Here is a 204,538-nt window from a genome sequence, read left to right as displayed (position 1 = left end):
CTTCTGCGACCCGGCCAGCCCCTGGCAACGCGGCTCCAATGAGAACACCAACGGGCTGCTGCGCCAGTACTTCCCCAAAGGCACCGACCTGTCCGTCTACGGGCCAGAGGATCTTGAACACGTGGCCCAGGAACTCAACGGCCGACCACGCAAAACGCTCGACTGGGATACCCCAGCCGAGCGCCTGCGTGATCTACTACTAGCCATCTAACCAACAAGTGTTGCAACGACCCTTAGAAACCGCCCCGGAGATTCAGGGCCCCAACTGTACGTTCGCGCTTGAAAAGCGGGGGCGGTCAGGCCTTGCCGTCGAACAGGCTGGTCACCGATCCGTCGTCGAACACTTCGCGGATGGCGCGGGCGATCAGCGGCGCGATGGACAGCACGGTGAGCTGCGGGAAGCGCTTTTCCGGCGGGATCGGCAGGGTGTTGGTGACCACCACTTCGCGGGCGCCGGATTCGGCCAGGCGCTGCGCGGCGGGATCGGAGAACACGGCGTGCGTGCAGGCGATGATGACGTCCTTGGCACCGGCGTTCTTCAGCACCTGGACGGCGCCGGAGATGGTTCCGCCGGTATCGATCATGTCGTCGATGAGCACGCAGGTGCGGCCTTCGATCTGGCCCACGACCGTCTTGGAGACGGCCTGGTTGGGAACCGTCAGGTCACGGCTCTTGTGCACGAACGCCAGCGGCGCACCGCCCAGGCGCTCGGCCCACTGTTCGGCGACGCGCACGCGGCCGGTGTCGGGCGAGACAACCGTGATGTTGTCGGCTTCGACCTTGGTGCGGATGTAGTCGGCCAGCAGCGGGATGGCCATGAGGTGGTCCACGGGGCCGTCGAAGAAGCCCTGGATCTGGGAGGTGTGCAGGTCCACGGACATGATGCGGTCCGCGCCGGCGGTCTTGTAGAGGTCGGCCACCAGGCGGGCGGAGATCGGCTCGCGGCCGCGGCCCTTCTTGTCTTGGCGTGCGTACGGGTAGAACGGGGACACCACGGTGATCCGCTTGGCCGAGGCGCGCTTGAGCGAATCGATCATGATCAGCTGTTCCATGAGCCAGTTGTTCAGCGGGGCCGGGTGGGCCTGGATCACGAAGGCGTCGGTGCCGCGCACGCTCTCGGCGGAACGGACGTAGATTTCCCCGTTGGCGAAGTCATAGGCATCCACCGGCAGGAGTTCGGTTTCGAGCTCCTTGGCGATTTCCTGTGCGAGCTCCGGGTGCGCCCGCCCGGCGGCAAGGACCAGTTTCTTCTCGCCGTGTGCCGTAATTTCGCTCATGCCTGTTTGCCCTCTTCTGTGGTTGCCGGAGTACTTGAGGAGTCTGGGGTGGCGTCCTGCGCCAGGCGGGCGGCGGCCAGCTGCGCGGAGTTGCTGCCGGGACGGTTGGCGATGACCCAGCCTTCGGCGTTCCGCTGGCCCGCCGCGTTCACGGCCAGGGCACCGGCGGGAACGTCCTTGCGGATCACGGTGCCGGCACCGCTGTAGGCGCCGTCGCCGACGCTGACTGGTGCCACGAAAACGGTGTTGGAACCGGTGCGGACGCCGGAGCCGATCACGGTGCGGTGCTTCTTTTCGCCGTCGTAGTTGGCAGTGATGTTGCCGCAGCCGATGTTGGTGTCTTCACCGATTTCGGCGTCTCCGGCGTATCCGAGGTGGGAGAGCTTGGAGCCGCGGCCGATGGTCACGTTCTTGGTTTCGTAGAAGGCGCCGATCTTGCCGGTCTCCCCCAGGACCGTGCCCGGGCGCAGGTAGGTGAACGGGCCGACGCTGGCGCCCGCGCCGATCGTGGAACCCGAGCCGTGGGTGCGGGTGACCTTCGCGCCTTCGCCCACGTTCACGTCGGTGAGGGTCGTGTCCGGGCCGACGACGGCGTCGCGCGCCACGGTGGTGGTGCCGTGCAGCTGCGTGTTCGGCAGCAGGCGGACGTCTTCGCTCAGCGTGACGGTGGAATCGATCCACGTGGTGGCGGGATCGACGACGGTCACGCCGGCGCGCATCCAGCCTTCGACGATGCGGCGGTTGTGCTCGGCCCCGAGGGCGGCGAGCTGGACGCGGTCGTTGGCGCCTTCCACCTGCCAGCGGTCGTCGGTCACGACGGCGGCAACATGGCCTCCGTCACGGCGGGCGATGGCGAGGACGTCGGTGAGGTACTTCTCGCCCTGGGCGTTGTCCGTGGTGACGTGGGCCAGGGCGTCACGCAATACAGCGGCGTCGAAGGCGTAAATCCCGGAGTTGATCTCGCGGATGGCGAGTTCGTCGTCGCTGGCGTCCTTGTGTTCGCGGATGCCGAGCACGGAACCGTCCTCCGCGCGCAGGATACGCCCGTAACCCGTGGCATCCTCGAGGACGGTGGTCAGCACGGTGACGGCGTTGCTGCCCGCTTCATGCGCGGCCACCAGTTCGGCCAGCAGCTCCGAACTGAGCAGCGGGACGTCGCCGTAGGTCACCACGACAGTGCCGCTGACGGTGCGTTCCTTGTCGAGGGCCTCAAGGCCCTGTTCGACGGCACGGCCGGTACCGGGGATTTCGTCCTGGTCCACTACGAGGGCGTCTGCCGCGGTCTCGGCCAGGTGCGCGGCGACGAGGTCGCGCTGGTGCCGGACCAGCACGGCCAGGCGTTCCGGGTTGAGGCCTCGCGCGGCGTCAAGGGCGTGGCCCACCATCGATTTCCCACCGATGGGGTGAAGAATTTTGGGGGTGCGCGACTTCATGCGGGTGCCCGCACCAGCGGCCAGGACGATAACAGCGGCGGGGCCGGTTGCGGCGGGGCTCACTAAGTCGCTCTCCTTGTTCGGTTACCACCGGGATCGGACCCGGCTCCGGCATCTGCTCAATCCTACTCCGGCTCCCGGGGCCGCCCGTTGCGGCGCAGCCCCGGAAACAATGCCGGCAGATGACCGACGTGTTCCGCCCATAGGATTCGAACCTATACTCCGCGGCTCCAAAGGCCGGGGTGCTGCCGTTACACCAGAGCGGACCGTGCGCTTCCCGTCAGGCCGCGGCCTGCGGTGGCCCGGATGAGCCGGTTCCGCGCACAGGTATCAAGTCTGCCATGACCGTTTGCCTCCGCGCGACTCGGGAGCCCGCCTTCCCCGGCATGGGGCATGATGGTTGGGTGAGTAAGAGCACAGGACTTTCCCGGCCCGACGGCGGAACGGCAGCCACCCTGCAGCCTCCCGGCAGCCGCCCGGTCCGTTCCCGGATGACCGGTCCGCAGCGCCGCTCACAACTGATCGACGTCGGCCGCGGCCTGTTCGCCGCCCGCGGCCTGGACGGCACCACCATCGAGGAAGTCGCCGCCGCGGCGGGCGTCTCCAAGCCGGTCATCTACGAACACTTCGGCTCCAAGGAAGGCCTGTACACCAAGGTCGTGGAGTCCGAGTTCCGGATCCTGCTCGACTCCATCAACGATTCCCTCGCCGTCGAAGCCAAGCCCCGCGTCCTCGTTGAACGCGCCGCACTGGCCCTCCTCGGCTACATCGAAGAACGCACCGACGGCTTCCGGATCCTCATGCGCGACGCTCCCCCGTCCCAGCCCGAAGGCGCCTTCTCCACGTTGCTCTCCCATGTGACCGCACGCGTTGAACACATCCTGTCCGACGAATTCTCCCGCCGCGGCTTCAGCTCCGCCGACGGCGCCATGTACGCCCAGATGCTGGTCGGCATGGTGGCGATGACGGGCCAGTGGTGGCTCGACGCCCGCACCCCGGACAAGCGCGCCGTCGCCGCGCACCTGGTCAACCTGGCCTGGAACGGCCTGACAGGCCTCCAAAAGGACCCGGAACTCCGCGACGACGCGTAATCTCCGAATTCCCGGCAGTCGCCTTCTCAGCCGCGCGTCGCGCTTTGCTCGCCTTCGTTGTGGTCACCTTGGGTGGCGGAGACGGCCCTTCCGCGTCGCTTAGACACGTCACATAGGGAGCGCGCCGGTCGCTGAGCGACCTCTGCACTCCGATGTGCCGCGATGCGCTCCTTTCGGAAGGACCGCCGTCCGCCATCACTCTCACCCGAGTGCCTGCTGCCCTGAGCGCGAACGGGACGATCGGCAAGCAGACTGCGGTTCTCCGCAGAGGAGCGCATCGCAACGCATCGGGTGCCGGAGGTCGCCCAGCGACCGCAGGTGCCCCTTTGCGTTGTGTCTAAGCGACGGCGGAGGGCCGATGTCTGCGTCTCAGGCGACCACTGCGGAGGTTGGTGAAGGGGGGCCTACTCCCCCAGGACCTCGGCTGCTTCGAGCCATTCGAGTTCGAGGCCCTCCTTTTCGGAAAGGAGTTCCTGGAGCTTGGCGTTGAGTTCGGACAGGGCGTCGAAGTCGCCGGATTCGGACTTGGCCGCCATCTGGGTGTGCAGCTTTTCCTCCTGCTGGGCGATCTTCCCCAGCTGGCGGTCGATCCGGTTGAGTTCCTTGCGGGCTTCGCGCTTCTCCGCTTCGGTGGGGCCGCCGGCCGGTGCGGTTCCCGCGCTGCCGGTGGCCGCCGTCGGGCCTGTTCCGGAGCCGCCGCTCACGGCGCCGGCGGACAACGCTGCCTCGCGCAGTTCCAGGTACTGGTCGACGCCGCCGGGCAGGTCGCGGAGCTTGCCGTCGCCCAGGAGGGCCATCTGGGAGTCGGTGACGCGTTCCAGGAGGTAGCGGTCGTGGCTGACCACCACGAGGGTGCCGGGCCAGCCGTCCAGGACGTCTTCGACGGCGGCGAGGGTGTCCGTGTCGAGGTCGTTGGTGGGTTCGTCGAGCATCAGGACGTTGGGTTCGCCCACCAGCAGGCGCAGCAGCTGGAGGCGGCGCCGTTCACCGCCGGAGAGGTCGGCCACGGGGGTCCACTGCTTCTCCTTGGTGAAGCCGAGCTGTTCCACCAGCTGGCCGGCGGTGAGTTCCTTGCCGGCCACGTTGAAGGAGCGCTTTTCGCGTTCGATGACCTCGACGACGCGCAGGTCCTTGACCTCGTCGAGTTCCTTGACTTCCTGGCTGAGGACCGCGGTAACCACGGTCTTGCCGCGCTTGAGCCGGCCGGCGTCCGGGGTGACGTCGCCGTTGAGCAGGCGCAGCAGGGTGGACTTGCCGGCGCCGTTGACGCCCACGATGCCCAGACGCTGCCCCGGGGCGAGGCGCAGGGTGACGTTGTCGAACAGCTTGCGTCCGGCGTCGCCGTCGAAATTGAGCGAGACGTTCTCCAGGTCCAGCACGTCTTTGCCGAGGCGGGCGGTGGCCATCTTGTTCAATGCCACGGAGTCACGCGGTTCGGGGACATCGGCGATGATCTCGTTGGCCGCTTCGATGCGGAACTTCGGCTTGGAGGTACGGGCGGGGGCGCCCCGGCGGAGCCATGCCAGTTCCTTCTTGACCAGCTGCTGGCGCTTGTTCTCGACGACGGCGGCCATGCGGTCGCGCTCGGCGCGCGCCAGGACGTAGGCGGCGTATCCGCCGTCGAAGGGGTCCACCATGGCGTCGTGCACTTCCCAGGTGCGGTTGCAGACTTCGTCGAGGAACCAGCGGTCGTGGGTGACCACCAGGAAGGCGCCCTGCTTGGCGCGCCAGCGGGACTTCAGGTGCCGGGCCAGCCAGGCGACTCCTTCAACGTCGAGGTGGTTGGTGGGTTCGTCCAGCATGATGACGTCGTGGTCCTCGATGAGGAGCTTGGCCAGGGCCACGCGGCGCTTCTGGCCGCCGGAAAGCGAGTGGACGTTGGCGTGCCAGTCGACGTCGCCCACCAGGCCGCCCATGATCTCGCGGATCTTCGGGTTGGCGGCCCATTCGTGGTCGGCGCGGTCGCCCACGATCGCCGTTCCGACGGTGAGGTCGCCGTCCAGCACATCGGACTGGTCCAGGTAACCGATGTTGACGTCGCCGCGCTTGGTGACGCGGCCGGAATCCGGAGTGGAACGCATGGCGAGCAGCCGCATCAGGGTGGACTTGCCGTCGCCGTTGCGGCCCACCATGCCGATCCGGTCGCCGTCTTCGAGGCCGAGCGTGACACCATCAAGGACGGTCCGGGTCGCAAAGGAAACGGTGAGGTTCTCGCCGCCGAGCAGGTGGGCCACTGGGTACTACTTTCTTGGGGAATTTCGGGGGGAAGCTGGTTTAGTGCAGGGTGTCGGAGATGATCCGGGCCCCGGGGACGGGTCCGTGGACGGCCAATGCCGTGTGCCCCAGGTGGCCGAGTTCCTCCGCCAGCTCACGGGCAGCGGCCGGGTTGTGGGCCAGCAGCGCCACGGTGGGCCCGGAGCCGGACACGAAGCCGGCCAGGGCACCCTTGGATTCGCCGAGTCCGATGGTGTCCCGCAGCTGCGGGGCGAGCTCGATTGAGGCGCGCTGGAGGTCGTTCACCAGCACACGGCTCAGGGCGTCGGGATCGCCGCCGCGCAGGGCCTGCAGGATCTTGGCATCCACTTCGGTGGGTTCGTCCGCGTCAACGCCTTCGGCGTCGCGCAGGCGGTCAAGGGTCCGGAAGACTTCCGGAGTGGAGAGCCCGTAGTCCGCGCAGACCAGCACCCAGTCCATCTGGGCTTTCGCCAGCGCGGGCGAGAGCTTGTCTCCCACTCCGAGCCCGACGGCGGTGCCCCCCAGCAGCGAAAACGGCACGTCCGCGCCGAGCTCGGCAGCCAGGTGGGCCAGTTCTTCGCGGGACAGTCCGCTGTCCCACAGGGCGTCGCAGGCCAGCAGCGTTGCCGCAGCGTCGGCGGAGCCGCCGCCCATGCCGCCGGCGACCGGCACGCGCTTGGTGATCTCCAGGTGCACGCCGGTGGCGTTCTCGGATACTTCGGCCATGATCGCGGCCGCCTTGTACGCAAGGTTCCGTTCGTCCAGCGGGATGTCCACGCCGTCGAGCTCCAGCGTGCTGTCCGGGCTGATGCTGACGGTGATGCCCGGCGTCGGGGTGCTGGTGGCGGCTACTTCTTCGTAGAGGGACACTGCCAGGTAGACGCTGGCCACGGAATGGTAGCCGTCGGGCCGCAGCGGGCCCACCTTGAGCGAGACGTTGACCTTGCCGGGCGCGCGGACCTTGACGGTACGCGGCACGAAGCGGCCCTGTTTTCCTGCGACGACGCGGCTCATGCGGCCTGCGGGTGACGTGCCTCGGCGATCCGGATGAACGCGCCGATGTCCAGCACCTCGCCGCGCGCCGCCGGGTCCACGCCGGCCGCCACCAGGCAGCGCTCGGCCTCGGCGGCGCCGCCGGCCCAGCCGGCCAGGGCGGCACGGAGGGTTTTGCGGCGCTGCGCGAACGCGGCGTCGATCACGGCGAACACCTGTTCACGCGTGGCGTGGGTGCTGTGGGCTTCCTGGCGGGTAAAAGCCACCAGTCCGGAGTGGATCTTGGGTGCCGGCCAGAAGACGTTCATGCCGATCACCCCGGCCTTGCGCATCTGCCCGTACCAGGCGGCCTTGACGGACGGGACGCCGTAGATCTTGGAGCCGGGGGTGGCGGCAAGGCGGTCCGCCACCTCGTCCTGGACCATCACCAGGCCGTGGCGCAGGCTGGGGAAATGTTCCAGCAGGTGCAGCACCACCGGGACGGCCACGTTGTACGGCAGATTCGCCACCAGCGCGGTGGGCTGGACGGGAAGCTCGGTGACTTTCATGGCGTCGGACAGCACCAGGTGGAAGTTGTCCGCGGCCTCCGGGCGCCAGGCGCGTACCGTCTCGGGAAGCTTGGCCGCCAGCGCCGGATCGATCTCCACGGCGACAACTTCCTTGGCGGCGTCGAGCAGTCCCAGGGTCAGCGAACCGAGGCCGGGGCCGACCTCCAGCACGGTTTCCTCCGGGTCAACGCCGGCGGCGGAAACAATGCGGCGGATGGTGTTGCCGTCGATGACGAAGTTCTGGCCCAGCGTCTTGGTGGGGCGGACACCGATTTCCTCGGCGAGCCGTCGGATGTCGGCGGCTCCCAAAAGGGGCGCGACGGCGGCAGGTTCGGAATTCGCTTCAGTCACCTAGGTATCGTATCGCCTGCCGGGGACGGCAAAGGCCGGGCCCGGACGAATCCGGACCCGGCCTTTCATGCCGGAGGAAGCAGCCTAGGCTGCCCAGCCACAGCCCCAGGGCTGCAGGCCGCGCTGCGCGTAGACGCGGTTGGCGATGTCGATCTGCTGGGCCTTGCTGGCGAGGCTGGCGTTCGGGGCGTAGGCGCCGCCGCCGGAACCGAGCCAGGTCTGGATGTCGAACTGCAGGCCGCCGTAGTAGCCGTTGCCGGTGTTGATGGACCAGTTGCCGCCGGACTCGCACTGGGCGATGCGGTCCCACATGGCTTCGTTCGGGGCACCGGTGGGTCCGTTGGACGTAGCGGCGGGCTTGGGACGTTCCTTGGTGCCGACGGTGACCTTCTCGGCAACGGGCTTGACGGTCACGGTCGAGGAAACGAGGGTACGGGAGGCTTCGCGGCCGTCCACCATGACCAGCTTGAACTTCTTGCTGAGCTGGCCCAGGACGCCTTCCTGCGTGACCTCTTCCTCGTCCACGTACATCGAATCGTCTTCGGTGGTGATGGTTTCGAACGGCACGTTCTCGCTGACGGTGGCGGTCTTGGAGAGATCGACGCGGGACACCTTGATCACCATGTTCTTGACGACGGGTGCCTTAGCGGGCTGGGAGACGCGGTCGTTCTTGCCGAGCACGACGCCGGCGTCCTTCAGGACGGTGGCGACGTCGGCCGCCGTCGTGGTCTTGACGGAGCTCTTGCCGTCCGCGATCAGCGTGACCTTCTTGGGCGTGGAGATCGAAAGGGCCGAACCGGAGACGGCCAGCGCCATGTCCTTGTCCGCGGAGACGGCCGAGGAGCTTGCCACGCCGAGTTCGGAGATAAGGCCCTCGACGTCCGGGGAGTTCGTGTTGACGGTCCGCTGCGTTCCGTCAAGGGTGACGGAGACGGACTTGGCCAGGTTCACGTTGATGATGGAACCGTTCTGCACCGAAGCGTCCAGCGCCGGGGTGACCCGGTCGGCCGGCTTGAGCTCCACCTTGGCTGCCTTGACCACCTGGTCAACCGTGCCGCCGAAGGTCTGGACGGAGCTCACTTTTCCATCGACGTTGAGGGTGACTGTCTTGTTGTTGCCGGTGAAGGCGACAACTCCGAGCACCAGTGCCGAAAGCACCAGAAGCTGCGCAGCGACCTTGGGAAAGCTGAACTTGCCGTCCGTGGTGAAGAACTTGACCATTATTGCCCGTAACTGTTGGACCATCCGGGCACGGGGAAAAGCGCACCTGCCGGCCGTCCGCGGCCCCTCCCGCGTGCCGGAGCACAGGGCTGTCCCGCGGCGGGGCACGTGCGCCGCCACTACCGATCTACATGAATTTCATCAGGGTCGAAATTCCCGCTGAACGGAGCTTTCGTATCCGTTGGCCTTCCCCGACCCCGGCTACTGGTTACCCACTGTAACCGAAGCGTTATAAATCGGCCAAGAAAGTTCGCATACTCGGTATGCAACCGCGCGGAGAAGACACGCCTCCGGAACGCCCGTTAATCCCAGGATCCGTAGGCGGCCAGCGTATTATCCGCAAGCTGCGCGCAAAGCTGCGCGAGGTCTTTTTCCGCAACCTCCGCCATGGACCGGACGGTGTACGGCACCATGTAGCTCGCATTGGGCCGGCCCCGGTACGGGTGCGGTGTGAGGAACGGCGAGTCGGTCTCCACGAGCACCAGTTCCGGCTCCGCGAGCAGCAGCGCTTCCCGCAGATTGTCGGCGTTCTTGAAGGTGAAGGTGCCGGCAAAGGACATGTACCAGCCGTTGTCATTGCAGATGCGCGCAAGCTCGGGGCCACCGGAGAAACAGTGGAAGACAACCTTTTCCGGGGCGCCTTCCTCGCGCAACACCTGGACCACGTCGTCGTGGGCGTCGCGGTCGTGGATCTGCAGCGTCAGTCCGAGCCGCTTGGCGATGTCGATGTGCCGGCGGAAGGAGTAGCGCTGGTGGGCCAGCCCGACACCGTGCGTGCGGAAGAAATCGAGGCCGGTTTCGCCGATCGCCCGGACCCGGGGGTGCCCGGCCAGTTCTTCGATCTCGGCGAGCGCGCCCTCCAGTTCGCCGCGGCCGGCGTACACCGGGGCGTCGTTCGGGTGGATGGCGACGGCACCCAGCAGGCGATTGTCGGCGTCGACGGCCTGCACCGTGAAGCGGGAGGACTCCAGGTCGCATCCCACCTGCACTGCCCCTTGGACGCCGACGGCGGCAGCGGCGTCCAGCGCGTCCGTCACCGACACCTCCAGGAGGCCGTGCCGGAAGTCGAGGTGGGTGTGGTTGTCCATCACGGGAACCGGCAGCGGCTCCGGGGCCGGCGGGTATTCCTTGCGGGCCCGCTTGGCGGCCTCCTTGCCTGTGGCGTCATCGCCCGGCTGGGCGGCGTCTTCAGGGGCGCGGTAGGACAACGGCGGAAGGGAATTGCACATGGCTCCACCCTAATGTCCCCGGCCGCCGCAGGGCTCTGTCTGCGGCGGGCACCGTCTGGGTAGTCTTGGTATCAAGGGGGTGGAGCACCCGCGGGGCCGTTGGCCCGGGGGTTCCGTCATGGCAGAAGGGTTCTCCATGGATTCACAGCATCAGGGCACCACACAACACCAGTTCATGGTTGATGCCGGGGCGGCTCCGGCCGGGCCGGCGTCGAGCAACGGCCACAGGCGCCCGGCCATGCCGGCCGCGGAATTCCATGCGAGCAGCGAGAAGATCCTGGCGGCCATCAACAAGGTGATCGACGGCAAGGCTGAAGCCGCCAAGCTCGCCCTTACTGTCCTGCTCGCGCAGGGCCACCTCCTCGTTGAGGACGTGCCCGGCGTCGGGAAGACCATGCTCGCCAAGACGCTGGCCCGCAGCATCGACTGCGGCGTAAGCCGCATCCAGTTCACTCCGGACCTGCTGCCTTCGGACGTCACGGGCGTGTCCATTTACAACCAGTCGTCCCGCCAGTTCGAATTCCGCAAGGGCGCGGTATTCGCCAACATCGTCATCGGGGACGAGATCAACCGGGCATCGGCGAAGACCCAGTCCGCCCTGCTCGAATGCATGGAAGAGCACCAGGTCACCGTGGACGGACAGTCCTACAAGCTGGCCGAGCCGTTCATGGTGGTGGCCACGCAGAACCCGATCGAAATGGAGGGAACCTATCCCCTGCCGGAGGCGCAGCGGGACCGTTTCATGGCCCGGATCTCCATGGGCTACCCGGACCAGGCCTCGGAAATCGAAATGCTGGAAACCCACCAGGCCGCCTCCCCGCTGGCAGAGGTCACTCCGGTGGTGACCGCGGACGATGTCGCTGCCATGATCAGCGCGGTGCAGCGCGTCTATGTATCGCAGGCCGTCAAGGAATACACAGTGGCCCTGGGCCACGCCACCCGCAACAGCGCCCGGCTGCGCCTCGGCGCCAGCCCCCGGTCGCTGCTCCAACTGCTGCGCGCCGCCAAGGCCACGGCCGCCTTGGACGGCCGGGACTTCGTGCTCCCGGACGACGTCGTAGCGGTCGCCGAGCCGGTCCTCGCGCACCGCATCATCCTTGAGCGGAAAGCCGCCGGCGCGGGCGACACCCCGCAGGGAATCATCCGGGCCATCCTGGCCGAACTGCCGGTGAGCCGGGACGCCACAGCCGACTCGCGCCGCGGGTAGAGGCCACCATGGCACTGCCGGATCTGCTCCCGAAGCATCTGTTCACCGGCCGGGGCTGGGGCCTGTTGGCTGCCGGAACAGCGGCGCTGCTGGCCGCCCAGGTGATGGGCCGCAGGGACCTCCTGGCCCTGGGCCTGCTGCTCATTGTCCTGCCGCTCGTGTCCCTCGCCGGGGTGCGCCTCCTCAAACCGCGCTTCCAGGTCTTCCGCGAGTTCATGCCGCCCACCGTCGAGGCCACCGCCACCGCCACGGTGCGTTTGGCCGTGGCACGGGACGGCAACTCCACCGCCGCCGTGATCATGCAGGAACAGCTGCCGCCAAGGTTCGGCGAGCCGCCCGCCTTCCGCTTCCCGGCCCGTTCCGCGAGCGGCGGCACCAGCCGCTACGAATACCATCTGCGCTCGGGCCGCCGCGGCCAGTTCAAGATCGGCCCGGTGACGGCAGAGTTCTGCGACCCCTTCGGCTTGTCCCTGCACCGGCACACCATCGACGACGGCGAGCTGCTCACCGTGACGCCGGCCGCCGTCGAGCTTCCTCCCACCGGGCTCGCGGGCGCCCGCGGCAACGACGGCGTGACCGCCACCCGCATCCGGGCGAATCCGAGCGATGACGATGTCATGACCCGCGAATACCGGCACGGGGACCCCATGCGGCGCGTCCACTGGGCTGCTACGGCGCACCACGGCGAACTGATGGTGCGCCAGGAGGAATCGGTGACCACGCCGGAGGCCACCATCATCATGGACCACCGTTATTCGGCATTCGCCGCCGGGCCGGGGGCGCGTTTCCCCGCAGGGCACGACGATTCTTTCGAGCTGCTGAGCAACGATTGCTTCGAATGGGCCGTGACGGCGGCAATGTCCATCAGCGCGCACCTGGCCGAACGCAACTATTCGCTGCGTTTCCTGGATGCCACGGGCCATCCGGCGTTCCGTGGTTCGCGGTCCGCGCCGGCGCCGGACACCGAGGAATACAGTGGATCCGGCGGCCTGCAGTCGATCGGCGAGAGCCTGGCTGCCATCCAGTTGGACGGCCCGCGCCACCTGCACGCCGAGGGCAGGCGGGACGCGAAACGCGGCGGGGGCGATGCGGGACATCCCGACGGCGGCGAGTCACCTTTTGATGACCGCCTCATGGACAAGTTGGCTGCACACCGCCTGCGGGGACCGGTGCTTGCCCTCCTCGGGACGCTGGGTGAGGCCGAGGCCCGTGCCCTTGCCCCGGCCGCAGGCTTCGGCGCCAACGCCTTCGCGCTGCTGGTCACTGAGCATCCGCACAGTGTCCAGCCCGCCCTGGACGCCCTCCGCCTGGGTGGTTGGCGGGCCATCGCGGTGACTCCACGGACGCAGCTGCCCGTAGCTTGGTCCGCCTTCGACCAAGGCGAGATCGTGGCCGCCGCAGCAGCGGCGATGGATGTGCGGCGCGGCGCCGCGGTGCCGCGATGAGTACCCAACGCGGCGGTGCCGCTGTCCGTGAACGGAGCGGAGCCTCCCCGGCACGTGGCGTGGCGCCGCGGTCCCGGCGGCCGGGTCCCGGCGCGTACCCGTGGGCGATGGCGGCCGCGATCGCCGTCGGGGTCATCGGCGCGTCCTTGTCGCTCAACGGAGTCCTCAGGGGCTGGGCGTGGCTGTTCCCGGTGATCATCACGGTGGGCGCCGTGGTCCTGGCGATGGCTGTGCTGCGGGCGATGCGGGCGCCGGCGGTTTTGGTGACGCTGGGCGGGCTGACTGCACTGGCCTTCATCCTGTGCAACACCTTCCTGCGGAAGGAAAGCATCGCGGGGTTCATACCTGGGCCCGCGAGCGTAAAGCAGGCGTTCGTGCTGTTCACCAGGGCCGGGGAGACGGTGTACGCCGAGACGGCACCAGTGGCCCCCAATGCCGGAATCGTCCTGCTGAGCTGCCTGTGCCTGGGGCTCGTGGTGGTCCTGATCGATACCTTGGCCGTTCCGCTGGCAATGCCGGCCACCTCGGGCCTGGGCCTCCTGGCTGTCCTGGTGGTTCCCGCCACCATCAAACCGCAGGGAGCCGGCCTGGCCGGCTTCCTTGCCGCAGCCATCGGCTTCATCCTCATCCTGGGCTGCGCCCAGTGGTTCGCTCCGGATTCGCGCCTGCCGCAGGGCGCGGGGCGCGCGCCGGGCCAGCTACGGCGGTCCGTCACTCTCGGCGCGGCCGCCCTGATCGCGGGGCTTCTCCTTCCCCTGGCCGTCCCGGGCTTCGACCAGGGCACCTTCCCCGTCGGCTCGCGGCTGAACCCCTGGGGCACCACCAACGGGCTGAATCCGATGATCACGCTGGGCAACAACCTGCGCACCCCCAGCGGCGACGGCAGGATCACCTACGCCACGAGTTCCAGCACCCCGGTCTACCTGCGCTCGGTAACCATCGACCGCTTCGAGGGCGAAAGCTGGGCCCCGGATGACCGGCCATCAAGCCGCCAGCTCGGCACCGGCCAGATCGTACCGGGCCACCCCCTGCCCGAGGACCTGGTCCGCGAACAAACCGTCATCGATACCGGGCAGTTCACCAGCCCCTACCTGCCTGTTCCCTACACCCCGGCCGCGGTCAACGGTTTGAACGGCCGCTGGTCCTGGGATCCGCTGACCCTGAGCATCCGGGGCGAGGACGTCACGTCCCGGAACCAGCACTACACGGTCACCTCGGTCTTCCCCCGGATCACAGCAGCCGCCCTGAGCCAGGCCGGCACCACGCCGTCCAGGGACGGCGGCCTTCCGGAAGAGTTCAGCCGGGTGCCGGGCAACCTGCCGGAGGTCGTACGGAGCACGGCCGCCTCGGTGACCGCCGGCGTCGGGAACAACTTCGAGAAGGCGCTGGCCATCCAGCGGTACCTGCGGTCCGGCGAGTTTACGTACTCGCTGCAGGCACCGGTCCAGGGCGGCTACGACGGCAACGGCCTGTCCGTGCTGGCCGATTTCCTGGCGCAGAAGAGCGGATACTGTGTCCATTTCGCCTCGGCCATGGCGGTCATGTCACGCGTGTCGGGCATCCCCAGCCGGATAGCCGTGGGGTACGCGCCGGGCCATCCCACAGGCAACACCATCGCCGTGGGCGGACGCGAACCGCTGAACGAGTTCGCGGTGGACGCCCGGGATGCGCATGCCTGGCCGGAGCTCTACTTCGAAGGGCTCGGCTGGGTGCCGTTCGAACCAACGCCATCGCGCGGCTCCGTGCCGGGCTACGCCGCTGACGCTCCGCTGCCGCCAGGCAGCGGCAGCAATCTCAACGAGGATGACGTCCCGTTGCCGAACCCGACGCCGCAGCCCAGCACCAGCGCCCTTCCCCCGGCACCGCTGCCGGAGGCCGGCCAAGGAAGCGGCGGCTCGGGCCTTCCCGGCGCCGTCTTCATCCTGGCCGGTTCGCTGTTCGCCGCGGCACTGCTCGCGTCCCCGCGCTTGCTTCGGAGCGGCATCAGGGCGCGGAGGCTGCGGGAAGTCCGAGCGCAGAGTGCTGAAACAGGGGCCGTATCGCCAGCACTTGCGTGGCTGGAACTTCAGGACCTGGCGCGGGATTACGGCCATGCCGCGCAGCCCAGCGAGACGCCGCGTGCGTTCGCCGCGGGGCTGCAAGCTGCCGTGCCGTCCGCCCATGCCGACGACGCCGGGATGCGGGCGGTGCGTGCCCTCACCGGAGACTTCGAACGGCACAGCTACGGCCGCCCGGCAGCGGATGCCCCCGCCGGCGGCGCGAACAGGCTCGCCTCGGCCCGGCTCGGCGAAGTGCGGTCCATGCTCCGCCAGGGAACGACATGGTTGGGGCGGTTGCGCGCGGACTGGTTCCCGCCGTCGTTGTTTTCCCGCGGCTTCCGGACTGCATCCGCACCGTTCCGCCGCATTGCCCGGGGCGTGGTCCGCGCAGGCAACTGGCTCCGGAGCACCTGGCGGAGGGCATTGCGTCCGCTGCGGCGGGAGAATTGAGATCAACGCAAACGCGGGGGCCGTGTACCACCTCGGTACCCGGCCCCCGCGTTGTTGCGCGTGAGGAGATGTCAGACCGCGTACGGGTCGGCGATGCCGATGTACTGGGTGGTGGTGTATTCGGCGATGCCCTCGGCGCCGCCTTCACGGCCCAGGCCGGACTGCTTGACGCCACCGAACGGAGCCGCGGCGTTCGAGATGACACCGGCGTTGAAGCCGACCATGCCGAACTCGATCTGCTCGGCCACGCGGAACATCCGTGCGTAGTCGCGGGTGTAGAGGTAGGAGGCCAGGCCGTATTCGCTGGCGTTGGCGAGCTTGATGGCCTGTTCTTCAGTGGCGAAGGTGGTCACGGGGGCCACCGGGCCGAAGATTTCCGAACCGAGGATGTCGGCGTCGTTCGGGACGTTCGCCAGGACCGTGGGGGCGTAGAAGTAGCCGTCGCCGTCCACGGGGCCGCCGCCGGTGGCAACCGTGGCACCCTGTGCGACTGCGGCCTCGACCAGGGCGTGGACATCGTCGCGGGCGCCGGAGTCGATGAGCGGGCCCACCTTGGAGGTGTCCTCGGTGCCGCGGCCGGTGGTCAGGGCGCCCATGGCTGCGGCGAACTTGGCGGTGAACTCCTCGGCCACGGATTCGTGGACCAGGAAGCGGTTGGCTGCGGTGCAGGCTTCGCCCATGTTGCGCATCTTGGCGGCCATGGCGCCTTCGACGGCCTTGTCCAGGTCGGCGTCTTCGAAGACGATGAACGGCGCGTTGCCGCCCAGTTCCATGGAGGTGCGCAGCACGTTGTTGGCGGCGTCGGCGATGAGGCGCTTGCCCACGGCGGTGGAACCGGTGAAGGAGACCTTGCGGAGGCGGGAGTCCTTCATGATCGGGCCGGAGATGGAGGAAGCGCTGGAGGAGGACACCACGTTGACGACGCCGGCCGGCACGCCTGCCTCGACCAGGGTGGCGACGAAGAGCTGGGTGGTCAACGGGGTGAACTTGGCGGGCTTGATGACCATGGTGCAGCCGGCGGCGATGGCCGGGGCGATCTTGCGGGTGGCCATGGCCAGCGGGAAGTTCCACGGGGTGATCAGCAGGCAGGGGCCAACGGGCTTGCGCTGGACGAGGATCTTGTTCTTGCCCTCGGGGGTGGTGAGGTAGCGGCCGTAGTCGCGGACGGTCTCTTCGGAGAACCAGCGCAGGAATTCAGCACCGTAGGTGACCTCGCCGCGGGCTTCGGCCAGGGGCTTGCCCATTTCGAGGGTCATCAGGAGGGCGAAGTCTTCGGCGCGCTCGGTAACGAGTTCAAAGGCGCGGCGCAGGATTTCAGCGCGCTCACGCGGGGCGGTGCGGGCCCAGGAAGCCTGTGCGGCATCGGCGGCGTCCAGGGCTGCCATGGCGTCGTCGCTGGTGCCGTCGGCGATGCTCAGGAGGACCTTGCCGGTAGCGGGGTCTTCGACGTCGAAGGTCTTGCCGGTGGAGGCGTCACGCCATTCACCGTTGATGAACAGACCGGTGGGGACCTTGGCGAGCAGTTCTGCTTCGCGCTCGGCGGTGATAGTCACAGTGACTCCTTCGTCAGTCGGTGGATTTGGAGAAATGCACCAACCCTTGGTGTTACGTGGGTCGCATTATCGCGGGGATTACTGCCACGGTACTGCCGCCGCCAAAAGAGTGTCTACGCCTTCACGCACTGCCGGTGGCCTTGGTCTCTGTGCATTTGCACAGCCTGCCGCCGGGCTGCGTCAGCGCGCCGCGGGCACAGCCTTAACGCGCTGCGAGCACGGCAGAGTAGAGCTCGCGCTTGCTGACGCGGGCTTCCTCGGCGACGGCGGCAACGGCTTCCTTGAGCCTGATTCCTTGGGCGACGAGCTCGTTGACGGCGGCCACGTGGTCTTCCGGGGCGCCGGGCGCTTTTTCGGGTGCGCCTTCCACCACCACGGCGATTTCGCCGCGGACTTCGTTCTTCTCCGCCCATTCGAGGAGTTCGTGGACGGTGCCGCGCAGGACTTCCTCGTAGGTCTTGGTCAGTTCGCGGCAGACGGCGATCCGCCGTTCGCCGCCGAAGCGTTCGTGGAGGGCGCGGAGCATGGCTTCGAGGCGGTGCGGTGCTTCAAAGAACACCATGGTGCGGCGTTCGCCGTCGAGCTCCGCCAGCCGGGAGCTGCGCTCCCCCGCCTTGCGCGGCAGGAAGCCTTCGAAGCAGAAACGGTCGGTGGGCAGGCCGGAGAGCGCGAGCGCGGTCAGTACGGCGGAGGGGCCCGGCACGGCGGTGACGAACAGGCCGGCCGCCACGGCCGCCTCGACCAGGCGGAAGCCGGGGTCGGACACGGCAGGCATGCCGGCGTCACTGACCATCAGGATGGTCTTGCCGGCCTGGACCTGTTCGATCAGGTCCGCGGTCTTGGTGGCTTCGTTGTGCTCGTGATAGCTGATGACGCGGCCGGTGGTTTCGATGCCGAGGGCGTGCACCAGGCGGTGGAGGCGGCGGGTGTCCTCGGCGGCGATGATGTGGGCGGTCTGGAGGAGTTCGACGAGGCGGCTGGAAGCGTCGCCCACGTTGCCGATGGGCGTGGCCGCCAGGACGATCCGGCCCCCGCCGGGGATCTCCGGGAGGAGGCTTGCGTCAAGCGTCCCTTCCGTGGCGGAATCGTCGACGTCGGCCCGGGGCTGTGCTTCTTCACTCACCTGACCAAGCGTACTTTGCACCGCGGCAGGCCGGGCGCCGCCTACCGGCTCCCGGCCCTAGCGACTAGTCCGCTCCCAATCCTCGCTTCGCTCGGATCGGAGCCCTCGCGAACTAGTCTTCCGGGAAGGCGCGGACGGTTTCTCCGGGGAAGGCTCCCAGCAGCGCCTTGCGCAGGCTCTTACCCTTGGACCATTCGCCGGAATCGAATTCCGTGCTTCGGCCGTAGCGGTCCAGCAGGCAGATGCAGCCGCAGCTGCGGTCACCCACCAGCACGATGTCCGCAAGGGCGACTGCCTTGGCACCTTTGCCGTCCTGCTTCGTAAGGCGTTCCGGTGTGAGCCATAGGACCGCTTCCGACTCCTTGGCGCGCCAGACGCGGTGGCCATCGGGACCGGTGGTGTCCGTGTCCTGCCAGATCCGGAACCGGTCCAGCGCCAGCCCGTGCGCGGCGGCGTGCTTCCTGCGGGGTTTGGCGTAGCCGGCGACGGCGACCACGAGGCTTCCCATGCTTGCCGCGAGAGAGGCGGACATGCTGTCCGCCGTCGTCGATTCCGTGTGCCGGATGACCGTTTTCAGGCCGGGCGTGCTCCAGCCGCGCAATCCGCGCACGGCCAGCCGGTCAAGGTGCCAACCGGGCACGGACCGTCCATACTCCAGCTCGGAGGTGCGGGCCTTGCGGGCGTAATCCAGTGCTTCCCCGCTGAAACCGTTACGGGCGATGTCATGGAGGGCCGCGGTTGCGGCGTCGAAGGCTGTGAGGATGTTCGACGCCGTCGGATCCAGGATGAGGTCCAGCTGCACCGTGTCGGCGTCCACCGGCGCCTGGAAGTCCACCACTGAGTAGATCAGCCCGCGATCATGGCGCAGCCGGTCAAGCAGTTCATAGCGGAGCGCTTCCGCAAGCATGCCGGCGTCGGCATCGGGCACCAGCAGGGACAGGGCCACGCCGTCCTTCCGGGAGACCACCAGCGTCGGCTCCTTGAGGAGCGGCACTGCCGGGGTCCGTTCGGGCGCTCGGCCTGACGGCAGCGTCACGTTCAAGGACTCCGGTATCTCACCGGTAAACGTGAGCGCCGCGTTCTCCGCAACGAACCATTGCTGCGCCCAGGAGAGCACCTCCGAACGGTCGAGGCTTTGTGTACCCGGCGCACCGAAGTGCGCGTTTCCGAGGTCCGCGGCTCCGAAACGGTAGCCGTACAGCCCGCTCGATACCGCCCGGAATTTGTCGGGGTCCTCGGCATGGATCACCACCTTCTCCAGCTCAATGTCCTCTGCGGGTAGGCCCTGGAAGCGGCATACAGCGGCAGCAATCGCGTTGAGGAAGGCCGCGACATCCCCCGGCTCCCCGCTCGCCCAGAACTCCACGGACTCCGTATCCGTCGTCCCGCCGTAGAGCACCGTCTGCGGCTGGACCATGCGGAGCAGGACATGCTCCACCAGGTGGGTGATCCCGGCCAGCACAGCGGGCTCGTCCCGCATGCCGACGCCGAAATGCAGCTTCCCGTTGCACGGTCCTCCGCCCTTGAGCGAATACGTGGGAATTCCATGGTGGATGCCTCGGTGCACCTTCTGCGACATGGCGGACAGTCTTCCAGAAAACTCCGGGTTTTCCCCGCCCGGCATCCCCGGCCCGCGACGGTAGCATGGGCAGGTGACTGAGACCTCCGTGCGCCCCGCCTCCCGGACGTGGCTGGTGCGGCCCGCCGGAGCCTTCACCGCAGAGGCCTTCCGGGCCCGGCTGATCGGCGGGATCCAAAGCTGGCGGGACTATCCGCCGTCGTTGCGTCTGTGGTTCTGGTTGACGCCGGTGATCACCACGGCGATCGCCGGAATCCTGCGCTTTGTCCGGCTGGGCACCCCGCAGAGCCTGGTGTTTGACGAAACCTACTACGTCAAGGACGCCTACTCCTACCTGCTGAGCGGTTACGAACGCAACTGGCCGGAGAAGGCCAACGACTCCTTCAAGGCAGGCCACCCCGTGCTGCCGCTCGACACTGCCGAATACGTTGTCCACCCGCCGCTTGGCAAGTGGATGATCGCCTGGGGCATGGCTCTCTTTGGGCCGGAAAGCTCCTTCGGCTGGCGCTTCGCCGCGGCCCTGACCGGAACGCTCTCCGTCTTCCTGGTCACCCTCATTGCCTTGAAGCTGTTCCGTTCCCACGTGCTGGGCGGAGTGGCCGGCCTGCTGCTGGCGATCGACGGGCACCACCTGGTGATGTCCCGCACGGCCATCCTGGACATCTTCCTGATGTTCTGGGTGCTTGCCGCCTTCGGCGCGCTGCTGATGGACCGCGACGACGGCCGGCGCCGCTTGGCGGCGAGGCTCGCCGCCTTGTACCGCAACGGTTCCCCGCCCGCGACCGCGCTTGTGGCCGGTCCGTTCCTTGGCATGCGCTGGTGGCGCCTCGTGGCGGGCGTGTGCCTAGGTTTGGCGGTCGGGGTGAAATGGTCTGCACTGGCCTTCGTGGCCGTGTTCGGCCTGCTCACCGTCTTCTGGGACATGAACGCCCGCCGCATTGCGGGCATCCGCAGCTGGGGCAGTGCCGCCGTGCTCAAGGACGGCGTTCCCGCGTTCCTCACCATGATCCCGACGGCGGCCCTGGTGTACCTCGCCACCTGGACCGGCTGGTTGCAGTCCACGGGAGCGTACTTCCGTGGCTGGGCCGAGAAGCAGCCGGCCTCGGGCTGGGACTGGATTCCTGCGCCCCTGCGCTCCCTGGCCCACTACCATCTGGAGGCGTACAAGTTCCATCAGGGACTCGGCTCGGACCACCCATACGAGTCCAGCCCCTGGAGCTGGCTGGTGATGGGCCGTCCCACCTCGTTCTTCTACGAATCCCCCAAGCAGGGCACCGCCGGCTGCGAACTGCCCAGCTGCACCACGGCGGTGCTCTCGGTGGGCAACCCGGTGATCTGGTGGGGTGCCACGATCGCCCTGGCGGCCCTGCTCTTCTGGTGGATCGGCCGCCGCGATTGGCGCGCCGGAGCCATCCTGGCCGGCGTCGCGGCCGGATACCTGCCGTGGTTCATGTATCCGGAACGCACCATGTTCTTCTTCTACGCGCTGTCCTTCGAACCGTTCCTGATCCTGGCCCAGACGTACTGCCTGGGCCGCATCCTGGGCAAGCCCGGAGACCCGCAATGGCGCAGGCTTTCCGGGCTGTACCTCGTGGCGTTGATCCTGGTGCTCGCCGTCCTGGTGTCCGCGTATTTCTATCCCGTGTGGACGGCGGAGACCATCGGCTACCAGGACTGGCGCATGCGCATGTGGATGCCGTCCTGGATTTAGGGCCTAGGCCTTCACGCCGTCCTTGGTGTTCGCATCCGCGGCCTTGTCGTCCTTCGTCTCCGAAGGCCCAGCCGCAGCTGCACCCTTGCGGGGCGGCAGGCCGCGGCGGCGGCGCGTGGGCCAGGTGAAGATCAGCGTAAGGAGCGACGCCAGGAACACCAGCCCGGCGATCGCGATTCCCGCGTCCATCCAGAACTGGCCCGGGAACAGGCGGATCAGGGTGTCATCCAGGGCGAAGGTCCAAGTGCCGTTGGCGAAAAACACCTGGTGGAACGCGGTGAAGAACTGCTGCCAGCCGAGCACGCCAAGGGTGCCGAGCGCGATGATGAGCACCAGCGTTGCCAGCGAACCGGCGAAGAGCCCGCGGCGGATGCCCCCGGTGCTCTTCCTGCGCAGGTACAGCATGCCGATGACGCCGATCAACACCATCAGCGCCGCGGCCGCGAACGCCGAGAGCATCACGAGCTTCACGTCCGCCATGTGTGCCACTTCGCTGTCCTTGAACAGCTTGGCGCCGTCCTCGTGCACCAGCTCGCCGAGGTAGCGCGAACCGGACCAGTTGCTCAGGTAGTCCACCGCGTAGGAGCCGTAGGTCATGCGGTCATCGGTGCTGAAACCGTATCCGTCGCCAGGGAAACCCGGACGGTTGTACTCCACCCAAAGGAAGAGCGGGCTGGTGACGGCCCGGATGGCCAGGACCAGCAGCACCACCGGATAGAACACGGCCAGGAGCACCTGGAAGATGCGCGGCGTTACCGGCTTGGCATTGGCCGCCTGCTCACGTTCGGCATTGCGGCGTTCCACCTCGGCTTCCGGCGGCCGGACCTGGAGGGCCGACGTCGGAAGCGGTTCCGCGAACAGCGCCGGTTCCGGGGTGGACTCCGCAGCCTCTGCGGCTTTGCGGTCGGCGCGGCTTTCCGGCTGCTTTCCCGCCGGGGCGGCGGCAGCGGAGGCGGGAACGGCAGTGCCGCTAACGGCGCCGGCCGCGCCGGCGTCGGACTTTGCGGGCTTTTCCGCCGGGGCCTCTTCCGTGGTGGCCTTATCCTTCGCGGCGGGCTTGCCCTCGAGAGAGGGCCCAGACGGCGTTTTCTCCGGCGTCGTCTTGGCGGCTGCCGGCTTCATCCACTCGAAAGCCGGCTCGCCGTCGTCGTTGATATCCACGTCGGGATTGCCGGGGTTCGGGTTTTTGTCACTCACGTCGCTTCACTTCCGTCGGGTTCGCATGCCGGGACACTGGGGGCGCCGGCAATATTTCACTGTGTTCGAGCCTACCGTCAGCCCCTGCGCACAGTCCGTGAGCCACCCCGGCGGAAACGGAATACGAGGTCAGGCGGCGATGGCTCGGTAGCCGGCGTCCCTGCTGTCGAGGTCACCGGTGGCCCCGGCACGGACGGCCCGTCTGCCCAGGACCAAGGTGTAGGCCCAATAGGCTGCGAGCACCAGCGCACCGATGGCTACCTTGGCCCACACCGGCAAGGGGCTCGGCGTTACGAATGCCTCCACCAGGCCTGAGACAAACAGCACCATCACCAGTCCCAAGGCCACGGTGATCAGGGAACGGCCTTCGTCCGCCACGGCCTGGAGGCGGCGTCTCGGCCCGGGCGACACGATGGCCCAGAAAATCTTCAGCCCGGCCGCGGAAGCAATGAAGACCGCCGTCATTTCCATGAGGCCGTGCGGCAGGATGTAGCTGAAGAACACGTCCAACTTGCCGGTGGCGGTGAAGAGCCCGGCCGCGATGCCCAGGCCCTGGGCGTTGGCCACCAGGATCATCGGCACCCAGAACCCCGTAATGCCGAAGGCCACGGCCTGCGCCGCAATCCAGGCATTGTTGGTCCAGACCGCTCCGGCGAAGGAGGCTGCGGGATTTTCCGAGTAATAGTCGATGAAGTCTTCGTCCACGTACTGCTGCACCCTGGCGTTGCTTCCCACGGCGCGCAGGGCCTCCGGCGAAGTCCCGATCCAGAATGCGTACGCCGCGGTGACAAGGCAGAAGAAGACCCCGCACCACACCGTGAGCCAGCGCAGCCGGTAGAAGGCGGCCGGAAGGGAGACCACGAAGAACATGGCCAGGTCTTCCATGAAGTTGGAGCGGGCACCCGTGAAACGGGTCCGGGCCTGTGCCAGTGCCGCCGAGAGGGACGCAGACACTGCGCTTTCCGGCGCCACGGAACGGATCAGCGAAAGGTGCGATGACGCTTCCTGGTACAGCTTCAGGAGCTCATCGGCTTCGTCCCCGCTCAGCCGCCGCTGATGCGCGAGCCCATGCAGGCGCGCCCACGTGGCCGAGTGCACCGCAGCGAAGGCATCCATATCCACGGCACTACCCTATCCCCGCCGGCTCCACCCCGCTTCGTACACCACGTCCAGGCTTTCCACCACGCAGCCTAGACTCGGTACAACAGAGGAATCGCACTTTGGGGGCACCATGAGTTCCATCATCACCGGCGAGGCAGTGGTCCTTGAACTGCGCCCGGCATCATTTGCCGCCCGTGGCCTTGGCCTGGCGCTGGACATGCTGGTCCATTACCTGCTCCTGGTCGGCATCCTCGTCCTGATGTTCAGCGTGCTCCCGGACGTCGACGAAGCCGCCGGCCGGGCCATGGTCCTCTCCAGCGTGGTGCTCTGCCTGGTCATTGTGCCGGTGGCCGTGGAGACCCTGAGCCGGGGCCGCTCCCTCGGCAAGCTCGCCGTCGGACTGCGGATCGTGCGCGACGACGGAGGGTCCATCCGCTTCCGGCACGCCGTGATCCGCGGCGTCATCGGCTTCCTCGAGATCTACCTGACGTTCGGCGGCCTGGCCGTCGGCGTGGCCCTCTTCAACGACAAGTCGAAGCGACTGGGCGACATCATGGCCGGGACTTATTCCCTCCGCCAGCGGGTGGCGGCGGAAGCAAAGGTCTATCCGGTCGCCCCGCCGTACCTGCAGGGCTGGGCCGCGCTGGCGGATATCGGCAGAATCCCGGACACAACCGCCCGGCGGGCGGCGCAATTCGTGCAGCAGGCACCCAGGATGGCTCCGGCGTCGCGCGTCGCCATGGGTACGTCGCTCGCCGCGGAACTGTCCTCACATGTGGCTCCCCCGCCGCCGCCCGGAACGCTCCCCGAGGACTACATCTGGGCGGTGCTCGGCGAACGCCGGAACCGGGAGTTGGCGCGGCTCGCGCGGGCGGGCGAACGCAGCAGGCGTATCGGGGAACGCCTGGCGAAGATGCCGTACAGCAGCTAGGCGCTCAGCGCTGGGCGTACGAAGCCCAGGGGATGTTCCAGTCGCCGAAGCCTTCCAGCGGTTCCACTACGGGGGCTCCCGTGTTGAGCACCTGCACCAGGTCGCCGGGCTTCATGTTGTTGAAGAACCACGCGGCGTCGGCGGGAAGCAGGCCCACGCAACCGTGGGACACGTTGCTCACGCCCACGGCGCGGTAGGCCGAGGGCAAGGCCTGGTGCACGTAGACACCGGAGTTGGTGAGGCGGTTGGCGTGCTCAACGGTCAGCGGCGGGTAGTAGCCCTTGTCCCCCGGCTTGAGGCCGATGCTGCCGGCGTTGAACTTCGAGTAGCGCTCCTGCTCCATGATCACGGCGTAGCCCGTGGGCGAGAGCCAGTCCGGGCTGCCCAGGGTGACAGGCGCGGTGCGGACCAGCTGGCCGTCGAAGTACACCTTCATGGTCTTGGTGGTGTCATCAACCACGGCCACGCGCTGTGGCCCGGTGGTGAAGGAAACCTTGAAGTTGCCGTTGCCGATCATGCCGTTGCCGAAGTCCTTGCCGAACAGCGGCATGTCGACCGTGACCTTGGTGCCGGAAGCCCAGAACTTCTCGGGGCGGATGCGGACCTTCTGGTCCGAATACCAGCGCCAGGCCACCTTCTGCTTGGAGGAGACGGAGATCTTCACGATCTTCTCCATGGCGGCCTTGTTCAGGACTGGTTCGCTGAAGTTGATTTCGATCGGCTGGCCGGAGCCGATCACCGAGCCATCCTGCGGGTACACGGAGGCGTCGGCTTCGTTGGGGGTGGAGACGGTGGTAAAAGTCTGGGTCTTCTTCGTTTCGCGGCCGGCGCCGTCCACCACCGTGAAGGAGTAGCTGTACTTGGTGTTGAACTTCAACGGCTCAAGGGTGCTCCAGGTGCTGCCGTCCTCGCTGACGGTGCCCTTGACCGGTGTTCCGCCTGCCGCGGGAGCCAGGACGACGTCCCTCACCGTGCCGTTGACAGCCTTCACGGACGGTCCGACGGCGGGATTGACTTCGCGCGCGCCGTCCAGGGGCGTAATTCCGAGTTCGACGGCCTTGACGACGGCGGAAGCGAGCCCGACCTCGCTGCGCTGCGGTGATCCGGCTTCCGATTCGGGGGCGCGGTCAAGCCAGGACGGCGCCGTGGCGACGCCGATTCCACCGGCCGCGACCGCGGCGCAGATGGCGGTGATCGCCAGGATTTTTCCGGTACGGCGTTGTGCCTTGTCCCGCATGTTCGGTCTCCACTCCCCAAGTGCAGGCCGGTATGGAATCGGGCCTGTCAAAGTAACCAGATAATTCTAGCCGCGCCGGAGGCGGCATACAGCACGGTGCGGTGTGCAAGACGCACACCGCACCGTGCTGGAGTTTTCGACCGCGTGGCCTTAGTAGCGGTAGTGGTCCGGCTTGTACGGGCCGGCGACATCCAGGTCGAGGTAGGCGGCCTGTTCCTTGCTGAGTTCGGTCAGCTCGACGCCGAGGGCACCAAGGTGCAGGCGGGCCACCTTCTCGTCCAGGATCTTCGGAAGCACGTAGACCTGGTTTTCGTACTCGCGTTCGCCTTCGGACTGGTCCCGCTTGGTCCACAGCTCGATCTGGGCGATGGTCTGGTTCGCGAAGGAGTTGCTCATCACGAAGGACGGGTGGCCCGTGGCGTTGCCAAGGTTCAGCAGGCGGCCTTCGGAAAGCACGATGATCGAGCGCTCGGCGTCCGTTCCGGCGTCGAAGACCCATTCGTGGACCTGGGGCTTGATCTCGACCTTCTTGACGCCGGCGACCTTGGCCAGGCCCGCCATGTCGATTTCGTTGTCGAAGTGGCCGATGTTGCCCACGATTGCCTTGTTCTTCATGCGCACCATGTCCTCGGCCATGATGACGTCCTTGTTGCCCGTGGTGGTGATGAAGATATCGCCCTGTTCCAGCACGGTTTCCAGGCGCGCCACCTGGTAGCCGTCCATGGCGGCCTGCAGGGCGCAGATCGGGTCGATTTCGGTGACGATCACGCGGGCGCCCTGGCCGCGCAGTGCTTCAGCCGCGCCCTTGCCGACATCGCCGTAACCGCAGACGACGGCGACCTTGCCGCCGATGAGGACATCCGTGGCGCGGTTGAGGCCGTCCGGCAGGGAGTGGCGGATGCCGTATTTGTTGTCGAACTTGCTCTTGGTGACGGAGTCGTTGACATTGATGGCCGGGAAGAGCAGCTTGCCCTGTTCGGCCAGCTGGTAGAGGCGGTGCACGCCGGTGGTGGTCTCTTCCGTGACGCCGCGGATGCCGGCGGCGATCCGGGTCCACTTCTGCGGGTCCTTCGCCAGGGAGGCGCGGAGCACGCCGAGGATCAGGGCGTACTCTTCGGGGTCGTCCGCGGTGGCTTCCGGCACGGCGCCGGCAGCTTCGAATTCGACGCCCTTGTGCAGCAGCAGCGTGGCGTCGCCGCCGTCGTCGAGGATCATGTTCGGGCCGAGCTCAGGGTCCTGGTCGGCACCCGGCCAGGTGAGGATCTGCTCGGCGGTCCACCAGTATTCCTCCAGCGTTTCACCCTTCCAGGCGAAGACGGGAACACCCTGCGGGTCCTCCACGGTGCCCTTGCCGACGACGACGGCGGCGGCGGCTTCGTCCTGGGTGGAGAAGATGTTGCAGGAGGCCCAACGGACCTCGGCGCCGAGGGCGGTGAGGGTTTCGATCAGCACTGCGGTCTGCACGGTCATGTGCAGGGAGCCTGCGATCCGGGAGCCCTTAAGGGGCTGGCTGGGGCCGAATTCGGCACGCAGGGACATCAGGCCCGGCATTTCGTGTTCGGCGAGGCGGATCTGGTGGCGGCCGGCCTCGGCCAGGGAAAGGTCGGCAACCTTGAAGTCGAAAGTCATGGGTGTCCTTTGGATGGAACGTGCGGCGGTGTCTGGTGCTGGGTGCTCAGGCTTTGCGCCCGGCGTCGTGCTGGTCCGATGACGCCGAGCCGGCTGCGGCCAGGAGTTCCGGCGGCAGCAGCAGCGGGATGCCGTCCTGGATGGTGTAGCGGGGCTTGCTGCCCGTCGCATCCGCTTCCGTCGCTACCAGTTCTTCGCCCTCCTGCACCAGCGCGGAGCCGGTGACCGGGCAACGCAGAATGGACAACAGTTCAGGACTGACCTTTGGCATGGTTGTAGCTCCCTGGCTGGCACCGTCTGATGGTGCCGGTGGCGGACCGGATGTGCAGCTTCCAGCGTACAGCCCGGCAACGACGCAACGATCGCTTTTACGCTTCGGGAAGCTCCCGCAGGATGCGCAGATGCCCGCGGCGCGCACCTTCAACCACAGGGGCTTCGACGGCGGGCCGCGCGGTGCGCTGTTCGGGCGCTTCCTGTGCCGCGGCAGCTTCGCGGACGGCGTTCGCGAGGGCGAGCAGGTCGTCCGGGCCGGGCTCGGGTGGAGTGGAGGGCATGGCCAGGCGGAGGACTTCCCAACCGCGGGGCACCGTGAGGGAGTCGGCGTGCTGGGTACAGAGGTCGTAGGAGTGCGGCTCGGCATACATGGCCAGGGGCCCGAGCACCGCCGTGGATTCGGCATAGACGTACGTCAACGTAGCCACCGCGGACTGGCGGCAGGCGGACCTGGAACACTGGCGAATAGCACCCACAACATCCCAGATTAGCGCGTGGGCGGCGGCAGGCCGCGCATTGGCCGCAGTGGATGCGTGATGTCGTGCGGGTGGATGTCCGGGGGCCAAGAGAGTATTACAGTCGATATATGCAGTCACAGCACCACGGTCCGGGCTTCACGATCAGCCTGGACACAGCGGGCGGCACTTCGTCCGCCGCTCCGGTGCGCAGCTTCAGGCAGCGCCGGCGGAACCGCCACGGCCGGGGCCAGCGCGGCGAAGTCATGCTTCCCACCTTGCCCGGGTACCGGACCCGGGCTGAACGCTTTGACGATATGGTCCTCGACTCGGCCGAGCGGCTCCAGGACATGTGGGGGCAGCAGCTCACCGGTGTTTCGTTCGCCGTGGAGGAGATCCCGCCCAACCTGGAGCAGCTTGTCGCAGAAGGCGCGGACGCCCCGCTGGGTGCCTGCACCCGTGGATCCCGCGGCGAGGGTCCCCTCATTACGGTCTACCGGCGCGTCGTGGAACACAATGCCGGTGGCCGGGACGAACTGCAGGACCTCATCCATGACGTCGTGGTGGAGTACACGGCCGAATACCTCGGTGTACCCCCGGAAACCCTGGATCCGGTGTACCGCCGCCGCTACCAGTAGCAAACGGCGGTACCGGACCAGGCAGGCCGGAAACGGGCGGCCCAGTACCTCCGCGGCTCAGTACCCCAGCGTTACCGCGACTTTCTCATGCCCCAGCGCTCCTTGCTGGATACCTATGACGGAAACTCCCGGCTCTCCGTTGCGGCCCACGATCAAGGCACCGTAGGCCGGGTCGCCGGAGGCGCTCACAATGTAGCCGGCCACGGCGGGTCCCTTGGCTGGCGCCTGGATGTCCACGACCGCCGTCGTGCCTCCCGCGATGTCAACGGTGGACGCCTTGCCGGTTTTCCCGTCAACGGTGACCGGCGTGTAGGTGACGGTGGCGCGGCCCTCCGGCACGCCGAAGCTCAGGAAGCGCCACCCGTCCTGTGGCACGGCGAGCAGGTGCTGGCTGCCCAGCCGGACGGCCGCCGGGGACCAGGCAAATTCGCCGGGAGACCCCGGTTTCAGTCCGCGGACGGTGCGCGCCGCGGCGGCCACCGGAACGTCCGCTGTCACGCTTACGGTGTAGGTGCCGCCGGGAACCCCGCTGAGGGGCAACTCGGTGACGGATCCCGCTTTGACGGTCACAGCTCCGCCACCCGGCAGGGCGCGCTGGCCGTTGGGGCCGAAAAGCTTGACGTCCACGATTGCATCGACCGCCCCCGGCACCGTGATTTCGAGCGCGGGCACAGCGTCCGAGAAGCCGTCCTGGGATGCAAGCTCGCGCAACGCCTTGGCGTCCTGGATCTCCACGCCGGTCATCACCTGGGTCTCGGCCGGAGGCGCGCCGGGGGCGAGGTGTTCCACGCCGCCCGGGGTCAGTCCGCGCAGCACGCTTTGCTGGACGGTGGCCGCCACCGGGCCTCCGCTGCTGCGCACGTGCAGCGACAGGTGCTCCTCCTGCGGGGCGAGGCCGGCCAGGTTGATGGTGCGGCTGCTTCCCGGGGGAACCAGCAGTCCGCGGCTTCCCGGCGACTGGATCCTGCCCTTTGAGCCGAAAAGTTCCAAGTTGACCGTGGCCGGGGTTCCGGAGGCGTTGCTCAGGTTCAGCAGCGCGGTGCGTCCAACGGTCGTGTTCGCGCCGAGCACCCAGAAGTCGTTGGACGGTTGTTGGCATTGGGCGGCGGCCAGTCCGCGCAGGTCGCCGTCGCTGGCCGAGTAGCTTCCGACGGCGGCAGTTGCGGCCTGCTGTTCTTCGGTCGGTTCGGCGTCCAGCATCATGGTCCGGTTCGTGGATTGCGAAACTGCCGCCCCGGTGAGGACGGGCGGGCCGGGCGCGGGAGCCGGCTTCTTCTCCGGCGCCTGCGACACTACCTTGCTGTTGCTGCCGTCAAGGGCTGCCACCTTGCTGTCGGGCAGGCTGCCCGAGGCATCGCTCAGCACCAAGGCGTCCAGCATGGTCCGCGCCGTGCGGGATACCGGGCTGAACTGGGCATCAGTGCCCGTCGCGGCGCCGTCCGGGAGGACGGCAGGGCCGGGGCACACCATGGTGTTGCGTCCTGCCGGAACGTCCGTAAGGCCTGCTTCGACGGCGCGGCTGCCGGGCGCTGCAGGCAGCATTGCCGAGGCTGCGACCACGCCCGCTCCTCCGGCAAGGAGGACCGCGGCAGACAATACCCCGCCGAGGATCCCCCGGCCGCGGCGCTTCCGGCCGGCCTTCGCGGCGGCGTCACGCACCCGCGCTTTGCGGTCCGGCCCGCCTACGGTGCCCGCACCCTTGGGATCGGGAATGTCCTTCGGGGACGCTCCGGCTTCGCTGGTGTTGTCCTTAGACACTGCTGTGCTCCTTGGAAGGGGAGGTTTCATCCGTTGCGGCTGCCGTCGTGGTGCGGGCGGCTGCGGCCCTGACAGGCTTGGGGCGCCGAGCCGGCATCGGAATTGCCAGCAGCGCCGTCAGGCCGACCACGAGGATCTGCAGGAGGCCGAGCCATGGCTCCCAAGGGCTGGCATAACGGATTTCAAGGTCTCCGCCGCGGGCGGGCAAAGTGAAGGCCTGCGCCCAGCCATCATTGGTGGCGGTGAGGCGCCGGCCATCCAGCCACGCGGTCCAGCCCTGGCCGAGGCGTTCGGAGAGGACCACCTTGCGTCCTTCGGAGCCGTTGGGGATGGTGGCGTCCACGTTGTTTCCGGACGACGGCAGGAGCGCAGTCACCGCGCCCTTGCTGTCGATGATCCGCGCCCGGTGCGCCGTCTCGGCGTCCTGCGCAGCAGCGGTGCTGAGCGGAGTGATCCGCCACAGCCATCCGGCGTTGGTTTCCCCGACGGCGACCAGGCCTGGAACCGCGTCGATCCGGTTGGCGGTCAATTCGGCGGCGCTGTCGCTCGCCTTGAGGACCACGAATCCGACGCCGAGTTGTTCCAGCTCCGGACGCGGGTCCACCCCGGTGCCGGCCACGATGGTTGCCACGGCGGTGCGGATCGCGGCCGTGGCGTCATCGTCGCTGCGGATCATTTCACGGCCGGGAGCGCCGCTGATCTGCTGCGCCGCGGCAATCGCGGACAGCGAGTCGAGGGTGGTTCCGGCGCCGCGCATAAGGGACGAGGAGTAGCCGCCCTTGTCGTCGGCGCTGATCACCAGGGTGTTGCTGCGTTCCGGGCCCAGGCCATGGTCGACGGCGGTCGCCGGCAGCGTCCTGTCGGGAGCCGGCTGCAACAGCCTGGGTGTGCCCAAGGCACCGGCGGTGTACCCGCCGTCGAGGTCGGGCAGCGCGTTCTGCGCCGCCCACACGGTCATTCCGGCCAGCGGGCCGGCCACCAGCAGGACGGTCACCACGCCGGAAACCCAACGCAACGCCGGGCCTGGCGCACCGGCGCGCGGACCTGCGGCGAAACGGTGCAGGTTTTCGGCCCCCAGCAGGGCCGCGCCGAGCAACGCACAGGCCGCGGCGGACACCGCAGGCCCGCTGAAGGGCACCACGAGCATGTTGCCGGACAACGAGGTGGCAATGTGCCCGGCGAGCCAGGACCACGCCAACAACAGCAAGGCAGCAAGCCACAACATCCGGGTTACCCGGGTCCTGCGGCCCGGAACGAACAGGGCGGTGACTGCAAGCAGCAGCACCGGCAACCCGATCAGCAGGGACAGCAACAAAGCCCAGGGCACACCCCCGGAAACGAACAGCGGCAGGTTCGCCAGGCCGCCGTCGGGCGCGAACTCCAAGGGCTGGCCCAGCAGCTGCTGCCACAGCGGGGCGGCATCGGAAGCGAGCGGCACGCCCGGATCGGCCAGCAGGGCGCGCGGCCTGTCCAGGGTGGAGAGGGCAAACGGCAGGAACAATGCCAGCGACGGCAGGAGCGCCCACCACACCGTCCGGCCACGGCGGCCCAGGACCACACCGCAGAACACCACCAGGAGCACCAACGGAAGGAACAGCGACGGGGCGCTGGCAGTAATGACGGCCAGCACCAGGCCACCGGCTGCCGCGGCCGTCCAGGACGGGGTGCCGTTGCTGCCTGGCTTGCCTGGCATGTTCCCGGCGGCCGGGACCTTGCCGGCCGCGGCGTCACGGGCGGCCTGCTTCTTGACGGCGGAGGCGCCCCGGCCCCGCGCTGAGCCCGTGGCACGCAGCAAGGCCAGCACCAACAGCGGCATCATGACGTGCGCCAGGAGGGCGCCGGCGCGGCCTTGGTTCAGCGCTACCTGGAGCGCGGGAGCGGCGGCCCACAGCAGCGCCGCGGCAAAGCGGAAGCGGCGAAGGCCGGTCAAGGCGCCCGCGGCGAACCAAGCGCCGAGCGCGGAGAGCGGCATTGCCAGGAGGAGGATCCAAAGCATCGCGGTGTTGGCGTCCCCGCCCGCAAGGCCGGACAGCAGCCAGAGCACGTAGCCGAACGGATCCCCGCGGCCAGGCAAGCCGGCGCCGAGGCTGATCCACCAGCTGGACGCCGTGCGCCAGATTGCGGCAGGGTCCGGAGACAGCGGAAGCAGCCCGCCGCCGGTGACCGCCGGCGCACCGAACAAACCAAGCAGGCCCGCCACGGAGGCGGCCAAGGCGAGGAACGCAGCGGCGATGGCACCGGTCCCGATCCAGCCGCGTTCCTTCGTGGCCAGGGCCGCGAAGTCGTCTCCGGCGTCGCCGTTGGGTTCACTGTGCAAGAGATCGGCAGACAGGCGTTCCGGCGAGGTGTCGTCGTCTTCCTCGACGCCCACTGCCTCGACCAGGGAGCGCCGGTGCGCCCAGACTTCACGGCGGGGTGTCTGCAGGCCATGGACCACCGAACGGCGCACTTTGCGGCTCCGTGCCGCGACGCGGCGGCTGCGGAAAAGGGCCGCGGGCCGCACCAGCGCGGCAAGGGTGGCCCCGAGCTGGCCGAGGCCGCGCCCGGGTTCCTTGACCAGGACGCTCAGGATAAAGCGGAGCAGCCCGCCCAGCAGTGCGCCGACGGCGTGCAGCGGCACCGCCCACGCCGGGCAGTGCTTCAGGCGCAGGTGGACCTGCGCTTTACGGGCGGCCACCGGGTTGGCCAAGGCCTCGGGCCGGCCGTCCACGTGGTACATGCGGGCGGACGGAACCACCACCACGCGGTTTCCGGCAAGCCAGTTCCGCCAGCACAGGTCGACGTCGTCCCCGACGCCGGGCAGCGCCGGGTCGAAGCCCTGCAGCTGTTCCCAGACGTCGCGGCGCACCAGCATGCCGGCGGAATTCACCGCGAAGGTGTCCGAGCGCCCGTCGTACTGGCCCTGGTCAAGCTCATCGGCATCGATCAAGGTGAGCCGCTCGGCCCAGCGGCTGGTGGAGAGACCTACGTCGATAAGCCGCCGTTCGGCGTCGCGGTCGAGCTGCTTGCAGCCTGCAACGGTCACCGACGGTGCGCGCTCGACGGCGGTCAGGAGCTCCGCGAGGGCGTCCGGCGCGGGCGCGGCGTCGTCATGCAGCAACCAGATCCACTCCGAAGGTGACCCCTTCCCGGGGGCCAGGGCCGCGAGGCCGGCCTTGACTGCCGCGCCGAAGCCCGGCTTGGACTGGGCGAAGGACGTGACATTGGCCGCGCCGAGCGCACGCTCCAGCAGTGCCGCCGACTTGTCGCGTGATCCTGTATCAACGCCAATGGCGGCATCTGCCGGACGGGTTTGGTCCAGCAGAGCCGCCAGGGTCCTGGGGAGATAGCCAGCACCGTTGTGGGAGACCACAACGGCAGTAACGTGTACCGCTTCGAGAATCAGACCGCTCGCTTCCTCAACCGCCGGCGCTCCCGCTCTGAGAGGCCGCCCCAGATGCCAAACCGTTCGTCGTTGGCGAGTGCGTATTCAAGGCACTGCGCGCGGACGTTGCACGCACCGCAGACCTTCTTCGCGTCGCGGGTTGACCCGCCTTTTTCGGGGAAGAATGCTTCGGGGTCGGTCTGGGCACAGAGCGCGTCACCCTGCCAGCCGAGCTCACCCTCGTCGTCATAGTCGGCCAGACCCGGGAGCCCGATCCACAGCGGCTGGGCCGGGACGCCGGAAGGCCGGTGGAGTTCCATGGGCGGGTCGTCGAGCCCGTCCGCGGCGTCGTCGTCGCCGAGCAGGGATTCGTTCTCCTGCGCTTCGTGTTCGGCCAGCAGCGCGGTGGCCTGGTCTTCCAGCGACTCCCTTGTCGCTTCGAGGTACCGTTCCGCCGCGGCGGGATCTGCCGGATCCACGTACCAATCGCCCGGGACTTCCCGTGAGCGGTATTTCACCGACGCAAGTTCTGCGACGGCTGCATCTTCCTGGATTCGCAACGCTTGCCCCATGGCGTCCCTCCTGATGTTGCAGCCACTGCCTGAATGATTCGGTACTCGGTTGTGTACGCGATACGTACGCAGCGGCGATTGATTACTAATTACACGCGTGTAACTACCGGGGCGTCAAGCCGCGCCGGGATAATAATCACCGTTTGCCCGCATCTGCCGCCGCGCCACGCCCGGGAATTTTCCGCGCTTCCCGCGGCATGCCGGGAAAGCGGAAGCCGCGTTCCACTTAAGCTGAACATTTGCTGAATTTCCGCGGGTTACGCTTCATGCCGCTTCACGGACGCCACCCGGATGGTGTCGCAAATCACACGCCCTGCCCGTCCGTCATCCGGCCGGACGCACCGCCCAAGCCCGTGGGAACATCCCGTGGGAAGATTTAGCCATGAGCATCCCGGCAATGAACCTCATGGCAGCGCTCCGCTCGGACCACGCCACGTCTCCCCGCCTCACCTGGTACGGCCCGGACTCCGAACGGATCGAACTCTCCGGCAGGGTCCTGGACAACTGGGTGGCGAAAACCGCCAACCTCCTGCAGGACGAACTCGACGCCGGCCCCGGGATTTCCCTGCGCCTTGATATCCCGGCGCACTGGAAGTCGGTGGTGTGGGCGCTGGCCGCCTGGCAGCTGGGCATGGAAGTAGTGCTCGACGGCGGCACCGCGGACCTGCTCGCGACCTCCAGTCCCGAAGGGGCTGGGTCGGAAGGGGCTGGGTCCGGGGACGCCTCGGGTTCCGGGCGCCCCGAAGGCTTTGACGCCGTCGTCGCCGTTCCGCTTGCGGCACTGGCGATGCGCTGGCCGGGAACGCTGCCGCCGGGCGTCCTTGATTACGCGGCGGAAGTCCGTTCGCACGGCGACGTGTTCCTGCCGTACGCCGAGGCCACACCTGAACTTGCTGCCTTGCGCCTGCCGGCGCAGGGTTACAGCCACGCCGAGTTGCTCACGGAGTTCGCCGTGGCAGGCCCGGCCGCAGGACAGGGCGAGGCCATCGCGGGTGAGGGCGAACGCATCCTGGTACGCGCAGGCGACGGCCTGGACGCCGCGCTTGCGGCGTCACTTGGCTGTTGGAACCGGAACGGTTCCGTCGTGCTGGTCCACCCGGACGTCGAGGTGACGGAACACCTCCTGAAGAACGAACGCGTCAGCGGCGTTTGACGGACTCCGGATCGCCGGGCTGTCCGGCGTCGGGCGTGGTCCCGGTGTCCGCCTTGGCCTTGGGGTGGATTTCAATCAGCTCGTGGTCATGCGAGAACTCCGGCTCTTCGTCCAGTTCCTTGTTGAAGACGAGGAAGCGGTAAGCGAAGAAGCGCACCACCGTGGCCACCAGGATGCCGAAGACACCGGCCGCGAACAGCAGGTTCTTGTCCGTGATGTGCAGCCAGTAGTTGGCGATGAAGGTGAACCCGGTGGAAATACCGATGCCGATGCCGTTGATGATGGCGAACATCACAAATTCCCGGAGCACATTGTCCTGCCGGCGGTGCCGGAACGTCCAGAAACGGTTGGCGATCCACGAGAAGATGGTGGCGACGAGCGCGCCGACGAATCGCGCCTTGGACGGACCGTCGGACAGCGGCCCGTGCATCAGGTAGTACGTGAGTCCGTTGTCGATGACAAACGCCACACCGCCGACTGCGCCGAACTTGGCCACCTCGCGCCAGAAAAGCGAGGCAAAGCCGCGAATGCGATCTGCAAGTGTGTTGATCATGACCCTCCATGGCCTGGTGAAATGGGGCCGACGGGCCGAGGCACCATTTTAGCGCCGTTTCCTTGGAGCACGCTGCAAGGGATGCCGTGCACGGCTTCCAATACATCCGCTTCGCGTCGCCGCCAATGCCACGGAATCCCGGATCCGGCGTGCTGTTCGGTAGGCTGAACCCTGTGACTTTTCCTGTTATTGGCGTTGTTGGCGGCGGCCAGCTTGCACGAATGATGGCCCCGGCAGCAACTGCCCTCGGTTTCGAACTCCGCGTCCTGGCCGAAGGCGAGGACGTCTCGGCAGCCCGGGCGGTGGCCACGGCTCCGGTGGGCGACTACAAGGACCTGGACGCGCTCCTCGAGTTCGCCAAAGGCCTGGACGTGATGACCTTCGACCACGAGCACGTCCCCACCGATCACCTTCGTGCCCTCATTGACGCCGGCGTCAATGTCCAGCCCGGCCCGGATGCCCTGGTCCACGCCCAGGACAAGCTGGTGATGCGTGCCGCGATCGACCGCCTCGGCCTCCCCAACCCGGCCTGGGCAGCAGTCCACACGATCGCCGAGCTGGTGGAGTTCGGCGACAACACCGGATGGCCCGTGGTCCTGAAGACCCCGCGCGGCGGCTACGACGGCAAGGGCGTTCGGATCGTGCACTCACCCGCCGAAGCTGAAGAGACGGCCGGCTGGTTCGAGGCCATGAGCCCGCTGCTGGCCGAGGCCAAGGTGGAATTCAGCCGTGAACTCTCCGCGCTGGTAGCCCGGACCCCGGGCGGCGAATCCCGCGCCTGGCCGGTAGTCCACACCATCCAGGTGGACGGCGTCTGCGACGAAGTCATCGCCCCGGCCCAGGACATCCCCGTGGAGGTCGCAGCCGCCGCCGAGGAAGCTGCGCTCCGGATCGCCGAAGAACTCGGCGTCACCGGCGTCATGGCCGCGGAACTGTTCGAAACTCCGGGAGTCGGCGTCGGCTTCCTGATCAACGAACTGGCCATGCGCCCGCACAACACGGGCCACTGGACCCAGGACGGCTCCGTGACCAGCCAGTTCGAGCAGCACCTGCGCGCCGTGCTGGACCTTCCGCTCGGAGCAACCGATGTGCTCGGCTCCGTGGCGGTGATGAAGAACTTCCTGGGTGGGGACAACCAGGACCTGTTCAGCGCCTACCCGCAGGCCCTCGCCTATGAACCGGCGGCCAAGGTGCACTGCTACGGCAAATCCGTGCGCGCCGGACGCAAAATCGGCCACGTGAACCTGGTAGCCGATTCCGTGGCCGACATTGACACCATCCGCCACCGCGCCACCGTGGTGGCCGGCATCATCCGTGACGGCCGTGTTCCGGCCGACGTCCCCAAGGAGACCGCATGAGTGCACAGAACGCCGCCCCGATCGTAGGCCTCGTGATGGGCTCGGACTCCGACTGGCCCGTCATGGAAGCCGCAGCCGACGCCTTGGCCGAATTCGGCATTCCCTTCGAAGCGGACGTGGTGTCCGCGCACCGCATGCCCACTGAGATGATCAACTACGGCCAGACGGCGCATGAGCGCGGCATCCGCGTCATCATTGCCGGGGCCGGAGGAGCCGCACACCTGCCCGGCATGCTGGCCTCCGTCACTCCCCTGCCGGTGATCGGCGTTCCAGTGCCGCTGAAGACCCTGGACGGCATGGACTCCCTGCTTTCGATCGTCCAGATGCCCGCCGGCGTGCCGGTGGCCACGGTCTCGATCGGCGGCGCCCGCAACGCAGGCCTGCTGGCCGTGCGCATGCTCGCCTCCGGCAGCGATGAACTGGCCAAGCGGCTGCAGGGCGAGCTCCTCGAATTCGCGCAGGAACTGAACAACGTGGCATCGGCCAAGGGCGCCCGGCTGCGCGACAAGGTGGCCGAAGTGTTCTCCCAGGACAACGTGTCCGCCCGGAGCAGCCGCTAAGGGAGGCCTCGCCAATGACCAGCAGGCAGTCCATCCCGACCACCGGCCAGGCCAGCCAAAGGCAACAGCCCGCCACCGCGACGCTCACCGACCCGGTCAGGTATCCGGCGTCGGCCAGCGCGCCCGTACGAAGCAAGCGGGCCTTTGTCCTGCTCCTCATGACCCTGTTGCTGCCCGGCAGCGCACAGGTGGTGGCCGGCGACAGGAAGCTGGGCCGCACGGCCCTGCGCGTGACGTTCACCGTCTGGGCCCTGGCCCTGTTGCTGTTGGTCCTGGCCCTGGTCAACCGTTCCCTGGTGTTGGGACTGTTCACGCATCCCGTGCTGTCCCTGCTCCTCATCGTGGTCCTGCTGGCACTGGCCGCCGGCTGGGTCCTGCTGTTCATCAACACGTTCCGGATCATCCGGCCTGTGCTGCTGGCACCCGGCATGCGGCCGATTGTCGCCGTCGCCCTCGTACTGTCTATGGTGATAGGCAGCGGCACCCTGAGCTATTTCGCCTACGTACTGAACGTGGGGCGCAACGCCATCGGCAGCATTTTCGCCAACGGCCCCGCGCTCGAGCCCGTGGACGGCCGCTATAACTTCCTCATGATGGGCGGTGACGCCGGCGACGGGCGGACCGGCCGCCGCCCGGACAGCCTCTCGGTCATCAGCGTCGACGCCGAAACCGGTGCCAGTGCCATCATTTCGGTGCCCCGGAACCTCCAGAACGCGCAGTTCAGCGAAGGCTCCCCCATGCGCGAGGTCTACCCCGAGGGCTACAACTGCGGCAATGAATGCCTCATCAACGCCATCAACACCGAGGTCACCAACAACTACGCCAATCTCTACCCCGGCGTCTCCGATCCCGGCGCCCAGGCCACCATGGAAGCAGTCTCCGGAAGCCTGGGCATCACCATCCAGGCCTACGTGGTGGTGGACATGGACGGCTTCTCCAAGCTGATCGACGCCATGGGCGGCATCCGCATCAAGTCCGGCGCCTGGGTGCCGATCAGCGGCGGCATGCTTCCGGGCAGCGATACCCGGCACGTGAAGCCGGACGGCTGGATCCCGCCGGGTGAGCAGAAGCTCAACGGTTTCCAGGCCCAGTGGTACGCCCGCTCGCGCGAGAATGTGGACGACTTCGCCCGCATCGCCCGCCAGCAGTGCGTGCAGCAGGCCATGCTCAAGCAGCTCGACCCCGCCACCCTGCTGTCCAAGTTCGAGGCCATCGCCAACGCCGGCACCAAGGTGGTGGAATCCAACATTTCCGCCGCGCAGCTCGGCAGCTTCGTGGACCTGGCCATCAAGTCCAAGAACCAGCCGGTGTCCCGGCTGACCATCGGCCCGCCCGACTTCGAAGGCTGGTTCTCCACCACACCGGACTTCAACGTCATCCACGAGCGCGTCAGGAAGCTGCTGGCACCAAAGGCTTCCCCGAAAGCCGGTGCGGCATTTTCCGGTGCGGTGCAGGAGGACCCGGCGTCCGGCGTCGTACTGTCCGTCCCGGGCAGCGGCCCGCAAGCCGGCGGACTCCCCACCCGGGTCTCCGCGGAAACACCCGCAGGTGACTTCACCCCGGTGACCACACGTCCGGACGGCCAGCCGATCACCGCCGCGTACCTGAATTCGCTGTACGACATCCAGGACTATGCGACGCTTGAACTGCTGCTGGCGAACAACGGCCAGTGCCGCCCCCTGTAAGTCCCTTTTCCGTTCCGCGACCCGCCTTTCAGTGACAAGGACTCCTGCCCGTGTACCAGCTTGAGAATGTGCTGCGCCCCTACGCCTGGGGCTCGACGACGGCGATTTCCGCCCTGTTGGGCACCCCCGCCTCGGGCGGGCCGGAGGCGGAGTTGTGGATCGGCGCGCACCCCGACTCGCCGTCGCTGGCCAGCCGTTCCGGCGCGCCGGCCCTGCCGCTGGACGCCGTGATCTCGCAGGATCCGGAGCACTTCCTGGGCGCGGCGAGCGTCGCCGAGTTCGGCCCGCGGCTGCCGTTCCTGGGCAAGATCCTGGCCGCGGACAAGCCGCTGTCCCTGCAGGTGCACCCGAGCCTGGAACAGGCACGGGAAGGTTTTGCCCGCGAGAACGCGGCCGGCGTGGCGCCCGCTGCCGCCGACCGCAATTACCGGGATGACAACCACAAGCCCGAAATGATTTTCGCCCTGACCCCGTTCGAGGCCCTCTGCGGGTTCCGTCCCGCGGCGGAATCACGGGCCCTTTTCGCGCAGCTGGCGGAATTGGTGGACGGTTCCGGCGCCCCGGCCGGTGTCCTCCGTGCCGTCGTCGCCGAGCTGTCCCGCCCGGACGAAGCGGATGCCCTGCGCGGCGCCTTCAGCACCCTGATCTCGGGCGGCGAGGCGGTGACTGAGGCCGTGGATGCTTCCGTGGCCGCCGTGGCCGGGCTTGCTACCGAACCGTATTCGGCTGCCCTGACTGCGATGGCCGGGATCGCCACGGAGTACCCGGGCGATCCCGGAGTCCTGATCTCCCTCATGCTGAACCTCGTCTCCCTGGCCCCCGGCGAGGCGATCTACCTGCCCGCCGGCAATATCCACGCCTACTTGAAGGGCCTTGGCGTGGAAGTCATGGCCAGCTCGGACAATGTGCTGCGCGGTGGCCTCACGCCCAAGCACGTGGACATCCCCGAGCTCATGAAGACCGTGGAATTCGCCTCGATCGGCGTTCCGCGGGTCGAGCCCAGCGAATCCGAGCTCGGCCAGGAACTGTACCTTCCGCCGTTCCGCGAGTTCCGGCTCCAGCGCATCGAACTCGCTCCCGAGGCAGAACCGGTGCCGCTCGCGCAGTCCGGGCCCGCCGTCGTCGTGGTGGTCTCCGGCGGGGTGCTGCTGGACTCCCCCAAGAGTGAATTGCGCGTGGCGCGCGGCGGCAGCGCGTTCATCCCGGCGGCCGAGAACCCCGTGATGGTGCACGCGGAGGCCGGCGCCACGGACAACAGTGTCGCGTTCGCCATCACCACTGGACTGGAAAGCTAGGCCATGGATTTCTTCCTGCAAAGCCCTGCGTGGGCCGAGGTCCAACGTGCGCTGGGCCGTACCGTGCACCTGCAGTCCGGCCCCGGCTGGCGTTTCCTCGCCGTCGAGGAGAAGAACCCCGCGGGCAAAGTGCTGTACTCGCCGTACGGCCCGGTGGCCGAGTCCCTTGAAGCGTTCGACGCCGCCCTGGCCGCCTTGCGCGCGACGGCCCGCCGCTGCGGCGCGGTCTTCGTGCGGCTGGAACCCGCCAGCGCGGGGTTCGGGGTGGACGAGGCGGACAGGCTGTTGCGGGAACGCGGCATGCAGCCGGCGCCGGCCAACCAGCAGCCGGAGCTGAGCTGGATCGTGGACCTGGACGGGGACTTCAAGGACGTCCTCGCCGGGATGAAGCCCACCAACCGCAATCTCTACCGGAACATCCACAAGAAGGGCGTGACGTTCCGGTCCTCGCAGAATCCCGCCGAGATTTCGGTGCTGCTGGACTTCCTGCACATGACCGCGGCGCGCAACGGCTTCAAGCCGCAGAGCGACGACTACCTCACCACCGTGGCCCGTTCGCTGCTGCCGGCCGGCGCGGGAACCCTGTTCATCGCCGAGCTCGAAGGAACGCCGATCGCGGCGGCCCTGGCCTATGATTCCGCCGACACCCGCACCTACGCCCATGCGGCCTTGGACGACAGCCACCGCAAGCTCAGCGCCGGCATTCCCCTGTTGGTCACGCTGATGGCCGACGCCAAGGAACGCGGGCTCAAGCATGTGGACCTGTGGGGCGTGGCACCCGAGGACCGGCCGGACCACAAATGGGCAGGCTTCACGGCATTCAAGAAGTCCTTCGGCGGCCACCAGGTAGCCTACCCGGGCACCTGGGACCTGCCGGTGAAGAAGCTCCGCTACGGCGCTTACCAGCTGGCCAGGAAGCTGCGGAACAAGCTCCGCTGACTTACCCCTCCGTCCCCGTAGCGCGAACTGGCAGCAGATGCCCTCAGATCGCGCTTCTAAGGGCACCGCCTGCCAGTTCGATCGAAGGCTTGAAGGCCCTGCGTACCTTATCGACCACCGCAGGCCGATCGCCTTCAAGGTCCGCGCGCGCGACTCGGACTTCCTGCCAGCCGAGCCTCTCCGTCAACGCCTGGCGCTTGATATCGCGGCGGTACTGCTCAGGTTCACCGTGGTGTCCGCCGTCGTACTGCAAGGAAACCTTCTCCCGTACATAGGCGGCATCGGGCCACACCGCTGGCTGGCCCCATTCGTTGTAGATCACGTGGTTCAGCACAGGTTCCGCCAGCCCCGCGTTGATGAGGGCCAGCCGCATCAGGCTTTCCTGCGGAGAGTCCGCCCCGACGCGGATGAGGTCCAATGCCAAGCGGGCCTTCCGTACGCCCCGCATTCCCGGATGCGCTGAGACCATCGCCTTGAGTTGATCAATGGTAGCCATTGGCTCACGTGGCACAGGGTGATCAGGCCCGTGGCTGCACACGATCGAATCTCCCGCAGCCACAAGGTCGTCAATACTCATCCGTTGGGCAAGGTCCAGCCAAGTGCGTGCCGGGGATGTCACCCGGACACCATCAACAACCACCACCTCGCCGGGTTTGAAGGTCAATTGGTGGCCCACCACGTTGCGGCGCCGTGGCTTCCACGCTTCACTTGGGCGGGCCAGGTGGATCCGCCAGTCTTCTTCAAGAAACGACGGAAGACTGACCTGATGTACCCGGGCCGCGGAGGTATGACACAAGCAGCATCCCGGGTCCAAGTCCGTGTAACCACGCAGGTGCTCAATGACGGTGCCTGTGCTGTGGAGAGGCAGCCGCAAGCCTCGCGAAACCGTCACAATGCCGTCCCTGCGCAGTTGTTTCTGGCTTAGTCCAAGAGTCACGGCTGCTGAAGCGGGGAACGAACCGTTTGGAAGGTTGGCTGGCATTGGCGTCCGAGGCATGCTCAATTCTCGCCCGCTGCACAGAGCCGAAACTGGTTATCCACAGGCACTTAAACGAACTGGCAGCAGATTCCCTTAAACCTCGGTTCAAAGGGCATCTGCTGCCAGTTCGCGCTATAGGAAGCCGCTAGTTCTTGCGGGCGTAGCCTTCCCACTTGCTGGCGTGGTGCTCGGCGTCGACGAAGCGGACGGTACCGGACTTGGAGCGCATCACGATCGACTGGGTGACTACGCGGTCCTTCTGGTAGCGGACGCCGCGCAGGAGGTCGCCGTCGGTGATGCCGGTGGCAGCGAAGTAGCAGTTGTCGCTGGTGACGAGGTCGTTCGTGGACAGCACGCGGTCGAGGTCGTGGCCGGCGTCGATGGCCTTCTGCTTCTCTTCGTCGCTGGTGGGCCACAGGCGGCCCTGGATCACGCCGCCGAGGGACTTGATGGCGCAGGCCGCAACGATGCCCTCCGGGGTGCCACCGATGCCCATGAGGGCGTCGACGCCGGTGCCGGAGCGGGCCGCGGCGATGGCGCCGGCGACGTCGCCGTCCATGATGAACTTGGTGCGCGCACCGGCCTCGCGGATTTCCTCCACGAGCGGGCGGTGGCGGTCGCGGTCCAGGATCATGACGTTGAGCTGGTTGACCTTGACGCCCTTGGCCTTGGCGATCAGGTGGAGGTTCTGCTTGACGGGCAGGCGGAGGTCCACCATGTCCGCGGCTTCCGGGCCGGTGACGAGCTTCTCCATGTAGAACACGGCGGAGGGATCGAACATGGAGCCGCGCTCGGCAACGGCCAGCACTGCGAGGGCGTTGTTGATGCCCAGCGCGGTCAGGCGGGTTCCGTCAATGGGGTCGACGGCGACGTCGCACTCGGGGCCGGTTCCGTCACCGACGCGCTCACCGTTGAACAGCATGGGAGCTTCGTCCTTTTCGCCTTCACCGATGACCACGACGCCGTTGAAGTGGACCGAGTGCAGGAAGGAACGCATGGCGTCCACGGCGGCGCCGTCCGCCTTGTTCTTATCGCCGAAGCCGACCCAGTGGCCGCCGGCGATGGCGGCAGCTTCGGTAACGCGGACGAGTTCCAGCGCGAGGTTGCGGTCCGGCTCATCGCTCCCGACGGCGAGGGCCGGGGAAATCGTGGAGTACTGCGACATTGGTGCTGAAGACACGTGAACCTCTTCTTTGATGGCGATTCATGGGGCTTGGCTCGTGGAACCCTGTTCCCGGGACCGAGAGCAGCCACTTGGCAACTTCGATGTTTCCCTGGATCGATCATAGTCGGGGCGGATCGGCCCGGCCATGCGGTGTCCACGCCGCGGAACGCCTCTTCCCTCCGGGACCGGAATGTGTATTCGCCGCGCGGATAAGGGACTATGGAGGGGTGAGTGAAAAGCAGGAAACCCCGGTTGCCGAGCCGATGCCCGGCTCTGAAGCGACCGCCCAGGACCGCCCCGGCCAGCCCGTTGTGAAGCCCGTTATCGCGGCAAAAGCGGCCAAGCGGGCCAACGCCTCCGTGATCGGCATGGTGATTGCGCTACTGGTGTGCGTCTTGGCGTTCCTGCCGATCGTACTTATGAATCCGACCCCGAAGAGCGACGGCTACCGTCCGGACATCGACGTTGCGGCCATCGCCGCCAACGCCAAGGATGTGGCCGGATTCACACCGGTTGCCCCGGATACTGGCGAAACATTCCGTCCGAACTACGCCCGCTGGGAATCCGGCACAGGCAGCGGCGTGCCTACCTGGGAGCTCGGTTTCCTCACCCCCAAGGAATCGTTCGTGGGCCTGGTCCAGACCCGCAAGGCCAACCCCACGTGGCTTTTGCAGCAGACCGGCAATGCTCCAGTCACGGGCAAGCGCAACGCCGGCGGCAAGGACTGGGAACTGCGCGATTCCGGCAAGGGCAACCGCTCCATGGTCCTGGAATACAAAGGCACCACGATCATCCTGAGCGGCCCGGCAAGCCTCGACGAAATGTCCACGCTCGCGGCCGCCGTCGTAAAGTCCGCCGACACAGTTTCACCCGCCCCGACGGCCACCCCGTAAAGTAGCCGCGTGGCTACCTATCTGACTCCTGCACTTGCCTGGCGCCGTCTGCGCGAAGGAAACGAGCGGTTCGTCTCCGGCGAATCCCGGCATCCCAACCAGGATGCCTCCCGTCGGCATTCGCTGCTCGAGGACCAGCACCCGTTCGCGGTGATCTTCGGTTGCTCCGATTCGCGCCTCGCCGCTGAAATCATCTTCGACCTGGGCCTTGGCGACGCTTTCGTCATCCGCACCGCCGGCCAGGTGATCGACGACGCCGTGCTCGGCTCGCTCGAATACTCCATTTCCCAGCTGCACGTGCCGCTGATCGTGATCCTCGGGCACGACAGCTGCGGTGCGGTGACTGCCACCAAGGCCGCCGTGGAGACGGGCGAAATGCCCTCCGGCTTCATCCGCGACCTCGTGGAACGGATCACCCCGTCCGTGCTGACCTCCCTCCGGAACGAACAGCCGGACGTCAATGACATGGTGGTGGAGCACGTGAAGCAGACGGCCGCCCGGCTGGCCGACAGCTCCCGTGTGATCTCGGACGCAATCCAGGACGGCCGCACCGCGGTCATCGGCCTGTCCTACAAGCTCGGCGAGGGCCGGGCGGAGCTGGTTTCCGGGATCGGCCAGCTGTAACACCCGGAACTTGAGGCCCGACGGCGGCGCGCGCCTTCCCATGGCAGCGCCGCCGTAGCCTTGTGTTCCGGTTTCGGCAGGGGCGGCCCGCCGCAATAAGCTAGCCCCATGACTTCCACTCAAGAAACGAACGTTGAGTTCCGCATCGAGCACGACACCATGGGTGAAGTGCGCGTTCCCGTGAACGCCCTGTACAAGGCCCAGACGCAGCGCGCGGTGGAGAACTTCCCGATCTCCGGCAAGACCCTCGAGCGCACGCACATCGAAGCGCTGGCCCGCGTGAAGAAGGCTGCCGCACTGGCGAACGCTGAACTCGGTGTGCTCGACGATGAGCTCGCCGAAGCAATTGCCGCAGCCGCCGATGAGGTCGCTGCCGGCAAGTACGACGGCGACTTCCCGATCGACGTCTTCCAGACCGGTTCGGGCACCTCCTCGAACATGAACACCAACGAAGTGATCGCGGAACTCGCCAACCGCGCACTGGCCGCCAAGGGCAGCGACAAGGTTGTCCACCCGAACGACCACGTGAACGCTTCGCAGTCCTCCAACGACGTCTTCCCCACTTCGGTGCACGTCGCCGCCACCTCGGCTTTCATCAACGACCTCATCCCGGCCCTCGAGTACCTGGCGGCGTCGCTGGAGCGCAAGGCCGTGGAGTTCAAGGACATCGTGAAGTCCGGCCGTACCCACCTCATGGACGCCACCCCGGTCACCCTGGGCCAGGAATTCGGCGGCTATGCAGCACAGGTGCGCTACGGCATCGAGCGAATCAACGCCGCCCTCCCCCGCGTGGCCGAAGTTCCGCTGGGCGGCACCGCCGTCGGCACCGGCATCAACACCCCGGCCGGCTTCCCGGAGCGCGTCATCGAACTGCTTGCCGCGGACACCGGCCTGCCGCTGACCGAGGCCCGCGACCACTTCGAGGCCCAGGCCAACCGCGACGGCCTGATCGAAGGCTCCAGCCAGCTGCGCAACATCGCGATCTCCTTCATGAAGATCAACAACGACCTCCGCTGGATGGGTTCCGGCCCCAACACGGGCCTTGGCGAAATCGCCATCCCGGACCTGCAGCCGGGCTCCTCGATCATGCCGGGCAAGGTCAACCCGGTCATCTGCGAAGCCTCCATCATGGTGTGTGCCCAGGTGATCGGCAACGACACCGCCATCGCCTGGTCCGGCACCAACGGCGCCTTCGAACTGAACGTGGGCATCCCGGTCATGGCCGCCAACCTGCTCGAGTCCATCCGCCTGCTGGCCAACACCAGCCGCGTCATGGCCGACAAGATGATCGACGGCATCACCGCCAACGTGGAGCGTGCCCGCTTCCTGGCCGAGGCTTCCCCGTCCATCGTGACCCCGCTGAACAAGTACATCGGGTACGAGAACGCCGCAAAGATTGCCAAGACTGCCGTCAAGGAAGGCCTGACCATCCGCCAGGCCACCGAGCAGCTCGGCTTCGTCGGTGAGGGCGAGGGCAAGGTTTCCGAGGCCGATCTCGACAAGGCCCTGGACGTCACCACCATGACGGCCCCGGCCCACAAGGCCTAAGCTCCCGCGCTGAACCAGTAAAGGTACGACGGCGGCCGGCACCTTCCCCGCGGAAGACGCCGGCCGCCGTCGGCGTCTCAGCTGTGTGGACCCGGCCGCGGAAGCCGCCGAAATATACTGCCGGGAGGGCACCGAACGGAGGAACGGACTTTGGCGACCAGCAGCAGACCCCACGGACCCCGCCGTTCGCGCCCGTGGGCCGCGATCGCCCTGGGTTCGCTGACCCTGCTTCTGGCGGCGATCGGCGTGGGCGTGAACATTCCAACGTCGTGGGTGACGGTCGAGGTGACCGGCACGACGGTCAGCGCCGAACAGGTCCGGGCCGCGATCGGCGGAGAACTGCAGGCCTACGAGCCAACCCGCCTGCTTGTCTGCGATGCCGATACTGCGCGGCAATGCGCCTCCCCTGCTGCCGGGACGGTCGCCGTGGTGGTCAACGGACGGTTTGCCGGCGCCAGGGTCCAGAAGGGGTGGCTGCCTGTCCTGCACGACGAGTCGGAGTATGAGCCCGACGGCGACGACATGGTCCGCGACGCTTTCGACAACGCCCACCGCGCCGGCCAGCAGGCGGGGGCCGCGGCGCTGGCGGCCCGGGCCGCCGTGGACGCCCAGGCCCAGGCAGTGAAGCGGACGCCTCTGGGATGGCTGGCCATCGTCCTGGCCGGGGGCATCGCCACGGCCGTCGCCGCGAGGCGCCACGCCAAACGGAGCCGGGAACGGCGGGAGCTCTGGCATGACCTCGCGGTCGGATCACGCAGCCTGGCCACGGTCACCCTCGATCTGGAGATGACCGGCCTGTCCGCACTGCAGCTGCGCGATGGTTCCCGTTCGGCCGCCGCCCGGCAACTGCAGGAAGCAGCCCGCGAGGTGGAGCGCCGGTCCCTGGAACTGAGCCGGGAGGAAGCGGTCCTGTATGAGCGCGTGCCGGCCGGCATGCCCACCATGCAGGACCTGACGGCCGAAGAGGCGGACCGGTTCAGGAAGGAGGCGCACCGGCTGGACTTGCTGGACGATGCGGTCTCCCAGGGAACTGCGCTGCTGCTGCGCACCGCGACAGCCCAGCACGCCTGGGACGCCAACACCCGGTCGTTCATGGAAGCAGCCGACCGGGTCCGGGCGATGGCCTCCGAGGCGGACGTCCGGGTTACCGGCAGCCTGGCCGCCGCCGTGGAAAAGCTGGAGGAAGTCCGGTTGTCGCTGATCACCGTGGGCGCGCAGATCGCAGATCAGGCCGCGGATCCGGACGAGGTCCCGGCCGCCCTGCTCAACGCGGCCCGGAAGACGTCCGACGGCTTGGGCGACGCCCTCCGTTCGGGGCTCGCCAAGTCAGTGGGCCTGTCACCCAAAGCCGCGGTAAAGCGTGCCCGGGAACTGTCCGCGGACGAACCCGGAACGCCCCTCCTGCTGGCACTGGCCGGATCACCAGACGCAAACTCCGCGGAGAAGGACGCCCGACTGAACCTCGCAGGAGTGGAACTCTGGTGGCGGGAGGCGCGCGGCCAGTTCGCTGCCAAACGCAAACCAACTCCCCCTGCCCCGCGGCGGAAACCCGCCCGGAAACAGAGCGAGCTCGCGGGGAATCTCCGCGCGGGCGGCGGGGTCCTTGGCGTGATCGTGGGAATCGGCGCCGTGGTGGTGGTCCTGTCATGGGGCGTCCAGGCCGCGATCAGCGGCGTCGGCGCGCTTGGCCAGGACAAGGCGGTCAGCTATATCTCGCTGCCCGATGGAGCGGACTGGCCCGGCCTGGACGAAGCCAACGAGCGTAGCGGGGAAATCCGCGCCTTCGTCCCCTGGCGGCTCGCCGTTATCGCCCTGCCCGCCGCGCCGGGACAGGACGTGGTCAAGAAGGCCAGGCCGAGCAAGTACTCCAGCGGCCGGTACTTCGAAGACCTCAAGCTGGACGACAGATCGGAGCTGGTCCGCTCGGCGTTGGCCAATGTCCCGGAACTTGTGGACCCGGCGACCGGTGATCTGCACCCGGACGTGATGGTGAACGTGGTCCGGGACGTGGGCCAGGGCGAATACCGCGAAATCGGGCTGGCCTGGGGACCGACGCCTGCGCCCCGGCTGTCCGGTGAGTACCTGGACCACGGCGGATGGAACAGCGCCGATGATGCGCGCGGAACAATTTCCACCCCGCTCTTCCTGCTCAGGCAGGACCTCGCGGAGAGCCTCGGCAAGCCGGCCTGGACGGAATCCCAGTCCACCCGGGTGGGGCTCGGCGTCGGCGTCGTCCTCGCTTTCGCCGGCCTTGCCGCCGTCCCCCTGACTATCGCCGGCCGTCGACGCAACCGCACTGCGTCCCGCAAGGAAAACGACCGACGGCTGCACTCCGTCCGTGCCAAGCTGGATGCCCTGTTCGTCTCCGAGGACACCGCGGACCTCAACGCCGTCACCGCGGAGGAACGTGCTGCTTCGCCCGAACTTGAAGACCGCCGGGTACGGGTCAAAGCCCAGATCCTGGCATTGCGCCGCTGCGAAGAACTGGAAACCAGGCCGCGCCGACGCCGGGGCCAGGAAGCCCACGCCTTCGACGTCGCCCGTCTCAGCGGCCTCGTGGATGCGCTGGCAGCACGCGAAGCCGGCCTTGCAGATAGGGTCCGCGACTACCTCGCAAGGGGCTAGGCGGACGCGTATGTGATAGATGACATACGGCTATCTTTTTGCACCCTCACTCATTCAGTGCAAAAATTTACTTTGTGAGTAATAGTGCAACTTTCGACGGCGGCCTCCGCGAGCGCAAGCGGGCGGCCACCCGCAAGGCGATCACCGCCGTCGCGCGTTCCTTGACCGCGAGCCGCGGCCTCAACGGCTACACCGTGGAAGAGGTCTGCGAGGAAGCGGGCATCTCACGCCGCACCTTCTTCAACTACTTCCACAGCAAGGAAGACGCGGTGGTCGGCTCGTTCTCGGACGAACTCCCCCAGGACGCCCTGGAAGCCTTCACCGCGAACCCGGCACCGGGGAACGGAACCATCTCAGCCAGTCTCCTGGCTGCCCTGTTCGAGTTCACGGTCACCGTGATGGAACGCTCAACCGTCAGCCCGGAAGACATCCGCCAGCTCATCGCGGCCATCTCCGCTGAACCGCAACTGCTCAGCCGGATGACCGCCGAGGGCGAAGTCCGCGAGCGCCAGTTCGCCGAGCTCATCGCCTCACGTGAAGGGCTGCCGGCGGACCACCCCGAAATCATCATGGCGGCCACGGTCTTCGGAGCCGTGACCAAGAAAACCAACCAGGTGTTCTTCTCCAAAGGAAACCGCCGCCCCTACCGCGAGCTGCTGGAAGAGAACCTCCACGCAGTGCGCGCCTTGTTCAGCCAGCCCCTCGACATCCCAGAGGACAATTCATGAGTGCAACCGCCAGAACCGCAGCCGAACCGCTGCTGCTGACCCAACGAAGAATCTGGATTATCTTCTCGGCCCTGATCGCCGGGATGCTGCTCTCCAGCCTGGACCAGACCATCGTGTCCACCGCCATGCCCACCATCGTGGGCAAGCTGGGCGGCGTGGAGCACCAGGCCTGGATCACCACCGCCTACCTGCTGGCCACCACCATCGTGATGCCCATCTACGGCAAGTTCGGTGACGTGCTCGGGCGCCGCAACCTCTTCCTGATCGCGATCGGCCTCTTCACGGCCGCATCTGTGGGCTGCGCATTCGCCACCGATTTCTGGACCTTCGTGGTCTTCCGCGCCATCCAGGGCCTGGGCGGCGGCGGCCTGATGATCCTGTCCCAAGCCATCATCGCGGACATCGTTCCCGCCAAGGAACGCGGCAAGTACATGGGCCCGCTGGGCGCCATCTTCGGCCTGTCCGCCGTGGCCGGCCCGCTGCTGGGCGGTTTCTTCGTGGACCACCTCACCTGGGAATGGGCGTTCTACATCAACATCCCTATCGGCATCGCTGCCTTCGCCATCGCCTGGTTCACCCTGACCCTGCCGAACAAGAAGGCCGAGAAGCGCATCGACGTCCTCGGCGTCGTCCTGCTCTCCGCTGCCACCGCCTGCCTGATCTTCTTCACCGATTTCGGCGGCAAGAAGGACGAGGGCTGGGATTCGCCCCTGACCTGGCTCTTCGGCGCCGGCATGGTGCTGGCCGCGTTCCTGTTCGTCATGGTGGAACGCCGCGCCGAAGACCCGATCATTCCGCTGAGCCTCTTCAAGAACCGGATCTTCATCAACGCCACGGCCATCGGATTCACCCTGGGCCTGGGCATGTTCGCCGCCATCGCCTTCGTGCCGACCTTCCTGCAGATGTCCTCCGGCACCTCCGCAGCCGTCTCCGGCCTGCTGATGCTGCCCATGATGGTGGGCCTCATGGGCACCTCCATCTACTCCGGCATCCGGATCTCGAAGACCGGCAAGTACAAGATGTATCCGATCCTGGGCGCAGTCCTGACCATCGCGGCCATGTTGTGGTTCACCACCCTTACCGCTGCCACGCCCATCTGGGTGATCTGCATCCAGCTGTTCATCTTCGGGGCGGGCCTCGGCCTGATCATGCAGGTGATCGTCCTGGTGGTGCAGAACGCGGTTCCGGCCGGGCAGATCGGTACCGCCACCAGTACCAACAACTACTTCCGCGAAGTGGGCGCGTCCTTGGGCGTGGCGGTGTTCGGCTCGCTGTTCACCACCCGGCTCTCCGAGTCGCTGACCAAGGCCTTCACCGGCGCCGGCGCCTCCTCCGAGCAGGCCTCGCAGGCCACCAGCACCCTGGATCCGCAGACGCTCTCCCAGCTGCCCGCTTCCGTCCGGGACGCGATCGTGAACGCCTACGCCGATTCGCTCGCGCCGGTGTTCTGGTACCTGATCCCGTTTATTGCGGTGGCCCTGTTGCTGGCCATCACGCTTAAGCAGATCCCGCTCTCGGACACTGCCGGCATGGTCGCGCGCGGCGAGGCCGTGGGCGGCGAGGAGGCGGAGCGGCTCGAGGCAGAGCGGCTGGCAGCTGCGGCTTCTGTTCCCGCCGCGGCTGCCCGCGCAGAGGACGACGACGCCGAACTCGCCGGCCGGCGGTAACTTCTGCTTGTTTCCGGTCCGGAAAGCCGGGGCACCCTGTGTGGGCGCCCCGGCTTTTCCTTGCCACTTACATGTGCGGGGCCGCTCCGGCATCCTTGAATTCCACCGTGCCGTGGCTGTTCTTTAGCGTCAGTTTGGCGCCGTCGAGCTTCCAGGTAACGGGTGCCTTGAACAAGTCACTCGCCCAATTCTCACGCTCGCCCCTCGGTCCCTCACATAGCATCAGAGTCTGCGCGATCTCGCTGGGAATCCAACGGGTGCCCTCGAGTTCGATCTCGACACCCATGCCATTGCAGGGCGTTTTGACTCCGACATTCCACGTCCCGTTGACGAAGTACGTGGTCACTTCCAGGGGAACTTCCTTCAGCCAGGCCAACTCCCCCGTTGCATCCCGCCCGCCCGTGGACCTATACAGCCGGCACCCCAGCGGTCCGCCTTCGCAGACCGGTTTCGGGCCGTCGGTCTTGCTGCCCACCGGAGCACGGGACACCGGGGATTGGTCCGGAGCCGGGTGCGTGTATACCGGCGGGACCGCCTCCGGCACAGTCTTCCGAGGCTCCGGTCCCGGCGCTCCAGGTGCATTCCCGCACGCGGCCAGGGCCCCGGCTAAGAGAACCGCCACTGCGTATCCGGACATTCTGCTGCGTGACAACACACGAGCCCCCTCATCATGGACATCCGCCGAATCGCTCCCAGTCTCCTACGGTGCTCCGCAGCCGGGAAGCACAGGCCCGTTGCAATCGTTCCGGGCAGGTCACAGCTTCGGAACGGCCTTAAGCAGCGAATCGTCCGAAGGCAGCGGCTAGGCTTGTCCGGTGAGCATTGAGCCTGAGGATTCCGTCAGCACCAGCCCCGCCGTCCGGTGGGGCCTGGGTGCCGTATTGTTCGCCTTGCTCGCGGTGTCCATGGTTTTCACCGCTGCCGGCAACGGATTGATGATCGCCGGCGCAGTCCTCTGCGGTGCTGCGGCCTGCTTCGCTGGCTACCGCGCGGTGCGCGCGGCCCGGAGCGGTTCCTGAACGCAGCCGGGTTCAAGGCCCGGCTACAGCATCTCCAACGGCTGCCATGATCGTGGCGGCGCGAAGGCGGCGTCCAGCTCAGCCAGGTCCTCCGGGGTGAGGACGATGTCGAGGGCCGCACGGTTCTCCCGGACGTGTGCGGCATTGCCGGCCTTGGGTATGGCGAGGACATGGTTTAGGCGGAGTACCCAGGCCAACGCGATCTGCACGGTGTTGGCCCCGTGCCGTGCTGCGATGTTTTCGAGTACCGGGTGGCCTGCCAGGCGGCCCTGTTCGATGGGTGAATAGGCCATCACAGGCATACCGCTGTCACGCGAGGACGGCAGGAGGTCGAATTCCGGGCCCCGACGCGTCAGGTTGTACAGAATCTGGTTCGTCTGCGGACCGCGGCCCGTCCCGGGCGCGTAGCCGGCCGGCAGGCCGCTGAGTTCGTCCTCGTCGAAATTGCTCACTCCCCAGCCGCCAATTTCCCCGGATTCAAGGAGCTTTTCGAATCCGGCAATCGTTTCTTCCAGAGGATACGGGCCGGCCCAGTGGAGCAGGTAGAGATCCAACCTGTCGGTCCGCAAGCGGCGGAGGCTGCGGCGGCATGCCTCTACCACTCCGGTGCGGCTGGCATTGGACGGGAGCACCTTGCTGACCAGGAACACCTCGTCCCGCCGCCCCGCGATGGCCTCGCCGACCAGTTCTTCCGCTGCGCCGTTGCCGTACATTTCCGCGGTGTCCACAAGTGTCATGCCGAGATCGAGCCCCATACGCAAAGCCTGGATTTCCTCGGCCCTGGCGGCCTTGGAATCACCCATGTACCAGGTTCCCTGGCCAAGGGCCGCGGCGGTGCGGCCATCAGGGAAGGTGACGGTTCTCATCGGCGGGACCTCCAACTCTCGGGTCCACCCATCGTAGTGTGCGGGCTGGTTCTCCGGATCAAGCCGGCAGCACCACCATGGCGGTCGCCGCGCCGGCCAGCATGAACGGGCCGAAAGGGATGGCAGATTTCAAAGTGCCGCGTCGGGCGGCCAGCACCACCAGGCTCCAGAGGCCGCCGAACAGGAACGCGGCAAACGTCCCGGCGAAAACATGCGACCACCCCAGGTAGCCGAGGTACAGGCCCAGCACGCCGGCCAGCTTCACATCGCCGAAGCCCATTCCGGGCGGATAGACCAGCCGCAGCAGGAAGTAGAACAACCACAGCACGGCTCCCCCTGCCGCCATCCCTAGGACCGGCACCCCGAAAAGGGCTGCACCGGCGTCGGGCATTCCGGCCTTGACGCCGGAGAACGCGACGGCGAGCGCCGCACCCGCCAGCAGCACGCCCGCAATTCCGTACGAGGGAAAGACGATCCGATTGGGCAGCAGGTGGTGGCGGACGTCGATGATCGTCAGCCGGACGGCCATCACCGCGAAATACAGGCACGCGGCAAGCAGCAGCCAGAAGGCCACAGGGCTTGCCGTCCACAGTTCGCTGAGTCGTCGGATCACCCTCGGATGCTATCCGTTTTGCCGCGGGAGCCGCTCGGGCCGGGCCGTATTATGTGGATATGGGGCGCTACAGTGCAGAATCCGGGGCCGGAAACGCCCGCGACATGTCCTCCACCTTCCGCAATCTCTGCCGCTCCTCGCCGTGGAAATGGACCAGCCTCCGCTTCGAATACCGGGACCTGCCGGGCGATGAAAAGAGCACGGTCAAGGCGTGGTTGCGGCGGCCGGGGGCACTGCGCCTGGAGACCTCGGACGGCACCCTGCTGCACAGCACCACCGGGATCAACGACTCCCGGGACAGCTTTTACGTCCGGTCCAGCCGCAGTTCCTGGCTGCTTCCGGCGCACCTCGTGACGCCCGTGTACGACGACGCCGGGCTGGTCCGCCGCCGGCCGGAAGCCGCGTACGGGGAACCTTCCTTCGGGAACGGCCGTCTCGCGGCCGCCCTTGATCCCGTGGAGCTGGCGGGCAATGCGCCGGTGCCGATCGAGTTTCCGGACAGCAACCCAGTGGAGCTGGGCCCGGTGCTCGAGCTGGAGCATGAGGGCCGCCCCGCCCTGGAATGCGTGGTGACCCCGGGGCTGAACTACTCCCCTGCCGATCCGGCGATGCCGTTGTGCCTGCCCGGCCGTACCCGGCTGAGGATTGATGCCGGGACCGGCGTGTGTGTGGAAAGCGAAGCGCTCGACGGCGACGCCGCCGGCAGCGGGCACTGGATCCGCATCCTCGGCGTGGACGAGTACATGCTGGATGATCTGTTCCTGGCCGAGTCGATGAACCTGAGCGATGTGCGGCAGCACATCAGCTGGGAGCCCGGCGCCTGATTTGCGGCGCGTGGCGCCCGTCCTAAGGGACTAGGCTTTCGAAATGACCTCGCTTACCGACATCTGGCCGGCGTTCGGCCTCACCCTGACCACGCCGCGCCTGCGGTTGAAGTCCGTCCACGACGCGGATCTTCCTGCCCTGTTCGACGCGGCCCGCAGCGGCATCCATGAACCCGGCCGCAGCCCCTTCAGCACGCCGTGGACCGAGGTCCCCGCAGAGGAGCTCGGCCCGAACATGGCCCGCTGGCACTGGAACTGCCGCTCCAATACGACCCCGGAATCCTGGACACTGCTGCTGGGCATCTGGCACGACGGCGAAATCATTGGCTGCCAGGACATCGGCGCGAAGAACCTCAAGGTCCTGAAGACGGTCGGCACCGGCTCCTGGCTCAAGCAGTCCGCGCAAGGCCTGGGCCTCGGCAAGGAGATGCGGGCCGCCGTCGTCAGCTACGCCTTCGACTACCTCGGCGCGGACGTCGCCGAATCCGAAGCCGCCGCCTGGAACGAAAAGTCCCTGGGCGTTTCCCGCTCCCTCGGCTACGAACTGAACGGCAGCTACCGCACCAACTGGGGCCCGGAAGCCGAAGAAGTCCAACGCGTCCGGCTCACCAAGGACGCCTTCAAACGCCCCGACTGGACCCTGAAGGTCGAAGGCCACGAACCCTGGGCGAAATTCCTGGGGCTGGAGCAACAGCAGCGGTAAGGCGACATTCGCACGAGACGGGACGGCGGTCCTTCGCAGAGGAGCGCATCGCGGCGCATCGGATCACAGAGGTCGCCCAGCGACCGAAGGGGTCCTTATGCGACGTGTCTAAGCGACGGCGAAGGGCCGTCTCCCGTCGAACCCAGCAACGGCGCGGCACCCAAAGCAGGTGCCGCGCCGCCGTGTCCAGCGAATTAACGCATCAGCGTTAAATCTCCGCCCCCTCCAGCAGCTCCGTCACCAGAGCAGCGATCGGCGAGCGTTCGGAGCGGGTCAGGGTGATGTGGCCGAAGAGCGGGTGTCCTTTGAGGGTTTCGACGACGGCGGCCACGCCGTCGTGCCGTCCGACCCGGAGGTTGTCGCGCTGGGCGACGTCGTGGGTGAGGACGATCTTGGAGTTCTGGCCGATGCGGCTCATGACGGTCAGCAGGACGTTCTTCTCGAGGGACTGGGCCTCGTCCACGATCACGAAGGCGTCGTGCAACGAGCGTCCGCGGATGTGGGTGAGAGGCAGGACTTCGAGCATGCCGCGGTCCATGACTTCCTCGACGACTTCCTGCGAAACCAAGGCACCGAGGGTGTCGAAGACCGCCTGCGCCCAGGGGTTCATTTTTTCAGATTCGCTGCCGGGCAGGTAGCCGAGTTCCTGGCCGCCGACCGCGTAGAGCGGGCGGAAGACGATGACCTTGCGGTGTTCGCGGCGTTCCAGGACGGCTTCGAGTCCGGCACAGAGGGCGAGGGCGGACTTGCCGGTGCCTGCCCGGCCGCCGATGGAGACGATACCGACGGACGGGTCCATGAGCATGTCGATGGCGAGGCGCTGTTCGGCGGAGCGTCCGTGCAGGCCGAAGACGTCGCGGTCGCCCTTGACGAGGCGCACCTGCTTGTCGGCGCCCACCCGGCCGAGTGCCGAGCCGCGGTTGGAGAGCAGCACCAGGCCGGTGTTGACGGGGAGTTCGGCCGCGGCGGGGATGAAGACCGGTTCGTGGCCGTAGAGGGTGCCGATTTCCTCTTCGGTGGCTTCCACTTCAGCCATGCCGGTCCAGCCGGAGTCCTTGACGAGCTCGTTGCGGTATTCGTCGGCGAGCAAGCCCATGGCGGAGGCTTTGACGCGCATCGGCAGGTCCTTGGAGACCACGGTGACGTTGCGGCCTTCGTTGGCCAGGTTCTTGGCGACGGCGAGGATGCGGCTGTCGTTGTCCGCGCCGCGGAATCCGGCGGGCAGCACTTCGGTGGAGATGTGGTTCATTTCCACGCGGAGGGTGCCGCCGTCGCTGCCGATCGGGATGGGTGTGTTGAGTCCGCCGTGTTCGATCCGGAGGTCGTCGAGGAGCCGCAGGGCCTTGCGGGCAAAGTAGCCCAGCTCGGGGTCGTGGCGCTTTCCTTCGAGTTCGGTGATGACCACGATCGGGACGATCACCTCGTGCTCTGCGAAGCGCAGCAACGCGCGGGGATCGGAGAGCAGGACGGACGTATCAATCACATAGCTTCGGCCGGCTGCTTTGCCGGCCCGCGGAGCTTTGGCTTTGGGGCTCCGCTTGCTGCGAGAGGTAGCTGCACTTTCCCCGTCGGAAACGATTACGGGCAGTTGCTCAGAAATAGCCACATCGACTCCAGCCCCGGGCGTTCGCCCGGCTTATTCGTGAGGCGGCTCGGCCGGACGGCCGGGCTCGGCCCTCCACGTATGTGGTGCGATGTGTCGCTCCATCTACTGGCCTCCCCGATCAGCGGGCGGTTTGCCTGCTGATGGGATTAACGTAAATCCGGCACACTTCATTTCCGGTGACAAACAGCGGCGATTCGCATGTCCGCGATGTGAACTTAATGTGAACGGCGCCCACCGCCGTCGTGATTCCAGGTGCCGGAGTCAGGTGCCGAAGCGCCGCTGCCGGCCCGCGTAGTCGCGCAGGGCCCGCAGGAAATCGATCTTGCGGAAGGCCGGCCACAGGGCCTCACAGAAGTAGAACTCGCTGTAGGCGCTTTGCCACATGAGGAAGCCGGAGAGCCGCTGCTCCCCGGAGGTGCGGATGACGAGGTCCGGGTCCGGCTGGCCGCGGGTATAGAGGAAGCGGGAGATGTCGTCGACGGACAGGGTGTCCGCGACCTCCGCCATGTCCCGCCCGTTGGCGACGGCGTCCTGCAGCAGCCCGCGGACGGCGTCGACGATCTCGCGGCGGCCGCCGTACCCGACGGCGACATTGACGTGCAGCTTTTCGCGCACCGGCGTGCGGGCGGTGAGTTTGTTGAGCCGCTCGGCGAGATAGTCCGGCAGCAGCTCCGGCGCGCCGAGGGCGTGGACGGAGATGTCCGGCGCTTCGTCGAGGCGGTCCATGGTGTTTGCGATGATCCCCATGAGCAGGTCCAGCTCTTCGCCGGAGCGGCTCATGTTGTCCGTGGAGAGCATGTACAGCGTGACAACTTTGACGCCGAGTTCCTGGCACCAGCCGAGGAACTCGTGGATCTTATCCGCACCGGCCTGGTGCCCTTCGCTGGTGGGGGCGTTGAACTGGCGGGCCCAGCGGCGGTTGCCGTCCACCATGACGCCGATGTGGCGCGGGATCTTGTCTGTTTCGAGGGAGCGCAGGAGTTTGCGTTCGTAGAAGCCGTAGAGAATACCGGGCAATTCCATCCGGATGTTCACCTGACTTCCTTCGATCACGCGTCGCTCAAGCACCCGGGCAGGCGCCGCGGGTGCATCACCTAGGCTACCGTCCCCGGCGCCGATGGAGATGCATGGACGGCCGTAAGCACCCATGAAGGAAGTTACCCGCTGGTAACCTACCGGAACGTAGCTTACGCTTTAACAATGTCGGACCTTCTCTTGGCCAAGCCCGCCTGGCGCGGCTGGATCCACGCCGTCGCTGCCCCGTTCGCCGTGGCCGCGGGGGTTGTCCTGGTCGTGCTGGCGCCAACCCCGGACCGGAAGATTGCCTCGGCCATCTACGCAGTCACGGGCGCGCTGCTGTTCGGCGTTTCCGCCGTCTACCACCGCGGAAACTGGCAGGACAAGGCACGAATGCTGCTCAAACGGCTGGACCACAGCAACATCATGCTGGTCATCGCCGGCAGCTACACGCCGCTCGCCTGGTCACTGCTCGAACGGCCGACAACCGTGCTGCTGCTCTGGCTGATCTGGACCGGAGCGGTCCTGGGAGTACTCTTCCGCGTGCTGTGGACGCATGCCCCGCGCTGGCTCTACGTGCCCATCTACGTCGCGCTAGGCTGCGCGGCGCTGTTCTTCCTGCCACAGTTCTTCGCGGCCAGCGTGCCAGCCGCGGTGCTGATCTGCGTGGGCGGGGCGTTCTATATTGCGGGTGCCGTGTTCTACGGGCTCAAGGCGCCGAACTTCCGTCCCGGCGTCTTCGGCTTCCACGAACTCTTCCACGTGTTCACGGTGTTCGGCTTCGCAGCGCACTTCATCGCGATCATGATCGCCGTGCTGCGCTAGCGTCGCACTTGCGCTGGCGTCACTCCCCGCTGCGCGGCAGGAAGTACGCCGATCCATCCGGCGTACGTTCCACCAGCTGCGCATCCACCAGGTAGCGGCGCAGCATCACATAGTCGTCGCTGTACTCCGACAGCCGCTCGTTGAAGCTGCGCTCATCGAGCCGCTCGCCGTGCTTCAGGACCTTTCCGGCCACCCACTCCAGCAGCAGGCGCCGAGCGTCCTGCTTCCTGGGGTACCTGTCGATCCTGCCGTCCTTGCGCAGGAATCGTTCGACGCCGGAGCTTTCTTCAGCCATGCCTCAAGGCTATGGGGAATCGCCGCTCATCGCTCGAAGCTGCTCTTCAAGGTCCGCCAAGGACGTTACGGGCCGCTGGCACACCATGTCCCGGCACAGGTACACCTGCGGCGAACCGTCGGGGGCCGTGCTGCGTTGCTCCAGCAAGGGGACGCTTGCCGCATCCGGAACCGCTCCGCCGTCGCCGGTTTCCTGCAGGGCGACCACCATGCCGGGGTTCGGGGAGAGCAGCAGCCGGCGGTGCAGCTCACGGCGGGCGGCGCCGTCCGGGCCTGCCACCGCGGCTTCCAGCGGCCCCGCAAGGGCCGCCTGCGCGGTGGCGAGCAGCCAACCGGCCACCCGCGGGGCGCGGGTGGCGATCGGCGGGAGCAGGTTCAGGATGTTTCCGGCCATGAGCCGTTGTTCGTGGGAGCCGGAGTAGGCCGACGACGTCAGCAAGGCCCCGGCGAAGGCGGCGGCCCCGCTGGGCGCGGCGTTGTCGAAAGGATCCAATGACGGCCTGCCGCCCTGGGCGCTGAGCACTTGCCCGGATTCCCCCGCCGAATCGGACAAGCGGCCGTCGGCGGCGAACCGCGCCGCCGCCTCAGCAAGCAGGTCCTGGGCGAAGGCGTACCAGCGGCTGTGGCCGGTCACGGCGTACAGGGCCAGGAGGCCGTCGGCGCAGAATGCGTAGTCCTCCAGCAGGCCGCCGATGCCGCGCGCCACGCCGTCGTGCGATACCCGCACAAGGCCCCGGCTGCCGTCCGGGCCCGGCACCCAGTGCACGCGGTAGAGGTACGCCGCGATGTTTTCCGCGGCCCGGACGAGCTCCGGATCATCGAGCACGGCCCCGGCGTCGGCGAGGGCGCCCACGGCGAGCCCGTTCCAGCCGGCCACCACTTTGTCGTCACGCCCCGGCTGGGCACGGCGGCCGCGCGCGGCGAGGAGCACGGGGCGCACCCGCTCCCACAGTTCAGCTTCGGCAGCAGTGAAGCCCCGGCCGGGGTGCAGAGGCGACCCGTCGCCGGATACCGTCCCACGCTCCCCGATGCCCATCAAGCGGGCCACGGCGGGCCCGTCCTCGTCACCGAGCACGGCCCGCAGTTCAGCCGGGCTCCACAGGTAGGTGGCCCCTTCATGGTGAACGCCGTCCACCACGGTGTCGGCGTCGAGCGAGGAGGCCAGGCCGCCTTCCGCGGCGTCGCCCAGGCCCAGCTCGCTGACCATCCAGGCCGCCGCTTCCGCTGCCACGCCGGCTGCTTCCTCCGCCGGGAACACCTCGTTGCCGCCCAGCCGGACCCAATGGGCGTAGACCCGGATCAGCTGGGCGTTGTCGTAGAGCATCTTCTCGAAATGCGGAACGGACCAGTCGGCCGTCACGGAGTACCGGGTGAAGCCGCCGTCCAGCTGGTCGCGCAGCGCGGAACGGGCCATGACCGCCAGCGTCCGCCCGGCCATGTCCCGTGCGGCATCGGCGGTGTCCGAGGGGACCGCCGCATGACGGATGAGGAACTCCAGCACCGCCGACGGCGGGAACTTGGGCGCCCGGCCGAAGCCGCCGTCGTCGGGGTCTTCCGAACGCGCCAGCAGCTCTACCGCCGTGGCCGGCACAGCGGCGTCGACCGCTTGCGGGACGGTATCAAGCACGACGGCGGCACCCGCTTGGGCGTCCGCCATGCCGGCCGCGAGCTCTCGCGCGTTCTGTTCGACGGCGTCCCGGCGTTCCAGCCAGGCCTCGTGGACCGCCTCGAGCACCTGGAGGAAGGACGGCCTGCCAGGCAGCGGCGTGGGCGGGAAGTAGGTGCCGGCGTGGAAGGCGAGTCCAACAGGTGTGAGGAAGACGGACATGGGCCAGCCGCCCTCGCCGCTGATGGCCTGGGTGGCGGCCATGTAGACGGAGTCGACGTCCGGGCGTTCCTCGCGGTCTACCTTGATGGAGACGAAATGCTCGTTCAGGTAATCCGCGGTGGCCTGGTCCTCGAAGGATTCGTGGGCCATAACGTGGCACCAATGGCACGCGGCGTAGCCGATGGACAGGAAGACGGGTACATCGCGGGCCGCAGCCAGCGCAAAGGCTTCGTCCCCGAAAGGCTGCCAGTGCACCGGGTTGTCCGCGTGTTGGCGCAGGTAGGCCGAGGGTTCGGAGGCCAGCGCGTTGAAGGACCCGGGCTCCGAACGTGCCGGGCCCTCATGCGGCCCGACGGGACCGTTGCTAGCGGGCTGCTGCTCCGCCATCGCCATCAGCTTCGGGATCGGCGCCGCCCTCTGCGGCCAGGCGTGCTTCCTCGACCTGGGCGCGGTAGCGGACGCGGCGGATGCGGCGGACCATGTCCACGATCAGCAGGGTGGTGGCCACCACGAAGAACGCGGTCATGATGAAGCCCAGGGTTCCCGGCGTCACCTGGTCCTCCGAGAGGCCCGGGCGCAGGGACGGAGACGGCGAAGGCGCCGGAGTCGTGGCCAGGACGAGGAGCAAGTGGTGCACGGTTCAAACCTTCTATGGGAGTGCTGGCTGCCCGGAGACGGATTCCTTCCGATTTCTACATCTGATAGAAATCGCCGGGCACCTTCTATCTTAGCCCTGCGAAGAGGTCCTTTTCAGGCAGCTCCACCTGCACCCGGGAATGCACCAGGGTGTAGTCCTCCCACGGCCAGACCTTCCGCTGCAACTCCGGGGACACGGCGAAGAAAAAGCCATCGGGATCGATCTGTGTGCGGTGGGCGCGGAGGGCGTCATCCCGCTTTTCGAAGTAGTCGCCGCAGTCCACCTGCGTTGTGGTCTGGTGTGCGGGCACCGGCGGGGTATGCCCTTCGGCGTCGGCTTCCAGCCAGGCCGCAAGGCGGGCGGCGTACGGCGACTGCAGGCCGGCTTCTTCCAGCGCGAAGTGCAGGGCGCGGAAGCGTTCGGGACTGAAGGCACGGTCATAGTAGAGCTTGCTGGGAGTCCAGGCCTCGCCGGTTCCCGGGTAGCGCCCGGGATCGCCCGCGGCATGGTAGGCCTCCACCGCTACCTTGTGCGCCATGATGTGGTCCGGGTGCGGGTAGCCGCCGTTCTCGTCGTAGCTGAGGATGACGTGCGGCTTGAAATCACGGACCAGGCGGACCAGCGGTGCGGCGGCGCGCTCGAGCGGCTGCAGCGCAAAGCAACCGTCCGGCAGCGGCGGCATCGGATCGCCCTCGGGCAGGCCCGAGTCCACGAAGCCGAGCCACTGCTGGCGGATACCCAGGACCTTTGCAGCGGCGTCCATTTCCAGGCGGCGCGCGCCTGCCATGTCCCGTTTGGGATGCGGGGCGTCCTCCATGCCCGGGTTCTGGATGTCGCCGCGGGAACCATCGGTGCAGGTTGCCACCATGACCTCGACGCCTGACGCGGCGTACATCGCCATCGTTGCTGCGCCCTTGCTCGATTCGTCGTCCGGGTGGGCATGGACCGCAAGGAGCCGGAGCGGGGTGGCGGAGCTGGTGGTGGTGCTCATCCTTCGGACATTCCTCTTTCTGTGCTGCCGGCGGGGGTGCTGCCGGCAAGGCGTTGGGCTGATGCAAGGGAGCCGCCGGAAGCGCACTAAACTGGACGGGTGACTTCGGAAGACCCCTCGACCGCGCGGCCGGCAAGTACCAGCCTAGCCAATCGCTACGGCACCCAAAAGCGGCGCCTGGGGCGCAAGGGGTTGCGGAACCTGGCCATCGCGGCGCTGCTGCTGGGCATCGGGTTCATGGCCTGGATCGCCACCACCACCGCCACGGCCCCGGTCACCTTCAAGGACATCGGATTCCACGCCACGGATGCCACGCAGATCGAGGTGGATTTCCAGGTGGCCAAGTACCCGGGTGCCACCGCCAAATGCGCGGTGAAGGCCCTTGATTCCAAGTTCGCGATCGTCGGCTGGAAGGTCGTGGAGATCGGCCCGAACGAGCCCAAGGACGGCGCAGACGGCGGACGCACCACGGTGCACCGACTGGCCCTGCGGACCGAATCCGAAGCAGTCTCCGGCGTCGTGGATGGTTGCTGGATCACGGACAGCGGCCACTGAGAAGGTGTGACCCGCGACTCCTTTGGCTTTTGGTTTGTCCACAGGATTGACTACACTGGACCAATACCTTTACCCCGCTGAGCTGGTTACTGAGTTCCACGAGTGGCCACCATGGCGGGGTCTTTTGCTTGCAGATCCATAAGGAGAAGTCCGTGTCTACCACCAACAGCGCAACTGCAGCGTGGCTTACCCAGGACGCATATGACCGCCTGAAGGCCGAACTGGAGCACCTGTCCGGGGCCGGCCGCGCGGAGATCGTCCAGAAGATCGAAGCTGCCCGCCAGGAAGGCGACCTGAAGGAAAACGGCGGCTACCACGCCGCCAAGGAAGAGCAGGGCAAGATTGAGGCCCGCATCCGCCAGCTCACCGTGCTGCTGCGCGATGCCCAGGTGGGCGAGGCTCCGGCCGACGACGGAATCGTCGAACCCGGCATGATCGTGGTTGCCCGCATCGCCGGCGACGAGGAAACCTTCCTGCTCGGCTCCCGCGAAATCGCCGGCGACTCCGATCTGGACGTCTTCAGCGAAAAGTCCCCGCTCGGCGTCGCGATCATGGGCCACAAGGAGGGCGACAAGCTCAGCTACACCGCCCCCAACGGCAAGGAAATCGCGGTGGAGATCGTCTCCGCCAAGCCGTTCACCGGCTAAGCAGCCGTTAACATACGACGCCGGCCCTCCCTTTCGCGGGAGGGCCGGCGTCGCGCTTTAAGCCTCTTTCGGCCTGAGCAGCACCGCCGCGAGGACGCCGCCGGCGGCCCCGCCCAGGTGCGCCTGCCAGGACACCGTGCTCATCATGTTCGGTAGCACCCCGAAGAGGATGCCGCCATAGACCAGGAACAACACCACCGAAAGCAGCGTCTGCCACCAGCTGCGGTTCAGGACACCGCGCACCAGCAGGAAAGCGAACAGGCCGAACACCAGCCCGGATGCGCCCACGGTGACTCCCCCGCCGATCAGCCAGACCACGAGCCCGGAACCCAGCCAGCTCAGGGCCACGGTGGTCAGGAAGACGCGCAGCCCGGAGAGGAACACCAGGAAGCCGAAGATGATCAGCGGCAGCGCGTTGGAGAGCAGGTGCCCGAAGCTGGCGTGCAGCAGCGGAAACGTAAAGATGTCCAGCACGCCGTCCGCGCTGCGTGGCCGGAGGCCGAAGGTCCTGTTGAGTCCATGCAGGAACAGGGTGTTGATGAGCTCAATGACAGCGAGCACGGCCACGAAGCCGCCCATCAGCAGCAGTCCGCCCTTGGCACGCACCGCAAGGGGTTCCTTGTCCGGAACCGACTCCGGCACCCTGCCGCCGAGGTAGTCCATGGGGGCCGCCGTCAGTGCACCACGATCGGCTGGAAGCCCTCGGCCCGGAGTGCGCCGAGCACCTGCTCGCCGTGTTCGTGGCCCTTGGTTTCCAGGTTGATGGTGATGGAGACGTCACCCATGCTGATGGCGCCGCCCACCCGGGTGTGGTCCAGGCCGGTGACGTTGGCGTCGTTCTCGGCGATGATGCGGGCAATGGTCGCCAGCGAACCGGGGCGGTCATCGAGCATCATGCGCACGGTCATGAAGCGGCCGGCCGCCGAGAGGCCGCGCTGGATCACCTTCAGCATGAGCATGGGGTCGATGTTGCCGCCGGAGAGGACCACGGCCACCTTGCCCGGGTTCTCGATGGTGCCGTCCATGAGGGCAGCCACGCCCACGGCACCGGCGGGCTCCACCACCATTTTGGCGCGTTCCAGCAGGAAGATCAGGGCCCTGGCGAGCGAGTCTTCGCTGACGGTCACGACGTCGTCAACCAGCTCGCGGATGATGCTGAACGGCAGCTGCCCGGGACGTCCGACGGCGATGCCGTCTGCCATGGTGGACACCTTCTTGAGCGGCACCAGGGCGTCCGCGGCGAGCGAGGGCGGGTACGCTGCGGCGTTTTCGGCCTGGACGCCGATGATCCGGATTTCGCGACCAAGTTCCTTGGCCTTGGCTTTGATGGCCACCGCGACGCCCGCCAGCAGGCCGCCGCCGCCGACGCCCATCACGATGGTGTCCACGTCAGGAACCTGTTCGAGGATTTCCAGGCCGATGGTGCCCTGGCCGGCCACGACGTCGACGTTGTCGAAGGGGTGCACGAACACTGCTCCGCTTTCGTCCGCGTAGCGCTGGGCTTCGGCGAGGGCCTCGTCCACGTTGTGGCCGTGGAGCACCACTTCGGCGCCGTGGCTGCGGGTGGCGGCAAGCTTGGGCAGCGCGACGCCGAGCGGCATATAGATCCGCGCCTTGATGCCCAGGCTCTTTGCGGCGACGGCCACGCCCTGGGCGTGGTTGCCGGCCGAGGCGGCGACAACGCCGCGGGCCTTTTCCTCGGCCGAGAGCCGGGCCATGCGCACATAGGCGCCGCGGACCTTGAAGGAGCCGGCGCGCTGCAGGTTTTCGCACTTGAAGAACGCTTCGCCGCCCACCATGGCGCCCAGTGCCCGGGAGGTTTCGATCGGAGTCCGGGTAATAATGCCCTCGAGCAGCTCCTGCGCCTTAAGGACATCGTCCAGGGTGACGGGCAGGGTTTCGAGGGTGTTCACGGATTACTCTCCTTTGTCGGTATCGGCTGCCGGGGCCTGCTTGGAGCTTGCCGGGGCGGCCGCGTCATGGCCTGCGGCATCCTTGCCGCGTACGGACGTGCCATCGTGCGCGGAGTGCGCACCGGCGGGCCGGGTTTCCTTGATGTTGGGATCCTGGTCCGGATCCTGCACCTCAGCCCCGGCTTCCCTGTAGGAAGCCGATAGTCCTTCATCATGTTCCCACGTCCGCGCGGCAATATAGCGAACCGCCGTATTTGCTACGGCCAGCAGCGGAACCGCGAAGAGCGCGCCCGGGATTCCGGCGAGGTAGGATCCGGCAGCCACCGAGAGGATCACGGCCACGGGGTGCAGCGAAACTGCCTTGCCCATGACGATCGGCTGCAGGATGTGGCTTTCCAGCTGCTGCACCAGGAGCACGATGCCCAGCATGATCAGGGCGTTCACCCACCCGTTGGCCACGAGGGCCAGCAGCACAGCGATGGCGCCGGTGACCAGGGCACCGACCACGGGAATGAATGAGCCGATGAAGACGAGCACGCCCAGGGGCAGCGCCAGCGGAACCTGGATGATGGCCGCACCCACTCCGATGCCCACCGCGTCCACGAAGGCCACGAACATCTGGATGCGCACGTAACTGACCATGGAGGCCCAGCCCCGGCGGCCCGCGCCGTCCGTGGCGGCCCGCGCCCGCTTGGGGAGCAGCCGCACTAGGAAGCTCCAGATCCGCGAGCCTTCCAGCAGGAAGAAGATCAGGATGAAGAGTGCCAGCACCAGCCCGGCAGCGAAATGGCCGGCGGTGCTGCCGAAGGACAGGGCGCCGCTGAGGATGCTGCTGCTGTTGTTCTGCAGCGCGTTGACGGCGTCCTCGATGTACTGGTCCATCTGGTCCGCCGTGAGGTGCAGCGGACCGTCGGCCAGCCAGGATTGCACCTGCTGGATGCCGGCGAGGGCCTGGTGCCAGAGCTCACCGAAACCTGTGGCGAGCTGCCGCCCCACAAGCGCGAGCGCGCCGGCGATCAGGCCGATGAAGCCCACCACCGTGAGCGCGACGGCGGCGCCCTGCGGCATGGCCTTGCGCAGCCAGACGACCACTGGATGCAGGAGGCCGGCGAGCAGGGAAGCGACCATCACCGGAATGATGAGGAAGCTGACCTTGGACAGGAGCCAGATGAGGGCACCGCCCACCAGCAGGATCAGCCCGAGCCGCCAGGCCCAGGCCGCGGCGATCCGCACCCCGTAGGGGATGTCCTGGGCAAGCTGCTGCTCGGAAAGCCGGGCAGGAACCACGACGGGACGGGCGGGAGGAAGCTGCGGTGTGGCGTCAGGTGTCGGCGTCATGCCCCCATAATTCCCCAGCATGCTTGCAATGGGAAACCACCGCGCCCGGAAGGGGACGCTCCACGCCACTGGGCCCCGGTCAGAGCTGCGCCGAGATGCCCCAGTGCATGGTGAAGGACTCCCCCGGTTCCAGCCAACGCAGGCCATCGCCCGAGTTGAAGGCGTTCGCCGGGCCGGTCATCGGCTCGATCGCCACCGCCTTGCTCCGCCCGGGGAAGCCGCTGGTGACGAACACATGGACGTAGGCGCAGCTCTCGTCCTGTTCGAGCGTGACGCTGCGCCCGTCCGGCGCGCTGAGCACATGGCGGGCTACGCCGCCGTCGAACTCCAGGTCCGTATAGGCGACGTCGATGTCCAGCTCCGCGACGGCGGCACCCCCGGCGAGCGCGAACACGCCGTCCGCGGGCGCCGTACTGCGCGGGATAAGGCGTTCGTCAGCCACGAGCCGGGTGGCGGCCTTGACGGTAAGGCTGAGTTCTTCGGGAGCGGTGTCCCCGATCCGCAGGTACGGATGGGCGCCGAGCACGAAGGGGGCCTTGGCATGGGAGTCGTTGATGAGGGTCTGGGAGACCCGGAGCGCGAGTTCGGCGTCGATCCCGTAGCGCACTCGGTGGCGGGCCAGGAAGGGGTAGCCGTGCTGCGGGAAAATCACGGACTCGAGCGTGACGGAGAATTCGTCTTCGTCCACCAAGGCGTAGGAGGCGTTCCGCAGCAGGCCGTGGCTGGCGTTGTTGCGGCCCACCTCGGTGATGTCCAGTTGCTGCTTGGTGCCGTCCAGGTACCAGACGCCGCCCTCCACACGGTTTGCCCAGGGGGCCAGGGTGATGCCGGTGGCGCCGGGCGGAAGTACGTCGTCGGCATAGCTTTCGGTCAGCTGCACGCCGCCGCGGCTGAACAGGCGCAGGCCCGCGGCCAGTTCGGTGACGAGGGCGAGCGCGTCGCCCCGGCGGATTTCGTACTGGCGGCCGCTGGCGAAGCGGCGGGATTCGGTCTCAACACCGGCGGTCTCGGTAGGCATGGCATAACCGTACTTCATCGCCCCACCCCAAAATGTGATGTTTTGTTAATTAATTTGCTCTTTTGGTCAGTTGTGGGATGATTGTCGCATGACCCGCCTTAGCCGCACCCTCCTCGCCGACGGCCGCGAGCTGCTGTATTTCGACGACGCCGGCACGCTCCCGCGGGATCCCGCCACCCTGGTGGATAACCGGGATCTGCCGCCCCGCGCCGAGCCCGGCGAAGTCCGCTTCGACGCCCTGAGCGGAGACTGGGTGGCGGTCGCCGCCCACCGCCAAAGCCGCACCCATCTGCCGCCCGCGGACCAGTGCCCCATCTGCCCCACCACCCCGGCCAACCCCTCGGAAATCCCGGCGCCGGATTACGACGTCGTGGTCTTCGAAAACCGTTTCCCCTCGCTGGGGCCGGTCACGGGCGAACTCCCGCATGCCGGCGCACCGGAGCACAGCGGATGGGGGCTCAGCGCACCCGCCTACGGCCGCTGCGAAGTGGTGTCATTTACACCGCAGCACACCGGGTCCTTCGCGGAGCTGAGCGAACAGCGCGCCCGCACGGTGATCGACGCCTGGGCGCAGCGCACCGAAGCCCTGAGCGCGCTGCCAGGCATCAAGCAGGTGTTCCCCTTCGAGAACCGTGGCGCGGACATCGGCGTCACGCTGCACCACCCGCACGGGCAGATCTACGCCTACCCCTACGTCACTCCGCGGGCAGGAGTGCTGGCCGCCGCGGCGGCTGCTCATTTCGAACGCAGCGGCGGCAAGGAGTCCCTGGCCGCGTCGATCCTCCGTTCCGAACAGAACGACGGCAGCCGGATGATCCTGGAGGGCGAACACTTCAGCGCCTACGTCCCCTTCGCGGCGCGCTGGCCGCTGGAGATCCACTTGGTCCCGCATCGCCACGTACCCGACCTCGCCGCGCTGGACGGGGCGGAACGCGAGGAACTCACGGTGGTCTACCTGGATCTGCTCAAACGGCTGGACCGCCTGTACCCGACGCCTACGCCGTACATCTCCGCATGGCACCAGGCCCCGCTGGTGGCGGGCCTGCGGGAATCCGGCCGGCTCCATCTCCAGCTGACGTCCCCGCGGCGCGCGGCGGACAAGCTGAAGTTCCTTGCCGGTTCAGAAGCCGCCATGGGAGCCTTCATCAACGACACCACCCCCGAGGCCGTGGCCGAACGGCTCCGCATGGTTGCGGACCCGGCACTGGCCACCGCCGCACCCCAGGAAGGAAAGCACGCATGACCGAGCTCACCGTCCGCTTCGAGGACGCTTTCGGAGCAGCGCCCGACGGCGTGTGGCAGGCTCCGGGGCGCGTGAACCTGATCGGCGAGCATACGGACTACAACGAAGGATTCGTGCTGCCCTTCGCGATCGACAAGACCGCCAAGGTGGCCCTCCGGATCCGGCATGACTCCAAGGTGCGGCTGCTGTCCACCTTCGGAGACCAGGGCATCGTGGAGGCGGAGCTGTCCGGGCTCTCTCCCGAGGCCGTTGCGGACGGCTCCATCAAAGGCTGGAGCAAGTACCCGCTGGGCGTCGTCTGGGCACTCCGGCAGCGAGGCGTCGAGGTGCCCGGCTTCGATCTCCTCCTGGACTCCGATGTTCCCCTTGGCGCCGGCCTGTCCTCATCGCACGCCATCGAATGCGCGGTGATCAGCGCCCTCAATGACATTACCGGCGCCGGCCTCGCGGCCGAGGACATGGTCCTGGCAACGCAGCAGGCCGAGAACAACTTCGTGGGCGCGCCCACCGGCATCATGGACCAGTCTGCTTCCCTGCGCGGCAGCAAGGGCAAGGCCGTGTTCCTCGACTGCCGGGACCAGAGCGTGAAGCTGGTCCCCTTCGACGCCGAATCCGCGGGCCTGGTGCTGCTGGTGATCGACACGAAGGTCTCGCACTCCCACGCCGACGGCGGCTACGCCTCCCGCCGTGCCTCCTGCGAGCTGGGCGCCCGGCTCATGGGCGTTCCGGCCCTGCGCGACCTCGCGGTGGAGCAGCTCGACGACGCCCGCACCGTACTGGACGACATTACCTTCCGCCGCGTGCGGCATGTGGTCACGGAGAACGCACGCGTCCTGGAGACGGTGAAGCAGCTGGCGGCCGGCGGGGCCGGCAGCATCGGCCGGCTGCTGGACGCGAGCCACACCTCGATGCGCGACGACTTCGAAATCTCCTGCCCGGAACTCGACCTCGCAGTCGATACTGCGCGGTCCCACGGCGCCATCGGCGCCCGCATGACCGGCGGCGGCTTTGGCGGCTCGGCGATCGCCCTGACTCCGGTGGGATTGGAGCAGCAGGTGCGCGACGCCGTCGCGCGGTCCTTCCTGGATGCCGGCTTCACAGCGCCGGACATCTTCACGGTTACCCCCGCGGCCGGTGCCACCCGGCTGTCCTGACCTGACCGTCCTGGCCCGGCTGTCCTGGCGCCGTGGCCGCGGGCGTAAGCTGTGGCCATGACTGAGGCTGTCATTGTGTCCATGGCCCGCAGCCCGATCGGCCGGGCCTTCAAAGGATCCCTCAAGGACGAGCGCCCGGACGACCTCGCCGCCGCGATGGTCACCGCCGCGCTGGCGAAGATCCCGGGGTTCGACGCCGGCGCGGGCCTCGGCATGGACCAATGGTCCGGGCTGGACGACCTGTATCTGGGCTGCGCGGAACCCAGCGGCGAGGCAGGCTCCAACATGGCCCGCGTAGTCTCCATCCTGTGCGGACTCGACTACGTCCCGGCCGTGACGGTCAACCGCTTCTGCGCCTCCAGCCTGCAGACCCTGCGGATGGCCTTCCACGCCATCCGCGCCGGCGAAGGCCACGCCTTCGTGTCCGCGGGCGTCGAATCCGTGTCCCGCTACCAGAACTGGGCCGGCGCCGGCGAAAGCGACTCCTCGGTGCACAACCCGCGCTTCGCAGCGGCCAAGCAGCGCACGGCCGCCCGGGCGGCCTCGAACACACCATGGACGGATCCGCGGCTCGGCGGCCGGCTGCCGGACATCTACATCTCCATGGGCCAGACTGCCGAGAATGTCGCCACCAGCTTCGGCATCAGCCGGGCGGAGCAGGACGAATGGGCAGTGCTCAGCCAGAACCGGGCCGAAGCCGCGATCGCCTCGGGCTTCTTCGCCCGGGAAATCACCCCGTACACCCGCGCCGACGGCACCGTGGTGGAGCGGGACGATTCGCCGCGTCCCGGCGTCACGCTGGAAGGCGTCAGCGCACTGGATCCGGTCTTCCGCCGGGAGGGAACTGTCACCGCCGGGAACGCCTGCCCGCTGAACGACGGCGCGGCCGCCGTCGTCGTCATGAGCAGCACCCGCGCCGCGGAGCTCGGACTCGAACCACTGGCCCGCGTCGTCTCCACCGCTGCGAGCGCCCTCTCCCCTGAGATCATGGGCATGGGACCGGTGGAATCCAGCCGGCGGGCGCTGGAGCTGGCCGGGCTGACGATGGCGGATATCGACCTGGTGGAGCTCAACGAGGCCTTTGCCGTTCAGGTGGTAGCCAGCGCCCGCGAACTCGGCATCGACCCGGAGAAGCTCAACGTGCACGGCGGCGCCATCGCGCTGGGGCACCCCTTCGGCATGACCGGCGCGCGGATGACGAACACCCTGCTCAACGGCCTGCGCGAACGGGACGGCACCTTCGGATTGGCGACGCTCTGCGTGGGCGGCGGGCAAGGCATGGCCGTGGTGTTCGAGCGGCTGAGCTAGGCCGGCCGCGGTGGATGAGCCTGTCGAAACCCGGATCTCGACAGGCTCGACCACAGAAGAGGGCCCCGCCGAAGCGGGGCCCTCTTCCTGTTTGTGGCTAGTCGTCGCCGCGCAGAATGGCGAGCAGGCGGATGATCTCCACGTACAGCCACACCAGGGTGACGGTCAGGCCGAAAGCGGCCGTCCAGGAGTAGCGCTGCGGGGCACCGGCGCGGACGCCTTCCTCGATGCTGGTGAAGTCCATGACCAGCGAGAACGCGGCCAGGCCGATGGCGAGGATGCCGATGAAAACACCGAGCGGGATGCCCATGATTTCGAAGCTGGTGCGCAGGCCGAACGGTTCCTGGACGGCGCCGGTCAGCATCATCACCATGTTGATCAGGGCGAAGACGGCGTAGCCGATGGTGGCGATCATGAAGAAGCGCACGGCCTTCGGGGTGGCACGGACCTTGCCGCTCTTGAAGAGCAGCAGGGTTACGCCGAACACCGCAAGGGTGCCGATGACGGCCTGCAGGCCCACGCCCGGGTACATGCCGTCAAGGAAGCGGGTGAGGCCGCCCAGGAACAGGCCTTCGAGTCCGGCATAGCCCAGGATCAGGGCCGGGGACGGCTGCTTCTTGAAGGTGTTCACCAAGGCGAGGACAAAACCGCCCAGGGCACCGACGAGCATCAGCATGGTGGCGGTGCCGGCCGGTACGAACAGGGTCACGGCTGCGCCGAGTACCAGCACCGCGAGGCAGGCCGCGGTCTTGACGATGACGTCGTCGAACGTCATCCGGCCGGTTTCGGCAGGACCGGCAGCAGGCCGGTTGTACATCTGCTGGAGCTGGTCATCGCTCATGGGCTGGCCATAAGCCGGCTGGCCGAAGCCAGGCTGGCCGTACTGGGTCTGGCCGAAGCCGGGCTGACCGTACGGGTTCTGGCCGTACGGATTCTGCGCATACGGGTTCGGGGGTACAGGCGGTGCCTGCACCGCCCCACGGAAATTCTTTCCGTTGAAGACCGGGTTGCCGCCGAGTGCCATGGTGGGGTGTCCTCCTGAATAAGGGCGTAGTGATAATTCACGCTACCAAGTCCCACGGCCGGCCACCCTGAAAAGTTCCGGCCCGATTGTCACACTTTAGAAACGCCGCCGACCGCCCAGACTTCCGTTAAGCGAAGCTGAACATATTGTTGCCCCACGCTTCACAGTTGTTATCTGATCGCGACCTCCACAGGCCTGCGGGCAGCATTTTTCCCGCTCGGGCGGCGGTAGCATAAGCACGCATGGGTGATGCAAGTCACAGTGGAGGCTACGGAAACTGTGGGCAGCCCATGACCGTTCGCACCGGCTGCAATGGCGCACCGGGACCACCCCCAATGTGGAAGGTTTTCCATTTTGAGAAGCACAAGCAGAGAGCGGTCCATGAGACCGCACGCGGGACTGCAGCGAATCGTGGGGGCGTTCTTCGCAGCCCTCATCGCTGCGCTGCTGCTGGCAGCACCCGCAGCGCAGGCAGTCACCCCTTCGCCTTCGCCGTCGCCGGCTCAACAAGGTTTCCAGAACAACATCAGCGGCTTCCTCCGCGACGACGCCCGGGCACCGATCCCCGGCGTACGGATTACCGCCAAGGGAAACAACTTCGAAGGCTCGGCCACGTCCGGCGCCAATGGTTCGTGGGTTATCCCCGTTCCTGAAAAAGGCAAGTACACGGTGGAACTGGATACCTCCACCCTGCCGGACGGCATCAAGCTCGCCGACGGCCAGCAGAATCCCCGTGAGGTCACCTTCAGCCAGACCTCCAACCTCTCGGTGATCTTCGCCTTCGGCAAAGGCATTGTGGTCCAAGGGCAGGACTTCGGCCAGAACCTGCTGAACCGCCTTGTTGCCGGCATCAGTTTCGGCATGCTCCTCGCGCTGGCTTCGGTTGGCCTCTCGCTGATCTTCGGAACCACCGGGCTCACCAACTTTGCCCACGGCGAGATGGTGACCGTCGGCGCGCTCGGCGTCTTCGCCTTCAACGCCTGGGGCCTGCCGGTCTGGCTGGCTGTCGTGCTGGCGCTTATTGCCGGCGCGGCGTTCGGATATCTCCAGGACGCGGGGCTCTGGCGGCCGTTGCGCCGGCGCGGAACCGCGCTGGTGCCCATGATGATCGTCTCGATCGGTCTGGCACTCGCTGCCCGTTACGTGTTCCAGTTCTTCTTCGGCGGCGACACCCAGCAGCTCCCGGGCTCGCAGGTCACGGACGTCCAGCTCGGGCCGATCTCGGTTTCGCCCAACACGCTCTGGTCCCTGCTGATCTCCGCCGTGGTCATCGCGGTCCTCGGCGTCGTCCTCCTGAAGACCCGCCTCGGCAAGGCCACCCGCGCGGTGGCTGACAACCCGGCCCTTGCGGCGGCCTCCGGCATCGATGTGGACGGCGTGATCCGTATCGTCTGGATCGTCGGCGGCTTCCTGGCGGCGCTGGGCGGCATCCTCTGGGCGTACTACCGGCCCGGCGTCACCTGGGACATGGGCACGCAGATCCTGCTGGCCATCTTCGCCGGCGTGACCCTCGGCGGCCTCGGTACCGTGTTCGGCGCCCTCGTGGGCTCCTTGGTGGTCGGCATCTTCATCGAGTTGACCAGCCTCGTCCTGCCGCCGGACCTGAAGTACGTCGGCGCGCTCATCGTCATGATCGTGGTCCTCCTCTTCCGCCCGCAGGGTATCCTCGGCCGGCGTGAGCGCGTGGGTTAGGAGCAAGCAATGGATTTCGGAAACATCCTCTCTCTCGCCCTCGGCGAAATCGCCACCCCGACGACGGCGGCCTACGCGCTTGCCGCACTCGGCCTCGCCGTGCATTTCGGCTACTCGGGCCTGCTGAACTTCGGCCAGGCCGGCTTCATGGCGGTAGGTGCCTACGGCTTCGCGATTTCGACATTGACGTTCAAGGTCCCGTTCGTGGTGGGCCTGCTGATTTCGCTGCTCTGCGCCGTGATCTTCGCGCTCCTGCTCGGTGTGCCCACCCTGCGGCTGCGGGCCGACTACCTGGCCATCGTCACCATCGCCGCGGCTGAAATCATCCGGTACATCGTCACCACCAACACCCTGTTCCGGATCACCGGTTCGGCGGATGGTTTGTCCTCCTTCCAGCGGGAATTCGATTCCTTCAATCCCTTCCCCGCCGGCACCTACATCTTCGGCTGGAGCAACCGGGACCTCTACGTCCGCGTTGTCAGCTGGATCGTCGTCATCTTGTGCGTCGTGATCGTCTGGCTGCTCATGCGCAGCCCGTGGGGCCGGGTGCTCAAGGGCATCCGCGAAGACGAGAACGCCGTCCGCTCCCTCGGCAAGAACGTCTACGCGTACAAGATGCAGGCCCTCGTGATCGGTGGCATCCTGGGCGCCCTGGCTGGCCTCTTGTTCACCCTCCCCCGCGGATCGGTGCAGCCGGCGAACTACGCCACGGAACTGACGTTCTTCCTCTGGACCGTGCTGCTGCTGGGCGGCATGTCCACCGTGCTCGGACCCGTGGTCGGCGCCATGATCTTCTGGGTGGTGCTGTCCCTGACCCAGAACCTGCTGGCCGGGCTCATCGAATCCGGCGCAGTCACGTTCATCTCGATCGTCCAGGCAGGCCAGCTGCGCTTCATCCTGGTCGGTATCGCGCTGATGCTCCTGATGGTCTTCAGGCCGCAAGGCGTCTTCGGCAACAAGAAGGAGCTGGCGTTCGCATGAGCACTCCCAACAACGTCGGCAACGACAACATCGACCACATGACCGATACCCGGGCCATCGCCGTCGGCGAAAACCTCCCCGGCTGCAAGAAGCGGGACCCGATCGTGGTGGCGGACAACGTCACCCGCAGCTTCGGCGGCATCACCGCCGTCGACGTCGAACACCTCGAAATCCCGCGGCATAAGATCACGGCGCTGATCGGCCCGAACGGTGCCGGCAAGACCACGCTGTTCAACCTCCTGACCGGCTTCGACACCCCCAACTCCGGGGCGTGGACCTTCGAAGGCAACAACATCGCCGGCGTCTCCTCCTACAAGGTGGCGCGCATGGGCATGGTGCGCACCTTCCAGCTGACCAAGGTGATGGGCAAGCTGACCGTCATGGAGAACATGCGGCTCGGTGCATCCAAGCAGCCGGGCGAGCGGCTGTCCAAGGCCCTTTTCAAGAACATCTGGGGCGCCCGGGAACGGGAAATCACCCAGCAGGCCGAGGTGCTCCTGAAGAAGTTCAAGCTGGACGCCAAGAAGGACGACTACGCCGCGTCCCTGTCAGGCGGGCAGCGGAAGCTCCTTGAGATGGCCCGGTCCCTGATGGTCCAGCCCAAGCTGGTGATGCTCGACGAACCCATGGCAGGCGTCAACCCGGCACTCACCCAGTCCCTGCTGGACCACATCAAGAACCTCAAGGCCGAAGGCATGACCGTCCTGTTCGTCGAGCACGACATGAACATGGTGCGCCATATCGCCGACTGGGTGGTGGTGATGGCCGAAGGCCGGATCGTCGCCGAAGGCCCGCCCGGCGAAGTCATGAAGGACCCCGCCGTGATCGACGCCTATCTGGGCGCCCATCACGACGTCGACCTCGGCGATGCGGAAGGCATCCGCGAGCTCGAGGCCGAACTGGAAGCGGACGAAGAATCAATCGTGGGCACGGACGCCGCGGGCATGATCGCCCCCGAAGCCGTCGAGGCCCACCTGGAAGAGGAGGAAGGCAAATGAGCGCCACCAGCGCCATGCCGGCCGCGGGCAGCGCGCCCGTGGAGGACGCCGTCGTCAAGGTCACCGACCTGGTGGCGGGGTACCTGCCGGGCGTCAACATCCTCAACGGCTGCAGCATCGAAGCCCGCAAGGGCGAACTGATCGGCATCATCGGACCCAACGGCGCCGGCAAGTCCACCCTGCTCAAGGCCATGTTCGGCCTGGTGAAGGTGCATTCTGGCTCCGTGGTGGTGCACGGCAAGGACCTCACGGGCCTGAAAGCCAACAAGCTGGTTTCCCAGGGCTTGGGCTTCGTGCCGCAGACCAACAATGTGTTCGCAGCCCTGACCATCGAAGAGAACCTCCAGATGGGCATGTTCCAGCGGCCCAAGGCGTTTGCGGAGCGCTTCGACTTCGTCACCGGCCTCTTCCCTGAGCTCGGCCGGCGCCGTGCGCAGCGCGCGGGGTCCCTCTCCGGCGGTGAACGCCAGATGGTGGCCATGGGCCGTGCCCTGATGATGGACCCGGCCGTGTTGCTCCTCGACGAGCCTTCGGCCGGCCTCTCCCCCGTGAAGCAGGATGAAACCTTCCTGCGGGTCCACGAGATCAACCGGGCAGGCGTCTCCGTAATCATGGTGGAGCAGAACGCCCGCCGTTGCCTGCAGATCTGCGACCGCGGCTACGTCCTGGACCAGGGCAAAGACGCGTACACAGGAACCGGCCGGGAGCTCATGAAGGACCCCAAGGTCATCCAGCTGTACCTCGGAACCCTCGCCGACGAAGTCAACGGCGAAGGCCAGTAACCCCCGGAAAGCACTCAGGCCGCTGCGTCATCCGACGCAGCGGCCTGTTGCTGCCCAGGGTTGTTCTGTTCGGCACCTGTTGCTGCGAAGACCGGCGGGCGCCCCCAAAAAGAACAGAACAAAACAAAAGGAAATCCCCGGAGCATCCGCTCCGGGGATTTCCTTTGTGTCCTGCCAGGGCCGGCTTAGAGCTTGCCGAACTCTTCCTGGACCGGGCTCAGGGTGTTGTCATCCTTGTACTCGTAGATGCCGATGTAGGCTTCCGTGGGGTCGCCGGCGTCGGAGAAGGTGACCGGACCGGACTTGCCGTCGTAGTCGATGTCCTTGCCGTTGCGCAGCAGGGTGACGCAGGATGCGTAGTTGGTGCACTTCTCGCCGACTTCGGAGACTTCCTTGAGCTTCTTGGCGAGGTCCACGCCCTTGGTGCTCTTGGCGGCTTCCGAGGCCAGTGCGATCAGGTTCACGGCGTCGTAGGATTCGCCGCCGTAGGTGAAGTCCTTCAGCTTGGAATCGACCGAGAGGAGTGACTTCTTGAAGTCGTCCTTGGTGAAGGTGCCCGGGAAGGTTCCGTGGGCTCCGGTCATGGTTCCGGCCTTGAAGACCTTGCTGTAATCGGAGGTGTTGCCGTCCACCAGGAACATCTGGCTTCCCTTGATGCCCTTGGCGGTCAGCAGCGGGATGATGGACTTTGCCTCATCGAAGGTGATCAGCACGATAGCGTCCGGCTTGGCCGCCACCACCTTGTCCACCTGTGCCTGGAACTGGGAGTCGCCGGTGTTGTAGAGCTCCTCGGCCACGACCTTGCCGCCGGCGGCCTCGAAGGCCTCCTTGACGTTCTTCTGCAGGCCCGTGCCGTAAGCGTCGTTGAGGACGATCATGCCGACGGTCTGGGCGCCACAGGTGGCGGCGTAGTTTCCGAGGACCTTGCCCTGCAGCACGTCAGACGGTGCAGTGCGCCAGTACAGTCCCTTGTCATCCCAGGTGGTGAAGTCCGGGGAGGTGTTGGCAGGCGAGAACATGACCACGCCGGCACCGGTGATCTGGTTGATCACGGTCTTCGAAACAGAGGAGGACGCGGCACCGATGATGGCCTGCGCTCCACCGGCCAGCAGCGCGGTGGTGGACTGGGTGGCGGTATCGGTCTTGGTGTCGCCGGAGTCGCGGTGGGTCACCGTGACCGGCTTGCCGAGAACGCCGCCCGCGGCATTGACTTCCTTGACGGCGAGGTTCACGCCGGCGATCTCGGGTGGGCCCAGGAAGGCCAGGTTGCCGGTGGTCGGCAGCAGCGAGCCGAGCTTCAGCGGAGTATCCGTGGTGGTCGTCGACGGCGGAACGGCGCCGGCGGCGGGTGCGTCACTGGCGGTGGCCCCGGCGCTTGCGCTCGGAGCGGGGCAAGCGATGCCTCCGCTTGCCGCCGGACTGGTCGACGTTGCACTGGGTGACGGCGAGCCACCACAGGCCGTGGCCAGGAACGCGACACCGATGCCAAGCACTGTGAGCTTGGCGGCACGCGGAGCCGCGTGTGAAAGGTCAAACATGGATTCGTCTCCTCGATCGAAAGGTGCGAACTGCCTTTGATGCGATAGATCAGGTAGTCCCTGAATACGACTCAAACTAGTGCAATCAGGCGGCGAACATAAGTGATTCAGGTCACATCCCTATAACACTCGTTGCCTGTGGGGAATCCTGCCCCGGGCACGGGAGTATCGTCTGAATTTTGCGGGATTTCGCGGCACCGGAAAGAGACACCGGAAAGCGGCGAAGGAAAGCGCGGAACAGGTGCCGCGTCGACTTGTGCCCCAGCAGGGACTCGAACCCTGACTGCGCGGATTTTAAGTCCGCTGCCTCTGCCAATTGGGCTACTGGGGCGCCCGCACAATCCTAACCCAGCGCAGTTCGCCGCCCCGTTCCGGCGGCAGGCGCCTGCGCGGTTACAGCCGCTGGAAAGGCTCCGCATAGCGGAAGGTGCCCAGGCCGCCGTCGGAGGTTCCGGCGTCGGGCATTCCCGGAAGCGGCAGCACCTGGAAATGGGCGCCCCAGGCGGGCTCGGGCGGCTGTACTCCCACGGTCGTCCCCGGAACGTAGCCAAAGCGAGGGTAGTAGTCCGTGCTGCCGAGCAGCGCGATCCCCGCCTCCCCCGAAGCGGCGGCCCGCCGGGCGGTTTCGCGGAGCAAGGCCGAGCCGATGCCGCGGCGCTGCAGATGCGGCTCCACGCTGATCGGCCCCAGCCCGAGGAACGGGAGATCGCCGACGAAGCCCCGGGTGCTGATGACGTGCCCCACGATCTCGCCGCCGAGTTCGGCCACGATGCTCAGCCCGGGAAGGTACCCCTCGCATTCGAAGAGCTCCTTCAGCAGTCCCACCTCCCCGGGTTCGCCGTCCACAGGCAGGCCAGTGACGGGATTGATCGAGAAGGCGGCAGCCGTCAGGGCAAGGATCGCTTCCCGGTCCGCGCGCATCCCGCTCCGCAGGACGACGCCCCGCTGCAGCAAGGTGAGGATCTCCATGGCGTGCGCCGAATCCGCAACGGGAACCAGCAGGTGATCGTGGTGGAAGCCCGCCAGGACGTTGCAGCTGATCCCCGCCGCACCCAGCGCGGAGCTGACGGCCGCGGTCAGGCCCACCGCTTCCAGCGCCGAATGCACCTGCAGCGTGATCCAGGCGGCAACAAAGTCGTACTCCAGGCCGAGCCGGTCCGCTTCGTCGCGGTGCAGCACCACGGTCAGTCCTTCGGCCTCCCGCACGGCCGCTTCGACGCCGCCTTCCAGCGGCCGGCCGTGCGGCCAGAGCGCATAAACGTACTCGCCCTCCCGAAGGACGGGGTGCATGGATTCGAGGAGTGCCGCCAGATCGGTTTCGCCTGCCATGGCAGACAGTCTAGGGGCGTGGAGGCTTCCGGCGGATACGACGACGGCGGCCGCCTCCCCGTGTGGGGAAGCGGCCGCCGTCGATGGTTCGTTTGGCGCGCGGAACGCTACTTGGCGTCAGCCGCGACCGGAGCCTTGTCCTCGGCCGGAGCGGCCGGCGCCGGAGCGGCGGCCGGCTTGGGGGCCGGGGTGGCAGCGGAGACGAAGGCACCGCGCGGGTTGTCCAGGTCGATCAGCTGGGTGGTGTCGCGGCCCGCGAAGAAGGCCAGGATCCAGCCGAAGATCACGCGGAACTTGCGCTCAACGGTGGGCATGGCCATGCCGTGGTAGCCACGGTGTGCCAGCCAGGCGAGGCCGCCCTTGAGGCCGATGCGGCCCAGGAGGTTGATGTTGGCAACGCCCTTCCACTCGCCGAAGCCGGCCACGGCACCGAGGTTCTTGTGCTTGTAGTCGACCAGCGGCTTGTCCCAGCGGGAAGCCCACAGGTTCTTGGCGAGGCGCTTGGCCTGGCGCAGGGCGTGCTGGGCGTTCGGCACGCAGGTGCCGTCCGGCAGGCCCTTGCCGGTGAGGTCCGGAACGGCGGCGATGTCGCCGGCGGCCCAGGCGTTCTCCACGATGCCTTCGTCGCCGCCGATGCGCAGGTCCGGGAGGACCTTGACGCGGCCGCGCGGTTCCAGCGGGAAGTCGGTGGAGCGGACCATCGGGTTGGCCTGCACGCCGGCTGCCCATACGAGGGTGTCTGCGGCAACTTCCTCGGCCGGGGTCTTGTCCGGCATGTTGATCAGCTTCAAGGTGCCCTCGGCGTTGTCGAGGGAGGTGTTCAGCAGCACCTCGATGCCGCGGCTGCGCAGGTGCTCAACGACCCATTCGGCCTGCGGTGCGGTGACCTCGGGCATGATACGGCCCATGGCTTCAACCAGGATGAAGCGGACTTCCTCCTGCTTGATGCGCGGGTTGTTCTTGACCGCGGCACGGGCGAGGTCTTCCATTTCGGTGATGCACTCGATGCCGGCGAAGCCGCCACCGACCACCACGAAGGTCAGGGCCTTGGCGCGCTCTGCGGCGTCGGTCATGGTGGACGCGGCTTCGATGCGCTCGAGGACCTTGTTGCGGAGTGCAACGGCTTCCTCGATGGTCTTGAGGCCGATGCCCTTGTCCGCGAGGCCCTTGATGGGGAAGGTGCGGGTGATGGCGCCAGCCGCGAGGACGACGTCGAAGTACGGGATCTCGAACGGGGCGCCGCCGTCGGCCGGAGCGACAACCGCGGTGCGGTTGGCGTGGTCGATGCTGGTGACGCGGCCCTGGATCAGTTCAGTCTGCTTCAGGTGCTGACGGTGGGAGACGACGGCGTGGCGTGCCTCGATGTTGCCGCCGGCCACTTCGGGGAGGAAGGGCTGGTAGGTCATGTAGGGCAGCGGATCGACGACGGTGACGATGCCACCGGCGTTTGCGATCTTCTTCTGCAACTTCAGCGCGACGTACAGGCCGACGTAACCGCCGCCGACGACGAGGACACGGGGACGGTCAATAAGCTCAGGGGTGGGTGCCATGAATCCAGAATAGCGCACTTTGTGAAAATCTTCACTAGCTGCTTCGAGGGCCTCCCCTGCCGCCGTTCCGGGCTACTTTCCGGGGTCCGGCTCCACTGCCTCAAGGGTGCCTGTCTCCGGCTCGGCCGGGGCCTTCCGGTAGACGCGGCGCAGCTGGATTCCCGCCGCGGCAACGATGGCCACGAACAACGCACCGAAGCCAACGACCACAACGCCCGGCAGCGCCGTTCCGGCATCCACCGGTTCCTTCGCCGCCGGGACCGTGGGATCAGGCAGCGTGGGCGCGGCACTGGCCTTCTTGGTGGGCTTCGGTTCCTGCGTGGGGGTTTCGAAGTTGCCGCGCCGGTGCACCCGGATCCAGTCGTTGATCGAACCGAGCGGGTTGGCCTTGGCTTCGGGGACGTTGGCGGTGAGCGCGGCCTTGGCGTCCAGGACGCCGAATCCGTAAATAGGATCCTTGCCCTCCACGCCGGCATCCTTGGCCGTGCTGACAATCCGGTTGACCACCTGCTTGGCGCTCATGCTGGGCCATTTCGAACGGATAAGCGCCGCGACGCCGGAGACAATCGGCGTGGCCCCCGAGGTACCCGCCCAGTCAGCGTACCGGCCGCCCGGCATGCCGCCGATGAGCTCCTCGGCAGGTGCCGCCACTCCGATGCTGATGCCCTGGGAGGACGAGTCGATGCTGGCATTGCCTGCGCGGTCGAGTCCGGCCACGGTCAGGACCCCCGGGATGGTGGCCGGCGCGCCGACCTGGACGTTGCCGCCGATGCGGTTGCCGGCAGCAGCGACGATCACTACGTCCTTCTGCTCGGCATACAGGAACGCGGCGTCCCAGCTTTGCGGCCATTCCGGCGAGGTGCTGCCGAGGGAAATGTTGATGACCTTGGCGCCGTTGTCCACCGCCCAGCGCACGGCGTCCGGAATCTGTTCCTGGTCGCTTTTGCCGGCCGGGTTGGGCGATCCGAGCCAGGTGGAGACGGACAGGATCTGCGCTTCCGGCGCGACGCCGATGATTCCTTCGGGACCCCCGCTGGTGTCCGATTTGGGCGTTGGGGAGGCCGAGGGCGACGGGCTGGCTTTCTTGTGGCCGCGCCCGGCCAGGAGCGTGGCCACGAGCGTGCCGTGCTCCGGTTTGGCACCGATGCTCTTCTGGCCGTCCGGGTTGCCGGAGCCGGAGACATCCGTTCCGCCTGTTACGGCGCCTTTCAGGTCCGGGTGTTTTCCGTCCACGCCGCTGTCGATGACCGCGACCTTGACCCCGGCGCCCTTGGATTCCTTCCAAGCCTCGGAAATCCCGTATTCCTTGAGCCAGTACTCCTTGTCCCGCCACGTGTCGGCAACGGCGGCCGGTGCGGTGGCGAGGCTGCCGGCGGAAACCGCGGCAGCGAGCCCGCTCGCCGCGAGCAAAGCGGCGAGCGTGGCGGACAGGGTGCGGTGGCGCCGTCGTGATCCGGTAGCCATTACCGGATGCTCAGCGCGATGCCGTCGAGGATGTCGTGTTCGCTGGTGGTGGCGCCGGTGACTGCACCGTTGCCCGCCCGGGCAAGGCGCTGCAGGATGCGCCGCCACACCAGGGCGCCGGCGCCGATCACGTCCACCCGTCCCGGGTGCATGTACGGCAGCTTCGCCCGCTCTTCGCGGCTCATCTCCAGCAGTTCCGTGCACGCCCGGCTGATCTGTTCCAGGTCCAGCTCGGCGCCGTGGATCCGTGCCGGTTCGTAGCGTTCCAGTCCCAGCGCGTGTGCCGTGATGGTAGTGATGGAGCCGGCGACTCCGACGACGGCGGTGCTGCGTTCCAGCGGGACCGTTTCGGCTGCGAGGCTGATGGCGGCGTCGACGTCGGCTTCCGCCGCGGCGATTTCCGCCGCCGTGGGCGGGTCGCTGCGCAGGTGCCGTTCGGTGAGGCGTACGCAGCCGATGTCCACGGACTTCGCCGCGATCACGCCGTCGGCGTCGCCGAGCACGAACTCGGTGCTGCCACCGCCCAGGTCCACCACCAGGACGGGATCCCCGCCGCGGGAAGGCAGCACGCTGCTGGCTCCTGCGAAGGACAGCGCGGCTTCCTCATCGCCGGACACCACTTCGGGTTCCACGCCGAACAGCTCCCGGATGCCGTCCACGAAGACGTCCCGGTTGCGGGCGTCACGGCTGGCGGAGGTGGCCACGAAGCGCACTCCCCCGGCACCGTGTTCAGCGATCAGGCGGGCGTAGTCGCGGCTGGCTTCAAAGGTCCGTTCCAGCGCCTCGGGAGCAAGTTCACCTGTGGCGTCCACGCCTTGGCCGAGCCGCACCACGCGCATCTCGCGCACGATGTCGCTCAGCGGTGCCCCGCTTCCCGTGCCGTTCACATCCGCAATCAGCAGGCGGATGGAGTTGGTGCCGCAGTCGATCGCAGCGACGCGCTTCATGCGGTGCCTTCTTCCGTCAGCTTGCCTTCTTCTGTCGCTGTGCCGCTTTCTGTCGTGGTGCCGCCTTCGGAGGAGGCCTGGGACTTGCGGACCGGCGCCGGGCGCCCGACGATCTCCGGCAGGCCCTGCGGCCCGTGCCGGCTCAGGTCCTTGGACGGCGCCTCGCCCGCGGTTTCCCAGGCGCCGGCACAGTAGCAACGGTCCTTGGTCCACCATTCGGCGATGGCCTCGATCGCTTCATCGCCCAGCGGGTTGACGCCCGGGCCGGCCGCCAGCGAGTGGCCCACCAGTACGTGCAGGCATTTGACGCGGGTGGGCATGCCGCCGGCGGAAACGCCCGCGATCTCCGGGACGTCGCCCGTGCCCGCGCGGCCGGCAATGTCATCCCGCGCCCGCAGGTAGGCCTCATGGGCTTCGCGGTAGGCGCCTGCCAGTTCCGCGTCCACCGTGAGGCGATCGTTCATCTCGTTCATCAGCCCGCCGGCCTCGAGGCGCGAGACCGCGGAGGTGATGACGGGGTGCGTCAGGTAGAAGGTTGTGGGGAACGGCGTGCCGTTGCTGAGCCGGGGTGCCGTGGCGGCCACCAGCGGGTTGCCGCAGACGCAGCGGGCGGGGATTTCCACCACGTCGCGCACCGGGCGGCCGAGCTGGCGGCTCAGGACGTCCAGGTCATGTGCCGAGGGCGTGCGGGATTCCTCCGCCGCAGGGGCCTGGTTCTCTTGCACTGGCGCTGCCTTCCTGCCCTTTTCTGCCGTCCCCGTCCAGGGCACGACGGCGGCGGGCACCGCGTCTAGTCTGTTGCCGAGCGTCGGATCGACTCCCACAGGCCGTCCACCCAGGGCAGGTTTCCCGGGGTTCCGGACGCTCCGTTGCCGGTGCGGCCACCAGGGGTTCCGGCGGGAACATCCGCACCAAATACCCAGTAGCCCGTTTCACCCGGCATAACCATGTTAATGCGGTCGCGTGCCTGCTGTTTCACGTAGTTGGGGTCCTGCCAGCGGGAAAGCTGCTTCTTGAGGTCCTGCTGCTCAGCTTCCTTGGCCGCGATTTCGGCTTCCAATGCGGCAATTTCGGCGCGCTTTTCGAGGAAGATCTTCACTGTCGGTGCCAGCAGGATGGTGATGGCGACCATGACGACCGCCAGCGCCAGCATCCGGCCGGAGAAAGCCTTCGCGGGGACAGGATCGTCCGCGGTGTCCTTCGCGGGGGCCGTGCCCTTGCCCGTTGTGGCGGGGTCCTTGGGCTTCTTCGCCGGGGTGGCCTTTTCGGCTTTGGCCGAGCCGGTGGCCCTGGCGGCGGTACCTGCCGTAGCAGCCCTCCTGGCGGGAGCAGCGTCCGACGCCGGAGCCTGGCTTTCGGCCGCCACCTCAGCCGCGGCGGCGGCAGCCTTGCGGGACTCGCCGAAATCCGCCCGGATGACAGCGCCGCCGTCGGCCGCCTTCTGCTGGGGCCTGCCGAGGGCATCGGCCCGGGGGACCTTGGGGCGGCGGGTTGCCATGACACTCCTGTAATGCCTGGTGCTTGCCTGGCGGGTTGCTGCGTTTCCGGTTCCGCACAGCCACCGGACGTGCAAGGGGTTCCGTTAAACAGAACCGGTGGCCATGGTCTTTCCACCATAGCCACCGGTCAGCTGTTTTCGCGGAGGCTAGCCCTTGAAACGCGGGAACGCGCTGCGGCCGGCGTAGCGTGCGGCGTCGTCGAGTTCCTCTTCGATGCGCAGCAGCTGGTTGTACTTGGCAACACGCTCGGAGCGGGCCGGGGCACCGGTCTTGATCTGGCCGGCGTTGGTGGCCACCGAGATGTCAGCGATGGTGGTGTCCTCGGTTTCGCCGGAGCGGTGCGAGGTGATGGTGGTGTAACCGTTGCGCTGTGCCAGGGACACGGCGTCGAGGGTTTCGGTCAGCGAACCGATCTGGTTCACCTTGACCAGCAGGGAGTTGGCCGTGGCGGCGTCGATGCCCTGCTGCAGGCGCTCCGGGTTGGTGACGAAGAGGTCGTCGCCCACCAGCTGGACCTTGTCACCGATGGTGTCGGTGAGGATCTTCCAGCCTTCCCAGTCGTTCTCGTCCAGCGGGTCCTCGATGGAGACCAGCGGGTAGTCGGCAACCAGTTCGGCGTAGTAGGCGCTCATGTCGGCAGAGCTGAGTGCCTTGCCTTCGAACTGGTAGGCGCCGTCCTTGAAGAACTCGGAGGAAGCGACGTCCAGGGCCAGGGCGATGTCCTTGCCCGGGGTGTAGCCGGCCTTCTTGATGGCTTCCTGGATGAGGTCCAGGGCAGCACGGTTGGAGGGCAGGTTCGGGGCGAAGCCGCCCTCGTCGCCCAGGCCCGTGGCCAGGCCCTTTTCGTTCAGTACGGACTTGAGGTTGTGGTAGACCTCAACGCCCCAGCGCAGGCCCTCGGAGAAGGTCTCGGCGCCGATCGGGGCGATCATGAATTCCTGGATGTCGACGTCGGAGTCGGCGTGGGAGCCACCGTTGAGGATGTTCATCAGCGGGACCGGCAGGACGTGGGCGTTCGGGCCGCCCAGGTACTTGTACAGCGGCAGGTCGGCGGAGGCAGCGGCGGCGTTGGCCACGGCCAGGGAAACGCCCAGGATGGCGTTGGCGCCGAGCTTGCCCTTGTTCGGGGTGCCGTCCAGGTCGATCATGGCCTGGTCGATGCTGCGCTGGTCGGTGGCGTCGAAGCCGATCAGGGCCGGGGAGATTTCGTCGATGACGGCGTCGACGGCCTTCTGGACACCCTTGCCGAGGTAACGGCCCTTGTCGCCGTCGCGCAGTTCGACTGCCTCGTGCTCACCGGTGGAAGCACCGGAAGGAACCGCAGCGCGGCCGATCTGGCCGTCGGAGAGCAGGACCTCCACCTCGACGGTCGGGTTTCCGCGGGAATCAAGGATCTCGCGGGCGTGGATGGCATCGATAAGCGCCATGGATTGCTCCTTATGGTGAAGCGATTTACTGGGAATCTGGAGGGAATTCTCGACGTCCTCGTCGCCACTAGCCTAGTCGAGGTTGGCAGTCGAGAGTGGCCAAGGTTACGGAACGGTTTCCCCGGGGCCACCTTGCGGGTCCGCATTGCCGCGGTCCTGGTAGCGGCGCACGGCGCCGCGGAGGGCCCGTTCGGCGTCGAATCCGCGGGACCGGGCGGCCGCGACGACGGCCAGCAGATAGTCGCCCAACTCTTCCTCCGATGCGGTTTCGACAGGCTCAACCGCCGGAACGACTGGTGATTGAGCCGGTCGAGATCCGGTTTCGACAAGCTCAACCACCGGAGCGACGGGTGATTGAGCCGGTCGAGATCCGGTTTCGACAAGCTCAACCACCGGAGCGACGGGTGATTGAGCCTGTCGAAATCCAGCCCGTTCAGCGCGGTCAAGGGACTTCTGCGCGAGGGAGAGCGCCGGCAGATGCGGCGGGATGCCTTCGAAGGGGTCGCTGCGCTCCGGCTTCTCGGCCTTCTTGACGGCGTCCCACTTCTGTTCGATTTCCTCGACCGTGGCCGGGAAGGAATCCTGCAGGGTGCCGTCGGGCCGGAAGACATGGGGATTGCGCCGGATCATCTTGGCAGTGATGGCGCGGGCGACGTCGTCGAAATCAAAACGGCCGTTCTCCTCCGCGAGCCGCGCGTGCAGCACCACCTGGAGCAGGACGTCGCCCAACTCTCCCGCGAGCTCGTCTTCCGTGCCGGCTTCGATCGAGTCCACCACTTCGTAAGCTTCCTCGATCAGGTACTCCACGAGCGATTCGTGGGTGAGGGCGCCCATCCACGGGCAGTGCTCGCGCAGGGAGGCGATCACCTGCACGAGCACCGCTACGGGATTGCTATCCGGCAAGGTTCGCGTAGGCGTCGTTGATGTACTCCACCAGGGCTTCCTTTTCGTCCAGCGACAGGAAGGAGGCCTCGGCTGCGTTGAGCGTGAGCTCCAGCAGGTCGTCGAGGTCGTAGTCGAAGGTTTCGACGAGGAGCTCGAACTCGTTTGTGAGGGTCACGCCGCTCATGAGCCGGTTGTCCGTGTTGACCGTGACGTTGAAGCCCAGCTGGTAGAGCATGTCGATCGGGTGGCTCTCAATCCCGTCACCGAACTCGGCGATGGCACCGGTCTGCAGGTTGGAGGACGGGCAGATTTCCAGGGCGATGCCGCGGTCGCGGACCCAGGCGGCCAACTCGCCGAGGGTCACCATGCCCACGGCTTCCTCGCCGTCGTTCTCCGGATCCACCTCGAATTCCACCGAGATGTCCTCGGCGATCCGCACGCCGTGGCCCAGGCGCAGGGCACGGCCGTCCAGGAGGGCGGAACGGATGCTGTCCAGGCCCGCGGCCTCGCCGGCGTGCACGGTGGCCGGGAAGTGGTTCTCCGCCAGGTAGGTGAAGGCTTCCTTGAAGCGCGACGGCGGGAAGCCGTCCTCGGCGCCGGCGATGTCGAAGCCTACGGCACCGTTTTCGCGGTGGCGGACGGCGAGTTCGGCGATTTCCTGGCTGCGGTCCGCGTGGCGCATGGCGGTGATGAGCTGGCCCACCTGGATGTCGCGGCCGGTGGCAGCCACGGCTTCCACACCGGCCTCGATGCCTTCCTGGACGGCGTCGACGGCCTCGTCCAGGGTGAGGCCCTTCCGGAGGTGCTGTTCAGGCGCCCAGCGCACTTCGCCGTAGATGACGCCGTCGTCCGCGAGGTCCTCGACGAATTCCTTGGCGACGCGCACCAGGGACTCCTTGGTCTGCATGACGGCGATGGTGTGGTCGAAGGTCTCGAGGTAGCGGACCAGGGAGCCGGAGTCGGCGGACTCGCGGAACCACTCGCCCAGGGCAACGGGGTCCGTGGACGGCAGGGTGTGGCCGACGGCTTCGGCAAGTTCGATGATGGTGGCCGGGCGCAGCCCGCCGTCCAGGTGGTCGTGAAGGGAAACCTTGGGCAGGCTCTTCAGATCGAAGTCGAGGGCAGGGGCAGCATCAACAATGGGTTCAGTCACGGACTAAGGGTAACGCGCCGGGGTCCCCGGGCGAGCGAAGCGAGCTTGGGGAGCGCGCTGCCCGGTAGCGTGCCGGGGTCCCCGGGCGAGCGAAGCGAGCTTGGGGAGCGCGCTGCCCGGTAGCGCGCTAACCGGCGTCGGGAATGCGGGCGGCTTCCTTGGCGTCCTGCGCTGCCGCCTCCACGACGGCGGCTTCCGCGGCTGCCGCTTTGGCTTCGTCCTTCTTTTCGAGGTACTTGTGCCACCAGCGCAGCGCGTGGTCCACCACGAAGCCGAGCAGGACTGCGAAGGCCACTGCGATCCCGACGCCCAGCAGCGGATTGTGGTGCACCCATTGTCCGGCCAGGAGGCCGACGCCGATGGAGTAGCCCACCCAGGTGACGCAGGCGAAAGCGTCCAGCCAGAAGAAGGTGCGGTGCCGGAATCCGGTCTGGCCCGCCACGTAGTTGACGGCCACGCGGCCCCACGGAATATAGCGGGCGGTGAAGATCAGCACGGCGCCGCGTTTGTCCAGCTCGTACTGCGCCCAGGCGAACATCTTCTTGACCTTGGGCCGGCGCATCCACTTCCAGCGGTCCAGGCCGATCTTGCGGCCCAGGAGGTAGGCCATGTTGTCCCCTGCCATGGCACCGATCAGGGCCGTGACCCCGAGAATCCAAAGGTTGGGCTGGCCGGTGTGCAGGGAAAGTGCCGAGAGACCGACGATGGCGGTCTCACTCGGAAGGATGGTGGCGAAGCCGTCAATGAAAAAGAAGACCAGCAGAACGGGGTAAACCCACGGCTGCCCGGCAGCGTGCTCGAGCATCTGGTTCAGGAAATCCACGGACGACGGCTCCTAGTACTGACCGGGCGATCTGACCGGGGGAATATGGGTTGAAAAGCTTGTCCAAGTGTCCCACGGCCGGTACGTCGTTCGCTACGCCCCGGCCGCGGGAATCACCTCTTTAACGCTAGCCCGGGAGGCGGCACGAAGTGGTCCCCCTGCGGGCTGATCTTCCGGCGCCGGACACCTCATACCCAGGGTGGAGGCGGGGTGCGACGGAAGCCGGTCAGGCGCCGTCGGCGTTCCCGGCCAGGTCCTCCGGCAGGGGGCCGCGCACTTTGCTGATGATCCGGTCCACGATGATGCCGAGGATGACGGCGGCGACGATTGCGATGACGGCGCCCAGGAGCCTGTTGTGTTCAAACCACTGCCCGAAGAAGATCCCGATCGCCACTGAGTAGCCTGCCCAGAGCACCGCGGACATCGCGGTGAGGGCGATGAACTCGCCGTGCCGGAAATGCGTGGCGCCGGCCGTCAGGTTCACGGCCACCCGTCCTACCGGGATGAAGCGGGCCACCATGATGAGCGAGGCTGCCCGACGGCGGAGCTCCCGCCCGGCCCAGCGGAACGCCCCCTGCATGCGCTGGGTCCGCATCCACCGCCAACGGCGGGTGCCGATCCGGCGGCCGAGCAGGTACGCGATGTTGTCGCCGCTGAAGGCACCGATCGCCGCCACCAGGACGAGCAGCCAGGCGTTGGGAACACCGGCCGTGGCGGCAACCGCCGCCAGACCCACCACCACCGATTCGCTCGGGATGGGCGGGAAGAATCCGTCGATCAGGCAGCAGGCCAGCACCAGGAACAGGACCCAGGGCTGCCCGGCAGCGGCGAGGATGAAGTCGTTGATTGCCTGCACGGTTCCCTAACGAGGAGTCTGTTCCGGGAGTTCCGGAGCGGCGTGGCGGCCCCGGAGCTCCCGGCCTGGATGGCGCGGTCCGCTAGGCGATCCGGTCGATGATGAGCTGCTGCGCCGGCCGGGATCCTTCGGGTCCGATCACCACGGCGTCCTGCAGCGCTTCCTTGGCCCGTTCGAACTTCTCCGGGGTATCCGTCAGCAGGGTCATCAGCGGCTCGCCGGCCCGTACGTAGGCGCCGGGCTTGGCATGCATGCGCACCCCTGCCCCGGCCTGCACGGCGTCTTCCTTGCGGGCCCGGCCGGCCCCGAGCCGCCACGCGGCAACACCCACGGAGAGCGCGTCCAGTTCGAGCAGCACGCCGTCCGCCGGCGCGTAGATCACCTCGGATTCCTTCGCCACGGGCAGTGGAGCCTTCGGATCGCCGCCCTGGGCGGCGATCATCCGGTTCCATGCGTCCATCGCCCGGCCGTCCTTGAGCGCGGCGGCGGGATCGGCGTCGTGGACTCCGGCGCAGGCGAGCATCTCTTCGGCGAGCCGGACGGTCAGTTCGACGACGTCTTCCGGGCCGCCGCCGGCCAGCACCTCCACGGACTCCTCCACCTCGATGGCGTTGCCGGCGGTGAGGCCGAGCGGGGTGTTCATGTTCGTCAGCAGGGCGACGGTGTTCACGCCGGCGTCCTTGCCCAGTGCCACCATGGTCTCGGCCAGCTCCCGGGCCCGGGCCTCGTCCTTCATGAAGGCGCCGGAGCCCACCTTGACGTCCAGCACCAGCGAGCCCGTGCCTTCGGCGATCTTCTTGCTCATGATCGACGAAGCGATCAGCGGAATGGCCTCAACGGTTCCGGTGACGTCGCGTAGGGCGTAGAGCTTCTTGTCCGCGGGCGCCAGGCCGGTACCCGCCGCACAGATGACGGCGCCCATGTCCTGCAGCTGGTCCAGGATTTCCTGGTTGCTGAGGGCCGCGCGCCAGCCGGGAATGGACTCGAGCTTGTCCAGGGTCCCGCCGGTGTGGCCGAGTCCGCGGCCGGACAGCTGCGGCACCGCCACCCCGAACACGGCAACCAAGGGCGCCAGCGGAAGGGTGATCTTGTCCCCCACGCCGCCGGTGGAGTGCTTGTCCACGGTGGCCTTCACACCGCCGTCGGGACGCCGCAGGCCGGAGAAGTCCATCCGCTCACCCGAGGCGATCATCGCCGCGGTCCAGCGCGAGATTTCTTCCCGGTTCATGCCGTTGAGCAGGATGGCCATGTTCAGGGCTGACATCTGCTCATCGGCGATGACGCCGCGGGTGTAGGCATCGATGGTCCAGTCGATCTGTTCCGGGCTCAGAGTTCCCTTGTCCCGCTTGATGGTGATGATCTGGACGGCGTCGAACGGTTCGCTGCTGTTCATTGTTTGTCCTCAAGGTTTTCGGGTCCGAAGGCATCCGGCAGGACTTGGTCCATGGTCCTGATGCCTTGGGTGGTCATGAGCTGCATGCCAGGCGCACGGAACTCATAGAGCAGCTGCCGGCAGCGGCCGCAGGGCATGAGCACGGCGCCCTCGGCATCGACGCAGTAGAACGCCGCCAGGCGGCCGCCGCCGCTCATGTGCAAGTCCCCCACCAGCGCGCATTCCGCACAGAGGGTCAGGCCGTAGCTGGCGTTCTCCACATTGCAGCCGCTGACGATCCGGCCGTCCTCGGTGAGGGCCGCAGCCCCCACCGGGAACTTCGAATACGGCACATAGGCCTTCCGCATCGCGGCCACTGCGGCCTCTTCCAGGGCCTTCCAATCGATGTCCGCCATGCTCAGCCCTTGACGTACGGTATGCCGCTGGCCGCCGGAGGCCGGGACTTGCCCACCAGGCCGGCGACGGCGAAGATCGTCACCAGGTAGGGCAGCATCGCCATGAACTGGCTGGGCACCGGGGTACCGATGATGCCCAGGATCGACTGCAGGTTGTACGCGAAGCCGAACAGCAGCGATGCGAGGAAGGCGCCGATCGGGTTCCAGCGGCCGAAGATCAGGGCCGCCAGGGCAATGAAGCCACGGCCGCCGGAGATCTCCTTGGTGAAGGAATCGATGGTCACCAAGGTGAAGATGGCACCTCCGATGCCCGCGATGGCGCCGCCCAGGGTGACGTTCCAGAAACGGGTGGCGTTGACGTTGATACCCAGGGTGTCCGCGGCCTGCGGGTGCTCGCCCACGGCCCGGACGCGCAGGCCCCAGCGGGTCTTGAACAAGCCCACCCAGACGACGGCGACCGCAACGTACATGAGGTACCCGGCCACGGACTGCTCAAACAGGATGGGTCCGATCAGCGGAATGTCGGACAGAACGGGAATCGGCAGGATGTCCAGCCGTGGCGGAGTGTTGAAAAGTTCCTTGTCCGGCGCCATGACAGTGCCGAAAAGGAAGCCCGTCACGCCGGACACCAGGACATTCAGCACCACGCCCACGATGATCTGGTTCACCAGGTACTTGATGCTGAAGACGGCCAGCACCATGGACACCAGGGCGCCGGCCGCTGCGGCGGCCAGCAGGCCGATGTAGGCGTTATGCGTCACCGTGGCCACGAGGGCGGCCGTGAACGCGCCGCCAAGCAGCTGGCCTTCGATCGCGATGTTCACGACGCCGACCCGCTCGCACAGCACGCCGGACAGCGAACCGAACACCAGCGGCACCGCCAGGGTCACCGAGCCGGCGATCAGGCCCGCCAGCGAGATGGACGGCTCACGGGCACCGGCCACGATCCACACCAGCAGGGCGAAGACGAACACCACGGCGAAGACGATCGGCAGCCACTTGGGTGAGCGCTCCCCCTTGGTCCAGAGGTAGATCGAATACGCGGCCATGGCCAGCAGCAGGACCGCCAGCACAATTCCGCCCGCCTGGCCCGGAATGAGCAGCGCGGGCAGGACGATCGCATCGCCCTGTTCGCTGACCTTCATCTCGGCCGTCTTGCTTGGACCGAAGAAGCCGAAGAACACGAGTGCCACGAGGGAAAGCACCCCGAGCGAAACGGGAACCTTCAGCGAGGGGCGGGCCGCCGTCGTCGGCCCTGCAGCGCCCGGCTTGGACGCGGTTGCGGTGGTCATTTGGCACCTCCGGTGGCGACGGCGGCCTTCGGGGCAGCCTTGGCGCGCTTCTTCCGTCCGGGGTTCAGCCCGAAGATCGAGCGGACCAGCGGAGGAGCGGCAATGAACAGGACGATAAGGGACTGCACGACCAGCACGATGTCGATCGGCGTACCGGTCTGGATCTGCATCTGCACGGCACCGGCGCGGAACGCACCGAACAGCAGGCCGGCGAAGAAGGTTCCCCACGGCGTGCTGCGGCCCAGCAGGGCCACGGTAATCGCGTCGAAGCCGATCTGGGCGGCAACGCCGCCGGTCAGCACCTTCTCGGTGCCGGCCACCTGGGCCACGCCACCGAAGCCGGACAGCGCACCGGCCACGGCCATCACCAGGATGGTGGCGGCCTGGACGTTGACGCCGGCAGTGCGGGCGGCGGCCGGGTTGGCGCCGACGGCCCGGAATTCGAAGCCGATGGTGGAGCGGTTGAGCAGCCACCAGACGCCGGCCGTCAACGCGACGGCCACCAGGAAGCCCAGGTGCAGGCGCGAACCCGGGATCAGCTGCGGATACACGGCCGATTCATCGAGCCGCGGTGAAATGGGGCTGTTGTCCCCCGGGCGGCGGAACGCTGCGGTGTTGAGCAGGAAGTCCAGCAGGAACAGCGCCACGTAGTTCAGCATGATGGTCACGATGACCTCGTGCGCGCCGGTCCGGGCCTTCAGCAGGCCGACGATCGCGCCCCAGGCCGCACCGCCGATCACGCCCATGACCACCACGACGATCAGGTGCAGCACGGGCGGCAGGTGCCAGGCGAACCCGGCGTAGGCGCCCAGCGTGGCACTGATGATGATCTGGCCCTGCGCACCGATGTTGAACAGGCCCGCGCGGAAGGCCAAGGCCACGCCCAGGCCCGCGCAGATCAGCGGGGTGGCCACGGTCATGGTTTCCAGCAGCGGCGAGAAGCCCTGCCGCGGGTTGAAGACCGAGCCCTGGAACAGCGCCACATAGCTCTTGGTCATGGCGCCCCACAGGTAATACAGGAAATCGGTGGGCCGGGCGAAGAAGTAGCCTGCCGACTTCGCCACGTTCTGGTCCGTGCTGGCGATCAGCAGGCCGCCCAGCACGAGGGCCACGAATACGGCCAGCAGGGACACGAAGCCGTTGCCCATGACGATCCGCCGGAGGACGGTGTCCTGCTGGTGGCCGGTGTCGCCGCTTTGCGTCGAGACCGGGACCAGCGACGGTTCCAGCGTGCCGCCCGCGGTGTCGAGGGCGACGTCGGCCGCCTGGACTTCGTTGCCCGTTTCTTCCGGGCTATCCCCTGCGGGAGTGTTGTCCTTAGTTGTCATCGGAGCCTCCTTCGGGGCCCACCCCGGCCATCATGAGGCCGAGCGTGTCTCGAGGGGTTCCGGCAGGGACGATGCCCACCAGCTTGCCCTTGTACAGTACGGCGATCCGGTCTGCGAGCTCCACCACCTCATCGAGTTCGGTGGAGACGATCATCACCGGAGTTCCGGCGTCGCGCTCTGCCACGATCCGGCGGTGCAGGAACTCAATCGAGCCGACGTCAACACCGCGGGTGGGCTGGCTCGCGATGAAGAGCCGCAGCGGCCGGGACAGTTCCCGGGCCATGACCACCTTCTGCTGGTTGCCGCCGGACAGGGTGCCCGCGGCGGAACCGGCGGACGGCGTACGGATGTCGAATTCCTTGATCTTGGCCGCCGCGTTCTCGGCCACCTTCGCCGGGTTCATGCCGACACCCTTGGCGAACGGAGCCCTGTCGTAGAGGTCCAGGACCAGGTTTTCGGCCACGGAGAAGGGGCCCACCAGGCCGTCATGCGTCCGGTCTTCCGGGACGAAGCCGACGCCGGAGCGCAGCACGTCCTTGACCGGCAGCCCCAGGAGTTCCTTGCCGTCCAGGGTGACGGAACCGGAGACGTGGTCCTGGACGCCGAGGATGGCCTCGGTCAGTTCGGTCTGCCCGTTGCCCTGCACGCCCGCGACGGCGAGGATCTCGCCTTGGGCGATGTCGAAGCTGATGCCGTCCACCACGTTGGTTCCGTTGGCTGCCCGCACCGTAAGGTCCTTGACCACGAAGGTTCGATCCCCCGGCTGGGCCTCGGCCTTGTCCAGGCTGAGGCTGACGGGCCGACCCACCATCATGGAGGCCAGTTCCGTAGGCGAGGCGGTGGGCGGCGCGTCCCCTACAACCTTGCCGCGCCGGATCACCGTGATGACGTCTGAAACGGCCTTGACCTCACGCAGCTTGTGCGAGATGAAGACGATCGAGGTTCCCGAGGCCTTGAGCTGGCGCATGATGTCCAGCAGTTCGTCGGTTTCCTGCGGAGTGAGCACCGCGGTCGGCTCGTCCAGGATGAGGACCTTCGCGTTGCGCACCAGGGCCTTGATGATTTCCACGCGCTGCTGCACGCCCACGGGGAGGTCCTCCACCAGGGCGTCGGGGTCGACGTCGAATCCGTAGCGGTCCGAGATTTCCCGGATCTTCCTGCGCGTCGTGTCGAGGCTGAGGAGGCCGCCCGGTCCCGTGGGTTCGGCGCCGAGCGCCACGTTCTCCGCCACGGTAAACACGGGAACCAGCATGAAGTGCTGGTGGACCATGCCGATTCCGGCGGCCATGGCATCACCCGGGCCGCGGAACGTCACGGGCTTTCCATCCACCAGGATCCGGCCCGCGGTCGGCTCGTAGAGGCCGTACAGCACGTTCATGAGGGTGGATTTACCGGCCCCGTTTTCGCCGAGGAGGCAATGGATCTGGCCGGATTCGACCACGAGGTCGATGTCTTGGTTGGCGTAGAAGGACCCGAAGGCCTTCGAAATGCCCTGTAGTTCGAGTTTCACAACTCCCACCGTTCTTTGAGTCCGAAAGACGGCCACGCTGCCCCTTCCGGGGCGCGTGAGCCAAGCGTATCCCGCATGGGCCCCGAAACGCGGGCAGGAGCCGCACCGCTTCCAGGGCAAAAACACGCCGCCAGTACCGAGGGCACGGTACCGGCGGCGCGTTTCAGCGGAAGGATTACTGCTTGGGGCTGTTGACCGATTCGACCTTCAGCTTGCCGGAGATGATGTCCGCCTTGAGGGCGTCCAGTTCGGACTTCGTTTCGGCGGAGACCGCGGAATCGAAATCGTGGAACGGGGCGATCGCGACGCCGTCGTTCGCCAGGGTGCCGACGTACGGTTCGTTGGAGAACTTGCCGTCCTTGTCATCCTTGACGATCGCTTCGACGGCCTCGCCCATCTGCTTCACCACGGAGGTCAGCATGAGGTCCTTGTACTCGGGAGCGGTCAGGTAGCCATCGGAGTCGACCCAGATGAGCTTGACGTCCTTGCCGGCAGCCTTGGCTTCCTTCAGGGCCGCGCCTGCGCCCTTGCCCACCGGACCGGCAACGGGCATGACGATGTCCGCGCCCTGGTCGAGGAGGTTCTTGGTGACCTGCTTGCCGGTGTCCTGCTTTTCGAAGTCACCGGTGAAGGAGCCGTTCTGCGAAGCCTTGTCCCAGCCGACCACCTGGACGTTCTTGCCCTTGGCCTTGTTGTAGGCCTGGACGCCGTCGTAGAAACCGTCCATGAAGATGGTCACGGTGGGGATCTTGATGCCGCCGAAGGTGCCCACCTTGCCGGTCTTGGAGGTGGCAGCCGCTGCGTAGCCTGCCAGGTAGGCGGCCTGGGCGGTGTCGTAGATGACCGGCTTCACGTTGGCGATCGGCTCCTTGTAGGAGAAGTCGACGATCGCGAAGTGGCTGTCCTTGTTGTCCGTGGCGGCCTTCTTGGTGGCGTCGCCGAGCAGGAAGCCGACGGTAACGGTCAGCTTGCAACCGGCGCTCATCATGCCGTTGAGGTTCGTTTCAAAGTCGCTGTTGGCCTTGGATTCAGCCGACTTGAGCTGGATGCCAAGATCCTTTTCGGCCTTCTTCAGGCCCTCGTAGGACGACTGGTTGAAGGACTGGTCGTCGAACCCGCCGGAGTCGGACACGATGCAGGCGAGGTAGTCACTGGTCGTCGGTCCGCCGGAGCCCGCCTCCGGTGCTGCCCCGCAGCCGCTCAGCAGAAGCGCAGCGGCGCCGGCTGTGGCTACGCCCGCAAAAGAACCGCGCTTGAGGGTGGCACGCAGTGATTGCTTCAATTTTCCTCCAGGAAGAAAGTGATTGATGCTACGACGGTGGGTCAATGAGTGTCCGTTTCGAAGACTCGGGCCTGAAATTCTGTTTTCACTGATGCTTCGCAGCACTGCGCCAAGGCGCATGGATGGCTCAACTTTAGTGGGCCGCAACACAGCCGGGTAGCACAAAAGTCCAACGATCCGCAGATCGTTGAACTTTCGTTACTTTGAAGTAGCTCTTTCGGGCCGGTTCAGACCCGCACGAGCATCTTTCCGGTGTTGGCCCCGTCCAGCAGGTCCATGAAGGCCTGCGGTGCGTTCTCCAGTCCGTCCACGATCGTCTCGTCATAGCGAACGGTTCTGTCGGCGAGCCATGCGGCCATCTGCCCGGCGAACTCAGCCGCGTGCTGCCGCTGCCCGCCCACCAGGAAGCCGCGGAGCGTGAGCTGCTTTCCGATCGCCACCGCGAGGTTCCGCGGTGCCGCCGGCGGTTCGGTCGAGTTGTACTGTGCGATGGCGCCGCACATGGCCACGCGTCCACCGGTGTTCATGAGCGCCAGCGCGGCTTCCAGGTGCTCGCCGCCCACATTGTCGAAGTACACGTCGATGCCGCCCTCCCCTGCCGCTGCCTTCAACTGCTCCAGGACGGGAGCGTCGCGGTAGTTGAAGGCCGCGTCGAAGCCGAGTTCCAGCAGGCGTTCCACCTTCTCCGGGCTTCCCGCGCTGCCGATCACCTTCGCGGCACCCATGGCCTTGGCGATCTGCCCGACGATCGAGCCCACCGCACCCGCTGCGCCGGAGACGAACACGACGTCCCCGGCCTTGAATTCGGCGACCTTGAGGAGTCCCGCATACGCGGTGAGGCCGGTCATGCCCAGTGCCCCGAGGAACGCGGAATCCGGGGCCAGTCCTGCGGGCACCGGCGTTGCCGTCGAGGCGTCCACCACTGCGTACTCGCGCCAGCCGAGCTGATGTACGACGACGTCACCCGGCTGGTGCGCGTCCGAACGGGACGCGACCACCTCACCCACCGCGCCGCCGTCGAGCGCTTCATCCAGCCGGAAGGGCGCGGAGTAGGACTTCGTGTCGTTCATCCGGCCGCGCATGTACGGATCCACGGAGATGAATCGGTTACGGACCAGGAGCTGGCCGTCCTGGAGTTCCGGGAGGTCCGTTTCCGCGAGACGGAAGTTCTCCGGCACCGGGCGGCCGTGCGGACGGGACGCGAGCTGGATTTCGCGGGAGCTGCGCGGCAGGCTCATGCGGCCACCTCCACAAGCTTGATGTCGACGTCGATGTTCCCGCGGGTTGCGTTGGAGTAAGGGCAGATCTTGTGGGCCTTGGCCACCAGTTCCTCGGCGGTCTCCCGGTCGAGGGCAGGCAACGCGATCTCGAGTTCGGCGGCAAGGCCGTAGCCTTCGCCGCCGTCGAGGGCGCCGAAGTGGATCTTCGCGGCCACCGCCGAGTCGCTCAGGTCCGCGCGGGCTTTGCGGCCCACCAGGCGCAGGGCCGAGTGGAAGCATGCGGCGTAGCCGGCGGCGAAAAGCTGCTCCGGGTTGGTGCCCTGGCCGTTGCCGCCCAGTTCCACGGGGCTGGCGAGTGTGACGTCCAGCTTGCCGTCCTTGGTGCGGGCGTTGCCGTCGCGGCCTTCGCCGGAAGCCAGGGCCTCCGCGGTGTAGAGGGTTTTCATCTCATGGTCCGTTCTGTTGTTCGGAAGGTCTTCGTGTGGATGGTCTTTGCGCTACTGCTTGTCCGCGCTGTGCAATGCGGCCGTGAGCCGCTGCAAGGTGCTGTGCAGCTGGGAGAGTTCCGCGGCGCTCAGCCCCGCGGCATCCGCGAGGCGCTTCGGCACGGCGGCCGCTCCCCCGCTGAGCTCCCGGCCGGCGTCTGTGAGGTGGATGTCCACGCGGCGCTCGTCTTCCTGCGAACGACGGCGCTCCACCAGTCCCAGCGCTTCGAGCCGCTTGAGCAGCGGCGACAGTGTGCCGGAGTCGAGTCCCAGCGCGGCGCCGAGTTCGCGGACGGTGCGCGGTTCCTCTTCCCACAACACCAGCATCACGAGGTACTGCGGGTAGGTCAGCCCGAGGGAGTCGAGCACGGGCCGGTAGACCGCCGTCGCCGCCTTCGAAGCGGAGTACAGCGCGAAACAGACCTGGTGGTTCAACCGTGGTGCGTCACTCATGAAGAAAACGATAGACCACAATTAGATTGCGCACAACTCAATTCACCAAAGAGAAGCGCGAACGTACAGTTGGGGCCCTAAATCGCCGCGGCGGGATTCGGGGCCCCAACTGTACGTTCGCGCTGGGAAATTCAGAGGTCGCGGATGGTGCGCAGTGCTGCGGCCGCGAGGACCTGCACGGCGTAACCGAGGGCCCGCTCGTCCACGATGAAGTCGCCGCGGTGCAGGTCGTACTCCTCGCCGCCCGGGGTGTGGGTGCCGAGGCGCATCATGGCCCCGGGAAGGTCGGCCAGGAACCAGGCGAAGTCCTCCCCGCCCATGGACTGCGGCGTCAGGACCACGGCGTGCTCGCCGAGCTCGGCGCGGGCAGCCGCTTCGATGATCGCGGTTTCGTCCTCGGAGTTGACCACCGGCGGAACGCCACGGGTGTGCTCCAGGTGCACATCCACGCCGTAGGGCGCGGCAACCTGCCGCACGACGTCGTCGAGCAGTTCGCCGGCGTCGTGCCAGGCGTCGCGGTCCAGGCAGCGCATGGTGCCGGCCATATAGCCGGTGGCCGGGATGGCGTTGGGCGCGGAGCCGGCAGCGATCTGGCCCCACACCACGGAGACGCCGCTGCGGACATCAACCCGCCGGGACAGCACGGCGGGGACGTTGACGGCGATCTGCGACAGCGCGAAGACCAGGTCTTCGGTGAGGTGCGGGCGGGAAGTGTGCCCGCCGCGGCCGGTCAGTTCGATCTTGATGGTGTCCGACGCCGAGGTGATGGCACCGATGCGGGTACCGATCTGGCCCACGTTGATTCGCGGATCGCAGTGCAGCGCCATGATCCGCGGCACGCCGTCGAGCACGCCCTGCTCGATGCAGGACAACGCCCCGCCCGGCATGGTTTCCTCGGCAGGCTGGAAGATGATGCGCACCGTTCCGCCCAGCGGGCTGATCAGGTGCATGTTGTGCAGCACCAGCGCCACGCCGAGCATGGTGGTGGTGTGGACGTCATGGCCGCAGGCGTGGGTGACGCCGTGGTTCTTCGAGGCGAAGGGCAGTCCGGTTTCTTCGATGATGGGCAGGGCGTCGATGTCGCCGCGCAACGCGGTGGCGATCGGCCCCTCCCCCACATCCACCGTGAGGCCGGTGCCCTCGAGGCGCCGCGGCTTCAGCCCTGCGGCCTCGAGCCGCTCCACGAGCTTGTCCGTGGTGCGGAACTCCTTGAAGGAAAGCTCGGGGTGCGCGTGCAGGTCCCGCCGGAATTCGATCAGTTCCGGCAGCAGGTCCTCAAGCCACGGACCCACCACGGGAGTCGGCTCGGTTTCAGTCGTGAAATTGCGCACCTCACAACTCTAGCCATCCGGCCGCTTCGCGGAACGAAAGAGGTCTCTTGGTTACGCGATCGTGCCTTTTCCCGTGGCGGGGCGCCGTGTGGAGCGCTGCCTAAAGGACGTCGGTGTCGCCGCTTGCCTTGAGCGCGTCGACCGCTCCCTTGACCCGCTGGGCGTGTTCCTTCGTGGTCACCAGGAGGGCGTCCGGGGTATCGACGATGACGACGTCCTTGATGCCGATCAGGGCAATGACGCGTTTCGTGTCGGAGACCACCACGCCGCTGGCGTTTTCGGTGAAAACGCGGGCGCCTTCACCGAGGACGGTGACCTCGTCGACGTCGCCGGCGCTGTTCAGGCGGCCGATGGCAGCAAAGTCACCGACGTCGTCCCAACGGAAGGCACCGGGCACGACGGCGACATCGCCCGCCGCCGCGGCCGGTTCCGCCACGGCGTAGTCGATGGCGATCTTCGGCAGCGTGGGCCAGACCCGTGCCGTAACTTCGGCGCGCTGCGGGGTATCCCAGGCGGCGGCGATTTCCTCCAGGCCGGCAAACAGTTCCGGCTGGTTCGCTTCGAGGTGCTTGAGCATCAGCGCCACGGGGGCAACGAACATGCCGGCGTTCCAGACGTAGTCGCCGGCTTCCAGGTATTTGCGGGCAACGTCCTCGCTGGGCTTCTCAACGAATTCGACGACGGCGTGCGCGCTTGGGGCACCTTCGACGTTCAGGAGGTTGCCGCTGCGGATGTAGCCGAAGCCGGTGGAGGGGTGCGTGGGCTTGATGCCGATGGTGACGATCTTGCCGCTGGCCGCGGTGTGGATGGCCTCGCGGACGCTGTCCTGGAAGACCTGGTCGGGGCTGATCACCTGGTCCGCGGCGAAGGAACCCATGATCGTGTCCGGGTCGCGGCGGTGCAGGATCGCGGCGGCGAGGCCGATGGCCGCGGCGGAGTCCTTCGGCTCGCTCTCCAGCACCAGTTCGTCGTCGCCGACCTCCGGGAGCTGGCGGCAGACTGCCGCACGGTGCGCGACGCCGGTGACCACCAGGACGCGGTTGCCCGCCAACGGCTCAAGGCGGTCATAGGTGGCGCGCAGCAGGGTGCTGCCGGAACCGGTCAGGTCGTGGAGGAACTTCGGCGCGGCGGCACGGGAAAGAGGCCACAGGCGCGTCCCGACTCCGCCGGCCGGAATGACCGCGTGGAAGCGGCTCAGCGGGGAATCGGCACTGGAAGCATTGTCTGTACTCACCGGCTTACCTTATCCGACCGCACCCGCATAATCCCGTTTGTGGTGTTCGTCTCATAAACGGATGTAAAAGCTTGAAAACAAGGCGGGAAACATTCCATTTCGCCAGCAGGATAGGGAGACCTGAATTGAATAAGCTGTGAGCGAAGCCTAGATTTAGGCTGAGCTACGAGTGCTCTCGCAGCTGGCGTTCCCCCGCATGGTCCCGTGCCAGCGCCGCTGTGATGCAGGAAGGTTTATTCAGTGCCGACAAAACCAGCTGGCACCTTGTACCGCGGCCGTGAAGGCATGTGGTCCTGGGTTGGACACCGTATTACCGGTGTTGTGATTTTCTTCTTCTTGTTGGTCCATGTCCTGGACACCTCACTGGTGCGTGTGTCCCCCGAGGCCTACACGGCCGTCATCGGCGCCTACAAGAACCCCCTCATGGCTTTGGGTGAGACCGCCCTTGTGGCCGCGATCATCTTCCACGCCTTCAACGGCCTGCGCGTGATCGCCGTCGACTTCTGGAAGAAGGGCGCGAAGTACCAGCGCCAGATGCTGTGGGTTGTCCTCGCGCTCTGGCTGGTCGTCTTCGCCGGCTTCGCCATCCGCCACCTTTCCCTCGCATTGGGAGGCCACTAAGCCATGACCGCCATCCAGTCTCCCCGTTCCGGCAAGATCGCTCCGCAGTACAAGCGCAGCGGCGGCAGCAAGGGCAACTTCGAGATGCTCGCGTGGCTCTTCATGCGGCTTTCCGGCGTCGTCCTGGTGGTGCTGATCTTCGGCCACCTCTTCGTGAACCTGCTGGTGGGCGAAGGCATCCACGCCATCGACTTCGGATTCGTCGCAGGCAAGTGGGCCGATCCGTTCTGGCAGTTCTGGGACCTCGCCATGCTGTGGCTCGCGATGCTGCACGGCACCAACGGTGTGCGCACCATCATCAACGACTACGCCGAGAAGGACTCCACCCGCTTCTGGCTCAAGGTGGTCCTCTACGCCGCCAGCGCAGTCATCGTCATCCTCGGCACCCTGGTGATCTTCACCTTCAACCCGTGCCCCGTGGTGGACGGCGTCCAGCTGCCGGGCGGTTTCTGCCCCGCGCCGTAGCGCTCTGCCGCGCCGCCTTTCCGGCGGCGCCCACACCGGCGGAGCCGATCCGCCGACCATCTGACTTTGAGAGAAAGAGCATCTGGTATGCAGGTCCATAAGTACGACGTCGTCATTGTCGGTGCCGGCGGCGCCGGCATGCGCGCCGCGATCGAGTCCGGTCAGCGCGCACGCACCGCGGTACTGACCAAGCTTTACCCCACCCGTTCCCACACGGGTGCCGCACAGGGCGGCATGTGTGCAGCCCTGGCCAACGTTGAAGAAGACAACTGGGAATGGCACACCTTCGACACCATCAAGGGTGGCGACTACCTGGTTGACCAGGACGCAGCCGAGGTCATGGCGAAGGAAGCCATCGACGCCGTGCTGGACCTGGAAAAGATGGGCCTGCCCTTCAACCGCACGCCCGAAGGCCGGATCGACCAGCGCCGCTTCGGTGGCCACACGCGCGACCACGGCAAGGCCCCGGTCCGCCGCGCCTGCTACGCAGCAGACCGCACCGGCCACATGATCCTGCAGACGCTGTACCAAAACTGCGTCAAGCACAACGTTGAGTTCTACAACGAGTACTACGTCCTGGACCTCCTGCTGGTCGAAGAGGACGCGGTCCGTGAGGACGGTACGCCCTACAAGCAGAAGCGCGTAGCCGGCGTGGTGTCCTACGACCTCGCCTCCGGCGAACTGCACGTCTTCCAGGCCAAGTCCGTGGTCTTCGCCTCCGGCGGTGCCGGCAAGGTCTTCAAGACCACCTCCAACGCCCACACCCTGACCGGGGACGGCATGGGCATCGCATTCCGCCGCGGCATCCCGCTGGAGGACATGGAGTTTTTCCAGTTCCACCCGACCGGCCTGGCCGGCCTGGGCATCCTGCTCACCGAAGGTGCACGCGGCGAAGGGGCCATCCTCCGCAACTCCGAGGGTGAGCGCTTCATGGAGCGCTACGCCCCCACCATCAAGGACCTGGCACCCCGCGACATCGTGGCCCGCGCCATGGCCAACGAGGTCCGCGAAGGCCGCGGCTGCGGCCCGAACAAGGACTACGTGCTCCTTGACCTGACCCACCTGGAGCCGGAGCACATCGAAGCCAAGCTCCCGGACATCACCGAGTTCGCCCGCACCTACCTTGGCGTGGAACCGTTCACGGAGCCCGTCCCGGTGTTCCCCACGGCGCACTACGCCATGGGTGGCATCCCCACCAACATCGCCACGGAGGTCCTGCAGGACAACGACACCGTTGTTCCGGGCCTGTTCGCCGCCGGTGAGGTTGCCTGTGTGTCGGTGCACGGTTCCAACCGCCTCGGGACCAACTCGCTCCTGGACATCAACGTCTTCGGCAAGCGCGCCGGCATCGCCGCCGCGGAATACTCCAAGACCGCCGATTTCGTGGAGCTCCCGGAGGACCCCGAAGCCCAGACCCGCGGCATGCTTGACGGCCTGCTGAACGGCAACGGCACCGAGCGCGTGGCCCAGATCCGCAAGGAACTGCAGGACACCATGGACGCCAACATGCAGGTGTTCCGCACCAAGGAGTCCCTCGAGAAGGTCCTCAGCGACATCGCGTCCTTCGAAGAGCGGTACAAGAACGTGGTCGTCCAGGACAAGGGCAAGCGCTTCAACCTGGACCTGCTGGAAGCCGTCGAGCTCGGCTTCCTCCTGGACATGGCGAAGGTCATGACGGTCGGTGCGCTGCACCGCGAAGAGTCCCGCGGCGGCCACTACCGCGAAGACTTCCCGGACCGTGATGACGAAAAGTTCATGAAGCACTCCATGGCTTACAAGGATTCCTCGGTAACCGCCGAATCCTCGGCCGAGTCCGTCGCGGGCATCCGTCTGGAGACCAAGCCCGTTGTCTTTACCCGTTACGAGCCAATGGAGCGTAAGTACTAATGACGACCGAAATGGCTGAGCCGGCCTCCAAGATCGAACTCCCGGCGGGCGTTGGCGGCGGCGGAGAAATCCCCACCTTCAACATCACCCTACGGGTCCGCCGCTACAACCCTGAGGTCTCCGAAGAGGCCGCCTGGGAAGACCATCAGCTGACCATGTACGGCACGGACCGTGTGCTGGACGCCCTGCACAAGGTCAAGTGGGAAATCGACGGTTCGCTGTCCTTCCGCCGCTCCTGCGCCCACGGCATCTGCGGTTCCGATGCCATGCGCATCAACGGCCGCAACCGCCTCGCCTGCAAGACCCTCCTCAAGGACCTGGACACCTCCAAGCCCATCACCGTCGAGCCCATCAAGGGCCTGCCGGTCGAGAAGGACCTGATCGTGGACATGGAACCGTTCTTCCAGTCCTTCCGCGAGGTCATGCCGTTCCTGATCAGCAAGGGCCACGAGCCCACCAAGGAACGCCTGCAGTCCATCGAGGACCGTGAGCGCTTCGATGACACCACCAAGTGCATCCTGTGCGCGGCCTGCACCTCCTCCTGCCCGGTGTTCTGGACCGACGGCCAGTACTTCGGCCCGGCAGCGATCGTGAACGCCCACCGCTTCATCTTCGATTCCCGTGATGACGCCGGCGACATGCGCCTGGAGATCCTCAACGACAAGGAAGGCGTGTGGCGCTGCCGCACCACCTTCAACTGCTCCGAGGCCTGCCCCCGCGGCATCCAGGTCACGCAGGCGATCGCCGAGGTCAAGCAGGCCATCCTGTCCCGCAAGATCTAGCGTTCCGCGCAGACTGGTTGAGAACAGACAGCAGTACAGCCCGACGACGGCGTTCCCGCTTTGGCGGGGTCGCCGTCGTCGGCGTTTAAGCACCCAAGCCCCTGCCGGACAGTAGGCTGGGCGGCAGGAACAAGCGAAAGGCGGACTAGTGTCCACATCCGTGAAGGTCAGTTTCGAAGGCAGCACCGGCGCCATGCTGGCCGGCATCCTGGACGTACCGGAAGGCCCCCTGCGCGGCTGGGGGCTCTTCTCGCACGGCCTGACGCTTGGCAAGGACAGCCCGTCGGCGTCACGCATCTGCAAGGGCCTGGCCGAGCAGGGCGTGGGCATGCTGCGCTTCGACAACCTGGGCCTGGGCGGGTCGGCCGGCGACTGGTCCGACGGTTCCTTCAGCGTGAAGGTGGCGGACACCATCAAGGCCGCGGAGTTCATGCGCGCCGAAGGCAAGCCGGTTTCCCTGCTGGTGGGCCACTCCTTCGGCGGTGCCGCAGTCCTGGCCGCCGCGGGCAGCCTCCCGGAGGTCGAGGCCGTGGCCACCGTGGCGGCACCCTTCCAGCCGCGCCATGTGGAGCACATGTTCGACGCCGAGGTGGACACCATCCTCAGCGAAGGCAGCGCCGAAGTGAACCTGGGCGGACGGCGCATGGAAATCCGGCGGCACTTCGTGGAGGACGTGGAGAAGGCGGACCTGCGCGACTGCATCCGCAACCTCCACCGCCCGCTCATGGTGCTGCACTCCCCCACGGACAACACCGTGGGCATCGAGAACGCCAGCGAAATCTTCCAGACCGCCCGGCACCCGCGCAGCTTCGTCTCCCTCGAAGGCACCGAACACCTGCTCACCGGCAAGGGACAGGCGGCCCGGGTGGCGCGGATCGTCTCCGCGTGGGCCGGCCAGTACCTCGACAAGTAGGAGCTAGAGGCGCACCGGCCGCGAACCGAGCGTCTGGGCCCGCTTGGGCTCGGGCTTGCTGAGATCCGCTTCCCGGATGGCGGACCAGGACGCGGAGAGCAGGTACACCTGGCTGACCAGGTTGAACCAGATCAGCAGGCCGATAATGATGGCGAACGGGGCCAGGATGGGGTTCTGCCCGGCGCGCGCCAGCAGTTCGGTGCTGAAGACCTGCAGGATGGTGGTTCCCGCCGCCGCGAGCAGCGTCCCCTCCAGGAAGGCCCGCCGCGGCAGTTTCAGCCCGCCCGCCAGCCGGAACATCACGACGGCGGTGGCCCAGTTCAGCAGGAACGGCACCACGAGCTTCACCGCGGCGGCGATGGGCCCTGCGATTGCCTCGTCGAGGGCCAGCAGCCCGATCAGCCAGCCCGCGGCGGCGCCGAAGACGATCGACACACCCGCGCTGGCAATGAGCGCCACGCCGAGCAGCAGCAGGGTGCCGGCGTCGAATAGTTTCATGAGGAGCGGGTTCCGCTTCAGCGGCGGCAGGTCCGCCACCCCGCGCAGGCCATCCCTCATGCTGGCGATCCAGCCGAGGGACGTGAACAGGGTGACGGCTGCGGCAATCACAGCGGCGAGCCCCAGGCCGCCGGGGTTCAAAAGGGCCTTCGGATCGACCAGGCCGTCCCCGCCGTCGACCTTCAACAGGCCCGGAGCGCTCTCGGCGACATTGGCGATCACGGCGTCCACCAGGGCGGGCTGCCCGGCCAGCACCAGGCCGGCGATGGACAGGCCGGTGGCCAAGAGGCCGGTGATTGAGAAGAACATGTTGAAGCCGATGCCTGCGCTCATCAGCGGCCCGTGGGCGAGGTTGTAGTGCTGCCAGACGCGCATGGGACGAAAGACGTTCAGCCGTGCGATCAGGAGCTGCAGGAGGGCCAGCGGACGGGCGGCAATTCCCTGCCCGGAGCGCCGGGCCTTGCCCCATTCAAGTTTGCGGTGGATCAACACCACCCTGAGCTTGGCGAGCTCGGTGGGCAAGGGTGCTTCTTCAGCCCCGTTCGGAGCCTTCCTGCGCTTTGTCAGCCGCTGTTTGGTCAGTCTCTGCTTCGTCAGTATCGCCGCCAAAGTCGAACTCTTCCCGTAGCTGCCAGATCCCGTTGCTGTCGTGCTCGTAGAGTCCCATGCTAACCACAGGGAACGTGGCGCTGTAGTCCTTGAGGACGGTTTCGGCTTCGTCGAGGTTCTCGGGGGCGACGTCGTGGGCCACCGTGACGTGGGGGTGGTACGGGAAGGGGAGCTCGCGTTCCAGCGGGCCGCTCTGCAGCTGTTCATGCAGGGCAACGCACTCGCCGAAGCCGTCTTCGACCTTCAGGAAGACCACGGGAGAGACCGGGCGGAAGGAGCCCGTGCCGGAGATGGTGACCGTGAAGGGCGCCTGCCGGACTGCGATGCTGCGTACGTGCCGGGTGGTGGCTTCCCAGTCCCGGGCCGGCGTGGTGGTGACCAGGGTGATGTGCGCGGGAATGACGTCCGCCATGGGGTCGCCGAAGGATGCCCGCCATTGCTGCAGTTCCGCGGCGATGTCCGGCGGGAAGCCCAGGATGATGCCGACGCACATCGGATTGTCGCCGCCGCAGCCTGCCGTGGCCGAAGCGGCCGACGGCGTGGTCCCGGCCAGGGTGCCCGCGGCCGGGCCGGTCCCCGCGGTGCGGGGACCGGCCTCTGCCGTGAGCTTGCTGGCGGGGACCATGGTCCTAGAGGGCCTGTCCTGCCGGGGCGAGGAAGCCGACCTTCTTGTAGACGTCGGCAAGGACAGGAGCTGCCACCGCACGGGCCTTCTCGGCACCGCGGGCCAGCAGGCGGTCCAGTTCCGCCGGGTCTTCGAGCAGTTCGAAGGTGCGCTTGCGGATGGGTTCCAGGCGCTCCACGACGGCGTCCGCCACGGCCACCTTCAGGTGCCCGTACATCTTGCCTTCGAATTCCTTCACGAGCGTCTCCACCGAGGTGTCCGAGACCGTGGAAAGGATCTCGAGCAGGTTGCTGACGCCGGGCTTTTCCTGCCGGTCGTAACTGACCTCGGTGCCGGCGTCCGTGACGGCGGACTTGATGCGCTTGGCGATGACCTTGGGCTCGTCCAGGATGTTGATCAGGCCGTTCGGGCTCGAGGCAGACTTGGACATCTTGGACGTGGGGTCCTGGAGGTCGTAGATCCGGGCGCCGTCCTTGCGGATCAACCCCTTCGGAACAATGAAGGTCTCGCCGAAGCGGTGGTTGAAGCGCTGCGCAAGATCGCGGGCCAGCTCCACGTGCTGCTTCTGGTCATCGCCCACCGGCACGGCATCCGGGTTGTAGAGCAGGATGTCGGCGGCCATCAGCATGGGATAGGTGAAGAGCCCCACGCCAACCGAATCTGATCCCAGCTTGGCGGACTTGTCCTTGAACTGGGTCATGCGGGAGGCCTCACCGAAGCCCGTCAGGCACATCATGATCCAGGCCAGCTGCGCATGCTCAGGCACATGGGACTGGACAAACAAGGTGGACTTCTCGATGTCGATGCCGCCCGCGATGTACTGGGCCACGGTGCGGCGCGTACGTTCAGCGAGGTCGGCGGGATCGTGCGGCACCGTGATGGCGTGCATGTCCGGGATGAAGTAGAAGGAGTCGTAGTCCTCCTGGGCCTTGACCCAGTTGACCAGGGCACCGAGGTAGTTTCCCAGGTGCAGGGAGTCCGCGGAGGGCTGCATTCCGGACAGCACGCGCGGGGCACGTCCGTCGTGCGCAGAGAGCAGCTCGTCTTCGGTAATGGTTGTGTGATTCATGGTGTCCTTGGGTGGCGGCAGTCCATGCTGCCGTCCGGGGCTTAGAGCCGGTAGTCCACTACCAGCGGGGCGTGGTCGGAGAAGCGGGTGTCATAGGACGCAGCCCGGTCCACCACCGCCACGATTGCGGCGTCGGCGAGGCCCGGGGTGGCCATGTGGTAATCGATGCGCCAGCCAGTGTCCGTGTCAAAGGCCTTGCCGCGCTGGGACCACCACGTGTAGGGGCCGTCAATGGCTCCCGCCAGGCCCCTGTGGACATCCCTCCATCCGATTTCCTCGCCGAAGAAGCGGTCGAAGTAGGCGCGTTCCTCCAGGAGGAAGCCTGCCCGCTTCGTGTTGCCCTTCCAGTTCTTGATGTCGAGTTCCGTGTGCCCGACGTTGAGGTCGCCGACCACCAAGGCGTGGTCGCTGTGCTTGGCGAGCTCCGGCAGGCGGTTGATCATGACGTCCAGGAAGCGGTACTTGTCCACCTGCTTGGGGGTGTCCACCTCACCGGAGTGCACGTAGGCGCTGACGACGGTCAGGGTGGTGTCCGCGCCGGCAGCGGTCTTGACGGTGAAATCGGCCTCGACCCAGCGGCCGGCAGTGGCGAAGTAGTCGTCGCCGATGCCCACGCGGGTGGCAACCGGTTCCTGGCGGGAAGCGATGGCCACACCTGCGCGGCCCTTCGCCTCGGCCTCGGCGTGCAGGATGTGCCAGCCTTCGCCGATCAGTTCGCGGACGATCGCGTCAGGTGCGCGGACTTCCTGCAGGCACAGGATGTCCACATCCCGGGGCTCCAGCCATTCGGCCATGCCCTTGCGGTAGGCGGCCCGGAGGCCGTTGACGTTGACCGTTGCGATGCGAAGGAAATCCTTCTTCAATGCCGTGCTCACCCGCTTACTCTAATCGATGATGGTGCCGGTCACGGGCTCGCCGGAATCACCCGGGGACTTGATCATGTCGCGGGCGTTGGAGGACGTAATGGCGATGGTCTCCAGTGCCCGGTTGATGGTGTCCTGGTTGGCTTCCCCGCCCTTGGCGCGCTCGTCCTCGATCACGCGGACCTGGACCTGGACGATCTTGAAGGAGTGGTCCAGCTTGAGGTCGCGGATATCGTCCGCTTCGCTGCGCTCAGCCACCACCCGGGTGCCGCCGTGGTCGGCGCTCGATGACGACGGCGCACGGCCGGTTGCCGCGTTGAAGGCGTTCTGCGCTTCCGAGAACTTCTGGCTGGCTTTGCGCGCTGCCTTCTGGATGCTGAACACCACGAAGGCCGCGAGGAGCAGCCAGCCCAGCGAAATGACGGCGACGATCCAGCCCACGACGTCGTTCTGGTTGGCCGCGAAGATCACTGCCACCAGGAAGGCGATGAGCACCACGGTCATGCCGAGCCCGCCGATGCGGAAACCCTTGAACAAGCCCTGCGCAGGGGCCTGGGACGGAACGGAAGACTGGGGGTCGCCAAGAGATTGCATTCCCCCATTGTCGCAAACTCTCACGGGCGCCCGGGGACGCTTCCACCTCGGGCGAACAACCCTGCCGTGGACTCCCGTTCGTGGAAGAGGGCCGGCAGTAAGCGGGGGCCGGGATACGGCTTTCCGTCCATCAGTGCGCAGAGGGTTTCCACGAGTGCCTGCGCCGCCGCAGTGGTGTCCACGTCCAGTCCGGAGATGGCCGGCTGGCTTTGCCGGGTGTGCTCGGAATCCGCGCCGCTGCACAGCAACACATCCTCGGGAATCCGCAGGCCTTGCTCCTGCAGGAACTGCGCCACCCCGCTGGCGTGGCGGCCGGTAAGGCAGTACACAGCGCCCTGCCCTCCGCCGGCCAGGACGCCGTCGGCGAGGAACCGCGCCGCCGCTTCCCGGCCGCCGTCGACCCCTGAGCGTTCCGGCACGTGGTACACCCGGGGCGCCAGCCCGCGCCGGGCGCACCATTCGAGGTACGCGGCCTCGCTGTCGAGGTTCCATGCGTTCCTGTCCGTACCGCCGACATAGCTGACCTCCCGGGCGCCGGCTGCGGCGAGATGGTCCAGCACACGCTCCGTCGAGGCGGCGTCGTCGTGCGAGACCCAGTGCTGGAAGTCGGGGCGGCTGGGGTCGCGATCCCAGGTGACGTACGGGATCCGCCGCTTGCGCAGGAGGTCCACCACGGGGTCGTCCAGGTGCGGGGTGAAGACGATGTAGCCGTCCAGGGACATGGAGAACGGCGGCAGCTTGCCGCGGCTGAGGTCCGGGACGAGCATGAGGCCCAGGTTCCGATTGAGGGTTTCGGCGGCGGCGGCGCCGGCGATGCGCATGAAGACGTCGACGCCGTTGGGCCCGTAGTCGCCCAGGCTGTCCAGCGAGCGGAACACCAGCCCGATGGCGTCCATGCGGGAGCTGCGGAGGCCACGGGCCATGGCGTCGGCCACGTAGCCCATCTCCTCCGCGACGGCGCGCACGCGTTCGCGGGTGGCATCCCCGATGGCGCCCTTGCCGTTGAGGGCGTGCGAAACGGTGGTGATGGAAACACCGGCCCGGCGGGCAACGTCCCGGATGGTCACTCCCGCGTGCGGATCCCTGGCCATGCTGCGCTCCTTTTCCGTAACTTTCCGGCAATTATACAAAAACGTTTTTGTTCCGTAGCTTGGGCGCTGTTAGTGATCCACGTCATCCCGACGGCATCCGAAGGAGACCCCAAATGCAGCTTCACCGCCACACCTCCACAGCGGCCGGCCCCCGCGAGCGCGGCCTGGACCTCGGCCGTAGCTGGGATGCGCAGACCCGCCGCACCGCGAAGCTGTACCAGGATTTCTTCGCAACGATCGGCATGGACCCGCAGTCCGTGCGCTCCATCGCCGAGCGCAGCCACGAGGCACTGCGGGCGTGGAGCCCGGCGCTTGCCGAGGAAGCTGAGGGCTGGGCCGACGGTGCCGGACTCGAGCCCTGGGAGTTTTCCGTGGTGGCCGCCCGCACCGAAATCCTCGCCGCGGCACCGCGCAAGACCGGTTCCCATGAATGCTCGACGGCGGTCTACGCGCCTGCCGGGCCTGCCGCACCGCAGACCATGCAGACCTGGGACTGGCATGACGACCTGACGCCCGAGGGCCTGCTGCTCGAATTCAGCCCGGCGCCCGGGCGGACCGTCAAGATGTTCACCGAGTTCGGCACCGCGGCCAAGATCGGCGTGAACAGCGCCGGGCTCGGACTGCACTTCAACATCCTGTCCCACGCCAGCGACAACGACTCCGCGGGCGTGCCGGTGCACGCGATCGCCCGCCGGATCCTGGACGAAGCCGCCACGATCGACGAGGCCATCGCGATCGCCGCTTCGGCCACCGTCAGTGCGTCCACCGTGTACACCGTCTTCACCGCAGCGGACGTTCCCCGGCGGGCCGTGAGCATCGAGGTCTCCCCGGCGGGCACCGCCGTCGTGGATGCCGCAGAGGATGGCTGGCTGCTGCACACCAACCACTTCCTGGATCCGGAACTTGCCCGGGAGGACGGCATCGATGCGGAGGCGCTCAGCACGCAGCGGCTCGCGCACCTGGGTAGTGTGGCAGCGGACCTCGCCGGACTCGGGGTGGCCGAGCGCGCCCGCACGTTCTGCGGTACCGCCGGCGGCTCCGCCGTCGTGTGCTTCCACCCGGACACCGCGGTTCCCCTGCACGAACAGTGGCGCACCCTGCTGACCATCAGCGTGGACACCTCGGACTGCACCCTTCACTACGCTGCCGACAACCCGGCCGAGGCCGCCCGGACCGGCTTCAGCACCTTCTGACCCCCAACTCCCCTGAAAGGACCTCCTGTGTCCCACGATCTTCGACCCGGCGCTGTGTCGAAAACCCGCCCTCCGGTCTCGGCCGCCCGCACCTTCTTCATCTCCTGCTTCGGCACCGCACTGGAGTTCTATGACTTCACCATCTACGGGCTCGCCGCAGCCCTCGTCTTCCCGAAGCTGTTCTTCCCGGAACTTGACGCCCTGACCGGGACGCTGGTGGCCTTCGCATCGTTCGGCGCGGGCTTCCTTGCCCGACCCCTTGGCGGCATCGTGCTGGGCCATTTCGGCGACAGGGCCGGCCGGCGCAACGTCCTCATCCTGACGCTCCTGGTCATGGGCGGGAGCACCTTCCTGATCGGCTGCCTGCCCGGAGCCGACACGATCGGAGCCGCTGCTCCCCTGCTGCTCATCCTGCTCCGGCTCCTCCAGGGGTTCTCCGCCGGCGGCGAATGGGGCGGCGCTGCGCTGCTCGGCATCGAATCCGCACCCGCCGGGAAGCGCGGCCTGTGGGGCAGCTTCACGAGCATGGGCATCGGCATCGGAGTGCTCCTGGGCTCCGGGGTGTTCTCGCTGACGGACGTGTTGAGCGGCGGCCAGATCACCGGCTTCGCCTGGCGCGTACCGTTCTGGATCGGCGGGCTGCTGGTGCTCGTGGGACTCTTCGCCCGCCTGAAACTGCCCGAGGAGGAGCGCCCGGCGGGCGGCGAGGCTCCGCGGGTTCCGCTGCTGGCCGCGCTCAAATCCCGGCCCCGCGAAATCCTGCTCTCGATCGGCGTGAGCTACGGCTACAACACCTTCACCTACATTGCCACTGTGTTCCTGATGTCCTACGTGGTGCAACACGGCTACACCGAAAGCGAGTCCATCACCTTCCAGCTGTGGGGGGCCGTGGCAAGCGTCATCGCGGCCCCGCTGGCAGCCATGCTCTCCGACCGGATCGGACGCAAGCCCGTGATGGTGGGCGGCGCCGCGATGCTGATCGCCTACTTCATCGCCTTCTTCCCGGCAATCGAAGGCCACATCGGCTGGCTGGCGCTGCTGATGTTCACGCTGGGCGGCGCGCTGAACACGGTTCCGCAGGGACCGCTGCCGGCGTTCCTCGGGGAGCAGTTCCCGGCGTCGTCCCGGTACTCGGCGATCTCCGCGAGCTACCAGATCGGCTCGGCCCTCGGCGGCGGCACCGCGGCCACGGTGGCCACGGCGCTGCTGATCGCGGGCAACGGCGATCCCACCGGCGTCGTGGTTTACACGGTGTCCGCGCTGGCTGTGATGGGGCTGTGCTCCTGGGGGCTGCGCGAAAACTCGCGGCTGCCGATGGACAAGATCGACGCCGGCGCCTGAGGCCTGCTGCCCCGGGTGCCGGGCAGCCGAGGCTTCCGTCCGGGGCGGCTTCAGTACGAGTACTACTTCAGGAAAAGCGCCCGCAGTCGTCCCGTCGTGAGCGTGACGCCGATGACGATCATCACCAGGTAGTAGCCGATGTGGATGGCGGTAGCCGGGCTGAACACGCCAACGCTGATCTGCCGCAGCAATTCCACCCCGTGCCAGAGCGGCATGGCCTGGATCAGCCACTGGATGCTTTCCGGGTAGACGCTCAACGGATAGAAGGTGGCGCTGAACAGGAACATGGGCAGCATGAAGAAGTTGATCCAGTCCATCTGCTGGAACGTCTTCATGAAGCTGGTGATCCCCATGCCCAGGCTCGCGAAGCCGAAAGCGATCAGCAGCGACGCCGGGATCATCAGCACCGCCGAGGGCGTGGTGAGCAGCCCCATCACGCCCATTACGGCGGTGAAGCCGGTGGCGTACAGGAAGCCGCGCAGGAGCGCCAGCACGGTCTCACCCATGGCCACATCAAGCGGCCCCAGCGAGGTGTAGAGCATGCCCTGGTACAGCTTGGCGAAGTTCATCTTGAAGAAGACGTTCCACGTGGAGTCGTACACGGCACCGTTCATGGCCGAGACGGCCAGCAGCGCCGGGGCGATATACGCCGCGTAACTGATCATCTGCCCGCCCGGGCCTTCGACGTCACCCACGATCGTGCCCAGGCCCACGCCCATGGCGATCAGGTACAGCACCGGTTCGAAGAAGCCGGAGACCAGGATCAGCCAGGTGCTGCTCTTGGCGGCCATGAGGCCGCGTGCGACGACGGAGCGCACGTTGCGCGAATACAGCGCACCGAATTTCCGTTGCCGGGCAGCCTCGGTGACGCTGTGCGGTTGGCCTTGCGGTTGGCCCTGCCCGGAGGCGATCGTGCTCATTGGCCCATCCTTTTCACGAACTGCCTCCGGGTCAGCACCCAGCCGCTTGCCGCCGTCGCCAGCAGGAACACCACGTGGACCACGGTGAGGACCGGGTTTTCCTCCATGCCATAGGTGAAGACCCGCCCGAGCTCCGTGCCGTGCCATACCGGGGAGATCCAGCCGATCCAGCGCACCGCCAGCGGCAGCGACTCCAGCGGGAAGAACGTCCCGGAGAAGAGGAACAAGGGCACCACGATGAAGCGCTGCACCAGGGCGAACTGCCCGCTGTCCTTGGTGATGCTGGACGAATAGGCCATGAGCGGAAGACCGAAGGACAAACCGGCCACGGTGGCCACGATCGCGGACATCCAGCCCCATCCGCCCGGCGAACCGCCGAACAAGGCCACGATGACGAAGTACGCCACGGACTGAACCAGGAACTTCAACACCGTGGCCAGGACATGTCCGGCGGCGATCTGCTGCGGTTCCAGCGGGGAGGCGTGGGGACCGTAGAACACCCGGCGCCACTTGAATCCGTCCATGATCGGGTAGGAGAAATCCCCGGAGGCAGTCATGACCGCGGCCGAGACGATCAAGGCCGGGGCGATGAACTGCAGGTAGCTCACGCCGCCGAACGCCGCCGCGCCGTTGGCGTCCACCAGGGTTGCCAGGCCGACGCCCATCGCGAAGAGGTAGGCCGCGGGCTGGGCGATGCTGTACATGATGAAGGACCAGGAATAGCCCCGCATCACCCGCAGCACCTGCTCGGCGTAGAAGAAGGCCCCCCAGCGCCGGGCCCGCGCGGCCGAGACGGCAGGAGGATGCGCCCGCAAGGCGGGGGCCGCCGTCGGGATCTGTTTTCCTGTGGTGTCAGTCAATGAGGCTCCGACCGGTCAGGCGGAGGAACACGTCCTCCAGCGAGGAGCGGCGCACCAGGGAGGTCAGCGGGTGCAGGCCGCGGGCGGACACCTGTTCCAGGGCGGCCTCGCCGTCGTCGGCGTAGATCAGCACGCGGTCCGGCAGGGTTTCGAGCCGTTCGCCGATGCCCACGAGCTCGGCGCCGATGGTGGCGTTGCGTTCCGAGCCGAAGCGCAGTTCCAGGACTTCGCGGGTGGAGTGGTCCCGGATCAGGGACGACGGCGAGCCTTCGGCCATGATCCGGCCCTTGTCCACCACGATCAGCCGGTCGCAGAGCTGTTCGGCTTCGTCCATGTAGTGCGTGGTGAGGATGAGCGTGACGCCCTGTTCCTTGAGCCGGAAGAGCCGATCCCAGAGGATGTGCCGGGCCTGCGGATCCAGGCCGGTGGTGGGCTCGTCCAGGAGGAGGATCTTGGGTTCGTTGATCAGCGAGCGCGCGATGGTGAGGCGCCGCTTCATGCCGCCGGAGAGCGCGTCCACGCGGGACTTCGCCTTGTCCGTGAGCTGGGCGAATTCCAGCAGCTCGTCCGCCTTGGGCCGCAGGTAGCTCAGCGGCAGGCCGAAGTACCGGCCGTACACGATGAGGTTTTCGCGGACGCGCAATTCCTCGTCCAGGTTGTCCTGCTGCGGGACCACGCCGAGATGGGCACGGACCTCCGGCCCGTTCTCGTCCGGATCGAGGCCCATGATGTCCAGGGTTCCGGAGGTACGGCGGGAGACACCGCCGATCATCTTCATGGTGGTGGACTTGCCGGCGCCGTTGGGGCCGAGCAGGCCGAAGGACTCACCCGGCGGGACCTCGAAGGAGATGCCGTCGACGGCGGTGACGTCACCGTATTCTTTGCGCAGCATGTCTGCGCGGATCACAGCGTCAGGGTTCATCCGGGTGCTTGGTGGTGTGGTTTCGGAGCGGGTGGCTTCATTCTGCACCCTCAGCACACTAATTGAGTCCACGGAAACGTGAAAGAGCTATTGCACAACTTTCTGGAGCAATCCCGCCCAGCCGCTTGCGCCGCCCGGGTTCCCGGGCGGCACGGCTCCGCGCTACTTCGGGTTCGCGCGCAGCACTTCCAGGCGCTGGCGGTATTCGGTTTCGTCGATCTCGCCGCGTGCGTAGCGTTCACGGAGGACGCCTTCAGCGCCCTGAGTGGCGGCCCAATGGTGGTTGTGCCGCCAGCTCCGGCGCATGAAGAAGACGAAGAAACCGATCACCAGGATCCAGAACAGCGGGATCAGCAGGAACCAGGGCCAGAATCCTCCGCCGTTCCATGGCCCATGGGCGGCGATGCCGGCCGGCAGGTTCGCTGCGACGGCGCCGGCAGCGGTGCTCAATGATGTGAACATGTCAGGTCCAAACTCTTGGCGTTTTCGGGCCCGGCATTTCCGGGCCGTCCAAGCCGTGTTCCGGCTCTGTATCCAGTCTGTTTTTCCAGGCTCCGCAGCGCGTCTGCCCGGAGGAGGCAATCCACGCCTGCCGCCTACTCCCCAGGGAGGCAGGCCCCTGCTCCGGCCCTTGGACGGGAGGCTCAGCCGGTCCAGCCGGGCCGCACCAGGCCTGATTCATAGGCCAACACCACCAGCTGGGCCCGGTCCCGCACCATCAGCTTGTTCATGATCCGGGAGACGTGGGTCTTGGCGGTCAGCGGAGTGATGAACAGGCGCTCCGCGATTTCGGCGTTGTTCAGCCCCTCGCCCACCAGGGCAAGCACTTCGCGTTCCCGTTCCGTGATCTGTTCCAGTTCCGCGGGTTCCGCGGCCGCCCTGCTGTGCACTGCCAACTGGGCCATGATGCGTCGGGTCACTGACGGCGAGAGGAGGGCGTCGCCGTCGTGCACTACGCGCACCGCACGGATCAACTCCGCAGGTTCCGTATCCTTCAGCAGGAAGCCGGCGGCGCCGGCACGGACGGCCTCGGCGATGTATTCGTCCAGTTCGAAGGTGGTGAGGATGATGATCCGGGTGCCTGCCAGGCGCGGTTCGGCGAGGATCCGGCGGGTGGCGTCCAGGCCGTCGCCGTCGGGCATGCGGATATCCATGAGCACCACGTCCGGAGCCTCGCGGAGTGCCTGCGCGACGGCGTCCCGGCCGCTGCCTGCCTCGCCCACCACCTGCATGTCAGGTTCGGCGTCCAGCAGGGCGCGGAAGCCGGCGCGGATGAGGGTCTGGTCGTCGGCCAGCAGGATGCGGATCATGGCTCGGTCCTTTCCCCGGCGGGGAGCCTGGCTTCCACGCGAAGCCCTGGATGCAACGGCAGCAGGGCGAGCGTACCGCCCAGCGCCTCCACGCGCTCCCGCATACCGGTGAGTCCGTTGCCGGGCGCCGCGCTCCCCTGTTTCGACTGGTCCAGGCCGGCGCCGTCGTCGTCGACCGTCACCTCAAGCGTGTCCCCGGCCAAGGCGAGCCGCACGACGGCGGTCTCCGCGCTGGAGTGCCGGCGGATATTGCTGAGCGCCTCCTGGACCACCCGGTAGGCCGCTTCCTGGGGTGCCGGGGCCACGGCGGAAGGATCCGCGGAAGCCGCCAGCTCAACAGTCAGCCCCGCCTGCCGGGCGTGCTCCACGAGCTCCGGAATCCGCGCCAGTCCGGGCCGGGCGCCCGGGTGCAGCGGAACATCTTCCCGCAGGACCCCCAGGAGCTGGCGGACCTCGGCGAGGGATTCCTTACTGGCTGCCTTGATGGCTTCCAGGGCCGGGCGGAGGCGCTCGGGATCCTCGCTTCCGAGGTGCAGCGCCACGGAGGCCTGGACGTTGATCATGGAGAGCGAGTGCGCCACGACATCGTGGATGTCCCGGGCGAGAGTGAGGCGGTATTCGTCCTGGGCCGCTTGCTCGGCGGCCGCGCGCCGTCGCCGGTATTCGGCGATCCGTTCCCGCCGCCGGCGGATTCCCTCACCGAGAAGGACGAGGATCACAGCCCAGCCCGCGGCCGCCGAAGACCGCAAGGGCCACGCGGGGTCGCCACTCAGCAGCGCCCAGCTCAGTACGACGGCGGCAGCACCCGCTGCGCCCGACCATGCCAACCAGCGCAACCCGGCAGCCGCCGTCAGCACGAGCGACACCGCGAAGGAAACCACCACGGGACCCCATGGATACCCGGCCAGGAGGTAGGCAAGAGCGGCGGCGAACGTCAGGGGAACCATGAGCGCCGGCATACGGCGGCGCAGCAGGAGCGCGGCCGGGCCCGCCAGCAGCAGGACGAAAGCCAGGGCGTCCAGTGAGCGGCCGGAATCCTGGTGACTGGCCGCGAAGGCCGTCCCAAGCACTTGAACCAAAGCCACGGCAAGGGCGATGAAGGACGTGGGCGGACCTGTGCGCCGCATTCTGCGCCTGAAGCCGTCCCGTGCCTGCATGATCCGAGACTATCCCCCGCGGCGCCCGGCGTCGTCGGGCGGACGGTGTAGGCCAGGTACTCCCCCGGGAGTAGCACGGGGCGCTGTCGCGCGGGAAGGCGCCGCGGCGTAGCGTGGGACTTCCGGGACACTCCGCCCGATGCCTTTTGCCTGTTCAGGCTTCCGCCATAGGAAGGACACCTCATGCCCGCTACCTTCAAAGCCATCGCCGCCCTCGGCGCCGCCACCGCCCTCGCACTGGCCGGCGCCGGCCCCGCCGCCGCAAAATCGTCGGGCACTCCGACGATCCCGCTTAACCCCGGACAGGTGACCGCTAAAGCAAGGACAGGCGCCAGCGGCTTCTTCTCCTACCGCATCAGTGGCGGCGCACAGTTCTGCTACACCCTCACAGTGCGCAACCTCACCGGCCCGGATGTTGGCGCCGAGATCGGCTTTGCTCCGCGCAACGCCGACGGTCCCAGGTCTTTTGGGCTGATTACCTCGACCGGAACCGATTGGACGATTGATACATGCATGACGCTGCCGCCCGTGGATCTTGAGGCCATCGCCGCCGATCCTGGGAGCTATTACGTCAACGTTTACAGCACCACGTTCCCGGGCGGCGAGATCCGCGGACAACTGAAGTAGGCGCTCCAGTACCCCGGAAAGACGGCGACGGCGGCAACCAGTGTGGTTGCCGCCGTCGTCGGGCGTGTGTTCAGGTGACGCTTAGGCGCGGTCGGCTGCCCGTTCCGCGGCTTCCACGACATTGGTCATGAGCAGGGCGACGGTCATGGGACCGACGCCGCCCGGGTTCGGCGAGATGTATCCGGCGACCTCGGCCACGGCGGGCTCGACGTCTCCGTAGATCTTGTTCTTCCCGGTCTCCGGATCCGTTTCGCGGGTGACACCGACGTCCAGCACGGCGGCGCCGGGCTTCACGTCTTCGGCCTTGACGATGTGCTTCGCCCCGGCGGCACCCACGATCACGTCGGCCTGCTTCAGCAGTTCGGACATGTTGGGGGTGCCCGTGTGGACGACCGTGACGGTTGCGTTGATTTCGCGGCGCGTGAGCAGGAGCGGCATCGGCCGGCCGATGGTCACGCCGCGGCCGACGACCACCACGTGCTTGCCCTTGAGGTCGTAGTCGTTGCGCAGGAGCAGCTCGATCACGCCGCGGGGCGTGCACGGCAGCGGCGTGTCGATCTTGCCGTTGACGTTGAGCACCAGGCGCCCGAGGTTGGTCGGGTGCAGCCCGTCAGCGTCCTTGGCGGGATCGATGCGCTCGAGGATCGCGTCCGTGTCCAGGTGCTTCGGCAGCGGCAGCTGCACGATGTAGCCGTGGCAGGACGGGTCCGCGTTGAGCTCGTCAATGACGGCTTCGACCTGCTCCTGGGTGGCGTCCGCCGGCAGTTCCTTCTGGATCGAGTTCATCCCGATCGCCTTGGACTGCTTGTGCTTCATGCCGACGTACAACTGCGAGGCCGGATCGGCGCCGACCAGCACCGTGGCGATGCCCGGGGTCACGCCACGGGCCTTGAGCGCGGCAACGCGTTCGCTCAGTTCGGCCTTGATGGAGGCAGAAGCTGCCTTGCCGTCGAGGATCTTGGCGGTCTGTGCCATCGATGCGTTCACCACTGTTCGTGCTCGGGGTAAAGGGGGAAGTCTGCGGCAAGCTTGTCGACGCGGGCCTGCAGGGCCTCGACGTCGGTGGCGGAGCCGGCCTTGAGGGCGGTGGCGATGATGTCCGCGACCTCGGTGAACTCGGCAGCGCCGAAGCCACGGGTGGCCAGGGCGGGGGTGCCGATGCGCAGGCCGGAGGTGACCATCGGCGGGCGCGGGTCGAACGGCACGGCGTTGCGGTTGACCGTGATGCCCACGGAGTGCAGGAGATCTTCGGCCTGCTGGCCGTCCAGCTGGGAGTTGCGCAGGTCCACCAGGACGAGGTGCACATCGGTGCCGCCGGTAAGGACCGAGACGCCGGCTTCGGCGACGTCGGACTGCGTGAGGCGGTCGGCGATGATCTTGGCGCCTTCCAGGACGCGCTCCTGGCGCTCCTTGAATTCCGCGCTGCCTGCGATCTTGAAGGCCACGGCCTTGGCCGCGATGACGTGCATGAGCGGGCCGCCCTGCTGGCCGGGGAAGACGTTGGAGTTGATCTTCTTGCCGAACTCTTCCTTGGCGAGGATCACGCCCGAACGCGGGCCGGCCAGGGTCTTGTGCACGGTGGAAGTGACGACGTCGGCGTACGGCACCGGGCTCGGGTGCAGGCCCGCGGCCACCAGGCCGGCGAAGTGGGCCATGTCGGTCCACAGGTAGGCGCCAACCTCGTCCGCGATGGAGCGGAAGGCGGCGAAGTCGAGGTGGCGCGGGTACGCGGACCAGCCGGCGATGATGACCTGCGGCTTTTCGGCCAGGGCCTGCTCGCGCAGCTTGTCCATGTCCACGCGGAAGCTGTCTTCTTCCACCTGGTAGGCGGCAACTTCGTACAGCTTGCCGGAGAAGTTCAGCTTCATGCCGTGGGTCAGGTGGCCGCCGTGGGCCAGGGAGAGGCCGAGGATCTTGTCGCCCGGGTTGATCAGGGCGGAGAGGGCGGCGGCGTTGGCCTGCGCACCGGAGTGCGGCTGGACGTTGGCGAATTCGGCGCCGAAGAGGTCCTTGACGCGGCTGATGGCCAGGTTTTCGGCGACATCGACGTATTCGCAGCCGCCGTAGTAGCGCTTGCCCGGGTATCCCTCGGCGTACTTGTTGGTCAGTACGGAGCCCTGTGCTTCCATGACGGCGCGGGGGGCGAAGTTTTCGGAGGCGATCATTTCCAAGGTGCCGCGCTGGCGGCCGAGTTCCTGTTCCAGGACGGCTGCGATCTCGGGGTCGAGTTCGGCTAGCGGCTGGTTGCTGATGGTCGCGGAGGTGAGGTTGGTCGACACAAAGATCTCCTGGCTAGGCAACGTGGTACTACTCAAAGGTCAGGCTACCGTCTGGCATATCCCGAATGCCTCATAATTACGGGAAATTTTTATTGATGAGGCAGGGCGGGCCAAAGGTAAAACGTGACCCTCGGCCCAGGCGTACGATCCGTGGTCTTCATCCGTGCCGCTCCCTGGTGGTTCACCACCCAACGCCAGTCGCGACGGCTTTAACAGTACAGCAGCCGCGAACAGCACGGCAGCCGCGCGACGGTAGGCTTATGTGGTGATTGACTCCGCCCTTCCCGCATCGTTTGTTGTAACCCTGTCCTGCCCGGACCGCCCCGGAATCGTCCACGCCGTCGCCGGAGCGCTGCTCCAGGCCGGCTGCAACATCGCCGATTCCCAGCAGTACGGCAGTACCACCACCGGGAACTTCTTCATGCGCGTCGAGGCCACGACCTCCGCTACCCAGGATGAGCTGACCGCGGCCCTGGAGCCGGTGGCCGCGGAGTTCGGCATGAATTGGGACATCAACCCCGTGGGCCGCAAGCTGCGCACCCTCATCATGGGTTCCAAGGACGCCCACTGCCTCAACGACCTCCTGTTCCAGCAGCGCAGCGGCACCCTGCCCATCGATGTGCCCGCCATCGTGTCCAACCACCGCGACCTCGAAGGCCTGGCCGAGTTCTACGGCATCCCCTTCCACCACATTCCGGTCACCGCAGACACTAAGCAGCAGGCCGAGGCGCAGCTGCTGGACCTGATCAAGGAACACGACGTCGAACTGACCGTCCTGGCGCGCTACATGCAGGTGCTCTCCAACGAACTCTGCGCCGAGCTCAACGGCAAGGCCATCAACATCCACCACTCCTTCCTGCCGTCCTTCAAGGGCGCCAAGCCGTACCACCAGGCCCACGCCCGCGGCGTGAAGCTCATCGGCGCCACCGCCCACTACGTCACGGCGGACCTGGACGAGGGACCGATCATCGAGCAGGAAGTCATCCGCGTGGACCACGCCCGCACGGCGGCGCAGTTCGTGCAGATGGGCCGGGACGTGGAAGGCCGCACCCTGGCGCAGGCCGTGCAGTGGCACGCCGAGCACCGTGTGCTGCTGGACGGCAACCGCACGGTCGTCTTCAACTAGGAGCACCCTTCACCGGCAACGGGTCTAGCCTTGGAACATGGACGGAAACGCCCGGCACGGCGATCCTGAAAACGACCACGAGGCCGAGCTCGCGGCGTACTACAACCGTGAGGCCGCAGCCCGGGACGCACGGCCGCTGACCTCCCGGCGGGTGGCCTGCAGGGAATGGTTCACCCGGCTGCTCAAGTCCGAGCACCGCCATTCGCTGCTGGAACTGGGCTGCGGATCCGGCTGGGACGGCCTGGGCTTCGTCCAGGCCGGGCTGCACTACTGCGGCGTGGACCTCTCGGAGGAAAGCGTGCGGCTGGCCCGCACCAAGGGCCTGGACGCCTCCGTGGCCAGTGGCCGCGCCCTGCCGTTTGCGGATGCCGCGTTCCCGGCCGCCTGGACGATGAGCACCCTCCTGCACGTTCCTAACAGAGCAATTGACGACGTCGTCAGCGAACTCGTGCGGGTCACCGCACCGGGTGCGCCGCTCGCCGTCGGGCTCTGGTCAGGTGAGGATGACGAGGTGCTGAACCCGGAGGACGACATCGAACCGCGGCGCTTCTTCAGCCGCCGCAGCGACGCCACCGTGCGGGAAATTTTCGGCAGGCACGGCACCGTGGAGCACTTCGAAACCTGGCCGGAAGGCCAAGGCCCGGAGTCCGGTCCCGGCGCCGGGCAGTGGGTGCAGCACTACCAGTTCCTGGTGCTGCGGACCCCCGGTCACAATCCGCAGGGCCCGGCGCCCCAGTGAAGGGGCTCCGTTAAGCTTGCCAGCATGGCTCCCATTTACACTTTCGCCGGGGACACCCCGGAGATCCATGAAACGGCTTTCGTGGCCCCCAGCGCCTCGATCATCGGCAACGCCAGCCTGGGCGAAAACGCCAGCGCCTTCTACGGGGTGTCCGTGCGCGCGGATACCGCCGCCATCAGCGTAGGCGCGGGCTCGAACCTGCAGGACAACGTGGTGCTGCACGCGGATCCCGGCTTCCCCTGCACGGTGGGCGAGCGCGTCAGTGTGGGGCACTCCGCCGTCGTGCACGGATGCACTGTGGAAGACGACTGCCTCATTGGCATGAGCGCCACCATCCTCAACGGCGCGGTGATCGGCAGTGGCTCGCTCGTGGCCGCTGGCGCCGTCGTCCTGGAAGGCACGGTCATCCCTCCCCGCTCGCTCGTCGCCGGCGTCCCGGCGAAGGTTCGCCGGGAGCTCAGTGACGAGGAATTCGAGGGCGTGAAGCACAACGCCGCGCACTACGTGGAGCTCGCGGCGGCGCACAGGGACATGCACGCCGGCGGTTGAGCTTGGTTTCGACAGGCTCAACCACCGGGGGTTCGACAAGCCTGGTTTCGACAAGCTCAACCACCGGGGGTTAGTCCAGGCTGATCGGGCCGTACTCGGCAAGCAGTTCGCCGGGGCCGGGGTTGCCCGGAGCGGACGCACCGCCCAGGTGGTTCACGACGCCCCACACCGCGTTCAGGCCCGTCGTGACGGCGCCTTCGGCCCAGCCAGCCGTCCAGGAGACGTCGTCGCCGGCCAGGAAGATGCCACGGTGCTCCGGCGCCAGTGCGGACTGCTCGAAGTGCGTGTACAGGCGCTGCTGGTAGCGGTAGTGGCCCGGCAGGTTGGCCTTGAAGGCGCCCATGAAGTTGGGGTCGGCTTCCCAGGACACGGTGATCGGCTGGCCCACGATGTGGCTGCGGATGTCCAGGCCCGGGTAGATCTGCTCCAGGGAGTGGATCATGAGGTCCGCGCGCTGTTCGGCGTCCAGGCTCAGCCACTTCAGGGCGTCGTCGTTCCAGGTGTAGGAGAGCAGGATGACGGCGGGCTGGTCCGGGCCGTTGTCCAGAAGGTAGGTGCCGCGGGTGAGGCGGTCGGTCAGGGTCATGGACATGACTTCCTGGCCGGTCTTCGGGTCGCGATCCTTCCAGAACGGGCGGTCCACCATCACGAAGGTCTTGGAGGACTGCATGTAGTGCGAGCGCTCGATCGCGGTCCACAGCTCGGCCGGGAAGAGTGCTTCCTCGGTCTTGATGCGGGTGGACAGCAGCCAGGACTGGCAGGTGGTCACGACGGCGGCGTATTCCGTGGTGCGGCCCCAGCGTTCGGTGACGGCGATCCGGGAGGTGGGGGCGCCGTCGTCGTCCTTCACGCGGGCGATTGCCGCCACGGCGCCGCGCGGCGAACCGGAGTGCAGGGACGCCAGGGAGGTGCCGTCCGGCCAGTGGACCATGCCCGACGGCGCGTGGTTCCAGAGTGCCTCGGGCAGCCGCTGCGCTCCCCCGGCGATGCCGCGGTGGTGGTCGTCTGCGTCGGTGTACACGACGCGGAGGATTTCGAGGATGGAGTTGGGGAAGTCGGTGTCCCAGCCGCCGGTGCCGAAGCCCACCTGGCCGAAGGCTTCACGGTGCGCGAAGCCGGCCTCCTTGAAGGCACGGCTCTTGGCCACGAAGCCGGAGAAGGTCTCCTCATCGAAGTCCTCCAGCAGCCCGTTCCACAAGTCCTTGATCCGGGCGGTGTCCCGGGCCTTGATGGCTTCCTGCATCTCTTCGAAGCGGGCGTCTTCGCGCAGGGCGGCGCGCCAGGCATCTGCCACTTCGTGGAAGAACTCCGGCAGGTCCGTGGCCTTTTCGGCGTAGAACTTCTCGCCTTTGAGCTCGATCACCGTGCTGGAGGTGGGCGGTGCCAGCGGGTTTGGGAAGTCCTGGGTTTCGAGGCCCAGCTTGTCGATGTAGTGGTACAGCGCCTTGCTGGAGACCGGGAAGCGCATGCCGCCGAGGTCCGCCACCACGCCGGGCGCGGCCGGGAAGGAGGCGGTGCGCAGGCGTCCGCCGATCTGGTCGGCCTCGTAGACCACGGGCTTGAGGCCGAGCTTCATCAGTTCGTAAGCGGTGACCAGGCCGGAGACGCCGGCGCCGACCACAGCCACCTCCGTGCCGTGGAGCTCTTCCGGGATGCTGCCCAGGCCGGCCGGGTTCTCCAGGTAGTGGTCGTAGCTGAACGGAAAGTCCGGGTTCAGCATGGTGATGGGCGCAGCGCCGTCCTGCTCCGGGGCACCAGGGAGGTCCGAGGGAACGGCTGCGGGCAATTCGGTGGCGGTGGTCATCAGAGTTCTGCCTTCGCGGTTGCGGGGTCGTTGGGAACCCCGGCGGATAGTTCACGGTAGTCCTGCTCGCTGAGGGCGGCTACCTTCGAGTGTCGGCGTCCGTAGCCGAAGTAGATGGCGGCACCCACCAGCATCCAGCCACCGAAGGTCAGCCAGGTGTCGACGCCCAGGTTGGCCATCAGGTAGGCGCACATCAGCGTGCCCAGGATGGGAGTGATGGGGTACAGCGGCACGCGGAAGTTGCGCTTGAGGTCCGGGCGGTTGCGGCGCAGGTAGATGACGGCGACGTTCACCAGGGCGAAGGCGAAGAGTGTGCCGATGCTGGTGGCGTCCGCCAGCGCGCCGAGCGGCACGAATCCGGCAGTGAGCGCGACGGCGATGCCCACGATCAGCGTGCCGGCCACCGGGGTGCCGGTGCGGCGGGAGACGCGGCCGAAGATGCCCGGGACCATGCCGTCGCGGGACATGGAGAGCAGGATGCGGGTCTGGCCGTAGAGCACGGTGAGGACGATCGAGGCGATGGCCAGGACGGCGCCGACGGCGAACACGAGGGCGATCCACGGCTGGTGGGTGGTCTCTTCGAGGATCTGCACCAGGGCGGCTTCCGTGCCGTCGAACCAGTTCCAGGGGCGGGCGCCGATGGCGGCCACTGCCACCAGGACGTAGATGGTGGTGACGATCAGCATGGACAGCATGATGGCGCGGGGCAGGTCGCGCTTGGGGTTCCGGGCTTCTTCGCCTGCGGTGGAGGCGGCGTCGAAGCCGATGTAGGAGAAGAACACGGTGGAGGCGGCGGCGGAAACGCCCGCGGCGCCCATCGGGAGGAGCGGTTCGAAGTTGCCGGCGTTGAAGGCGGTGAAGGCCACGGCGCAGAAGAAGACCAGGATGCCCACCTTCACGGCAACGATCGCGGTGTTGATCCAGGCACTTTCCTTGGCACCCCGGACCAGCAGCAGCATGGCCAGGACCACGATCACCACGGCGGAGAGGTTCACCGCGCCGCCTTCGCCCGGAGGTGCGGCCAGGGCATCCGGAAGGGCCAGGCCGAAGATGTTGAGCGTTTCGTTGACGTACTGGCCCGCTCCGACCGCGACGGCGGCCACGGAAACGGCGTATTCGAGGACCAGGCACCAGCCGCAGATCCAGGCCATGCCTTCGCCCATGGTGGCGTAGGAGTAGGAGTAGCTGGAACCGGCCACCGGCACGAGTCCGGCCATTTCGGCGTAGGACACGGCGGACAGCAGGGCCGCGATGCCGGCGATCACGAAGGAGATCCAGATGGCGGGGCCGGCCAGCGGCACGGATTCGCCCAGGATCACCAGGATGCCGGTGCCGAGGGTGGCACCCACGCTGATCATGGTCAGCTGGAAGACGCCGAAGCTGCGGCGCAGCGCGGTGCCGCCTTCGCCGTTGCCGGCCTCCTGGACCATCTGGCCGATGGGCTTGCGGCGCAGCAACTGTGCGCCGAGGCCGGGGCGGCCGGCCTTTGTTGCGGGGTGGGCGGACACAGTCACCGTTGACGTCCCTTCGAAGTGCGTGCGATTTCCTTGGTCAACGGTATCTTGTGAGCCAGCTCTCAAGATGGTGCAAAGTGACCTATAGTCAACTTACATGAGACGTAATGCACACGAAGAACCGGCCCCGGCCGGGGCTTCCGGAGACTCCGCCGGCGCAGTGTCCGCGCCGCCGGAAGGCCCGCTCGGCGCCGTCACGCTGGAGCAGCTGCTCGCCACCCTGCCGCCCGGGATGCGGATCCTGCACGACGCCGGCAAGGGAGCCGCCGCCGAACCGCTGCGCTGGGTGGAACCCAGCGAGCTGGAAGACCCCACGCCCTATGTTCCGGAGGGCGAATTCCTGCTGACCGCGGGCCTGCCGTTCCGCGGCGACGGCGGCACCCCGGAACGGCTGGACGCCTACGTCCGGCGCTTGGTGGCCGCGAAGGTGCGCGCCTTGGGCTTCGGCGTGCGGCCCTATTTCGACGACGTCCCCGAAGGCCTGCTCGATGCCTGCCGCCGCCACGGCCTCACCCTGATCGAGGTCCCGGAATCCATACCGTTCGCCGCGATCGGCCTGGAGTTCTCGCAGCTTCTGGAATCGGACAACGCGAAGGCCTTCCGGCAGCTCGCGGAGATCAACCGGCAGCTCATGCGTGCCGTCCTCTCCCCCAGGCCCGAACACGAGCTACTGGCCGCCCTCGTCCAGCGGGTTCCGGTGTGGGCCCAGCTGTTCGGCGCGGACGGCCGCGTGCGCGCCCGGGCGCAGAGCATCAGCGGAACGGCAGGGAGCGGCACCGCAACGTCCGTCGGCCCGGCCGGCGGCAGCTCCGGCGTCGACCTTTCACTGCTGGAGCCGATGCTGCAACGCCTGCTCTCCGGCAGCGGTCCGCGCGTGGAGATGGACGGCTTCGAGCAGCCGGGCTCGGCCATGGTGTTCGGCCATCCGCTGCGCAGCACCAAGGACGCCAACCTGGGCGCGCTCATCCTCGGCTCCGACCACGCCCTGACCCCGGCGCAGAACAGCGTGGTGCAGTCGGTGGTGGGCCTGCTGGAGCTGCTGGTCCGGCAGCGCACCAGCGGATCGCTCGCGCCCAGCCAGCTGGCCACGGCGCTGCTACTGCATCCGGACAGCTTGGAGAGCGGGAGCACGCGCCACGTGAACGGCCTCAAGGACCTGCTGGCGCAAAGCCTGTCCTCCAGCCGTTCCGCTGCCGTGCGCGTGGTGCAGGGCATCAAGGCTGATTCCCCCGAATGGCCAGCCGGGGACAGCCCGGTGCGTGAGCTGCTGCAATGGCGGCGGCTCTTCGACACCAAGCTCGTGGAAATCACCGACTACGGATTCGCTGCAATCACCCGCCTGAAAGTGGACGACACCCTGGTGGCCGAGATCGAGAAACTCGGCTGGCGGCTGGTAATCGGGGACGCCACGGAGCTCGGTGGCCTGCCCGCCGCGTACCAGCGCGCTTCCTCGCTGCGCGCCCGGGTCCAGTCCAGCGGGCGCAGCGCCAGGGTGGACGAGGTCAGCTGGAGCGTCACGGGCCTGCTGGGGCGGGAGGCAGGGACCATGCTCGCCTCCCGCCTGCTGGAGCCTTTGTTGGGGCTCGACGCCGGCAAGCGGGACCCGCTGCTGGCTGTCCTCCGCGGCTGGCTGGCCGAGAACGGCAGCTGGGACGGTACGGCCAAACGCATGGGCCTGCACCGCAACAGCGTCCGTCGGCAGATCGGGCAGCTGGGCGAATTGCTGGGCCTGGACCTCAACGACGCCAACGCCCGGGCCGAGCTGTGGATCGCGCTGCAGTACACGGACGGGCTGCTGGATTAGCCTTGGCTGGATTAGCTGCGGGCGGCGGCGTAGCGCGGTGCGCTGATGCCGCTGATGATCCGGGTCCAGCCGTCCGTGCCGCCGCCGTCGGCGATCGCCTTGCGGTAGTGCTCCTGCACGGCGGCGGGCAGGGCGGTGTCCACTCCGACGCTCCTGCTTGCTGCGAGGATGTGGTCCGCAGTGGCGCCCATCATGATCACGTTGCTTCCTTCGCCCGGGTGCTCGCCGGCGTCGATGCGGGCGCCGAGCCTGCCGATCCCGTCGGGGGCGATCATGTCCGGGATGGCATGGAAGAGCTGGAGGACCTCGGGCAGGAAGTCTTCGGCGGTGATGCCCGCCGAACCCACGAGCGCGGTGGCGTGCGCGAAGCCGGACAAGGTGGTGAGGAAGAGGTCCAGGTGCGCCTGGTACATCAGCTGCGCCCGCCCGGGATCAGCTCCCAGGAAGCGGGGGCTGCCGATCCGTGCCAGGGTTTCCTGGTGCGGGACAAAGGCTTCTTCGTCCCCGCTGTAGTAGGCGTAGGCACGCTCCGTCCCGATCATCGGGGCGGGAACCATCACTCCGCCGGTCAGGAAGGACGCTCCGTGCGAGCGTGCCCAGTCAGCGGCTTCCCGTGTCGCGGCTGGCGTGTCTGAGCTGAGGTTCACGAGGGCCCGGCCGCGCAGCGACGCCGTTGCGCCGCCCAGGATGTCGTACATGGCCTGGTAGTCGGTCAGGCTGAGGAGGATGAGTCCGCTTGCCTCCAGCGCCTCTTCCGGCGAGGCGGCCAGCCGGGCGCCGGCCGCCACCACGCCGTCGGCACGGCGAGGGGTCCGGTTCCAGACCGTCACGGGGTGGCCGGCGTCGAGGAGGGTGCGGGTCATGGCTTGGCCCATGGGGCCGAGGCCGATCACGGTAACGGATGCGGGGCTTGATGCGGTGAGTGTCATGCCTCCATGCTGGTGGAGTCATGGTTATTCGGTAAGTACCCACTAATTACTGGGGTACTTACCAATTAGTAAGGGGGCAGGGTGGCCAAGTCGCCAAGAACCGGGCCGTACATCTGCGGGATCGACGCCGCGCTGGACGTCGTGAGCGGCAAGTGGAAGGGCCTGGTCCTGTGGGAACTCCACTCACATGGCATCCGGCGTTTCGCCGAACTCCGCCGCGCGCTTCCGGGCGTCAGCGAGAAAATGCTCACCCAGCACCTGCGCGAAATGGAAGCAGACGGCCTCATCCACCGACAGGTATACGCCGAGGTTCCGCCGAAGGTGGAGTACTCATTGACCGACGCCGGCGCCTCCCTCAACGAGGCCCTGCTTCCCCTCGGCGAATGGGGCCGCGAGCGCGTGCGCAGCCAAGGGCTCGAGGTCACCGAGGCGCCGCAGGCATCCTGAGTCCGGCCGACCGACCCGGAGGATCCAAGCCCTGGCGCTGACTCGACGTCAGCGCCAGGCCCGGTGTCAGTCAGCGCCCCGTCAGTGGGAGAAGTCTGCTGAGATCTCCGCGAGGGTGCGTCCCTTCGTCTCCGGCGCGAGCCATTGCGAAAGGACTGCACCGAGGAATGCGACGGCGGCGGCAACCACCATGCTCGGACCCATGCCGAAATTGCTGATCGCCCACGGCAGGGCGAAGGTGCCGAGTGCTGCTCCGATGCGGCTGAAGGCCGCTGCAAAGCCCATGCCGATCCCACGGAGATGGCCCGGGAACACCTCTGCCGGATAGACCTGGGTCATCGTGGTGTAGCCGGCGTTGAAGAAGGAGAACGCGAGGAACAAGGCGAGCACGAGGATCGCCGGCGCTTCCGCCCAGACTCCGATGACCAGCAGGATGCCGGCGCAAATCCACTGGCCCGGCACGGTGAGGATCCGGCGCCCGAGCCTGTCGATGAGGAGGACCGTGATGACGACGCCGGCCGCCGCGAGTGCGGACAGGCCGACCCCGCCGGCCCAGCCGCCTCCGAAGCCGAACTGCTTGAGCACTTCGTCAGCGAAGGTCGCGATCGCGAAGTACGGCGTGACCGCGCAGAACCAAAAGCCCGCGGTAAAGAGGGTGGTGCGCCAGTATTGCCGGGAGAACAGCATTCCGAAGGAGGGGCCTTTGATCTTTGTCCGGCTCTTCGCGGCTTCGGCTTCCTGGATCGCCCTCAGGTCGATCTCTTCGGTGATGCTGTCATGCATCTGGGGCGATTCGATGTACCTGTGGGCGATCACGAGTGCTTCCTCGTGCCGTCCTTTCGTAATGAGCCAGCTCGGCGATTCGGGGAGGCCGATGCGGGCCACGAACAGCAGGACCGCGAGGATCGTGCTCGTACCGATGACCACGCGCCATGGCGTGCCGGCATCGTGAAGGAGCGTGCCGACGATGAACGCCACCATGAAGCCGACGTACCAGGCGATCAAGGTCAGCCCGAGCAGCCGTCCGCGGAGTTTTGGAGGAGAGAACTCTGATAGCAACGGCCCGCCGATGGAGTATTCGCCACCGATCGCGACGCCCATGAAGAACCGGATGATGGCCAGCTGGATCACGGCTCCATCTCCGGACGTCACGAAGAACTGGGCTGCCGAGGCGGCCACGAACAGGCCCATGTCCACGAGGAACATGGGTTTGCGTCCGAACTTGTCGGTGGCCCAGCCTGCCAGCGGGGATCCGACGAAGATGCCGACCAGCGGGCCGGCGGCGATCAGGCCCAGGGACAACTCATTCAGCTGGAGATCCGAGCGCATGAGTCCGGTGACGGGGCCGATGATCCCGAGGATGTACCCGTCGAGGAACATGCCCCCGATGAAGACAGCGACGAGCCGCACCATGAAGCGGCGTTTGAAGCTGGAACTGGTCTCTTTTGGCATGGGGGCGGATGACTTGGGAGTGTCCGCGGACGTTGCAGTCCCGGCCGGATAGCTCATTGAGAATTGTTCCCTTCTGGTTTCCGCGCTAGCGATGTGACATACAACTCATATATCAGAAGCCTAAGAGTGAGTTCCGCCACAGGCAAGAATATGACTTGGCCCATAAGTAACCGGGCTTTACCCCAGCCGCGCCCCGTCCCACCACTCCAGGACGCGCGCGCCGTGGAGGGTCAACCACTTGGACGGCTGACCCGCAGGCGCATCGATCTCGAACCACACCTTGCCCGGATGCCTGCGCTCCTGGATCCAGGTCCCGTCCGGCTGCCGCGCCGCGCGGATCAGCTCGATGGCATCGGCAAGGCGCGGGTCCGGCGTCGGGCGGTTGGCTTCAGCGCCGTCATGCAAGGCCGCAGCGCGGAAGTAGTCCGCCGCATTCAGTGCGCTGTAGAACCAGCGGAAGGGGTAGGCGAAGCGGCAGGGCCAGTCAGCCACCTGCTCCCCCGTGGCCAGGCGGTACAGCAGGCGCCGCTCCAGCAGGTATTCCTCGCCTGAGTGCCGGGCTGCGGTCAGCTCCGCGTTCCCGAAGCCCACCTGCTCGAAGTACAGCAGGCCCTTCAGCACGTTGAGTGTGGAGTGGAAGGACGAGCGGGTGGAGCCTTCCACCCACTCACAGTTCCACCCGCCGTCGGGCAGCCGGTGCTCCACGAACCAGGGGGCCAGGCCGGACACGTCCGCACCCAGCCACGCACCGTTGGCGAGCGTAAACGCGTTGATGCAGCAGTCCACCTCGCCGTCCCAGTACGGCAAGTCGTCATATTCCCAGCGGCTGTTGGCCAACAGCCGCTCCGCCGTACCGGCCAGCTCTTCTGCGTCCACGCCCCAATCGCGCAGGGCGTTCAGTGACCAGGTGGTGGCGGTCCAGGGCTGGCCTTCTTCGTCCGGGGCGAACTGGTAGCCGCCGGGAAAGTAGGCACCGCCGTCCCATTGGCCGTCCGGGTCCTGCAGCTCCAGCAGCCTGGCACCGAAGCCTTCCCGTGCCACCTTGGCCCGGGTCTCCCGCCACACCTCCGGCGCGGCCCCGGCGAGGTCCCGTTCCACCTGCCAGCGCAGGGCGGGGTCGGAATCCAGCAGCCAGTCAAGAGGGACAGGGTCGGTGGCCATGGCGGGGAGGTTAGCAGCCCGTGCCGTCGGGGTCCATGGCTAAGGGACCTTTCAGTTCCAGGATCACGGCTCCCAGCGCCGGTAGACCTCCGGGCGGCGCTCCCGCAGGTAGGGAACCTTGTCCCTCGCGGCACGCGCATCGGCAGCCGAGACCTCCGCGAACACGAGCTCCGCTTCGCCGCCCGCGGCAGCCAGCAGCCCGCCGTCGGGCCCTGCCACCACGCTGCCGCCGAGGAAGTCGCAGCCGTCTTCCTGCCCGCTGTGGTTCGCGTACGCCACGGTGAGCTGGCTTTCCAGGGCGCGGGCGCGCAGCAGCAGCTGCGGGACCTCGTCGAAGCCGGCGGACAAGGCGGTGGGCACCAGGAGGAGCTCGGCACCGCGGCCGGCGGCCGCGCGAACGGCCTCGGGGAACTCGACGTCATAGCAGATCAACAGCGAGGCCTGCAGTCCCTCAAAGCCGACGACGGCGGGAGCTTCCGACGCCGGGCTGAACGCCTTGCGTTCGTCATCGCCGAAGAGGTGGACTTTCGCGTAGTCGAGGAGGCTTTCGCCGTTGCGGTCCAGGAAGGTGGCGGTGATGCGGTGCGCGCCTCTGCCGTCGCGGACGGGAAGGCTGTAGACGAGGCCGATGCCGTGGCGGCGCGCGATTCCGGCCAGCCGCTCCCTGATCTGCGGGACCGAGGAGTAGTCGAACTCCGCAGCGATCCGCAACGGGGCGTAGCCTACGGGGAACAGCTCGGGCGTGAGGAGCAGGGCCGCACCGGCGGCAGCGGCGCGGCCGGCAGCCTGGTCGATCACGTCAAGGTTGGCATCGACATCCAGGACTGCGGCATTGTCCTGCAGCATGGCCAGCAGCATCTTTACCCCTTCAATGGCTCGCTCGTTGGTGGCACGGCGTGGTGTTCCCACGATACGCAGTACGGACGCGGGACAAGGGGGATGATTGGACCCGGATCGGCTGATTCAGGGACGGAACGCACCGGCTTGTACTCAATTGCGAGCCGTGCGCTTGTGTTAACTTCTTGACTGCAAATGTGCTTTTGGTGCACGCTTCATAAATGCCCGCAATGACGCGCTCGGCAACGAGCTCCCGCAAGAACCCCGGCTCGCAAGCAGCCCCCGGCTCCCGATCGGCCCCGGGGTCCCAGTCCGCGCTGCGCCACCTCAACCAGCAGCGCCTCATCGAGTGCCTGCTCAACGGACCGGCCACGCAGGCGGAACTGTCGCGGCAGACCGGACTCTCCACGGCCACGGTGTCCAACATCGTCAAGATCATGCAGGGCGCCGGCCTGGTCTCCACCGAACCGGTCACCAGCTCGGGGCGGCGTGCGCTGAGCGTACGGCTCAACAGCCACGGAGCGGTCGCCGTCGGCATCGACTTCGGGCGGCGCCACCTGCGGGTGGTCCTGGCCTCGCTCGGCTACCAGGTGATTGCCGAGGAAACCGTCACCCTCCCCTTGGGCCACCACGCCGAAGAGGGCATCGCGGCCGCCGTCGAGCTCCTGGCGAAACTGCTGAAGGAAAACGGCGTGGAACGGCGGGCGGTGGTGGGCGCCGGGGCCGGCATCGCCGGGCCGATCGACCGCCGGACAGGCACTGTGGCACAAGGGGCCATCCTTCCGGAATGGGTGGGATTCCAGATCCTCGAAAGGCTCGAACGGGCCCTTGACCTGCCCGTTTACGTGGACAACGACGCCAATCTCGGCGCCCTGGCCGAGGTCACCTGGGGCCCACACAGCGGCATCGGGGACCTCATGTTCCTGAAGATCGGTTCGGGCATCGGCGCAGGGCTGATCGTCAACGGTGCGCCCTACTACGGGGCGGTGGGAATCACCGGAGAAATCGGCCACGCCACCATCCACGAATACGGCGCCATCTGCCGCTGCGGAAACCGTGGATGCCTGGAAACCCTCGCTTCGACAAGCACCATGATCGAACTCCTCGGCAAGACCGCGGGCAAGGACCTGGAACCCGAGGACATCGTGCGCAACGCCCTCGCCAAGGATCCGGCAACCCTGCGGGTGATCGACGACGCCGGGCTGGCGGTAGGCCGCGCGCTGGGCAATGTGGCCAACCTGATCGGCCCGGAAGTGATCGTGGTGGGCGGACCCCTCGCCGGACTGGGCGATGTGCTGCTGGAGCCGATCCGGCGCGGGCTGGTCCGCCACGCCGTGCCGGTCATCGGCGAAACCACGCAGCTGACCATGTCCTCCCTCGGAGCCCGGGCCGAGGCCCTGGGTGCGGCGGCGCTGGTGTTCCAGCACGCGGGCATCAGCACCGGCTAGCGGCAGCGCCGCCGCCGGGCGCGGAGCCGCCCGGAAGCGGACCACCGAAAAAGTCTTGCGTTCAACTCTTGACGACAAGACCCGTGATCCAGTTTACTTTTTCATCAGATAGCCCCGGATTCCTTCCGGGAGACAACGACGTCAGGCATTGGAGGCGTAGGGCCTATGACGATCCCCACCACGCACAAGGATCCGCTGATCCTCGAAATGCGGTCCATCACCAAGGAGTTCCCCGGGGTGAAGGCCCTTTCGGACGTGAACCTCCGGGTCAAGGCAGGCGAAGTCCACGCGATCTGCGGCGAAAACGGCGCCGGCAAATCCACACTCATGAAAGTCCTGTCCGGGGTCTACCCCTACGGCAGCTACAGCGGCGACATCGTCTACCAGGCCGAGGTCCAGCAGTTCAAGGACATCCGGGCCAGCGAACACGCAGGCATCGTGATCATCCACCAGGAACTGGCCCTCATCCCCGAACTCTCCATCACGGAGAACATCTTCCTGGGCAACGAACCCACCAAGCGCGGCGTGATCGACTGGGCGGAAGCCCGCCGTCGTTCGCTCGAACTGCTGGCCCGCGTGGGCCTGCGCGAAAACCCGGACACCCCCGTCAAGGAAATCGGCGTCGGCAAGCAGCAGCTGGTGGAAATCGCCAAGGCCCTCAACAAGTCGGTCAAGCTGCTCATCCTGGACGAGCCCACCGCAGCCCTCAACGAATCCGATTCCCAGCACCTCCTGGACCTCATCCTGGGCCTCAAGGGCAAGGGCATCACCTCGATCATCATTTCCCACAAGCTCAACGAGATCGAACAGATCGCCGACTCCATCACGATCATCCGCGACGGCAAGTCGATCGAGACGCTGGACGTCAAGGGCGACGGCGTGGACGAGGACCGCATCATCAAGGGCATGGTGGGCCGTTCCCTCGAATCCCGCTTCCCGGACCACACCCCGGACATCGGCGAGGTGCTGCTGGAGGTCAAGGACTGGACCGTCGGCCACCCGCAGGTCCAGGACCGCCTCATCTGCAAGGGCTCCAACTTCACGGTCCGCAAGGGCGAGATCGTTGGCTTCGCAGGCCTGATGGGCGCCGGCCGCACGGAACTAGCCCGCAGCATTTTCGGCCGCTCCTACGGAAACTTCATTTCCGGCCACATCTACAAGAACGGCAAGGAACTGCACATCCGCAACGTTCCGCAGGCGATCGACGCGGGCCTGGCCTACGTCACCGAAGACCGCAAGGTCCTGGGCCTGAACCTGCTGGACGACATCAAGACCACCACGGTCTCCGCCAATCTGAAGGCCATCACCAAGGGCCTGGTGGTGGACGAGCGCAAGGAATTCTCGGTGGCCGAGGGCTACCGCAAGAGCATGCGCACCAAGGCCCCCACCGTGAACGAGGGCGTCGCCAAGCTTTCCGGCGGCAACCAGCAGAAGGTGGTCCTGGCCAAGTGGATGTTCACGGATCCGGACATCCTGATCCTGGACGAACCCACGCGCGGCATCGACGTCGGCGCCAAGTTCGAGATCTACGGCATCATCCAGGAGCTCGCCCGGCAGGGCAAGGGCGTCATTGTGATTTCCTCCGAGCTGCCGGAACTCCTTGGCCTCTCGGACCGGATCTACACGATCTTCGAAGGCGCCATCACCGGGGTGCTGGACAAGAAGGACGCCACCCAGGAAAGCCTGATGAAACTCATGACCTCCGCGGCACGCCCCAACGGCAACGGCACCGCAACCCAGACTCTGAACGCATAGCCCGCAAGGACGGAAACCCCTATGAATGCACTCAAGCGGATCTTCGGCGGTGACACCCGGCAGTTCGGCATGATCATCGCCCTCGTGGCTTTGGTCCTGTTCTTCCAGCTGTTCACCGGCGGCAAGGTCCTGACCCCCACCAACATGATCAACCTGTTCAACGGCAACTCCTACATCCTGGTGCTTGCCATCGGCATGGTGATGGTCATCATCGCCGGCCACATCGACCTCTCGGTCGGTTCCGTGGCCGCCGCCGTCGGCATCGTGGTGGCGATCGCCATGCGGGACTGGGGCATCCCCTGGTACCTGGGCATCGTGCTCGGCCTCGTCCTGGGTGCCGTGATCGGCGCCTGGCAGGGCTTCTGGGTGGCCTACGTGGGCATCCCGGCGTTCATCGTCACACTGGCCGGCATGCTCCTCTTCCGCGGCCTCAACCAGTTCGTGGGCAAGTCCCTCACCGTCCCGGTGCCGGATGAATTCCGCGTGATGGGCTCCGGCTTCCTCCCGGAAATCGGCGACTTTGCCCGCTACAACGCCCCCACCGTGATCCTCGGTTTCCTGCTGGTGGCCGGCGTGGTCTTCATGGAATTCCGCAAGCGCCGCATCGAAGCCAAGACCGGTGCCGAGCAGGATCCGCTGTGGGTTCCGATCGTGCGCCTGACCCTCCTGGCCGCCGCCATCCTCTACGTCACCTGGCTGTTCTCCACCGGCCGCTACGGCACCTCCTTCCCGGTGTCCGGCCTGATCCTGGTTGGCCTGGTTGCACTGTATGTCTTCATCACCACCAAGACGGTCCTGGGCCGCCACGTCTACGCGGTGGGCGGCAACCGCCACGCCGCCGAGCTCTCCGGCGTCCGCTCCAAGAAGGTCAACTTCCTGGTGATGATGAACATGTCCATCCTGGCTTCCCTGGCCGGCATGATGTTCGTTGCCCGTTCCACCAGTTCCGGCCCGGCTGACGGCGTCGGCTGGGAACTGGACGCCATCGCGGCCGTATTCATCGGCGGCGCAGCGGTTTCCGGCGGCGTGGGCACCGTGATCGGCTCGATCGTCGGTGGCCTGGTCATGGCGGTCCTGAACAACGGCCTACAGCTGCTCAGCGTCGGCGCCGACATGCAGTCGATCATCAAGGGCCTCGTCCTGCTGATCGCCGTCGCGATCGACGTCTACAACAAGAGCCAGGGCCGCCGTTCCATCATCGGCATGCTGATGAGCGGCCTGAAGAGCAACCAGCCCGTCACTGCGGCGGACGAGACCACCAAGACCAGCGAAGTGATCGCCGCTCCCGAACCGGCGGAACCGGCCAAGTAAACCCGCGACGGCGCCACCCGGCAAAGCGGCACACCCCGCCGGCCCGGCGCCTCTGGACACAGCGTCACTGGACACAGAAAGAGAAGCAACCATGCGTAAATTCGCAAAAACCCTGACCGTCCTCGCGGCAGTAGCGACCCTCTCCCTCACCGCGTGCGGCCGTTCCGATTCCGACGCCGAAGCAGCCAAGGCGGGCACCGCCCTCAGCGGCTTCCCGCAGGACTCGGTCATCGGCGTCGCGCTTCCCAAGAAGACCTCCGAAAACTGGACCCTCGCGGAGAACCTCTTCAACGACGGCCTCAGCAAGGCCGGCTTCAAGCCGAACGTGCAGTTCGCCAACAACGGCGTCTCCGAGCAGCAGAACCAGATTTCCACCATGATCACCGCCGGTGCGAAGGTCATCATCGTCGGCGCCGTGGACGGTGCCCAGCTCGGCACCCAGCTGCAGCAGGCCAAGGACGCCGGCGCCGTCATCATCGCGTACGACCGCATGCTGACCAACACCAAGGCGATCGACTACTACGTGGCCTACGACAACTTCAAGGTGGGCGAGCTCCAGGGCCAGGCCCTGCTCAACGGCATGAAGGCCAAGAAGCCCTCCGGCCCGTACAACATCGAGCTCTTCGCCGGTTCGCCGGACGACGCCAACTCGAAGGTCTTCTTCGACGGCGCCATGAGCGTGCTGAAGCCGAAGATCGACGACGGCACCCTGAAGGTGGTCTCCGGCCAGGCCGACTTCACCAAGGCCGTCACCCAGGACTGGAAGCCGGAGAACGCCCAGCGCCGCATGGACGCACTGCTCTCCGGCAGCTACGCCAGCGCCACCCTGGACGGCGTCCTCTCCCCCAACGACACCCTGGCCCGGGCCATCCTGACCTCCGCCAAGTCCGCCGGCAAGCCCACCCCGGTGGTCACCGGTCAGGACTCGGAAGTCGAATCCGTGAAGTCGATCATGGCGGGCCAGCAGTACTCCACCATCAACAAGGACACCCGCAAGCTGGTGGAGCACGCCATCACCATGGTCAAGGACCTGCAGCAGGGCCTGGCGCTGGAGATCAATGACAACCGCAACTACAAGAACGAGTTCAAGCGCGTTCCGGCCTACCTGCTTCCCCCGGTGATCGTCACCAAGGAGAACGTGAAGACCGCGTACGTGGACGATCCGGTGCTCGGCCCGATCACCAAGTAGCCGCACGAAACTGATGCCCGGCCCTTTGTGGGGCCGGGCATCACGTGTTTAAGCGGCTGCCGATGACACAGCCCGAACAGTTACACAGCACAAACACAGCTTGGCGCTGATACTTGCACAGGCCCGCACGCGACTCTTGGAACCGGCGCCGGCCCTCCCGGCCGGCACATATCCCTAGGAGAACCGTGAGTGTCCTTGCCCGCAGCGTCGGCAATGCCTTCCGCAACAAAATCAGGACGGCCGCCGTGGTGGCGGTACTGGCCGTCGCCATCGGCCTGGCACTGTCCATGCTGGTGGCCAACCAGGCCGTAGGAGCCAAAGTCCAGGAGCTGAACGCCTCCGTCGGCACCACGCTCACGGTCAACCCCGCCGGCGGGCAGGGCTTCGAAGGCGGCGGAGAGCCCCTCACCTCGGCCGATGCCGCCACCGCGGCGGCCGTCCCCAACGTCACCTCCGTCGTGGGAACCAAGGCGCTCCGGCTCCGCACCGAAACCACGACGGCGGGAAGCACCGATCCTGCCGACGGAGCCGCCCAGCCCGGTCCCGGCGGTCCAGGCGGGCAGGCAGCGAGCCTCACCACCAGCCTGGTGGCCGCCGTCGACGCCGGAACCCTCGGCACCCGGAACAACGCGGGAAACAGCGGCAGCACAGCGGCACGCACCTTCACCCTGCCCATCACCGCCACCGGCATTGCCGCAGAGGTGGATACGGCCGGCAAAGCCCTGGAGATCACCAGCGGCACGGGCCTGGGTGACTACACCGTGGCGGGCACCAAGGCCCTGGTGGGAACCACCCTCGCGGAGAAGAACCTGCTCAAGGTGGGCTCCACCTTCACGATCGCGGACAAGACCTACACCGTGACGGGCGTCTTCGACGCCGGCACCGCCTTCGGCAACAACGCCGTCTACCTGACGCTGCCCGAGGCGCAGGCCCTCGCCGGAACCCCCGGTGAGCTCTCCAGCATGGTGGTCACGGTCAACAGCATGGAGAACGTGGACACCACGAAGACTGAGTTGCAGGAAGCCCTCGGCTCCGGCAAGGCGGATGTCACCCAGGGACAGCGCAACCTCGAAACCGCCGTAGCGTCCCTGGACAGCGTCAAGGGAATCTCCCTGGTGGCCTTCATCGCGGCCCTGGCAACCGCGGGGCTGATCATCCTTCTCATCATGGTCATGCTGGTTCGCGAACGCCGCCGCGAGATCGGCGTGCTGAAGGCCATTGGTGCCCGCAACCGCACCATCGGGCTGCAGTTCGTCCTCGAAGCGCTCGTCCTGGTGGCGCTCGGCAGCGTGGTGGGTGCGGCGATCGCGTCCTTCGCCAGCGGGGGCATTGCCTCGGCCCTCGTCAGTTCCAACAGCGCGGCCGGCACCACCGGGGCCGCGGCCCAGCGCGGCCCCGCTGGCGGCTTGCCAGGTGGAGCTTTCCCGGGCGGCGGCCAAGGCGGTCCCTTCGGCGGCGCATCCCAGTTGCTCACTTCCGTCACGGCGAATGCCTCCCCTGGAGTGATCGCCGCCGGCATCGCAGCTGTCTTCGCCGTCGCCGTCGTCGGGGCGCTCGTCCCGGCGCTCCTCACGGCCCGCATCCGCCCCATCGAAGTCCTCCGAGGAGAATAGCCATGATTGAAGTCAAGGATCTGGTCCGCCGGTTCAAGTCCGGCGACCGCACCATCACGCCGGTCAACGGCGTCAGTTTCGAATTCGGAAAGGGCTCGCTGGCGTCCATCGTGGGCAAGAGCGGCAGCGGCAAGAGCACGCTGTTGTCCCTCCTGGGTGCGCTGGACAAGCCCACCAGCGGGGACGTCGTCGTCGATGGCGTCAGCCTGGCGGGCCTCCCGGACGGCAAGCTGACCGAGTACCGCCGCCGGGACATCGGCTTCGTGTTCCAGCAGTTCAACCTGATACCGAACCTCAGCGCCCTGGACAACGTCATGCTGCCCATGGAGTTCGCCGGGATCCGCAAGGCGGCGCGGGCGCAACGGGCCAGGGAACTCCTGGAACAGGTGCAGCTGGAGCCGGAGAAGCATACCCGCCGCACCAACCGGCTTTCCGGCGGCGAGCAGCAACGCGTGGCGATCGCCCGGGCACTGGCCAATGAGCCCAAGCTCATCCTCGCCGATGAGCCCACCGGAAACCTGGACGAGCAGACCGGTGAACACATCATCGAGCTGCTCAGTTCGCTGAGCCGCGACCACAACACCACCATCCTGGTGGTCACCCATGACCGCGGCCTGGCGCAGAAAACCGACCGCCGCTTCCGGCTGCAGCAGGGTCGGCTGAACGAAGAGGTGACCGCCGGAAAGTGACGGCCTCCGGTCCGGGGCAGCCGCCGGGAGCCGGCGGCTGCCTCAGAAACGGATCGCGTCGATCACCTTGACCCGCACGGCCACGAGCGCCGGGATCGCCCCGGCCAGGGCACCGACCAAAACGGCGGCGCCGAAGCCCAGCATGGCCGCTTCGATCGGGAATGGCGGGTACTCATCGAGCCCCGGTGCCACCTTGGACTGGATCCACGGGTTCTTCACGACGGCGATCGATAGCATCACGCCCGCAATTCCGGCCACGCAGCTGGCCACGAGCGACTCCATCATGACGCCCACGAAGATCCGGCCCGAGGTGGCGCCGAAGCTGCGGCGGATGCCGATCTCGCGGACCCGGTAGCGGATGGTCACCATCGAGATGTTCAGCATGCCCATGGCGCCGAGGAGCAGGACCAGCCCGGCCACGGCCCCCACCACGATCTGCGCCATGGCCAGCGGGTCGCCCTGCGCGGCGTAGTCCTGGCGGAAGACGTTGGCGTTCGCGCCCGGGAACTGCGCCTGGAGGTCCATCTGGATGGCCTGCACCAGGGTTTCTGCCTGCTCGTCCTGGAGCCACACCTTGAACTCGCCGAACCCTGCGGTGATGCCTGCCGCAGCGGCCGAGTCCCGCAGCATGAACGCCGACGGCGGCATCCCCTCGTACATGTCCGGAACCACGCCGATGATCACCGCGGTGGTCTCCTGTCCGCCCGCTGTCTTCACCTTCGGGTTCTGCACCAGGTCCGGCCTGCCGGCCGCGTTATAGAACGCCTCGGAAACCACGACGGCGGGGGCCAGCCGCTTCGCGTCGTCGTCCGCGAACCAGCTGCCCTGCCGCATGTCGATCCGGTGGATGACGCCGTAGCCCGGGTCCACCAGCGTCATCTGCACGTCCTGGACGCCCTGCGGGAACTGGAACTTCGCCTGGCTCTGGCCCACATTGGTCCAGTAGCTGATGCCGTAGCGTTCCACGATGCCCTGGTAGGCCTTGTCCATCCGGGCAGGATCCAGTGGGCCGGTGGGCCCGTACACGCTGATGCCGACGGTCGCGGTACGGCCTCCTTGGCGCTCGGACTGGACCTTGAAGCCTTCCCGGGCGAGATCGCCCACGCCCACCACGGAGGTCAGCGCGGCGACGGACACCGCCACGGCCACCAGCGCCAGGAGGATGCGCACCTTGTTGATGCGCAGTTCCTGCCAGGCCTCCACCAGGGCCGACGCAATGCCGGAAACAAAGCCGCTCATGCCGGCACCCCTTCCAGTGCCTGGAGCACGCCGGAATCGAGGCGGTACCGGGAGCGGGCCAGGGCCGCCACATTGTGGTCGTGGGTGATGGTCACCAAAGCCGCCTCGGACTCACTGGCCACGGTATCGAGCAGGGCCATGACGGACTGCCCGGTTTCGACGTCGAGCGCTCCGGTGGGTTCGTCGGCGAGGATCAGCCGGGGCCTGCGCACCAGCGCCCTGGCGATGGCGATCCGTTGCTGTTCACCGCCGGACATCATGTTCGGCTTGGCGTCGGCGCGGGCGGCGAGGCCCACCCGGTCCAGCATCTCCATGGCCAGCTCACGGCGCCGCCAGAAGTCCCGGCCTTTGGCGTAGAACAGCGGCATCATCACGTTGTCCAGGGCGCTGCGGCCCTGCAGCAGGTTGAACTGCTGGAACACGAAGCCCACGGTGGAGCCGCGCAGGCGGGCGCGGGCGTTGCTGCCGATCCGCCGCACGGGGGTGCCGAGGAAGTCGAGTTCGCCGCTGGTGGGCACATCCAGCAGGCCCAGGAGGTTCAGCAAGGTGGACTTTCCGCAGCCGGAGCGGCCCAGGATAGCTGTGTGGTCACCGCTCGCAATGTCCAGGTCCACGCCCCTCAGGATGTGCAGCTCTTGGTCGTCCGGCAGCACCACCGTGCGGGTGACCCCGCGCAGGCTCAGCAAGGTTTCCATGCCCTAGCCGCCCATCATGGCGGGTGCACCCTGGCCAGGCATGGCGGGACCCGCGGCGCCGGGGACGAACTCAAGGACCTGTTCGCCTTCGGCCAGGCCGGAGACGACTTCCACCTTGGTGCCGTCGCTCAGGCCCAGCTTTACGCGGCGCTGTTCGGGTTCCGGCACCGGACCGCCGGCAGCTTCGCCGCCTGCCGGACCGTCCGCCGGAGCGCCAGCACCGGGGGCGCCGCCTGCGTCGCCGGCCGGGGCCGAAGCCATCCACACGATGCCTTCCTTCACGCTGCCCTTGACCGCGCTGAGCGGGACCGTGATGACGTTCTTCGCTTCGCCGGCGGTCACGGTCATGGTGGCGCCAAGTCCCGCGAACACTTCGGTCCCCGAAGGAACGGCGCAGCTCAGGGTGCCGGTGGCCGGGCCGTTGTCCTGCGGTGCTTCGCCACCGCCCGGGATCGCGACGGCGGCAGGCGCCGCCGCGGCGAGCTGCAGCGCTGCGCCGGGCGCGGCCATGCCGGCCGCACCGCCGCCGGTACCCGCACCGCCGCCGGAGGCTCCGGCGTCGGAAGCGTTGTTCTTCACGGTGACCTCGGGGCAGCTGAACGGGGCGGGGCCGCCGGTGAGCGCGATCTCCGCCGAGGCCGGCTTGCCGAGGAGGCGGAACTGCTGGGCGGCGTTGATCTGCCCGGACACGGTGTACGTCCCCGGATCCACCTTGCCCACGGCCTCGCCCACGGTCACCTGCTGGTCAATGAGGACGCCGAGCTCGCTGACCTTGCCGCTGGCCGGGGCGGGCACGTCCGTGTAGGTGTAGACGGGCTCCTGGGGCGCTGCTTCCGCCGGCTCCTCACCCTCGCCGGATTCGGCCGGCACCACGGGTTCGCGTGGCTGTTCGCTGCGTACCTGGATCACGGGCTCGCCCTTGGCCACAGTGGTTCCGGCTTCGCGGTAGATGTACACCACCGTTCCGGCGGCGGTGCTCCGGACGGACTGGGCCGGATCGTTCTGCACGGTGGCCTTGAGCTGCACGGTGTTGGTGACGGTGGCGCGGGCCGCGGCGACCACCGGCGTTTGCACCTGGGCCATCGGCGCGGGACCGGAATCCTCGGGCTTCAGGCCGTCAATAAAAGCCATTTTCACCAAGGCCACGGCAATGACCGCAAAAACCAGCAGCCACGCCACCGGCAAAACGACACGTCGGAAGACGTTCATCCCTGCTCCGTTCGGTAACTCCCCACAGAAACTCTCTGCGCGGGATGATCTCCCCACAGCCTAAACGTACCGATCGGTATGTTTGTGTAGCCGGAAGGTTGATTTCGCTGGCCGATCGGAGGAAACCGTCCGGCCCGGTGAGAGGATGGGCACCATGAGCAAGCACATCGCCACTCCGTGGCTGTTCACCCAGGAAGACCAGGACCCGCGGAGCGCCACCGGAAAGACGCTGCGATGGGGCATCATCGCCACGGGCGGGATCGCCAAGACGGTGGCCGGGGACCTGGTGCAGCTCGCCGACGCCGAGTTGTACGCGGTGAGTTCCCGCGCCCAGGAGACCGCGGATGCGTTCGCCGCGACGCACGGGGCGAAGAAGGCGTACGGGGACGACGGCGGCCTGCACGGCTACCAGCGTTTGCTCGCCGATGACGCGGTGGACGTGGTGTATGTCGCCACCCCGCACGCACAGCACTACGAGGTGGCCAAGGCCGCCCTTGAAGCCGGCAAGCATGTGCTCTGCGAGAAGGCCCTGACCATCAACGCCCGCGAAGCCGTCGAACTGGTGGAGCTGGCCCGCGAGCGCAAACTCTTCCTCATGGAAGCCATGTGGAGCCGCTTCCTGCCAAGCATGCAGCGCGCCTTCGCCATCGCGGCGTCCGGCGAGCTGGGCGAGGTGAAGTGGGTCAGCGCAGATCTCGGCTTCCCGGCCCCCTACGACCCCGCGGCACGGATCTGGTCTCCGGCAGACGGCGGCGGAGCCCTCCTGGACCTCACCATCTATCCCCTGCTCTGGGCGTGGGGAACCCTTGGCGCGCCGCAGTCCGTCAGCGCGGTGGGCACTCTGAACCACGACGGCGTGGATTCCCAGAACGCGCTGACCCTCGGCTACGACAACGGCGCCATCGCGCAGCTGACCTCCTCGCTCCTGGCCCATGGGCCGCGTTGCGCCTCGGTGGCCGGCTCGGAAGGCTTCCTGCAGACCCACGGTTCGGTCAACAATCCACGCGAGCTGCATATCCGCACGGGGTGGGACGAACCGCGGATCGAACGCTTCGACGTCGTGGGCGTCGGCTACACCTATGAGCTGCGCGAGGTGACGCGCTGCGTCCAGCAGGGCCTCACACAGAGCCCGGTGATGCCGTGGGAGGATTCGCTGGACACCATGCGTTTGTTCGATGGCGTCCGCTCCCAGTTGGGTGTGCGCTACGCCAACGATCTGCCCAAGGGCGCATAAACAAGGGCGCCTAAAGCGGGGAATATGACCTGTTCTGTCACGCAGGCTTGGCAGCTTCCATACCGCCAACCTGTTCCCGTCACTCCCGGGGCGCGAAAATGACAGTTGACGTATTGATTTGGCGGGTATATGGACCCGCCGATTTCCGCGGTCCTACCATGTACGCAACCGTTGAATCTGATTCAGGGGGCTGGGGGCGTCAGATTAATGGCTGCGCAAAGCCGCATAGCTGCTTCGGAAACCACGGCTATTGCTCCGACGGGATGGCGTCCCGCCGGAGTGCAGGTGGTGGCCCCGGTAGCGGTCCCTGTTAATACCGGGGCCACCATTCTGCGAAGACCGCTCTCTTGGCGGAACCCGCTTTAGCGACGGCCCTTTCCGGCACGGGACATCTTCCGGTCCAGGGAAGCCGCCCCGGCGCCCAGGAAGACAAAGGCCAGGGACGCCACGACGTAGACGATCAACAGTTCCCCTGCGATCCCGCCGCCCGCGGCGAGCAACGGTTTCCCCCATTCTGTGACGAACCAGATGGCAGCGAACATCACGGCGGCCAGGAACCCGGCGACCCGGGTGAAGGCGCCGAGGACGAACAGCGCACCAAGGCCGGTTTCGCCGGCGATCACCAGCCAGGACAGCGTCTCCGCCTGCTGCACGCCCATCCCGGCGATCGAGGCTTCGAACGCTTTCTGGCCGGCCAGGATCTTCCGAATGCCGTGCAGCATCATGAGTGCGCCCAGGCAGATCCGCAACAGGGCGGTTCCGCGCGCGGTGGATACGGCGGAGGGATTGAAGAAATTCACGCCCTCAAATCTAGGCCAGCAGCGCGGGAATGTCCTTGACCCCGTCCAGGATGTGGTGGTGCGGGTGGGCGGCCAGTTCCTCGCGTCCGAGCTTTCCGCTGAGGACCCCGACGGCAGTCACTCCGGCATTGATGGCGGCCTGCAGGTCGTTGACGGTGTCCCCTGCGGCCAGGACTTCGCGGACGTCGAGAACACCGGTCAGTTCCATCGCGCGGTGGATCATGTAGGGGGCCGGGCGCCCGGCGGCCACCTCGTCGGAGCAGACGACGGCGTCCAGCAGCACCGCGTCGCCGGCGGCGTCGCCGTCCGCACGTCCGTCGGCCACTTTCCAGCCGAGGCCTTCGAGCAGCGGGGCAGCGACGTCGTGCGAGAAGCCGGTGGTGAGTGCCACCTTGATTCCGCGGCGGCGCAGTTCCCGGAGGGTGTCTTCCACGCCGTCCAGGGCCACGGGCTTGTTGGCGGCGTAGAGCTCAGTGAGGATCTCCTTGAAGCGGATGAAGGCTGCGTCCACCACTTCGCCGCTCGCGGTGCCGCCGCCCAGGCCGATGAGGGCGGTGATCGCTTCCACTTTGTCCGCGCCCATCCATTCCTGGACGGCCTCCGGGGTGGTGCTTGCGCCGGCCTCCTCGACGCTGCGGGCGAGGGCAGTGTAGACATCGCCGTGTTCATCGATGGTGGTTCCTGCCATATCGCAGGCAACGAGCTTGATCATGGGGTCCTCGGATTCGTTCAGGAGTTCGCTTTCGCCACTTGATAATACAAGTCAATTTCGCCCGAAAATGCGGTTTTCCAAGCACTCAAATGAACAGCAAATGAACTCAACTCCGCGAAATCAAAGTTTCGGTTAATTTGTATATACAAGTGCCGTTACGGCTTGAATTCACCCTCCCCGGCCCGCCACTCTCGTTGCTGTGAACTCCCAGACTTCCCCTGCAACAGACCGCGCAGCGGACGTGGTGATCGTCGGCGCCGGCATCGTCGGCCTCGCCCACGCCGCCCATGCGGTGGCCAACGGCCTCAGCGTGACCATTGTGGAGCGCGACCACCGCGCCGTGGGTGCCTCCGTCCGCAACTTCGGCCACTGCTGCATCACTGCCCAATCCGGCGAGCTCTACGAACTCGCCCAGACCTCCCGCAAATACTGGCTCGACTTCGCCGGGCAGGCCGGCTTCCAGGCCCTTGAATGCGGCGCGGTGGTGCTTGCCCGCAGCGAGGCCGAGCTCGCCGTGCTCCGCGAACTCTCCGCCCGGCGCGAACCCGGCCAGGTGGAGCTGCTCTCCCCCGCCGAAACCCGTGCCCGCCTGGGCGGCGTTCCCTCTGGAACGGACACGGACGACGACGGCGGCGCGCCCGCCGCGTCCTGGCCCGGCCTCGTGGGAGGTGCTTTCCTCCGGGACGACCTGCGCGTCGACCCCCGCACCACGGTGGCGGCCCTGGCCGGCTGGCTGGCCCGGCAGCCCGGCGTCGAACTCCACTGGAACACCGCGGCGCTCGGCTTCGAGGAAGGCCCGGACGCCACCACGGTCCGCACCGCGCGCGGCACCTTCCGCGGAAAGCGGGTGTTCGTATGCGTCGGCCACGACGTCGACTACCTCTTCCCGGAGCTCGCCGAAGAGCACCGGATCGAACGCTGCGCACTCCAGATGAGCCGCGCCGCCAGGCCTGCCGGCCTGGAGATCGGCCCCGCAGTTCTCACGGCGACGTCCATGCTGCGCTACCCCGCCTTCACCGAGATGCCGGCAGCTGCCGCGCTGCGCGAGGAAGTAACGACCACCCGTCCCGGACTGCTGGACATCGGTGCCAACGTCATGTTCACCCAGCGCCCGGACGGCAGCCTCATCCTGGGCGACTCCCACCACTACCACCGCACGGCGGAGCCCTTCCTGGACGAGGGAATCACCAGCACGCTCAACCAGGAGATCTCCGCGGTCACCGGCACGTCGCTGGACATCATCGAACGCTGGCAGGGCGTCTACGCCTCCAGCGAGGTGGCCCCCCTCCTGGTCCGCGAGGTGCAAGCCGGGGTCACGGTCGTCTCGGTGACCTCCGGCGTCGGCATGACCCTCTCCTTCGGTCTCGCCCACAAGAACATTTCCCGGCTTTCCTGACACCCCCATCCCTTCGCAAAGGAACCCCATGAAAACCCAGCTCCTGAAAACGCTCCCTGCCGCCGCCCTCGCCGTCACCGCTGCGCTGGCCCTGAGCGCCTGCGGCGGAAACGCCAACGGCAGCTCTTCCGCTCCCGCCGCGGACGCCAAGGCTGCCAGCTGCCCGGGCGGCGAAATCACGTTCGGCATCGAGCCGTACGAGGATCCTGCCAAGCTCAAGCCCGCCTACGATGTCCTCGCCGCCGCGCTGTCCAAGAAACTCGACTGCCCCGTCAAGGTGCAGGTGGTGGAGGATTACGCCGCCGAGGTCCTGGCCATGCGCAACGGCAAGCTGGACATCGGCCAGTTCGGCCCGCTCGGCTACGTCTTCGCCGACCAGAAGGCCAAGGCCGAGCCGCTCGTATCCTTCGGCACCGCGGACAAGAAACTGAGCAGCTACACCGCCGGCATCTGGGTGCCGAAGGACAGCCCCATCCGGAAGATCGAGGACCTCAAGGGCAAGTCCCTGGCCCTGGGCAGCGTGGGTTCCACCTCCGGCGACGTCCTTCCCCGCTTCGGCCTGCGCGAGGCCGGCATTGCCGACTCGGACCTGAAGATGGACTACACCGGCGGCCACCCCGAGGCCCTGCTCGCACTGAAGAACGGCAAGGTTGACGCCGCGGAAATCAACTCGCAGACCCTCGCCACGGCAGTTTCCGAGGGCACCTTCACGAAGGACGACTTCCGCCTGGTGTGGAGCTCGGACCCCATCCCGAACGATCCCATCACCGTCCGTGGCGACGCCGACCCCGCTTTCAAGAAAGCCGTGAAGGACGCTTTCCTCGGCCTGGAACCGGGCGACATCGCCATGGTGGGCGCGTTCCTGGACGTCACTCCTCCCGGCCCGCTGCTCGAGGTCAGCAAGGAGACGTACACTCCGCTCTTCGAGCTTGCCGAGACCATGAACCTCACCGAAAAGGACCTGTAGTGGACACCCCGCTGCTCTCCGTCCGTGGCCTGGCCAAGTCCTTCGGCGGCCGGCAGGTCCTCAAGGGCGTCGATTTCGAGGTCCGCTCCGGCGAGCTGGTGGCCGTCCTTGGTGCCAACGGCTCCGGAAAGTCCACCACCCTGCGCTGCGTCATGGGCATCGCCCAGCCCGACGCCGGAACCATCGCCATCGACGGACAGGAATTGGATGGGCTCCCCTGGCGCCAGCTCCAGCAGGCACGCCAGCGCACGGCCATGATCTTCCAGAAGATCCACCTCGTGCCGCGGCGCACCGCCCTGGACAACGTCTGCGCCGGCGCCCTCGCCCGGATCCCCACCAGCCAGTCCCTCTCTCCGCTGTTCTTCCCGCGTTCGGTGCAGCAGGAGGCCCTCGAATGCCTGGAGCGCGTAGGGCTGGCGGACCGCGCCTTTGACCGCGTGGGCCGCCTGTCCGGCGGACAGCAGCAGGGCGTGGCCGTCGCCCGGGCACTGTGCCAGCGGGCCGACGTCGTCCTCGCGGACGAACCGGTCTCTGCGCTCGACCCGCACGCCGCCGAACAGGTGATGGCGCTGTTGCACGATCTGGCCCACCGCGAAAACCTCGCCGTGGCCGCCGTGCTGCACCAGCCGGATCTGGCGCTGCGGCACGCGGACCGCTGCATCGGCCTGCTCAACGGCACCATGGCCTTCGACCTGCCGTCCTCCCGCCTGGGCCAGGCCGAGCTGGATACGCTCTACGCCCCGGACCGTGTGGTGGCGGCATGAGCACCACGCTTCCCGCACGGCAACGTCCCAAGCAGCCGCTCCCCAAACGCCCGCGCCAGGCACTGCGCTGGGGCGCGACGGCGGCCGGGATCGCCGCCGTCGTCGTCCTCCACGCGCTGGCCATCCAGGGGACGGAATTCCAGCCGGGGCTGCTGGTGGACGGCTGGAAGGGCATGGCCGCCTTCGTGGCGGATGCCTTCCCGCCGGACCTGGACTGGGAGAAGACCCTGAAGCCCGGCCTCGAAGCCACCCTGGTCACCCTGTGGATCGGCCTGCTGGGCACCACGTTCTCGGTGCCGTTCGCGCTGCTGCTGGCGGTACTGGCGGCCCAAACCACCACCCCGCACCAGGCCGTCTACCAGGTGGCGCGGGCCATCCTGTCCTTCTTCCGTGCGGTGCCGGACATCGTGTTCGCGCTGATCTTCGTGACGGCGGTGGGCCTGGGACCGTTCGCCGGTGTGCTGGCCCTCATCTGCCACAACACCGGCGTGATGGGAAAGCTCTGGGCCGAGGCCATGGAAGAGATCGACGGCGGCCCGCAGGAAGCCCTGCGCACGGCTGGCGCCAACCGGATCCAGCAGCTGGCCAACGCCACCCTGCCCATGGTGGTGCCGCAGTTCGTGGGCCTGTTGCTCTACCGTTTCGACGTGAACGTGCGGTCTTCGCTGGTGCTTGGCCTGGTGGGCGCCGGCGGCATCGGCCTGCTGATCAACCAGTCCATCAAGTCGTTCCAGTTCGATGCGATGCTCACGCACATCATCATCGTGCTGGTGCTGATCATCGCGGTGGACCAGCTCTCCGCCTTCATCCGCCGGAAGCTGGCGGCCTGACCCTACACGCGGTGCGGCGTCCCGGCAGCAGGCAACAGTGCCACCCGGGCCGCCGCGCCGGCGTCGTCAACGGCCTTCCACAGCACCTCCGGCCCTTCGCTGAAGTGGGCCCAGCCCTCGGTGTGGACCGGAACCACGGTGGCTGCCGGGAACAGGTCCAGGAGCTCCACCACGCCCTCGGAGGTGAGCGTGAGCGGGGCGCCGTCGAAGAGGGCGGTCCGGGCCGCGCCCGCGAAGGCGATGACCAGCGCGGTGTCCGGGAAGCGGCGCGCGATCTCCGCGGCCACGGCCAGGGACGCGTTGTCCCCGGAAACGTACACGGTGGGCCAGCCCTCGGCTTCGAGCACGAAGCCCGTCACCTCCCCCGTGACAGCTTCGGCGCCTTCGGGACCGTGCAGGGCAGGAACCGCGGTGGCGGTGATGCCGCCGTCGAGCCCGGCCCGTTCCCAAGGCCGCAGGCCGCGGACAACGCCGATCCGGCCGGCAGCGGCGGGCGTACCCAGCACGGCGCCTGCCTGCGGCAGGAGTTCCCGTCCTCTCTTGTCCAGGTTGTCCGGGTGCTGGTCGTGGGACAAAAGTACGACGTCGATCCGCCCCAGCTGCTCCGCCGGAACCGCCGGGCCGCTGAGTTTGCTGAGGACGCGCCCGTTGCTCATGGGATAGTCCCCCGGAGCGTCGAAAGTGGGGTCGGTGAGGAATGCCAGGCCCGCGTATTTCATCAGGAGGGTGGGGCCGCCGATATGGGTCAGCTCGGGCTGTTTCAGTCCTGGCTGCGTCGGTCCTGGCTGCAGCGAATCATCCGCAAAGATCATGCGCCTACTCTGCCATGGCCGGGCTGCCGAAACCGGAAAGGGGTTGCCGGAAAGCAAGCAGCCGCCGGATAAAAAGCCGGATAAAAAGAGCGGCGTCCCGTGGCTCATGCCACGGGACGCCGCTGCTTTGGTTTAACCCGGATGTGCTACTTCAGTCCAGCGATCACCTTGTTGAAGGTTTCGGACGGGCGCATCACGGCCGCGGCCTTGTCGGCGTCCGGACGGTAGTATCCGCCGATCTCCACCGGGGAGCCCTGCACCGCGAGCAGTTCGCCCACGATGGTTTCCTCACCGGAGGTCAGCGCCTCGGCGACCTTCGCGAAGGAAGCGGCCAGTTCGGCGTCGGCGGTCTGCTTGGCCAGTTCCTGGGCCCAGTAGGAGGCCAGGTAGAAGTGGCTGCCGCGGTTGTCGATGGTGCCCAGCTTGCGGCCCGGGGACTTGTTCTCCAGCAGGAAGGTGCCGGTGGCGCGGTCCAGGGTGTCGGCCAGGACCTGCGCCCGGGCGTTGCCCTCGGTGGTGGCCAGGTGCTCGAAGCTGACGGCCAGGGCCAGGAACTCGCCCAGGCTGTCCCAGCGCAGGTAGTCCTCCTTGAGGAGCTGCTGCACGTGCTTCGGGGCGGAGCCGCCGGCGCCGGTTTCGAAGAGGCCGCCGCCGTTGATCAGCGGAACCACGGAAAGCATCTTGGCGCTGGTGCCCAGCTCCAGGATGGGGAACAGGTCCGTGAGGTAGTCGCGGAGCACGTTGCCGGTGACGGAGATGGTGTCCTCGCCCTTGCGGATGCGCTCCAAGGTGAAGGCCGTGGCCTTGACCGGGGACATGATCTCGATCTGCAGGCCCTCGGTGTCGTGGTCCTTCAGGTATTCCTTGACCTTGGCAATGAGGTTGGCGTCGTGCGCGCGCTCTTCGTCCAGCCAGAACACGGCGGGGGTCTTGGAAGCGCGGGCGCGGGTGACGGCCAGCTTGACCCAGTCGCGGATGGGCAGGTCCTTGGTCTGGCAGGCGCGCCAGATGTCGCCGGGAGCAACCTCGTGCTCGATCAGCACCTTGCCGGAGCCGTCCACCAGCTGCACCTTGCCGGCGTCCTGGATTTCGAAGGTCTTGTCGTGGCTGCCGTATTCCTCGGCGGCCTGGGCCATGAGGCCGACGTTCGGAACGGTGCCCATGGTGGTGGGGTCGAAGGCGCCGTTGGCACGGCAGTCATCGATGACCACCTGGTACACGCCGGCGTAGGAGCTGTCCGGCAGCACGGCCAGGGTGTCGGCTTCCTTGCCGTCCGGGCCCCACATGTGGCCGGAGGTACGGATCATGGCCGGCATGGAGGCGTCCACGATCACGTCGGAGGGAACGTGGAGGTTGGTGATGCCCTTGTCCGAGTCCACCATGGCCAGGGCGGGGCCGTTTTCCAGGCCCTGCTTGATGGCTGCGGCAACGTCCTCGCGGATGTCTTCCGGAAGTTCTTCGAGGCCGCCGAGGATGGAGGCCAGGCCGTTGTTGGCGCTGAGGCCCGCGGCTTCGAGCTGCTTGCCGTACTTGGCGAAGAGGTCCGCGAAGTAGGCCTTGACCACGTGGCCGAAGATGATGGGGTCCGAAACCTTCATCATGGTGGCCTTCAGGTGTGCCGAGAAGAGCACGCCTTCTTCCTTGGCGCGGGCAACCTGCGCTGCGAGGAACTCGTCCAGGGCGGCGGCGCGCATCACGGTGCCGTCAACCACCTCGCCGGCCAGCACGGGGATGGACTGCTTGAGGGTCTTGACGGTGCCGTCTGCGCGGACCAGCTGGATGCGCAGGGTGTCGTCGGCCGGGATCACCACGGACTTCTCGTTGGAGCGGAAGTCGTCGGCGCCCATGGTGGCCACATTGGTCTTGGAGTCGGCGCTCCAGGCACCCATGGAGTGCGGGTTCTGGCGGGCGTAGTTCTTCACGGAGAGCGGGGCGCGGCGGTCGGAGTTGCCTTCGCGCAGCACCGGGTTCACGGCGGAACCCTTGATCTTGTCGTAACGGGAACGGATGTCCGTCTCTTCGTCCGAGGAGGGGTTGTCCGGGTAGTCCGGCAGGGCGTAGCCCTTGCCCTGCAGTTCAGCGATGGCCGCCTTCAGCTGCGGAACGGAGGCGCTGATGTTGGGCAGCTTGATGATGTTGGCTTCAGGCTTCTTCGCCAGTTCGCCGAGCTCTGCCAGGGCGTCACCGATGCGCTGCTCTTCGGTGAGGTAGTCACCGAAAGCGGCGATGATGCGGCCGGCCAGCGAAATGTCTCGGGTTTCCACGTCCACGCCCGCCGTCGAAGCGAAGGCCTCGATGATCGGCAGGAAGGAATACGTGGCCAGCATCGGCGCTTCATCGGTGTGGGTGTAGATAATCTTGGCCATTGCTCGGGCGTCTCCCTGAAGGTCTCCCGGGGCTGCGGCCGCGCCATTGCTCCAATCGGCACGCAGGACGAGCCACACAACCCCTTGTGTTGTTTGCCGGATGATGCCCGGCGGAACATTCCAACTATGCCACAGCGGGCCATTTCACCCCTAAAATGCGCGGTTCCGGCGGCTTGCATGACGGCCCCGCGGAGGCCCCGGGCGCAGCCTCGCCACAGCTCCCGGCGGGCAGCCCGCGCGGCGTGACAGCCGCCGTCGTAATTCATAGGCAGCTATCACAAAATGTGAAACATCTATTTACAAAGCTGTCATGGCGCGGGTACCTTCATTCCGTTATCCGGTGGCGGAGCCCTCCGCCACCGGGCCACTTTCCCTCATTGAAAGTCAGGACAACCGTGACAAGAACCAAGACTCTGGCCACAAGCCTTCTCGGTCTCTCCGCAGCAGCAGTGTTCGCCTTCACGTCCGCCGGTGGCGCCACCGCCACCCCGGCCTCCCCGGAAGGCAAGGGAAGTTCCCATACGGTCAGCACCACCCTCAAGACCGACGGCGTGGCCGACTACTGGACCGCCGAGCGCATGCGCTCCGCCATCCCGGGCGACGTCCTGGCGAAGAAGGCCATGGAGCGCGGCGGCAAGAGCACCTTCCGCGACTCGGTCGAGCAGGGCAAGTCCGCCAGGATCTCCGGCAAGGCAGGCAAGGGCAAGCCCTCCCTGCACACCGATGAGGCGCCCGTTTCACACATCGGCAAGGTCTTCTTCACCCTCGGCGGCAGCAACTACGTCTGCTCCGGCAATTCGGTGGCCTCCGCCAACGAAAGCACCGTCTCCACCGCAGGCCACTGCCTGAACGAGGGCCCCGGCGCCTTCGCCACCAACTTCGTCTTCGTCCCGGCGTACCTCGATGGCGCGGCACCGTACGGGAAGTGGACGGCCCGCGCGCTCTACACCACCAATCAGTGGAGCGCCGGCGGCGACATCCAGTACGACACGGGCTTCGCCGTCGTCGCCCCGCTCAACGGCCAGAACCTGGCCGATGTGGTGGGCGCGTCCGGCGTTGAGTTCAACGCGGCCCGCGGCCTGACGTACAAGGCCTACGGCTACCCCGCCGCCAGCCCCTTCGACGGCCAGTCCCTCAAGGCCTGCGCCGGTTCCGCCATCGATGACACCATCAACCCCGGCGGCACCACCCAGGGCATCCCCTGCGACATGACCGGCGGTTCCTCCGGCGGCCCGTGGTTCATCGGCACCGGCTCCGGCGGCTTCCAGAACTCGGTCAACAGCTACGGTTACGGCAGCCGTTCCACCACCATGTACGGCCCGTACTGGGGTTCGGTCATCCAGCAGGCCTATTCAAACGCTTCCGCTTCCTAAGCTGTATTAACGACGACGGCGGCCGTCCCCGTGAGGGGGCGGCCGCCGTTTCGTTTGGGACGCTGGGCCCACGCCGGCAGGGTTCCCTGGCCGAGCTTGCGAGGCCAGGGGGCCGGTGGGGACTAGTGGAAGAAGTGGCGTGCGCCGGTGAAGTACATCGTGATGCCGGCGGCGTTGGCCGCGGCGACGACTTCCTCGTCCCGCACGGAACCGCCGGGCTGCACGACGGCGCGGACGCCGGCGTCGATCAGGATCTGCAGGCCGTCGGCGAACGGGAAGAACGCGTCGGAAGCGGCCACGGCACCGCGGGCGCGCTCAGGTGCGTCGGAACCGGAGGCGTTGGAGGCACCGCCGGCGCCGTCGATGTCGGACTCCACCGTGACGCCCAGCGTGTTGGCGCGCTCGACGGCCAGCTTGCAGGAGTCCAGGCGGTTGACCTGGCCCATGCCGATACCCACGGCGGCGCCGTTGTCGGCGAGCAGGATGGCGTTGGACTTGGCGGCACGGCAGGCGGTCCAGGCGAAGGCGAGGTCGGCCAGGGTGGCCTCATCCGCGGCCTCGCCGGCGGCGAGGGTCCAGTTGGCGGGGTTGTCGCCGTCGGCGTCCACCTTGTCGCTCATCTGGACCAGGACGCCGCCGGAAACCTGGCGCATCTCGGACGGGTAGCGGCCGTAGCCTTCGGGCAGGGCCAGGAGGCGGATGTTCTTCTTCTTGGAGAGGATCTCCACGGCTTCGGGCTCGAAGTCGGGGGCGATGACCACTTCGGTGAAGATGTCGGCCACCGTGCGGGCCATGCCGGCAGTCACGGTGCGGTTCGCCGCGATGACACCGCCAAACGCGGAAACGGGGTCGCAGGCGTGGGCCTTGGCGTGGGCGTCGGCGATCGGGTCGGCGGCGTCCGGGGAGGCCACGGCCACGCCGCAGGGGTTGGCGTGCTTGATGATCGCGACGGCGGGCTCCGCGAAGTCGAAGGCAGCGCGCAGGGCGGCGTCGGCGTCCACGAAGTTGTTGTAGCTCATGGCCTTGCCGTGCAGCTGGTCGGCCTGGGCGATGCCGGCCGGGGCGGCCTTGTCCACGTAGAGGGCGGCCTGCTGGTGCGGGTTCTCGCCGTAGCGCAGCACCTCGGAGCGTTCCAGGGCCAGGCCGGCGTAGGCGGGCCAGTCGATGATGCCGTCGCCGTCTTCGTCCCGGAACTGCGAGGCGGTCCAGGTGGCCACGGCGTTGTCATAAGCGGCGGTGTGCGCGAAGGCCTTGGCGGCCAGGCGGCGGCGGGTCTTCAGGTCGAAACCGCCGGCAGCGGCAGCTTCCACCACGGAGCCGTAGAAAGAGGGATCGGTGACGATCGTGACGGCGGCGTGGTTCTTCGCGGCCGAGCGCACCATGGCGGGGCCTCCGATGTCGATCTGCTCGACGACATCGTCCTGGCCGGCGCCGGAGCGGACGGTCTCCACGAAGGGGTACAGGTTGACCACCACGAGGTCGAAGGGCTCGATCTCCATGGTGGTGAGGGTGTCCATGTGGGCCTGGACGCGGCGGTCGGCCAGGATGCCGCCGTGCACGCGCGGGTGCAGGGTCTTGACGCGGCCGTCCAGCATTTCCGGGGAACCGGTGACTTCTTCGACTTCCTTGACCGGGATGCCTGCTGCGGCGATCTTCTTGGCGGTGGAGCCGGTGGACACGATCGCGACGCCGGCTGCGTGCAGGCCCTTCGCGAGCTCCTCCAGTCCTGTCTTGTCGTAAACCGAGATCAGTGCACGGCGGATAGGGACACGGTCAAGCTGCGTGAAGCTCACAAAAGTCTCCGTCTTTATCGCGTTTCAACGCGGTTGGTGGGGATACGCCACAGTTTATCGTGTTGGCGGCGGGGGCTCGTTTCGTTGCGTTGCGGGGCCCACAAGGCGCCGCAAAAGCACGTAGAGCGGGCCCCGCAACGCGGGTAGGGTTGCATCATGGATGCTTCGGCGATGGTGCTGGTGGCCGATCTCGGCAAGAGCAGGTGCCGGCTGGAACTGCGGGCTGGGGACGAGGTCCTTGCCGCCGCGGACCAGCACGGCTTCCCCGGTTTGGGTGTGACTGACGGTGCCCGGATGGCGTTCGAACTGCTCGAGGAAACGGCCTCGCTGCTGCCGCCCGAGCTGACCGCGCATGGCCCCTCCGGCTCTCCCCTGACAGGCTTCGGCGCCGCCGTGGCCGGAGTGGAAGCTTCCGCCGAAAGTTCCCGCGAGCTCGCAGCCCTGCTTGCCAGCCGTTTCAGCGTTCCCGCCGCCGTGCTTTCCGATGCCACCGCCGCGCAGCTTGGCGCCATGCAAGGCGCCCCGGGCACGGTACTGATTGTGGGCACCGGTGCCGTGGCGTTCCGTTTCGACGACGCTGGGCAGCTGCACCGTGCCGATGGCTGGGGCCCCTTGCTGGGTGACCGCGGCAGCGGCCGCTGGATCGGCCAGCGCGGATTGGAAGCGGTAGTCCAAGCGTTCGACGGCGGCCCGGAGACGTCGTTGAGCGTCGCGGCCAGCGCTTTGGCCGAGTCGCCCCTGGATCTTCCCGCCTGGCTGGGCGGCATGGACAACCCTGCCCGGGCGATGGCGCGCTTCGCGCCGCTGGTGCTGCAGGCCGCGGAGGCGGGTGACGGCGTCGCGCGCGGAATCGTGGACGAGGCGTGCGTCATCCTCGCGGACACCGTGCAGAAGGCCAGCGGCGGCAGCGGCCGGGTGGCGGTGCTGGGCGGCGTGGCGAATTCGGAGTTCTTCGCGGCACTCCTGCAGAAGACCTTTGCTTCGGCAGGGATTGAAATGGTCGAGCCCCTCGGCGACGGCATGGACGGAGCGGCCCTCGCTGCGACGCGCCGCGGGCTCCTTCAGGAAAGGTACATCCACCGTGACGGCACAAACTGGCCCGACTGATTCCCCTGACGCAGCCACCTTGGAGTCGCTGCGCTCCGAACTTGCCGGGCTGCAGACGGAGGCCGCGGCGCCGGCCTTGGCCGGCATCGACTCCATGACCACGGCGGAGCTGGTGGCCGCCATGAACGAGGTGAACCGCACGGTCCCGGCCGCCGTCGAACAAGCAGCCCCAGCCGTCGAACGCACAGTGGATGCCGTCACGGAACGGTTGGCGGGCGGCGGCCGCCTGCTCTACGTGGGCGCCGGTACGGCGGGCCGCATGGGCGTGCTGGACGCGAGCGAGTGCCCGCCCACCTTCGGCACTCCCCCGGAGATGGTGGTCGGCATCATCGCCGGCGGCACCAAGGCCATCCAGAAACCGGTGGAATATGCCGAGGACAACGCGACGGCGGGCGCCCGGGATCTTCACGACATCAACGTGACGGAAAAAGACGCAGTGATTGGCATCTCAGCCTCGGGCCGCACGCCATACGTGATCGGCGCGCTGGAGGAGGCCCGCAAGCGCGGCGCGTTCACGGCGGCCATCGCGTGCAACCCGGGGTCCCCCATCGGGCGGCTGGCGGACGTGGCGATCGACGTCGTCGTGGGTCCGGAATTCGTGGCCGGCTCCACGCGGCTCAAGGCCGGAACCGCGCAGAAACTGGTGGTGAACACCATCAGCACCCTCGCCATGGTGAAGCTTGGCAAGACGTACGGGAACCTCATGGTGGACCTGCAGGCTACCAACGCGAAGCTCGTGGCGCGGTCGCAGCGGACCATCCAGCACGCCACCGGGGTGGACGCGGATGCCGCGGCCAAGGCGCTCGATGCGGTGGGCGGATCGGTGAAGGCGGCCATCCTGGTGCTGCTCACGGGCATCGATCCGGCGCAGGCGAAGGGTGCCTTGGACGAGGCCGGCGGCTTCCTGCGGAAAGCGATAGAAAACCACCGCTAAAGTTTTCCCCAAGGAGGGGAAGATGAACACGTATACGTCCGTGCCCAGCGGTGAGCAGGTGGTCCAGGAACTGCCGTGGCGCTGGCGCGTCCAGGGCCGGATTTTCCTGATCGGCGGCCTGGGCTTCATGTTCGATGCCTGGGATGTCACGCTCAACGGCATCCTCATTCCCCTGCTCTCCAAGCACTGGTCCCTGCAGCCTGCTGACGCCGCGTGGATCGGCACGGCCAACCTGATCGGCATGGCCCTGGGTGCCTTCGCTTGGGGAACCATCGCGGACACTATCGGGCGCAAGAAGGCCTTCGCCGCCACGCTGCTGATCTTCTCGCTGTTCACCGTTGCGGGCGCGTTCGCCCCGGATTTCCTGTGGTTCTGCCTGTTCCGCTTCATGGCCGGCTTCGGCCTGGGCGGCTGCATTCCGGTGGACTACGCACTGGTGGGTGAGTTCACGCCGCGGAAGCAGCGTGGCCGGGTGCTGACCGCCATGGACGGCTGGTGGCCGGTGGGCGCGGCGCTGTGCGGTTTCGTGTCCGCCGGGCTGATGGCGGCTTTCGCCGATTGGCGCCTGACCATGCTGGTGATGGTGCTGCCGGCGCTGCTCGTGTTCTGGGTGCGCCGCAGCGTGCCTGAGTCCCCGTTGTTCCTGATCCGCAAGGGCCGCCGCAAGGAAGCCGCGGAAGTCATCGACTCCCTGGTGGCCGCCACCGGAGCGAAGCCCCGCGTCTACAGCCTCCCCGATCCGCAGGACGCCCCGCGCCTGTCCGCCGGGAGCGCGTGGACCCAGTTGCGCAGCCTGTGGCAGTTCAGTTGGAAGATCACGACGGCGGCCTGGGCTTTGTTCTTTACCGTCCTCCTGGTCTACTACCTCAGCCTGACCTGGATGCCGCGCATCCTGATCGGGGCGGGCTTCGCCGAGTACAAGGCCTTCGTGACCACGGCGGGCATGGCCGCCGTCGGGCTGCTGGGCGTGGTGGTGGCCGCGCTGCTGGTGGAACGGGTGGGCCGCAAGTGGATCCTGGCCATCACCGGTCCGCTGTCCGCGCTGATCCTGGTGATCGTGGCGTTCGTGGTGGACATTCCGGAGGCCGCGGTGTTCTGGCTGCTGGCGTTCGGCTTCGTGGTGCAGGTGGCCATTCCTGTGCTGTACGCCTACGTGTCCGAGCTCTACCCCACGGAACTGCGCGGCTCGGGCTTCGGCTGGGCGTCCACGTTCTCCCGGGTGGGTGCGGGCTTCGGGCCGCTGGTGTTCGCCTCGTTCTTCTGGCCGACGTTCGGCCTGGCCACGTCCTTCGCCTTGGCGGGCGGGCTGGTGCTGCTGGCCGTGATCTGGATGGGCGCCTTCGCGCCGGAGACCAAGCAAGAAGCGTTGCATTAGCCCGCTATTGGCACTAAGCCCGCAAGTCGGCGGCTTACTTCGCCAGTTCCCCGGAGGTGAGCTGCGCGAGGGTCTGCACCAGCAGGCGGCGCTCCACCACCTTGATGCGTTCGTGCAGGGAGTCCTGGTCGTCTTCCGGCAGGATGGCGACGGCTTCCTGGGCGATGATGGGGCCGGTGTCCACGCCGGCATCGGCCCAGTGCACGGTGCAGCCGGTGACTTTCACGCCGTAGGCCATGGCGTCGCGCACGCCGTGGGCGCCGGGGAAGGCCGGGAGCAGCGCGGGGTGGGTGTTGAGGTACTTGCCGCCGAAGGCGTCGATGAATTCGGGGCTGACGATCCGCATGAAGCCGGAGGACACCACCACGTCCGGCTGGTAGGAGGCCACCTTCGCGGTGAGGGCGGCGTCCCATTCGGCGCGGGTCTCGAAGGAGTTGAAGTTCACCACGAAGGTTTCCAGCCCGGCGTCGGCCGAGCGCTGCACGCCGTAGGTGCCTTCACGGTCGGCTCCGACGGCGGCGATTTCGACGTCGAGCTCCCCCGCCTGGACGGCGTCGATGACCGCCTGGAGATTGGAGCCGGTGCCGGAGACGAGGACTACGATGCGCATTGCACTAGCTTATGTGCCGCCTCGCGTAGGCTGGAAAACATGAATCCCGACGCCGGTCCCCGCCCGCAGCTGCCAGCTCACGGGGAGGCGGCGGCCGCCGCGCAGTCCCGCACGCAGCTGTTGTTCCGGACGTTCCTGCTGACGGTGCTGGGCGCGGCCTTCGTGTACACCCTGAATGTCACGTACCTGTGGCTGTGCGGGCTGTTGACCGTGGCGGCGTGGGTGCTGGGGATTGTGGTGGTGGTCCGGGCAGTGCGGTTCCGGCAGGGCCGCATCCTGGTGTTCGGTACCATTTCCGGCCTGGTGGTCTCCGCGGTGCTGGGCCTGCTGGTGCTGTTTTCGGCGCTGTTCTTCACGCAGGTCAGCGCGCTGCAGGAGTGCTCGCGGGATGCCCTGACGGAGCGGGCCCGCACCGGCTGCGTGGCCGATTTCGAGAAGGCCCTGCCGCCGGCGCTGCGCCAGCGCTAGTACTTGGCGGCGTCCAGGTTCGCCTCGCGCAGTTTCTGTTGGCGTTCGAGCCAGGGCCCGGCGGAGTAACCGATGACGACGCCGATTCCCACCTCCGCTGCCAGCCAGACCGCCGTCCAGAGCGGGTCCGGTCCGATCTCGGTGAGGCGTCCGATTCCGGCCGAGCCCCGGGCGATCCAAGCCAGCGCTCCGGCCAGGATGCCCGTGACGGCGCCGATGAGCGCGCCGAGCACCACGGTGGATGCGGCCGCGGTGAACCAACGAGCCTTGATCTTGATGGAGAGCCACTCGTCGAAGTGGTTTTCGCCTTCGCGGAGGAACCACCAGCCGGCCAGCGCCCCGGCCAGCACCGGGAGCACCAGGGCCACTACGCCGTAGTCGAGGTGTCCGGTGGGCAGGGCGCCGAACACCGGGATGGCGGGCAGGGGCCCGACGGCGGTGGCCAGGGGTCCGGCGTGCGAGCCGACTCCCAGCGAGAAGCCTGCGCCGGAGCTCCAGGCGAGCGTGAAGAGCACCAGGTTGGGCAGGTAGCCGAGCTGGGCGATGGTGAGGACGGCGCCGCCCAGGGCACCGGCTTTGAGGCCTTCGTAGACGGCCACGATCTCCGCCCAGTGGATGCCGAGGTCCACGGCGAGCAGCAGTGCGGCGAGGGCGAGCGAGGCCATGAGGGCCACTGATCCGGCTTTGATGGCGGAGGCGAAGTAGGATCCGGCCCAGCGGGAGTGTTGGCTGGTGCGGGCGATCCAGTCCACGGCGTCCACGCCGATGAGCCTGCTCCAGGAACCGGATTCGCGGCGCGCGCCCACCACCATGCCCAGCCCGAAGGGGATGAGGGGCAGCAGCATGGCGAGCAGGATATTGACGCCGACTTCCTGGGTGCGGCAGACGAAGCCGGTGGCTGCGCCGAAGGCGCTGTAGACGGTGATTGCGCCGAGGAAAGCCTGCCACAGCTGGTCTGTGTAGGAGGCGCGGGCCAGGCGGCGGCCGGCGCGCCAGGCCAGGAGGAAGGGGATGAGGGTGAGGCCCAGCGGGAAGAGCGAGAGGACGCCGTTTCCGGGTTGGGCTGCGTTGCCGAGGTCCACGGTTTCCAGGGTGAGGGGGACGCCGTGGATCAGGAGCCAGGCCTGGCCGGCCAGGCGGGCCAGGAAGTCGATGCGGCGGTTTTCGAATCCGTCGGTGGCCCAGACGCCCACGAGGGGAAGGACCACCACCAGGGCGGAGATGATGGCGGCCTGCGCCGATTCGAGCGCTCCCTGCAGCCACAGGGGCATGGGGAGGCCGCGGTTTCCGGTCTGGTCAGCACGCAATTTCATCGTGTTCCATGGTGCCACGAAGGCCGTGCCGGCCCGGGCGGGCGCGCTGGCGGCGGGCTTTTAGGCAGGTACTTTCAGGATGCTTCCCGGGTGCGTTTGGCCGGGCCGGACGTAAGATGGGGTGTGTTCCCACGGAGTGGTTGGAGGGCATATGAGCAGCGCAGCAGCACATCCCCACGGCGTCCATTTCGGGCGGCAGGACATCCAGCTGGCAGGCATGGGCGTCGCCGTGATCCTGGCAGCGGTGGGCGTCCTGGCTTTCGTCCCGGGCATCACCACGCAGTATTCGCAGATGCAGTTCCTGGGCCCGGGTTCGCACGCGATGTTCTTGGGCCTGTTCCAGGTGTCCATGCTGTTGAACCTCGTCAGCCTTGCGGTGGGCGTGGGTGGTTGGCTGATGTCCCACACCACAACCGGTGCAAGGGCCTTCCTCTATGGAGGTGGCGCGCTGTACCTGGCGATGAGTGTTTACGGTTTGGCCGTGGGACCGAATTCCGCCGCGAACTTCCTGTCCGTGAACATCTTGGACGCGTGGACGCACATGGTGCTCGGCATCCTGATGATGACGGCAGGCTGGATGTTCTCGCCCAACCAAGCCGACAGGTAACAGGCGTCTCTCTTGTTGGCATGGCAGACTTCGTTGAGATTCTCACCTCCGCATACCGGGTCGTTCCAAGGCACCCGGCAGGAACAGGAAGTCTGACGCGAAGTGCCTAGGATTGCTCTATGTCCGATTCAAAGGAAGCGCCTCGCCGATTCATGACCACCAAGCAGGCCGCTGAAGAGCTGAACGTAGGGGAACCGCTCGTGCGATCCCTGCTCAAATCTGGGGAACTTCGTGGCGTCCAATTCGGCGGGCGAAACCTTTGGAGAATTGAAATCACGGAGCTCGAGTCGTACATCGCCAAGATGTATGAAAAGACGGCGGAAAAGGTCGCAAGCGGCGAGTTCCAAGACACCGACGACTGATGTTGGAGGCAAACCCTAAGGCCTCTCAAGAGTGGGAGCTCATGTACCGCCAGGGTCTCAATCAATCGCAAATTGCCAATCTTTGTCGTCAGGACCTTTCTCGCGTCAACAGAGCTATCGGCTGGGCCAAACGGCGTGATCCACGTCTTCAACGGGAGCACGAAGCCAATCTCCCAGCGGCCAAGCCAAAAGGCCTCGCCCCGGAATGGGTTGCACGCGCCGACGCTCTCCGGCTATTCATGGCGGAAGCCGGATTGGCGCCTTCAGCAAGATCGCGGTGCCCGGAAGAAAAATCGCTCGGAACTTGGCTCCAACGCCAGCGACAAAAGGATAGGGCTGGGCTTCTGAACGAGGAACAACGCCTAGAACTCGACAAGGCCGGCCAATGGAACACTACGCGCCAAGCCCAAATTAGTGAGCTGAGCTGGCAAGAAAACCTTCGCGCCCTAACTAACTTCGTGAGCAATCATGGCCGCTTCCCCACGTATAAGGCGGCAGAAAGCGAATCCGAGCGTGCCCTTGGGACTTGGCTTCACGTACAACGACAGAGCGCGGTGAACAAACACCTGCCACCACAACGTTCATCCGCTCTTGACGACTCCTTGCCGGGATGGAACACATGGCGAGGCCGCCGAGCTAAGAACGTCGATGACTTAACAGCCGGGCACTAAGGATGACTTAACAGCCGGGCACTAAGTATCTGTTAACCAAAGCTTTCCCGCGGCGTCACGCCCATTCCCCCGTTCGGTCAGCCGGCCCGCAGACCGTGGAGGGGTGAGGATCGCTATCGTCGCTGAATCATTTCTGCCGCTGATGAACGGGGTTACGCACTCCATCCTGCGGGTGCTGGAACATCTGCAGGAACGCGGCGACGAGGTGATGGTGATTGCGCCGTCCACGTCGGACACAGCCGTTTCGGACGTCGTGAACGGCGCCTATGTGCACCGGCTCCCTTCCGTGCCGCTGGCCGGGTATACGAATGTGCGGGTGGCGTTGGGCGGTGTGAACCGGGTCAAGAGAATCCTTGCCGATTACGCACCGGACGTCGTCCACCTCGCCTCACCGTTCGTGCTCGGCTGGCGTGCCGTGCAGGCGGCGCACCAGCTCGGCATCCCCACGGTGGCCATCTACCAGACCGAGGTTCCCAGCTACGCCGGCCGTTATGGCGTGCCGTTCCTGGAGAACTGGGCCTGGAACCGGGTGGACAACATCCATCTCCTGGCCGACCGGACTTTGGTCCCGTCCACGTTCGCGCTGAACCAGTTGCGCGGCCGCGGGATCCTGCGGGTGGGCATGTGGCGGCGCGGTGTGGATACCGCGCGCTTCTCCCCCGCCAAGCGCTCGACGGCGTGGCGCGCCTCTGTCCTGTCCGGCGCCGCTTCGGCGCCCGGCGGTGAGCGGATCATCGGTTATGTCGGACGGCTTGCCGTCGAAAAGCAGGTCGAAGACCTGGCGGTCCTTGCCGATCTTCCCGGCACGCGGCTGGTGGTTGTGGGCGACGGTCCGCAGCGGGCCGCGCTCGAAGCAGCCCTTCCGGGCGCGGTATTCACGGGTTTCCTGGGCGGCGATGCCCTGGCCGAAGCCGTGGCCTCCTTTGACTTGTTCGTCCATCCGGGCGAATTCGAAACGTTCTGCCAGACCATCCAGGAGGCCATGGCGTCCGGCGTCCCCGTGGTGGCCACGGGCCGCGGCGGTCCGCTCGACCTGGTGGAGAACTCCCGCACCGGCTGGCTGTACGAACCCGGTTCCCTTGATCAGCTTCGCGCCTATGTGCAGGACCTGGTAGGCGACGACGCCAAGCGGCGCGCGTTCGGAGCCGCCGCCCTGGCCTCGGTCCAGGGCCGGACGTGGCCCGCGCTCAGTGCCGAACTGGTGCGCCATTACGAATCCGTGATCGCCGGCGAGGAACTCGCGGAACTTCCTCCGCTGTCCTCGCCCTCACCCCTGACTTCCAGCAAAGGACTTGCCTCATGAAGATTTCCGTCATCGGTTGCGGCTACCTCGGCGCCGTGCACGCGGCCACGCTCGCCTCGATGGGCCACACCGTGGTGGGCATCGACGTCGACGCCCAGAAAGTGGCGCACCTGAACAAGGGCTTCGCCCCGTTCCATGAGCCCGGCCTGGACGAGCTCCTCAAGGACGGCTTCGCCACCGGGCGTTTGAGCTTCTCCGCCGACTTCGAGGACGCGGCGTCGGCGTCGCTGCACTTCCTGTGCGTGGGCACCCCGCAGTCCAAGACCTCGGACACCGCGGACCTGTCCTACCTGATCGCGGCCACGAAGAGCCTGCTGCCACACCTGGCCGCGGGCGCCGTCGTCGTGGGCAAGTCCACTGTTCCCGTGGGAACGGTGGACATGCTCCGCGGAGTGCTGGCCCGCCGGCCCGATGTGCTGCTCGGCTGGAACCCGGAGTTCCTGCGGCAGGGCACGGCCGTGAAGGATTCCCTCGTGCCGGACCGCCTGGTCTACGGTGTGCCCGGCGGCCGTTCATCGGCTGAGGGTGTGCCGGTGACGGAGGCCCTGGACGCCGTGTACGCGCCGCTGATCAGCGCCGGCATCCCGCGGCTCGTCTGCAACTTTGCCACGGCGGAGCTGATCAAGTCCGCCGCCAACGCCTTCCTGGCCACCAAGGTCAGCTTCATCAACGCGATGGCCGAGCTGTGCGACGCCTCGGGCGCCGATGTCACTGAGCTGAGCGAGGCGATGGGCCTGGATCCGCGCATCGGCAACCGGTACCTGCACGCCGGCCTTGGGTTCGGCGGCGGCTGCCTGCCCAAGGACATCCGTTCCTTCCGGGCGCAGGCCCGTGCGTTGGATGTTCCGTCCGTGGACGAGTGGATGGGTGTTGTCGATTCGATCAACCTTGGCCAGCGTTCGCGCACTGTGGAGATCGCACGGGAGCTGTGCCGTGGTCACCTGTCCGGCCGCACCGTGACCGTGCTAGGCGCTGCGTTCAAGCCGGACACGGACGATATCCGCGACTCCCCCGCCCTGGACGTCGCACTGCAGCTGGCCGCCGCCGGCGCGCACGTCACCGTCACCGATCCCAAGGCGATCAACAACGCCTGGATGCGCTACCCGCAGCTGCGCTTCGAGTCCTCCGTGTCCCGGGCATTGGAAGGCGCCGAGCTGGTTCTCCTGCTGACCGAGTGGGATGAATACCGCTCGCTCTCGCCTGAGTCCGTTGGGTCGCTCGTACGACGCCGGACGGTGCTGGACGCTCGGAACGTCCTGGACGCTGCCGCCTGGGAAGCCGCAGGATGGACCGTGCGGGGGCTGGGTACGTCTGCTCCAGTCCCGTCGACGAATGTGCGGACACCCGCAGAGTCAAAGCGCTAAGGTTCCTGGCCGCGGCGAGAAGCAGTAACCCACTACGACTTATATCGTCTGTCTTCCCCTGTCCCGATGCGATTGCTACTCTCTGCGGACACGTTCAGCATCATTCGCCATGGGGGCAAAAATGAATATCACGAGACTGCGCTTCTGCGCGGAAAAATTTGGGCTGCAAAACGGGCGGTACCGCGCCGTCGCGGTCATTTCTCTACTGGCCCTTCTCATCGCCGGCTGCTCTCCGCTGGCATCAGCACCAAAGCAGACCACGTCGTCAGCTTCGACAAGCCAGTCACCGAGTGTTTCAGCCACGCCAAGTGAGGCCAGCATCGAACTCACGAGCTGCCCGAAGGAGAAGGCTGCAGAGACACAGGGCAACACCAGCTATATCTGCACTAAGGACCGGGCGGGCCTACTGGTCTGGATGGAAGCGGCGGACTCGAAGAAACTCACTGACGAGCGAACGGCCGCCGCCCTGCTTGCAGCAAAGAAAGCCGCCGAACAGAAAGCCGCTGCTGAGAAGCTCGCTGCCCAGAAGGCTGCAGCTCAGAAAGCGGCCGCAGAACGGGCGGCAGCCGAAAAAGCGGCGGCTGAGCAGGCCGCGGCCGAGAAACGGGCAGCTGAAGAAGCGGCCGCCCAGGCAGCCGCGGAGGCAGCGGCCCAGCAGCAAGCCGCGCAATCCAACTGCGATCCGAACTACGCGGGAGACTGCGTACCCATTGCCTCGGATGTGGACTGTGCGAGTGGCAGCGGCAACGGCCCTGCTTACGTGCAGGGACCGGTTACGGTCGTGGGAAGTGATATTTACCGCCTCGACGGCGACCACGACGGAATCGGCTGCGAATAGCGCAGAAGACAAAAAGCAGGGCCGGTCGTTCAAAACGACCGGCCCTGCTTTTTGTGTATCCGAAGCTTAGAGAGCCTGGATGTTCACTGCCTGGGGACCCTTGGGGCCCTGCTCGACGTCGAAGGAGACCTTCTGGTTCTCTTCGAGGGAGCGGTAGCCCGTGGAGTTAATTGCAGAGTAGTGGGCGAAAACGTCCTGGCTGCCATCTTCCGGGGAGATGAAGCCGAAGCCCTTTTCGGCGTTGAACCACTTGACGATACCTGTAGCCATGAATTCAGTTCCTTACTGAAGGTGGAGGGTTGTCCCGACTGTCGGGCCTCCGGTGTGGGGTGTTCTCCACCGTTACTTCAGAAGATCAGCGGCGGAATGCCGCGGGAACTGCCTGAACTACCAAATGCCAAACACAACAACACGGTCCAGTCTACAGAGGTTTCAGCGGATGGCTAGGGGTAATTTGCAACTGTTCCCCCATCGTTGGCCCACCGTTCGTCAGGGGGTCACCCCGAACTCGGCCAGCCAATCCTGCACCACGGGGATGTCCACGCGCTGGTAGCCGTCCAGGTACCGGCAGTTGGCGGTGTACCCATAGCTGGTGACGGCCACGATCTGGTTGTCCAGGAACAGCGGGCCGCCGGAGTCGCCGAAGCAGCTGCCGCCGGTGCCGCGGACGTCGTTGGGGTTGCCGTTCACCTGCAGGATCTGTGGGGTGAGCTTCTGGCCCGGGACTTCCCACCAGCGGCGGATCAGCGGGTAGCTCATGGGCGAAGGCTTTTGCGGGCCTTCGTCCGGCTTGCGGACCTCGGTGCCGTAGCCGACGCCGGTGAAGATGGTCTTGTTCAGCTGTCCGGAGGCGATCTGGTCCAGGCGGTTGAGTGGCGCCAGCTCAGAGGTGGCGTGATCGAGCGGCTTGCTCAAAACCACCACGCCCACGTCGTTCCAGTTCTTCAGGTCGGTGAAGTCGGAGTAGGCGGGGTGGGCGTAGGCGGTGCCGAAGGCGTAGCCGGCCAGGTCCGCTTCCGTGTAGCCCTTGCTCGGGTCTGCGGCGGCCGGAAGGGGCGACGGCGGTGCTTCCGCAATCACCGACTCGAAGGTCACCAAAGTGAGGCCCAGGGTGCCTTTCGTGCAGTGCGCGGCGGTGAGAAGAACTGTTGGGGACACTTGGGTGGCGCTGCACCGGAAGCGGCCGTCGGCGTCGTAAAAGACGATCATGCCGACGCTGGGGTGCAGCTCTCCGTCGGGAGTTCCGCCCGTGCTTGCCTGCGCGGCGGGGATGCCCGTCAGGAAAGCGGTGAGCGCCGTTCCCACGACGGCCAAAGAGGCGACAAGTCTCTTGAACATCAATCAACCCTTCTGCTGAGAGCCCCGGGTCGGGACCCGCTGGGTGAAAGTCTGCTCCTGACCGGGGCGGATTGGCTAGGGTTTGGCTCCGCTTTGCTTGGGCGGCCTCCCCTGCGCGCATCCCCGGGCGTACAGTGCTGTCATGGAGCCGAAGCGGGTCATCCTTCTTCCCGGCAGTGTCCTTCCGGCGGAGCCGGCCTACAGCGGACTGATCCAAGCGCTGGGCCCGGACGTGAACGCCGTCGCCACGGACCTTGAACTGTACGCGGGCGACGCTCCCCCGCCCGGCTGGACCCTGGACACCGAGATCGACGGCATCCTCCGCGAAGCCGATGCCCGCAGGTGGAACAGCTTCCATCTGCTCGGGTACTCGGGCGGCGGTGCCGTGGCGCTGGCGTTCGTGGCGCAGCATCCGGACAGCGTGCAGAGCCTGGCGCTGCTGGAGCCGGCGTGGGCGGGCAGCTGGGACTGGAGCCCCGAGCACACCCGGCTGTGGGAGGAGTACGACGAGCTGGACCTGCTGCCGCCGGATCAGTTCATGTCCGCGTTCATGCGCCTGGGCGTGAAGCCCGACGTCGTCCTGCCGCCTCCGCCGGCCGGCGACCCGCCGCCGTGGATGGGCACGCGGCCCGCGGGGATCCGGGCGTTCATGCAGACTTTCAAGGACTACGCCCTTGACCGCGACAAGCTGGCGTCCTTCCCGCGGCCGGTGTTCCTGGCCCTCGGTGGGCTCAGCAACCCGGTGGACTACGGCGAGGTGGCCGAGCGGCTCTCCAAGGTTTTCCGGGACTTCCGGCTTGAAGTGTTCGAGGACCGCCACCACTTCGACCCGCCGCACCGGATTGAGCCTGTCCGCCTGGCACACATGCTGCGGGCGCATTGGGACAGGGCGGAGAAGCGGGCGCAGTAACCACTCCCCCGCAAACACCGCCAGGCGTAAAGATCAGCCATGGAACCCGGGCGTTCCACCCACACCGGAGCAGAGCGGATCGACACCCTGATCGTTGGCGGCGGCCAGGCAGGGCTCGCGATGAGCTACTGGCTCGGCCAGGCCGGTGTCGAACACGTGGTCCTGGACCGGCGGGGCGAACTCGGCGGCTCGTGGCAGGACCGCTGGGACGGTTTCTACCTCAACACCCCGAACTTCGTGATCAACCTGCCCGCATGGGCTGCAGCCCTGGGGCCGGTGCCGTCCGACCCGGCGCGGCTGGAACAATGGCGCCAGCTCGCAGTAGAGATCTCCACCTACCGCGTCTCCCTGCCTCCGAAACCTTGCCCGTCCCTGTCAACCATCAGGAAAAGGGTATCGGTGCCAGCTGACCGCCCGGGTCACAGTCATGCACAAATACAGCGCCCAGACCGCAAGGAAGCCCCTGGCGCAAACGGATGCTGCGCTGCTGGCCGAAGCCGCCGAAGTCGAGGCGATCGTGAAGGAAACCCCGACCCCGGCCGAACACGTCGTTGATCATCTGCAAGAAGCCTGCGGCGCGGAAAGCCAGCTCAGCCCGGAACAGGTACGCGCCGAACGCGTCGCCGCCCTGGTCCGGAAGGTCCGCGAGAACCGGGCCAAATCCGCAGCGCCTACCTCCGGTGAAGGCCGGGGCCGGGGTACCGTGAACGAAGCACTGGAAAAGATCCGGGCACGCCGCGCAGAAGAACAAACCCGGCGCGGGGAAAGACGCACCGAGGACAACTCCGGCCAGCGGCAGGACCGCGCCCCGGGCTACAGACGATGAACGAACCCTCTTCACTGTGGCTGCTGCAGCACATGCCCTGAGCACAGCCAACCATGGCAGAAGCGGAACCAGCCATGATCGACGGCTTTCTCGCCAGCCAGCGCCACACGTCGCGCCCGGGCGGTGCCGTGCCAGTCAGCTTCTCTTCATGTAGATCCTCAGTTCTGGTTTTTCCTTGTCCCAGTTGTCCGATTTCGCGTTCCCGTGAGTTTCGACGAACCTTGCAAGGGCCAGATGCTCCCGGTTCCTGGGGAGCACCACATGCTGGCCGGCCCGGATTGCAAGACTCGAATACGGCCGCCCCATCAGCACCATGATTTCTTCGACGGCATCGTAGCCAAAGGTTTCAAGGAAGGGTTCGAGCAAGCCCACAATGGTCCCGGGGTCGGCCTTTCCTTCAGCCAGGACACGGAATGCTGCTTCATCTAGGGCGATCCCTGTCATCGTCGCGTAGCTGGCTGCCTCTGAAAGAGCTGACCGGGAGGCCCCCGGACCGAATTCCGCAAGTCTCATGACTACTGCGCCCTTCACCTCCGCAGGAACGGTTTTGCTGGTTAGCAACAGTCCAAGATCTTCAGCCGGCACGTGCCGTGGCGTCATGTACTCCAGGAAAGCACCGGACCGACCGATCGCGAACTCCCGGGTAGGCCAGTCCAAACCAATGGCAGGTTCGAAGGATGACTCTGTGTCATCGATGATTCGTTCACCGATCATGAGCCCTAGGAACCTTCCGGGTTCGACCGCGATACGGGTGACGTTAACGTAATTCTTGAGCGCTAGACTGTCAGCTAGCCGGACTCGCAAGGCCGGGTCCGGCAGGACTGCGGCCGCGTTGAGGATAAGAATGGCAAGGTTCGCCTTCATTTCCTCCTCCACGCCCTCGTGGTCCTGGACGCTGCCGGCGGCCTGCAGAACGACGGCTAGGGCTTCGTCAATGATGCCGCCGTTCCCTTCCACGTAGGCATCGAGATTGGCGAAAGTCGGTGGGAACCTTTTCTCCCATGCCAGAGCCGGCCAAAGGGCGATGTCGACCTCCGCGATGTTCTTGACAACACAGTCAGGTGAGGCGTGCCGGGCGACCAAAGGCACAGCGGGGCCGTTGCTTTCCGCGACGTCCCGGAGGATCTCGATGAATCGGGACTGGGACCTAACTGTAGGCGAGATCGCCGGCTCGTTGGTCACAAGAGGGACATACCGTTCTGCTTGGACCAGAGCGTAATAGTAGACGTTGGGATCCTTGTCTTTGATGGCGTCCAGGGAGAGGTCCTCCTGGCCGCCGAGAGCGGTGATGAGGTTTTCTACTGTGAGGTCGTAGAGGCTACCAGCCACAGCTGCACGTTGAATCTGAGTGTTCAGCGGGGCCAATGACCCCAGCTGCACTTGCAGCAGTGTCAGGACCGCGATGGCTGCTGCGGCCCGTTCCGGTTCGTCCTGAGTCACGGTCAGGACGTTCAATGCTTCGTAGTTGCCCTTGACGAAGACCGCTATTGACTCGTCCATCGTGTAGCCGATCTCAGGCCGATAACCTGACATGGCGGCGCTGAAGAGGGGTGCACGCATGTCATCTGGGATGCTATCGCCGTTGACAATAGTGTCGAAGATACCGGCGGAATACCTAGCCATTCGTCGGTAGAGGGCTTCACGCTGGTTCCCTCGCGCAAGGTAGGCGTTTAGAAACATCTGCTCGTCGGTTCCCGGAGCGGAGAGTTTCCGAACCGCATCCTCACAGCGAGGATCCTCGCGGGACAGTAGGTAATCCATGATCGCGAGGTTGTAGATGCTTCGGTCGTGAAGAAACGATTCACCGGCCTCGTCTAGAACTGCTTCGATTTCCTTCGACGATGAGAACGAGAAGTTGATGTCCATACGGTTGGGCTGAACGTTGTGCAGGAGGAAGTTCATCGCCTGGAGGCTGATGTACACGCCGAGGAACTGGGCAGCGTACAGAGAGAAGTTCTGGTCAATGTAGCCGGAAGCGACGAGATCGCGCGCTAGCGGTGACCCTAAATTCCTAGACGCCAGTTCTGCGAATGTCAGGGCTTGCCTATCCACCGCCAAGGTTTCCGGCCTCTCCATCAGATCGGCCATGTCAGCCCGCAGCAGCATGGCCCTCGTCTTGCGGATAGCAGCCAATCTGGAGTTCGCTTTGGCCCGCTCGTGTTTCTCCCAGCGTTCGGGGACGAAGTCCGCGCCCAGCTCTTCTACCACGTCCATATAGGTGAAGACCTTGCGTTCATGCGAGTTTATGGGTACCAGCAGCTGCTGCTGCCGTTCCGTAAAGGACTCCCAGAAGCTCGTGGTCCTCAGATCCTCCGGTTTGAGCGTTTCCGCGCCCTTCTGTACCTGGAACGCGGCACTGAGGCCTGAGTGCCGCAGAACACGGCGGATGTACTGATCCAAGCGCTCACCCAAAGAGTTAGCCACCTCGGCCGCTGCGTCCATGTGGCGGAGCCTCTGTTCGAGCCTGAGGATTTCCTCATCGATCATTCTGACGTTTTCGGTGACCAGATCCCGGCCGTACCCGTAGAGCTTGTCCAGCTGACTGGAACCCGTCCGGATGTCTTCGAAGTCCGACAGATGAATGTTCTTGTAAACGACCATCGAAAACACCGACTCCGGTTTCAAGCCCGGCAAATGACCTTCCGCTAGGAGAAGCTGCTCGCGGAAGACCACGTACTCGTTATGGATGTTCTTGATTAACCTCATGTCAGCCGTGTATCTAGAGACCAAGGTGACAAGGTGTGGGTCGATATCCAGGCCTGATCCAGTCAGTACGTCTGTCATGTGATCACGCGCGCTCCGATGGGTAATGAACGGCACGACAGGAATGACCAGATCGAAGAACTTCGTTCGGTTAGCCCGTTCAATCTCGACACGGGCAACGTCAGCCGACTGGTCCAGAGCAGGGGAAGTTTCGCTGTCCTGGAGAGAACCGATCGACGGAGTGTCTTGGTCGATTGCCCCGAGCTGTTCGAAGATGCTGTCCTTAATGGCATAAACGAAACGGATCTTCCGGCGCAGCTGCTTGGAATTGTTCAGCAGGGTGTTCAACTCGCGCAGCGTCTCGAAGATGTGTGGGTCTTCAAACCTGTCGATGTCTTCGAAAACCACGACGTCGTAGTCCGTCACCTCAAAGAAGTACACAATTTCATCTAGATACTCATCGAAGTAGCTGCCGGAACTGGTCAAGGTGACGGTTGCCGGGCCGGCGACGAACTTCTCGATCCAAAACCTGTTGTGGAAAATTTTCCGGGCCAGGAAGACCACCAAAGCCAGGAAAATGAACAATGCCACGTGCATGCCAACCCGCGCGGCCGGGTCGCTGCCCGCGAAGTTCACAAGGCGATCCGTGAAGCGGGTGAGATATCCCAGCAACACCAGGCCAGCCGCGAAAAATACTGCCAAACTGGCTTCCCGAACCAATTTGAAGGACCCGATTCTCCGGTACCTGGAGTCCGGGACATCCGAGGGGTCCTCACGATAGAGCAGCTGCTTAACGAGTTCCTTCTGAATCCTATTGGTCTTCGAAACCGGAGGCGCCCCGTTCTGCCCCACCGGAGGCTCGTCGCCCAGTGTAGAAAGCGAGAGGTTGAGGACTTTCGGTCCGTCGAGCGACTGCAGGATGCTGCTCTTACCAGAACCGTAGCTTCCCGTCAGGGCGATGTTGCGGTAAAGATCTCGATCCGACCCCGTAAGTGCATTCTTCAGATGCCGCACATAAACACTGTGCTGGTCATCGACAAGTCGCGGAACCAAAGGAATCAGCCCAACTGGGGCCCGATCTTCTTGGGCTTCCGCGGCATCGCCCCCGCCAGGACCGTTCGCCGTATCAGGGCGGGCAGGAGGTTCGGTTCTGTGGGAATCATTTGTCTGCATGAATAATTTCCTCCATTCAAATAATCCTATGGCTGATCACGGCCGCGCCCAGGACATCCGACCAGAGTTCGCTCCAGGGAGAGTCGAATATCTTCGTCGACCTAATTCGCCAGCTCGTTCGGCTACATCCTTTAGCCGACTGATGCAAACCGGGCACCGGCAAGTACCTGCTGTACGGCCTCGTCAACTTTTCCTTCCCGGAGCAGCCGCGCCGGCGGTACATCGTCCAGCTGTGGGTTCAGGCCTTGGAACCATTCCTAGACCACAGCACTGGGGTCTCGTTCGGTGAGTAAGGATGCGACGTGGAAAGCCTGGCGCAGCCGGGTTTTCGTCTCGTCATCCAAAGGCTTCCGTTCGCCGTCGGCCCACTGGCCCACGGCCCGGGCTTCTTTTACGGAGTCGATGTAGTGACCAGCTTTGCACCCAGGATGTCGCGAAGCTGGCGGACCAATTTGTCGATGGGAAGACGGATCGAGTCCTGATAGGCCTTGAGTCCGCCACGTGCGCCTGCAAATACTGTCATGAATGCTAAAACATCGATAATTGACTTTATGCATAGTTACTCAAGGCAACCACTTCCAAAGAGCTTATCTGGGACCCTCGGCTTAGGTCTCTCTAGCGTGCATTTCCTGAAGCACTTTGGGCATCAATGAGTGGTCCGCACCGATCGGCATCACCGTGAACAGGCGACTGACGTTAGCCATGCTGATTTGGGTTGGCCCCAGCGCTGGCAGGGCATCATTCAGTGGCCAAATTCGCTCCAGGCCGACTTGGGCTGCGGCTTTGTCGAGACGTGCCTGATGATCGTCGCCGGACTCGTGGGTCGGACCCAAGACAAGCAATGCGATCTTGCCGAGCCGGATCGCTTCCGAGGCGTTGATCGGACCAACTTGGACGCTGAACCCGATGGGTTTATCGTCCCGAAGCAAGACACGTGAGTCGCCCCTGAGTGCCAGAACGTAGGGCTTGATGTCCGTTTCTGCAGCCTCGGCGGTGTCATCGATCCCCGCGGCGTACACCCGGAAACCTTTGGGCGTACCGCCGCCGGAATCTTTATCGAACCGGCCGCGGAGCATCTTGCGGCTGGCGTCTGCACCGAGTACCCCCGAGCCGCGGGCAAGACTGAGCAGCAGCGTCACCCAAATGGCCCAGTCGCCGAGATGCTGCAGCGTCTTTTTCGTGACGGGAGTGCCCTTTTCGATAAGATCCAGCATCTGGGGTCGCTGGTGGAGTGCGCTGGTGGCCTGATTATGTTGGTAGCAGAGATCCGTTCGGAACCGCGCAAGGTCATCGTGATCTGGGTCGAGGCCGAAGCGCTTCCAGAGCGCCTGAGGAACGATGTGTTCGACCGTGGGATCGTCAAGCGTTCCGCACAATAAGCACGGCCTCTGCCCATTTTCCGGAGCTTGATCAACTTCAGCCACTAGCCATCTCCAATCTCCCTGCGTAACCGTGGGCGGTGGTCCTACCTTAGGCGGCGGGACGCAGCTTCCGACGCCTTTCCTCGTGGGTGCCTCTCCAAACCACGACCCAGTCGAAGGGCCTTGGCTAGCAATTCCATGCTTTGGTCAATCGGTTGCTGGAAGCCGCCGATCCAGGATCGTTTCCAGGTTAGGTCTACACGCAAGGTCATCGAAAATCTAATTTGAACGAATTCCAACAAAAGAGTGCCCAGCTTGGCGCTTCGCCTTTGGTGCCGGCTGCATAGAGTCGGCCATCGAAAGCTTTGGTACCGTGGACGGTCTCAGCCTGAATTCAGCAATGAAACGGGTTCCGCCCCTCAGGCTCGGCGCAGCGAAACCACCCCTTCAAGCAGAAGAACGCCAAGAATGTCCGTCACAGGCCCATTTCCAGGCCCCTGGACTATATGATCACGTTTCGTAGCAAGATCCGATGTGTGGGCGGCGTCGCCGGAAAGTGTAGTGGAGCTTGAAAAAGTTTGATGAGGGACTGCGCTGTCAAGACGTTCACTCAGGCCTTCGCAACCTGGATCCGAACGCTCCTCTGTTGGCACCGCTAAACGACACACGACTAGTCGGCATGGCAGCAACTTTGGGTGGCTTGATTCGGGGCCATGACGTCATCGTTGACGCGCAGGCCCTTATGCAAGTTGCCGCGCACCAACTGGATGTCAACTTGCTCTCTTTTGGCGAAGTCATCGGTGTCTTGGAAGAAGCTGGGTTTGTCCAAGGCGTCCAGCGGCGCGGGGGCAAGATCACCACATTTACGGAAACTGTTCCATACTACGACGACCTGTATTCCCTCCTTGGTGGCGCTTGGCGGAATCGCTCACCAACTGAGCTTGAACAGCAGCTGTTGATTGTGGTTGACGGCCTAGCCAAGAAGCCAGTTGCCCTAGAGGAGCTGGAAAGCGCATACGGTCTAGATCGTTCAGATATCCCTCAGCTTATGGACGTCGCATCTGGAGCAGGCCTTATTAGAACCCTGCGCACAATTGATGGCGACGTGGCATATTCGCCGTTCTTTGGCTTTGAAAATCCAGAGCTGCTCGACTCGTTGGTAACAGCCCATGGACCCGACCGTCTAATCGAGGAATTTGCTGCGGTCAGAGCTCGTCAAGGCCTGGAACTCGATCCGACGAAGTACCCGCTTTTGCACGGTGCAGTGGCAAATGGCCTCGTCATGGCCGCATCGGTACGCCTACCTGACGGCAAACTACAGGCATTTGCCGCATTGCCCTACGCCGCAGATCAACGGCTCCTCACATCACGGAAGCCTGTCCTCGATAAGGCTTTGGCCGTTCTTGCCTGCCTCCGGTGCGCGGAGCACTACGGTGAGTACAATACGTTGTCCGCCTCTGGCCTCATCAACGTAATAGACAAGCTATTAGATCCAAACCGAGGATTCCTGAATCCAAATAGCGCACACAGGCGGCAGTACGAACTGATGCGCAATGCAGGACTACTTGTTTTTGATCCTGATACCCGCCCTGGCGGGAGCTGGGTCACTCCAAGATTTGTCGACACTGAAGATAATCGGGAGGCCCTTCAACTCGCTCGAGACCTCATCCTTCATGGAGAGTTAGTTGAGCATCGCGTCGATGACGCAGTCGCCAGAACTATACTCACGGCCGGGAAGGACTATCAGGCGCCGATGCAGACAAGCCAAAGACTTCGGATCTCCGCTCAACCGTCGCCCAAGGAATTTGAAAAGATCTTCGAGAAGGCTATGGGAAGGAGCCCGCTTTGAGTGAGTTGGACTTGGGACTCAAGGTAGGTGTCCGGGCTCTTCTTTGGAGCATGGGGCAAAGCACGAGACTGAATGTAGAGCTTCGAGCCGACCCGAAGCCAAAGTCAGGGTCATACGGACTGCAACGTTCCAGCGGAGCAGAGTCATTTACCGATCTCGACGTCCTAGGAGTTTCCCTTTCACAAAGCTACCGGCTGACGACCACGATTGCCGACTGTAAATCGGGTCGCCGCGACAAGCCCACGGCCCGCATGTTTTGGGCACGGGGCGTTGCAGACCTTTTCGGTGCCGACCAAGTGATGCTTGTCAGAGAGCACGATGTAAACGATGCAACGCGCCAACTTTCGAGTCGTCTAGGGATAACCGTCCTGCCATCATCGGACCTGCTTCGTATGCAGCAATTGTACCGATCCGATGCATCTGAAGTCCTGGACGTCCTGTTCGACCGCAAACTCGTTGCCGAAAGCCAAGCTGCCTTCAACTCCCTTGACAGACGCTTGGATGGATTGACGGAATATCGTCAATTTGATTACTGGGTCTACCAGGAACATCGCAACCCGGTTCAACTGGTGGCGCACCTGAAAGAAGCCGCAAGACATCTCGATTACCGCAACCCGATACATTTGGCATTGGTTCTCGATTGCGCTTGGCTCTACCTCTTTTCGCTCATCAAGGCTACTGCACACATCCGAGGAGCTTTCTTAAGTGACCCCGACAGGGGCTTGCAGGAATACATTTTTGGAGGTGCAGTAAACCTCCGGGAAAAGCAAGAGACCGCCGAACTTCTAAAAAAGGTCGCTCCTCCAGGGACCGGCGAACTAGACCACCTCCCCCCTTACTACTCCAACCTGCGCGAACTCGTCACGCGGCTGCTCCGTCGGCCAAGCGAGATCCAAACAGCCCTTAGGTACATAGAAGCAGCCTCAGGGCTAATGGCCGCGAAACGGCGAATCACTCTAAGTCACGCATTTAAGGAGGAGTTCAATCCGGTAGCTGCTAAGTTGGCTGCCGACGTGTGTGGTTTCCTCGTGGCTTCGGCCGAGCTTGACTCTGGATTCCGCTCGGAAGCACGTGCTTACCTTCTGTCTGAACCCGTAGGCGGTCAGTCGACGGGATCAGACGAGCTGACGATATCGCCTGCAAATCACGAGGACACCGCAGCGGAGACGGAAGGCCCGGAGGACATGCTTCCTGAGAGGAAGTAGGGCAACCGGAACCTAGGGTGTGCGGCCCTATGCGTCAAGACGCAGAATGTCCCGACACTGCATCGCGAGCGTCGGGACATTTGCCGTCTGGCCCCACGCACACCGTCGGCACCATTGCTGGTGTGCGTAGCAGAGACCTTTGATGGTTTCGTTGTTCGGTTCCGCCCACTCCAGGGCCGCCACCAGGTTGTCTTCGTCAGGCAGTGCCCGCTGTTCCGCGGCAGGGAGTTTGTCGTAGGTATAGGCGGCAACGGCTAGGCAGTCCTGAACCGCTCATAGGCCTGCTCAAGTAGGTCTTTCCGGGGGTGCTCGCGTCGATTTCTCGGGAGCTCCATGAGCCGCTCGCCATGGCGTCCTTGAATGCCGTGTTTGAGCATAGGGCCATCGACCTCTTTGAGGATGTCCTCCCGAACTTCGACAATGAAATCAGGACGAATGCCAAGGATGAGAGCGTCGAATGCAGCGTGATGAATTTTGCAGAGCGCAATACCATTCACAACCGATGCAATGCCTTCTTCCGCAGCGTCAGGAATAATGTGGGCGGCATCCAGCAACTCCCGATGCGCCAACGCGCAGACAGAGCATCTGCTCCGATACGCACGAAGCACCGTCGACCGAAAAACGGGCTGATGCAGGCGTCTCTTCGTCTCCACCATAAGGTAACGACGGAGATGCTCCTCAATAGGACTTTCTCTGCCGATGAGACCTTTTCCAACATTAGGGTCAATGACAAACTGCTTCTTCTCTGGTTCCTCCCAAAGCAGGAAGACCGGAAAGACTGGCTGGAAAACAGCCGGCGCCATGCCTACGCCGAAGAACCAGATCAAAGGTAGTTCCTGTTGCATCGCCGAGCGAAGTGCGCGGTTGTCAGGATGATTCGGGTCATCGCCGCGCCACGCATAGCGGAGAAGCCCGTCATCACCTACCCGGTCATCGTAAGGTCGATCTTTACCCGGCGCCCGGTAAACCGTCTGGATTGAGAGCGCAGCGGAAAGATCTTTCGGCTTCCAAATTCCAGTTTGTGTTGCCTGAAGCCGCCTTGGTTCTCCCTCAAAGTGGAAGTCCTCAATGTCTTGTCTGGTCAGCCACTCTGCACCATCGTTGGTGCGTACGGCCAGCCACGCCATGGCCTCACGACGGAGTCGTGAATCAAAGTTACTGTCCCCCACGGCCATCTCGCTCACCCACCCAGGATAGATCAGACTGAAAGCAAGCCTGGTTCCCGAATAAGCTACAAATCTCTATCGGGGCCACCAAAGTAGTGCGCGAGATGCTCGCCGGGATGCGAAGAGCGATTTACCGCTCTAGCAAGCTCCAGGCCCGCCACACCCCAACTCTTAACCTCCCCGCAACCCGCAGACTGCCAGTCTCGTAATTCCGATTCAGATACTGCTGGTTTCGTAATTCCGTCACCGCGGCTGCCCTCTCCGTGCAGCCGGCCCCAACCTTGACGGAAGGCATCACCATGCACGCTCGTGCTGGCATCATCGCAAGCTCGCTCATCGGCCTCATGGCCCTCACCGGCGCACTCGCCGGCTGCTCCGGCAGCGCCAACGCCGGCGCCCCGGGAACCAACGGGACCAACGACAAGAAAGAACTCGTCTTCGCCACTCCCCCGGGCACGGACGACCCCGAAGAGCAGTCCATCATGAAGGACCTCGCCACCATGGTGGGCGAAGCCTCCGGCCGGCAGGTCAAGAACCTCCAGCCCGCCGACTACCTGGGCGTCGTGGAAGCTGTCCGCAACAACTCCGTGGACGTCGCCATCCTCAGCCAGTTCTCCGCCGCCCTTGCCTACAAGACCGGCAGCGTGGACCCCCTCATGGTGTGGCCCGCCAGCAAGGAACCCGCCGCCTTCTGCCTCGCCAAGAAGGACAGCGGCATCACCAAGCCCCAGAACCTCAAGGGCCGCCAGATCGCCTTCGTGGACCCCGGCTCCACCACCGGCTACTTCATGCCCAAGGCCCTCTTCAAGAAAGCCGGCCTCACGGACGGCACCGACTACAAGAGCACCTTCGCCGGCTCCCACGACTCCGCCGTCCTGGCCCTCGCCAACGGCAGCGTGGACGTGGCCTGCACCGCCCGCCAGCTCTACCCCACCTTCGTGGAAAAGGGCATCCTCAAGGAATCCGAGATCACCGTCTTCGCCAAGACCGACCCCATCCCCGTGGGCATCTCCGTGGTGGTCCGCAAGGACCTGGACAACGACGCCCGCGAAGCCCTCAAGGCCAAGCTCCCCGCCCTCATGGCCGGCAACGAAAAAGTCGCCAAGACCATGGGCCTCAAGGGCGAACCCGCCATGGACCCCGAATTCAGCGTCTACGAACCCCTCACCAACGTGGCCGAATCCATCGGCGTGAACCTCAAGGACCTCCGGTGAGCAGCCCCGCCGTCGAACGCCCCGCACCTGCCATGGACCTCAGCTCACTGGAACGCCCGACGGCGGCACTCCCCACCGTCTCCGCCCGCTCCCTGCGCGTGCAATACGGTGAGCAGACCGCCCTCAGCAGCGTGGACCTGGACGTCTACCCCGGCGAAGTGGTGGCCCTGCTGGGCCACTCCGGCTCCGGCAAGTCCACCCTCATGAAAACCCTCACCGGCATCGCCCCCTTCACGGCGGACAAGCTCGAGGTGGCCGGACGCGAGGTAGCGAAGCAGAACCCGGCCGGCCTGCGGGAGCTGCGCTCCGACGTCGGGTACGTCTTCCAGCACTTCAACCTGGTCCCGCGGCTGACCGCCCTCACCAACGTCCTCACCGGAGGACTGCACGACGCCGGCCCGCTCAACCTGCTGGGCACCTTCAGCCGCGCCCAGCGCACCACCGCCCTGGAACTGCTGGACCGCGTGGGCCTGGCCCACAAGGCCAAGCAGCCCTGCCGCAGCCTCAGCGGCGGCGAACAGCAGCGCGTGGCGATCGCCCGCGCCCTGATGCAGCGGCCGCGCCTCATCCTGGCCGACGAACCCGTTGCTTCCCTGGACCCGCGCCTGGCCGGGAACATCCTGGGCCTGCTGCGCAGCATCGCCCGCGAAGAACAGATCCCCGTGATCGTCAGCCTGCACGTGGTGGGCCTGGCCCGCCGCTACGCGGACCGCGTCCTGGGCCTGCACTCCGGCGAACTTGTCTACGCCGGCCCGGCATCCGATCTCAGCGAAAAGGAGGTGCACCAAATCTATGGCACCGACACTGAACTCCTCGAAAACTGAAGAAACCACAGAGCAAAACCACAAGCCCCTGGACACCTCCCTCTCCGAGGCCGACCGCCTGCGTCTCTCCCGCCCGTTCAACCTCCCCACGCCGCGCGGCGCGGCACTCTGGGTGCTTGCCGCCGTCGTACTGGTCTGGTCCGGGCTCGGCGCGGGATTTAACCCGGACAAGCTACTGAGCGGCGTGCCGAACATGGGCAACTTCCTGGCCCGCCTCTTCCCGCCCACCTTCGACAAGTTCGGCACCATCGCCACCCTCCTGGTGGAGACCCTGCAGATGGCCGTGGTGGGCACGGTGCTCGGCGCCCTCTGCTCGCTGCTTCTGGCGTTCGGCGCGGCAAGCAACATCGCCCCGCGCTGGCTCTACACCGCCTGCCGCGGCATCCTGAACGTGCTGCGCTCCATCCCGGAACTGATCTTCGCGCTCATGTTCGTCTCCGCCGTGGGACTGGGACCGTTCGCCGGCATCCTGGCGATCGTGGTGGGATCGGTGGGCTCCATCGGCAAGATCTACGCCGAAGCCATGGAATCCGTGCAGGCCGGCCCCGTGGAAGCACTCACCGCGGTGGGCGCGGACAAGCGGCAGGTCATCGCCTACGCCGTGCTCCCGCAGGCCGCTCCCCTGCTGGTCAGCTACACGCTGCTGCTCTTCGAAGGCAACGTCCGCGGGGCCACCATCCTGGGCCTGGTAGGTGCGGGCGGCATCGGCCTAGAACTGACCACCGCCATGCGCATGTACGACTACGGGCACCTCTGCGCCATCATCATCAGCATCATCGTGCTGGTCACCATCATCGACCGCATCAGCGCCTTCATCCGCGCCAAGCTCAGTTAGGACCCCTCTTGGAAACGCTTGATTTGGCCCCCGTGAACCTCCGTGACCTCGGCGGGCTGCCCGTGGACGGCGGCGTGACCCTCCCCGGCGTACTGCTGCGCAGCGACGACGTCTCCGTGATGCCGGCGGACTTCGCCCGCAAAATGGTCGACGACGGCGTCCGGCAGGTCATCGACCTCCGCTCACCGGAGGAGGCGCTCTTCACGGGCCGTGGTCCCCTGACCGTGCCGGGCGTGAACTACCACCACCTCGCACTGACCGCCGCGATGGCGATGCCGGAGGAGCTCGAGCGGCAGCTCATGTCCGCCTCGGCCACCCCGGAACAGGTGGGCGCCTGGTACGCGGCGCTGGTGGAGGGCCAGGCCCGGCAGCTCGCACTCGGCGTCACCCTCGTGGCACTCAGCGAGGGCGCGACTGTCTTCCACTGCGCCGCCGGCAAGGACCGCACCGGGGTGTTCGCCGCCGTCGTACTGTCCGCGCTGGGGGCCACACAGGAGACCATCTCCGCCGACTACGCCGCCACCGCGGCCCGGCTGCCGCGTCTGTTCCCGCGGCTGCAGGCCATCCTGGGCGGGCTGCTGCCTGAGCCGCTGCCCACCGACACCCAGGCGGGCGCCGGGGCTGGAAAAGCAGGGGCGATGATGGGCGCGCACGCCGAATCGATGGACGCCATGCAGCGGATCCTCATCGAGCGGCACGGCAGCGTGGTGGAGCCCGTGCGGCAAGCCGGGCTGAGCGACGGGATCATCGAAGAACTGCGCGGACGGCTGGTGCAGGGTGACTGACACGCTCGACTCCGTGGTGAGGGCGCCCGGCCGGCCCCGCGACACCAGCCTGGAAGCCCAGGTGCTCGAAGCCACCGTGGACCTCCTGCTGGAACGCGACACCCGCGAGGTCACCATGACCGCCATCACCGAACGCTCCGGGGTGAGCCGGGCGGCGATCTACCGCCGCTGGGCCAGCCGCGAGGAACTGATCGCGGCGGCGCTGGACAGCGTGCGCTCCGGAGTGGAGCTGACGCCGTCGGGCAGTTGCGTGGACACCATCCTGGACTCGTACGAACAGGCGTCCATCGCAGTGGACGGCAGAGTGGGCACGCTGGTCAAGAAGCGCGTGGCGCTGGGCCTGGAGAACGAGAAGCTGCGGGCACTCTCCTGGGAGCGGCACGTCTCGCGGCGCCGGGAACCCGTGGCGGCCGAGATCCGGCGCGGCATCGCCACCGGGGAAATCCGTCCGGACGTGGACGTGGAGGCGATGATCGACCTCATCAACGGCATGTACTACTACCAGCTGGTGGTGCGCGCCTCCTCCACGGAAGATCCCGACGCCGGCCGCGAGCGCGTGCGCAACGCCGTGCGTTTGGTGTTCGAAGGGGCGGCAGCGCGCTGAGTCCGGCAGGACGGGTGGCGTTCAGGTACCGCCACCCGTCCGCCGCGTCCTCGGCACCGAATACCCTGTGCGGGACATGGAACATCCCTTGGCCGGCAGGAGGGGCGACACATGACAACCACGCAGCTGCGGCGCTTATGCTGGACGGACATGGACACCTCTCCTGCCCGCGGTACCGCGGACGCCCACGCCACCGGGACCGGTACGTCCCCGGTGCCTGAGTTGAACGCGCAGCTGGGCAGGCTACTGGGCATGATCGCCGGTGGCGACCGGGACGCCTTCGTGGAGTTCTACGGGCTGACCTCGCGCAGGGTCTTCGGCCTGGCCCGCCGGGTGCTGCTGGACCAGGAACTCAGCGAGGACGCCACCCAGGAAGTCTTCCTGCAGGTGTGGCAAAGCGCGGGCCGTTTCGATCCCGCGGCCGGGAGCCCCCTCGCCTGGCTGATGACCATCACCCACCGCCGGGCCGTGGACAAAGTCCGCTCCGTGCAGGCCGCCACGGACCGCGAAGCCAGCTACGGCGCCGCCAGCCAGGACATCGAGCACGACGCCGTCTCCGAGGAAGTCGGCAGCCGGCTGGAAGCCGAAGCCGTTGCCCGGTGCCTGCAGACCCTGACGGAAACACAGCAGGAATCGGTGCGGCTGGCCTACTACGGCGGCCTGAGCTACCGGGAAGTCGCCGAGAAGCTGCACGCCGCGCTCCCCACCATCAAGTCACGCATCCGCGACGGACTGCTCCGGCTGAAGAACTGCTTGGAGGTGGGCTGATATGGACAAGGACATGAACGACGGCGGCATGCGGCCACGCGGTTTCGCTGCGGACATTGCCACCGACCTCGCCGCGGGCCGCGCCGTGGAACTGGCGGAAATCTACGCGCTGGACGCCGTCAGCGACGAGGAACGCGCAGCGATCGACGCCTACTTCGCCACCGCCCAGGACGCCGAGCGCCGCGCTTTCAACGAGCGGGTCCGGCAGGCGCGCGAAACCCTCGCCCTGGCCTTCACCGCGGAAGAAGAGCCGCCCGCGGACTTGTTGGAACGCACCCTGGCGCAGCTGCCGGCGCCGCCGGCACCCGCTGCCGCTCCGGCGTCGGGCGATGAACTCGCTGCCGCGCGGCAACAACGCAGCGAACGACGCCGGCCTTCCGCCGTCCGTACCTGGCTGATCGCCGCCGCTGCCGCGGTGGCCCTGGCCGTGGGCGGGGTGGGAATCGGCAGCTACGTCGCCGCGCAAAACGACCCCGCCACGCAGATCCTCCAGGCACAGGACGTGCGCGAAGCCACGGTGGACGTGGCCGGCGGCGGAACGGCAACGGTGGCGGTTTCGGCGTCGAGGGACGCCATGGTGGTGCGGATGAAGGACGTACCGCCACCGCCCGCGGACAAGGTGTACCAGATGTGGCTCATCCCGCAGGACGGTTCTGCTCCGGTATCGCAGGGACTCATGGACGCCCGGACGCTGTCGCAGCCTGCAGTGGTGAAGGGTCTCTCGGGTGCCGCGGCGCTGGGGGTCACCGTGGAGCCTGCCGGCGGCTCGGCCACGCCCACGCTGCCCATCGTGGCGCTCGCTCCGCTCCGTTCCTGACCGGGTCCCGACGGGCGCGAAACTTTTTTCTCCTTTTTCGGGCGGCGACCCATCCGCTTCCCTGTGTGCTCCGAATAACGGGCATCACCCCTTTGGGGCCCGATCAGCTGCTTACGGGCAGCACCCGTACACAGAGGAGAAACCGTCATGGCAACCCACCCGCTCACCCACACCGGGACGCGCAGCAATGTCCAGAAAGCGTCCATGGTTGTTGGCGCAGTGTTCCTGTTGGTCGGCATCCTTGGCTTCGTTCCCGGAATCACCGCGGGCATGGATCAGCTGCACTTCGCCGGCCACCATTCCGAGGCCATGCTGCTGGGCCTCTTCCAGGTATCGGCCCTGCACAACATCGTGCACCTGCTCTTCGGCGTCGCCGGCCTGGTCCTGGCCCGCAGCGCCACAGCTTCGCGCGCCTTCCTGCTCTATGGCGGCGTGATCTACCTTGTCCTGTTCATCTACGGGCTGCTTGTGCCGCAGGATTCGCCCGGCAACTTCGTTCCGCTGAACACCTTCGACAACGTGCTGCACCTGCTCCTGGGCGTAGGCATGGTGGGCCTGGCCCTGATCCTCACGAAGGGCAGCAAGAGCGTCCGTCCGTAACAGCCCGTTCGTCATCACTGGCTCCCCGTCGAAGCCCGGGGAAAGAGAGGCGGGCTCCCGGAGAAATCCGGGAGCCCGCCTTTGTCATCGAAGCCCGTTGACTCTCCTACCGGCTCCCCGCTGTGATAGGCCGATAAGTATGTCTTCTTCATCCAAAGCTGCAACGACGGCGTCTGCCGCCGAAGAACGCAGCGCCCGTGTGGCCGTCACCCTCTTTCCCCTGCTGATCCTGGCCGGAGGCGCCGTCGCCCTTGCCACGCCAGGCAGCTTCACCGGGCTGGCGCCCTGGATCAACCCGCTGCTGGGCGTGATCATGTTCGGCATGGGGCTGACCCTCACGCCGCCCGACTTCGCCATCATCGCCAAGCGGCCGGTCCCGGTGGTGATCGGCGTGGTGGCCCAGTACGCCATCATGCCGTTCCTCGGCTGGCTGGTGGCGATGGTGCTGGGCTTGCCGCCGGCGCTGGCAGCGGGCGTCATCCTGGTGGGCTGCTGCCCGGGCGGCACCGCCTCCAACGTGGTGTCCTACCTGGCGCGCGGAGACGTTGCGCTGTCCGTGGCGATGACCACGGTGTCCACCTTGCTCGCCCCGCTCCTGACCCCGGTGCTGGCGCTCTGGCTGGCCGGTCAGTACATGCCGGTGGACGCCGCTTTCATGGCCTGGTCCATCGTCCAGATCGTGCTCTTCCCGGTGCTGCTGGGCCTGGTGGTCCGGCTCTTCCTGCCCGGCCTGGTCAACAAGGCACTGCCGGCGCTGCCGTGGATCTCGGTCATCGCCATCACCGTTGTGGTGGTGGCCGTGGTGTCCGGAAGCGCCAAGGCCATTTTCGCGGCCGGGCTTCTGGTCCTCGTGGCCGTCATCCTGCACAACAGCCTGGGCTACGCGCTCGGCTACGCGGCGGCCCGGCTGTGCAAGCTGCCGGTTCCCTCGCGCCGCACCACCGCCATCGAAGTCGGCATGCAGAACTCCGGCCTCGCGGCGGGGCTGGCACGCCAGTACCTCACCCCCGAATCAGCCCTGCCCGGCGCCATCTTCTCCGTATGGCACAACGTCTCCGGTGCCGTGCTGGCCGCCTACTGGCGCCGCCGCAGCAGCACTCCGGTGCGCAGCGGCGAGTCGGTTCCGGCGGCCGCTGCGGAGTAGCTTCGAGCTGCTCCCGGGGCAGCGGGGCGGGGCGGTTACGCCCTGACCCGCTGCGCGAGGGCGTCGTCGAGGAAGCCCAGGTGGGCCGGGGTCGGCTTGACCACATGCGCTTCGTACTCCGGGTGCTTCACCACAAACTTCTTGATGAAAGCGCAGACGGGCACGATCTTCAGGCCCGCCGCCACGGTCTGGTTGAGGGCTTCGGTAGCGAGTTTCCCGGCCAGGCCCTGCCCGCCGTATTCCTCGTTGACCACCGTGTGGTAGAAAATCCGCTCCCGCGGTTCACGCGCATCGCCGCCCTCCGGTGCGGAGGCGGCAGCTCCGCCGTCGTAATCCTTGTACGCGGCCTTGCCGATCACGCGGTCGGACTCCAGCAGCTCGAAACGTTCCCAGTCAGTGTGGTGGCGGATAGCAATGCTCATCCCCCGAATGTACGGCATGAAAATGACAGAGCCTGCGGCTAGCATCCCCGTATGGAGCAGAAACTGCATTTCATCACCGCCGCTACCCCGGATCTGGACGGCGCCCGCGCGTTCTACAAGGAGGGCCTGGGCTGGGAGCCGCTGCTGGATGTTCCCGGGGAGATCATCTTCTTCCAGGTGGCGCCGGGCCTGGTGCTCGGCTTGTTCGACGCCGCGAAGTTCAACGAGGACCTGGGCGTTCCGGGTGTTGCCGCGGGTGTCAGCGGGGTGACTCTCTCGCACAATGTGGGCAGCGCCGAGGAGGTTGCCGGGACCATCGAAAAGCTGGAGGCCGCCGGCGCCACCGTGCTCAAGCCGGCCCAGCCCGGGGCGTTCGGCGGCATCTTCCACGGCCACGTCCAGGACCCCAACGGCATCATCTGGGAGATCGCGCACAACCCGGGATGGAGCATCGGCACGGACGGGAATGTGACGCTGGGTTGAGGTCCGCCTTCCAACACAATGTGCCCCAGCTCACTCCCGGGCCCTACCATTTACGAGGCGGCCGACCGTTGCCGGAGCCTTCCCTACCGGGGTGCTGCCGACCGATAGCGCCGCCAGCTGCGTGCCCACCCGCGCCGCCCAGCTCCCCTCCAGGATCCCCGCCCACGCGGGCAGCAGTGTTCATGCGCAAGGTGCTCCACGTGACGGGTTGATCCACGCTATCCCGTTCAATCCGAAAGACTCCCCAATGTCCGTAGCCTCTCCAGAAAACACCGTCCTGCGGGTTTCCAGCGCCGGAAACGAGCCCGTCATCCTCAATGTCGAGGGCGGCGAAACGGTGACCATCCGCATCGAAGTCGACAGCAAATGCAGCTGCCAGGCGGCGCCCCGTGCCGGGTCCTACACGGACAGCCAGCTGTAGCTCCCGGATACACGGTCAAGGCGCGTTGCCCCTGCGGGCGGCGCGCCTTTTCCGTGCGAGTTTGGTTTGTATAACAACCTCAGTACAGTGGCTCCAACAGACCCCACCCAAGCGAGGCCCCGTGAGCGACACCGCCGTCCAGTTCCTGTCCCGACCCCTCACCGCACAGCCGGGACAGCCCCTGCGCGTGGCCGCGTATTCCCGGATCGCCGAAGCCATCCGCACCAAGCTCCTCCCGCCCGGCTCGCTGCTGCCCACCGAAACCGAGCTTGGCGTCATGATGGACGTCAGCCGCACGGTCATCCGCGAAGCCCTCATGCTGCTCGAGGAAGACGGCCTCACCAGGGCGCGGCGCGGCGTCGGGCGCTTCGTGGCAGACACGCTGCCCCGCATCGGCATCGAGAAAATCCGCCCCTTCGATCAGCTCCTGGGCGGCACCGAACTGGACGTGCAGGTCAAACGCACCCTCACCGAATTCCAGCCGGCGTCCGAGTTCACCGCCCCGGGCATCGGCGTCGAACCCAACCAGGACTGCTGGCTCTGGGAAAGCGTGCTCATCCGCAACGGCGAGGCGATCGGCCATCTCCAGGAGAACGTGCCGGCGGACACCGGCCGCGAGCCGGGCGCCCCGGACACTCAGGGCAACGCAGTCGACGACGGCGACTGGCTGGCCGCCGCTGCAGGCCCCGCCGGGCGCACCAGCCTCGCCCCGAAAACGCTCCTGGAAATCCTCGCCGAACGCCCCGGAATGAAACTGGGGCCCGGCGAATGCCAGATCAGCCTCAGCACCGCGGGCCCCAGCCGCGCCAGGCTTTTGGACCTGCGCCCCTCGGACCCGGTGCTGGTGCTCACCCAGTACGTGCGCCGCGCGGGAAGGCCCTTCTACCTGGCCAAATGCCTGGTGGCCGCGCGGGCCGGGCACCTTTCCGTGATGCAGTCCTCCTAGGAAACCGGCCGCAGGGACATGATCATCCGCTTGATGTCCTTGTACTCCTGCGTCTCCATGTAGGCCTGCGGAGTGTCCGGCCCGGGCGTCGCGCCCTCCACCGGCAGCATCGGATCGTAGGCGCCGCCGAAGCTGGCGCCGCTCGGCGGCCAGGTGAAGAAATGGAAGATGGGGCAGGCGTCCGGACCTGTCGGCTCCGGCCCCGAAGTGATTCCGTAGGCCAGCGGCCCGGTCTTCGCGGGGTCGGTTCCCTGGCGGCCTTCGAAGACGAAGCGCGGCGTGGTCCCGGCCTGGGCCAGTGCGGGCACCGGTTCCGAATCGAGCAGCGAGTACGGAGTCTTGGTGGTGCATTCCGCGCCAGTGACGAGATTGGTCCGCAGGGTGGCAAGCTGCTTGCCCGACCCCGTCGAGACCGCCAGGAAAACACCGCCCTGGGACGGCGTGCCGGCAGGATCCGTGACCACCCAGTCGGCGGGGTGCTCGAAGGTCAGCGTCCCGTCCTTGGTCTTGTAGGCAGTCCAGCTTTCGTTCGTCGGGGCGTCCGAGCTTGGCGCGGGCGCTGGCGCGTCCGTCGCCGTGGCGCCGTCACTGCCGGATGGTGCGGGCGCCGTGGATTGGGCCCCGGTGGATTGGGGCGCCGGCTGCCCGCAGGCGCCCAGGAAAAGAATCAGTGCCAACGCGGCGGCGGAACGGATTGGGTGGCGCACGGCAGTCTCCTTGGAAGCATGAGACCAGTGGATAAGTAGCTCAATTGTGGGGCCGTGCCGTAGTCCGGAACAGGGGTAAATCCAATCGGTATGCGAACGTTGCGTGTGGTCACGAATCCGCGCGTTCTTTGCCGTTCAGCAACGCGACGATTCTGCTGGATCACCCCGTGCCTACCCGCAGCCCGCCCACGCCGCGCCGGGCCTCCCGTAGTCACCCCGCGATGTGATCCAGCAGAATGTCCGATTCTGGTCCGCCGCCCAGTTCCGGCCCGCCCGACTCCGGCCCGCCCAGTTCCTGCACGGCCAGGCTCAGCCACAGCACCAGCATGTCCTCGGCCTGGGCGGGGTCGATTCCGAAAATCTCCTCCATGCGCCGCAGCCGGTACCGCAGGGTGTTCTGGTGCAGCGACAACGCCTTCGCGGTCTTGGCCGAATCGCAGGAAAACGCCAGGTACGTCCGTAGCGTCTTGGCGTAGTCGGTGCCGGAGCGGGCGTCGTGTTCCAGCATCGCTGCCGCGGCCGGGGACATCAGCCGGGGCTTGCTCCGGAACAGCGCCGCCACCTCCAGCAGGGTGAGCCTGCTGCGCATTTCCGCCGCGCTGGCGAAGCCGCCCCCGGAAACACCGGGGGCGCCGGAACCGCCAAAAACTGAACCACCAGCACCGCCGTCAGCCAGCATCAGGAGGACGAGGTCGGCGTCGTACTTGGAGCGGCTGATCCCGCCCACTGCGGCGACCGGCGTGCCCAGCGCCACCCGCAGCTCCAGCCGCAAGGACACCGCGGCCCGCTCGATCAGCCGCCGCGCCAGCGCCCCGATCTGCGGCAACGCGGCAGCGCCGGCTTCAGTAAACAAGGCGTAGATGGTGGTGCCGATCATCACGCACTGCGTGCCCTGCCGGTACGCCTCGCACTGCGTGCTCACCAGGTCCAGCACGCGAGCCAGCGCGATCTCCTCCGAGCCGGGCACCACCTCCGCGGCGAAGGCGACGACGGCGAACGGCCCTTTGCGCCCGAGGGCCAGCTGTTCGGCTACCAGCTGGGAATCGTCGTCGCTTTCGAGGAGCCGGCGCAGCAGTTCGGCGCGTTGCTGGCGGGCGAGGTCGTAACTGCTGCGGGCGCGGAGCATGTGCAGTGCGGCGATGTCCGCGGCGCTCTCGAGGGCCCGTTTGGCCTCGGCGTCCAAAGTGCCGTCCGCGTCCACCACCCAGATGGAACCGAGCGGCTGCTTCCCGGCGCGCACGGCGATGGCCAGGCGGTCCATGGCATCGCCCACGCCCTCGATGTGCACGGCCCCTTCGGCCCGGAACACCGAGGCGTACTGCCCCGCGTTCTCCGGAAGGTACGGCACCTGCCGGCCCAGAATGCCCGCCCGGCGGTCCTCGTCGATCGGCTGGTTGGGCAGGGTGGAGTACGCCAGGATCTGTTCCTGCAGGTTCTCGATGGTGGTGGCCCCGCCCACCATCGCGGCAATGGCGTTGGCCAGCGCGAACAGATCGCCCACACCCAACGGCACCAGTGAACTGTTGGCCTCCGCGAGCGTCCCGACGGCGGATTCGATCAGTCCGTCCAGCTGCCGCCAGGACACCTCGTCCGCCACCACCAGCAGCGCGATCCCGGTCCGGTCCGCGGCACCGGCGAGCGTCTCCAGCCCGGCGGATTCCGGATCAGCCTTGATCACGATCGCCGCGAATCCGGCGCGGGCCGCTTCCTGCACGACGGCGGCAGTCCGCTCATCGCCAGCCTGCAGTCCGATGCCCAGCAGGATGCCGCCGGGCAGGGATTCGAGCGCGGCAGTGGGGTCGTAGAGGCCGGGGCTCAGCAGCGCCAGCGAAGGCATGGGGCCGTGCGTCCGGATGCCAAGGCCGGAGCCTTCCAGCACCTTGAGGAGTTCCTGCAGCGGGATCTGGTGCGAAGCGGACGGGCTCTGGGACACGGAAGGGTTCTGGGCCATGCCCGGCAAGCTATCCGACCTTGTGGGAAACCACAAGCCAAGAGAGAAAGCTTGGTGCCACACCCTAAAGCCATGCGCCCGAACGCGTAGCGATAGTGGAGGAATGTCACTCACTGTTTTAAGGCAGCCTGTTGAAGCACATCCCGCAGCACGCCAGGCCAGGGAAGCAGCCACCGCGGCCGCTGACCGGGCCGGCGTCACGGTCATCGAGGAGTCGGACCGCGAGAAGCTCCGGGACATCGAAGGCCTGCTCGTCAGCATCTGGGGCACGTCCCCGCACGGCGCACCCGTCCCCTTCGACATCCTGCGCGCCATCTCGCACGCCGGCTGCAACATCTCCGCCGCGTACCTGCCGGACGGCACCCTCTGCGGCGCCGCTGTCGCGATCGTCACGCCGGGTGATGCTGCCACTTACTCGTTCATCGCGGGCGTGGCCCCGGGCGTCGCGGACAAAGGCGTCGGCTTCGCCCTCAAGCAGCACCAGCGCGCCTGGTCGCTGGACCGCGGCATCGAAACCATGACCTGGACTTTCGATCCGCTGGTCAGCCGCAACGCCCGCTTCAACCTCAGCAAGCTGGGCGCCCATGTGGACGAATACGAGCGCAACTTCTACGGCCTGATGGAAGACGAAATCAATGCCAACGACGAAAGCGACCGCCTGGTGGCCGTCTGGCCGCTGTCCTCGCAGGAAAGCATCGACTGCAGCGAAGGCCGGCCCACCGACGTCGAGCTCCCGGAGCCCGGTGCCGCGACCGTCCTGAAAGACGGGCCCGACGGCGGGCCGCAGCTTATGGACGCGAACGGCACCCTCTGGTGCCGCGCACCCCGGGACATCGTGGCCCTGCGTTCCGCCGATCCGGAACAGGCCGCCCTCTGGCGCAGCACCATGCGCGAATCCTTCGAAACCGCCTTCGCCGCCGGCTACCACGCCGACGCCGTCACCCGTACCGGCTGGTACCGCCTCAGCCGCCAGCAAGCAGCCCGCTAGCCTGCCCCGCCCCAACATCTCAGGAGTCCCCCATGAAAACCTCCCTCCGTTACCTCCTCTGCGCCACTGCCCTTCCCGTCGTGCTCGGCCTGAGCGCCTGCGGCGGTGCCGCCACCCCGGCCGAAAGCGGCAAGCCCGTCTCCACCGCCGACGCCGATCCCGCCGCAGCGGCTGCCCTCCCGGAACGCTTCAAGAGCGCCGGCGTCATCAAGGTGGCCTCGGACATCCCGTACCCGCCGCTGGAAATGTTCGACGAAAACCAGAAGCTCACCGGCCTGGACGTGGACCTCGCAGCGGCATTGGGCGCCAAGCTCGGCGTGAAGCTGGAACTGCAGAAGCAGGCCTTCGACAGCATCATTCCGTCCCTGCAGTCCGGCAAGAACGACATCATCATGTCCGGCATGAACGACACCCCGGAACGCCAGAAGACCCTGGACTTCGTGGACTACCTGCACGCCGGGTTCTCCATCCTGGTCAAGGAGGGCAACCCGGAGAACATCACCACGGCGCTGGATCTCTGCGGAAAAACGGTCGCCGTCCAGAAGGCCACCGTGCAGGGCGACATCCTGCGCGGCTACGAACAGAAGTGCAAGGACAAGGGCGCAGCACCGGTCAACGTCATGGAACTGCCCATGGAAACCGATGTGCAGACCGCCGTCCGCGCAGGCAAGGCGAGCGCCGAAGTGGTGGACTCCGCCCCGGCAGCCTACGCGGCCAAGACCGCGGGCGACGGCAAGGTCTTCGACATCGTCCGCGATCCCTCCAACCCCGCCGGTTACGAGCCCGTCTACACCGGCATCGGCGTGCTGAAGAAGGACGCGGAGCTGAGCAAGGCGCTGCTGCTGGCCATGGAGGCGATCATCAAGGACGGCAGCTACGAAGAGATCCTGAAGAAGTACGAGCTCTCCGACTACTCGGTCAAGAAGGCCGGAATGAACATGGGCAAGGACGTCAAGTGAGCAAGCTTGCCCCCGCGGTGACGGCGCCCGGCGCCGTGGACACCGACGTCAACACGGACGACGACGTCGTCGCAGTGCCGCTGCGCCATCCCTGGCGTTGGGTGGTGGCCGGGGTCCTGGTACTCGCCCTGGCGGGGCTGGTCACCTCGATGTGGACCAACCCGAACATCGAGCACTCCACGATCGCCACGTACCTGTTCAATCCGAAGATCATCAACGGCGTGGGCCTGAGCCTGCTGGTCACGGTCATCGCTATGCTGGTCTCCACCGTGCTGGGCGTGCTGCTGGCCGTGATGCGGCTGTCCAAGAACCCGGTGATGAACGCCTTCGCCTGGCTCTACGTGTGGGTGTTCCGCGGAACGCCGCTGCTGATCCAGATCGTGTTCTGGGGTTACCTTGGCCTGCTGTACTCGCAGATCAGCCTGGGCGTGCCGTTCACGGACTTCACCATCTTCTCCGTGGACACCAACACCCTGGTGCCCGCGTTCGTGGCCGGCCTGCTCGCCCTGACCCTGAACCAGGCCGCGTACTCCGCGGAGATCATCCGCAGCGGCATGCTCTCGGTGGACCCCGGCCAGCATGAGGCGGCAGCGTCACTGGGGATGTCGCCGTCGTACACGCTCTTCAAGGTGGTGCTGCCGCAGGCCATGCGCGTCATCATCCCGCCCATGGGCAACGAGACCATTTCCATGCTGAAGCAGACCTCCCTGCTGTCCGTGATCGCGGTCCTGGAGCTGTACACGGTGGCCACCCAGATTTCCTCGCAGAACCTGCGCCAGGTGGAGCTGCTGCTGGTGGTCAGCGCCTGGTACCTCTTCCTCACCTCGGTGCTGTCCGTACCGCAGTACTACCTGGAGCGCCACTACGGCCGCGGCACCGCGGCGCACGCACCCTCCCTGCTCAGCCGCATCCAAAGCCGCATCATGCAAAGGACCAAGCGATGACTGAAACCCTGCTGCGGGCCCGCAACGTCCGCAAGAACTACGGCCACGTGGAGGTCCTCAAGGGCGTCTCGCTGACGGTCAAGCCGGGCGAGGTCATGTGCCTGCTGGGGCCGTCCGGCTCCGGCAAGTCCACGTTCCTGCGCTGCATCAACCACCTGGAACGGATCGACGGCGGCCGGATCGAAGTGGGCGGCGAACTGGTGGGCTACGCCCGCAGGCACGGCAAGATCTTCGAGATGAATCCGCGCGAGGTGTCCCGGCAGCGCCGCGGCATCGGCATGGTGTTCCAGCGCTTCAACCTCTTCCCGCACATGACCGCCCTGGAAAACATCATGGCGGCGCCGGTGGGCGTGAAGAAGGTCGAGCGCGAAGCGGCCAAGGCCCGCGCCTACGAACTGCTGGAACGCGTGGGCCTGTCCCATGTGGCCGGGCACTACCCCGCCCAGCTGTCCGGCGGCCAGCAGCAGCGTGTGGCGATCGCCCGGGCCCTGGCCATGGACCCCGAACTCCTGCTCTTCGACGAGCCCACCTCCGCCCTGGACCCCGAACTCGTGGGCGATGTGCTGGACGTGATGCGCCAGCTCGCCGCGGACGGCATGACCATGATCGTGGTGACCCATGAAATCGGCTTTGCCCGCAGCGTGGCGGACACCGTGGTGTTCATGGACGGCGGCGTGGTGGTCGAGGCCGGTTCCCCCGCCGAAGTGATCGGCAACCCGCAAAACCCGCGCACTGTCGCGTTCCTGAACTCCGTGATGTGAAAGGCACCGAATGAAAATCACCAAAGCGACCATCACCCGTATCGAGGTTCCCCTCAAGGAACCGTTCGTGGTGGCCTACGATACGTACCGCACCATGCCCAGCATCGTGCTCGCCCTCGAGACCGACGACGGCCTGGTGGGCTACGGCGAAAGCGTCCCGGACCCGCACGTCACGGGAGAAACTCCGGGAGGAGCGGTGGAGGCGCTGCGCACCGAGCTGCTGCCCGCCGTCGTCGGCCTTGATCCCTTCGACATCACCGCCATCCACCAGCGCATGGACGCCGCCATGAAGGGCAACGGTTCCGCGAAGGCGGCCGTGGACATCGCCTGCTGGGACCTCGCGGGCAAGGCCTCCGGCCGGCCGGTGTACAGCCTGCTGGGCGGGCGCAAGCCGGAGAACCCCACCATCGCGCGGGTCATGAGCATCCTCCCCCCGGAGCTCCTCGCGGAGCAGGCCATCCAGGCGCGGGAGGAAGGCTTCCGGCACCTGAAGATGAAGCTGGGCGGCAGGGACGGGCTCGACGTCGAACGCGTCCGGGCGGTGCGCGCGGCAATCGGCCACGACCTGGCGATCCGGGTGGACGCGAACCAGGGCTGGGATGACCCGGCGACGGCGATCGACATGATCCGCGCGCTGGAACCGTTCGGCATCGACTGGGTGGAGCAGCCCATCCGTGCCGACGACGTGGACGGTTTCGAACTCATCCGCGCCCAGGTGGGCGTGCGGCTCATGGCCGATGAGGCCGTGGTGTCGCAGGGCGACCTGGCCCGTTTCGTGAAGGCACGCAGCGTGGACATGGTGAACCTCAAGCTGCAGAAGAGCGGCGGCATCCGGGCCTGCCACCGCCTGGCGACGCAGGCCGAACTGGCCGGTTTCTCCGTGCAGATCGGCTCCATGCTGGAAACCAGCATCGCCTCCGCCGCCGGCTACCACCTGGCCCTGGCTCACCCGGCCATCGTGTCCACTGAACTTTCCGGCCCCGTGAAGTTCTCCCGCGAGCCCGGCAACCTGGAATTCCGCATTCCCGAGGTGCTGGTGACGGACAAGCCCGGCCTCGGCGTGGACGTGGACCTCGACGTGCTGGAAGACCTGACGGTGGAGCGCTTCGAGGTGGGTGCCTGACCGCGGTTTGCGGCTTACAGCAAAATTGCTCCCCGAAATTTTCGGGGAGCAATTTTGCATGAACGAATATTTGAAGGCTATCCGGTCTTAGGCGGCAGTGCCGCTCGTTGGCGGCACGTAAGGGCCGTGTTTGCGCGACCATAGAAAACAGCTGACGAACAGTGCTGCAGCCAAGACCGGGACCAGGATCCCCGCCCAAGCATTTCCGCGCAGCAGGAGCGCAAGATTGAACGCAACAATAGCTGCAATTACCGGGAAGACAGCAGTCAAGGCCCCGCTTCGGATGGCGTCCTTCTGGAACTGACCGTAGAGCATTCCCGCAGCGATAAACCCGACGATCAAGAGACCGCCCAGGACAAAGATCAAGGGCACGGGAGCGAACCCCACAGTGATCACCACCGCAGCAAGAAGAACGCTAAGGGTGAACCAATACCTGGATTTGTTGGACATTCGCGTGTTCTCCGTTCCGGTCAGCATCCACGGTTGAAATCGATGATGGCACCGCCCACGGCAAAGCCAGCCGCACATGCGAATGCAGCCACTGGGAACGGTGCGAAAGCTCCGCAGGTCGCGGCGTTCACTGCGAACCAAGCCCAGAATGCTGCCCAGGCGGAGGGGCAGCGGGGCAGGGAGCCGAGGTCTTGGGGCTGGATCAATGGCTGTTCGTGAACGATCATTTCCGAGCGGAACCAGCTGTTCCTCAGAGCTGTGACCTTGAATTCGATCCCACCAGCCTGCACGAGCTGCGTAAACCCGGTCAACGCATCAGTGGGCATCGCGGACGCTAGGATTACGACCTGTTCGTTCAGGTCAAGGCCCTTGAAGCTCTTCAGGTACGCCATTGTCTTGGATGAAGCACGGATCAGCGCCACTCGTTCGGCAAAGCCCTGTGGGTCGGCGGCCTCAACCGCCTGGGCTGCTTTCATCCCTTCCAAGCGCTGAGCTTCGGTGGGGATCCGGGACATCGTGGTCAAACTCTTGGTGTCGGCATCAATCTGCTTCACCACCCCAGCGTCAGCCTTTGGCACCGCTGCCGTTGCTGCGGTAGGAGCCATTAGGCCCGCTAGCAGCAGCACGCCGATTCCAGCCGTGAACACTTTCTTGAATCTCACATTTCCCCCAAATCTGCTCAATAGAAAGGCAAGGCTTGCCTCGGGGAGAGTATTCAAAGCTCGTGCCGGGGAATGCAAGTCACATCCCGATGACCCGTTTTAGCCGACGACGAAACATCCAAAGGATTTCCGCCAAGCACCGGGAGACCAGTGGCATATCTCAGGCCTTTCAGCGTCGCTTGCCGTTGCCAGGCCTGCTGCAGCATGCCTGCTTGCCAAGAGCACGGAACAGCTTTCCGCCACCTTACTCACAGTGCACGAACGTACACTTTCAAGAGGGTGCACGAACGTACACTCCAAGAAATGCCCTGAAGCTGTCGATTGGCGCCCTCCCCGATCGTCTTGAGTGTGAGCCCGCCACGGGCCACCATCGGATGAAGGAGGAGATCACCATGCGTTACACACTGCTGATGCACTACCAGGAAATGTCCCCCGAGGAACTCGGCCCCGAGGTCCTGGAGCAAGGCGAAGCCGCGATGAACAGTTACGCCGCCACGCTCCAGCAGGCCGGTGTGCTGCTTGGTGCGGAGGTGCTGCAGCCTTCGCATGCGAGCACCACCATCACGCACCGCGACGGCAAGCTGCGCATCCAGGACGGCCCGTTCGCCGACACCAAGGAGCAGCTGGGCGGCTACTTCCTGATCGACGTGCCGGACCTGGACGCCGCCATCCAGTGGGCCGGCCAGGCGCCCGGCGCGATGTGGGGCAGCGTGGAAGTCCGCCCCGGCGCCACGCACACCGTGGACGGCGCATGGGTGCCGAACGCCTGACGTCCACGGACTCAGCCGGCGACGGCGGGGCGCGGGCGGCCGCGGAACTGGCCGCCCGCGCGTCGTACGGCCGCCTGCTCGCCATCCTCGCCAGCGGCACTGGAGACGTGCTGCTCGCCGAGGATGCCTTGGCAGACGCCTTCGAGGAGGCGTTGCGCCGCTGGCCGGCGGACGGTGTGCCGCAGCGGCCCGAGGCCTGGTTGCTGACCGTGGCCCGCAACCGGCAGCGGGACGAATGGAAGTCCGCCCGGCACCGCTTGTCCGCATCTTTGGACGTCCTTCCGGAGCTTGCAATGCCCGTTTCCTCGCCTTTCGCCGCGCCGGATTCTCCCGGCGCCGATTTCCCCGGCGCCGATTTCCCCGACCGCCGCCTGCCGCTCATGCTGGTCTGCGCGCACCCCGCCATCGCGGAGGACGTCCGCACGCCCCTGATGCTGCAGACCGTCCTCGGCTTTGAGGCGGCCCAGATCGCCGCCGCGTTCGCCGTGCCGCCGGCTGCCATGGCGCAACGCCTGGTCCGCGCGAAGCGCCGCATCCGCGACGCCCGGATTCCTTTCGCCGTGCCCGGCCCTGAAATATTGCCGGAGCGGCTGCCGCCCGTGCTGGAAGCCGTGTACGGCTGCCTGGCGATTCCCACTGCAGAAACACCCGACGACGGCGGTGCGAGCCCGCGTCCGACGCTCGCCGAAGGCCTGTTCCTGGCCGAGCTCGTGGCCGGCAGCCTCGAAACGGAACCGGAGGCGTGGGGGCTGGCCGCCTTGGCCGCGTTCCTGCTGTCCCGTCCGTCCGGCGGAGCTTATGTTCCCTTGGAAGAGCAGGACACGGATGCTTGGAACCCCGTGATGATCGGACGCGGCGAGGAGTACCTGCGGAGGGCATCGGCCCTGCCTTCCGGTTCCCGAACGGCAGCTTCCCGCACGCCGGGGCGCTTCCAGTTGGAAGCTGCCATCCAGGCCGTGCACGCGAACCGGGCCCGCCGCGGCGGAACGGACTGGCCTGCCTTGGGCACCCT

General features: G+C 66.7%; 190 protein-coding genes, 2 tRNA genes and 1 pseudogene (1 of these 193 running past the window's edge). 92 read left to right on the top strand and 101 right to left on the bottom strand.

From position 1 onward, the window contains the following. A partial coding sequence (locus BIU82_RS19365) for an IS30 family transposase (RefSeq protein ID WP_139146562.1) occupies positions 1 to 211 on the top strand: 211 nt, incomplete at its 5' end. A gap of 85 nt (positions 212 to 296) precedes the next feature. Here the strand turns inward: BIU82_RS19365 and BIU82_RS13285 are convergent. The 3 genes from BIU82_RS13285 to BIU82_RS13275 form a co-directional block, all read right to left on the bottom strand. Next, positions 297 to 1,277 carry a ribose-phosphate diphosphokinase gene (locus BIU82_RS13285; protein WP_070349917.1) on the bottom strand — a complete coding sequence of 327 codons (981 nt, stop codon included), beginning with the start codon at positions 1,275 to 1,277 and terminating at the stop codon, positions 297 to 299. Next, the gene (gene glmU, locus BIU82_RS13280) at positions 1,274 to 2,773 is read right to left on the bottom strand and encodes a bifunctional UDP-N-acetylglucosamine diphosphorylase/glucosamine-1-phosphate N-acetyltransferase GlmU (RefSeq protein ID WP_070349916.1); all 1,500 of its coding nucleotides are present in this window, start codon (positions 2,771 to 2,773) and stop codon (positions 1,274 to 1,276) included. The genes BIU82_RS13285 and glmU overlap by 4 nt, the downstream gene beginning before the upstream one ends. Before the next feature lie 131 nt (positions 2,774 to 2,904). Continuing rightward, positions 2,905 to 2,976, bottom strand: a tRNA-Gln gene (locus tag BIU82_RS13275). Positions 2,977 to 3,201: 225 nt separating this feature from the next. Here BIU82_RS13275 and BIU82_RS13270 point away from each other — a divergent pair. Next, entirely contained in the window at positions 3,202 to 3,801 is a 600-nt protein-coding gene (locus tag BIU82_RS13270) for a TetR/AcrR family transcriptional regulator (RefSeq protein ID WP_070349953.1), read from the top strand. 404 nt (positions 3,802 to 4,205) lie between these two features. Here the strand turns inward: BIU82_RS13270 and BIU82_RS13265 are convergent, their stop codons facing one another. From BIU82_RS13265 to BIU82_RS13245, 5 genes are all read right to left on the bottom strand, one after another. Then, positions 4,206 to 6,035 (bottom strand): ABC-F family ATP-binding cassette domain-containing protein, encoded by a 1,830-nt coding sequence (locus BIU82_RS13265; RefSeq protein ID WP_070349915.1) that lies wholly within the window; start codon positions 6,033 to 6,035, stop codon positions 4,206 to 4,208. A 40-nt stretch (positions 6,036 to 6,075) separates the two neighbouring features. Further along, on the bottom strand, positions 6,076 to 7,050 hold the full coding sequence (locus tag BIU82_RS13260; RefSeq protein WP_070349914.1) for a 4-(cytidine 5'-diphospho)-2-C-methyl-D-erythritol kinase: 975 nt from the start codon (positions 7,048 to 7,050) through the stop codon (positions 6,076 to 6,078). Continuing rightward, positions 7,047 to 7,928 (bottom strand): 16S rRNA (adenine(1518)-N(6)/adenine(1519)-N(6))-dimethyltransferase RsmA, encoded by an 882-nt coding sequence (rsmA, locus tag BIU82_RS13255; RefSeq protein WP_070349913.1) that lies wholly within the window; start codon positions 7,926 to 7,928, stop codon positions 7,047 to 7,049. Before rsmA ends, BIU82_RS13260 begins: the two co-directional genes overlap by 4 nt. An 84-nt stretch (positions 7,929 to 8,012) precedes the next feature. Continuing rightward, entirely contained in the window at positions 8,013 to 9,149 is a 1,137-nt protein-coding gene (locus tag BIU82_RS13250; protein ID WP_070349912.1) for a resuscitation-promoting factor, read from the bottom strand. Between the two features lie 302 nt (positions 9,150 to 9,451). Next, the gene (locus BIU82_RS13245) at positions 9,452 to 10,378 is read right to left on the bottom strand and encodes a TatD family hydrolase (protein WP_070349911.1); all 927 of its coding nucleotides are present in this window, start codon (positions 10,376 to 10,378) and stop codon (positions 9,452 to 9,454) included. A 175-nt stretch (positions 10,379 to 10,553) separates the two neighbouring features. On the opposite strand from BIU82_RS13245, the gene BIU82_RS13240 reads away from it, so the two are divergent. The 3 genes from BIU82_RS13240 to BIU82_RS13230 are packed head-to-tail and all read left to right on the top strand — an operon-like array spanning position 10,554 to position 15,519. Beyond that, a complete protein-coding gene (locus tag BIU82_RS13240; RefSeq protein ID WP_253182780.1) occupies positions 10,554 to 11,585 on the top strand; it encodes a MoxR family ATPase in 1,032 nt (343 codons plus the stop codon). An 8-nt stretch (positions 11,586 to 11,593) separates the two neighbouring features. Beyond that, the gene (locus BIU82_RS13235; protein ID WP_070349910.1) at positions 11,594 to 13,030 is read left to right on the top strand and encodes a DUF58 domain-containing protein; all 1,437 of its coding nucleotides are present in this window, start codon (positions 11,594 to 11,596) and stop codon (positions 13,028 to 13,030) included. Then, positions 13,027 to 15,519, top strand: a complete 2,493-nt coding sequence (locus BIU82_RS13230) for a DUF3488 and transglutaminase-like domain-containing protein (RefSeq protein ID WP_070349909.1) — start codon at positions 13,027 to 13,029, stop codon at positions 15,517 to 15,519. The genes BIU82_RS13235 and BIU82_RS13230 overlap by 4 nt, the downstream gene beginning before the upstream one ends. Positions 15,520 to 15,590: 71 nt before the next feature. Here the strand turns inward: BIU82_RS13230 and BIU82_RS13225 are convergent, their stop codons facing one another. The 3 genes from BIU82_RS13225 to BIU82_RS13215 all read right to left on the bottom strand — a co-directional run bounded on the left by BIU82_RS13225 (position 15,591) and on the right by BIU82_RS13215 (position 19,774). Then, positions 15,591 to 17,072: an NAD-dependent succinate-semialdehyde dehydrogenase gene (locus BIU82_RS13225; RefSeq protein ID WP_070349908.1), complete on the bottom strand. Its 1,482-nt coding sequence runs from the start codon at positions 17,070 to 17,072 to the stop codon at positions 15,591 to 15,593. 202 nt (positions 17,073 to 17,274) lie between these two features. After that, positions 17,275 to 18,114 (bottom strand): 16S rRNA (cytidine(1402)-2'-O)-methyltransferase, encoded by an 840-nt coding sequence (gene rsmI, locus BIU82_RS13220; RefSeq protein WP_070349951.1) that lies wholly within the window; start codon positions 18,112 to 18,114, stop codon positions 17,275 to 17,277. A 193-nt stretch (positions 18,115 to 18,307) separates the two neighbouring features. Then, the gene (locus BIU82_RS13215) at positions 18,308 to 19,774 is read right to left on the bottom strand and encodes an insulinase family protein (RefSeq protein WP_070349907.1); all 1,467 of its coding nucleotides are present in this window, start codon (positions 19,772 to 19,774) and stop codon (positions 18,308 to 18,310) included. A gap of 73 nt (positions 19,775 to 19,847) precedes the next feature. Here BIU82_RS13215 and BIU82_RS13210 point away from each other — a divergent pair, with 73 nt between their 5' ends. Further along, positions 19,848 to 21,485 (top strand): phospholipid carrier-dependent glycosyltransferase, encoded by a 1,638-nt coding sequence (locus BIU82_RS13210; protein WP_070349906.1) that lies wholly within the window; start codon positions 19,848 to 19,850, stop codon positions 21,483 to 21,485. A 3-nt stretch (positions 21,486 to 21,488) separates the two neighbouring features. On the opposite strand, the gene BIU82_RS13205 is transcribed toward BIU82_RS13210, so the two are convergent. Both BIU82_RS13205 and BIU82_RS13200 read right to left on the bottom strand, forming a co-directional pair. Then, positions 21,489 to 22,682, bottom strand: a complete 1,194-nt coding sequence (locus BIU82_RS13205) for a TIGR01906 family membrane protein (protein ID WP_253182776.1) — start codon at positions 22,680 to 22,682, stop codon at positions 21,489 to 21,491. Positions 22,683 to 22,811: 129 nt separating this feature from the next. Next, positions 22,812 to 23,804, bottom strand: coding sequence for a stage II sporulation protein M (locus BIU82_RS13200; RefSeq protein ID WP_216099020.1), 993 nt, complete (start codon positions 23,802 to 23,804; stop codon positions 22,812 to 22,814). Between the two features lie 109 nt (positions 23,805 to 23,913). On the opposite strand from BIU82_RS13200, the gene BIU82_RS13195 reads away from it, so the two are divergent. Next, the gene (locus BIU82_RS13195; RefSeq protein WP_070349904.1) at positions 23,914 to 24,714 is read left to right on the top strand and encodes an RDD family protein; all 801 of its coding nucleotides are present in this window, start codon (positions 23,914 to 23,916) and stop codon (positions 24,712 to 24,714) included. A gap of 4 nt (positions 24,715 to 24,718) precedes the next feature. On the opposite strand, the gene BIU82_RS13190 is transcribed toward BIU82_RS13195, so the two are convergent. The 4 genes from BIU82_RS13190 to BIU82_RS13175 form a co-directional block, all read right to left on the bottom strand. Beyond that, positions 24,719 to 25,951, bottom strand: a complete 1,233-nt coding sequence (locus tag BIU82_RS13190) for an Ig-like domain-containing protein (RefSeq protein WP_070349903.1) — start codon at positions 25,949 to 25,951, stop codon at positions 24,719 to 24,721. A gap of 150 nt (positions 25,952 to 26,101) precedes the next feature. Further along, complete coding sequence (gene ahcY / locus BIU82_RS13185; protein ID WP_070349902.1) at positions 26,102 to 27,580, bottom strand: adenosylhomocysteinase; 1,479 nt, start codon at positions 27,578 to 27,580, stop codon at positions 26,102 to 26,104. Between the two features lie 46 nt (positions 27,581 to 27,626). After that, a complete protein-coding gene (locus BIU82_RS13180; protein ID WP_070349901.1) occupies positions 27,627 to 27,851 on the bottom strand; it encodes a hypothetical protein in 225 nt (74 codons plus the stop codon). 97 nt (positions 27,852 to 27,948) lie between these two features. Beyond that, positions 27,949 to 28,329 (bottom strand): DUF3499 domain-containing protein, encoded by a 381-nt coding sequence (locus BIU82_RS13175; protein WP_070349900.1) that lies wholly within the window; start codon positions 28,327 to 28,329, stop codon positions 27,949 to 27,951. Positions 28,330 to 28,439: 110 nt separating this feature from the next. Here BIU82_RS13175 and BIU82_RS13170 point away from each other — a divergent pair, with 110 nt between their 5' ends. Further along, entirely contained in the window at positions 28,440 to 28,946 is a 507-nt protein-coding gene (locus BIU82_RS13170; protein ID WP_070349899.1) for a metallopeptidase family protein, read from the top strand. Between the two features lie 57 nt (positions 28,947 to 29,003). On the opposite strand, the gene BIU82_RS13165 is transcribed toward BIU82_RS13170, so the two are convergent. The 3 genes from BIU82_RS13165 to BIU82_RS20175 are packed head-to-tail and all read right to left on the bottom strand — an operon-like array spanning position 29,004 to position 34,640. Next, a complete protein-coding gene (locus tag BIU82_RS13165) occupies positions 29,004 to 30,704 on the bottom strand; it encodes a DUF5719 family protein (RefSeq protein ID WP_070349898.1) in 1,701 nt (566 codons plus the stop codon). Beyond that, positions 30,697 to 34,086, bottom strand: coding sequence for a glycosyltransferase (locus BIU82_RS13160; RefSeq protein WP_070349897.1), 3,390 nt, complete (start codon positions 34,084 to 34,086; stop codon positions 30,697 to 30,699). The genes BIU82_RS13165 and BIU82_RS13160 overlap by 8 nt, the downstream gene beginning before the upstream one ends. Further along, the gene (locus tag BIU82_RS20175; RefSeq protein ID WP_070349896.1) at positions 34,086 to 34,640 is read right to left on the bottom strand and encodes a WhiB family transcriptional regulator; all 555 of its coding nucleotides are present in this window, start codon (positions 34,638 to 34,640) and stop codon (positions 34,086 to 34,088) included. Before BIU82_RS20175 ends, BIU82_RS13160 begins: the two co-directional genes overlap by 1 nt. A 382-nt stretch (positions 34,641 to 35,022) precedes the next feature. On the opposite strand from BIU82_RS20175, the gene BIU82_RS13150 reads away from it, so the two are divergent. Further along, the gene (locus BIU82_RS13150) at positions 35,023 to 35,793 is read left to right on the top strand and encodes a TIGR03089 family protein (protein ID WP_070349895.1); all 771 of its coding nucleotides are present in this window, start codon (positions 35,023 to 35,025) and stop codon (positions 35,791 to 35,793) included. On the opposite strand, the gene BIU82_RS13145 is transcribed toward BIU82_RS13150, so the two are convergent. Then, entirely contained in the window at positions 35,780 to 36,346 is a 567-nt protein-coding gene (locus tag BIU82_RS13145) for a GtrA family protein (protein ID WP_253182775.1), read from the bottom strand. The genes BIU82_RS13150 and BIU82_RS13145 overlap by 14 nt on opposite strands. A gap of 173 nt (positions 36,347 to 36,519) precedes the next feature. Here BIU82_RS13145 and BIU82_RS13140 point away from each other — a divergent pair, with 173 nt between their 5' ends. The 5 genes from BIU82_RS13140 to BIU82_RS13120 are packed head-to-tail and all read left to right on the top strand — an operon-like array spanning position 36,520 to position 42,183. Continuing rightward, positions 36,520 to 37,704 (top strand): 5-(carboxyamino)imidazole ribonucleotide synthase, encoded by a 1,185-nt coding sequence (locus BIU82_RS13140; RefSeq protein ID WP_074466446.1) that lies wholly within the window; start codon positions 36,520 to 36,522, stop codon positions 37,702 to 37,704. Beyond that, the gene (purE, locus tag BIU82_RS13135; RefSeq protein WP_070349893.1) at positions 37,701 to 38,264 is read left to right on the top strand and encodes a 5-(carboxyamino)imidazole ribonucleotide mutase; all 564 of its coding nucleotides are present in this window, start codon (positions 37,701 to 37,703) and stop codon (positions 38,262 to 38,264) included. Before BIU82_RS13140 ends, purE begins: the two co-directional genes overlap by 4 nt. A gap of 14 nt (positions 38,265 to 38,278) precedes the next feature. Continuing rightward, entirely contained in the window at positions 38,279 to 39,949 is a 1,671-nt protein-coding gene (locus BIU82_RS13130) for an LCP family protein (protein WP_070349892.1), read from the top strand. Positions 39,950 to 39,999: 50 nt separating this feature from the next. Then, positions 40,000 to 41,244 (top strand): mannose-6-phosphate isomerase, class I, encoded by a 1,245-nt coding sequence (manA, locus tag BIU82_RS13125; protein WP_070349891.1) that lies wholly within the window; start codon positions 40,000 to 40,002, stop codon positions 41,242 to 41,244. 3 nt (positions 41,245 to 41,247) lie between these two features. Further along, positions 41,248 to 42,183 carry a peptidoglycan bridge formation glycyltransferase FemA/FemB family protein gene (locus BIU82_RS13120; RefSeq protein WP_070349890.1) on the top strand — a complete coding sequence of 312 codons (936 nt, stop codon included), beginning with the start codon at positions 41,248 to 41,250 and terminating at the stop codon, positions 42,181 to 42,183. 43 nt (positions 42,184 to 42,226) lie between these two features. Here BIU82_RS13120 and BIU82_RS13115 read toward each other — a convergent pair whose 3' ends face one another. Continuing rightward, positions 42,227 to 43,165 carry a hypothetical protein gene (locus BIU82_RS13115; RefSeq protein WP_253182774.1) on the bottom strand — a complete coding sequence of 313 codons (939 nt, stop codon included), beginning with the start codon at positions 43,163 to 43,165 and terminating at the stop codon, positions 42,227 to 42,229. A gap of 142 nt (positions 43,166 to 43,307) precedes the next feature. Then, positions 43,308 to 44,327 (bottom strand): class II fructose-bisphosphatase, encoded by a 1,020-nt coding sequence (gene glpX, locus BIU82_RS13110; RefSeq protein ID WP_171906552.1) that lies wholly within the window; start codon positions 44,325 to 44,327, stop codon positions 43,308 to 43,310. A 263-nt stretch (positions 44,328 to 44,590) separates the two neighbouring features. On the opposite strand from glpX, the gene BIU82_RS13105 reads away from it, so the two are divergent. From BIU82_RS13105 to BIU82_RS13080, 6 genes are all read left to right on the top strand, one after another. Next, complete coding sequence (locus BIU82_RS13105; protein WP_070349950.1) at positions 44,591 to 45,220, top strand: DUF4245 domain-containing protein; 630 nt, start codon at positions 44,591 to 44,593, stop codon at positions 45,218 to 45,220. Positions 45,221 to 45,229: 9 nt separating this feature from the next. Continuing rightward, positions 45,230 to 45,844 carry a carbonic anhydrase gene (locus BIU82_RS13100; protein ID WP_070349887.1) on the top strand — a complete coding sequence of 205 codons (615 nt, stop codon included), beginning with the start codon at positions 45,230 to 45,232 and terminating at the stop codon, positions 45,842 to 45,844. A 108-nt stretch (positions 45,845 to 45,952) separates the two neighbouring features. Further along, positions 45,953 to 47,392, top strand: coding sequence for a class II fumarate hydratase (locus tag BIU82_RS13095; protein WP_070349886.1), 1,440 nt, complete (start codon positions 45,953 to 45,955; stop codon positions 47,390 to 47,392). A 150-nt stretch (positions 47,393 to 47,542) separates the two neighbouring features. After that, complete coding sequence (locus BIU82_RS13090) at positions 47,543 to 50,017, top strand: DUF5129 domain-containing protein (RefSeq protein ID WP_070349885.1); 2,475 nt, start codon at positions 47,543 to 47,545, stop codon at positions 50,015 to 50,017. A 74-nt stretch (positions 50,018 to 50,091) separates the two neighbouring features. Beyond that, positions 50,092 to 50,745 (top strand): TetR/AcrR family transcriptional regulator, encoded by a 654-nt coding sequence (locus tag BIU82_RS13085; RefSeq protein WP_070349884.1) that lies wholly within the window; start codon positions 50,092 to 50,094, stop codon positions 50,743 to 50,745. Continuing rightward, positions 50,742 to 52,412 carry an MDR family MFS transporter gene (locus tag BIU82_RS13080; protein WP_070349883.1) on the top strand — a complete coding sequence of 557 codons (1,671 nt, stop codon included), beginning with the start codon at positions 50,742 to 50,744 and terminating at the stop codon, positions 52,410 to 52,412. Before BIU82_RS13085 ends, BIU82_RS13080 begins: the two co-directional genes overlap by 4 nt. Positions 52,413 to 52,479: 67 nt before the next feature. Here the strand turns inward: BIU82_RS13080 and BIU82_RS19715 are convergent, their stop codons facing one another. Beyond that, a complete protein-coding gene (locus tag BIU82_RS19715; RefSeq protein WP_171906544.1) occupies positions 52,480 to 52,887 on the bottom strand; it encodes an META domain-containing protein in 408 nt (135 codons plus the stop codon). Positions 52,888 to 53,227: 340 nt separating this feature from the next. On the opposite strand from BIU82_RS19715, the gene BIU82_RS13070 reads away from it, so the two are divergent. Further along, the gene (locus BIU82_RS13070; RefSeq protein WP_070349881.1) at positions 53,228 to 53,431 is read left to right on the top strand and encodes a hypothetical protein; all 204 of its coding nucleotides are present in this window, start codon (positions 53,228 to 53,230) and stop codon (positions 53,429 to 53,431) included. Positions 53,432 to 53,454: 23 nt separating this feature from the next. On the opposite strand, the gene BIU82_RS13065 is transcribed toward BIU82_RS13070, so the two are convergent. Beyond that, entirely contained in the window at positions 53,455 to 54,297 is an 843-nt protein-coding gene (locus BIU82_RS13065) for an aldo/keto reductase (protein WP_070349880.1), read from the bottom strand. Positions 54,298 to 54,355: 58 nt separating this feature from the next. Next, positions 54,356 to 54,910, bottom strand: a complete 555-nt coding sequence (locus BIU82_RS13060) for an A24 family peptidase (RefSeq protein ID WP_070349879.1) — start codon at positions 54,908 to 54,910, stop codon at positions 54,356 to 54,358. A 59-nt stretch (positions 54,911 to 54,969) separates the two neighbouring features. On the opposite strand from BIU82_RS13060, the gene BIU82_RS13055 reads away from it, so the two are divergent. Beyond that, positions 54,970 to 55,734, top strand: a complete 765-nt coding sequence (locus BIU82_RS13055) for a hypothetical protein (protein WP_070349878.1) — start codon at positions 54,970 to 54,972, stop codon at positions 55,732 to 55,734. A gap of 43 nt (positions 55,735 to 55,777) precedes the next feature. Beyond that, the gene (locus BIU82_RS13050; protein ID WP_070349877.1) at positions 55,778 to 56,437 is read left to right on the top strand and encodes a GNAT family protein; all 660 of its coding nucleotides are present in this window, start codon (positions 55,778 to 55,780) and stop codon (positions 56,435 to 56,437) included. A 208-nt stretch (positions 56,438 to 56,645) separates the two neighbouring features. Here the strand turns inward: BIU82_RS13050 and BIU82_RS13045 are convergent, their stop codons facing one another. Beyond that, positions 56,646 to 58,043: a PhoH family protein gene (locus BIU82_RS13045; protein ID WP_070349876.1), complete on the bottom strand. Its 1,398-nt coding sequence runs from the start codon at positions 58,041 to 58,043 to the stop codon at positions 56,646 to 56,648. A 261-nt stretch (positions 58,044 to 58,304) separates the two neighbouring features. After that, positions 58,305 to 59,066: an isoprenyl transferase gene (locus BIU82_RS13040; RefSeq protein WP_070349949.1), complete on the bottom strand. Its 762-nt coding sequence runs from the start codon at positions 59,064 to 59,066 to the stop codon at positions 58,305 to 58,307. Positions 59,067 to 59,243: 177 nt separating this feature from the next. Between BIU82_RS13040 and BIU82_RS13035 the strand changes: the two genes are divergently transcribed. Then, on the top strand, positions 59,244 to 59,885 hold the full coding sequence (locus BIU82_RS13035) for a hemolysin III family protein (protein ID WP_070349875.1): 642 nt from the start codon (positions 59,244 to 59,246) through the stop codon (positions 59,883 to 59,885). Between the two features lie 19 nt (positions 59,886 to 59,904). Here the strand turns inward: BIU82_RS13035 and BIU82_RS13030 are convergent, their stop codons facing one another. The 4 genes from BIU82_RS13030 to mca form a co-directional block, all read right to left on the bottom strand. Further along, positions 59,905 to 60,180, bottom strand: a complete 276-nt coding sequence (locus BIU82_RS13030) for a DUF2087 domain-containing protein (protein WP_070349874.1) — start codon at positions 60,178 to 60,180, stop codon at positions 59,905 to 59,907. 9 nt (positions 60,181 to 60,189) lie between these two features. Next, positions 60,190 to 62,400, bottom strand: coding sequence for a thioredoxin domain-containing protein (locus tag BIU82_RS13025; protein ID WP_083292323.1), 2,211 nt, complete (start codon positions 62,398 to 62,400; stop codon positions 60,190 to 60,192). Further along, complete coding sequence (locus tag BIU82_RS13020) at positions 62,372 to 62,644, bottom strand: hypothetical protein (protein ID WP_070349873.1); 273 nt, start codon at positions 62,642 to 62,644, stop codon at positions 62,372 to 62,374. The genes BIU82_RS13025 and BIU82_RS13020 overlap by 29 nt, the downstream gene beginning before the upstream one ends. A gap of 85 nt (positions 62,645 to 62,729) precedes the next feature. After that, entirely contained in the window at positions 62,730 to 63,635 is a 906-nt protein-coding gene (gene mca, locus BIU82_RS13015) for a mycothiol conjugate amidase Mca (RefSeq protein ID WP_070349872.1), read from the bottom strand. Positions 63,636 to 63,734: 99 nt separating this feature from the next. On the opposite strand from mca, the gene BIU82_RS13010 reads away from it, so the two are divergent. Further along, positions 63,735 to 64,190 carry a DUF4307 domain-containing protein gene (locus tag BIU82_RS13010; RefSeq protein ID WP_070349871.1) on the top strand — a complete coding sequence of 152 codons (456 nt, stop codon included), beginning with the start codon at positions 63,735 to 63,737 and terminating at the stop codon, positions 64,188 to 64,190. A 152-nt stretch (positions 64,191 to 64,342) separates the two neighbouring features. Beyond that, a complete protein-coding gene (greA, locus tag BIU82_RS13005) occupies positions 64,343 to 64,837 on the top strand; it encodes a transcription elongation factor GreA (RefSeq protein ID WP_070349870.1) in 495 nt (164 codons plus the stop codon). Between the two features lie 57 nt (positions 64,838 to 64,894). Here greA and BIU82_RS13000 read toward each other — a convergent pair whose 3' ends face one another. The 4 genes from BIU82_RS13000 to BIU82_RS12985 all read right to left on the bottom strand — a co-directional run bounded on the left by BIU82_RS13000 (position 64,895) and on the right by BIU82_RS12985 (position 69,106). After that, positions 64,895 to 65,500, bottom strand: coding sequence for a rhomboid family intramembrane serine protease (locus BIU82_RS13000; RefSeq protein ID WP_070349869.1), 606 nt, complete (start codon positions 65,498 to 65,500; stop codon positions 64,895 to 64,897). 11 nt (positions 65,501 to 65,511) lie between these two features. Then, positions 65,512 to 66,750, bottom strand: coding sequence for a threonine ammonia-lyase (gene ilvA / locus BIU82_RS12995; protein WP_070349868.1), 1,239 nt, complete (start codon positions 66,748 to 66,750; stop codon positions 65,512 to 65,514). Positions 66,751 to 66,753: 3 nt separating this feature from the next. Further along, entirely contained in the window at positions 66,754 to 68,088 is a 1,335-nt protein-coding gene (locus BIU82_RS12990; RefSeq protein ID WP_070349867.1) for an AI-2E family transporter, read from the bottom strand. 79 nt (positions 68,089 to 68,167) lie between these two features. Continuing rightward, entirely contained in the window at positions 68,168 to 69,106 is a 939-nt protein-coding gene (locus BIU82_RS12985) for an aldose 1-epimerase family protein (protein ID WP_139146603.1), read from the bottom strand. Positions 69,107 to 69,194: 88 nt separating this feature from the next. On the opposite strand from BIU82_RS12985, the gene galT reads away from it, so the two are divergent. Genes galT through BIU82_RS12970 form a run of 3 tightly spaced genes read left to right on the top strand, consistent with a single transcriptional unit; the run spans position 69,195 to position 72,811 of the window. Beyond that, a complete protein-coding gene (gene galT / locus BIU82_RS12980; RefSeq protein WP_070349865.1) occupies positions 69,195 to 70,349 on the top strand; it encodes a galactose-1-phosphate uridylyltransferase in 1,155 nt (384 codons plus the stop codon). Beyond that, on the top strand, positions 70,346 to 71,503 hold the full coding sequence (galK, locus tag BIU82_RS12975; protein ID WP_070349864.1) for a galactokinase: 1,158 nt from the start codon (positions 70,346 to 70,348) through the stop codon (positions 71,501 to 71,503). Before galT ends, galK begins: the two co-directional genes overlap by 4 nt. 57 nt (positions 71,504 to 71,560) lie before the next feature. Then, a complete protein-coding gene (locus tag BIU82_RS12970; RefSeq protein WP_070349863.1) occupies positions 71,561 to 72,811 on the top strand; it encodes an acetyl-CoA C-acetyltransferase in 1,251 nt (416 codons plus the stop codon). Between the two features lie 97 nt (positions 72,812 to 72,908). On the opposite strand, the gene BIU82_RS12965 is transcribed toward BIU82_RS12970, so the two are convergent. Further along, on the bottom strand, positions 72,909 to 73,835 hold the full coding sequence (locus BIU82_RS12965; RefSeq protein ID WP_070349862.1) for a Bax inhibitor-1/YccA family protein: 927 nt from the start codon (positions 73,833 to 73,835) through the stop codon (positions 72,909 to 72,911). Between the two features lie 381 nt (positions 73,836 to 74,216). Between BIU82_RS12965 and BIU82_RS12960 the strand changes: the two genes are divergently transcribed. From BIU82_RS12960 to BIU82_RS12945, 4 genes are read left to right on the top strand one after another with little or no spacing between them, the layout of a single operon-like run. Continuing rightward, the gene (locus BIU82_RS12960) at positions 74,217 to 75,527 is read left to right on the top strand and encodes a branched-chain amino acid ABC transporter permease (RefSeq protein WP_070349861.1); all 1,311 of its coding nucleotides are present in this window, start codon (positions 74,217 to 74,219) and stop codon (positions 75,525 to 75,527) included. 9 nt (positions 75,528 to 75,536) lie between these two features. Then, positions 75,537 to 76,508, top strand: a complete 972-nt coding sequence (locus BIU82_RS12955; protein WP_070349860.1) for a branched-chain amino acid ABC transporter permease — start codon at positions 75,537 to 75,539, stop codon at positions 76,506 to 76,508. Beyond that, positions 76,505 to 77,506: an ABC transporter ATP-binding protein gene (locus tag BIU82_RS12950; protein ID WP_070349859.1), complete on the top strand. Its 1,002-nt coding sequence runs from the start codon at positions 76,505 to 76,507 to the stop codon at positions 77,504 to 77,506. The genes BIU82_RS12955 and BIU82_RS12950 overlap by 4 nt, the downstream gene beginning before the upstream one ends. Then, positions 77,503 to 78,288, top strand: a complete 786-nt coding sequence (locus BIU82_RS12945; RefSeq protein ID WP_070349858.1) for an ABC transporter ATP-binding protein — start codon at positions 77,503 to 77,505, stop codon at positions 78,286 to 78,288. The genes BIU82_RS12950 and BIU82_RS12945 overlap by 4 nt, the downstream gene beginning before the upstream one ends. A 185-nt stretch (positions 78,289 to 78,473) precedes the next feature. On the opposite strand, the gene BIU82_RS12940 is transcribed toward BIU82_RS12945, so the two are convergent. The 24 genes from BIU82_RS12940 to BIU82_RS12825 all read right to left on the bottom strand — a co-directional run bounded on the left by BIU82_RS12940 (position 78,474) and on the right by BIU82_RS12825 (position 103,682). Further along, positions 78,474 to 79,826 (bottom strand): ABC transporter substrate-binding protein, encoded by a 1,353-nt coding sequence (locus BIU82_RS12940; RefSeq protein WP_070349857.1) that lies wholly within the window; start codon positions 79,824 to 79,826, stop codon positions 78,474 to 78,476. A 257-nt stretch (positions 79,827 to 80,083) separates the two neighbouring features. Continuing rightward, positions 80,084 to 80,157, bottom strand: a tRNA-Leu gene (locus BIU82_RS12935). A gap of 62 nt (positions 80,158 to 80,219) precedes the next feature. Next, a complete protein-coding gene (locus BIU82_RS12930) occupies positions 80,220 to 81,155 on the bottom strand; it encodes an N-acetyltransferase (RefSeq protein ID WP_070349856.1) in 936 nt (311 codons plus the stop codon). 107 nt (positions 81,156 to 81,262) lie between these two features. Then, complete coding sequence (locus tag BIU82_RS12925; protein WP_070349855.1) at positions 81,263 to 82,705, bottom strand: FAD-dependent oxidoreductase; 1,443 nt, start codon at positions 82,703 to 82,705, stop codon at positions 81,263 to 81,265. 72 nt (positions 82,706 to 82,777) lie between these two features. Continuing rightward, a complete protein-coding gene (locus BIU82_RS12920) occupies positions 82,778 to 84,169 on the bottom strand; it encodes a S8 family serine peptidase (RefSeq protein ID WP_070349854.1) in 1,392 nt (463 codons plus the stop codon). Beyond that, positions 84,169 to 85,116, bottom strand: coding sequence for a Ppx/GppA phosphatase family protein (locus BIU82_RS12915; RefSeq protein ID WP_070349853.1), 948 nt, complete (start codon positions 85,114 to 85,116; stop codon positions 84,169 to 84,171). The genes BIU82_RS12920 and BIU82_RS12915 overlap by 1 nt, the downstream gene beginning before the upstream one ends. After that, positions 85,113 to 85,841: a DUF501 domain-containing protein gene (locus tag BIU82_RS12910; protein ID WP_171906543.1), complete on the bottom strand. Its 729-nt coding sequence runs from the start codon at positions 85,839 to 85,841 to the stop codon at positions 85,113 to 85,115. The genes BIU82_RS12915 and BIU82_RS12910 overlap by 4 nt, the downstream gene beginning before the upstream one ends. Before the next feature lie 65 nt (positions 85,842 to 85,906). Next, on the bottom strand, positions 85,907 to 86,614 hold the full coding sequence (locus BIU82_RS12905; RefSeq protein ID WP_070349851.1) for a septum formation initiator family protein: 708 nt from the start codon (positions 86,612 to 86,614) through the stop codon (positions 85,907 to 85,909). Positions 86,615 to 86,761: 147 nt separating this feature from the next. Beyond that, positions 86,762 to 88,042, bottom strand: coding sequence for a phosphopyruvate hydratase (gene eno / locus BIU82_RS12900; RefSeq protein WP_070349850.1), 1,281 nt, complete (start codon positions 88,040 to 88,042; stop codon positions 86,762 to 86,764). Positions 88,043 to 88,147: 105 nt separating this feature from the next. Continuing rightward, complete coding sequence (locus BIU82_RS12895) at positions 88,148 to 88,876, bottom strand: MazG nucleotide pyrophosphohydrolase domain-containing protein (protein ID WP_083292332.1); 729 nt, start codon at positions 88,874 to 88,876, stop codon at positions 88,148 to 88,150. 58 nt (positions 88,877 to 88,934) lie between these two features. Then, positions 88,935 to 90,080, bottom strand: coding sequence for an adenosine deaminase (locus BIU82_RS12890; protein WP_070349848.1), 1,146 nt, complete (start codon positions 90,078 to 90,080; stop codon positions 88,935 to 88,937). A 127-nt stretch (positions 90,081 to 90,207) separates the two neighbouring features. Next, entirely contained in the window at positions 90,208 to 90,885 is a 678-nt protein-coding gene (locus tag BIU82_RS12885; protein WP_070349947.1) for a DedA family protein, read from the bottom strand. A gap of 244 nt (positions 90,886 to 91,129) precedes the next feature. Next, positions 91,130 to 91,759: a DedA family protein gene (locus tag BIU82_RS12880; RefSeq protein ID WP_070349847.1), complete on the bottom strand. Its 630-nt coding sequence runs from the start codon at positions 91,757 to 91,759 to the stop codon at positions 91,130 to 91,132. 82 nt (positions 91,760 to 91,841) lie between these two features. After that, entirely contained in the window at positions 91,842 to 93,152 is a 1,311-nt protein-coding gene (locus BIU82_RS12875) for a thymidine phosphorylase (RefSeq protein ID WP_070349846.1), read from the bottom strand. Further along, a complete protein-coding gene (locus tag BIU82_RS12870) occupies positions 93,149 to 93,547 on the bottom strand; it encodes a cytidine deaminase (RefSeq protein WP_070349845.1) in 399 nt (132 codons plus the stop codon). The genes BIU82_RS12875 and BIU82_RS12870 overlap by 4 nt, the downstream gene beginning before the upstream one ends. A gap of 2 nt (positions 93,548 to 93,549) precedes the next feature. Next, positions 93,550 to 94,839: an ABC transporter permease gene (locus BIU82_RS12865; RefSeq protein WP_070349844.1), complete on the bottom strand. Its 1,290-nt coding sequence runs from the start codon at positions 94,837 to 94,839 to the stop codon at positions 93,550 to 93,552. Continuing rightward, positions 94,836 to 96,167 (bottom strand): ABC transporter permease, encoded by a 1,332-nt coding sequence (locus BIU82_RS12860; RefSeq protein ID WP_070349843.1) that lies wholly within the window; start codon positions 96,165 to 96,167, stop codon positions 94,836 to 94,838. Before BIU82_RS12860 ends, BIU82_RS12865 begins: the two co-directional genes overlap by 4 nt. Then, the gene (locus BIU82_RS12855; protein WP_070349842.1) at positions 96,157 to 97,677 is read right to left on the bottom strand and encodes an ABC transporter ATP-binding protein; all 1,521 of its coding nucleotides are present in this window, start codon (positions 97,675 to 97,677) and stop codon (positions 96,157 to 96,159) included. Before BIU82_RS12855 ends, BIU82_RS12860 begins: the two co-directional genes overlap by 11 nt. Positions 97,678 to 97,852: 175 nt before the next feature. Further along, the gene (locus BIU82_RS12850) at positions 97,853 to 98,959 is read right to left on the bottom strand and encodes a BMP family ABC transporter substrate-binding protein (RefSeq protein ID WP_253182773.1); all 1,107 of its coding nucleotides are present in this window, start codon (positions 98,957 to 98,959) and stop codon (positions 97,853 to 97,855) included. A 227-nt stretch (positions 98,960 to 99,186) separates the two neighbouring features. Beyond that, positions 99,187 to 100,197 (bottom strand): NADP-dependent oxidoreductase, encoded by a 1,011-nt coding sequence (locus BIU82_RS12845; protein WP_070349840.1) that lies wholly within the window; start codon positions 100,195 to 100,197, stop codon positions 99,187 to 99,189. Next, entirely contained in the window at positions 100,194 to 100,625 is a 432-nt protein-coding gene (locus BIU82_RS12840; protein ID WP_070349839.1) for an organic hydroperoxide resistance protein, read from the bottom strand. Before BIU82_RS12840 ends, BIU82_RS12845 begins: the two co-directional genes overlap by 4 nt. 51 nt (positions 100,626 to 100,676) lie before the next feature. Continuing rightward, on the bottom strand, positions 100,677 to 101,117 hold the full coding sequence (locus BIU82_RS12835; RefSeq protein WP_070349946.1) for a MarR family transcriptional regulator: 441 nt from the start codon (positions 101,115 to 101,117) through the stop codon (positions 100,677 to 100,679). 131 nt (positions 101,118 to 101,248) lie between these two features. Further along, a complete protein-coding gene (locus BIU82_RS12830) occupies positions 101,249 to 102,448 on the bottom strand; it encodes an amidohydrolase (RefSeq protein WP_070349838.1) in 1,200 nt (399 codons plus the stop codon). A gap of 100 nt (positions 102,449 to 102,548) precedes the next feature. Continuing rightward, positions 102,549 to 103,682, bottom strand: a complete 1,134-nt coding sequence (locus BIU82_RS12825; protein WP_070349837.1) for a sugar phosphate nucleotidyltransferase — start codon at positions 103,680 to 103,682, stop codon at positions 102,549 to 102,551. 240 nt (positions 103,683 to 103,922) lie between these two features. Between BIU82_RS12825 and sdhC the strand changes: the two genes are divergently transcribed. The 5 genes from sdhC (at position 103,923) to BIU82_RS12800 (ending at position 108,350) form a co-directional block, all read left to right on the top strand. After that, complete coding sequence (gene sdhC, locus BIU82_RS12820; protein WP_074466444.1) at positions 103,923 to 104,303, top strand: succinate dehydrogenase, cytochrome b556 subunit; 381 nt, start codon at positions 103,923 to 103,925, stop codon at positions 104,301 to 104,303. A 3-nt stretch (positions 104,304 to 104,306) separates the two neighbouring features. Next, entirely contained in the window at positions 104,307 to 104,768 is a 462-nt protein-coding gene (locus BIU82_RS12815; protein WP_070349836.1) for a succinate dehydrogenase hydrophobic membrane anchor subunit, read from the top strand. 87 nt (positions 104,769 to 104,855) lie between these two features. Further along, positions 104,856 to 106,655: a succinate dehydrogenase flavoprotein subunit gene (gene sdhA, locus BIU82_RS12810; RefSeq protein ID WP_070349835.1), complete on the top strand. Its 1,800-nt coding sequence runs from the start codon at positions 104,856 to 104,858 to the stop codon at positions 106,653 to 106,655. Further along, complete coding sequence (locus tag BIU82_RS12805; protein ID WP_070349834.1) at positions 106,655 to 107,437, top strand: succinate dehydrogenase iron-sulfur subunit; 783 nt, start codon at positions 106,655 to 106,657, stop codon at positions 107,435 to 107,437. Before sdhA ends, BIU82_RS12805 begins: the two co-directional genes overlap by 1 nt. Positions 107,438 to 107,585: 148 nt before the next feature. After that, positions 107,586 to 108,350 (top strand): alpha/beta fold hydrolase, encoded by a 765-nt coding sequence (locus BIU82_RS12800; RefSeq protein ID WP_070349833.1) that lies wholly within the window; start codon positions 107,586 to 107,588, stop codon positions 108,348 to 108,350. A gap of 3 nt (positions 108,351 to 108,353) precedes the next feature. Here the strand turns inward: BIU82_RS12800 and BIU82_RS12795 are convergent, their stop codons facing one another. From BIU82_RS12795 to BIU82_RS12770, 6 genes are all read right to left on the bottom strand, one after another. Next, positions 108,354 to 109,223: a YihY/virulence factor BrkB family protein gene (locus tag BIU82_RS12795; RefSeq protein ID WP_139146611.1), complete on the bottom strand. Its 870-nt coding sequence runs from the start codon at positions 109,221 to 109,223 to the stop codon at positions 108,354 to 108,356. Between the two features lie 157 nt (positions 109,224 to 109,380). After that, positions 109,381 to 109,950, bottom strand: a complete 570-nt coding sequence (locus BIU82_RS12790) for a 2'-5' RNA ligase family protein (RefSeq protein ID WP_253182779.1) — start codon at positions 109,948 to 109,950, stop codon at positions 109,381 to 109,383. A gap of 136 nt (positions 109,951 to 110,086) precedes the next feature. Next, entirely contained in the window at positions 110,087 to 111,151 is a 1,065-nt protein-coding gene (gene trpS, locus BIU82_RS12785; RefSeq protein ID WP_070349831.1) for a tryptophan--tRNA ligase, read from the bottom strand. A 41-nt stretch (positions 111,152 to 111,192) separates the two neighbouring features. Then, positions 111,193 to 112,026: an exodeoxyribonuclease III gene (locus tag BIU82_RS12780; RefSeq protein ID WP_070349830.1), complete on the bottom strand. Its 834-nt coding sequence runs from the start codon at positions 112,024 to 112,026 to the stop codon at positions 111,193 to 111,195. 9 nt (positions 112,027 to 112,035) lie between these two features. Beyond that, positions 112,036 to 112,608 (bottom strand): hypothetical protein, encoded by a 573-nt coding sequence (locus BIU82_RS12775; protein ID WP_070349829.1) that lies wholly within the window; start codon positions 112,606 to 112,608, stop codon positions 112,036 to 112,038. A gap of 20 nt (positions 112,609 to 112,628) precedes the next feature. Further along, the gene (locus BIU82_RS12770; protein WP_070349828.1) at positions 112,629 to 113,699 is read right to left on the bottom strand and encodes a LacI family DNA-binding transcriptional regulator; all 1,071 of its coding nucleotides are present in this window, start codon (positions 113,697 to 113,699) and stop codon (positions 112,629 to 112,631) included. Positions 113,700 to 113,812: 113 nt separating this feature from the next. Here BIU82_RS12770 and BIU82_RS12765 point away from each other — a divergent pair, with 113 nt between their 5' ends. Next, on the top strand, positions 113,813 to 114,892 hold the full coding sequence (locus tag BIU82_RS12765; RefSeq protein WP_070349827.1) for a C45 family peptidase: 1,080 nt from the start codon (positions 113,813 to 113,815) through the stop codon (positions 114,890 to 114,892). Positions 114,893 to 114,919: 27 nt separating this feature from the next. Further along, entirely contained in the window at positions 114,920 to 116,233 is a 1,314-nt protein-coding gene (locus tag BIU82_RS12760; protein ID WP_253182772.1) for an MFS transporter, read from the top strand. Positions 116,234 to 116,295: 62 nt separating this feature from the next. Here the strand turns inward: BIU82_RS12760 and BIU82_RS12755 are convergent, their stop codons facing one another. The 6 genes from BIU82_RS12755 to BIU82_RS12730 form a co-directional block, all read right to left on the bottom strand. Further along, on the bottom strand, positions 116,296 to 117,153 hold the full coding sequence (locus BIU82_RS12755; RefSeq protein ID WP_070349825.1) for an ABC transporter permease: 858 nt from the start codon (positions 117,151 to 117,153) through the stop codon (positions 116,296 to 116,298). Beyond that, positions 117,150 to 117,989, bottom strand: a complete 840-nt coding sequence (locus tag BIU82_RS12750; protein WP_070349943.1) for an ABC transporter permease — start codon at positions 117,987 to 117,989, stop codon at positions 117,150 to 117,152. The genes BIU82_RS12755 and BIU82_RS12750 overlap by 4 nt, the downstream gene beginning before the upstream one ends. 16 nt (positions 117,990 to 118,005) lie before the next feature. Next, positions 118,006 to 118,935, bottom strand: a complete 930-nt coding sequence (locus BIU82_RS12745; protein WP_070349824.1) for an ABC transporter ATP-binding protein — start codon at positions 118,933 to 118,935, stop codon at positions 118,006 to 118,008. A 162-nt stretch (positions 118,936 to 119,097) separates the two neighbouring features. After that, positions 119,098 to 119,397 carry an SHOCT domain-containing protein gene (locus BIU82_RS12740; protein ID WP_070349823.1) on the bottom strand — a complete coding sequence of 100 codons (300 nt, stop codon included), beginning with the start codon at positions 119,395 to 119,397 and terminating at the stop codon, positions 119,098 to 119,100. Positions 119,398 to 119,579: 182 nt separating this feature from the next. Beyond that, positions 119,580 to 120,245 carry a response regulator transcription factor gene (locus BIU82_RS12735; RefSeq protein WP_070349822.1) on the bottom strand — a complete coding sequence of 222 codons (666 nt, stop codon included), beginning with the start codon at positions 120,243 to 120,245 and terminating at the stop codon, positions 119,580 to 119,582. Continuing rightward, positions 120,242 to 121,402, bottom strand: a complete 1,161-nt coding sequence (locus BIU82_RS12730; RefSeq protein ID WP_070349821.1) for a sensor histidine kinase — start codon at positions 121,400 to 121,402, stop codon at positions 120,242 to 120,244. Before BIU82_RS12730 ends, BIU82_RS12735 begins: the two co-directional genes overlap by 4 nt. 183 nt (positions 121,403 to 121,585) lie before the next feature. Here BIU82_RS12730 and BIU82_RS12725 point away from each other — a divergent pair, with 183 nt between their 5' ends. Continuing rightward, the gene (locus BIU82_RS12725; RefSeq protein ID WP_070349820.1) at positions 121,586 to 122,029 is read left to right on the top strand and encodes a CHRD domain-containing protein; all 444 of its coding nucleotides are present in this window, start codon (positions 121,586 to 121,588) and stop codon (positions 122,027 to 122,029) included. Between the two features lie 81 nt (positions 122,030 to 122,110). Here BIU82_RS12725 and BIU82_RS12720 read toward each other — a convergent pair whose 3' ends face one another. Beyond that, a complete protein-coding gene (locus BIU82_RS12720) occupies positions 122,111 to 123,004 on the bottom strand; it encodes a bifunctional methylenetetrahydrofolate dehydrogenase/methenyltetrahydrofolate cyclohydrolase (RefSeq protein WP_070349942.1) in 894 nt (297 codons plus the stop codon). Between the two features lie 8 nt (positions 123,005 to 123,012). Next, positions 123,013 to 124,308 carry a serine hydroxymethyltransferase gene (gene glyA / locus BIU82_RS12715; protein WP_070349819.1) on the bottom strand — a complete coding sequence of 432 codons (1,296 nt, stop codon included), beginning with the start codon at positions 124,306 to 124,308 and terminating at the stop codon, positions 123,013 to 123,015. A gap of 265 nt (positions 124,309 to 124,573) precedes the next feature. Here glyA and purU point away from each other — a divergent pair, with 265 nt between their 5' ends. From purU to BIU82_RS12700, 3 genes are read left to right on the top strand one after another with little or no spacing between them, the layout of a single operon-like run. Next, the gene (gene purU / locus BIU82_RS12710) at positions 124,574 to 125,434 is read left to right on the top strand and encodes a formyltetrahydrofolate deformylase (protein ID WP_070349941.1); all 861 of its coding nucleotides are present in this window, start codon (positions 124,574 to 124,576) and stop codon (positions 125,432 to 125,434) included. 37 nt (positions 125,435 to 125,471) lie between these two features. Next, on the top strand, positions 125,472 to 126,173 hold the full coding sequence (locus BIU82_RS12705; RefSeq protein WP_070349818.1) for a class I SAM-dependent methyltransferase: 702 nt from the start codon (positions 125,472 to 125,474) through the stop codon (positions 126,171 to 126,173). A gap of 24 nt (positions 126,174 to 126,197) precedes the next feature. Continuing rightward, positions 126,198 to 126,722, top strand: a complete 525-nt coding sequence (locus BIU82_RS12700; RefSeq protein ID WP_070349817.1) for a gamma carbonic anhydrase family protein — start codon at positions 126,198 to 126,200, stop codon at positions 126,720 to 126,722. A 70-nt stretch (positions 126,723 to 126,792) separates the two neighbouring features. Here BIU82_RS12700 and BIU82_RS12695 read toward each other — a convergent pair whose 3' ends face one another. Beyond that, entirely contained in the window at positions 126,793 to 128,526 is a 1,734-nt protein-coding gene (locus tag BIU82_RS12695) for an NAD(P)/FAD-dependent oxidoreductase (RefSeq protein WP_171906542.1), read from the bottom strand. Then, positions 128,526 to 129,956, bottom strand: coding sequence for an amino acid permease (locus BIU82_RS12690; RefSeq protein ID WP_083292331.1), 1,431 nt, complete (start codon positions 129,954 to 129,956; stop codon positions 128,526 to 128,528). The genes BIU82_RS12695 and BIU82_RS12690 overlap by 1 nt, the downstream gene beginning before the upstream one ends. A 181-nt stretch (positions 129,957 to 130,137) precedes the next feature. On the opposite strand from BIU82_RS12690, the gene BIU82_RS12685 reads away from it, so the two are divergent. Next, positions 130,138 to 131,844, top strand: coding sequence for a PucR family transcriptional regulator (locus tag BIU82_RS12685; RefSeq protein ID WP_083292319.1), 1,707 nt, complete (start codon positions 130,138 to 130,140; stop codon positions 131,842 to 131,844). Positions 131,845 to 131,855: 11 nt separating this feature from the next. Here BIU82_RS12685 and BIU82_RS12680 read toward each other — a convergent pair whose 3' ends face one another. Continuing rightward, a complete protein-coding gene (locus BIU82_RS12680; protein WP_070349814.1) occupies positions 131,856 to 132,773 on the bottom strand; it encodes an NAD(P)-binding domain-containing protein in 918 nt (305 codons plus the stop codon). An 81-nt stretch (positions 132,774 to 132,854) separates the two neighbouring features. On the opposite strand from BIU82_RS12680, the gene BIU82_RS12675 reads away from it, so the two are divergent. Next, entirely contained in the window at positions 132,855 to 133,220 is a 366-nt protein-coding gene (locus BIU82_RS12675; protein ID WP_070349813.1) for a helix-turn-helix domain-containing protein, read from the top strand. A gap of 81 nt (positions 133,221 to 133,301) precedes the next feature. Here the strand turns inward: BIU82_RS12675 and BIU82_RS12670 are convergent, their stop codons facing one another. The 3 genes from BIU82_RS12670 to BIU82_RS12660 form a co-directional block, all read right to left on the bottom strand. Continuing rightward, a complete protein-coding gene (locus BIU82_RS12670) occupies positions 133,302 to 134,672 on the bottom strand; it encodes an MFS transporter (protein ID WP_070349939.1) in 1,371 nt (456 codons plus the stop codon). Positions 134,673 to 134,849: 177 nt separating this feature from the next. Beyond that, positions 134,850 to 135,833 (bottom strand): squalene cyclase, encoded by a 984-nt coding sequence (locus tag BIU82_RS12665; RefSeq protein WP_070349812.1) that lies wholly within the window; start codon positions 135,831 to 135,833, stop codon positions 134,850 to 134,852. Positions 135,834 to 135,896: 63 nt separating this feature from the next. Continuing rightward, positions 135,897 to 136,691, bottom strand: coding sequence for a nitrilase-related carbon-nitrogen hydrolase (locus BIU82_RS12660; protein ID WP_070349811.1), 795 nt, complete (start codon positions 136,689 to 136,691; stop codon positions 135,897 to 135,899). Positions 136,692 to 136,891: 200 nt separating this feature from the next. Between BIU82_RS12660 and BIU82_RS12655 the strand changes: the two genes are divergently transcribed. The 6 genes from BIU82_RS12655 (at position 136,892) to BIU82_RS12630 (ending at position 144,675) form a co-directional block, all read left to right on the top strand. After that, positions 136,892 to 138,118 carry an ROK family transcriptional regulator gene (locus BIU82_RS12655; RefSeq protein WP_083292317.1) on the top strand — a complete coding sequence of 409 codons (1,227 nt, stop codon included), beginning with the start codon at positions 136,892 to 136,894 and terminating at the stop codon, positions 138,116 to 138,118. 165 nt (positions 138,119 to 138,283) lie between these two features. Next, on the top strand, positions 138,284 to 139,873 hold the full coding sequence (gene mmsA / locus BIU82_RS12650; RefSeq protein ID WP_070349810.1) for a multiple monosaccharide ABC transporter ATP-binding protein: 1,590 nt from the start codon (positions 138,284 to 138,286) through the stop codon (positions 139,871 to 139,873). A gap of 21 nt (positions 139,874 to 139,894) precedes the next feature. Beyond that, on the top strand, positions 139,895 to 141,184 hold the full coding sequence (gene mmsB, locus BIU82_RS12645) for a multiple monosaccharide ABC transporter permease (RefSeq protein ID WP_070349809.1): 1,290 nt from the start codon (positions 139,895 to 139,897) through the stop codon (positions 141,182 to 141,184). 91 nt (positions 141,185 to 141,275) lie between these two features. Further along, positions 141,276 to 142,373, top strand: coding sequence for a sugar-binding protein (locus BIU82_RS12640; RefSeq protein WP_070349808.1), 1,098 nt, complete (start codon positions 141,276 to 141,278; stop codon positions 142,371 to 142,373). A 185-nt stretch (positions 142,374 to 142,558) separates the two neighbouring features. Then, positions 142,559 to 143,986: an FtsX-like permease family protein gene (locus BIU82_RS12635; protein WP_070349807.1), complete on the top strand. Its 1,428-nt coding sequence runs from the start codon at positions 142,559 to 142,561 to the stop codon at positions 143,984 to 143,986. A gap of 2 nt (positions 143,987 to 143,988) precedes the next feature. Continuing rightward, positions 143,989 to 144,675 (top strand): ABC transporter ATP-binding protein, encoded by a 687-nt coding sequence (locus tag BIU82_RS12630; RefSeq protein WP_070349806.1) that lies wholly within the window; start codon positions 143,989 to 143,991, stop codon positions 144,673 to 144,675. Positions 144,676 to 144,717: 42 nt separating this feature from the next. On the opposite strand, the gene BIU82_RS12625 is transcribed toward BIU82_RS12630, so the two are convergent. Genes BIU82_RS12625 through BIU82_RS12615 form a run of 3 tightly spaced genes read right to left on the bottom strand, consistent with a single transcriptional unit; the run spans position 144,718 to position 147,818 of the window. Then, on the bottom strand, positions 144,718 to 145,914 hold the full coding sequence (locus BIU82_RS12625) for an FtsX-like permease family protein (RefSeq protein ID WP_070349805.1): 1,197 nt from the start codon (positions 145,912 to 145,914) through the stop codon (positions 144,718 to 144,720). Beyond that, positions 145,911 to 146,609, bottom strand: a complete 699-nt coding sequence (locus tag BIU82_RS12620; RefSeq protein ID WP_070349804.1) for an ABC transporter ATP-binding protein — start codon at positions 146,607 to 146,609, stop codon at positions 145,911 to 145,913. Before BIU82_RS12620 ends, BIU82_RS12625 begins: the two co-directional genes overlap by 4 nt. A 3-nt stretch (positions 146,610 to 146,612) precedes the next feature. Then, the gene (locus BIU82_RS12615) at positions 146,613 to 147,818 is read right to left on the bottom strand and encodes a hypothetical protein (RefSeq protein WP_070349803.1); all 1,206 of its coding nucleotides are present in this window, start codon (positions 147,816 to 147,818) and stop codon (positions 146,613 to 146,615) included. 154 nt (positions 147,819 to 147,972) lie between these two features. Here BIU82_RS12615 and BIU82_RS12610 point away from each other — a divergent pair, with 154 nt between their 5' ends. After that, a complete protein-coding gene (locus BIU82_RS12610) occupies positions 147,973 to 149,052 on the top strand; it encodes a Gfo/Idh/MocA family oxidoreductase (protein WP_070349937.1) in 1,080 nt (359 codons plus the stop codon). Positions 149,053 to 149,414: 362 nt separating this feature from the next. Here BIU82_RS12610 and BIU82_RS12605 read toward each other — a convergent pair whose 3' ends face one another. Then, positions 149,415 to 149,852: a DoxX family protein gene (locus BIU82_RS12605; RefSeq protein WP_070349802.1), complete on the bottom strand. Its 438-nt coding sequence runs from the start codon at positions 149,850 to 149,852 to the stop codon at positions 149,415 to 149,417. A 10-nt stretch (positions 149,853 to 149,862) separates the two neighbouring features. Next, positions 149,863 to 150,564 carry a phosphonatase-like hydrolase gene (locus tag BIU82_RS12600; RefSeq protein ID WP_070349801.1) on the bottom strand — a complete coding sequence of 234 codons (702 nt, stop codon included), beginning with the start codon at positions 150,562 to 150,564 and terminating at the stop codon, positions 149,863 to 149,865. A gap of 199 nt (positions 150,565 to 150,763) precedes the next feature. On the opposite strand from BIU82_RS12600, the gene BIU82_RS12595 reads away from it, so the two are divergent. The 4 genes from BIU82_RS12595 to phnE (BIU82_RS12580) are packed head-to-tail and all read left to right on the top strand — an operon-like array spanning position 150,764 to position 154,521. Next, complete coding sequence (locus tag BIU82_RS12595) at positions 150,764 to 151,960, top strand: TIGR03364 family FAD-dependent oxidoreductase (RefSeq protein ID WP_070349800.1); 1,197 nt, start codon at positions 150,764 to 150,766, stop codon at positions 151,958 to 151,960. A gap of 28 nt (positions 151,961 to 151,988) precedes the next feature. Then, positions 151,989 to 152,927 (top strand): phosphate/phosphite/phosphonate ABC transporter substrate-binding protein, encoded by a 939-nt coding sequence (locus tag BIU82_RS12590; RefSeq protein WP_070349799.1) that lies wholly within the window; start codon positions 151,989 to 151,991, stop codon positions 152,925 to 152,927. Continuing rightward, positions 152,927 to 153,691 (top strand): phosphonate ABC transporter ATP-binding protein, encoded by a 765-nt coding sequence (locus BIU82_RS12585; protein ID WP_216099019.1) that lies wholly within the window; start codon positions 152,927 to 152,929, stop codon positions 153,689 to 153,691. Before BIU82_RS12590 ends, BIU82_RS12585 begins: the two co-directional genes overlap by 1 nt. Beyond that, on the top strand, positions 153,688 to 154,521 hold the full coding sequence (gene phnE, locus BIU82_RS12580) for a phosphonate ABC transporter, permease protein PhnE (protein WP_070349798.1): 834 nt from the start codon (positions 153,688 to 153,690) through the stop codon (positions 154,519 to 154,521). Before BIU82_RS12585 ends, phnE (BIU82_RS12580) begins: the two co-directional genes overlap by 4 nt. Before the next feature lie 2 nt (positions 154,522 to 154,523). Here phnE (BIU82_RS12580) and BIU82_RS12575 read toward each other — a convergent pair whose 3' ends face one another. Together BIU82_RS12575 and BIU82_RS12570 are read right to left on the bottom strand one after the other, a co-directional pair. Continuing rightward, complete coding sequence (locus BIU82_RS12575) at positions 154,524 to 155,333, bottom strand: MBL fold metallo-hydrolase (RefSeq protein WP_074466443.1); 810 nt, start codon at positions 155,331 to 155,333, stop codon at positions 154,524 to 154,526. Positions 155,334 to 155,479: 146 nt separating this feature from the next. Beyond that, positions 155,480 to 157,699, bottom strand: a complete 2,220-nt coding sequence (locus BIU82_RS12570; RefSeq protein ID WP_070349797.1) for an NADP-dependent isocitrate dehydrogenase — start codon at positions 157,697 to 157,699, stop codon at positions 155,480 to 155,482. A 395-nt stretch (positions 157,700 to 158,094) separates the two neighbouring features. Between BIU82_RS12570 and BIU82_RS12565 the strand changes: the two genes are divergently transcribed. Further along, positions 158,095 to 159,072, top strand: coding sequence for a hypothetical protein (locus BIU82_RS12565; protein WP_070349796.1), 978 nt, complete (start codon positions 158,095 to 158,097; stop codon positions 159,070 to 159,072). Between the two features lie 122 nt (positions 159,073 to 159,194). Here the strand turns inward: BIU82_RS12565 and purH are convergent, their stop codons facing one another. Next, the gene (gene purH / locus BIU82_RS12560; protein ID WP_070349795.1) at positions 159,195 to 160,865 is read right to left on the bottom strand and encodes a bifunctional phosphoribosylaminoimidazolecarboxamide formyltransferase/IMP cyclohydrolase; all 1,671 of its coding nucleotides are present in this window, start codon (positions 160,863 to 160,865) and stop codon (positions 159,195 to 159,197) included. 156 nt (positions 160,866 to 161,021) lie between these two features. Between purH and BIU82_RS12555 the strand changes: the two genes are divergently transcribed. From BIU82_RS12555 to BIU82_RS12545, 3 genes are read left to right on the top strand one after another with little or no spacing between them, the layout of a single operon-like run. Next, on the top strand, positions 161,022 to 161,972 hold the full coding sequence (locus tag BIU82_RS12555; RefSeq protein ID WP_070349794.1) for a BadF/BadG/BcrA/BcrD ATPase family protein: 951 nt from the start codon (positions 161,022 to 161,024) through the stop codon (positions 161,970 to 161,972). Continuing rightward, positions 161,947 to 162,906, top strand: coding sequence for an N-acetylmuramic acid 6-phosphate etherase (gene murQ / locus BIU82_RS12550; protein WP_070349793.1), 960 nt, complete (start codon positions 161,947 to 161,949; stop codon positions 162,904 to 162,906). Before BIU82_RS12555 ends, murQ begins: the two co-directional genes overlap by 26 nt. Positions 162,907 to 162,928: 22 nt before the next feature. Then, a complete protein-coding gene (locus BIU82_RS12545; RefSeq protein WP_070349792.1) occupies positions 162,929 to 164,281 on the top strand; it encodes an MFS transporter in 1,353 nt (450 codons plus the stop codon). 34 nt (positions 164,282 to 164,315) lie between these two features. Here BIU82_RS12545 and purN read toward each other — a convergent pair whose 3' ends face one another. Beyond that, on the bottom strand, positions 164,316 to 164,891 hold the full coding sequence (gene purN, locus BIU82_RS12540) for a phosphoribosylglycinamide formyltransferase (protein WP_070349791.1): 576 nt from the start codon (positions 164,889 to 164,891) through the stop codon (positions 164,316 to 164,318). Between the two features lie 39 nt (positions 164,892 to 164,930). On the opposite strand from purN, the gene BIU82_RS12535 reads away from it, so the two are divergent. Continuing rightward, positions 164,931 to 165,359, top strand: a complete 429-nt coding sequence (locus BIU82_RS12535; RefSeq protein ID WP_070349790.1) for a hypothetical protein — start codon at positions 164,931 to 164,933, stop codon at positions 165,357 to 165,359. Here BIU82_RS12535 and BIU82_RS12530 read toward each other — a convergent pair. Next, the gene (locus tag BIU82_RS12530; protein WP_070349789.1) at positions 165,356 to 166,672 is read right to left on the bottom strand and encodes a DUF6350 family protein; all 1,317 of its coding nucleotides are present in this window, start codon (positions 166,670 to 166,672) and stop codon (positions 165,356 to 165,358) included. The genes BIU82_RS12535 and BIU82_RS12530 overlap by 4 nt on opposite strands. Positions 166,673 to 166,823: 151 nt before the next feature. On the opposite strand from BIU82_RS12530, the gene BIU82_RS12525 reads away from it, so the two are divergent. The 6 genes from BIU82_RS12525 (at position 166,824) to BIU82_RS20045 (ending at position 171,817) form a co-directional block, all read left to right on the top strand. Next, a complete protein-coding gene (locus BIU82_RS12525) occupies positions 166,824 to 167,279 on the top strand; it encodes a DUF4383 domain-containing protein (RefSeq protein ID WP_070349788.1) in 456 nt (151 codons plus the stop codon). Between the two features lie 119 nt (positions 167,280 to 167,398). Next, positions 167,399 to 167,641 carry a helix-turn-helix domain-containing protein gene (locus tag BIU82_RS12520; protein ID WP_070349787.1) on the top strand — a complete coding sequence of 81 codons (243 nt, stop codon included), beginning with the start codon at positions 167,399 to 167,401 and terminating at the stop codon, positions 167,639 to 167,641. Continuing rightward, a complete protein-coding gene (locus BIU82_RS20315; protein ID WP_074466441.1) occupies positions 167,641 to 168,312 on the top strand; it encodes a helicase associated domain-containing protein in 672 nt (223 codons plus the stop codon). Before BIU82_RS12520 ends, BIU82_RS20315 begins: the two co-directional genes overlap by 1 nt. A 103-nt stretch (positions 168,313 to 168,415) precedes the next feature. Next, positions 168,416 to 169,615, top strand: coding sequence for a glycosyltransferase family 1 protein (locus BIU82_RS12515; RefSeq protein ID WP_070349786.1), 1,200 nt, complete (start codon positions 168,416 to 168,418; stop codon positions 169,613 to 169,615). Continuing rightward, positions 169,612 to 170,979 carry a UDP-glucose/GDP-mannose dehydrogenase family protein gene (locus BIU82_RS12510; protein ID WP_070349785.1) on the top strand — a complete coding sequence of 456 codons (1,368 nt, stop codon included), beginning with the start codon at positions 169,612 to 169,614 and terminating at the stop codon, positions 170,977 to 170,979. The genes BIU82_RS12515 and BIU82_RS12510 overlap by 4 nt, the downstream gene beginning before the upstream one ends. A gap of 109 nt (positions 170,980 to 171,088) precedes the next feature. Next, complete coding sequence (locus BIU82_RS20045) at positions 171,089 to 171,817, top strand: hypothetical protein (RefSeq protein ID WP_253182770.1); 729 nt, start codon at positions 171,089 to 171,091, stop codon at positions 171,815 to 171,817. A gap of 66 nt (positions 171,818 to 171,883) precedes the next feature. Here BIU82_RS20045 and BIU82_RS12500 read toward each other — a convergent pair whose 3' ends face one another. Together BIU82_RS12500 and BIU82_RS12495 are read right to left on the bottom strand one after the other, a co-directional pair. Then, positions 171,884 to 172,087, bottom strand: coding sequence for a cold-shock protein (locus tag BIU82_RS12500; RefSeq protein ID WP_070349784.1), 204 nt, complete (start codon positions 172,085 to 172,087; stop codon positions 171,884 to 171,886). A gap of 219 nt (positions 172,088 to 172,306) precedes the next feature. Beyond that, complete coding sequence (locus BIU82_RS12495; RefSeq protein ID WP_070349783.1) at positions 172,307 to 173,155, bottom strand: trypsin-like serine protease; 849 nt, start codon at positions 173,153 to 173,155, stop codon at positions 172,307 to 172,309. Positions 173,156 to 173,297: 142 nt separating this feature from the next. Between BIU82_RS12495 and BIU82_RS12490 the strand changes: the two genes are divergently transcribed. The 3 genes and pseudogenes from BIU82_RS12490 to BIU82_RS12485 all read left to right on the top strand — a co-directional run bounded on the left by BIU82_RS12490 (position 173,298) and on the right by BIU82_RS12485 (position 174,891). Next, the gene (locus BIU82_RS12490; RefSeq protein ID WP_070349782.1) at positions 173,298 to 174,065 is read left to right on the top strand and encodes an alpha/beta hydrolase; all 768 of its coding nucleotides are present in this window, start codon (positions 173,298 to 173,300) and stop codon (positions 174,063 to 174,065) included. A 39-nt stretch (positions 174,066 to 174,104) separates the two neighbouring features. Next, positions 174,105 to 174,317 (top strand): annotated as a pseudogene (locus BIU82_RS20170) (NAD(P)-binding protein); the annotation flags it as partial. A gap of 175 nt (positions 174,318 to 174,492) precedes the next feature. Continuing rightward, on the top strand, positions 174,493 to 174,891 hold the full coding sequence (locus tag BIU82_RS12485; protein WP_070349781.1) for a hypothetical protein: 399 nt from the start codon (positions 174,493 to 174,495) through the stop codon (positions 174,889 to 174,891). A gap of 135 nt (positions 174,892 to 175,026) precedes the next feature. Here BIU82_RS12485 and BIU82_RS12480 read toward each other — a convergent pair whose 3' ends face one another. Next, positions 175,027 to 178,608 (bottom strand): hypothetical protein, encoded by a 3,582-nt coding sequence (locus BIU82_RS12480; protein WP_139146601.1) that lies wholly within the window; start codon positions 178,606 to 178,608, stop codon positions 175,027 to 175,029. A gap of 764 nt (positions 178,609 to 179,372) precedes the next feature. After that, a complete protein-coding gene (locus BIU82_RS12475; RefSeq protein WP_074466439.1) occupies positions 179,373 to 180,191 on the bottom strand; it encodes a hypothetical protein in 819 nt (272 codons plus the stop codon). Positions 180,192 to 180,807: 616 nt separating this feature from the next. On the opposite strand from BIU82_RS12475, the gene BIU82_RS19345 reads away from it, so the two are divergent. Together BIU82_RS19345 and BIU82_RS19710 are read left to right on the top strand one after the other, a co-directional pair. After that, positions 180,808 to 181,977 (top strand): hypothetical protein, encoded by a 1,170-nt coding sequence (locus tag BIU82_RS19345; protein WP_253182769.1) that lies wholly within the window; start codon positions 180,808 to 180,810, stop codon positions 181,975 to 181,977. Next, the gene (locus BIU82_RS19710) at positions 181,974 to 183,182 is read left to right on the top strand and encodes a hypothetical protein (protein WP_139146600.1); all 1,209 of its coding nucleotides are present in this window, start codon (positions 181,974 to 181,976) and stop codon (positions 183,180 to 183,182) included. The genes BIU82_RS19345 and BIU82_RS19710 overlap by 4 nt, the downstream gene beginning before the upstream one ends. Positions 183,183 to 183,436: 254 nt before the next feature. Here the strand turns inward: BIU82_RS19710 and BIU82_RS12465 are convergent, their stop codons facing one another. Continuing rightward, positions 183,437 to 184,357 carry an HNH endonuclease gene (locus BIU82_RS12465; protein ID WP_253182777.1) on the bottom strand — a complete coding sequence of 307 codons (921 nt, stop codon included), beginning with the start codon at positions 184,355 to 184,357 and terminating at the stop codon, positions 183,437 to 183,439. A 290-nt stretch (positions 184,358 to 184,647) separates the two neighbouring features. On the opposite strand from BIU82_RS12465, the gene phnD reads away from it, so the two are divergent. The 9 genes from phnD to BIU82_RS12420 all read left to right on the top strand — a co-directional run bounded on the left by phnD (position 184,648) and on the right by BIU82_RS12420 (position 191,939). Continuing rightward, complete coding sequence (phnD, locus tag BIU82_RS12460) at positions 184,648 to 185,562, top strand: phosphate/phosphite/phosphonate ABC transporter substrate-binding protein (protein ID WP_070349776.1); 915 nt, start codon at positions 184,648 to 184,650, stop codon at positions 185,560 to 185,562. Beyond that, complete coding sequence (phnC, locus tag BIU82_RS12455) at positions 185,559 to 186,386, top strand: phosphonate ABC transporter ATP-binding protein (RefSeq protein ID WP_253182768.1); 828 nt, start codon at positions 185,559 to 185,561, stop codon at positions 186,384 to 186,386. The genes phnD and phnC overlap by 4 nt, the downstream gene beginning before the upstream one ends. After that, positions 186,355 to 187,221, top strand: a complete 867-nt coding sequence (gene phnE / locus BIU82_RS12450) for a phosphonate ABC transporter, permease protein PhnE (RefSeq protein WP_070349775.1) — start codon at positions 186,355 to 186,357, stop codon at positions 187,219 to 187,221. Before phnC ends, phnE (BIU82_RS12450) begins: the two co-directional genes overlap by 32 nt. 8 nt (positions 187,222 to 187,229) lie before the next feature. Further along, positions 187,230 to 188,006, top strand: a complete 777-nt coding sequence (locus tag BIU82_RS12445; protein ID WP_070349774.1) for a tyrosine-protein phosphatase — start codon at positions 187,230 to 187,232, stop codon at positions 188,004 to 188,006. Continuing rightward, positions 187,999 to 188,610, top strand: a complete 612-nt coding sequence (locus tag BIU82_RS12440; protein WP_070349773.1) for a TetR/AcrR family transcriptional regulator — start codon at positions 187,999 to 188,001, stop codon at positions 188,608 to 188,610. The genes BIU82_RS12445 and BIU82_RS12440 overlap by 8 nt, the downstream gene beginning before the upstream one ends. A gap of 150 nt (positions 188,611 to 188,760) precedes the next feature. Then, positions 188,761 to 189,378, top strand: coding sequence for an ECF RNA polymerase sigma factor SigK (gene sigK, locus BIU82_RS12435; RefSeq protein ID WP_070349772.1), 618 nt, complete (start codon positions 188,761 to 188,763; stop codon positions 189,376 to 189,378). A 1-nt stretch (position 189,379) separates the two neighbouring features. Next, entirely contained in the window at positions 189,380 to 190,195 is an 816-nt protein-coding gene (locus BIU82_RS12430; protein ID WP_083292314.1) for an anti-sigma factor, read from the top strand. A gap of 147 nt (positions 190,196 to 190,342) precedes the next feature. Then, positions 190,343 to 190,795 carry a DUF4383 domain-containing protein gene (locus BIU82_RS12425; protein ID WP_070349771.1) on the top strand — a complete coding sequence of 151 codons (453 nt, stop codon included), beginning with the start codon at positions 190,343 to 190,345 and terminating at the stop codon, positions 190,793 to 190,795. Positions 190,796 to 190,934: 139 nt separating this feature from the next. Continuing rightward, the gene (locus BIU82_RS12420) at positions 190,935 to 191,939 is read left to right on the top strand and encodes a bile acid:sodium symporter family protein (protein WP_070349770.1); all 1,005 of its coding nucleotides are present in this window, start codon (positions 190,935 to 190,937) and stop codon (positions 191,937 to 191,939) included. Between the two features lie 35 nt (positions 191,940 to 191,974). Here BIU82_RS12420 and BIU82_RS12415 read toward each other — a convergent pair whose 3' ends face one another. After that, positions 191,975 to 192,361 carry a GNAT family N-acetyltransferase gene (locus tag BIU82_RS12415; protein WP_070349769.1) on the bottom strand — a complete coding sequence of 129 codons (387 nt, stop codon included), beginning with the start codon at positions 192,359 to 192,361 and terminating at the stop codon, positions 191,975 to 191,977. A gap of 51 nt (positions 192,362 to 192,412) precedes the next feature. On the opposite strand from BIU82_RS12415, the gene BIU82_RS12410 reads away from it, so the two are divergent. The 3 genes from BIU82_RS12410 (at position 192,413) to BIU82_RS12405 (ending at position 194,211) form a co-directional block, all read left to right on the top strand. Next, positions 192,413 to 192,844, top strand: coding sequence for a VOC family protein (locus BIU82_RS12410; RefSeq protein ID WP_070349768.1), 432 nt, complete (start codon positions 192,413 to 192,415; stop codon positions 192,842 to 192,844). Positions 192,845 to 193,091: 247 nt separating this feature from the next. After that, positions 193,092 to 193,265, top strand: a complete 174-nt coding sequence (locus BIU82_RS19910) for a hypothetical protein (RefSeq protein WP_171906540.1) — start codon at positions 193,092 to 193,094, stop codon at positions 193,263 to 193,265. Positions 193,266 to 193,386: 121 nt separating this feature from the next. Further along, positions 193,387 to 194,211, top strand: a complete 825-nt coding sequence (locus BIU82_RS12405; RefSeq protein WP_070349767.1) for a GntR family transcriptional regulator — start codon at positions 193,387 to 193,389, stop codon at positions 194,209 to 194,211. Here the strand turns inward: BIU82_RS12405 and BIU82_RS12400 are convergent. Further along, positions 194,208 to 194,918 carry a hypothetical protein gene (locus BIU82_RS12400; protein ID WP_070349766.1) on the bottom strand — a complete coding sequence of 237 codons (711 nt, stop codon included), beginning with the start codon at positions 194,916 to 194,918 and terminating at the stop codon, positions 194,208 to 194,210. The genes BIU82_RS12405 and BIU82_RS12400 overlap by 4 nt on opposite strands. A 211-nt stretch (positions 194,919 to 195,129) precedes the next feature. After that, positions 195,130 to 196,869, bottom strand: coding sequence for a PucR family transcriptional regulator (locus BIU82_RS12395; protein ID WP_070349765.1), 1,740 nt, complete (start codon positions 196,867 to 196,869; stop codon positions 195,130 to 195,132). A gap of 103 nt (positions 196,870 to 196,972) precedes the next feature. On the opposite strand from BIU82_RS12395, the gene BIU82_RS12390 reads away from it, so the two are divergent. From BIU82_RS12390 to BIU82_RS12370, 5 genes are read left to right on the top strand one after another with little or no spacing between them, the layout of a single operon-like run. After that, on the top strand, positions 196,973 to 197,857 hold the full coding sequence (locus BIU82_RS12390; RefSeq protein WP_070349764.1) for a hypothetical protein: 885 nt from the start codon (positions 196,973 to 196,975) through the stop codon (positions 197,855 to 197,857). Positions 197,858 to 197,889: 32 nt separating this feature from the next. Next, positions 197,890 to 198,816, top strand: coding sequence for an ABC transporter substrate-binding protein (locus BIU82_RS12385; RefSeq protein WP_070349763.1), 927 nt, complete (start codon positions 197,890 to 197,892; stop codon positions 198,814 to 198,816). Continuing rightward, the gene (locus BIU82_RS12380) at positions 198,813 to 199,760 is read left to right on the top strand and encodes an amino acid ABC transporter permease (RefSeq protein WP_253182767.1); all 948 of its coding nucleotides are present in this window, start codon (positions 198,813 to 198,815) and stop codon (positions 199,758 to 199,760) included. The genes BIU82_RS12385 and BIU82_RS12380 overlap by 4 nt, the downstream gene beginning before the upstream one ends. Continuing rightward, positions 199,757 to 200,521 (top strand): amino acid ABC transporter ATP-binding protein, encoded by a 765-nt coding sequence (locus tag BIU82_RS12375; protein WP_070349762.1) that lies wholly within the window; start codon positions 199,757 to 199,759, stop codon positions 200,519 to 200,521. Before BIU82_RS12380 ends, BIU82_RS12375 begins: the two co-directional genes overlap by 4 nt. Before the next feature lie 10 nt (positions 200,522 to 200,531). Then, positions 200,532 to 201,644 carry a dipeptide epimerase gene (locus tag BIU82_RS12370; protein ID WP_070349761.1) on the top strand — a complete coding sequence of 371 codons (1,113 nt, stop codon included), beginning with the start codon at positions 200,532 to 200,534 and terminating at the stop codon, positions 201,642 to 201,644. Between the two features lie 87 nt (positions 201,645 to 201,731). On the opposite strand, the gene BIU82_RS12365 is transcribed toward BIU82_RS12370, so the two are convergent. Beyond that, positions 201,732 to 202,094 (bottom strand): hypothetical protein, encoded by a 363-nt coding sequence (locus tag BIU82_RS12365; protein ID WP_070349760.1) that lies wholly within the window; start codon positions 202,092 to 202,094, stop codon positions 201,732 to 201,734. Positions 202,095 to 202,114: 20 nt separating this feature from the next. Next, positions 202,115 to 202,648 (bottom strand): hypothetical protein, encoded by a 534-nt coding sequence (locus BIU82_RS12360; protein WP_139146598.1) that lies wholly within the window; start codon positions 202,646 to 202,648, stop codon positions 202,115 to 202,117. Between the two features lie 500 nt (positions 202,649 to 203,148). On the opposite strand from BIU82_RS12360, the gene BIU82_RS12355 reads away from it, so the two are divergent. Together BIU82_RS12355 and BIU82_RS12350 are read left to right on the top strand one after the other, a co-directional pair. Continuing rightward, a complete protein-coding gene (locus tag BIU82_RS12355) occupies positions 203,149 to 203,526 on the top strand; it encodes a YciI family protein (protein ID WP_070349930.1) in 378 nt (125 codons plus the stop codon). Further along, a protein-coding gene (locus tag BIU82_RS12350) for a DUF6596 domain-containing protein (RefSeq protein WP_070349758.1) crosses the window boundary here: on the top strand, positions 203,508 to 204,538 show its 5' portion. The gene runs 304 nt beyond the window's last position; the window shows 1,031 of its 1,335 coding nt (coding positions 1–1,031); the start codon lies at positions 203,508 to 203,510; its stop codon lies beyond the right edge, outside the window. Before BIU82_RS12355 ends, BIU82_RS12350 begins: the two co-directional genes overlap by 19 nt.

The organism is Arthrobacter sp. SW1, assembly GCF_001766675.1.
Taxonomy (GTDB): Bacteria; Actinomycetota; Actinomycetes; order Actinomycetales; family Micrococcaceae; genus Arthrobacter.
Note: the sequence above shows the minus strand (reverse complement) of the source record. Positions and strands in the feature narration are given on the sequence as shown.

Coding starts and splice junctions, on each gene's coding strand:
- BIU82_RS13285 (WP_070349917.1), bottom strand. CDS start 1,277: ATGAGCGAAATTACGGCACACGGCGAGAAGAAACTGGTCCTTGCCGCC.
- BIU82_RS13270 (WP_070349953.1), top strand. CDS start 3,202: ATGACCGGTCCGCAGCGCCGCTCACAACTGATCGACGTCGGCCGCGGC.
- BIU82_RS13260 (WP_070349914.1), bottom strand. CDS start 7,050: ATGAGCCGCGTCGTCGCAGGAAAACAGGGCCGCTTCGTGCCGCGTACC.
- BIU82_RS13250 (WP_070349912.1), bottom strand. CDS start 9,149: ATGGTCAAGTTCTTCACCACGGACGGCAAGTTCAGCTTTCCCAAGGTC.
- BIU82_RS13245 (WP_070349911.1), bottom strand. CDS start 10,378: ATGTGCAATTCCCTTCCGCCGTTGTCCTACCGCGCCCCTGAAGACGCC.
- BIU82_RS13240 (WP_253182780.1), top strand. CDS start 10,554: ATGGTTGATGCCGGGGCGGCTCCGGCCGGGCCGGCGTCGAGCAACGGC.
- BIU82_RS13235 (WP_070349910.1), top strand. CDS start 11,594: ATGGCACTGCCGGATCTGCTCCCGAAGCATCTGTTCACCGGCCGGGGC.
- BIU82_RS13230 (WP_070349909.1), top strand. CDS start 13,027: ATGAGTACCCAACGCGGCGGTGCCGCTGTCCGTGAACGGAGCGGAGCC.
- BIU82_RS13215 (WP_070349907.1), bottom strand. CDS start 19,774: ATGTCGCAGAAGGTGCACCGAGGCATCCACCATGGAATTCCCACGTAT.
- BIU82_RS13195 (WP_070349904.1), top strand. CDS start 23,914: ATGAGTTCCATCATCACCGGCGAGGCAGTGGTCCTTGAACTGCGCCCG.
- BIU82_RS13190 (WP_070349903.1), bottom strand. CDS start 25,951: ATGCGGGACAAGGCACAACGCCGTACCGGAAAAATCCTGGCGATCACC.
- ahcY (WP_070349902.1), bottom strand. CDS start 27,580: ATGACTTTCGACTTCAAGGTTGCCGACCTTTCCCTGGCCGAGGCCGGC.
- BIU82_RS13180 (WP_070349901.1), bottom strand. CDS start 27,851: ATGCCAAAGGTCAGTCCTGAACTGTTGTCCATTCTGCGTTGCCCGGTC.
- BIU82_RS13170 (WP_070349899.1), top strand. CDS start 28,440: ATGCAGTCACAGCACCACGGTCCGGGCTTCACGATCAGCCTGGACACA.
- BIU82_RS20175 (WP_070349896.1), bottom strand. CDS start 34,640: ATGGGGCAAGCGTTGCGAATCCAGGAAGATGCAGCCGTCGCAGAACTT.
- BIU82_RS13150 (WP_070349895.1), top strand. CDS start 35,023: ATGAGCATCCCGGCAATGAACCTCATGGCAGCGCTCCGCTCGGACCAC.
- BIU82_RS13145 (WP_253182775.1), bottom strand. CDS start 36,346: ATGATCAACACACTTGCAGATCGCATTCGCGGCTTTGCCTCGCTTTTC.
- purE (WP_070349893.1), top strand. CDS start 37,701: ATGAGTGCACAGAACGCCGCCCCGATCGTAGGCCTCGTGATGGGCTCG.
- BIU82_RS13130 (WP_070349892.1), top strand. CDS start 38,279: ATGACCAGCAGGCAGTCCATCCCGACCACCGGCCAGGCCAGCCAAAGG.
- BIU82_RS13120 (WP_070349890.1), top strand. CDS start 41,248: ATGGATTTCTTCCTGCAAAGCCCTGCGTGGGCCGAGGTCCAACGTGCG.
- BIU82_RS13115 (WP_253182774.1), bottom strand. CDS start 43,165: ATGCCAGCCAACCTTCCAAACGGTTCGTTCCCCGCTTCAGCAGCCGTG.
- glpX (WP_171906552.1), bottom strand. CDS start 44,327: ATGTCGCAGTACTCCACGATTTCCCCGGCCCTCGCCGTCGGGAGCGAT.
- BIU82_RS13105 (WP_070349950.1), top strand. CDS start 44,591: ATGCCCGGCTCTGAAGCGACCGCCCAGGACCGCCCCGGCCAGCCCGTT.
- BIU82_RS13095 (WP_070349886.1), top strand. CDS start 45,953: ATGACTTCCACTCAAGAAACGAACGTTGAGTTCCGCATCGAGCACGAC.
- BIU82_RS13080 (WP_070349883.1), top strand. CDS start 50,742: ATGAGTGCAACCGCCAGAACCGCAGCCGAACCGCTGCTGCTGACCCAA.
- BIU82_RS13065 (WP_070349880.1), bottom strand. CDS start 54,297: ATGAGAACCGTCACCTTCCCTGATGGCCGCACCGCCGCGGCCCTTGGC.
- BIU82_RS13055 (WP_070349878.1), top strand. CDS start 54,970: ATGGGGCGCTACAGTGCAGAATCCGGGGCCGGAAACGCCCGCGACATG.
- BIU82_RS13050 (WP_070349877.1), top strand. CDS start 55,778: ATGACCTCGCTTACCGACATCTGGCCGGCGTTCGGCCTCACCCTGACC.
- BIU82_RS13040 (WP_070349949.1), bottom strand. CDS start 59,066: ATGGAATTGCCCGGTATTCTCTACGGCTTCTACGAACGCAAACTCCTG.
- BIU82_RS13035 (WP_070349875.1), top strand. CDS start 59,244: ATGTCGGACCTTCTCTTGGCCAAGCCCGCCTGGCGCGGCTGGATCCAC.
- BIU82_RS13030 (WP_070349874.1), bottom strand. CDS start 60,180: ATGGCTGAAGAAAGCTCCGGCGTCGAACGATTCCTGCGCAAGGACGGC.
- BIU82_RS13025 (WP_083292323.1), bottom strand. CDS start 62,400: ATGGCGATGGCGGAGCAGCAGCCCGCTAGCAACGGTCCCGTCGGGCCG.
- mca (WP_070349872.1), bottom strand. CDS start 63,635: ATGAGCACCACCACCAGCTCCGCCACCCCGCTCCGGCTCCTTGCGGTC.
- BIU82_RS13000 (WP_070349869.1), bottom strand. CDS start 65,500: ATGGACTACCTCGGCGGCAGGGTGCCGGAGTCGGTTCCGGACAAGGAA.
- BIU82_RS12990 (WP_070349867.1), bottom strand. CDS start 68,088: ATGACGCCGACACCTGACGCCACACCGCAGCTTCCTCCCGCCCGTCCC.
- BIU82_RS12985 (WP_139146603.1), bottom strand. CDS start 69,106: ATGCCTACCGAGACCGCCGGTGTTGAGACCGAATCCCGCCGCTTCGCC.
- galT (WP_070349865.1), top strand. CDS start 69,195: ATGACCCGCCTTAGCCGCACCCTCCTCGCCGACGGCCGCGAGCTGCTG.
- galK (WP_070349864.1), top strand. CDS start 70,346: ATGACCGAGCTCACCGTCCGCTTCGAGGACGCTTTCGGAGCAGCGCCC.
- BIU82_RS12970 (WP_070349863.1), top strand. CDS start 71,561: ATGACTGAGGCTGTCATTGTGTCCATGGCCCGCAGCCCGATCGGCCGG.
- BIU82_RS12965 (WP_070349862.1), bottom strand. CDS start 73,835: ATGGCACTCGGCGGCAACCCGGTCTTCAACGGAAAGAATTTCCGTGGG.
- BIU82_RS12960 (WP_070349861.1), top strand. CDS start 74,217: ATGAGACCGCACGCGGGACTGCAGCGAATCGTGGGGGCGTTCTTCGCA.
- BIU82_RS12955 (WP_070349860.1), top strand. CDS start 75,537: ATGGATTTCGGAAACATCCTCTCTCTCGCCCTCGGCGAAATCGCCACC.
- BIU82_RS12950 (WP_070349859.1), top strand. CDS start 76,505: ATGAGCACTCCCAACAACGTCGGCAACGACAACATCGACCACATGACC.
- BIU82_RS12945 (WP_070349858.1), top strand. CDS start 77,503: ATGAGCGCCACCAGCGCCATGCCGGCCGCGGGCAGCGCGCCCGTGGAG.
- BIU82_RS12940 (WP_070349857.1), bottom strand. CDS start 79,826: ATGTTTGACCTTTCACACGCGGCTCCGCGTGCCGCCAAGCTCACAGTG.
- BIU82_RS12930 (WP_070349856.1), bottom strand. CDS start 81,155: ATGGCAGGCGAAACCGATCTGGCGGCACTCCTCGAATCCATGCACCCC.
- BIU82_RS12925 (WP_070349855.1), bottom strand. CDS start 82,705: ATGGCACCCACCCCTGAGCTTATTGACCGTCCCCGTGTCCTCGTCGTC.
- BIU82_RS12920 (WP_070349854.1), bottom strand. CDS start 84,169: ATGGCTACCGGATCACGACGGCGCCACCGCACCCTGTCCGCCACGCTC.
- BIU82_RS12915 (WP_070349853.1), bottom strand. CDS start 85,116: ATGAAGCGCGTCGCTGCGATCGACTGCGGCACCAACTCCATCCGCCTG.
- BIU82_RS12905 (WP_070349851.1), bottom strand. CDS start 86,614: ATGGCAACCCGCCGCCCCAAGGTCCCCCGGGCCGATGCCCTCGGCAGG.
- eno (WP_070349850.1), bottom strand. CDS start 88,042: ATGGCGCTTATCGATGCCATCCACGCCCGCGAGATCCTTGATTCCCGC.
- BIU82_RS12895 (WP_083292332.1), bottom strand. CDS start 88,876: ATGGGCGCCCTCACCCACGAATCGCTCGTGGAGTACCTGATCGAGGAA.
- BIU82_RS12885 (WP_070349947.1), bottom strand. CDS start 90,885: ATGCTCGAGCACGCTGCCGGGCAGCCGTGGGTTTACCCCGTTCTGCTG.
- BIU82_RS12875 (WP_070349846.1), bottom strand. CDS start 93,152: ATGAACAGCAGCGAACCGTTCGACGCCGTCCAGATCATCACCATCAAG.
- BIU82_RS12870 (WP_070349845.1), bottom strand. CDS start 93,547: ATGGCGGACATCGATTGGAAGGCCCTGGAAGAGGCCGCAGTGGCCGCG.
- BIU82_RS12865 (WP_070349844.1), bottom strand. CDS start 94,839: ATGACCACCGCAACCGCGTCCAAGCCGGGCGCTGCAGGGCCGACGACG.
- BIU82_RS12860 (WP_070349843.1), bottom strand. CDS start 96,167: ATGACAACTAAGGACAACACTCCCGCAGGGGATAGCCCGGAAGAAACG.
- BIU82_RS12845 (WP_070349840.1), bottom strand. CDS start 100,197: ATGAGCCTGCCGCGCAGCTCCCGCGAAATCCAGCTCGCGTCCCGTCCG.
- BIU82_RS12840 (WP_070349839.1), bottom strand. CDS start 100,625: ATGAAAACCCTCTACACCGCGGAGGCCCTGGCTTCCGGCGAAGGCCGC.
- BIU82_RS12835 (WP_070349946.1), bottom strand. CDS start 101,117: ATGAGTGACGCACCACGGTTGAACCACCAGGTCTGTTTCGCGCTGTAC.
- BIU82_RS12815 (WP_070349836.1), top strand. CDS start 104,307: ATGACCGCCATCCAGTCTCCCCGTTCCGGCAAGATCGCTCCGCAGTAC.
- sdhA (WP_070349835.1), top strand. CDS start 104,856: ATGCAGGTCCATAAGTACGACGTCGTCATTGTCGGTGCCGGCGGCGCC.
- BIU82_RS12805 (WP_070349834.1), top strand. CDS start 106,655: ATGACGACCGAAATGGCTGAGCCGGCCTCCAAGATCGAACTCCCGGCG.
- BIU82_RS12795 (WP_139146611.1), bottom strand. CDS start 109,223: ATGCGCGTCTGGCAGCACTACAACCTCGCCCACGGGCCGCTGATGAGC.
- BIU82_RS12790 (WP_253182779.1), bottom strand. CDS start 109,950: ATGTGCGTCGGCATCATCCTGGGCTTCCCGCCGGACATCGCCGCGGAA.
- trpS (WP_070349831.1), bottom strand. CDS start 111,151: ATGAATCACACAACCATTACCGAAGACGAGCTGCTCTCTGCGCACGAC.
- BIU82_RS12775 (WP_070349829.1), bottom strand. CDS start 112,608: ATGCAATCTCTTGGCGACCCCCAGTCTTCCGTTCCGTCCCAGGCCCCT.
- BIU82_RS12770 (WP_070349828.1), bottom strand. CDS start 113,699: ATGGCCAGGGATCCGCACGCGGGAGTGACCATCCGGGACGTTGCCCGC.
- BIU82_RS12765 (WP_070349827.1), top strand. CDS start 113,813: ATGCAGCTTCACCGCCACACCTCCACAGCGGCCGGCCCCCGCGAGCGC.
- BIU82_RS12755 (WP_070349825.1), bottom strand. CDS start 117,153: ATGAGCACGATCGCCTCCGGGCAGGGCCAACCGCAAGGCCAACCGCAC.
- BIU82_RS12745 (WP_070349824.1), bottom strand. CDS start 118,935: ATGAACCCTGACGCTGTGATCCGCGCAGACATGCTGCGCAAAGAATAC.
- BIU82_RS12740 (WP_070349823.1), bottom strand. CDS start 119,397: ATGTTCACATCATTGAGCACCGCTGCCGGCGCCGTCGCAGCGAACCTG.
- BIU82_RS12735 (WP_070349822.1), bottom strand. CDS start 120,245: ATGATCCGCATCCTGCTGGCCGACGACCAGACCCTCATCCGCGCCGGC.
- BIU82_RS12730 (WP_070349821.1), bottom strand. CDS start 121,402: ATGCAGGCACGGGACGGCTTCAGGCGCAGAATGCGGCGCACAGGTCCG.
- BIU82_RS12725 (WP_070349820.1), top strand. CDS start 121,586: ATGCCCGCTACCTTCAAAGCCATCGCCGCCCTCGGCGCCGCCACCGCC.
- BIU82_RS12720 (WP_070349942.1), bottom strand. CDS start 123,004: ATGGCACAGACCGCCAAGATCCTCGACGGCAAGGCAGCTTCTGCCTCC.
- BIU82_RS12705 (WP_070349818.1), top strand. CDS start 125,472: ATGGACGGAAACGCCCGGCACGGCGATCCTGAAAACGACCACGAGGCC.
- BIU82_RS12700 (WP_070349817.1), top strand. CDS start 126,198: ATGGCTCCCATTTACACTTTCGCCGGGGACACCCCGGAGATCCATGAA.
- BIU82_RS12695 (WP_171906542.1), bottom strand. CDS start 128,526: ATGACCACCGCCACCGAATTGCCCGCAGCCGTTCCCTCGGACCTCCCT.
- BIU82_RS12690 (WP_083292331.1), bottom strand. CDS start 129,956: ATGGTCCAGGAGGCCGGCAACGGCGAAGGCGGCACCGCGCTGCGCCGC.
- BIU82_RS12685 (WP_083292319.1), top strand. CDS start 130,138: ATGAGACGTAATGCACACGAAGAACCGGCCCCGGCCGGGGCTTCCGGA.
- BIU82_RS12680 (WP_070349814.1), bottom strand. CDS start 132,773: ATGACACTCACCGCATCAAGCCCCGCATCCGTTACCGTGATCGGCCTC.
- BIU82_RS12670 (WP_070349939.1), bottom strand. CDS start 134,672: ATGCCAAAAGAGACCAGTTCCAGCTTCAAACGCCGCTTCATGGTGCGG.
- BIU82_RS12665 (WP_070349812.1), bottom strand. CDS start 135,833: ATGGCCACCGACCCTGTCCCTCTTGACTGGCTGCTGGATTCCGACCCC.
- BIU82_RS12660 (WP_070349811.1), bottom strand. CDS start 136,691: ATGCTGCTGGCCATGCTGCAGGACAATGCCGCAGTCCTGGATGTCGAT.
- BIU82_RS12655 (WP_083292317.1), top strand. CDS start 136,892: ATGCCCGCAATGACGCGCTCGGCAACGAGCTCCCGCAAGAACCCCGGC.
- mmsA (WP_070349810.1), top strand. CDS start 138,284: ATGACGATCCCCACCACGCACAAGGATCCGCTGATCCTCGAAATGCGG.
- mmsB (WP_070349809.1), top strand. CDS start 139,895: ATGAATGCACTCAAGCGGATCTTCGGCGGTGACACCCGGCAGTTCGGC.
- BIU82_RS12640 (WP_070349808.1), top strand. CDS start 141,276: ATGCGTAAATTCGCAAAAACCCTGACCGTCCTCGCGGCAGTAGCGACC.
- BIU82_RS12630 (WP_070349806.1), top strand. CDS start 143,989: ATGATTGAAGTCAAGGATCTGGTCCGCCGGTTCAAGTCCGGCGACCGC.
- BIU82_RS12625 (WP_070349805.1), bottom strand. CDS start 145,914: ATGAGCGGCTTTGTTTCCGGCATTGCGTCGGCCCTGGTGGAGGCCTGG.
- BIU82_RS12620 (WP_070349804.1), bottom strand. CDS start 146,609: ATGGAAACCTTGCTGAGCCTGCGCGGGGTCACCCGCACGGTGGTGCTG.
- BIU82_RS12615 (WP_070349803.1), bottom strand. CDS start 147,818: ATGAACGTCTTCCGACGTGTCGTTTTGCCGGTGGCGTGGCTGCTGGTT.
- BIU82_RS12610 (WP_070349937.1), top strand. CDS start 147,973: ATGAGCAAGCACATCGCCACTCCGTGGCTGTTCACCCAGGAAGACCAG.
- BIU82_RS12600 (WP_070349801.1), bottom strand. CDS start 150,564: ATGATCAAGCTCGTTGCCTGCGATATGGCAGGAACCACCATCGATGAA.
- BIU82_RS12590 (WP_070349799.1), top strand. CDS start 151,989: ATGAAAACCCAGCTCCTGAAAACGCTCCCTGCCGCCGCCCTCGCCGTC.
- phnE (WP_070349798.1), top strand. CDS start 153,688: ATGAGCACCACGCTTCCCGCACGGCAACGTCCCAAGCAGCCGCTCCCC.
- BIU82_RS12575 (WP_074466443.1), bottom strand. CDS start 155,333: ATGATCTTTGCGGATGATTCGCTGCAGCCAGGACCGACGCAGCCAGGA.
- BIU82_RS12570 (WP_070349797.1), bottom strand. CDS start 157,699: ATGGCCAAGATTATCTACACCCACACCGATGAAGCGCCGATGCTGGCC.
- BIU82_RS12555 (WP_070349794.1), top strand. CDS start 161,022: ATGGATGCTTCGGCGATGGTGCTGGTGGCCGATCTCGGCAAGAGCAGG.
- BIU82_RS12545 (WP_070349792.1), top strand. CDS start 162,929: ATGAACACGTATACGTCCGTGCCCAGCGGTGAGCAGGTGGTCCAGGAA.
- purN (WP_070349791.1), bottom strand. CDS start 164,891: ATGCGCATCGTAGTCCTCGTCTCCGGCACCGGCTCCAATCTCCAGGCG.
- BIU82_RS12535 (WP_070349790.1), top strand. CDS start 164,931: ATGAATCCCGACGCCGGTCCCCGCCCGCAGCTGCCAGCTCACGGGGAG.
- BIU82_RS12530 (WP_070349789.1), bottom strand. CDS start 166,672: ATGAAATTGCGTGCTGACCAGACCGGAAACCGCGGCCTCCCCATGCCC.
- BIU82_RS12525 (WP_070349788.1), top strand. CDS start 166,824: ATGAGCAGCGCAGCAGCACATCCCCACGGCGTCCATTTCGGGCGGCAG.
- BIU82_RS12520 (WP_070349787.1), top strand. CDS start 167,399: ATGTCCGATTCAAAGGAAGCGCCTCGCCGATTCATGACCACCAAGCAG.
- BIU82_RS20315 (WP_074466441.1), top strand. CDS start 167,641: ATGTTGGAGGCAAACCCTAAGGCCTCTCAAGAGTGGGAGCTCATGTAC.
- BIU82_RS12510 (WP_070349785.1), top strand. CDS start 169,612: ATGAAGATTTCCGTCATCGGTTGCGGCTACCTCGGCGCCGTGCACGCG.
- BIU82_RS20045 (WP_253182770.1), top strand. CDS start 171,089: ATGGGGGCAAAAATGAATATCACGAGACTGCGCTTCTGCGCGGAAAAA.
- BIU82_RS12500 (WP_070349784.1), bottom strand. CDS start 172,087: ATGGCTACAGGTATCGTCAAGTGGTTCAACGCCGAAAAGGGCTTCGGC.
- BIU82_RS12495 (WP_070349783.1), bottom strand. CDS start 173,155: ATGTTCAAGAGACTTGTCGCCTCTTTGGCCGTCGTGGGAACGGCGCTC.
- BIU82_RS12490 (WP_070349782.1), top strand. CDS start 173,298: ATGGAGCCGAAGCGGGTCATCCTTCTTCCCGGCAGTGTCCTTCCGGCG.
- BIU82_RS12485 (WP_070349781.1), top strand. CDS start 174,493: ATGCACAAATACAGCGCCCAGACCGCAAGGAAGCCCCTGGCGCAAACG.
- BIU82_RS19345 (WP_253182769.1), top strand. CDS start 180,808: ATGGCAGCAACTTTGGGTGGCTTGATTCGGGGCCATGACGTCATCGTT.
- BIU82_RS12465 (WP_253182777.1), bottom strand. CDS start 184,357: ATGGCCGTGGGGGACAGTAACTTTGATTCACGACTCCGTCGTGAGGCC.
- phnD (WP_070349776.1), top strand. CDS start 184,648: ATGCACGCTCGTGCTGGCATCATCGCAAGCTCGCTCATCGGCCTCATG.
- phnE (WP_070349775.1), top strand. CDS start 186,355: ATGGCACCGACACTGAACTCCTCGAAAACTGAAGAAACCACAGAGCAA.
- sigK (WP_070349772.1), top strand. CDS start 188,761: ATGGACACCTCTCCTGCCCGCGGTACCGCGGACGCCCACGCCACCGGG.
- BIU82_RS12430 (WP_083292314.1), top strand. CDS start 189,380: ATGGACAAGGACATGAACGACGGCGGCATGCGGCCACGCGGTTTCGCT.
- BIU82_RS12425 (WP_070349771.1), top strand. CDS start 190,343: ATGGCAACCCACCCGCTCACCCACACCGGGACGCGCAGCAATGTCCAG.
- BIU82_RS12420 (WP_070349770.1), top strand. CDS start 190,935: ATGTCTTCTTCATCCAAAGCTGCAACGACGGCGTCTGCCGCCGAAGAA.
- BIU82_RS12415 (WP_070349769.1), bottom strand. CDS start 192,361: ATGAGCATTGCTATCCGCCACCACACTGACTGGGAACGTTTCGAGCTG.
- BIU82_RS12410 (WP_070349768.1), top strand. CDS start 192,413: ATGGAGCAGAAACTGCATTTCATCACCGCCGCTACCCCGGATCTGGAC.
- BIU82_RS19910 (WP_171906540.1), top strand. CDS start 193,092: ATGTCCGTAGCCTCTCCAGAAAACACCGTCCTGCGGGTTTCCAGCGCC.
- BIU82_RS12395 (WP_070349765.1), bottom strand. CDS start 196,869: ATGGCCCAGAACCCTTCCGTGTCCCAGAGCCCGTCCGCTTCGCACCAG.
- BIU82_RS12390 (WP_070349764.1), top strand. CDS start 196,973: ATGTCACTCACTGTTTTAAGGCAGCCTGTTGAAGCACATCCCGCAGCA.
- BIU82_RS12385 (WP_070349763.1), top strand. CDS start 197,890: ATGAAAACCTCCCTCCGTTACCTCCTCTGCGCCACTGCCCTTCCCGTC.
- BIU82_RS12375 (WP_070349762.1), top strand. CDS start 199,757: ATGACTGAAACCCTGCTGCGGGCCCGCAACGTCCGCAAGAACTACGGC.
- BIU82_RS12370 (WP_070349761.1), top strand. CDS start 200,532: ATGAAAATCACCAAAGCGACCATCACCCGTATCGAGGTTCCCCTCAAG.
- BIU82_RS12365 (WP_070349760.1), bottom strand. CDS start 202,094: ATGTCCAACAAATCCAGGTATTGGTTCACCCTTAGCGTTCTTCTTGCT.
- BIU82_RS12355 (WP_070349930.1), top strand. CDS start 203,149: ATGCGTTACACACTGCTGATGCACTACCAGGAAATGTCCCCCGAGGAA.